Source organism: Variovorax sp. YR216, assembly GCF_900107745.1.
In the GTDB taxonomy this organism is placed as follows: domain Bacteria; phylum Pseudomonadota; class Gammaproteobacteria; order Burkholderiales; family Burkholderiaceae_C; genus Variovorax.
This window is the reverse complement of the sequence record NZ_FNRO01000003.1, coordinates 218870-443636: the sequence shown is the minus strand read 5'-3', so window position 1 is coordinate 443636 and position 224767 is coordinate 218870. Positions and strand designations below refer to the sequence as shown.

At 65.6% G+C, this 224767-nt stretch carries 215 protein-coding genes, 1 tRNA gene, 2 pseudogenes and 1 riboswitch (2 of these 219 cut by a window edge); of the genes and pseudogenes, 111 read left to right on the top strand and 107 right to left on the bottom strand.

Annotated features, from left to right (window positions below; all coding sequences use genetic code 11):
* From BLW05_RS11990 to BLW05_RS11970, 5 genes are all read right to left on the bottom strand, one after another.
* Window positions 1-943, bottom strand: partial view of a methyl-accepting chemotaxis protein gene (locus tag BLW05_RS11990; protein ID WP_371126939.1) — the 5' end (the start) only. Its footprint begins 1361 nt before the window's first position; only the first 943 of its 2304 coding nucleotides appear in the window; the start codon lies at window positions 941-943; the stop codon falls past the left edge of the window.
* Between the two features lie 73 nt (window positions 944-1016).
* Window positions 1017-1550, bottom strand: a complete 534-nt coding sequence (locus BLW05_RS11985) for a chemotaxis protein CheW (protein WP_093162760.1) — start codon at window positions 1548-1550, stop codon at window positions 1017-1019.
* Window positions 1551-1572: 22 nt separating this feature from the next.
* A complete protein-coding gene (locus BLW05_RS11980; RefSeq protein ID WP_093162758.1) occupies window positions 1573-1938 on the bottom strand; it encodes a response regulator transcription factor in 366 nt (121 codons plus the stop codon).
* A 3-nt stretch (window positions 1939-1941) separates the two neighbouring features.
* Window positions 1942-2334, bottom strand: a complete 393-nt coding sequence (locus BLW05_RS11975) for a response regulator (protein WP_088955234.1) — start codon at window positions 2332-2334, stop codon at window positions 1942-1944.
* 80 nt (window positions 2335-2414) lie between these two features.
* Window positions 2415-2585 carry a rubredoxin gene (locus BLW05_RS11970; protein ID WP_088955233.1) on the bottom strand — a complete coding sequence of 57 codons (171 nt, stop codon included), beginning with the start codon at window positions 2583-2585 and terminating at the stop codon, window positions 2415-2417.
* Between the two features lie 111 nt (window positions 2586-2696).
* On the opposite strand from BLW05_RS11970, the gene BLW05_RS11965 reads away from it, so the two are divergent.
* Genes BLW05_RS11965 through BLW05_RS11955 form a run of 3 tightly spaced genes read left to right on the top strand, consistent with a single transcriptional unit; the run spans window position 2697 to window position 5476 of the window.
* Entirely contained in the window at window positions 2697-3656 is a 960-nt protein-coding gene (locus BLW05_RS11965) for a bifunctional hydroxymethylpyrimidine kinase/phosphomethylpyrimidine kinase (RefSeq protein ID WP_093162757.1), read from the top strand.
* Between the two features lie 51 nt (window positions 3657-3707).
* Window positions 3708-4994: a glutamate-1-semialdehyde 2,1-aminomutase gene (gene hemL / locus BLW05_RS11960; RefSeq protein ID WP_093162755.1), complete on the top strand. Its 1287-nt coding sequence runs from the start codon at window positions 3708-3710 to the stop codon at window positions 4992-4994.
* Window positions 4995-4999: 5 nt separating this feature from the next.
* Window positions 5000-5476, top strand: coding sequence for a hypothetical protein (locus BLW05_RS11955; RefSeq protein WP_093162754.1), 477 nt, complete (start codon window positions 5000-5002; stop codon window positions 5474-5476).
* Window positions 5477-5503: 27 nt separating this feature from the next.
* Here the strand turns inward: BLW05_RS11955 and purH are convergent, their stop codons facing one another.
* Genes purH through dusB form a run of 3 tightly spaced genes read right to left on the bottom strand, consistent with a single transcriptional unit; the run spans window position 5504 to window position 8409 of the window.
* Window positions 5504-7075, bottom strand: a complete 1572-nt coding sequence (purH, locus tag BLW05_RS11950) for a bifunctional phosphoribosylaminoimidazolecarboxamide formyltransferase/IMP cyclohydrolase (RefSeq protein ID WP_093162752.1) — start codon at window positions 7073-7075, stop codon at window positions 5504-5506.
* A 6-nt stretch (window positions 7076-7081) separates the two neighbouring features.
* A complete protein-coding gene (locus BLW05_RS11945; protein WP_068683508.1) occupies window positions 7082-7318 on the bottom strand; it encodes a Fis family transcriptional regulator in 237 nt (78 codons plus the stop codon).
* A 32-nt stretch (window positions 7319-7350) separates the two neighbouring features.
* Window positions 7351-8409: a tRNA dihydrouridine synthase DusB gene (gene dusB, locus BLW05_RS11940; protein WP_093162751.1), complete on the bottom strand. Its 1059-nt coding sequence runs from the start codon at window positions 8407-8409 to the stop codon at window positions 7351-7353.
* A 182-nt stretch (window positions 8410-8591) separates the two neighbouring features.
* On the opposite strand from dusB, the gene BLW05_RS11935 reads away from it, so the two are divergent.
* Window positions 8592-9062 (top strand): YqaA family protein, encoded by a 471-nt coding sequence (locus BLW05_RS11935; RefSeq protein ID WP_093162749.1) that lies wholly within the window; start codon window positions 8592-8594, stop codon window positions 9060-9062.
* 12 nt (window positions 9063-9074) lie between these two features.
* Here the strand turns inward: BLW05_RS11935 and BLW05_RS11930 are convergent, their stop codons facing one another.
* From BLW05_RS11930 to BLW05_RS11920, 3 genes are all read right to left on the bottom strand, one after another.
* Window positions 9075-9749 (bottom strand): glutathione S-transferase, encoded by a 675-nt coding sequence (locus BLW05_RS11930; RefSeq protein WP_093162748.1) that lies wholly within the window; start codon window positions 9747-9749, stop codon window positions 9075-9077.
* Between the two features lie 30 nt (window positions 9750-9779).
* Window positions 9780-10871: a redox-regulated ATPase YchF gene (gene ychF, locus BLW05_RS11925; RefSeq protein WP_093162746.1), complete on the bottom strand. Its 1092-nt coding sequence runs from the start codon at window positions 10869-10871 to the stop codon at window positions 9780-9782.
* 68 nt (window positions 10872-10939) lie between these two features.
* On the bottom strand, window positions 10940-11821 hold the full coding sequence (locus BLW05_RS11920) for an MOSC domain-containing protein (protein ID WP_093163165.1): 882 nt from the start codon (window positions 11819-11821) through the stop codon (window positions 10940-10942).
* Between the two features lie 79 nt (window positions 11822-11900).
* Between BLW05_RS11920 and BLW05_RS11915 the strand changes: the two genes are divergently transcribed.
* From BLW05_RS11915 to BLW05_RS11900, 4 genes are read left to right on the top strand one after another with little or no spacing between them, the layout of a single operon-like run.
* Window positions 11901-13043: an FAD-dependent monooxygenase gene (locus tag BLW05_RS11915; RefSeq protein WP_093162745.1), complete on the top strand. Its 1143-nt coding sequence runs from the start codon at window positions 11901-11903 to the stop codon at window positions 13041-13043.
* Window positions 13044-13060: 17 nt separating this feature from the next.
* Window positions 13061-13783 (top strand): DsbC family protein, encoded by a 723-nt coding sequence (locus tag BLW05_RS11910; protein ID WP_093163163.1) that lies wholly within the window; start codon window positions 13061-13063, stop codon window positions 13781-13783.
* Window positions 13783-15576, top strand: coding sequence for a M61 family metallopeptidase (locus tag BLW05_RS11905; protein WP_093162743.1), 1794 nt, complete (start codon window positions 13783-13785; stop codon window positions 15574-15576). Before BLW05_RS11910 ends, BLW05_RS11905 begins: the two co-directional genes overlap by 1 nt.
* A 51-nt stretch (window positions 15577-15627) precedes the next feature.
* A complete protein-coding gene (locus BLW05_RS11900) occupies window positions 15628-16407 on the top strand; it encodes an enoyl-CoA hydratase (RefSeq protein ID WP_093162741.1) in 780 nt (259 codons plus the stop codon).
* 6 nt (window positions 16408-16413) lie between these two features.
* On the opposite strand, the gene BLW05_RS11895 is transcribed toward BLW05_RS11900, so the two are convergent.
* Both BLW05_RS11895 and BLW05_RS11890 read right to left on the bottom strand, forming a co-directional pair.
* Complete coding sequence (locus BLW05_RS11895; protein ID WP_093162740.1) at window positions 16414-17529, bottom strand: hypothetical protein; 1116 nt, start codon at window positions 17527-17529, stop codon at window positions 16414-16416.
* Window positions 17526-18179 (bottom strand): sigma-70 family RNA polymerase sigma factor, encoded by a 654-nt coding sequence (locus tag BLW05_RS11890; protein ID WP_256330215.1) that lies wholly within the window; start codon window positions 18177-18179, stop codon window positions 17526-17528. The genes BLW05_RS11895 and BLW05_RS11890 overlap by 4 nt, the downstream gene beginning before the upstream one ends.
* A gap of 127 nt (window positions 18180-18306) precedes the next feature.
* Here BLW05_RS11890 and BLW05_RS11885 point away from each other — a divergent pair.
* Window positions 18307-18383 (top strand) — tRNA-Met (locus BLW05_RS11885).
* Window positions 18384-18451: 68 nt separating this feature from the next.
* On the opposite strand, the gene BLW05_RS11880 is transcribed toward BLW05_RS11885, so the two are convergent.
* The 4 genes from BLW05_RS11880 to BLW05_RS11870 all read right to left on the bottom strand — a co-directional run bounded on the left by BLW05_RS11880 (window position 18452) and on the right by BLW05_RS11870 (window position 21524).
* On the bottom strand, window positions 18452-19030 hold the full coding sequence (locus BLW05_RS11880; RefSeq protein ID WP_093163161.1) for a dioxygenase family protein: 579 nt from the start codon (window positions 19028-19030) through the stop codon (window positions 18452-18454).
* Between the two features lie 138 nt (window positions 19031-19168).
* Window positions 19169-19366, bottom strand: coding sequence for a hypothetical protein (locus BLW05_RS35365; protein ID WP_143044818.1), 198 nt, complete (start codon window positions 19364-19366; stop codon window positions 19169-19171).
* Between the two features lie 122 nt (window positions 19367-19488).
* Window positions 19489-20658, bottom strand: coding sequence for a glycosyltransferase (locus tag BLW05_RS11875; RefSeq protein ID WP_093162737.1), 1170 nt, complete (start codon window positions 20656-20658; stop codon window positions 19489-19491).
* Complete coding sequence (locus tag BLW05_RS11870; protein WP_093162735.1) at window positions 20655-21524, bottom strand: UDP-2,3-diacylglucosamine diphosphatase; 870 nt, start codon at window positions 21522-21524, stop codon at window positions 20655-20657. The genes BLW05_RS11875 and BLW05_RS11870 overlap by 4 nt, the downstream gene beginning before the upstream one ends.
* Window positions 21525-21668: 144 nt before the next feature.
* On the opposite strand from BLW05_RS11870, the gene BLW05_RS11865 reads away from it, so the two are divergent.
* Window positions 21669-23435, top strand: a complete 1767-nt coding sequence (locus BLW05_RS11865; protein WP_093162734.1) for a lysoplasmalogenase family protein — start codon at window positions 21669-21671, stop codon at window positions 23433-23435.
* Here BLW05_RS11865 and ruvB read toward each other — a convergent pair.
* Window positions 23405-24460 carry a Holliday junction branch migration DNA helicase RuvB gene (ruvB, locus tag BLW05_RS11860; RefSeq protein WP_093162732.1) on the bottom strand — a complete coding sequence of 352 codons (1056 nt, stop codon included), beginning with the start codon at window positions 24458-24460 and terminating at the stop codon, window positions 23405-23407. The genes BLW05_RS11865 and ruvB overlap by 31 nt on opposite strands.
* Window positions 24461-24563: 103 nt before the next feature.
* Here ruvB and BLW05_RS11855 point away from each other — a divergent pair, with 103 nt between their 5' ends.
* Complete coding sequence (locus tag BLW05_RS11855; RefSeq protein WP_093163159.1) at window positions 24564-24998, top strand: hypothetical protein; 435 nt, start codon at window positions 24564-24566, stop codon at window positions 24996-24998.
* 20 nt (window positions 24999-25018) lie between these two features.
* Here the strand turns inward: BLW05_RS11855 and ruvA are convergent, their stop codons facing one another.
* Window positions 25019-25591: a Holliday junction branch migration protein RuvA gene (ruvA, locus tag BLW05_RS11850; protein WP_093162731.1), complete on the bottom strand. Its 573-nt coding sequence runs from the start codon at window positions 25589-25591 to the stop codon at window positions 25019-25021.
* A 181-nt stretch (window positions 25592-25772) separates the two neighbouring features.
* Between ruvA and BLW05_RS11845 the strand changes: the two genes are divergently transcribed.
* Both BLW05_RS11845 and ybeY read left to right on the top strand, forming a co-directional pair.
* Window positions 25773-26714, top strand: coding sequence for a PhoH family protein (locus BLW05_RS11845; protein ID WP_093163157.1), 942 nt, complete (start codon window positions 25773-25775; stop codon window positions 26712-26714).
* Window position 26715: 1 nt separating this feature from the next.
* Window positions 26716-27168, top strand: a complete 453-nt coding sequence (ybeY, locus tag BLW05_RS11840; RefSeq protein ID WP_093162729.1) for an rRNA maturation RNase YbeY — start codon at window positions 26716-26718, stop codon at window positions 27166-27168.
* Between the two features lie 9 nt (window positions 27169-27177).
* Here ybeY and dtd read toward each other — a convergent pair whose 3' ends face one another.
* Together dtd and BLW05_RS11830 are read right to left on the bottom strand one after the other, a co-directional pair.
* Window positions 27178-27621 carry a D-aminoacyl-tRNA deacylase gene (gene dtd, locus BLW05_RS11835; RefSeq protein WP_093162728.1) on the bottom strand — a complete coding sequence of 148 codons (444 nt, stop codon included), beginning with the start codon at window positions 27619-27621 and terminating at the stop codon, window positions 27178-27180.
* A complete protein-coding gene (locus tag BLW05_RS11830) occupies window positions 27618-28565 on the bottom strand; it encodes a cation diffusion facilitator family transporter (protein WP_256330211.1) in 948 nt (315 codons plus the stop codon). The genes dtd and BLW05_RS11830 overlap by 4 nt, the downstream gene beginning before the upstream one ends.
* Before the next feature lie 124 nt (window positions 28566-28689).
* Here BLW05_RS11830 and BLW05_RS11825 point away from each other — a divergent pair, with 124 nt between their 5' ends.
* Both BLW05_RS11825 and BLW05_RS11820 read left to right on the top strand, forming a co-directional pair.
* The gene (locus tag BLW05_RS11825) at window positions 28690-29178 is read left to right on the top strand and encodes a FecR family protein (RefSeq protein WP_093162725.1); all 489 of its coding nucleotides are present in this window, start codon (window positions 28690-28692) and stop codon (window positions 29176-29178) included.
* Window positions 29175-29786, top strand: coding sequence for an OmpA family protein (locus BLW05_RS11820; protein ID WP_256330209.1), 612 nt, complete (start codon window positions 29175-29177; stop codon window positions 29784-29786). The genes BLW05_RS11825 and BLW05_RS11820 overlap by 4 nt, the downstream gene beginning before the upstream one ends.
* 9 nt (window positions 29787-29795) lie before the next feature.
* On the opposite strand, the gene tyrS is transcribed toward BLW05_RS11820, so the two are convergent.
* Complete coding sequence (tyrS, locus tag BLW05_RS11815) at window positions 29796-31028, bottom strand: tyrosine--tRNA ligase (RefSeq protein ID WP_093162723.1); 1233 nt, start codon at window positions 31026-31028, stop codon at window positions 29796-29798.
* A gap of 168 nt (window positions 31029-31196) precedes the next feature.
* Here tyrS and BLW05_RS11810 point away from each other — a divergent pair, with 168 nt between their 5' ends.
* On the top strand, window positions 31197-32546 hold the full coding sequence (locus BLW05_RS11810) for a M23 family metallopeptidase (RefSeq protein WP_093162722.1): 1350 nt from the start codon (window positions 31197-31199) through the stop codon (window positions 32544-32546).
* Window positions 32547-32583: 37 nt separating this feature from the next.
* Window positions 32584-33693 carry an anhydro-N-acetylmuramic acid kinase gene (locus tag BLW05_RS11805; RefSeq protein WP_093162720.1) on the top strand — a complete coding sequence of 370 codons (1110 nt, stop codon included), beginning with the start codon at window positions 32584-32586 and terminating at the stop codon, window positions 33691-33693.
* Between the two features lie 18 nt (window positions 33694-33711).
* On the opposite strand, the gene mdtD is transcribed toward BLW05_RS11805, so the two are convergent.
* The 4 genes from mdtD to rplM all read right to left on the bottom strand — a co-directional run bounded on the left by mdtD (window position 33712) and on the right by rplM (window position 36533).
* Complete coding sequence (gene mdtD / locus BLW05_RS11800; protein WP_093162719.1) at window positions 33712-35130, bottom strand: multidrug transporter subunit MdtD; 1419 nt, start codon at window positions 35128-35130, stop codon at window positions 33712-33714.
* Between the two features lie 79 nt (window positions 35131-35209).
* Window positions 35210-35575: an iron-sulfur cluster insertion protein ErpA gene (erpA, locus tag BLW05_RS11795; protein ID WP_088955204.1), complete on the bottom strand. Its 366-nt coding sequence runs from the start codon at window positions 35573-35575 to the stop codon at window positions 35210-35212.
* Between the two features lie 121 nt (window positions 35576-35696).
* Window positions 35697-36089 carry a 30S ribosomal protein S9 gene (gene rpsI / locus BLW05_RS11790; protein ID WP_088955203.1) on the bottom strand — a complete coding sequence of 131 codons (393 nt, stop codon included), beginning with the start codon at window positions 36087-36089 and terminating at the stop codon, window positions 35697-35699.
* A gap of 12 nt (window positions 36090-36101) precedes the next feature.
* On the bottom strand, window positions 36102-36533 hold the full coding sequence (rplM, locus tag BLW05_RS11785; protein ID WP_093162717.1) for a 50S ribosomal protein L13: 432 nt from the start codon (window positions 36531-36533) through the stop codon (window positions 36102-36104).
* A gap of 194 nt (window positions 36534-36727) precedes the next feature.
* Here rplM and BLW05_RS11780 point away from each other — a divergent pair, with 194 nt between their 5' ends.
* Window positions 36728-37621, top strand: a complete 894-nt coding sequence (locus BLW05_RS11780) for a 23S rRNA (adenine(2030)-N(6))-methyltransferase RlmJ (protein ID WP_093162716.1) — start codon at window positions 36728-36730, stop codon at window positions 37619-37621.
* 13 nt (window positions 37622-37634) lie between these two features.
* Here BLW05_RS11780 and BLW05_RS11775 read toward each other — a convergent pair whose 3' ends face one another.
* The 4 genes from BLW05_RS11775 to ahcY are packed head-to-tail and all read right to left on the bottom strand — an operon-like array spanning window position 37635 to window position 41341.
* A complete protein-coding gene (locus BLW05_RS11775) occupies window positions 37635-38288 on the bottom strand; it encodes a septal ring lytic transglycosylase RlpA family protein (protein ID WP_093162714.1) in 654 nt (217 codons plus the stop codon).
* Window positions 38285-39118 carry a methylenetetrahydrofolate reductase [NAD(P)H] gene (metF, locus tag BLW05_RS11770; protein ID WP_093163154.1) on the bottom strand — a complete coding sequence of 278 codons (834 nt, stop codon included), beginning with the start codon at window positions 39116-39118 and terminating at the stop codon, window positions 38285-38287. The genes BLW05_RS11775 and metF overlap by 4 nt, the downstream gene beginning before the upstream one ends.
* A complete protein-coding gene (locus BLW05_RS11765) occupies window positions 39096-39893 on the bottom strand; it encodes a TlyA family RNA methyltransferase (protein ID WP_093162713.1) in 798 nt (265 codons plus the stop codon). The genes metF and BLW05_RS11765 overlap by 23 nt, the downstream gene beginning before the upstream one ends.
* 20 nt (window positions 39894-39913) lie before the next feature.
* Window positions 39914-41341, bottom strand: coding sequence for an adenosylhomocysteinase (gene ahcY / locus BLW05_RS11760; protein ID WP_093162711.1), 1428 nt, complete (start codon window positions 41339-41341; stop codon window positions 39914-39916).
* A gap of 62 nt (window positions 41342-41403) precedes the next feature.
* Window positions 41404-41473: riboswitch (S-adenosyl-L-homocysteine riboswitch) on the bottom strand.
* Window positions 41474-41571: 98 nt separating this feature from the next.
* Here ahcY and BLW05_RS11755 point away from each other — a divergent pair.
* The 3 genes from BLW05_RS11755 to BLW05_RS11745 all read left to right on the top strand — a co-directional run bounded on the left by BLW05_RS11755 (window position 41572) and on the right by BLW05_RS11745 (window position 44801).
* Entirely contained in the window at window positions 41572-42210 is a 639-nt protein-coding gene (locus BLW05_RS11755; protein WP_093162710.1) for a hypothetical protein, read from the top strand.
* A 120-nt stretch (window positions 42211-42330) separates the two neighbouring features.
* Window positions 42331-43962 (top strand): peptide chain release factor 3, encoded by a 1632-nt coding sequence (locus BLW05_RS11750; protein ID WP_093162709.1) that lies wholly within the window; start codon window positions 42331-42333, stop codon window positions 43960-43962.
* A 32-nt stretch (window positions 43963-43994) separates the two neighbouring features.
* Window positions 43995-44801: an HAD-IIB family hydrolase gene (locus BLW05_RS11745; protein ID WP_093163152.1), complete on the top strand. Its 807-nt coding sequence runs from the start codon at window positions 43995-43997 to the stop codon at window positions 44799-44801.
* On the opposite strand, the gene BLW05_RS11740 is transcribed toward BLW05_RS11745, so the two are convergent.
* On the bottom strand, window positions 44788-45618 hold the full coding sequence (locus BLW05_RS11740; protein ID WP_093162707.1) for a DUF4399 domain-containing protein: 831 nt from the start codon (window positions 45616-45618) through the stop codon (window positions 44788-44790). The genes BLW05_RS11745 and BLW05_RS11740 overlap by 14 nt on opposite strands.
* A gap of 118 nt (window positions 45619-45736) precedes the next feature.
* On the opposite strand from BLW05_RS11740, the gene BLW05_RS11735 reads away from it, so the two are divergent.
* Entirely contained in the window at window positions 45737-46579 is an 843-nt protein-coding gene (locus BLW05_RS11735; protein WP_093162706.1) for a GNAT family N-acetyltransferase, read from the top strand.
* Between the two features lie 142 nt (window positions 46580-46721).
* On the opposite strand, the gene BLW05_RS11730 is transcribed toward BLW05_RS11735, so the two are convergent.
* The 5 genes from BLW05_RS11730 to BLW05_RS11710 form a co-directional block, all read right to left on the bottom strand.
* Window positions 46722-47459 carry an amino acid ABC transporter ATP-binding protein gene (locus tag BLW05_RS11730; RefSeq protein ID WP_093163150.1) on the bottom strand — a complete coding sequence of 246 codons (738 nt, stop codon included), beginning with the start codon at window positions 47457-47459 and terminating at the stop codon, window positions 46722-46724.
* Window positions 47460-47489: 30 nt separating this feature from the next.
* Window positions 47490-48155 carry an amino acid ABC transporter permease gene (locus tag BLW05_RS11725; protein ID WP_093162705.1) on the bottom strand — a complete coding sequence of 222 codons (666 nt, stop codon included), beginning with the start codon at window positions 48153-48155 and terminating at the stop codon, window positions 47490-47492.
* 1 nt (window position 48156) lies between these two features.
* Window positions 48157-48882 (bottom strand): amino acid ABC transporter permease, encoded by a 726-nt coding sequence (locus BLW05_RS11720; protein ID WP_093162703.1) that lies wholly within the window; start codon window positions 48880-48882, stop codon window positions 48157-48159.
* Window positions 48883-48972: 90 nt separating this feature from the next.
* The gene (locus BLW05_RS11715) at window positions 48973-49875 is read right to left on the bottom strand and encodes a transporter substrate-binding domain-containing protein (protein WP_093162702.1); all 903 of its coding nucleotides are present in this window, start codon (window positions 49873-49875) and stop codon (window positions 48973-48975) included.
* 344 nt (window positions 49876-50219) lie between these two features.
* Entirely contained in the window at window positions 50220-51194 is a 975-nt protein-coding gene (locus tag BLW05_RS11710) for a LysR substrate-binding domain-containing protein (RefSeq protein ID WP_093162700.1), read from the bottom strand.
* Window positions 51195-51232: 38 nt separating this feature from the next.
* Between BLW05_RS11710 and BLW05_RS11705 the strand changes: the two genes are divergently transcribed.
* Window positions 51233-52687: an amidase gene (locus tag BLW05_RS11705; RefSeq protein WP_093163149.1), complete on the top strand. Its 1455-nt coding sequence runs from the start codon at window positions 51233-51235 to the stop codon at window positions 52685-52687.
* On the opposite strand, the gene BLW05_RS11700 is transcribed toward BLW05_RS11705, so the two are convergent.
* Together BLW05_RS11700 and BLW05_RS11695 are read right to left on the bottom strand one after the other, a co-directional pair.
* A complete protein-coding gene (locus BLW05_RS11700; RefSeq protein ID WP_093162699.1) occupies window positions 52684-53622 on the bottom strand; it encodes a 2-hydroxyacid dehydrogenase in 939 nt (312 codons plus the stop codon). The two genes, BLW05_RS11705 and BLW05_RS11700, sit on opposite strands and share 4 nt — an antisense overlap.
* Before the next feature lie 21 nt (window positions 53623-53643).
* The gene (locus BLW05_RS11695; protein WP_093162697.1) at window positions 53644-55476 is read right to left on the bottom strand and encodes an ABCB family ABC transporter ATP-binding protein/permease; all 1833 of its coding nucleotides are present in this window, start codon (window positions 55474-55476) and stop codon (window positions 53644-53646) included.
* Between the two features lie 40 nt (window positions 55477-55516).
* Here BLW05_RS11695 and BLW05_RS11690 point away from each other — a divergent pair, with 40 nt between their 5' ends.
* Window positions 55517-55939, top strand: a complete 423-nt coding sequence (locus tag BLW05_RS11690) for an acyl-CoA thioesterase (protein WP_093163147.1) — start codon at window positions 55517-55519, stop codon at window positions 55937-55939.
* A gap of 13 nt (window positions 55940-55952) precedes the next feature.
* Here BLW05_RS11690 and BLW05_RS11685 read toward each other — a convergent pair whose 3' ends face one another.
* From BLW05_RS11685 to BLW05_RS11645, 9 genes are all read right to left on the bottom strand, one after another.
* Window positions 55953-56717, bottom strand: a complete 765-nt coding sequence (locus tag BLW05_RS11685) for an enoyl-CoA hydratase (RefSeq protein ID WP_093162696.1) — start codon at window positions 56715-56717, stop codon at window positions 55953-55955.
* A 26-nt stretch (window positions 56718-56743) separates the two neighbouring features.
* Window positions 56744-57337: a 2-hydroxychromene-2-carboxylate isomerase gene (locus BLW05_RS11680; RefSeq protein WP_093162694.1), complete on the bottom strand. Its 594-nt coding sequence runs from the start codon at window positions 57335-57337 to the stop codon at window positions 56744-56746.
* A gap of 12 nt (window positions 57338-57349) precedes the next feature.
* Window positions 57350-58096, bottom strand: coding sequence for an SDR family oxidoreductase (locus tag BLW05_RS11675; RefSeq protein ID WP_093162693.1), 747 nt, complete (start codon window positions 58094-58096; stop codon window positions 57350-57352).
* A gap of 4 nt (window positions 58097-58100) precedes the next feature.
* A complete protein-coding gene (locus BLW05_RS11670) occupies window positions 58101-58934 on the bottom strand; it encodes an acyl-CoA thioesterase (RefSeq protein ID WP_093162691.1) in 834 nt (277 codons plus the stop codon).
* Window positions 58935-59012: 78 nt separating this feature from the next.
* Window positions 59013-60212 (bottom strand): acetyl-CoA C-acyltransferase, encoded by a 1200-nt coding sequence (locus BLW05_RS11665; RefSeq protein ID WP_093162690.1) that lies wholly within the window; start codon window positions 60210-60212, stop codon window positions 59013-59015.
* 11 nt (window positions 60213-60223) lie between these two features.
* Window positions 60224-62623 (bottom strand): 3-hydroxyacyl-CoA dehydrogenase/enoyl-CoA hydratase family protein, encoded by a 2400-nt coding sequence (locus BLW05_RS11660; RefSeq protein WP_093162688.1) that lies wholly within the window; start codon window positions 62621-62623, stop codon window positions 60224-60226.
* Window positions 62624-62654: 31 nt separating this feature from the next.
* On the bottom strand, window positions 62655-63089 hold the full coding sequence (locus BLW05_RS11655; protein WP_093162686.1) for a DUF2147 domain-containing protein: 435 nt from the start codon (window positions 63087-63089) through the stop codon (window positions 62655-62657).
* 5 nt (window positions 63090-63094) lie between these two features.
* Window positions 63095-64891, bottom strand: coding sequence for an acyl-CoA dehydrogenase C-terminal domain-containing protein (locus BLW05_RS11650; RefSeq protein WP_093162685.1), 1797 nt, complete (start codon window positions 64889-64891; stop codon window positions 63095-63097).
* Between the two features lie 67 nt (window positions 64892-64958).
* On the bottom strand, window positions 64959-65642 hold the full coding sequence (locus tag BLW05_RS11645; RefSeq protein ID WP_093162683.1) for a TetR/AcrR family transcriptional regulator: 684 nt from the start codon (window positions 65640-65642) through the stop codon (window positions 64959-64961).
* A 478-nt stretch (window positions 65643-66120) separates the two neighbouring features.
* Here BLW05_RS11645 and BLW05_RS11640 point away from each other — a divergent pair, with 478 nt between their 5' ends.
* From BLW05_RS11640 to BLW05_RS11615, 6 genes are all read left to right on the top strand, one after another.
* Window positions 66121-67497, top strand: coding sequence for an AAA family ATPase (locus BLW05_RS11640; RefSeq protein ID WP_093162682.1), 1377 nt, complete (start codon window positions 66121-66123; stop codon window positions 67495-67497).
* Between the two features lie 300 nt (window positions 67498-67797).
* Window positions 67798-68025: a hypothetical protein gene (locus BLW05_RS11635; RefSeq protein ID WP_143044817.1), complete on the top strand. Its 228-nt coding sequence runs from the start codon at window positions 67798-67800 to the stop codon at window positions 68023-68025.
* A complete protein-coding gene (locus BLW05_RS11630; protein WP_093162679.1) occupies window positions 68022-68900 on the top strand; it encodes a metallophosphoesterase in 879 nt (292 codons plus the stop codon). The genes BLW05_RS11635 and BLW05_RS11630 overlap by 4 nt, the downstream gene beginning before the upstream one ends.
* Entirely contained in the window at window positions 68897-69280 is a 384-nt protein-coding gene (locus tag BLW05_RS11625; protein ID WP_093162678.1) for a hypothetical protein, read from the top strand. Before BLW05_RS11630 ends, BLW05_RS11625 begins: the two co-directional genes overlap by 4 nt.
* A 3-nt stretch (window positions 69281-69283) precedes the next feature.
* A complete protein-coding gene (locus tag BLW05_RS11620) occupies window positions 69284-70114 on the top strand; it encodes a metallophosphoesterase (RefSeq protein WP_093162676.1) in 831 nt (276 codons plus the stop codon).
* Window positions 70115-70186: 72 nt separating this feature from the next.
* A complete protein-coding gene (locus BLW05_RS11615; protein ID WP_093162675.1) occupies window positions 70187-70372 on the top strand; it encodes a metallophosphoesterase family protein in 186 nt (61 codons plus the stop codon).
* Window positions 70373-70795: 423 nt separating this feature from the next.
* Here the strand turns inward: BLW05_RS11615 and BLW05_RS11610 are convergent, their stop codons facing one another.
* Genes BLW05_RS11610 through BLW05_RS11600 form a run of 3 tightly spaced genes read right to left on the bottom strand, consistent with a single transcriptional unit; the run spans window position 70796 to window position 73155 of the window.
* Window positions 70796-71644 (bottom strand): fumarylacetoacetate hydrolase family protein, encoded by an 849-nt coding sequence (locus tag BLW05_RS11610; RefSeq protein ID WP_093162673.1) that lies wholly within the window; start codon window positions 71642-71644, stop codon window positions 70796-70798.
* A 33-nt stretch (window positions 71645-71677) separates the two neighbouring features.
* Window positions 71678-72424 (bottom strand): SDR family NAD(P)-dependent oxidoreductase, encoded by a 747-nt coding sequence (locus BLW05_RS11605; protein ID WP_093162672.1) that lies wholly within the window; start codon window positions 72422-72424, stop codon window positions 71678-71680.
* Window positions 72421-73155, bottom strand: a complete 735-nt coding sequence (locus BLW05_RS11600; RefSeq protein ID WP_093162670.1) for an SDR family oxidoreductase — start codon at window positions 73153-73155, stop codon at window positions 72421-72423. Before BLW05_RS11600 ends, BLW05_RS11605 begins: the two co-directional genes overlap by 4 nt.
* 164 nt (window positions 73156-73319) lie before the next feature.
* Between BLW05_RS11600 and BLW05_RS11595 the strand changes: the two genes are divergently transcribed.
* The 4 genes from BLW05_RS11595 (at window position 73320) to BLW05_RS11580 (ending at window position 77289) form a co-directional block, all read left to right on the top strand.
* Complete coding sequence (locus BLW05_RS11595; RefSeq protein ID WP_093162668.1) at window positions 73320-74021, top strand: FadR/GntR family transcriptional regulator; 702 nt, start codon at window positions 73320-73322, stop codon at window positions 74019-74021.
* A gap of 70 nt (window positions 74022-74091) precedes the next feature.
* Entirely contained in the window at window positions 74092-75618 is a 1527-nt protein-coding gene (locus BLW05_RS11590) for a UxaA family hydrolase (protein ID WP_093162667.1), read from the top strand.
* A 12-nt stretch (window positions 75619-75630) separates the two neighbouring features.
* Window positions 75631-76689, top strand: a complete 1059-nt coding sequence (locus tag BLW05_RS11585) for a malate/lactate/ureidoglycolate dehydrogenase (RefSeq protein ID WP_093162665.1) — start codon at window positions 75631-75633, stop codon at window positions 76687-76689.
* Between the two features lie 249 nt (window positions 76690-76938).
* Window positions 76939-77289 (top strand): alpha/beta hydrolase, encoded by a 351-nt coding sequence (locus BLW05_RS11580; protein ID WP_093162663.1) that lies wholly within the window; start codon window positions 76939-76941, stop codon window positions 77287-77289.
* A gap of 64 nt (window positions 77290-77353) precedes the next feature.
* Here the strand turns inward: BLW05_RS11580 and BLW05_RS11575 are convergent, their stop codons facing one another.
* Window positions 77354-78715 carry a TAXI family TRAP transporter solute-binding subunit gene (locus tag BLW05_RS11575; RefSeq protein WP_177142628.1) on the bottom strand — a complete coding sequence of 454 codons (1362 nt, stop codon included), beginning with the start codon at window positions 78713-78715 and terminating at the stop codon, window positions 77354-77356.
* 136 nt (window positions 78716-78851) lie between these two features.
* Here BLW05_RS11575 and BLW05_RS11570 point away from each other — a divergent pair, with 136 nt between their 5' ends.
* On the top strand, window positions 78852-79253 hold the full coding sequence (locus tag BLW05_RS11570) for a YjjA family protein (RefSeq protein ID WP_093162661.1): 402 nt from the start codon (window positions 78852-78854) through the stop codon (window positions 79251-79253).
* 118 nt (window positions 79254-79371) lie between these two features.
* Here BLW05_RS11570 and mobQ read toward each other — a convergent pair whose 3' ends face one another.
* On the bottom strand, window positions 79372-80343 hold the full coding sequence (gene mobQ / locus BLW05_RS11565) for a MobQ family relaxase (protein ID WP_093162660.1): 972 nt from the start codon (window positions 80341-80343) through the stop codon (window positions 79372-79374).
* A gap of 204 nt (window positions 80344-80547) precedes the next feature.
* On the opposite strand from mobQ, the gene BLW05_RS35360 reads away from it, so the two are divergent.
* Entirely contained in the window at window positions 80548-80883 is a 336-nt protein-coding gene (locus tag BLW05_RS35360) for a hypothetical protein (RefSeq protein ID WP_143044816.1), read from the top strand.
* 333 nt (window positions 80884-81216) lie between these two features.
* On the opposite strand, the gene slmA is transcribed toward BLW05_RS35360, so the two are convergent.
* Window positions 81217-81861: a nucleoid occlusion factor SlmA gene (gene slmA / locus BLW05_RS11560; RefSeq protein WP_093162658.1), complete on the bottom strand. Its 645-nt coding sequence runs from the start codon at window positions 81859-81861 to the stop codon at window positions 81217-81219.
* Window positions 81862-81982: 121 nt separating this feature from the next.
* On the opposite strand from slmA, the gene galE (BLW05_RS11555) reads away from it, so the two are divergent.
* Window positions 81983-83002 (top strand): UDP-glucose 4-epimerase GalE, encoded by a 1020-nt coding sequence (gene galE, locus BLW05_RS11555; protein WP_093162657.1) that lies wholly within the window; start codon window positions 81983-81985, stop codon window positions 83000-83002.
* Between the two features lie 65 nt (window positions 83003-83067).
* Here the strand turns inward: galE (BLW05_RS11555) and argB are convergent, their stop codons facing one another.
* On the bottom strand, window positions 83068-83961 hold the full coding sequence (gene argB / locus BLW05_RS11550; protein ID WP_093162655.1) for an acetylglutamate kinase: 894 nt from the start codon (window positions 83959-83961) through the stop codon (window positions 83068-83070).
* 50 nt (window positions 83962-84011) lie between these two features.
* The gene (locus tag BLW05_RS11545) at window positions 84012-85106 is read right to left on the bottom strand and encodes a glycosyltransferase family 4 protein (protein WP_093162654.1); all 1095 of its coding nucleotides are present in this window, start codon (window positions 85104-85106) and stop codon (window positions 84012-84014) included.
* A gap of 44 nt (window positions 85107-85150) precedes the next feature.
* On the opposite strand from BLW05_RS11545, the gene BLW05_RS11540 reads away from it, so the two are divergent.
* A complete protein-coding gene (locus tag BLW05_RS11540; RefSeq protein WP_093162652.1) occupies window positions 85151-85903 on the top strand; it encodes a glycosyltransferase family 2 protein in 753 nt (250 codons plus the stop codon).
* Between the two features lie 2 nt (window positions 85904-85905).
* Here BLW05_RS11540 and BLW05_RS11535 read toward each other — a convergent pair whose 3' ends face one another.
* Window positions 85906-86892 (bottom strand): glycosyltransferase family 2 protein, encoded by a 987-nt coding sequence (locus tag BLW05_RS11535; protein WP_256330200.1) that lies wholly within the window; start codon window positions 86890-86892, stop codon window positions 85906-85908.
* Window positions 86893-87045: 153 nt separating this feature from the next.
* Here BLW05_RS11535 and BLW05_RS11530 point away from each other — a divergent pair, with 153 nt between their 5' ends.
* Genes BLW05_RS11530 through BLW05_RS11520 form a run of 3 tightly spaced genes read left to right on the top strand, consistent with a single transcriptional unit; the run spans window position 87046 to window position 89975 of the window.
* A complete protein-coding gene (locus BLW05_RS11530) occupies window positions 87046-88464 on the top strand; it encodes a mannose-1-phosphate guanylyltransferase/mannose-6-phosphate isomerase (RefSeq protein ID WP_093163146.1) in 1419 nt (472 codons plus the stop codon).
* Entirely contained in the window at window positions 88461-89264 is an 804-nt protein-coding gene (locus tag BLW05_RS11525; protein ID WP_093162649.1) for an ABC transporter permease, read from the top strand. Before BLW05_RS11530 ends, BLW05_RS11525 begins: the two co-directional genes overlap by 4 nt.
* Window positions 89265-89270: 6 nt before the next feature.
* Window positions 89271-89975 carry an ABC transporter ATP-binding protein gene (locus tag BLW05_RS11520; RefSeq protein ID WP_093162648.1) on the top strand — a complete coding sequence of 235 codons (705 nt, stop codon included), beginning with the start codon at window positions 89271-89273 and terminating at the stop codon, window positions 89973-89975.
* 12 nt (window positions 89976-89987) lie between these two features.
* Here BLW05_RS11520 and BLW05_RS11515 read toward each other — a convergent pair whose 3' ends face one another.
* The gene (locus BLW05_RS11515) at window positions 89988-92036 is read right to left on the bottom strand and encodes a glycosyltransferase family 4 protein (protein WP_256330199.1); all 2049 of its coding nucleotides are present in this window, start codon (window positions 92034-92036) and stop codon (window positions 89988-89990) included.
* A gap of 597 nt (window positions 92037-92633) precedes the next feature.
* On the opposite strand from BLW05_RS11515, the gene BLW05_RS11505 reads away from it, so the two are divergent.
* The 7 genes from BLW05_RS11505 to BLW05_RS11475 all read left to right on the top strand — a co-directional run bounded on the left by BLW05_RS11505 (window position 92634) and on the right by BLW05_RS11475 (window position 103743).
* Complete coding sequence (locus tag BLW05_RS11505; RefSeq protein WP_093162643.1) at window positions 92634-95942, top strand: glycosyltransferase; 3309 nt, start codon at window positions 92634-92636, stop codon at window positions 95940-95942.
* 32 nt (window positions 95943-95974) lie between these two features.
* Complete coding sequence (gene gmd, locus BLW05_RS11500) at window positions 95975-97012, top strand: GDP-mannose 4,6-dehydratase (protein WP_093162642.1); 1038 nt, start codon at window positions 95975-95977, stop codon at window positions 97010-97012.
* Window positions 97013-97117: 105 nt separating this feature from the next.
* Window positions 97118-98188 carry a hypothetical protein gene (locus BLW05_RS11495; RefSeq protein ID WP_093162640.1) on the top strand — a complete coding sequence of 357 codons (1071 nt, stop codon included), beginning with the start codon at window positions 97118-97120 and terminating at the stop codon, window positions 98186-98188.
* 221 nt (window positions 98189-98409) lie between these two features.
* On the top strand, window positions 98410-99414 hold the full coding sequence (gene galE / locus BLW05_RS11490) for a UDP-glucose 4-epimerase GalE (protein WP_093162639.1): 1005 nt from the start codon (window positions 98410-98412) through the stop codon (window positions 99412-99414).
* Between the two features lie 27 nt (window positions 99415-99441).
* Window positions 99442-100428 carry a class I SAM-dependent methyltransferase gene (locus BLW05_RS11485; RefSeq protein ID WP_143044815.1) on the top strand — a complete coding sequence of 329 codons (987 nt, stop codon included), beginning with the start codon at window positions 99442-99444 and terminating at the stop codon, window positions 100426-100428.
* The gene (locus BLW05_RS11480) at window positions 100425-102659 is read left to right on the top strand and encodes a glycosyltransferase (RefSeq protein WP_177142627.1); all 2235 of its coding nucleotides are present in this window, start codon (window positions 100425-100427) and stop codon (window positions 102657-102659) included. Before BLW05_RS11485 ends, BLW05_RS11480 begins: the two co-directional genes overlap by 4 nt.
* Window positions 102637-103743 carry a glycosyltransferase family 4 protein gene (locus BLW05_RS11475; RefSeq protein WP_093162634.1) on the top strand — a complete coding sequence of 369 codons (1107 nt, stop codon included), beginning with the start codon at window positions 102637-102639 and terminating at the stop codon, window positions 103741-103743. The genes BLW05_RS11480 and BLW05_RS11475 overlap by 23 nt, the downstream gene beginning before the upstream one ends.
* A gap of 326 nt (window positions 103744-104069) precedes the next feature.
* On the opposite strand, the gene BLW05_RS11470 is transcribed toward BLW05_RS11475, so the two are convergent.
* Together BLW05_RS11470 and BLW05_RS35355 are read right to left on the bottom strand one after the other, a co-directional pair.
* Complete coding sequence (locus tag BLW05_RS11470; protein WP_093162633.1) at window positions 104070-104885, bottom strand: class I SAM-dependent methyltransferase; 816 nt, start codon at window positions 104883-104885, stop codon at window positions 104070-104072.
* Window positions 104886-105594: 709 nt separating this feature from the next.
* Window positions 105595-107307, bottom strand: a complete 1713-nt coding sequence (locus tag BLW05_RS35355) for a hypothetical protein (protein ID WP_143044814.1) — start codon at window positions 107305-107307, stop codon at window positions 105595-105597.
* Window positions 107308-108142: 835 nt separating this feature from the next.
* On the opposite strand from BLW05_RS35355, the gene BLW05_RS11465 reads away from it, so the two are divergent.
* From BLW05_RS11465 to BLW05_RS11450, 4 genes are all read left to right on the top strand, one after another.
* Window positions 108143-109132: a glycosyltransferase gene (locus tag BLW05_RS11465; RefSeq protein ID WP_218135163.1), complete on the top strand. Its 990-nt coding sequence runs from the start codon at window positions 108143-108145 to the stop codon at window positions 109130-109132.
* Entirely contained in the window at window positions 109129-109539 is a 411-nt protein-coding gene (locus BLW05_RS11460; protein ID WP_093162630.1) for a GtrA family protein, read from the top strand. Before BLW05_RS11465 ends, BLW05_RS11460 begins: the two co-directional genes overlap by 4 nt.
* Window positions 109536-110132, top strand: coding sequence for a hypothetical protein (locus tag BLW05_RS11455; protein WP_093162628.1), 597 nt, complete (start codon window positions 109536-109538; stop codon window positions 110130-110132). Before BLW05_RS11460 ends, BLW05_RS11455 begins: the two co-directional genes overlap by 4 nt.
* 287 nt (window positions 110133-110419) lie before the next feature.
* Window positions 110420-111133 carry a class I SAM-dependent methyltransferase gene (locus tag BLW05_RS11450; protein WP_093162627.1) on the top strand — a complete coding sequence of 238 codons (714 nt, stop codon included), beginning with the start codon at window positions 110420-110422 and terminating at the stop codon, window positions 111131-111133.
* A gap of 167 nt (window positions 111134-111300) precedes the next feature.
* Here the strand turns inward: BLW05_RS11450 and BLW05_RS36410 are convergent.
* Window positions 111301-111598: pseudogene (locus tag BLW05_RS36410) on the bottom strand (sugar phosphate nucleotidyltransferase); the annotation flags it as partial.
* A gap of 77 nt (window positions 111599-111675) precedes the next feature.
* Here BLW05_RS36410 and BLW05_RS11440 point away from each other — a divergent pair.
* Window positions 111676-112947: a class I SAM-dependent methyltransferase gene (locus BLW05_RS11440; RefSeq protein WP_177142626.1), complete on the top strand. Its 1272-nt coding sequence runs from the start codon at window positions 111676-111678 to the stop codon at window positions 112945-112947.
* 81 nt (window positions 112948-113028) lie between these two features.
* On the opposite strand, the gene rfbC is transcribed toward BLW05_RS11440, so the two are convergent.
* The 4 genes from rfbC to rfbB are packed head-to-tail and all read right to left on the bottom strand — an operon-like array spanning window position 113029 to window position 116445.
* Entirely contained in the window at window positions 113029-113577 is a 549-nt protein-coding gene (rfbC, locus tag BLW05_RS11435) for a dTDP-4-dehydrorhamnose 3,5-epimerase (protein WP_093162624.1), read from the bottom strand.
* Window positions 113574-114461, bottom strand: coding sequence for a glucose-1-phosphate thymidylyltransferase RfbA (gene rfbA, locus BLW05_RS11430; protein ID WP_093162623.1), 888 nt, complete (start codon window positions 114459-114461; stop codon window positions 113574-113576). Before rfbA ends, rfbC begins: the two co-directional genes overlap by 4 nt.
* A gap of 20 nt (window positions 114462-114481) precedes the next feature.
* Window positions 114482-115372 (bottom strand): dTDP-4-dehydrorhamnose reductase, encoded by an 891-nt coding sequence (gene rfbD, locus BLW05_RS11425; RefSeq protein ID WP_093162621.1) that lies wholly within the window; start codon window positions 115370-115372, stop codon window positions 114482-114484.
* Entirely contained in the window at window positions 115369-116445 is a 1077-nt protein-coding gene (gene rfbB / locus BLW05_RS11420) for a dTDP-glucose 4,6-dehydratase (protein WP_093162620.1), read from the bottom strand. Before rfbB ends, rfbD begins: the two co-directional genes overlap by 4 nt.
* Window positions 116446-116708: 263 nt before the next feature.
* Between rfbB and BLW05_RS11415 the strand changes: the two genes are divergently transcribed.
* The 10 genes from BLW05_RS11415 (at window position 116709) to BLW05_RS11370 (ending at window position 127470) form a co-directional block, all read left to right on the top strand.
* Window positions 116709-118346, top strand: coding sequence for a hypothetical protein (locus BLW05_RS11415; RefSeq protein ID WP_093162618.1), 1638 nt, complete (start codon window positions 116709-116711; stop codon window positions 118344-118346).
* A gap of 74 nt (window positions 118347-118420) precedes the next feature.
* Window positions 118421-118924 carry a phasin family protein gene (locus BLW05_RS11410; protein ID WP_093162617.1) on the top strand — a complete coding sequence of 168 codons (504 nt, stop codon included), beginning with the start codon at window positions 118421-118423 and terminating at the stop codon, window positions 118922-118924.
* A 104-nt stretch (window positions 118925-119028) separates the two neighbouring features.
* On the top strand, window positions 119029-119703 hold the full coding sequence (locus BLW05_RS11405; protein ID WP_093162615.1) for a TetR/AcrR family transcriptional regulator: 675 nt from the start codon (window positions 119029-119031) through the stop codon (window positions 119701-119703).
* Between the two features lie 16 nt (window positions 119704-119719).
* Window positions 119720-120550, top strand: coding sequence for a tetratricopeptide repeat protein (locus BLW05_RS11400; RefSeq protein WP_256330197.1), 831 nt, complete (start codon window positions 119720-119722; stop codon window positions 120548-120550).
* A 130-nt stretch (window positions 120551-120680) separates the two neighbouring features.
* Window positions 120681-122411: a glycosyltransferase family 39 protein gene (locus tag BLW05_RS11395; protein WP_093162614.1), complete on the top strand. Its 1731-nt coding sequence runs from the start codon at window positions 120681-120683 to the stop codon at window positions 122409-122411.
* Window positions 122408-123538, top strand: a complete 1131-nt coding sequence (locus BLW05_RS11390; RefSeq protein ID WP_093162612.1) for a DegT/DnrJ/EryC1/StrS family aminotransferase — start codon at window positions 122408-122410, stop codon at window positions 123536-123538. Before BLW05_RS11395 ends, BLW05_RS11390 begins: the two co-directional genes overlap by 4 nt.
* A gap of 18 nt (window positions 123539-123556) precedes the next feature.
* On the top strand, window positions 123557-124540 hold the full coding sequence (locus tag BLW05_RS11385; protein ID WP_093162611.1) for a glycosyltransferase: 984 nt from the start codon (window positions 123557-123559) through the stop codon (window positions 124538-124540).
* Entirely contained in the window at window positions 124537-125490 is a 954-nt protein-coding gene (locus BLW05_RS11380; RefSeq protein ID WP_093162609.1) for a formyltransferase, read from the top strand. The genes BLW05_RS11385 and BLW05_RS11380 overlap by 4 nt, the downstream gene beginning before the upstream one ends.
* Before the next feature lie 28 nt (window positions 125491-125518).
* Window positions 125519-126559, top strand: coding sequence for a bifunctional UDP-4-keto-pentose/UDP-xylose synthase (locus BLW05_RS11375; RefSeq protein ID WP_093162608.1), 1041 nt, complete (start codon window positions 125519-125521; stop codon window positions 126557-126559).
* A gap of 5 nt (window positions 126560-126564) precedes the next feature.
* Window positions 126565-127470 (top strand): polysaccharide deacetylase family protein, encoded by a 906-nt coding sequence (locus BLW05_RS11370; protein ID WP_093162606.1) that lies wholly within the window; start codon window positions 126565-126567, stop codon window positions 127468-127470.
* Here the strand turns inward: BLW05_RS11370 and BLW05_RS11365 are convergent, their stop codons facing one another.
* Window positions 127471-128766: an O-antigen ligase family protein gene (locus BLW05_RS11365; protein ID WP_143044812.1), complete on the bottom strand. Its 1296-nt coding sequence runs from the start codon at window positions 128764-128766 to the stop codon at window positions 127471-127473.
* Between the two features lie 96 nt (window positions 128767-128862).
* Here BLW05_RS11365 and BLW05_RS11360 point away from each other — a divergent pair, with 96 nt between their 5' ends.
* Window positions 128863-129117 (top strand): acyl-CoA-binding protein, encoded by a 255-nt coding sequence (locus tag BLW05_RS11360; protein ID WP_093163143.1) that lies wholly within the window; start codon window positions 128863-128865, stop codon window positions 129115-129117.
* Between the two features lie 21 nt (window positions 129118-129138).
* Here the strand turns inward: BLW05_RS11360 and BLW05_RS11355 are convergent, their stop codons facing one another.
* From BLW05_RS11355 to BLW05_RS11345, 3 genes are read right to left on the bottom strand one after another with little or no spacing between them, the layout of a single operon-like run.
* Window positions 129139-129453, bottom strand: a complete 315-nt coding sequence (locus BLW05_RS11355) for a polyhydroxyalkanoic acid system family protein (RefSeq protein ID WP_093162603.1) — start codon at window positions 129451-129453, stop codon at window positions 129139-129141.
* On the bottom strand, window positions 129446-130603 hold the full coding sequence (locus tag BLW05_RS11350; RefSeq protein ID WP_093162602.1) for an aminopeptidase: 1158 nt from the start codon (window positions 130601-130603) through the stop codon (window positions 129446-129448). Before BLW05_RS11350 ends, BLW05_RS11355 begins: the two co-directional genes overlap by 8 nt.
* The gene (locus BLW05_RS11345; protein ID WP_093162600.1) at window positions 130600-132645 is read right to left on the bottom strand and encodes a molybdopterin-containing oxidoreductase family protein; all 2046 of its coding nucleotides are present in this window, start codon (window positions 132643-132645) and stop codon (window positions 130600-130602) included. Before BLW05_RS11345 ends, BLW05_RS11350 begins: the two co-directional genes overlap by 4 nt.
* A 76-nt stretch (window positions 132646-132721) precedes the next feature.
* Between BLW05_RS11345 and BLW05_RS11340 the strand changes: the two genes are divergently transcribed.
* On the top strand, window positions 132722-133843 hold the full coding sequence (locus BLW05_RS11340; RefSeq protein ID WP_093162599.1) for an ABC transporter substrate-binding protein: 1122 nt from the start codon (window positions 132722-132724) through the stop codon (window positions 133841-133843).
* Between the two features lie 16 nt (window positions 133844-133859).
* Here BLW05_RS11340 and BLW05_RS11335 read toward each other — a convergent pair whose 3' ends face one another.
* Together BLW05_RS11335 and argE are read right to left on the bottom strand one after the other, a co-directional pair.
* Window positions 133860-135083: a DUF445 domain-containing protein gene (locus tag BLW05_RS11335; protein ID WP_093162598.1), complete on the bottom strand. Its 1224-nt coding sequence runs from the start codon at window positions 135081-135083 to the stop codon at window positions 133860-133862.
* A 13-nt stretch (window positions 135084-135096) separates the two neighbouring features.
* A complete protein-coding gene (argE, locus tag BLW05_RS11330; protein ID WP_093162596.1) occupies window positions 135097-136305 on the bottom strand; it encodes an acetylornithine deacetylase in 1209 nt (402 codons plus the stop codon).
* Window positions 136306-136389: 84 nt separating this feature from the next.
* Between argE and BLW05_RS11325 the strand changes: the two genes are divergently transcribed.
* Window positions 136390-137604, top strand: a complete 1215-nt coding sequence (locus BLW05_RS11325; protein ID WP_093162595.1) for a M20 aminoacylase family protein — start codon at window positions 136390-136392, stop codon at window positions 137602-137604.
* Window positions 137601-138701, top strand: a complete 1101-nt coding sequence (locus tag BLW05_RS11320; protein WP_093162593.1) for a M14 family metallopeptidase — start codon at window positions 137601-137603, stop codon at window positions 138699-138701. Before BLW05_RS11325 ends, BLW05_RS11320 begins: the two co-directional genes overlap by 4 nt.
* A 4-nt stretch (window positions 138702-138705) precedes the next feature.
* Here the strand turns inward: BLW05_RS11320 and BLW05_RS11315 are convergent, their stop codons facing one another.
* A complete protein-coding gene (locus BLW05_RS11315) occupies window positions 138706-139479 on the bottom strand; it encodes a type III pantothenate kinase (RefSeq protein ID WP_093163141.1) in 774 nt (257 codons plus the stop codon).
* 126 nt (window positions 139480-139605) lie between these two features.
* Here BLW05_RS11315 and lysM point away from each other — a divergent pair, with 126 nt between their 5' ends.
* Window positions 139606-140073, top strand: coding sequence for a peptidoglycan-binding protein LysM (lysM, locus tag BLW05_RS11310; RefSeq protein ID WP_093162592.1), 468 nt, complete (start codon window positions 139606-139608; stop codon window positions 140071-140073).
* Here lysM and BLW05_RS11305 read toward each other — a convergent pair.
* Complete coding sequence (locus tag BLW05_RS11305; protein WP_177142625.1) at window positions 140070-140531, bottom strand: rhodanese-like domain-containing protein; 462 nt, start codon at window positions 140529-140531, stop codon at window positions 140070-140072. The genes lysM and BLW05_RS11305 overlap by 4 nt on opposite strands.
* A gap of 165 nt (window positions 140532-140696) precedes the next feature.
* Here BLW05_RS11305 and BLW05_RS11300 point away from each other — a divergent pair, with 165 nt between their 5' ends.
* The 4 genes from BLW05_RS11300 (at window position 140697) to BLW05_RS11285 (ending at window position 147055) form a co-directional block, all read left to right on the top strand.
* Entirely contained in the window at window positions 140697-141659 is a 963-nt protein-coding gene (locus BLW05_RS11300; protein WP_093162590.1) for an extracellular catalytic domain type 1 short-chain-length polyhydroxyalkanoate depolymerase, read from the top strand.
* A gap of 148 nt (window positions 141660-141807) precedes the next feature.
* Complete coding sequence (locus BLW05_RS11295) at window positions 141808-144093, top strand: DUF6600 domain-containing protein (protein WP_093162589.1); 2286 nt, start codon at window positions 141808-141810, stop codon at window positions 144091-144093.
* Between the two features lie 59 nt (window positions 144094-144152).
* On the top strand, window positions 144153-145508 hold the full coding sequence (gene gorA / locus BLW05_RS11290) for a glutathione-disulfide reductase (protein WP_093162587.1): 1356 nt from the start codon (window positions 144153-144155) through the stop codon (window positions 145506-145508).
* Window positions 145509-145537: 29 nt separating this feature from the next.
* Window positions 145538-147055, top strand: coding sequence for an AMP nucleosidase (locus tag BLW05_RS11285; protein WP_093162586.1), 1518 nt, complete (start codon window positions 145538-145540; stop codon window positions 147053-147055).
* Between the two features lie 105 nt (window positions 147056-147160).
* Here the strand turns inward: BLW05_RS11285 and BLW05_RS11280 are convergent, their stop codons facing one another.
* Complete coding sequence (locus tag BLW05_RS11280; protein ID WP_093162584.1) at window positions 147161-147847, bottom strand: ArsR/SmtB family transcription factor; 687 nt, start codon at window positions 147845-147847, stop codon at window positions 147161-147163.
* Window positions 147848-147898: 51 nt separating this feature from the next.
* Here BLW05_RS11280 and BLW05_RS11275 point away from each other — a divergent pair, with 51 nt between their 5' ends.
* Window positions 147899-149050 carry a cytochrome P450 gene (locus tag BLW05_RS11275; protein ID WP_093162583.1) on the top strand — a complete coding sequence of 384 codons (1152 nt, stop codon included), beginning with the start codon at window positions 147899-147901 and terminating at the stop codon, window positions 149048-149050.
* On the opposite strand, the gene BLW05_RS11270 is transcribed toward BLW05_RS11275, so the two are convergent.
* Together BLW05_RS11270 and BLW05_RS11265 are read right to left on the bottom strand one after the other, a co-directional pair.
* On the bottom strand, window positions 149022-150005 hold the full coding sequence (locus BLW05_RS11270; protein ID WP_093162581.1) for a pyridoxamine 5'-phosphate oxidase family protein: 984 nt from the start codon (window positions 150003-150005) through the stop codon (window positions 149022-149024). The two genes, BLW05_RS11275 and BLW05_RS11270, sit on opposite strands and share 29 nt — an antisense overlap.
* Window positions 150002-150646, bottom strand: coding sequence for a glutathione S-transferase family protein (locus BLW05_RS11265; RefSeq protein WP_093162580.1), 645 nt, complete (start codon window positions 150644-150646; stop codon window positions 150002-150004). The genes BLW05_RS11270 and BLW05_RS11265 overlap by 4 nt, the downstream gene beginning before the upstream one ends.
* Window positions 150647-150754: 108 nt before the next feature.
* Here BLW05_RS11265 and BLW05_RS11260 point away from each other — a divergent pair, with 108 nt between their 5' ends.
* The 4 genes from BLW05_RS11260 (at window position 150755) to BLW05_RS11245 (ending at window position 155260) form a co-directional block, all read left to right on the top strand.
* Window positions 150755-151645: a LysR family transcriptional regulator gene (locus BLW05_RS11260; protein ID WP_093162578.1), complete on the top strand. Its 891-nt coding sequence runs from the start codon at window positions 150755-150757 to the stop codon at window positions 151643-151645.
* Window positions 151646-151650: 5 nt separating this feature from the next.
* On the top strand, window positions 151651-152595 hold the full coding sequence (locus BLW05_RS11255) for an ATP-binding cassette domain-containing protein (RefSeq protein ID WP_093162577.1): 945 nt from the start codon (window positions 151651-151653) through the stop codon (window positions 152593-152595).
* 113 nt (window positions 152596-152708) lie between these two features.
* On the top strand, window positions 152709-153533 hold the full coding sequence (locus tag BLW05_RS11250) for an ABC transporter permease (protein WP_256330191.1): 825 nt from the start codon (window positions 152709-152711) through the stop codon (window positions 153531-153533).
* Between the two features lie 83 nt (window positions 153534-153616).
* Entirely contained in the window at window positions 153617-155260 is a 1644-nt protein-coding gene (locus BLW05_RS11245) for a Vgb family protein (RefSeq protein ID WP_093162574.1), read from the top strand.
* A gap of 12 nt (window positions 155261-155272) precedes the next feature.
* On the opposite strand, the gene BLW05_RS11240 is transcribed toward BLW05_RS11245, so the two are convergent.
* Complete coding sequence (locus tag BLW05_RS11240; RefSeq protein WP_093162572.1) at window positions 155273-156181, bottom strand: LysR family transcriptional regulator; 909 nt, start codon at window positions 156179-156181, stop codon at window positions 155273-155275.
* Between the two features lie 97 nt (window positions 156182-156278).
* Between BLW05_RS11240 and BLW05_RS11235 the strand changes: the two genes are divergently transcribed.
* The gene (locus BLW05_RS11235; RefSeq protein WP_093162571.1) at window positions 156279-157280 is read left to right on the top strand and encodes an NAD(P)H-binding protein; all 1002 of its coding nucleotides are present in this window, start codon (window positions 156279-156281) and stop codon (window positions 157278-157280) included.
* Window positions 157281-157353: 73 nt separating this feature from the next.
* Window positions 157354-158514: an acyl-CoA dehydrogenase family protein gene (locus tag BLW05_RS11230; RefSeq protein ID WP_093162570.1), complete on the top strand. Its 1161-nt coding sequence runs from the start codon at window positions 157354-157356 to the stop codon at window positions 158512-158514.
* A gap of 3 nt (window positions 158515-158517) precedes the next feature.
* Here the strand turns inward: BLW05_RS11230 and BLW05_RS11225 are convergent, their stop codons facing one another.
* Window positions 158518-159753 (bottom strand): DEAD/DEAH box helicase, encoded by a 1236-nt coding sequence (locus BLW05_RS11225; protein ID WP_093162568.1) that lies wholly within the window; start codon window positions 159751-159753, stop codon window positions 158518-158520.
* A 56-nt stretch (window positions 159754-159809) separates the two neighbouring features.
* Between BLW05_RS11225 and BLW05_RS11220 the strand changes: the two genes are divergently transcribed.
* The 6 genes from BLW05_RS11220 to BLW05_RS11195 all read left to right on the top strand — a co-directional run bounded on the left by BLW05_RS11220 (window position 159810) and on the right by BLW05_RS11195 (window position 164404).
* Entirely contained in the window at window positions 159810-161012 is a 1203-nt protein-coding gene (locus BLW05_RS11220) for a low temperature requirement protein A (RefSeq protein WP_093162567.1), read from the top strand.
* Window positions 161009-161224 (top strand): DUF3820 family protein, encoded by a 216-nt coding sequence (locus BLW05_RS11215; RefSeq protein WP_088954635.1) that lies wholly within the window; start codon window positions 161009-161011, stop codon window positions 161222-161224. Before BLW05_RS11220 ends, BLW05_RS11215 begins: the two co-directional genes overlap by 4 nt.
* A 131-nt stretch (window positions 161225-161355) precedes the next feature.
* Window positions 161356-161844, top strand: a complete 489-nt coding sequence (locus BLW05_RS11210) for a tripartite tricarboxylate transporter TctB family protein (protein WP_093162565.1) — start codon at window positions 161356-161358, stop codon at window positions 161842-161844.
* Window positions 161845-161855: 11 nt separating this feature from the next.
* Entirely contained in the window at window positions 161856-163367 is a 1512-nt protein-coding gene (locus BLW05_RS11205; protein ID WP_093162564.1) for a tripartite tricarboxylate transporter permease, read from the top strand.
* A 209-nt stretch (window positions 163368-163576) separates the two neighbouring features.
* Entirely contained in the window at window positions 163577-163918 is a 342-nt protein-coding gene (locus BLW05_RS11200; protein WP_093162562.1) for a hypothetical protein, read from the top strand.
* Between the two features lie 141 nt (window positions 163919-164059).
* Window positions 164060-164404 (top strand): hypothetical protein, encoded by a 345-nt coding sequence (locus BLW05_RS11195; RefSeq protein WP_093162561.1) that lies wholly within the window; start codon window positions 164060-164062, stop codon window positions 164402-164404.
* Window positions 164405-164484: 80 nt separating this feature from the next.
* Here the strand turns inward: BLW05_RS11195 and BLW05_RS11190 are convergent, their stop codons facing one another.
* Window positions 164485-167805 carry an autotransporter outer membrane beta-barrel domain-containing protein gene (locus BLW05_RS11190; protein ID WP_093162560.1) on the bottom strand — a complete coding sequence of 1107 codons (3321 nt, stop codon included), beginning with the start codon at window positions 167803-167805 and terminating at the stop codon, window positions 164485-164487.
* Window positions 167806-167946: 141 nt separating this feature from the next.
* On the opposite strand from BLW05_RS11190, the gene BLW05_RS11185 reads away from it, so the two are divergent.
* Window positions 167947-169374: an NAD(P)/FAD-dependent oxidoreductase gene (locus BLW05_RS11185; RefSeq protein ID WP_093162559.1), complete on the top strand. Its 1428-nt coding sequence runs from the start codon at window positions 167947-167949 to the stop codon at window positions 169372-169374.
* On the opposite strand, the gene BLW05_RS11180 is transcribed toward BLW05_RS11185, so the two are convergent.
* The 3 genes from BLW05_RS11180 to BLW05_RS11170 are packed head-to-tail and all read right to left on the bottom strand — an operon-like array spanning window position 169371 to window position 173340.
* Window positions 169371-170492 (bottom strand): adenylate/guanylate cyclase domain-containing protein, encoded by a 1122-nt coding sequence (locus BLW05_RS11180; protein WP_093162558.1) that lies wholly within the window; start codon window positions 170490-170492, stop codon window positions 169371-169373. The genes BLW05_RS11185 and BLW05_RS11180 overlap by 4 nt on opposite strands.
* Window positions 170489-170866 (bottom strand): response regulator, encoded by a 378-nt coding sequence (locus BLW05_RS11175; RefSeq protein WP_093162556.1) that lies wholly within the window; start codon window positions 170864-170866, stop codon window positions 170489-170491. The genes BLW05_RS11180 and BLW05_RS11175 overlap by 4 nt, the downstream gene beginning before the upstream one ends.
* Window positions 170863-173340 carry a sensor histidine kinase gene (locus BLW05_RS11170; RefSeq protein ID WP_177142624.1) on the bottom strand — a complete coding sequence of 826 codons (2478 nt, stop codon included), beginning with the start codon at window positions 173338-173340 and terminating at the stop codon, window positions 170863-170865. Before BLW05_RS11170 ends, BLW05_RS11175 begins: the two co-directional genes overlap by 4 nt.
* Before the next feature lie 162 nt (window positions 173341-173502).
* Here BLW05_RS11170 and BLW05_RS11165 point away from each other — a divergent pair, with 162 nt between their 5' ends.
* The 3 genes from BLW05_RS11165 (at window position 173503) to BLW05_RS11155 (ending at window position 176115) form a co-directional block, all read left to right on the top strand.
* Window positions 173503-174489, top strand: coding sequence for an ABC transporter substrate-binding protein (locus BLW05_RS11165; protein ID WP_093162553.1), 987 nt, complete (start codon window positions 173503-173505; stop codon window positions 174487-174489).
* Between the two features lie 26 nt (window positions 174490-174515).
* Complete coding sequence (locus BLW05_RS11160; protein WP_093162552.1) at window positions 174516-175559, top strand: RNA methyltransferase; 1044 nt, start codon at window positions 174516-174518, stop codon at window positions 175557-175559.
* Between the two features lie 109 nt (window positions 175560-175668).
* On the top strand, window positions 175669-176115 hold the full coding sequence (locus BLW05_RS11155) for a universal stress protein (RefSeq protein ID WP_093163138.1): 447 nt from the start codon (window positions 175669-175671) through the stop codon (window positions 176113-176115).
* Between the two features lie 13 nt (window positions 176116-176128).
* Here BLW05_RS11155 and BLW05_RS11150 read toward each other — a convergent pair whose 3' ends face one another.
* Window positions 176129-177745: a phospholipase D family protein gene (locus BLW05_RS11150; RefSeq protein ID WP_371126936.1), complete on the bottom strand. Its 1617-nt coding sequence runs from the start codon at window positions 177743-177745 to the stop codon at window positions 176129-176131.
* Window positions 177746-177891: 146 nt separating this feature from the next.
* Here BLW05_RS11150 and BLW05_RS11145 point away from each other — a divergent pair, with 146 nt between their 5' ends.
* Both BLW05_RS11145 and BLW05_RS11140 read left to right on the top strand, forming a co-directional pair.
* Window positions 177892-178860, top strand: coding sequence for an AraC family transcriptional regulator (locus BLW05_RS11145; protein ID WP_177142623.1), 969 nt, complete (start codon window positions 177892-177894; stop codon window positions 178858-178860).
* Window positions 178861-179008: 148 nt separating this feature from the next.
* Window positions 179009-179530, top strand: a complete 522-nt coding sequence (locus BLW05_RS11140) for a cyclophilin-like fold protein (protein WP_093162550.1) — start codon at window positions 179009-179011, stop codon at window positions 179528-179530.
* Here BLW05_RS11140 and BLW05_RS11135 read toward each other — a convergent pair.
* The 14 genes from BLW05_RS11135 to purT form a co-directional block, all read right to left on the bottom strand.
* Window positions 179436-180608 (bottom strand): ABC transporter substrate-binding protein, encoded by a 1173-nt coding sequence (locus BLW05_RS11135; protein WP_093162549.1) that lies wholly within the window; start codon window positions 180606-180608, stop codon window positions 179436-179438. The two genes, BLW05_RS11140 and BLW05_RS11135, sit on opposite strands and share 95 nt — an antisense overlap.
* A 44-nt stretch (window positions 180609-180652) precedes the next feature.
* The gene (locus BLW05_RS11130) at window positions 180653-182530 is read right to left on the bottom strand and encodes an AMP-dependent synthetase/ligase (protein WP_093162547.1); all 1878 of its coding nucleotides are present in this window, start codon (window positions 182528-182530) and stop codon (window positions 180653-180655) included.
* A 6-nt stretch (window positions 182531-182536) separates the two neighbouring features.
* Window positions 182537-183310: an ABC transporter ATP-binding protein gene (locus BLW05_RS11125; RefSeq protein ID WP_093162546.1), complete on the bottom strand. Its 774-nt coding sequence runs from the start codon at window positions 183308-183310 to the stop codon at window positions 182537-182539.
* On the bottom strand, window positions 183307-184125 hold the full coding sequence (locus BLW05_RS11120; protein ID WP_093162544.1) for an ABC transporter ATP-binding protein: 819 nt from the start codon (window positions 184123-184125) through the stop codon (window positions 183307-183309). Before BLW05_RS11120 ends, BLW05_RS11125 begins: the two co-directional genes overlap by 4 nt.
* Entirely contained in the window at window positions 184122-185198 is a 1077-nt protein-coding gene (locus BLW05_RS11115; protein WP_093162543.1) for a branched-chain amino acid ABC transporter permease, read from the bottom strand. The genes BLW05_RS11120 and BLW05_RS11115 overlap by 4 nt, the downstream gene beginning before the upstream one ends.
* Window positions 185199-185202: 4 nt before the next feature.
* The gene (locus tag BLW05_RS11110; RefSeq protein ID WP_093162541.1) at window positions 185203-186078 is read right to left on the bottom strand and encodes a branched-chain amino acid ABC transporter permease; all 876 of its coding nucleotides are present in this window, start codon (window positions 186076-186078) and stop codon (window positions 185203-185205) included.
* Window positions 186079-186173: 95 nt separating this feature from the next.
* Window positions 186174-186917, bottom strand: coding sequence for a helix-turn-helix domain-containing protein (locus tag BLW05_RS11105; RefSeq protein WP_093163133.1), 744 nt, complete (start codon window positions 186915-186917; stop codon window positions 186174-186176).
* 173 nt (window positions 186918-187090) lie between these two features.
* Window positions 187091-188317, bottom strand: coding sequence for an ABC transporter substrate-binding protein (locus tag BLW05_RS11100; RefSeq protein WP_093162540.1), 1227 nt, complete (start codon window positions 188315-188317; stop codon window positions 187091-187093).
* Window positions 188318-188396: 79 nt separating this feature from the next.
* Window positions 188397-189386, bottom strand: a complete 990-nt coding sequence (locus tag BLW05_RS11095; protein ID WP_093162538.1) for a branched-chain amino acid ABC transporter permease — start codon at window positions 189384-189386, stop codon at window positions 188397-188399.
* 3 nt (window positions 189387-189389) lie between these two features.
* Complete coding sequence (locus BLW05_RS11090) at window positions 189390-190259, bottom strand: branched-chain amino acid ABC transporter permease (protein ID WP_093162537.1); 870 nt, start codon at window positions 190257-190259, stop codon at window positions 189390-189392.
* 17 nt (window positions 190260-190276) lie between these two features.
* On the bottom strand, window positions 190277-190990 hold the full coding sequence (locus BLW05_RS11085; RefSeq protein WP_093162536.1) for an ABC transporter ATP-binding protein: 714 nt from the start codon (window positions 190988-190990) through the stop codon (window positions 190277-190279).
* Window positions 190990-191775 carry an ABC transporter ATP-binding protein gene (locus BLW05_RS11080; protein ID WP_093163132.1) on the bottom strand — a complete coding sequence of 262 codons (786 nt, stop codon included), beginning with the start codon at window positions 191773-191775 and terminating at the stop codon, window positions 190990-190992. The genes BLW05_RS11085 and BLW05_RS11080 overlap by 1 nt, the downstream gene beginning before the upstream one ends.
* A gap of 163 nt (window positions 191776-191938) precedes the next feature.
* The gene (locus tag BLW05_RS11075; RefSeq protein WP_093162534.1) at window positions 191939-192880 is read right to left on the bottom strand and encodes an alpha/beta hydrolase; all 942 of its coding nucleotides are present in this window, start codon (window positions 192878-192880) and stop codon (window positions 191939-191941) included.
* A gap of 28 nt (window positions 192881-192908) precedes the next feature.
* Window positions 192909-194111 (bottom strand): formate-dependent phosphoribosylglycinamide formyltransferase, encoded by a 1203-nt coding sequence (gene purT / locus BLW05_RS11070; RefSeq protein ID WP_093162533.1) that lies wholly within the window; start codon window positions 194109-194111, stop codon window positions 192909-192911.
* Window positions 194112-194275: 164 nt separating this feature from the next.
* Between purT and BLW05_RS11065 the strand changes: the two genes are divergently transcribed.
* The 6 genes from BLW05_RS11065 (at window position 194276) to BLW05_RS11040 (ending at window position 199309) form a co-directional block, all read left to right on the top strand.
* Entirely contained in the window at window positions 194276-195124 is an 849-nt protein-coding gene (locus BLW05_RS11065) for a 3-hydroxybutyryl-CoA dehydrogenase (RefSeq protein ID WP_093162531.1), read from the top strand.
* Window positions 195125-195161: 37 nt separating this feature from the next.
* Window positions 195162-195977 carry a crotonase/enoyl-CoA hydratase family protein gene (locus BLW05_RS11060; RefSeq protein ID WP_093162530.1) on the top strand — a complete coding sequence of 272 codons (816 nt, stop codon included), beginning with the start codon at window positions 195162-195164 and terminating at the stop codon, window positions 195975-195977.
* 139 nt (window positions 195978-196116) lie between these two features.
* Window positions 196117-196539 (top strand): MarR family winged helix-turn-helix transcriptional regulator, encoded by a 423-nt coding sequence (locus BLW05_RS11055; protein ID WP_305516313.1) that lies wholly within the window; start codon window positions 196117-196119, stop codon window positions 196537-196539.
* Window positions 196540-196587: 48 nt separating this feature from the next.
* Window positions 196588-197016, top strand: coding sequence for an organic hydroperoxide resistance protein (locus tag BLW05_RS11050; RefSeq protein ID WP_093162526.1), 429 nt, complete (start codon window positions 196588-196590; stop codon window positions 197014-197016).
* Window positions 197017-197142: 126 nt separating this feature from the next.
* On the top strand, window positions 197143-198264 hold the full coding sequence (locus tag BLW05_RS11045) for a DUF2855 family protein (protein ID WP_093162525.1): 1122 nt from the start codon (window positions 197143-197145) through the stop codon (window positions 198262-198264).
* A 13-nt stretch (window positions 198265-198277) separates the two neighbouring features.
* Window positions 198278-199309 carry a serine/threonine protein kinase gene (locus BLW05_RS11040; protein WP_093162523.1) on the top strand — a complete coding sequence of 344 codons (1032 nt, stop codon included), beginning with the start codon at window positions 198278-198280 and terminating at the stop codon, window positions 199307-199309.
* Between the two features lie 99 nt (window positions 199310-199408).
* Here BLW05_RS11040 and BLW05_RS11035 read toward each other — a convergent pair whose 3' ends face one another.
* From BLW05_RS11035 to BLW05_RS11020, 4 genes are all read right to left on the bottom strand, one after another.
* Entirely contained in the window at window positions 199409-199822 is a 414-nt protein-coding gene (locus BLW05_RS11035) for a VOC family protein (protein ID WP_093162522.1), read from the bottom strand.
* A 120-nt stretch (window positions 199823-199942) separates the two neighbouring features.
* Window positions 199943-200683, bottom strand: a complete 741-nt coding sequence (locus tag BLW05_RS11030) for an SDR family NAD(P)-dependent oxidoreductase (RefSeq protein ID WP_093162520.1) — start codon at window positions 200681-200683, stop codon at window positions 199943-199945.
* A gap of 172 nt (window positions 200684-200855) precedes the next feature.
* Window positions 200856-201779 (bottom strand): LysR family transcriptional regulator, encoded by a 924-nt coding sequence (locus BLW05_RS11025; RefSeq protein ID WP_093162519.1) that lies wholly within the window; start codon window positions 201777-201779, stop codon window positions 200856-200858.
* 118 nt (window positions 201780-201897) lie between these two features.
* Entirely contained in the window at window positions 201898-202368 is a 471-nt protein-coding gene (locus BLW05_RS11020) for a MarR family winged helix-turn-helix transcriptional regulator (protein ID WP_093162518.1), read from the bottom strand.
* A 126-nt stretch (window positions 202369-202494) separates the two neighbouring features.
* Between BLW05_RS11020 and BLW05_RS11015 the strand changes: the two genes are divergently transcribed.
* Entirely contained in the window at window positions 202495-204393 is a 1899-nt protein-coding gene (locus tag BLW05_RS11015; protein ID WP_093162516.1) for an FAD-dependent monooxygenase, read from the top strand.
* Between the two features lie 75 nt (window positions 204394-204468).
* Here the strand turns inward: BLW05_RS11015 and BLW05_RS11010 are convergent, their stop codons facing one another.
* Window positions 204469-205353: a LysR family transcriptional regulator gene (locus BLW05_RS11010; RefSeq protein WP_093162515.1), complete on the bottom strand. Its 885-nt coding sequence runs from the start codon at window positions 205351-205353 to the stop codon at window positions 204469-204471.
* A 105-nt stretch (window positions 205354-205458) separates the two neighbouring features.
* Between BLW05_RS11010 and BLW05_RS11005 the strand changes: the two genes are divergently transcribed.
* From BLW05_RS11005 to BLW05_RS10995, 3 genes are read left to right on the top strand one after another with little or no spacing between them, the layout of a single operon-like run.
* A complete protein-coding gene (locus BLW05_RS11005) occupies window positions 205459-207183 on the top strand; it encodes an acyl-CoA dehydrogenase family protein (RefSeq protein WP_093162514.1) in 1725 nt (574 codons plus the stop codon).
* 41 nt (window positions 207184-207224) lie between these two features.
* Window positions 207225-208205, top strand: a complete 981-nt coding sequence (locus BLW05_RS11000; protein WP_093162513.1) for a Bug family tripartite tricarboxylate transporter substrate binding protein — start codon at window positions 207225-207227, stop codon at window positions 208203-208205.
* A 22-nt stretch (window positions 208206-208227) separates the two neighbouring features.
* Entirely contained in the window at window positions 208228-209358 is a 1131-nt protein-coding gene (locus BLW05_RS10995; protein ID WP_093162511.1) for a CaiB/BaiF CoA transferase family protein, read from the top strand.
* Window positions 209359-209416: 58 nt separating this feature from the next.
* Here the strand turns inward: BLW05_RS10995 and BLW05_RS10990 are convergent, their stop codons facing one another.
* Entirely contained in the window at window positions 209417-210190 is a 774-nt protein-coding gene (locus BLW05_RS10990; protein ID WP_093162510.1) for a DUF2189 domain-containing protein, read from the bottom strand.
* Window positions 210191-210320: 130 nt separating this feature from the next.
* Between BLW05_RS10990 and BLW05_RS10985 the strand changes: the two genes are divergently transcribed.
* From BLW05_RS10985 to BLW05_RS36405, 3 genes are all read left to right on the top strand, one after another.
* Complete coding sequence (locus BLW05_RS10985) at window positions 210321-211226, top strand: DMT family transporter (RefSeq protein WP_093162509.1); 906 nt, start codon at window positions 210321-210323, stop codon at window positions 211224-211226.
* A gap of 116 nt (window positions 211227-211342) precedes the next feature.
* The gene (locus BLW05_RS10980) at window positions 211343-212305 is read left to right on the top strand and encodes a hypothetical protein (RefSeq protein WP_093162507.1); all 963 of its coding nucleotides are present in this window, start codon (window positions 211343-211345) and stop codon (window positions 212303-212305) included.
* A gap of 41 nt (window positions 212306-212346) precedes the next feature.
* Entirely contained in the window at window positions 212347-212763 is a 417-nt protein-coding gene (locus tag BLW05_RS36405) for an MAPEG family protein (RefSeq protein ID WP_093162506.1), read from the top strand.
* Window positions 212764-212803: 40 nt separating this feature from the next.
* Here the strand turns inward: BLW05_RS36405 and BLW05_RS10970 are convergent.
* Window positions 212804-213733, bottom strand: a pseudogene (locus BLW05_RS10970) (AraC family transcriptional regulator); the annotation flags it as partial.
* 61 nt (window positions 213734-213794) lie between these two features.
* Window positions 213795-215846, bottom strand: a complete 2052-nt coding sequence (gene htpG / locus BLW05_RS10965; RefSeq protein ID WP_093162504.1) for a molecular chaperone HtpG — start codon at window positions 215844-215846, stop codon at window positions 213795-213797.
* A 265-nt stretch (window positions 215847-216111) separates the two neighbouring features.
* Here htpG and BLW05_RS10960 point away from each other — a divergent pair, with 265 nt between their 5' ends.
* The 7 genes from BLW05_RS10960 (at window position 216112) to BLW05_RS10930 (ending at window position 221966) form a co-directional block, all read left to right on the top strand.
* Complete coding sequence (locus BLW05_RS10960; RefSeq protein WP_093162503.1) at window positions 216112-216759, top strand: hypothetical protein; 648 nt, start codon at window positions 216112-216114, stop codon at window positions 216757-216759.
* Window positions 216760-216794: 35 nt separating this feature from the next.
* Window positions 216795-217436 carry a hypothetical protein gene (locus tag BLW05_RS10955; protein WP_093162501.1) on the top strand — a complete coding sequence of 214 codons (642 nt, stop codon included), beginning with the start codon at window positions 216795-216797 and terminating at the stop codon, window positions 217434-217436.
* A gap of 19 nt (window positions 217437-217455) precedes the next feature.
* Entirely contained in the window at window positions 217456-218115 is a 660-nt protein-coding gene (locus BLW05_RS10950) for a hypothetical protein (protein ID WP_093162500.1), read from the top strand.
* Window positions 218112-218606 carry a hypothetical protein gene (locus BLW05_RS10945; RefSeq protein ID WP_093162498.1) on the top strand — a complete coding sequence of 165 codons (495 nt, stop codon included), beginning with the start codon at window positions 218112-218114 and terminating at the stop codon, window positions 218604-218606. Before BLW05_RS10950 ends, BLW05_RS10945 begins: the two co-directional genes overlap by 4 nt.
* Window positions 218603-219436, top strand: a complete 834-nt coding sequence (locus BLW05_RS10940; RefSeq protein WP_093162497.1) for a hypothetical protein — start codon at window positions 218603-218605, stop codon at window positions 219434-219436. The genes BLW05_RS10945 and BLW05_RS10940 overlap by 4 nt, the downstream gene beginning before the upstream one ends.
* Window positions 219433-221514 carry an SdrD B-like domain-containing protein gene (locus BLW05_RS10935; protein WP_093162495.1) on the top strand — a complete coding sequence of 694 codons (2082 nt, stop codon included), beginning with the start codon at window positions 219433-219435 and terminating at the stop codon, window positions 221512-221514. Before BLW05_RS10940 ends, BLW05_RS10935 begins: the two co-directional genes overlap by 4 nt.
* Before the next feature lie 107 nt (window positions 221515-221621).
* On the top strand, window positions 221622-221966 hold the full coding sequence (locus tag BLW05_RS10930) for a hypothetical protein (protein WP_093162494.1): 345 nt from the start codon (window positions 221622-221624) through the stop codon (window positions 221964-221966).
* 12 nt (window positions 221967-221978) lie between these two features.
* Here the strand turns inward: BLW05_RS10930 and BLW05_RS10925 are convergent, their stop codons facing one another.
* From BLW05_RS10925 to BLW05_RS10915, 3 genes are all read right to left on the bottom strand, one after another.
* Window positions 221979-223016, bottom strand: coding sequence for an ABC transporter substrate-binding protein (locus BLW05_RS10925; protein WP_093162492.1), 1038 nt, complete (start codon window positions 223014-223016; stop codon window positions 221979-221981).
* A 64-nt stretch (window positions 223017-223080) separates the two neighbouring features.
* Window positions 223081-223416 (bottom strand): hypothetical protein, encoded by a 336-nt coding sequence (locus BLW05_RS10920; RefSeq protein WP_093162491.1) that lies wholly within the window; start codon window positions 223414-223416, stop codon window positions 223081-223083.
* A 70-nt stretch (window positions 223417-223486) separates the two neighbouring features.
* Window positions 223487-224767, bottom strand: partial view of a sensor histidine kinase gene (locus tag BLW05_RS10915; RefSeq protein ID WP_093162489.1) — the 3' portion only. 72 nt of this gene lie beyond the right edge of the window; 1281 of the gene's 1353 nt are visible here — the last part of the coding sequence; its start codon lies off the right edge, out of view; its stop codon occupies window positions 223487-223489.

Genomic DNA, 224767 nt, shown 5'->3' with positions numbered 1-224767 from the left:
TGCCGGGCAGGCGCTGCTGGGCGCTGCCGTCGAGCAGGCCGCGCGTGATTTCCTGGAACGAGTTCAGGTCCTTGCCGAGCAGGAACACCGCGTCGGGGCTCACACCTTCGACCGTCAGGAATTCGTTGGCGGACTTGCCGATGCGCTGAGTCAGCATGACCAATTGGCCCGCAGCGGAGATTTCCGGCAGGGTCGCGCTCTGCTGCATCTTCAGCGAGGCGACGGTCTCGGTCATTTCGAGCAGGTCGGAGGACTGGCGATTGATGTCGCGAAGCGCGTTGCCGACCTGCGTCAGGATCTTCTGCTGGGCCATGACCGCCTTGGCGCTCTTGTCTGCGCGCTCGACCAGCGGCGTGATCTTGCCGAGCTCGATGTCGTACTGGCTGCCGACACGCTCCAGCTTGAGCGAATCGTCACCGCTCGCCAGACCCTGCACCCGGCGGCTCAGATCTTCCGAGCTTTCCTTGACTTCGGTGAAGGCGCTCACATTGCCGACCAGCGCCTGCGAGACCGATTTGGCGAGACGCTGCGACTGCATCAGCGATTGGCCGGTGGCGGCCACCTGCTGCGCCAGACGTTCGGCCCGCAGAATGGCCGAGCCCGCGACCAGCATCAGCAAAAGCACCACGCCGGCCAACGCCAGCGCAAGAATCCGCTGCTGCCGGGCCGGGCTGGAACGCTGCGAGCGTTTGGAGCGCGACCTCGAAGCGCCGCTTGCCGATGCGGCCGGGATTGCGTCCTCGATCTGCGGACCGGGGTCCGTCGAGGAGCCCGCGTCGCCACCCGGCCCCGCCTCCGCCGCCAGCGTCGCCGACGACTTCGCGGCATCGCGCGGAATCGCCACTGTCGATTCATCCGGTGTCTGCACGGTTTCGATGTTATCCATCGACAGCGTGGCGGCGCTGTCGGCGCCCACGCTGACGTTGCCGCCGCTCGCGGGCATGAACTTCTTGAACTTGTCGGCGATCGAGCTCACGGTCGGTCCTTCAGTTTGTGGTCGGTGCAGGGCCCAGCGCTCAGGCGCCGATGCTCAGGAAACGGGGTTGCTGGGAAAGCGCCTGGAGATTGATCTCCTGCCAGCGCGCGCCCGCGGAATCAGTGTACGAATGGCCGAGCCAGGCGGGCGCATCGGCGCCTGGCGCCTCGGAGGCCACAAAGGCGTCCACACCGCGCAATCCGACCAGCCGGTCGATCAGCAGGGCGCAGTTGACTTCGAGCAACTCATTGAGCGCCACGAGGCGGGACTGCGCATGCGCCGCCTCGCTGGTCGCCGGCGCGGCTTGCGCGCCGGTCAGGAAGCCGGCGAGCTGGACCACGCCGTACAAGCCGCCGCGAAGGTTGGCCACGCCGAGGAACCACGGCTCGGTGTACGGCACATGCTGCGGCTGCACCCAGGGGAAGATCTCGCCCGCGTGCCCGAGCGGGAACAGGTAGTTGGCATCGCCGGCCTCGACCGCGAGCCACGACGCGGAAACACCCGACGTGCGCGCAGCCTGCAGGCGGCCGGCAAGCCGGGACTGGAATGCACGGAGAGCGTCTCGATTGGCCATGAGAATCGAAAGCTTGCTGGAATCAGGCCAGCGCGCTGATCTTGGCCATCAACTCTGCCGGATTGACCGGTTTGACGATGTAGTCCTTCGCGCCTTGACGCATGCCCCAGACGCGGTCGGTTTCCTGGTTCTTGCTGGTGCACAGGATGATCGGCACCGCCGCGTATTGCGGATGGCGGGCAATCGCGCGCGTGAGCTGGAAGCCGTTCTGGCCGGGCATGACGACATCCATCAGGATCAGGTCCGGCTGCTCTTCCTCGAGGCGGCGCATCGCGTCGTCGGCGTTCTCCGCAGTCTTCACCGAAAAGCCGTTTTTCTGGAGAAGGTCGGTGAGGAAAACCAGCTCGGTCTTCGAGTCGTCGACCACGAGCACTTTGCGAATGGGCATTTACTACGCTTCCTGAAGAGTGCCGAACTGCTGCACAGCGTTGAGCAATTGGTCTTTGGTGAAGGGTTTGGTGAGGTAGTCCTGCGAGCCGACCATTCGGCCGCGCGCCTTGTCGAACACACCGTCTTTCGACGAGAGCATCACGACGGGAACATTGGAGAAGTGCGAGTTGCGCTTGATGATGGCGCAAGTCTGATAGCCGTCGAGCCGCGGCATCAGGATGTCGCAAAAAATGAGGTGCGGCTTGTGGTCGTTGACCTTGGAGAGGGCGTCGAAGCCGTCTTCGGCGAGGAGAACCTCGTGACCGCCCTGCTTGAGGAAGATCTCGGCGCTGCGCCGAATGGTGTTGCTGTCGTCGATGACAAGCACCTTGTAGCCGGATCCATTCGCGCTCATTTGCACCGCTCCTTGTGACGCCTGGGATTGGACCGCTGTGCTCCTTCAGGAGCACAGGAAGCGCGGCCCTATGCCACGCTTCAGATCTCAACCATCTCGAAATCTTCCTTGCGTGCCCCACATTCCGGGCAGGTCCAGTTCATCGGAACATCTGCCCACGCCGTACCGGGCGCAATACCATCTTCTGGTACTCCGACCGACTCGTCGTAGATCCACCCGCAAATCAGGCACATCCAGGTTTTCGTATTCATCGCAGCTTAAAGTCCCTGTTCATCAAATGCAACGATCGTATCCAAACGTATCAATAAATCTCGTGATAAGCGTCTCAGATATGCCACCATGCCGGTGAGTTGTTATCGGGTATGAAAACTTCCCTACTACCAGCAGAGCACGACCACAAAGTGAGCGATCTTACCGACCCCCAGAACGACGAAGACACTGCGGAAAGCGACGCGAATCCGCCCTGCGTGCTCGTCTTCAATGCCAACGATCCGAGCGGCGCGGGCGGCCTGGCCGCGGACGCAGTGGCAATGGCCTCCGTGGGGGCCCACATGCTACCCGTCGTCACGGGCGCCTACGCGCGTGACACGGCCGAAATCTTCGACTTCTTTGCGTTTGATGAAGAAGCGGTGTCGGAGCAGGCGCGATCCATCCTGGAAGACGTGGAAGTCCAGCTCATCAAGATCGGCTTCGTCGGCTCACCCGAGAACCTGAGCAACGTGGCCGAGACCGCGACCGACTATCCCGAGGTCCCGGTGGTGGCCTACATGCCCAACCTGTCGTGGTGGGACGAGACCCAGATCGACGCCTACCTCGATGCCTTCCGCGACCTCGTGCTGCCGCAGACCACCGTGCTGGTCGGCAACCACAGCACGCTGTGGCGCTGGCTTCTGCCCGACTGGAGCGGCGAGCGCCCGCCAAGCGCGCGCGACATCGCCAAGGCGGCGGGCGAATTCGGCGTGCCCTACACGCTGGTCACCGGGATCATGCTGCCCGAGCAGTTCATCGACAACGTGCTGGCATCGCCGCAATCGGTGCTCGCCAGCGAGAAGTACGAGCGCCTCGATGCCGTCTTCGCGGGCGCCGGCGACACGCTGTCGGCGGCGCTTGCCGCGCTGCTTGCGAGCGGCACGGATCTCGCGGCCGCCGCCACCGAGGCCCTGAGCTACATGGACCGCTGCCTCGACGCCGGCTTCCGGCCGGGCATGGGCCATGTGTTGCCGGACCGTCTCTTCTGGGCCCAGCCGGAAGAGGAAGAGGACAACGGCGACCCGGATTCGCCGCCGGATTTCGCCCTCCCCCCGCACGACACCCGCCATTGATCTGTCGGCGAGGCCGCATGTCCAGTCACCGCCATGACAGATACTCGCCCGATGCCACACACTGATCAGAACGAAGTCCTTTTCGAGCGCGCCCGCGCCGTCATCCCCGGCGGCGTCAATTCGCCGGTGCGCGCGTTCCGCGCCGTCGGCGGCACGCCGCGATTCGTGAAGCGCGCGCAGGGCGCGTACTTCTGGGACGCCACGGACAAGCGCTTTATCGACTACATCGGTTCATGGGGTCCGATGATCCTGGGCCACGGGCATCCCGCGGTGGTCGAGGCCGTGCAGCGCGCCGTCACCGAGGGCTTTTCGTTCGGGGCGCCGACCGAGCGCGAAATCGAACTCGCGGAAGCGATCCTCGCGCTCGTGCCCTCGATGGAAATGGTCCGGCTCGTCAGCTCGGGCACCGAGGCCGCGATGAGCGCACTGCGCCTCGCGCGCGGCGCGACCGGCCGCAAGTACATCATCAAGTTCGAGGGCTGCTATCACGGACATGCCGACGCGCTGCTGGTGAAGGCAGGCTCGGGCCTCGCGACGTTCGGCAATCCGACATCCGCCGGCGTGCCGCCCGAGGTGGTGCAGCACACCCTGGTGCTCGAATACAACAACATCGCCCAGCTTGAAGAAACCTTCGCGCTGCACGGCCATGAGATCGCGTGCCTGGTGATCGAGGCGATTGCAGGCAACATGAATTTCGTGCGCGCCAGCGCGGCCTTTGCCAAGCGCTGCCGTGAGCTCTGCACCCAGAATGGCGCGCTGCTCGTGTTCGACGAGGTCATGACCGGTTTTCGCGTCGGCGCGCGCGGCGCGCAAGGCGTGCTGGGCATCACGCCCGATCTCACGGTGCTTGGCAAGGTCATCGGCGGGGGCATGCCGCTTGCGGCATTCGGCGGCCCGCGCGCGATCATGGAACACCTCGCGCCGCTCGGCCCGGTCTACCAGGCCGGGACGCTGTCGGGCAACCCGGTAGCGACCGCCTGCGGACTTGCCACGCTCAAGGAAGTGGCCAAGCCCGGCTTCTTCGAAGCGCTATCGAAGAAGACGCGCGCGCTGGTCGAGGGCCTGGAGGCGGCTGCGAAAGCCGAGGGCGTGCCGTTCAGCGCAGACAGCGAAGGCGGCATGTTCGGCTTCTTCCTGCTCGACGCGCTGCCGCAGAACTACACGGCCGTCATGAAGAGCGACGGCGCGAAATTCAACACCCTCTTCCACGGCCTGCTGGACCGCGGCGTCTACATCGCGCCCGCGCTCTATGAGGCAGGCTTCGTCAGCGCAGCACACAGCGATGACGACATCGCCGCCACGATCGAAGCGGCACGCCAGATCTTCGCAACCCTCTGATCATCATGAAGTTGTTGTCGACGCTGGCAGGCGCCAGCCTGCTCCTGCCTGGCCTGGCCTTCGCCCAAGTCGCGGACATCAGCCAGGTCTGGATCAACCCGGGCTTCTATTCCCTGCACTTCGATCGCAACAAGGGGCTGGAGGATGCGAACCCCGGCATCGGCATCGAGTGGCCGATCGACAAGACTTTCTCGGCCACGGCCGGCAGGTTCCGCAACAGCGATCGCGAGTACTCGAACTACATCGGCCTGTACGTGATGCCCTTCGAGTTCTACGGCGTGAAGCTCGGCGCCGTCGTGGGTGGGTTCAACGGCTATCCCAACTACAGGGAAGGCGGCTGGTTCCCGGCCCTGATTCCCGTCGCCGCGATCGAGGGCGCGCACTGGGGACTGAACGTGTCGGTCATCCCCAGCTACAAGGATCGCCTTTATGGGGCGATCAGCTTCCAGCTCAAATATCGCTTCTCGGACGGCAGCAACTAGGCCGCGCGGCCGTACCCGGCCGCGGGCTCAATGCCGGAAGTGGCGGACGCCGGAGAAGACCATCACGACGCCGCGCTCGTCTGCGGCATCGATGACTTCCTGGTCGCGCATCGAGCCACCGGGCTGGATCACGCAGGTCGCGCCCGCATCAACGACGACGTCGAGACCGTCGCGGAACGGGAAGAACGCATCGCTCGCCACGGCCGTGCCCGATAGCGTGAGCCCCGCGTGTTGCGCCTTGATGCTCGCGATACGCGCCGAATCGAGCCGGCTCATCTGGCCCGCGCCGACGCCCATCGTCATGCCGTCGGCACAGAACACGATCGCGTTGCTCTTGACGTACTTCGCGACCTTCCATGCGAACAGGAGGTCCTGAAGCTGCTGCGGTGTCGGCTGCTTCTTGCTCACGACCTTGAGCTCATCCGCCGACAGTTCGCGGTTGTCCGCCGTCTGCATCAAGAGGCCCGAGCCGATGCGCTTGACGTCGACAGCGTTGCGGCCGTTCTCCCAGTCGGTCTTGCCGCCCGGCGGCAGCGCGATCTCGAGGATGCGTACGTTGACCTTGCTCTTGAACACCTCGAGCGCGTCTGGCGCATAGCCGGGCGCCATCAGCACTTCGACGAACTGCTTGCTCACCGCTTCGGCGGCGGCGCGGTCCATCGGCCGGTTGAAGGCGATGATGCCGCCGAAGGCCGAAGTCGGATCGGTCTTGAAAGCCTTGCTGTAGGCCTCGTGGGCATCCTTGCCCACGGCGACGCCACAGGGATTGGCATGCTTCACGATCACGCAGGCCGGCACATCGAAGCTCTTGACGCACTCCCAGGCGGCATCCGCATCTGCGATGTTGTTGTAGCTGAGCTCCTTGCCCTGGAGCTGCTTGGCCGTCACCAGCGAGCCAGGCGCCGGATACAGGTCGCGGTAGAACGCGGCCTGCTGGTGCGGGTTCTCGCCATAGCGCAGATCCTGCAGCTTGACGAAGCGGCCATTGCTCTGGCCGGGGAACAGGGTGTGCGTGCCGTCTTCCTGGATGCGCGAGAGGTAATCGCTGATCGCGCCGTCGTACTGGCTGATGCGATTGAACGCGGCGACCGAGAAAGCGAACTTCGTCTTGTCGGCAAGCTTGCCGTTCGCCTTCAACTCGGCCAGCGCCACCGGGTATTGCGAGGCGTCGGTGAGGACACCGACGTCCTTCCAGTTCTTGGCGGCGCTACGCACCATCGCGGGGCCGCCGATGTCGATGTTCTCGATCGCGTCTTCGAGCGTGCAGCCCGGCTTGGCCACCGTGGCTTCGAAGGGATAGAGATTGACCACCAGCAGGTCGATCGTGTCGATGCCGTGCTCCTTCAGCGCCGCCATGTGCGCCGGCACGTCGCGGCGCGCGAGCAGGCCGCCATGCACCTTGGGATGCAGCGTCTTCACGCGGCCATCGAGCATTTCGGGAAAGCCCGTGACTTCGGCCACTTCGGTCACCGGCAGACCGGCGTCGGCGAGCAGCTTGGCGGTGCCGCCGGTGGAAAGGAGCTTGATGCCCAGCGCATGCAGCGCCTGGGCAAATTCGAGGATGCCGGTCTTGTCGGAAACGGAAATCAGTGCGTTCATCAGGAGTTACTTCAGCAGTTTGTGTTCGACCAGCTTCTTGCGCAGCGTGTTGCGGTTCAGGCCGAGCCATTGCGCGGCCTTGGATTGATTGCCTTCGGCCCGCGTCATGACGACATCGAGCAATGGCTTTTCGACGACACGAACCAGCATGTCGTACATGCCATCGGGTTCGGTCCCTCGGAGATCACGGAAATAACTGTCCAGGCTGCTGCGTACGCAGTCTTCGATGTGTTTCTTGCTCATGGCTTTCTCTTCTTCTCCTCGTTCGGCTCTTCTTACGCCAGTGCATCGGCTGTTTGTTCGTCCACGGAATCGAGCGAGCCCTCGGCTGCGGCAGGAATGCGGTCCATCTGTCCGGCGAGCCGGTCGAAGAACGCGGCGACCGCATGCCATTGCGCGTCGCAATCCTCGATCGCGTTCATCGCGAAGCGGAACGCCTCGCCTCCGGGGAGCGCACGCACATACCAGCCGATGTGCTTGCGCGCCGTTCGCACGCCGCTGTATTCGCCATAGAGGGCGTAGTGCTCCTTCAGGTGATCGAGCATCAGACGACGCACTTCGGCCACCAACGGCGGGGCCAAGTGCGTACCCGTGTCGAGGAAGTGCGCGATCTCGCGAAAGATCCACGGGCGGCCTTGCGCAGCACGACCGACCATGATGGCGTCCGCGCCGGTCAGCGCCAGCACGTCGCGCGCTTTCTCTGGTGAAGTGATGTCGCCGTTGGCGACAACCGGAATCCGTACCGCGGCCTTGACCGCCGCGATCGTGTCGTATTCAGCGTGGCCCTTGTAGCCCTGCTCGCGCGTGCGTCCGTGCACGGTGAGCATCTGCACGCCAGCCGCTTCGAAGCGGCGCGCGAGCGTGACAGCGTTGCGATGGTCTTCGCTCCAGCCGGTGCGCATCTTGAGCGTGACCGGCACGTTGTGCGGCGCAGCAGCCCTGACGACCGCCTCGGCGATCTCGAGCGCGAGCGGCTCGTCACGCATCAATGCCGAGCCGGCCCACTTGTTGCAGACCTTCTTCGCGGGGCAGCCCATGTTGATGTCGATGATCTGCGCACCACGGTCGATGTTGTATTGCGCGGCCTCAAACATCATGTCGGCATCGGTGCCTGCGATCTGCACCGAAATGGGGCCGGGCTCGCCATCGTGATTGGCGCGCCGCGATGTCTTGAGGCTGTTCCAGAGTTCCTTGCGCGAAGTGACCATCTCGCTCACCGCATAACCCGCACCGAGTTCGCGGCACAGCATGCGAAACGGCCGGTCCGTGACGCCCGCCATGGGCGCGACGAACAGGCTGTTTTCCAGCGCGATGTTGCCGATGTGCAAAGTCATGAAAGGAGAGTGGCGCGCGCGCCGGGCTGCTGAAAAATGAGGCACGATTGTAGCGGGGCGGGCATCCGTCGGCTGCAACGATTTGCACTCATTGCGCATCCTGATGCCAAGTCCGCGACAGTCGGTATCCATACTTGCACCTACACGCCAGTGCATGAGCGCCTTTCTATACTCCGGCGCTCATGCAAGCTTGGCTCGACTCACTTCTCGGCGTTCTCGCACTGCCACAGTACGGGCTCAGCACGCTTTTCATCGCCGCTTTCGTATCGGCCACGCTGATCCCCGTGGGCTCCGAGCCTGCATTGTTCGGCCTGCTCCACCTCAATCCGGAGCTGTTCTGGCCGGCGATCTTCGTCGCCACCGTCGGCAACACGCTCGGTGGCGCCGTCGACTGGTGGATGGGCTATGGTGCCCACAAGGTCGCGGACAAGTACTCGCATTCGAAGACGCACCTGCGCGCCCTCGCATGGCTCGAACGCCTCGGGCCCAAGGCATGTCTTCTGAGCTGGCTGCCAATCGTCGGCGATCCGCTGTGCGCGGTGGCCGGATGGTTGAAGCTTTCCTTCTGGCCTTGCGTGGCCTACATGGCGATCGGCAAGTTCCTGCGCTACGTCACGATGACGGTGGCGCTGCTCTATATCTGGCCGAACTGAAGCCGCGGCCGCTCAGCTCAAAAGGCCATAAGGGCCGCCGCGCTCCAATGCGCGTTGATATGCGGGACGCGCGTGGATGCGCTCCAGGTAGGCCATCAACCTCGGCCGCGATGCATCGAGGCCGCCGCGCGCTGCCGCGGCTTCGACCGGGAAGCTCATCTGGATATCAGCGCCGGTGAACGAGTCGCCCGCGAACCACTGGCTCTTGCCCAGCTCGGCTTCCATGAAATCCAGATGCGCCCGGATGTTCGGCATGACGAAGCTGGACTTGGCCTTCTGCGCGATCGACTTCGCAATGGGTTTTGCGAAGAAGGGCATGCGCGCCTTCTCGATCCGGTCGAACACCAGCTTGAGCAGCAGCGGCGACATCGCCGACCCTTCCGCGAAGTGCAGCCAGTAGCGGTAGCGGACGGCTTCGGGCGTACCGGCCGGCGGAATGAGCCGGCCATGACCGTAGCGCTCGATCAGCGTCTCGACGATCGCGCCCGACTCGGCCAGCGTCACGCCGTCGTCGGTGGTCACCACCGGTGACTTGCCCAGCGGATGCACCGCGCGCAACGAAGTTGGCGCAAGCATCGTCTTCGGGTCGCGCTGATAACGCACGATCTCATACGGCACGCCCAGCTCTTCGAGCAGCCACAGCACGCGCTGCGAGCGCGAATTGTCGAGGTGGTGGACCGTGATCATCAATGCCTTTGTCGGAAGCAGGAACCGTGCTCAGGAGCTGAACAGGAAGTTCATCACGTCGCCGTCCTTGACGACGTACTCCTTGCCTTCCGCGCGCATCTTGCCTGCGTCCTTCGCACCCTGTTCGCCCTTGTAGGCGATGAAGTCGCTGAAGCCGATGGTCTGGGCGCGGATGTAGCCCTTCTCGAAATCGGTGTGGATCACGCCGGCCGCCTGCGGGCCGGTGTCGCCGATGTGGATGGTCCATGCGCGCACTTCCTTCACGCCGGCCGTGAAGTAGGTCTGCAGGCCCAACAGCGTGTAGGCGGCGCGGATCAGGCGGTTCAGGCCCGGCTCTTCCTGGCCGATCTCGGCGAGGAACATCTTGCGGTCCTCGTCGTCCATGTCCGCCAGCTCGGCTTCGATCTTGGCGCAAATGGCCACGACCGGCGCATTCTGCGCGGCGGCGTATTCGCGCAGGCGATCGAGGAAGGGGTTGTTCTCGAAGCCGTCCTCGGCCACGTTGCCGACGAACATCGCGGGCTTCGCGGTGATCAGCGAGAACTGCTTGATCAGCGGCCGGTCTTCCTTGCTGAACTCGACCGAGCGCACCGGCTTGTTGTCGTTGAGCGCGGCCTGGCACTTCTCCAGCAGGCCGACGAGCTTGATGGCTTCCTTGTCGCCCGAGCGCGCGGTCTTGGTGTGGCGTGCGAGCGCCTTCTCCACGGTCGACAAGTCCGCGAGACACAACTCGGTCTGGATGACTTCGATGTCCGAGATCGGATCGACCCGGCCGGCCACATGGACCACGTTGTCGTCCTCGAAGCAGCGCACCACGTTCACGATCGCGTCGGTTTCGCGGATGTGGGCGAGGAACTGGTTGCCGAGGCCTTCACCCTGGCTCGCGCCGGCCACGAGGCCCGCGATGTCGACGAACTCGACGATGGCGGGGACGATGCGCTCGGGCTTGACGATCTCGGCCAATTGCTGGAGGCGCTGATCCGGCACCTCGACCACGCCGACGTTCGGCTCGATCGTGCAGAACGGATAGTTCTCGGCGGCGATGCCAGCCTTGGTCAACGCGTTGAAAAGAGTGGACTTGCCGACGTTGGGCAAGCCAACGATGCCGCACTGGAGGCTCATGGCGGGTGCTTTCAGAAATCTTTGGGGGAACCGGTCATTTTAGGCGCCCGGCCTCCAGGGCGCCCGCGTCACTCGAAGCGCAGGTTGGCGCCGACGCGCTGGCCGACCCGCAGGGCATGGTCCACGCCCGCGAGCACGATCGCGTTCATCCCGAAGGTGATCGCGCCGTCGACGCGCGGATCCGCGCGGTAGGTGCGCAGCGTGTCGCCGACTTCGGGGCTGCTCGCGGCGGTCGCGGGATCGATGTCGGGAATCGGGCAGCGGGCGCACGGCTTGACAGGCCTCAGGTTGGCTTCGCCCTCCTGCGTCGCGATGTGCAGCGTCTCGACGCGGTCTTCGTCATGCGCCTCGATGCCTGCGAGAACCACGTTGGGGCGGAATCGCTCGATCCCCACCGCATCGTGACCCGCCGCCGCGAGGCGCGCATTGAGCTCGGCCATCGATCCTTCGCTGGCGACGAGCACCGGATAGCCATCCGCGAACTGATTGAGGGCCTCCACGCCGCCGGTCCACTTGAGGCTCGACAACCGCCGCTCCTCGGGATCGAAGCGCACCATGCGCAGCTTTCTCGGCTTGCCCGGCTCTGAAAGAAAGTCGCTGAACCACTGGGCCGCCAGATCGCCCATGTCGTAGGCCGCCACTTCGTCGTCCCACACCCGCACACGCGCCGGCGCCTCGACACGGTCGAAGGCGATGTGCAAGGCGAGCATGCCCGGCGCCCGGAGCACCATCTCGGAATGCTTGAGTTGCGGCCGGATGAGCGCCATGCGCGGCAATTCGCGCTGGGAGACGAATTCGCCCGCCTCGTCGACCACCATCCATGCGCGATCGAATTCGAGACCGGTCTCGATGAGCAGCGCTTCCGACACCTCGACGCCGGCGCAGGACTTGACCGGATAGACGAAAAGGCGGGCGATCGTGGCCTGGAGATCGAATTCGGAGGTTTTCACGGAACGCGCATCCAAATATTCAGAAGCGGCGATTCTCCCGCATGCCGCCGACCGCGGAGGGTCCTCCTACAATGCCACGATGGCTCTCCCCCCCGAGGTTTGCATTCGCGGCGCCGGCATCGTCGGACGCACCCTGGCCCTGCTGCTGGCGCGCGAGCGCGTGCGCGTGGCGCTGGTGGCGCCCGAGACGAAGCCCTCGACGGAGGATGTTCGCGCCTACGCGCTCAATGCCGCCTCCAAGGCCTTGCTCGAATCGCTGCGCGCCTGGCCCGACAGCGCCCATGCGACGCCCGTGCGCGAGATGCTGGTCTACGGCGACGAAGGCGGCCGGGTGCAGTTCAGCGCCGCCCGCCAGAAGGTCGAGGCGCTGGCGTGGATCGTCGACGTGCCGGCGCTCGAACGGCAGCTGAGCGATGCGGTGCGCTTCCAGCCCCGCATCGAAGTGGTGAACGAACCGGTCGCGGCGCCGCTCACCGTCATTTGCGAGGGGCGCATGAGTGCCACGCGCGAAGCGCTCGGCGTGGGCCATGACGTCACGCGCTATCCCCAGCATGCAATCGCTGCGAGGCTCGAAGCCGAGCGTCCGCACGACGGCACTGCACGGCAATGGTTCAACGACAAGGGCGAGGTGCTGGCGCTGCTGCCGCTCGCCGATGCGAACCGGCCCGCCGACGCCCACGCGCTCGACCGTTCGCTCGCGCTGGTGTGGTCGGTCGACCAGCTTCGTGCACCTGAACTGCTCGCACAGAGCGTCGACGAGTTCTGCGCCAGTCTTCGCGAAGCGACGCACGACGCGCTCGGCGCGCTCAAGCTGACCAGCGAGCGGGCGGCCTGGCCGCTTCAGCGCGCCATCGCCGAGCGCTGGACCGGGCGCTTCGACAACGGCGCCGCGTGGGCGCTCGCAGGCGATGCCGCTCATTCCGTCCACCCGCTCGCGGGCCAGGGGCTGAACCTGGGCCTCGGCGATGCCGCGGCACTGGCGGAAGTCATCAAGTCGCGCGACTACTGGCGCAGCGTCGGAGATCCACGCCTGTTGCGCCGCTACGAGCGCGCGCGCCGCACCGGCGTGTGGTCGATGAGCATCGCCACCGACGGCCTGCAGCAACTTTTCGCGCACAGCGCCGATCCATTGCCGGCGCTGCGCAACTGGGGCATGCGCGGTTTCGACCGCACACGGCTCGTCAAGAACTGGATCGCTCGGCAGGCCATGGGCCTGCAATGAATGCCGGGAACACCACCATGAAGAAACTCGCACGCCCCCTCCTCGCCACCCTGGCCACGCTCGCCCTCGGCCACGCCCTGACCGCTTCGGCCGGCGAAGCCGAGATCCGCAAGAACCTGGCCGCGCGCATTCCGCAGTTCGCCAAGATCGACGAGGTCACCAAGGCGCCGCTGCCGGGCCTGTATGAAGTGCGCATCAACGGCTTCGAGATCTTCTACACCGACGAGCAGGGCAACTACCTGCTGCAGGGCAACCTGATCGACGTGAAGGCACGCCGCAATCTCACCGAGGAGCGCATCGAGAAGCTCAGCGAAGTGGCGTTCGACAAGCTGCCCTCCAAGGACGCGATCAAGATCGTGCGCGGCAACGGCAAGCGGCAGCTCGCGGTGTTCGCAGACCCGAACTGCGGCTACTGCAAGCAGTTCGAACGCGACATGACGAAGGTCGACAACGTCACCATCCAGCTCTTCCTGTACCCGGTGCTGGGTCCGGATTCGGTGGTCAAGGCGCGCAACATCTGGTGCGCCAAGGACAAGGCCAAGGCCTGGAACGACTGGATGCAGCGCGGCGTGACGCCGGAAGCCGGCGAATGCGACACCGCCGCGCTGACGCGAAATCGCGAGTTCGGCCAGAAGTACAACGTGACCGGCACACCGACGCTGTTCTTCAGCGACGGCACGCGCGCGCCGGGGGCGATTCCCGCTGCACAGGTCGAGAAGCAACTCGCAGCGCTCAATTGATGGCCGCGCCGGCCATCCACTACCGCGTCGAGTGCGCGGATCGCAGGGCGCACCTGTTCGGCGTGTCGCTCGTCATCGATGAACCCGCGGCGCTCCAGCGGGTTGCGCTGCCGGTCTGGATTCCGGGCAGCTATCTCGTGCGCGAGTTCTCGAAGAACCTGCAGAACCTGCGCGCAGCGCAGGGCCGTCGCAAGCTCACCGCCCGGCAGATCGACAAGTGCACCTGGGAAATCGACTGCACGCCCGGCAAGCCGCTGGAGCTTCGCTACGACGTATGCGCCTACGACAACTCGGTGCGCACCGCCTGGCTCGACGAGGACCGCGGCTTCTTCAACGGCACCAGCCTTTGCCTGCGGGTCGAAGGTCAAACCGATGCGCCGCACGCCATCGAGATCGTCGCGCCCGCTGCGCCGAAGGACGGCCCGCGCTGGTCCTGCGCCACCGCGCTGAAGGCGGCGCACACGGATCGCCACGGCTTCGGCAAGTACCTGGCCTCGGGCTACGACGAACTGGCCGACAGCCCGGTCGAGATGGGCGCCTTCTGGAGCGGCGAATTCGAAGCCTGCGGCGTGCCGCACCGCTTCGTCGTCGCCGGAGCGCCCGCCTCCTTCGACGGCGCGCGGCTGCTCGCCGACACCCGCGCGATCTGCGAGACGCAGATGCGCTTCTGGCAAGGCGACAAGGTCGGCAAGCGCCACGGCCCCAAGCCGCCGCACGATCGATATGTGTTCATGCTCAATGCGGTGGACGACGGCTACGGCGGCCTCGAGCACCGCCATTCGACTGCGCTCATCTGCACGCGCCGCGACCTGCCCCAGCTCGAAGCGCGCAAGCAGCCCGACGGCTACACCACGCTGCTCGGGCTGATCAGCCACGAGTATTTCCACACCTGGAACGTGAAGCGCCTGCGGCCCGCCGAGTTCGCCAGCTACGACTACGGCCAGGAAAACTATACGCGCCTGCTGTGGCTCTTCGAAGGGTTCACGAGCTACTACGACGACCTGCTGCTGCGCCGCGCGGGACTCGTCGACGACGCCACCTACCTCAAGCTCCTGAACAAGACGGCCAACCAGGTGCTGCAGACGCCCGGACGGCTCGTGCAATCCGTGGCCGAGGCGAGCTTCGACGCCTGGGTCAAGTACTACCGGCAGGACGAGCAGACGCCGAACACCACGGTCAGCTACTACACCAAGGGCGCGCTGGTCGCTCTGTGCTTCGACCTCACGCTGCGAGCAGAGGGCAAGGGAACGCTCGACCAGGTCATGCGCCTGCTCTGGACCCGGAGCGAGGGTGGCCCGATCGACGAGGCCGATTTCGCGGCCGCGCTCGAAACGGCGGGCGGGCGCTCGTTCGCGAAGGAGATCGCGCGCTGGGTTCACTCAACGGATGAACTGCCGTTGCCCGACCTGCTGCGCGCCCATGGCGTCGCCGCATTGGATGATCCGGCGCAGCGCGCGCAGGAACTCGGGTTGCGAGTGGCCGAAGCGAACGGTTCCGTTCAGGTCAAGGCGGTTCTTCGCGGCGGCGCGGCCGAACAGGCCGGCTTCTCTGCCAACGACGAATGGATCGGCATCGAGATGCCGGCTGCCAAGGGTCGCGCGGTACAGGGCTGGCGCATCGCGCGGCTCGACGATCTGGCGCTCTATCTCGGCCCGCTGAAGAAATTCACAGCGCTGGTCGCGCGCGATCGGCGGTTGGTGCGGCTGCCGGTAACGCTGCCTGCCGGCGTGACGACATGGCGATTGTTCGCGCAGGACGCCGCGAAGCTTGCATCCTGGCTGACTCGGCACTAACGCGCCGCAGGCCCCGACCGAGGTTTGTTTTCAAGGACAAAGGAGATACGCATGAGCTACGAGAACATCGAAGTACGGGTCGAAGCCGAGAAGGTCGGCATCATCACGCTCAACCGCCCCAAGGCGCTCAATGCGCTCAATGACGCACTGATGACCGAGCTTGGCCAGGCGCTCAAGGCGTTCGATGCCGACGACGCCATCGGCTGCATCATCGTCACGGGCAGCGAGAAGGCGTTTGCCGCCGGCGCGGACATCGCGGCGATGGCCAAGTACACCTTTCTCGATGCGTACAAGGGCGACTTCATCACCCGCAACTGGGAAGCCATCCGCTCCATCCGCAAGCCGGTGATCGCCGCGGTCGCGGGCTTCGCACTCGGCGGTGGCTGCGAGCTGGCGATGATGTGCGACTTCATCATCGCCGCCGACAACGCGAAGTTCGGCCAGCCCGAGATCAAGATCGGCGTGATCCCCGGCGCAGGTGGCACGCAGCGCCTGCCGCGCGCGGTCGGCAAGAGCAAGGCGATGGACATGGTCCTGACCGCCCGCATGATGGACGCCGCCGAAGCCGAGCGCGCCGGGCTGGTGAGCCGCATCGTGCCGCTGGACAAGCTCATGGAAGAAGCATTGGGCGCGGCGCTCGTGATCTCGGGCTTCGGGCAGCTCTCGGTGATGGCCGCCAAGGAATCGGTCAACCGCGCGTTCGAAAGCGGCCTGTCGGACGGCGTGATGTTCGAGCGGCGGCTGTTCCACTCGCTCTTCGCAACCGCCGACCAGAAGGAAGGCATGGACGCCTTCCTGACCAAGCGGGCGCCGAACTTCAAGCACGAATAAGGCGGCTCAGGGGCTGCGCGACTCGACCGGCGCGGCCTGCGGTTCCTGCACCGCACGTTCGAGCGTATTGCGCAGCGCCGATAGCGAGCCCGCCGACGGAGTGCCGGTGGCGGCGGGCGTCCGGCCTTCGCGCCAGCGCACCTGAGGCCCCGAGACCTCGAAGACCGCCAGCACCTCGGCGCCGCGCTCCAGCGTCACGCGCCATTCCGGCGCGCCCTTGAGCGGCCGGGGGCCCACTGCCGAAAGCGCTGCCGAAGCCATCAGGGCGCTGACTTCGCGCGCCTCGGCGCGCGGCAGGCTGCGGCTTTCGCCTCCGCGCTTCGAGATCGTGATGCGATTCCACTGTGCAAGGGCATCGAAGGTCGGCGGTTCGGTCTCATCCGTGCGAACCGACGATGAAGCCGCGGGCGCGGGCGGCATCGCGGGCTTCGCGGAGGCCACCGCATCGCGCTGCGGGGACGGCGATACCGCCGGTGGCAATGCTGGCGCAGGCAGCGGCGCTTTCTGAGCCTTCTGCGAAGCCGGGGGCGACTGTGCCTGCGCTGGCGGGGAAGGAGGAGCAGGCGGCGCCGCTGCCGTCTTCTTCGCCGGCGGCGTGGGCTCCGGACTGGGCGCTGATGGCGACTCAGGCGCCGGCGCAGGCAGCTCCGGCTTCGTGAAGAAGCTCGGCGGCAGCAGCGGGACTGACGAGGGATCGCTCGGTGGCGGTCGGGATTCCAAGGACGCCGGAGTCGGCGCCTCATCGGGCATCGGCGAACTCGCAGCCACGGGCGTCTTTTCGTCGAGCGAAGGCGCGGGCGGGGGGGAACCGGGCTCGCGCCGCCAGAGCATGACTGCCACCAAGGCGACCATGGCCATTGCGACTGCGGCAGGCCAGCGCCGCTTCGGCTTTTCCCGGACCTCGCGCCTCTCGGCAAGACGGTGCCACCAGGATTGCGCTGCGCGCTCCAGATCGGCCTCGGCGTCTTCCGGATCCGGTTCGCCGATCGCGGCGTGTGCCTGCATCAGAATCTCCTTGCGCACCCGCCAGTCGGGTGCCGCGCCCTGATCCGGCGCGTGTTCCAGCGCCCGCCACAGGCGCGGGTCGTGCAGGTCACCGAGGCCGGTCTCATCGGCACTCATGCGTGGCGCTCCAGCACGGTCAAGTACCGCTCCATGCAGTCCTGCAATCTCTCGAGGCCGCGGCGCAGGCGGTCGCAGACGGTGTCGACATCGACGCCAATCGCGCGCGCCAGCACCTCGACCGTGAAGCCTTCTTCGTGATGAAGCAGGAAGGCCGCGCGCTGGTCGTCTGGCAGCTCGTCGAGGCAGGCCTGCAGCCGGCGCCCCGCGGCACGCCAGAAAGCCAGCTCCTGTGCCGATGGATGCGCGTCGGCGGCGCCGCGCAGCACGCCGATGCCGAAGATGCGCGCGGCCTCGAGGCCATCGCCATCCTCATCGTGCGCATAGAACACCGCCTGCCGGCCGCTCAGGCGGAGCTGTTCGATGGCGAGCTCGTACGCGATCGTGAAAGCCCAGACGCGCCAGGAGGTGTCCTCCGGCGAAAAGGTGTCGCGCGACGAGACGATGCGCGCCCACGTCTGCTGGAAGACCTCGCCGACTTCGGCCGCAAGGCGCACACCGAGAAGCCGGCGCACGAAACGGAAGAGCCCGCTCTCATGGCGCGCGTACAGCAGGTCGAAGGCGGACGCATCCCCGCCCGCGTAGGCCAGCATGAGCTGGTCGTCGGGCATGTCGCCGTGGCGTTCTGGAATAGTGGTGGTCGCGGACATCGGCGGATTTTTACCTCTCGGCGCGCGCCGGGCGATGCAGGCGAGCTTCCCGCCGCGGGGCCGGAGGTTCGGAAAACTTCGACCGGGACTGAAGACCGCCCTCCGAGCAGGTTATAATTCTGGGCTCGGCTCTTTAGCTCAGTCGGTTAGAGCGATGGAATCATAATCCACAGGTCCGCGGTTCGAGTCCGTGAAGAGCCACCAAAAAAGAAAAGCCCCGCAGGTCAATGACTTGCGGGGCTTTTTGCTTTTGGGCCCGTGACCGGGCTTGCTCAGGCCTGCACGACGATCGGGAAACGCGCCCGCAGGCCGTCCGGCCCGGGCATGAACGGCATCGTCACTGCTGCACGGGCCGATTCGTCGAGGCCGCGCCAGATCCCGTCGCGCGCATTGCCAGGATCGCCCGCCACGTAGAGCTGCGTCGTGAGCAACTCACGCCGGCCCAGCTTCACCTTCACATGAATATGTGCGGTGCGGCCGCTGTAGGGAACCGGCCGGATCGTATGGAAACGGTAGTGGCCGTCCGCATCGACCGTCACGCGACCGAAACCCTGGAACCCCGCATCCGCGCGATCGCCGTCGCCCGGATGGTGATAGTGCCCCTGTTCGTCGCACTGCCAGATCTCGACCAGCGCACCGGCGACCGGCTGTCCGGCGACGTCGGTCACGGTGCCTTCCACCCACGCTGGATGCCCGCTCGTATAAGGAGGCCGGCTTCCATTGCGAAGGAGGTCGTAGTCCGAATCCTTCGGAAACTCGACCGGATAGAACGGCCCCTCGGTCTGCGCCGGGGTCAGCATCCGGCGCTGAGGTGGCGTCTGTGCCCGCGCGCCAAGCCACAGGGCCGGCATGCCGATCAGCGCGGCAGCTACCGCGCGGCGCTGCTGATGGAAAGTGGGAGGTGGACTGGCTTGGCGCATGGCGTTCCGATCGATGCGCCGAGGGGCAAGTTCCGGCGCGCAGACCCGTTGCGCATGACGCTCCGGCGGCTATTCCTTGGCGCGCCAGCCGCTGAGGAACTCGGCGGTCTTGTCCGCGGGCCGCCAGGTCACGATCACGAGATTCTTCGTCGTGACGGGGACCGCAGCGGCCGAGGCCGAGGCGTCATCACGGCTGTTGCTGCAACCGCCCAGGCATCCAGCGATTGCCAACAAACCTGCCAAGGCGAACCAGGATGTTTTTCTCACGGTCTTGTCCTCGATGGGGCGGGCCTGAAGGTGGGCCGGTGCCGATGCGCGGACTGTAACTGATATGTAAACTCAAAGTACTAACGAAATCCCGATTTGTCGCAAAAAAGTAACTCTATCGACTACAAATCGACGGGCGTCACGGACACACCCGGCAGGGGCCGCTCGGCGCGCGACAGGATGCCTTCGAGCATGACGGGCAACTCGAACAGGGCCCTGTTCCGCACCTTGCGTGTCGCCGATTGGTAGCGATCCAGATGCCGGATGAGCTCTGCGGCGGCCTCGTCGACCCCGGTGAAGCTGCTGCACACGATGCCCAGGCCGCGCTCCCGCACCCACTGGGTGTTGTAGCGCTCCTGGGGCAATGTCCAGCGGTTGCGCACCACGATCACCGGCAGCCCCATGTGAACCGCTTCGCTCAGGCTGCCGGGGCCGGGCTTGCCGATGAAGAAATCCGCCAGCGCCATGTAGCGGGCAACGTCGGGCGTGAACCCCAGAACGAGGCGCGGCGCGCACGCCGGCAGTTCGCGCAGGGCATCCGCAAGCTTCGTGTTGTGGCCGCAAGCCAGGATGAGCTGCGTATCGGGCAGGCGCTTCGCGATGCCGAGCATCGCCTTCGAACCCTGCCCACCGAAGAGCACGATGCCGGTCGGCCGATCGGGGTCGAGGCCGAGACGGGCACGCTCCGCACAGCGGTCCACCGGCTGCGAGTCGTAGAAGGATGCGCGAATGATCATCCCGGAGCTGGCGTGAACCCGGGTCGGTGCATGGCCGGCGGCGAGCGCCTGCTCCACCGCCCTGGGCGAACCGCAGATCAAGTCCTGGTCCAGCCCCTCCTCGATCCAGAAATTCGGCGGATGGTCGGCGAGGTCGGTCAGCACCGTCACGTAGGGCACGCCCGGCAGCGTCGATGCGAGCGCCTCGCACAGCGGCCGGTTGAAGTTCGGGATCAGCGACACGACCATGTCCGGTTCGGTCGCCAGCCAATGCTGCTGCAACTGCCGCACCAGCGTGGCGTGGCACCAGCGGATCATTCCCTGCAGCAGCTTGAGTTCCTGCGCGAGGCCGAGCGTCCATCCACGCGCAAGGCGCTTGTTGTAGACGTCCTCGGGGTCCATGCCGGTGAGCCGGCGAAAGCCGTCCTTGGGATCGAGCACTTCGCGCAGGTTGACCAGCCGCACCGTCCACGGCAAGCCGGCGCGCTGGATCGCCGATTCGAGCGCGAGGGCGGAGGCACGGTGGCCGCCGCCGGCATTGAAGTACACGAGGTCGACGGTACGGACCCCCTTCATGCGTGCACCGGTTCCCGTCGCGAGGATGCGCGTCCGGACTGCGTCGCGACGGGCATCTGATCCGCCCAGTGCAGGATCTCGAGCGTTCCGTCGGCGCTCTCCGCGAGCGCGGTCAGGCTTTCGACCCAGTCGCCATCGTTGGCGTAGAGGATGCCGTCGATGTCGCGCAGTTCGGCGTGATGGATATGGCCGCACACCACCCCGTGCACGCCGCGCCGGCGCGCTTCGCGGGCCACCGCGTTCTCGAAGTCGCCGACATAGCTGACCGCGCGCTTGACCTTCAGCTTGAGGTACTTCGACAGCGACCAGTACGGCAACCCCATACGCGCCCGCAGCGAGTTGAGATGGCGATTGAGCTTGAGGGTGAATTCGTAGAGCGAGTCGCCGACATGCGCCAGCCACTTCGCGCACTGGATCACGCCGTCGAACAGGTCGCCGTGCATGATCCAGAGCTTGCGGCCGTCAGCCGTCTCGTGGATCCACTCATCGGCCACGTCGATGCCGCCGAAGTTGTGATGCAGGTACTTGCGCGCGAACTCGTCGTGGTTGCCCGGGATGAAGATCACCCGCGTGCCCTTGCGCGCCTTGCGCAGCAGCTTCTGGATGACGTCGTTGTGCGCCTGTGGCCAGTACCAGTGGCGCTTGAGCTGCCAGCCGTCGATGATGTCGCCGACCAGGAACAGCGTCTCGCACTCGGTGTACTTGAGGAAGTCGAGCAGCATCCGCGCCTGGCAGCCGGGCGTGCCCAGGTGCAGATCGGAGATCCACAGGGTGCGGAAGCGCTGCACCGGCCGAGTGAAATCGGCCTCGTCCACGTCCGGGATCTGCTCGCTCCATGCCCGAAGGAAAGCGTCATCTCTTTGCATGGCCCTGCACGTTCGCAGCCGCGCGTGACGAGGTCATGGCAGCACGATGACGCGCCGACGACACCGTCGTCCGGCGCACCCCTTGGGGCAAACCATGACGCTGCAATGACGGCGAGATGACCGCGCGCCGGGACAATCGGTCTCATGCGCCCGGGCCAGATCATCGTTCTCGCAACGCCAGTCTTCTTCCTGCTGATCGGGATCGAATTCTTCGTCGGCCGCCGCCGCGCGAGGCTCGGGACAGGCCATGACACCTATCGCCTGCCCGACACGATCAACAGCATCGGGCTCGGCATTCTCAGCCAGGTCAGCGCAGTCCTCACCGGGCTGCTGCGCATCGGCATCTACACCGCATGCTGGTCGGCGTTCGCGCTGTTTCCGAACGAGCATTTCTGGATGCAGTGGTACGGCTGGCTGCTGGCGCTGGTCTTCTACGACCTCTGCTACTACTGGCTGCACCGCTTCGGCCATGAAAGCGCGGTGCTGTGGGCCGCGCACGTGGTGCATCACCAGAGCCAGCACTACAACCTCTCGACCGCGCTGCGGCAGACCTCCAGCGGTGCGCTGTTCGGGTGGATCTTCTATCTGCCGATGGCCATCGCGGGCGTGCCGCCGCTGGTCTTCGGCGTGGTCGCGCTCATCGATCTGCTCTACCAGTTCTGGGTGCACACCGAGCAGATCGGCAAGCTCGGATGGTTCGACCGCTGGTTCTGCTCGCCGTCGAACCACCGCGTGCACCACGCGGTGAACGACCGCTACATCGACCGCAACTACGGCGGCATCCTCATCGTATGGGACCGGCTCTTCGGCACCTTCAAGGAGGAGGATGAACCCTGCGTCTACGGCACGCGGAGCCCGCTGCGCAGCTGGGACCCGATCTGGGCCAATGCCGAGGTCTACTGGGCGCTCGCGCGCGACGGCTGGCGCACCCGGCGATGGCGCGACAAGCTGCGTCTGTGGATCAAGCCGCCGGGCTGGCGACCGGCCGACCTGGCTGCGATCGACGCAAAGCCGCCTTTCGACATCCGGCAGGTGCAGCGCTACGAGCCGCCGGCATCCGGCGCCGCCCAGGCTTTCGCGGTGGCGCAGTTCGCCGCGCTGCTGGCGGGCGCCATCGCGTTCCTGTGGTTCTCGGATGCGCTGCCATTCGCAACTTCAGCGGTGTGGCTGGCCGCGCTGACGGCTGGCCTCTGGGCAACAGGCGCGGTGCTGCAAGGACGGCTGAGCGTGACGGAAGCGCTCTACGTCGATGCGGCAGCGCTGGCGACGGCCAGTGGCGCGCTGGGCATCGGAGCGCTCCACATGGTCTTCAAGCCGCTCGCGCTCGTGGTGCTCATCGGCTTTGCGGCGGGGCGTCTGCGCGCGCCGGAAGTGCCGGGCCGTTTCGCGCTGCTGCTGATCGCCGGCCTGGTCGCATCGCTGGCCGGCGACGTGCTGCTGATGTGGCCCCGGCTCTTCGTGCCGGGGCTGGTGTGCTTCCTGCTCGCGCATCTGGCCTACATCGGCTTGTTCGCGAAGGACGTCGGCCTGTTTCCCCGCCTGAACGCCCTGGCAGTGACGCTCGGCATCGGCGCGCTCATGTACGCGTTCCTGTGGTGGGGCGGGCTGCCGGCGGGCTTGCGGATTCCGGTCGGCCTCTACGTGGTGGTGATCGCCTGCATGGCGGCGCAGGCGACCGGGCGCGCGGCGGTTGCGGGCGATCCTGCGGCGCTGAAGGTCGCCGTCGGTGCGTGCTTCTTCATGCTGAGCGATTCATTGCTGGCGACCAACCGCTTCGTCCAGCCGCTACCGGTGGCATCGCTGTGGGTGCTCGCGACCTACTATGCCGCGCAGTGGCTGATCGCGTCCGGCGCGCGTCCGCTGAGCGCCGACGTGGGCGCTCAGGTGCCGAACATGTCGCCGTCGCGCTGAGGCGCGGCGACGCCGAGGTGCCTGTACGCGGCCAGCGTCGCGATGCGCCCGCGCGGCGTGCGCTGCAGGTAGCCCTGCTGGATGAGGTAGGGCTCGATCACGTCCTCGATGGTCCCGGCCTCCTCGCCGATACTCGCCGCGATGTTGTCGAGCCCGACCGGGCCGCCGTCGAAGCGGTGGATCACGGCTTCGAGCAGCTTGCGGTCCATCAGGTCGAAGCCCTGCGGATCGACGTCGAGCATGGCCAGCGCCTTGTGCGCCACATCGGCCGTGATGCGGCCGTCGCTCTTGACCTGCGCGTAATCGCGCACCCGGCGCAGGAGGCGGTTCGCAATGCGCGGCGTGCCGCGCGACCGGCGCGCGATCTCCAGGCCGCCGGCTTCGTCCGTCGGCACGCCGAGCAGGCCCGCGCTGCGATGGACGATGCGCGCGAGCTCTTCGGCCGTGTAGAACTCCAGCCGCGCAACGATGCCGAAGCGGTCGCGCAGCGGATTGGTCAGCATGCCCGCGCGGGTGGTCGCTCCGACGAGGGTAAACGGCTGAAGGTCGAGCTTGATGCTGCGCGCCGCGGGACCTTCGCCGATCATGATGTCGATCTGATAGTCCTCCAGCGCGGGATAGAGGATTTCCTCGACCACCGGCGAGAGGCGGTGGATCTCGTCGATGAAGAGCACGTCGTTGCGCTCGAGGTTGGTCAGCAGCGCGGCGAGGTCCTTGGGCTTTTCGAGCACCGGGCCCGATGTCTGCCGCAGGTTCACGCCGAGTTCGGCCGCGATGATGTGCGACAGCGTCGTCTTGCCCAGCCCCGGCGGACCGAACAGCAGCACGTGGTCCAGCGCCTCGGCACGGTGGCGTGCCGCGCCGATGAAGATCTCGAGCTGTTCGCGCACCTTCGCCTGACCGACGTATTCATCGAGCAGCTTCGGACGCAGCGCGCGTTCGATCGCTTCCTCATTGGGCGAGGCGGGCGCTGCGGACACCACGCGCTGCGGGGCCGGGGCGAAATCGTCGGTCTGGATGGTCATGGGCTTGCGGGCTGAGCGAGCAGTTTAGTCGGCCCACCGGCCCCGCGCGCCATGCGGCAGAATGCGCCACCGTGAAGGGGCGAGAACCTTGTCGATCACCAGCATGAATGACGACGATCGCGCGCTGTGCGCTGCCACGGCCGGCCTGTTGCGCGCCAGCGGGATGCTCGCCACCTGGGGGCTGGCGCTTTCCCTCATTGCAGGACTGGTGCTCGCGCTGACGGGCCGGTCGCTGCCCTCGGTGTCATGGGCCGCCTATGCGGTCGTGGCGCTGGTCGGGCTGCTCGAACGCTATCTGGCGCTCAGGCTGCGGCATGACGCCGGGGTCTACGAGGCGCTGGCGCAAGGCGTCATCGGTTCGCTGGCGAGCCTCGACGGCACCCTCGAAAGACTGGGACTGCGACGCGCTGCCGATGCTTCACGCCCGCTCGCCGACCGGGTGCTTCTTGCCCGCCAGTTGATGCAACGACACGGCATCGCGGTGACCGTCCAGACCGCGGTGTTCGCGCTGGCCCTTGCGGTGCAGGACTGGCGCTGAAAGGTGCCGGCCTGAGCCGCCTACTTGGCGAGCGCCCGCAGCGCCAACTTGATCCCCTCGCCCACCGCGACATCCTTCGGCAGCGCCTTCAATGCCGCAGCCGCCTCCTTGTCGCTGTAGCCCAGCGCGACCAGTGCCTGCAGGATGTCGGCCTGGCTGTCGGTGGCCGCATGCGCCGGAAGCGCCATCTCCGCGCCGAGCTTGCCCTTGAGCTCGAGCAGCAGACGCTCGGCCGTCTTCTTGCCGATGCCGGGTATCTTGACCAGGCGACCCGCCTCCTGCAGCGTGATCGCCTGCGACAGCTCAGTCACGCTCATGCCGCTGAGCACGCCCAACGCGGTGCGCGGCCCCACGCCGGAAATCTTGATCAGCTGCCGGAAGGCCGCGCGCTCCGCGGCGGTGCCGAAGCCGTAGAGAATCTGCGCGTCCTCGCGCACCACGAAATGCGTGAGCAGCGACACCCGCTCACCCGCGGCCGGCAGGTTGTAGAAGGTGCTCATCGGCACATCGACCTCGTAGCCGACGCCGTGGCAGTCCACCACGATCTGCGGAGGATTGCGTTCGGCGAGGATGCCGGTGAGTTTGCCTATCATTGGCCCCCCCCCAGCCTCGCCCACTGCGTGTGGCTCGGACACCCCCCCAGGGGGGCGACGCCTGCGGCCTGGCCGAGCCAGTTCCGCGGCGTCTCCCGAAAGGGCTGCGCTGCGCTGGCCCTGGATTCTTTGGGGGCGCTCTTTCGGCAAGACATGAGGAATGAATGAAAGTGAGGATGGCGTGATTCTGCGACACACCTTCGCCCCGCCCAACAACACGCGCCTGGGGCATCTCTGCGGTCCGCTCGACGCGAACCTGCGCCGCATCGAGGAAGCGCTCAACGTCAAGATCGCGCACCGGCACGAGCAGTTCAAGGTCGACGGCGCCAAGGCGAATGCACAGCGCGCGATGGATGTTCTGCAGGCGCTCTACGAAATCGCGCAGCGGCCGATCGATGCGGCCGTGGTCCAGCTCACCCTGGCCGGGGACGGCTCGATGACCGAGGCTGAAGACGGCTCCCTCGTTCTCGCCACCCGCCGGGCCGATCTGCGCGCACGCACGCCGAACCAGAGCGTCTACCTGCACAACATCGCGAACCACGACATCACGCTGGGCATCGGCCCCGCCGGCACCGGCAAGACCTACCTCGCCGTCGCGAGCGCGGTGGATGCGCTGGAGCGCAGCGCGGTCCAGCGCATCGTTCTCACGCGCCCCGCGGTCGAGGCCGGCGAGCGGCTCGGATTCCTGCCGGGCGACCTGACGCAGAAGGTCGATCCCTATCTTCGGCCGCTGTACGACGCGCTGTACGACCTGATGGGTTTCGACCGCGTGCAGAAGGCCTTCGAGCGCAACGCGCTCGAAATCGCGCCGCTGGCCTTCATGCGCGGCCGCACGCTGAACAACGCCTTCGTGATCCTCGACGAGGCCCAGAACACCACGCCGGAGCAGATGAAGATGTTCCTCACGCGCATCGGCTTCGGTGCCAAGGCGGTGGTCACCGGCGACGTCAGCCAGATCGACCTGCCGAAAGGCCAGTTGAGCGGGCTGATCGACGCCGAGCGCGTCCTGAAGCGGGTCAACGGCATCGCGATCACACATTTCACGAGCGCGGACGTGGTTCGCCATCCGCTGGTGGCGCGGATCGTCGACGCCTACGACAGCGCCAGGAAGAGGAGCGTCTGAGATGGCGTTGCCGGCACTTTCCCTGTCGCTCCAGTTCGGCCGCTTCAAGGGCGTGGAACGCCATCGCGCCGCGCTGCCACGCCACAGCGTCGGGCGCTGGATCCGCCATGCGCTGGGCAGCGACGGCGAGATCACGGTGCGCATCGTCGATGCGGACGAGGGCCAGCGACTCAATCGCGAGTTCAGGGGCAAGGACTATGCGACCAACGTGCTGACCTTCGATTACGCGCAGTCGCCAGTGGTCATGGCCGACCTCGTCCTGTGCGCGCCGGTCGTCGCAAAGGAAGCCAAGGAACAGCGCAAGACCCTGGCTGCCCACTACACGCACCTGCTGGTGCACGGCACGCTGCATGCGCAGGGCTGGGATCACGAGACCAGCGACGAAGACGCCGAGGCGATGGAGGCGCGCGAGATCGAGATCCTCGCGCGGCTCGGAATCAGGAACCCGTATTGACCGCCGCGATCAGGGCGCCATCTGCAGCGGAATGGTCACCGGGCCATCGTTGACCAGGTGCACCTTCATGTCGGCACCGAACTCGCCGGTCGCGACCACGGGATGCGCCGCCCGTGCCTTCGAAACAAACGACTCGTAGAGTCGCCGTCCTTCGTCGGGTGCGGCCGCCTGCGTGAAGCTTGGCCGATTGCCCGCGCTCGCATCGGCGGCAAGCGTGAACTGGCTCACGACGAGCAGTCCGCCGCCCACGTCCTGGACGCTCAGGTTCATCTTGCCCGCATCGTCCGAAAAGATCCGTAGCTTCAGGATCTTGGCGAGCATCCGGTCGGCCTGCATCTCCGTGTCGCCGCGCTCGGCGCACAGCAGAACGAGCAAACCCGCATCGATGGCGCCCACGGTAGAGCCGTCGATGTCGACGCGCGCGCTGCTGACGCGCTGCAGGATGGCCTTCATGGCGAATGTCCCTCTTCCTTTTGCGTGGCGCGTGCTTCCATCCCGAGCGGCAGGAGCTGGATGGTGACGCGCAGGCCGGGTACGGCGTCCATCAGGGCCTGCTCGAGCGCATCGCGCAGACCGGCGGCGCGCTGCAGCGACCAGGCGCCCGGCACATGCATGTGCAGATCGGCGAAGCGGCGCTGGCCGGCGCGCCGCGTCACCATGTCGTCGAAGCGCAGTTGCGCGCCTTCCGGCACGCCGGCGGCAAAGCGCTCCAGCGTGGCCTGAAGAGTCGACTGGGTCTCGGCGTCCAGCGCTTCGTCCATCAACCCTTGCGACGATCGCCAGATCAGCTTCGCGCCTTCGCGCAGGATGTTCAGCGCCACGGCGATGGCCAGCACCGGATCGAGCCAGAGCCAGCCCGTCAGCGCCACGGCGATGACGCCGACCAGCACCGCGCCCGAAGTCCAGACGTCACTGAGCAGATGCCGCGCATCGGCCTCCAGCGCGATGGAATGGTGCACCTTGGCCGCGCGGAACAGCACGGCGGCGAGCAGTCCGTTGAAGGCCGAGCTCAGCACCGAGAGCGCCAGCCCCCAGCCCAGCTGTTCGAGCGGCTGCGGCGACAGCAGGCGCACGACCGCCGCCCAGATGATCGCGACCGCGGCGCCAATGATCAGCACCCCTTCGAAGCCCGACGAGAAATATTCGGCCTTGTGGTGCCCATAGGGGTGCTCCGCGTCGGCCGGTCGCATCGCGATCGTGACCATGGCCAGGGCGAAAGTCGCGCTCGCGAGATTAACGAACGACTCCATCGCGTCCGAGATCAGCCCCATCGAGTTCGTGATGTATCCCGCCCATCCCTTCAGCACGATGGTGACGAGCGCGACCGCGATCGAGACGCGCAGCAGCGTGCGCGGACTCAACGTGGAAAGCTTGGAGAGACGGAAGATGGAGGACAAGAACGAATGCGCGTCAAGGTCTTCAAAGAGCAGCCGAATTATCGCGACGTGGCCTGCGCCCCTGTAGGCTCCCGGCAATACTCGCATAGTATTTCTGTATTCAGAAACCACAGCAGGTTCCCACGTGATCAAAAGCATCGTCACGGCCCTGTGCAGCCTGGTCGTCGTTTGCGCCACGACGAACACGCTGGCACAGACCGCCACGACCACCGCCAAGCCCCAGCCCGAAGCTCGCGCGGGCGTACTCAAGTCCGTACGCGGCGACGTCCGCCTGCTCGCGCCGGACGGGTCGACGCGCACCGGCAAGTCCGGCGACATCGTCGCACCCATCGACCGCATCGTGACCGGCCCCGACTCGGGTGCGAGCGTCGTCCTGCGCGACGGGACCAAACTGGTCGTGGGGCCGTCCTCGCGGCTGGATCTCAAGGAATTCCATTTCGATTCGACCACGCAGGACGGCGGGATGCTCCTCTCCCTGCTGCAGGGCTCGGCGCGGATGGTCACCGGCCTGATCGGCAAGACGCATACGGATGCGGTTCGCGTGGAAACGCCCACTGCGGTCATCGGGATCCGCGGCACTGATTTCATCGTTCAAGCCGACCCGCAGCCGTGACAGTTCGCCGCCTCGCATCTCTCGTTGCCGGACTGATCACGACGCTGGTCATCGCGGCATGCTCAACCCCCGCGACGCGCGTGGTGCTGCTGCCGCAGCCGGACGGCACGCCCTCCGCCGTCGTCGTCAGCACCCAGGACGGGGAAGAGACGCTGTCCGAGCCCTTTCAGCGCGCGACCGCCAAGGCGAACGCGCGCGGTGCGCCAGTCGTCGACAAGGCCGATCCCGCACGCGTGGAAGCCGAGAACAAGTCGCTCTTCGAGCTCATGCCGCCGGCGCCGCAGCGCTTCACCGTCTACTTCGAACAGAACGAGACGATCCTGACGGCCGCATCGCAAAGCACGCTGAATGAAGCATTGGCGGCTGCGCAGGCGCGCAGCGGCGGCGAGATCGTCGTGACCGGGCACACCGACACCGTCGGGACGGTCGCGCACAACGACGATCTCTCGCGCGTGCGCGCGGCCCAGGTGCGACAGATCTTCGTGGACAAGGGCTTTCAGCCCAATCGCATCGAAGCCGTCGGCAGGGGCGAGCGGGAACCCGCCATCCAGACAGGCGACGAGGTACCCGAACCCCGGAACCGCCGCGTGACCATCGAGGTCCGCTGACCCGCCGGGTCAGGCCAGGTGCACGCGCGCGAACTTGCGCTTGCCGACCTGCACCACGTAGCTTCCGGCGGGAAGCTTCAGACCCTTGTCGCTGACCACGCTGGAGTCGATGCGAACGCCGCCGCCGTCGATGAGACGGTTGCCCTCGGATGTCGACGGCGCGAGTCCCGCCTGCTTGAGCAACTGGGCGATGCCCAGCGGAGCGCCCGACAGATTCACCTCCGGAATCTCGTCAGGCACACCACCCTTGCTGCGGTTGATGAAATCCTGCTCTGCGGCATCCGCGAGAGCCGCGCTGTGGAACCGAGCGGTGATCTCCTTCGCGAGAGCGACCTTCGCATCCTTGGGATTGCGGCCTGCCTCGACCTCGGCCTTGAGCGCATCGATCTCGGCGATCGACTTGAAGCTCAGCAGCGTGTACCAGCGCCACATCAGGGTGTCAGAAATCGAGAGCACCTTGGCGAACATGGTGTTCGGGTCTTCGCTGATGCCGATGTAGTTGTTCTTGCTCTTCGACATCTTCTCGACGCCGTCGAGACCCTCGAGGAGCGGCATAGTGAGTATGCACTGCGGCTCCTGGCCATATTCCTGCTGAAGGTGCCGGCCCATGAGCAGGTTGAACTTCTGGTCGGTCCCGCCAAGTTCCAGGTCGGAGCGCAGCGCGACCGAGTCGTAGCCCTGCATCAGCGGGTACAGGAACTCGTGCACCGAGATCGACTGGCCGGCCTTGAAGCGCTTGTTGAAATCCTCGCGCTCCATCATGCGGGCCACGGTGTATTTCGCCGCGAGCTGGATCATGCCGCGCGCGCCGAGCGGGTCGCTCCACTCCGAGTTGTAGCGAATCTCGGTCCTGGCCGGATCGAGCACGAGGCTGGCCTGCCGATAGTAGGTCTGCGCGTTGGCCTCGATCTGCTCGCGGGTCAACGGCGGCCGGGTGGTATTGCGGCCCGACGGGTCGCCGATGGTGGTCGTGAAATCCCCGATCAGGAAGATCACCGTGTGCCCGAGATCCTGGAGCTGGCGCATCTTGTTGAGCACCACGGTGTGGCCGACGTGGATGTCCGGCGCGGTGGGGTCCAGGCCCAGCTTGATCCGGAGTGGCGTCCCCGTCGTTTCGGAGCGCTGGAGCTTCCGGATCCACTCGTCCTGGGGAAGGAGCTCGTCAGTTCCACGAAGCGAAATTTCGAGCGCTTTTCCTACGCCTTCAGACAGACTTGTGGATGTAACAAAACCGGGTTTCATTAGGCTTTAGGGCGAGCTCTCCTATGGCAGAAGTCATGCCACGGCTATACTCTGCCGACTTTTTCAAGCGCCGAATTCTAAGCGGCGCTGCTCCCCGCACCGACCTGCCGCCCGTTCGACACGGCCCCCGCAGCGCGGTTTTGCAGAACCTGAGCTGGATTCGAAGTTTTGATCAACGGCATTCTTGCCGCCGAGGAGCTGATCGCTTCCCGTGTGGCCCATATTTTTCGGACGTATCCGAAGCAGATCACGGCTGCCGTTGCCGCGCTGCTTCTGTCCGCTGGCGGCGGCGCCTTCGCCGTCGCCTCCCTCGGTCCCGATGCGGCCGACCTCCCCGTCAAGCAGGTGTTCGAGGCGGTCACCCCGCTGTCCTTCGCCGACCAGGTCGAAGCGCTCGACAACCACAGCTTTACCCTCTTCCGCACCGAGATCACGCGGTCGAGCGACACCGCCGAAGCGCTGCTGCAGCGACTGGGGATCGCCGATCCCGCGGCTGCGACCTTCGTGCGTGGCAATTCCGAGGCCCGCGCGGCGCTTCTGAGCCGCGCCGGACGGACCGTCACCGCCGAGGCGACACAGGAAAACACGCTGCAAAGACTCAGCGCGCGCTGGATTCCGGACGGCGACGGCAACTTCAAGCGTGTCGTCATCGAAAAAACGCCCACGGGCTTCCAGTCCAGGACTGAAAGCGACACGCTCACGCCGGGCACCCGTCTTGCCAGCGGCATCGTGCGAACCTCGTTGTTTGCAGCCACGGACGATGCCGGCATTCCCGATGCGGTCGCGAGCCAACTGGCAGACGTCTTCTCCGGCGATGTCGACTTCAGAACGCTGCGCAAGGGCGATCGCTTCGCCGTCGTCTACGAGACCTTCGATGGCGATGGCCAGACGCTGCGCACCGGCCGCGTTCTCTCGGCCGAATTCGAAAGCGGCGGCAAGCTCCATCAGGCGCTGTGGTATCAGGAACCCGGGCAAAAAGGCGCCTACTACCGCCCGAACGGCGACAGCCTCCGTCGCGCCTATCTGACCTCGCCGGTCGAGTTCACCCGAGTGAGCAGCGGGTTCGCGATGCGCCTCCACCCGATCCTCAACAGCTGGCGCCAGCATCACGGCATCGATTTCGCAGCGCCGACCGGAACGCCGGTCCGCGCGGTCGGCGACGGGACCGTGGAATTCGCCGGCACCCAGAGCGGCTACGGCAACATCGTGATCCTGAAGCACCGCAACAATCAGGAAACCGCGTACGCACACCTCAGCCGCATCGACGTCCGGCAAGGCCAGAGCGTCAGCCAGAGCCAGACCGTGGGTGCCGTCGGCTCGACCGGCTGGGCCACCGGGCCGCACCTTCACTTCGAATTCCGCGTGAATGGCGAATATCGCGACCCGACCACGATTGCCCAGCAGGATGGCGGCGCTCCGATCAGCGCGGCGTCGCGCCCCGCTTTCGAGCGGCTCGCGGTCGCGACGCGCACCGAGCTGGCCGCCGCCTTCTCGGTGGTTCAGGCGAGCGCGGACTGACCCAGGCCCCGCAGCGCCTGATCTGCTCAACCCGAAGATGGCTGAACTCTTCATCGGCCTGATGTCGGGGACGTCGATGGACGGCGTGGACGGCGTCCTCGCGGACTTTTCCGACGGGCGCATCGCGGTCCAGGGCTATGCAGCGGCACCTTTCCCTGTCGGGCTGCGCGCCGAGCTCATGGCGCTCAACACACCCGGCGACAACGAATTGCACCGAGCGGCCCTGGCCGGCAATGGCCTTGCACGCGCCTACGCCGGCGTGGTTCATCAACTGATCGCCGATGCCGGCCTGTCTCCGGGCGCCGTCACCGCAATCGGTGCGCACGGCCAGACGGTGCGCCACCGGCCCGGAGAGTTCGACGAAGTCGGCTACACGCTGCAGATCAACAACCCCTCTCTTCTTGCCGAGCTGACCGGCATTCCGGTTGTCGCGGACTTCCGCAGCCGCGATGTCGCTGCCGGCGGGCAAGGTGCGCCGCTTGTTCCGGGTTTTCATCGCGCGCTGTTCGCACGCGGCGACCAGGCCGTCGCGGTGCTGAACATCGGCGGTATTTCCAACCTCAGCATTCTCCCGGCGGGTGAAGGCACAGTGCTCGGCTTCGACTGCGGCCCGGGCAATGCGCTGATCGACCATTGGTGCCAGGCGCACATCGGCCAGCCCTACGACATCGGCGGCCAGTGGGCAGCGAGTGGCCGCGTGTTGCCGGAGCTACTGGCGCGACTTCTCGGCGACCCGTATTTCATCAAGAGCCCGCCGAAAAGCACTGGCCGCGACTTGTTCAACCCGACCTGGCTCGCGGCGCAGCTGGGTGGGTCCGAAGGCGACCCCGCCGATGTACAGGCCACCCTGACGGAACTGACTGCATCGGTGTGCGCCGGGCATCTGAAACGCTACGGTGCGGGCAGCCAGCTGCTGATCGTTTGCGGCGGCGGCGCGCTCAATCACCATCTCCTCGGCAGGCTCCGGGCATTGCTGCCGGCAGTCGAAGTCGTGTCGTCCGTTGAACGCGGCCTTCCCCCGCAGGAAGTGGAAGCCGCTGCCTTCGCCTGGTTGGCACGTAGCGCGCTGCGCGGAGATTCCGGCAATCTGGCAAGCGTCACTGGCGCTCGGGGGCCACGCGTTCTCGGCGCGGTCTACCCCGCCTGAACGGATCGGCACTGAGGCTCAACCCTGCCCGGAGACCTCCGGCTGCGCAGGCTGAACCGCCCTCGCTTCAGGCGGAAGATTCCAGAAAATCAGGGCAGAAGCCAGCGTGATCAGTCCCATGCTGGCAAAGGTAGCCTCGAAGGCATGCAGGGTCGCCAGGGGCGTTGCGTTCCCGAAAATACCGGTGTAGCCAGCCAGCACCGCGCTCGCCACCGCCACGCCCAGGCTCATCGCAAGCATCTGCACCATCGACAACAGGCTGTTGCCGGCGCTTGCCATGCTGCCATCCAGGTCCTTCAGCGTGATGGTGTTCATCGCCGTGAATTGCAGCGAATTCACCGCCCCGAAGATCACCAGTTGCACGATGTGCAGCGTAATCGGCTGCTCGGGCGTCGCCAATCCAAAACTCGCCATCGACAAACCGACGAGCGATGTATTGACCACCAGAACCCGGCGATAGCCATTCCGCTTGATCAAGGGCGTGGCGAAGCGCTTCATGCTCATGCCCGCGAGTGCGATGGGCAGCATCATCAGCCCGGCGTGGAGCGGCGAGTAGCCCATCGACACCTGAAGCAGCAAGGGAACCAGGAAAGGCATGCAGCCGCTTCCAAGGCGACAAAAAAGATTGCCGAGCAAACCGATGCTCAGCGTCGGGATGCCGAACAGCGCCGGCTCGAAGAGCGGATAGGGCCGCCTCACCGCATGCAGCCAGTACGCGGTGATGCTTGCAAAGCCGAACACGAGGAGAACCAGCACGCCTGCCTGGCGCAGGCCGAGCCCCGAGACGCCATCGATCGCCAGCGAAATGGCGACCATGCCAAAGGCGAGCAGCGCGTACCCGACGCCATCGAAGCGATGCTGCCCGGTCAAGCGCAAGTCCGGCATGATGCGCAGCGTCGCGAAACAGCCGACGAGCCCGACCGGCACGTTGATCAGGAAGATCCAATGCCACGAGGCGTACTGGACCAACCATCCGCCGAGCGTCGGACCGAGCAGAGGCCCGACCAGTCCAGGTATGGCCACGAAGCTCATCGCAGCCAGGAACTCGGCGCGCGGCACCGAGCGCAGCAGCGCGAGACGCCCCACCGGCAGGAGGAGCGCGCCGCCCAAGCCCTGGACGACACGTGCAGCCACCAACTGCCTGATGTCACGGGACATGGCGCACAGCACGGATCCCGCGACGAACAGGATGATGGCGCAGAAGAAGACGCGGCGCGTTCCAAAGCGATCCGCCAGCCATCCGGAAGCCGGAATCAGCATCGCCATCGTCAAGGCATAGGCGACGACCACGGATTGCATGCGCAGCGGACTCTCGCCGAGGCTTGCCGCCATGGCTGGCAAGGCCGTGTTGATGATCGTCGCATCGAGCGTCTGCATGAAGAAGCCGACGGCAACCAGCCACAACAGGCTCTTGCGCGGAGATTCGGAGGTCGCCATGGGTCAGTTCAGAAAGAGACGGGCAGCAAAAAGCCGCCCGAAGGCGGCTTTGACAAATGGCACCAAGGCGCCGATGGCATCAAGCCGAGAAGCTCGATCCGCAGCCGCAGGTGCTGGTCGCGTTCGGGTTCTTGATCACGAACTGCGCGCCCTGGAGATCTTCCTTGTAGTCGATCTCGGCGCCGACGAGGTACTGATAGCTCATCGCATCGATCAGGAGCGACACGCCATTCTTGGTCATCGTCGTGTCGTCTTCGTTGGTGATTTCATCGAACGTGAAACCATACTGGAACCCGGAGCAACCGCCACCCTGCACGAACACGCGCAGCTTGAGATCGGGATTGCCTTCTTCGGCGATCAGATCGGCCACTTTGGCAGCCGCGCTGTCGGTGAAGACGATCGGGTCGGGCATCTGGGTTTGAACATTTTCTGCAACGGCACTCATCGAGAGAACTCCTGTGCGGCCGGGACACGGCCGAATAATCGAATGCTACTTCAACCAGCAAAAAGCCGCCCGAAGGCGGCTCTTTTGACAGTTCGGGCGGTAAGCCCAAAAACGCTTCGGATCAGCGCTTCGAGAACTGCTTGCGGCGACGTGCGGAGTGCAGGCCGACCTTCTTACGCTCGACTTCACGCGCATCGCGCGTCACGAAGCCAGCCTGGCTCAACACCGGCTTGAGCGACGCGTCGTAGTCGATCAGGGCGCGGGTGATGCCATGGCGCGTTGCGCCGGCCTGGCCCGACTCGCCACCGCCCGCCACGTTGACCAGGATGTCGAAGGTTTCGACGTTGTTGGTCAGGTAGAGCGGCTGCTTGGCGATCATGATCGACGTTTCGCGGCCAAAGAAATCCTGGATGTCCTTGCCGTTCACCGTGATCTTGCCGGTGCCCTTTTTCAGAAACACGCGGGCGACGCTGGATTTGCGACGGCCGGTGCCATTGTTCCATTCACCAATCATTCTCAAGGCTCCTTACAGTTCCAGCACTTTGGGCTGTTGGGCGGCATGCGGGTGCTCTGCGCCACCGTACACCTTGAGTTTCTTGATCATTGCGTAACCCAGCGGGCCCTTGGGCAGCATGCCCTTGACGGCCTTCTCCAGCGCGCGGCCGGGGTGCTTGGCTTGCATGTCGCGGAAGCTGGTGGCCGTGATGCCGCCCGGATAGCCCGAGTGACGGTAGTACACCTTGTCAAGCGGCTTGGCGCCGGTGACACGCAGTTGCGATGCGTTGATGATGACGATGAAGTCACCGGTATCGACGTGAGGCGTGTAAATGGCCTTGTGTTTGCCGCGCAAACGGAGAGCAACTTCGCTGGCTACTCGTCCGAGGACCTTGTCGGTCGCGTCAATCACAAACCACTCGTGCGTCACGTCAGCGGGCTTGGCGCTGAACGTTTTGGTCATGAGTTTTCTCTTTGAAAGAGGGTTTGGCGGGCCCTTTTCCACGGTCGGAACTCCTCTGCTGGGAGTCTCTTAGGTGGGTTGAATTGCTTCGCCGCGGGGCCACAAAAACGCTGCGAAGCCCGCCATTATACGAAAAATAGCTTCCAGGCCGCAATTGGCCCGGTCCCAACACGCGGGATGGTTACCATCGAGGGATGTTCAGCTACCGCCACGCATTCCACGCCGGCAACCACGCCGACGTGCTCAAGCACACGGTGCTGATTGCCACGCTCGACTATCTGCTCGAGAAAGATGCCGCCCTGACCGTGGTCGACACGCACGCCGGCGCCGGACTTTACCGCCTTGACGGCGACTACGCCGGCACCAGCGGCGAGGCGGTCGACGGCGTGCAGCGGCTGTTTGCGCGCCCCGACGCCGCCGCGCCGCTCGCCGATGCGCTGGCACGCTACGTCGACGTTGTCCGGGACTTCAACCCCAAGGGCGGCGCGCGGATCTACCCCGGTTCGCCGTTCATCACGCATCACCTGCTCCGCGACCACGACAAGCTCAAGCTGTTCGAGCTGCACCCGACGGATGCCCGTTCGCTCGACGCCAACATTGCCCAGCTGGACGCGGGACGCCAGATCGCAGTGCTGCGGGAAGATGGATTTGGCAGCGCCACCAAATTCCTGCCGCCCCCTTCGCGCCGGGCGCTGGTGCTGTGCGATCCGAGCTACGAGATCAAGAGCGACTACACGCGCGTGCTGGATTTCGTCACGGGCGCGCTCAAGCGCTTCGCCACCGGAACCTACGCGATCTGGTATCCGATCATTCCGCGGCCCGAAGCGCACGATCTGCCGCGCCGCCTCAAGACGCTCGCGACCAAGGCCGGCAAGCCGTGGCTGCACGCGACGCTCACGGTCAAGTCGAGCAAGATCGTGACGGATTCTTCCGGCGCCAAGCACCGGCCCGGACTGCCCGCGAGCGGCATGTTCCTCATCAATCCGCCCTTCACGCTGAAAGCCCAGCTGCAGGCCGCGCTGCCCCAGATGGCGGAGTTGCTCGCGCAGGATCGCAACGCCGCGTTCTCGGTCGACAGCGGCGGCTGAGCAGGAGACTCGTTCAGCGCCGCTTGCGCGGAGCGATCTTGCGCTTCGGTCGGTCAGGGGTTTCCTGCACGTCTTGCGATGGCGAGTCGGCCTCCCCGACGGCGGCGCCGGCGCAACTGCCGTCCTTGTCGACGACCGACAGGGCGACTTGCTTGATCCCGAGACCCACGAGCCCGATGGCTTCTGCTGCGGCACGGCTCAGGTCGATGATCCGTCCTGCGGCGTAAGGCCCCCGGTCGTTGATGCGGACCAGCACCTCGCGACCGTTCACCAGGCTGCGCACGCACACGCGGGTATTGAAGGGCAGCGTCTTGTGCGCGGCCGTGAGCGCGGTCATGTCGAACCGCTCGCCGCTCGCGGTCTTGCGCTGATGGAACTGGATGCCGTACCACGAAGCGCCACCGCGCTCGAAGATCTCGCGGTTGGGGTCCTCCGGCAGCCCGTCGTCCAGCTCGCCGGCGCCCGACACCGCGAGGTCGTAGCGCACCGAGGGCACCTGCGACCGCGGCGGTGCACCGGGCGGGAGCGCCGGCTGCTTGACCAGCGGACGAAGTCTGCCCGGCTTGCCACCGCCCGAATCATCGGTGGGCGCAGTCGAGCAGGCGGCGAGCAACACGCCCACCACGACCGTCGCGACAAGCCTTGCGAGACCGACGCCCGACCTCATGCGCTCCAGCCGAGGCGCTCCAGCACGCCCAGCGTCGCCACCGACTGGTTCATCGTGTAGAAGTGCAGCGACTGCGCACCGCCATCGCGCAGTCGCTCGCACAGCGCGGCCACCACATCGAGCCCGAAGGACTTGATCGATGCCGTGTCGTCGCCGAAGCTCTGCAGCCGCAGGCGAATCCAGCGCGGGATTTCCGCACCGCACGCGTCCGAGAAGCGCATGAGCTGCGTCGAACTGGTGATCGGCATGATGCCCGGCACGATCGGCGTGTCGATGCCCAGCGCGCGCACCTCGTCGACGAAGCGCCAGTACGCCTCGGGGCTGAAGAAATACTGCGTGATGGCCGAATCCGCGCCCGCACGCACCTTGGCAGCGAAGGCCTGCAGATCGGCCTCCGGCGACTTCGCCTGCGGATGCACTTCGGGATAGCACGCGACCTCGATGTGGAAATCACGCCCGGTCTCGGCGCGGATGAAGGCAACGAGATCGCTCGCGTAGAGGAATTCGCCGCCGATGCCGTAGCCGCTCGGCAAATCGCCGCGCAGGGCGACGAGGCGCTTGACGCCCATGGCCTTCAATTCGGCCAGTTGCGAGCGCACCGTCACTTTCGTGGCGCCGATGCACGAGAAGTGGCAAGCAGCGGAGACGCCCTCGCCGAGGATCTCGCGCACGGTGCCGAAAGTGCCGTCGTGCGTGGAACCGCCCGCGCCGTAGGTGACCGAGCAGAACTCGGGCTCCATCGCGTAGAGCTGCTGCCGCACATTGCGCAGCTTGGCCGCGCCTTCGGGCGTCTTGGGGGGAAAGAATTCAAAACTGAGCGGAAGGCGCACGGCCGGCTCCTTGTTCGCCATTGGCATGAATGGCATGAATGAAAAACTCTCGATTGCCGTCGCCGCCCACGATCGGGCTGCCCTGCCACTGCACAACGCGCAGGCCCAGCGATGCACAGGCATCGCGCAATCGCTGTTCGACCACGCCGTAGAGCGCGGGATCGCGAACGATGCCGCCCTTGCCGATCTGGCCGGGTTGCAGTTCGAACTGCGGCTTGACGAGCATGAGCAGGTCGCCACTCTGCTTCAGCAGCGGCGCCAGGGCCGGGAGAACGAGGGTGAGCGAAATGAAGGACAGATCGCCGACGATCAGGTCGAAGGCCGAATCTTCGGGCGACCGCGATGCCCAGGCGTCGCGACTCAGCGACCGGGCGTTGACGCCCTCGATCGCTGTCACGCGGGCATCCGCCTGCACGCGCGGATGCAACTGGCCGTGCCCCACGTCGACGCCGACCACATGCGCGGCGCCCTTCTGAAGCAGACAGTCGGTGAAGCCGCCGGTCGACTGCCCGACGTCCAGGCATCGCCTGCCCTTCGGATCGACACCGGCGGACGCGAGCGCGCCTTCGAGCTTCAGCCCGCCGCGCGAGACGAAGCGCGCCTCTGCGGCATCGAGCAGTTCGAGCTCGGCCGTCTCCGGCACGTCATCGCGATTCTTCGCGACGGTGCGCCAGTCGGCGCCGTCACGCCAGCGCAAGCCGGCTGCGATGAGCCGCACCGCCTGCGAGCGCGACGCGGCGAGGCCGCGTTCGACGAGCAACTGATCGGCGCGCAAAACGCTACGCCCGTCCCCGCTCAGTAGCGGTACGTGTCCGGCTTGTAAGGGCCGTTCTTGTTGACGCCGATGTAGGCGGCCTGCGCGTCGGTGAGTTCGGTCAGCATCGCGCCGACCTTCTTCAGGTGCAGGCGTGCGACCTTCTCGTCGAGGTGCTTGGGCAGCACGTAGACCTTGCCGGCCTGGTAGGCGTCGGGCTTGGTGAACAGTTCGATCTGCGCGATCGTCTGGTTCGCGAACGACGACGACATCACGAAGCTCGGGTGGCCCGTGCCGCAGCCCAGGTTCACCAGACGGCCCTTGGCCAGCAGGATGATCTTCTTGCCGTCCGGGAAGGTGATGTGGTCGACCTGGGGCTTGATCTCTTCCCACTCGTACTTCTCGAGCGAGGCGACGTCGATTTCGTTGTCGAAGTGGCCGATGTTGCAGACGATCGCCTGGTCCTTCATCTTCGCCATCGTGTCGTGCGTGATGACGTCCTTGTTGCCGGTGGTGGTCACGAAGATGTCGGCCTTGTCGGCGGCGTATTCCATCGTAACGACCTTGTAGCCTTCCATGGCGGCCTGCAGGGCGTTGATGGGGTCGATCTCGGTGACCCACACCTGGGCGCTCAGCGCGCGCAGGGCCTGGGCCGAGCCCTTGCCCACGTCGCCGTAGCCGGCCACGCAGGCGACCTTGCCGGCGATCATCACGTCGGTGGCGCGCTTGATGCCGTCGACCAGCGATTCGCGGCAGCCGTAGAGGTTGTCGAACTTGCTCTTGGTGACCGAGTCGTTGACGTTGATCGCGCGGAACAGCAGCGTGCCCTTGGCGCTCATCTCGTTCAGGCGGTGCACGCCGGTGGTGGTTTCCTCGGTCACGCCGATGATCTCGGCCGACTTGCGGGTGTACCAGGTCGCATCGACGGCCAGCTTGGCCTTGATCGCGGCGTAGAGGATGCGCTCTTCCTCGCTGGTCGGGTTGGCGAGCACGCTCTGGTCCTTCTCGGCGCGCTGGCCCAGGTGCATGAGCAGCGTGGCATCGCCGCCGTCGTCGAGGATCATGTTCGGGCCTTCGCCGGCCGAGCCCTTGGCGCCGAAGTCGAAGATGCGATGGGTGTAGTCCCAGTAGTCTTGCAGCGACTCGCCCTTGATCGCGAACACCGGCGTGCCGTTGGCGGCGATGGCGGCGGCGGCGTGGTCCTGCGTCGAGAAGATGTTGCACGAAGCCCAGCGCACATTGGCGCCCAGGGCCTGCAGCGTCTCGATCAGCACCGCGGTCTGGATCGTCATGTGCAGCGAGCCGGTGATGCGCGCGCCCTTCAGCGGCTGGCTCTTCGCGAACTCTTCGCGGATGGCCATCAGGCCGGGCATTTCGGTTTCGGCAATGCGGATTTCCTTGCGGCCCCAGGCGGCGAGGGAAATGTCGGCAATCGCCTGATCGGCGGTGGATTTGAGAACGGCGCTCATGTCGGCTCCAAAACAAGTTTGAAAGATGCCACTGCGTTCGGGGAAGGACTCACCGCGAGACGAGCGGGTGAGCGTGGTTGCGATGTGGGTCCGAGCCTCACGCCTGGTGGCGCTGCAACGCTCCTCGGATAAGCGGCGGATTTTACCGCGCGTCGCCGAGGCGCTGCCGACGGCGGTTTCCGGTTCGCCCTAGACTGCCCGATTCACACTCTCTTTCCGGGAAGTTCGCCATGTCCAGAATTCGATTTCTTGCAGCATCGTTTCTCGTGGCCGCGTCCACGACAACGCCGCTCGCCGGTCTTGCGCAGGCGCCGGAACCCACGGTCCGGGTGCGCGGCGTCATCGAACAGGTCGATTCGAAGTCCCTGACGGTCAAGGACCGCAGCGGCGAGGTCGTGACGCTCGTGCGCCCGGCCGACATGAACGTGTCGGAGGTGGTACCGCTCACCATGGCCGACATCAAGCCCAACAGCTTCGTCGGCGCCGGCGCCGTGCCGCAACCGGACGGCACCCAGCGTGCGGTCGAGGTGCTGGTGTTTCCCGAAGCCGCACGCGGCACCGGCGAAGGCTTCCGTCCGTGGGACTACATGCCCAACGGCACGATGACGAATGCCACCGTCGCCACGCTCGCCGAAGCCCCGTCGTCGACGCCGGGCGGCCAGAAGATGGTGTTGCGCTACAAGGAAGGCGAGCAGACCGTCATCGTTCCGCCGGGCACCCCGATCGTGACGTTCAAACCCGGCAGTGCCGACCAGGCCGCGCTGGTGGTCGCGGGCGCGAAAGTAGTTGTCACCGCCCAGGTGAAGGACGGCAAGCCGACAGCGATGCGAATGCTGGTCGGCCGCAACGGATTCACGCCGCCCCTGTGAAGCCGAGGGTCGGCGCGACAGCCAAAGCCCGCCGCGCGGGTCCGGTCGGTAAAATCGTGGGTTTTGCCTTCGCCGCCCGCGCCCGCAGCCGCACCCGTGAGTGCGCACCGCGTTCACCCCATGACCTTCGCCTCCGAAACCCGCCGCCGCCGCACGTTCGCGATCATTTCCCACCCTGACGCGGGCAAGACCACGCTGACGGAAAAGCTGCTGCTCTTCTCCGGCGCGATCCAGATCGCGGGCTCGGTCAAGGCGCGCAAGGCGTCGCGGCACGCCACCTCCGACTGGATGGAGATCGAGAAGCAGCGTGGCATCTCGGTGGCCTCGTCGGTGATGCAGATGGCGTATCGCAATCACGTGATCAACCTGCTCGACACGCCCGGCCACAAGGACTTCTCCGAAGACACCTACCGGGTGTTGACCGCGGTCGATTCGGCGCTGATGGTGATCGACGCGGCCAACGGCGTCGAAGCGCAGACCCGCCGGCTGATCGAGGTCTGCCGTCAGCGCGACACGCCGATCCTCACCTTCGTCAACAAGATGGACCGCGAAGTGCGCGAGCCGCTCGAGCTGCTCGACGAGATCGAGCGCGAACTCGGCATGCCGTGCGTGCCGATGACCTGGCCGGTGGGCCAGGGCAAGTCGTTCGGCGGGATCATCAACCTGCGCACGCAGGCGATGACGGTGTTCGAGTCCGGCAGCGAACGCCTGCCGCAGGACTTCGAGACCATCCCGCTGACCGAGCGCGAGCAGCTGCAGAAGCGCTTCGGCCATGAGTTCGACACCGCGATGGAGAGCATGGAGCTCGCCACCGGGGCGTCGCCGGAGTGGGATCGCGAGGCCTTCCTCGCCGGCAAGCAGACACCGGTGTTCTTCGGCTCGGGCGTCAATAACTTCGGCGTCATGGAAGTGCTCGATGCGCTGGTCGACCTGGCACCGCCGCCGCAGCCGCGCGTGAGCACCACACTGGTCAACCGCCAGCCGGTGACCAAGGAGATCCAGCCGGACGACAAGGACTTCGCCGGCGTCGTCTTCAAGGTGCAGGCCAACATGGACGCCAACCACCGCGATCGCATCGCGTTCGTGCGCATGGCCTCCGGCCGCTACACGCCGGGCATGAAGCTCAAGGTGCAGCGCACCAGCAAGGAGCTTCGCCCGACCAGCGTCGTGACCTTCATGAGCCAGCGCCGCGAGGCGGTCGAGGAAGCCTACGCGGGCGACATCGTCGGCTTCACCACGCATGGCGGCGTGCAGCTCGGCGACACGATCACCGACGGCGCTTCGCTGCAGTTCACCGGCCTGCCCTTCTTCGCACCCGAGCTGTTCATGACGGTCATCCTCAAGAACCCGCTGCGGACCAAGCAGCTCCAGCAGGGGCTTGCGCAGTTGGGCGAGGAAGGCGCGATCCAGGTCTTCCGCCCCGAGATCGGCGGCCCGATGCTGCTCGGCGCGGTCGGCCAGCTGCAGTTCGAAGTCGTCCAGCACCGACTCAAGACCGAATACGACGCGGACATCCGCCTCGAAGGCTGCCAGTACACCGGCGCGCGCTGGATCACCGCCGACACGCCCGCTGAGCTGCGCACCTTCGTCGATGCCTACCCGCAGCGCATGTCGCGCGATGCGGCGGACACGCTGGCCTTCCTCTGCACCTCGCCGTACGACGTGCGGCTGGCGCAGGAGCGGTTCCCGAAGATCCACTTCCATCCGCTGCGCGAGCACGCCGGCCTGGCATTGCAGTCCGCCGGCGGATGAGCACGCCCACCGCCGATGCCAAGGAGCGGCTGATGCAACCGCTCGCGAATTGGCCGCTGCAGGCGAGACAGAGGCTGGTCGGCGTCTTCACCGACATCGACGACACCCTGACCACCGAAGGCGCGATCACGCCCGATGCGCTGGACGCGATGGCGGCATTGAAGGCCGCCGGCCTGCGCGTCGTAGCGGTGACCGGCCGCCCCGTCGGCTGGAGCGAGCCCTTCGCAGCGGCTTGGCCGATCGATGCGATCGTGGCCGAGAACGGCGCGGTGGCGTTGGTGCCGACCCGCGACGGCCGCCTCGAAAAGCGCTATCAGCAGGATGCACCGACACGCGAGCGCAACTTCGCGCGCATGCAAGCGGTGCTCGAACGCATCGAGAAAGACATCCCCGGTGCACGCCGCGCCACCGATTCGGCAGGCCGCGAGTGCGACATCGCGATCGACCACAGCGAGTTCACCGATCTCGGCGACGAGACGATCGCCAACGTCGTCGCCGTGATGCGCGGGGAGGGCATGCACGCCACCATCTCCAGCATCCATGTCAATGGCTGGTGGGGCAATCACGACAAGCTCGCCGGTGCGCGATGGATCGTGCGCGAGCTCTGGGATCGCAGGCTCGAGGACGAAATGGACCTCTGGGCCTACGTCGGCGATTCGACCAACGACGCACTGATGTTCGAGCACTTCACGCACAGCATCGGCGTGGCCAACGTCCGTCGCTTCGAGGCCGCGCTGCCGCACCTTCCGCGGTACGTCTCGGCGCACGAACGCGGCGCGGGCTTTGCGGAAGCGGCCGCGGCCGTGCTCGCCGCGAAGGGCGTCGTCACCGCACGGTGAAGGCGACCGTCTTTGCGCGCGCCACCACGTTGCCGGCGGCGGTGTTGCTCATGAGCTCGAGCCTTGCGCTGTAGTCGCCCTTCGGCGGATTGAGCCACAACTCGGTCTGTCCGCCCTCGAGGTCGATGATTTCGGTCTTCTGGCCGGCGCGCTCCAGCACGAGGCGGAAGTGCCCGGTGTCCGGTACCTTGGGCCCGGCGTGCGAGATGTTGTAGCCCGTCGCATGCATCTGCACGCGCAGCGGCGTCTGCACCGTCGCGCGGTCGGACGGACTCAGCACTTCGATGTGTGGCGCGCCCTGCAGGCTGGCCGACGTCACGCCTGCGTTCTGTTTGCTCACCGTGAATTTGAGCGGCTTGCTGTAGACGAAGTATGGAATGTGGCCCTGGTCCGCCAGCACCAGCCGCATCGTGTAGGTGCCCGGTGGCAGATTCACCACCGCTTCCATCTGGCCCTTGCCGAAGTGGACGTAGTGCTCGGTGAACGGCAACGGCTTCGTGAAGTCGAGCGGCAGCGGCTGGTCGATCAACAGGTGGTGATGACCCGCAGTGCCCGCCGTCTTGCCAGCGGGAACAATGCCGCGCATCGACAATCCGAATCGCGCGACAAAGGGCGACTCCAGCGTGGCGCCGTCCTTGAGGTTCGTGAAGTAGGCCTCCGGCGACCAGTTCGGCGGCGGCACCACCCAGGGATGCGTGACGACTTCGACCGCCTGCACCGGTGGATTCGTCTGCGCGAATGCGGTGGCCGCGCCCAGCGAAGCCACCAAGGCCAAAGACACCCCCATGCCGGCTGTGCGGCGAATTCCATCCAACATGCCAACTCCTCCAGAAGTCGGCAAATTGTGTCATCGAGTTACTGATCAAGTTGCAACTCAATACCTCGATCTGGAAATTCGGTCACACCATAGGCCCTTCACCCGGAACAATGCACCCATGGACGTTGCAATCCGCACACTGCAAGGCGACGAGATCCAGCTCGCGATCGACGCTGCTGCGCGCGAAGGCTGGAATCCCGGCCTGCACGACGCGCGCTGCTTCCATGCAGCGGACCCGGAAAGCTTCCTAGTGGCCGAACACGAAGGCCTGCCCGTCGGCTTCATCAGCGCGGTGTCGTATGCGGGGCGGTTCGGCTTCATCGGCCTGTACATCGTCGCGCCGACCTGGCGCGGCCGCGGCATCGGGATGCAGCTCTGGAAGGCCGGCATGGGACGGCTCAAAGGACACGTCGTCGGACTTGACGGCGTGCCGGCGCAGCAGGACAACTACCGGCGCAGCGGATTCGAGCTCGCGTGGAACAACGCACGTTTTGCCGGCGTCGCACGGACGACCGTCGACAGGGGCCCGCAGATCGTTCCTCTCTCCACGATCGATTTCGACGTGCTCTGCGCCGACGATCGCCGGGTGTTCCCTGCGCCGCGCGAAGCCTTTCTCCGCAGCTGGATTGCGATGCCCGAATCGACCGGCCTCGCATGGATGGACCAGGACCGACTCGCAGGCTGGGGCGTGATCCGGCGATGTCGCGAGGGGCGCAAGATCGGCCCGCTCATCGCAGAAAGCCCCGACGTCGCGAACGCGCTTTTCGATGCACTGTGCGCCAGCGTGCCGGCCGGTGACACGGTCTATCTCGACGTTCCTCTGCCCAACGCCGATGCGGTGACGCTGGCCGAAGCGCACGGCATGCAAAGCGTGTTCGAGACCGCCCGCATGTATGCGGGCCCGGCGCCGGCCTGCGAACTCGAACGGGTCTACGGCATCACCACCTTCGAACTCGGGTAGTCCGAATGAAAAACGCCCGTCGATGACGGGCTCCCTTCGTGAAACACCGCGGAACCGGCTTAGCCGGGCCGCGCTGGTGTTGCCCCCGGGTAGGGGGTTGGCGAAGCGACACGAAGTGCGCGCAGCCTGGGGGCGAGCAACGTCAGTGCTGCAGGATCTTGTTGAGGAAGTCCTTCGTGCGCGGCTGACGGTTTTCGGGATGGCCGAAGAACTCGTCCTTCGAACAATCCTCCAGGATGCGCCCACCGACGTCGATGAAGATCACGCGGCTTGCCACCTTGCGCGCGAAGCCCATTTCGTGCGTGACCACCATCATCGTCATGCCTTCCTTGGCGAGCGCGACCATCACGTCGAGCACTTCGCCGACCATCTCGGGATCGAGTGCCGACGTGGGTTCGTCGAACAGCATCACGATCGGGTCCATCGACAGCGCGCGAGCGATCGCGACGCGCTGCTGCTGGCCGCCGGAGAGCTGTCCCGGGAACTTGTCCTTGTGCGCCATCAGACCCACGCGGTCGAGCATCTTCAGGCCACGGACCTTGGCCTCGTCGAGGCTGCGCCCGAGCACCTTGACCTGCGCGATCGTCAGGTTCTCGGTCACCGACAGGTGCGGGAACAGCTCGAAGTGCTGGAACACCATGCCGACCTTCGAGCGCAGCTTCGGCAGGTCGGTCTTGGGGTCATTGACCTTGGTGCCATTGACCGTGATGTCGCCCTTCTGGAACGGCTCCAGCGCGTTCACGGTCTTGATGAGCGTGGACTTGCCCGAGCCGGACGGTCCGCACACCACCACCACATCGCCCTTCGCGATGCTCACCGAGCAGTCGTTGAGCACCTGCACGGGCCCGTACCACTTGGAAACGTTCTTGATTTCGATCATGTTCTCGGCCATGACTTTCCCTTTCGGTGTTCAGCGAATGATGGCGATCTTCTTGTGAAGACGCTTGACCAGATAAGACAGCATGTAGCACAGGATGAAGTACAGCACCGCCGCCATCAGGTAGGCCTCGATGGGCCGGCCGAAGTTCTTGCCGGCGGTCTCGAAGCCCTTGAGCAGGTCGTAGGCGCCGATGGCATACACCAGCGACGTGTCCTGGAACAGGATGATGGTCTGCGTCAGCAGCACCGGCAGCATGTTGCGGAAGGCCTGCGGCAGCACGACCAGCGTCATGTTCTGCTTGTAGGTCATGCCCATCGCCTGCCCCGCGAAGACCTGGCCGCGCGGGATCGACTGGATGCCCGCACGCATGATCTCGCTGAAGTAGGCCGCCTCGAAGGCGATGAAGGTGATGACGGCCGACACCTCGGCGCCGATCGGGCGGCCGATGATGAAGGGCACCAGCAGGAAGAACCACAGGATCACCATCACCAGCGGAATGCTGCGCATGCCGTTGACGTAGATGGCCGCGGGCGCGTCCAGCCACTTCTTGCCCGACAGGCGCATCAGTGCCAGCAGCGTGCCGAAGAAGATGCCGCCCAGGGTGGCCACCACGGTCAGGAAGAGGCTGAAGTACAGGCCCTTCAGCAGGAAGCCGGAGATGACGTTCCAGTTGAGAAGCGTGAGATCGAGGTTCATGTCAGTGCCCTCCCCCGCCGGCGGAGGCAATGAAGCCCGGCACCCGCGTTCTCTTCTCGACAGAGGCCATGATGCGGTTGATCGCGAAAGCCGAGATCACGTAGAGCACCGTGACCGCGAGGTACATCTCCATGGGCCGCGCGGTTTCTTCGCCGGCCTGCATCGCGAACTGCGTCATTTCGGCAATCGACACCGCGAACGCCACGGACGAGTTCTTGAAGATGTTCATCGACTCGCTGGTCAGCGGCGGGATGATGATCCGGTAGGCCATCGGGAGGATCACGTACCGGTAGTACTGCGCGGTGGTGAAGCCCACCGCCATGCCCGCGTAGCGCTGGCCGCGCGGCAAGGCCTGGATGCCGGAGCGCAACTGCTCGGCGATCCGGGCGGACGTGAAGAAGCCCAGCGCCAGCACCACGAGGATGAAGGGCGGCACATCGCGCATCGCCGGGAACAATGCCGGCACCACGTGATACCAGAGGAAGATCTGGACCAGGAGCGGAATGTTGCGAAACAACTCCACCCAGGCGTTGCCGAAGCGGACCCACATCGGGCTGTTCGGCAAGGTCCGGATCACGCCGACGATCGAGCCGAGAACCAGCGCAACCACCAGGGCGCTCAGGGCCACCGAAATCGTCCATCCCCAGGCCGAGAGCAGCCATTGCCAATAGGTCGGGATCTTTCCTCCCGGATCCTGCAGGAAGACCTGCCAATCCCAATGCCCCATCGGGACCTCCTCAATCGTTGTTGGTTGATTGAATTCTGAAAACAAACGCCCGCCGCAAAGGGCGGGCGTTTGTGTTTCAGGCCATGCCGATTACTTCTTGTTGAAGTCTTCCATCGGCTTGTTGTTGGGGTTCGCCCATGCCGCCTTCGTGGCTTCCGACAGCGGCAGGCCGACCTTGGTGTTGGTCGGCGGGATCGGCTGCATGAACCACTTGTCGTAGAGCTTGGCCAGCGAGCCGTCGGCGATCTGGCGCTTGATGCTGTCGTCCACCGCCTTCAGGAAGGCCGGGTCGTCCTTGCGCACCATGCAGGCAATGGGCTCGATCGACAGCGGCTCGCCGACGATCTTGAAGCCGGCCGGGTTCTTCGACTTGGCGATGTTGCCGGCGAGGATCTGACCATCCATCACGAAAGCGTCGGCACGGCCGGATTCGAGCAGCAGGAAGCTGTCCGCGTGGTCCTTGCCCATGACTTCCTTGAAGTCGATCCCCTGCGCGCGCTCGTTCTTGCGCAGCGTCTGCACGGAGGTCGTGCCGGTGGTGGTGGCCACCGTCTTGTTGTTGAGGTCCTTGATCGAGGTGATGCCCGAATCGGCCTTGACGGCGATGCGCACTTCCTCGACGTACGTGGTCACTGCGAACGCGACGTCCTTTTGGCGAGCCGTGTTGTTGGTGGTGGACCCGCACTCGAGATCGACCGTGCCGTTCTGCACCAGCGGGATGCGATTCTGCGACGTGACCAGCTGGCGCTTGATGTCGAGCTTGGGCAGGCCAAGCTGCTTCTGGATGTCGGCGAGGATGTGCTCGGACATCTCGGTATGGAAGCCGACGTACTTGCCATCGCCAATGGTGTAGGCCAAGGCGCCGGACGAGTCGCGCACACCCATGGTGACGCTGCCGCTCGCTTTGATCTTGGCGAGGGTGTCATTGGCCTGTGCAAACGCTCCGCTCGTGGCGAGAGCCAAGACGGCCAATGCCAATACCTGCTTCTTCATAGGGACTCCTGAGTGACTGAAAGGTAGGTCGGGATTCTAGACATTCACATTCTTTGGCAAACCGGGTCGAACCCGGTGCATTCACGCACCGATGTGGACGCATTCCGCGTGCAGAAGCGTCCCACATGAGCGATGCAAAACATCCGGCCCGTGCTCTTGAAGCAGCCTTTGTGCCCGGTGCGTCGACCTGCTTGAGAGATCGCCTCCCTGCACGCGGGCCAGTGCGACAGCGGAATGCGCGAACTTTAAGCAAGACGAGTCGCCAACGCCAATGCCGTATGCATTGCATGGCATGCGGCCACTACATAGATTTGTGCAACGCACAAACGAGCGCGGAAACGCGCTCAGCGGGCTGGCTGCGTCTGGACCAGATAGGCCCACAGCGCTTCGACCGTGCCCTTGGTCTGCGCCGGCCCGGACTCGACCTTGCCCGTGCGGTTCGCGCCCTTGGCCGACGCGGATGGGCGCTCGCGGTACGCACGGATCTCCATGGTCGCTTCGAGCCGGTCGATCTCCGGCGGCAGCGCGCTCACCAGCGTGCGGGCACGGGCCTCCTTGCGCACCGCGCTTTGGGGCAGGAAGGCGATGCCGTGTCCTTCGAGCGCCATGACCTTGAGCCCCTCGGCCATGTCGGTTTCGTAGACGCGATCCAGGTGGATCGCGGTGCCCGACTCCTTGAGCAACTGGTCGACCACGCGCCCGAGGTAGGCCCCCGGCGCATAGCCCAGGTACGGCAACGGCTGACCCGCGCGCCCCGGGAGACGGAAGCGCGGGGCGCCATCGGCATCGGGCTTGACCCACGGCGCCACGACTTCCTCGCCGAGGCTCACCATCTCGTAGCGGTTGGCGTCGAGCGGCAACGGCTGGGAGGGGTGGTGGTACGCGATGAGCAGATCGCAACTGCCCTCGACCAGCCGCAGCACGGCATCGTGCACGTTCAACGCGATGAGGCGGCTCTTCATCGGCCCGAACTGCTCGCGCAGGCTCGTCACCCACGAGGGGAAGAAGGTAAAGGCCAGCGTGTGCGGAACGGCGAACTCGATCACGTCCTGTGCCGCGGCCGAATGGCCACGCAGCATGGCGCGCGTGCTCTGCAGCGCCTGAAGCATCTCGATGGCCTGGCCGTAGAGCGTCTGGCCCGCCGGCGTGAGGCGCGTCGGGTAGGAGCTGCGGTCGACCAGGTCGGTGCCGGCCCACCCTTCGAGCGCCTGGATGCGCCTTGAAAAGGCCGGCTGCGTCACGTGCCGCAACTGGGCCGAGCGGCTGAAACTGCGCGTCTCGGCAAGGCTGACGAAGTCTTCAAGCCACTTGGTTTCCATGAATGCCGATTATGCGAGCGCTGCGACATACTCCGGTCATGCGCTGCGCCGACCTGCTCGCCCTTGACGCTACCACCCTGTCTCGCCGCATCGCGGCGCGCGACATATCGTGCCGAGAGCTGATGGCGGCCGCGCTGGCACGGATCGACGCACTCAATCCGCGCTTCAACGCGATCGTTTCCCTGCGCGATCCGGCGCAATCGCTGGCCGAAGCCGACGAGCGCGATGCGCAGCTCGCCCGTGGCGAGCGCCTCGGATGGATGCACGGATTTCCGCTCGCGGTGAAGGATCTGAGCCACGCGGCCGGACTGCCGACATCGATGGGCTCGCCGCTCGCCCCGCGCACACCGGCGCGCGCGGACAGCCTGCACGTCGCCCGCGCACGAAGCGCCGGCGCCATCGTGATCGGCAAGACTAATACGCCCGAATTCGGCCTCGGCTCGCACACCTACAACACCGTGTTCGGCACGACGCTGAACGCCTTCGACTCGGCAAAGAGCGCCGGCGGCAGCAGCGGCGGTGCCGCGGTCGCGCTGGCGCTCGGCATGCTGCCGGTGGCCGACGGCAGCGACATGATGGGATCGCTGCGCAATCCGGCCGCCTTCAACAATGTGATCGGCTTTCGTCCCTCCCGCGGCCGCGTGCCGGGTTCGCCGGACGAAGAGCTCTTCTTCCAGCAACTGGGTTGCGAAGGGCCGATGGCCCGCACCGTGGAGGACGCCGCGCGGCTGCTTTCGGTGCAGGCGGGCTTCGACCGGCGCGTGCCGCTCTCGCTGCCGGACGGCCTGCCCTCGCCCGATGCGCTGCGGCTCGACGGCGATACGAAGGGCCTGCGCATCGGCTGGCTCGGCAGCATCTGGCCGGACCTGCCTCTGGCGCCCGGGGTACGCGAACTGTGCGAGCGCGCATTGAAGACCTTCAGCGATCTCGGCTGCATCGTCGATGCGTGTCAGCTCGATGTGCCCCGCGAGCAAAACTGGACCGCCTGGCAGCACCTTCGGCAGATGCTGGTCGGCGGCAAGCTGGGCGCGGTGTATGCCGATCCGGCCTTGCGCAAGCGACTCAAGCCCGAGGCGCAATGGGAAGTCGAGCAAAGCCTGAAGCTCGATGCGGCGGCGATCTATCGGGCGAGCGTGTATCGCTCGAATGTCTTTCGCGCCTTCGTGCGGGCGTTCGAGAGCTTCGACTTCGTGGTCGCGCCGACGGCGCAGGTCTTTCCCTTCGATGCGCAGTTGCCGTGGCCCGACAAGGTCGGCGAGGTGGCCAGCGACACCTATCACCGCTGGATGGAGATCGTCACGCCATTCACGTTGGCCGGGCTGCCCACGCTGAACCTGCGCGCGGGCTTCGGGGACGGCGGCCTGCCGATGGGTCTCCAGCTCGCGGGGCCGATCCACAGCGATCTCGCGGTGCTGCGGCTCGGCGACGCTTACGACAGGGCCTGCGGCTGGCGCGACGTGCGCCCGCCGGTGCTCGACGAACTGCCGGCCTAGACCGGGGAGACGACGCCGCGGCCGGCGAAGTGCCCTTCGGCGTTCTCCATGAACCGGTTCACCGACGCCTGCGTCGCCTCGGGCGACCAGCCGGCCATGTGCGGCGTGAGCAGCACGTTCTCGAGGCCGATCAACGGCTCGGGGCGCTTGGGCTCGCTCTCGTACACATCGAGCCCCGCACCGGCGATGCGGCCTCCGCGCAGCGCCTGCGCCAGAGCCTCGGTATCGACGACGCTGCCGCGCGAGATGTTCACCAGATAGCCATCCGGCCCGATCGCGTCGAGCACCTTGGCGTTGACCAGATGCTGCGTACCCGGGCCGCCCGGCGTCGCCACGACCAGCACATCGGCCCACTCGGCCAGCGCCTGCAGGTTGTCGAAATAGCGATGCGGCGAGCCTTCGCGCGGCTTGCGGTTGTGATAGCCGACCGGCATGTCGAACCCCGCGGCGCGCTTGGCGATCTTCTGCCCGATGGTGCCGAGCCCGAGGATGCCCAGCTTCTTGCCCGAGACATTCGGCGGCTGCGGAATCTCCTCGCGCCAGATGCCCTCGCGGCACTGCCGGTCGAGCGTGCGAATGCGCCGCACGATGCCGATCAGCAGGCCGAAGGCATGGTCCGCCACGCAGTCGTCATTGGTGCCGGCGCCATTCGCGACCACGATGCCGCGCGAACGCGCCGCGTCCACGGCGATGCGCTCATAGCCCGCGCCCATCGCGCACACCAGTTCGAGCCGGGGCATCGCCGCCATCTCTTCCGGCGTGAGGCCGATGACGCCGATGGTCAGCACGGCGCGGTATTTCGCGCCGTGCGCGGCGATCGCCGCCGCGCGCTCGGCCGGCGTGGGTGCGTAGGTCATGTCGTAGACCGCCGCGATCCGCGCCTGGTGCGCGCTCGAAAGACTGTTCAAGACCAGAAGGGGAATCTTCCCGGACATTCAAGCAACTCCTCAAAGAAATCAAAGCACGGGCTCGGCCTCGAGCTTCTGCAATGTCCACATTTGCGCGTACTTGCCCTGGCGGGCCAGCAGGTCGGCGTGCGTGCCGCGCTCGACGATCACGCCGCTCTCCAACACGAGAATCTCGTGCGCATCGACCACCGTCGAGAGCCGGTGCGCGATCACCAGCGTGGTCTTGTTGCGCGCCGCGCTCTTGAGCTCGGCCTGGATCGCGCGCTCGTTGGCCGAATCCAGCGCCGAGGTTGCCTCGTCGAAGATCACGATCGGCGGATTCTTGAGCAGCGTGCGCGCGATCGCCACGCGCTGCTTCTCGCCGCCCGAGAGCTTGAGCCCGCGCTCGCCGACCATCGTGTCGTAGCCCTTGGGCGTGTGCGCGATGAAGTCGTGGATCCGTGCGGCGCGCGCGGCCTCTTCAACCTCTTCGCGGCTTGCACCGGGGCGGCCGTAGGCGATGTTGAACTCGATGGTGTCGTTGAAGAGCACCGTGTCCTGCGGCACGATGCCGATCGCCTGCCGCACGCTCGCCTGCGTCACCTTGCGGATGTCCTCGCCGCCGATGGTGATGCGGCCCTGCTGGACGTCATAGAAGCGATAGAGCAACCGCGCCAGCGTCGACTTGCCCGAGCCGGACGGCCCGACGATCGCCACGGTCTGGCCCGCGGGAATCTCGAAACTCACGTTCTTCAGGATCGGCCGCGCGGCTTCATAGTGGAAGTTCACGCCCTCGAAGCGCACCGTCGAATCCATGCCCGCCAGGGGACGCGCGCCCGGTGCATCGCGCACCTCGCGCTCCCTTTCGAGCAGCACGAACATCTTGTCGAGGTCGGTCAGGCTCTGCTTGATCTCGCGGTAGATCACGCCGAGGAAGTTCAGCGGAATGTAGAGCTGGATCATGAAGGCATTGACCATCACGAGATCGCCCAGCGTCATGCGCCCTTCGACCACGCCTTGGGTCGCGCGGTAGAGCATCGCGACGAGGCTGATCGCGATGATGACCTGCTGGCCCGCATTGAGCATGCTCAGCGTGGTCTGGCTCTTCACCGCCGCGCGGCGGTAGCGCTCCAGGCTCGCGTCGTAGCGGCTGGCTTCGAAGTCCTCATTGTTGAAGTACTTGACCGTCTCGTAGTTGAGCAGTGAATCGACGGCGCGGCTCTGCGCCATCGTGTCGAGCTCGTTCATCGTCTTTCGGAACTGGGTGCGCCACTCGGTCACCGTCACGGTGAAGCTGATGTAGAGCACCAGCGCCGCCAGCGTGATCCAGACGAAGGCCGAGTCGAACTTCACCCCGAGCACGGTGAGCACCAGCGTCAGCTCGATGATCGTCGGCACGATGCTGTAGAGCGACATCGAGATCAGCGAATGCACGCCGCGGGTTCCGCGTTCGATGTCGCGGGTCATGCCGCCGGTCTGCCGCTCCAGGTGAAAACGCAGGCTCAGCGCATGCAGGTGGCGAAATACCTCCAGCGAGATTCGGCGCGCCGCGCCTTCGGTCGCCTTGGCGAACACCAGTTCGCGCAGCTCATTGAAAACGGAGGTCGAAAGCCGCAGCAACCCGTAGGCCAGCAGGAGCCCGACAGGCACCACCAGCAGCGAGGCCGCACTGCCGGGCTTGATCGACATCGCATCGACCAGGTTCTTGAGCAGCACCGGCACGCCGACGTTCGCGACCTTGGCGCCGACCATGAAGGCCAGCGCCGCGAGCACGCGCCACTTGTACTGCCAGAGATAGGGAAACAGCCTGCGAAGCGTCGCCCAGTCGGAGCGGTCGCTCCGCGCGGGCTCGCCGGCCGATACGTGATGAGGGGATGAAATGGCTTCGCCGCTGCGGCGCATGGGAGACAATCGTGGGTGTTTGTTTCACCAGATTGTGCCCATGTCCGCTTCTCCCAGTGCCAATGTGGCCGCCACCCTCAAGAGCCTGCCCGCCGACATGGAGTTGGTGCTCAAGGTCATCCCGATGCCGGCCGACTGCAATGCCAACGGCGACATCTTCGGCGGCTGGGTCATGGCGCAGTGCGACCTGGCCGGCTCCGTGATCCCGGCGCGCCATGCCAAAGGGCGCATGGCGACGGTCGCCGTCAATGAGTTCATCTTCAAGCAGCCCGTGCGGCTGGGCGACATCCTGTCGTTCTACTCGAAGCTCGTGAAGATCGGGCGCACCTCGATCACGGTCACGGTCGAGGTGTTCGCCGAGCGATTTCACTCGCAGGGCGAGTACATCAAGGTGACCGAAGCCACCTTCACCTACGTCGCCATCGACGACAACGGAAGGCCGCGCCCGGTCGTCCAGGACTGAGCGCGGGCGCGGGTCAGACCTTCGAGAAGTCGGGCTTGCGTTTTTCCATGAAGGCCGTGAAGGCCTCGCGGGCGGCCGGCTCGCGCAGCATGCGGCCGAAGCTCTGACCTTCCTCGGCCATGCGCTCCAGGACGGCGGATTGCTGGGATTTCTTCATCAGACGCTTGGTCTCGATCAACGCGCTCAGCGGCTTGGCTGCCAGCTTGCGCGCCTGCGCCTGGGCGATCGCATTGCACTCGGTCGGCGGCACCACGCGGTTGACGAAGCCGATCTCGAGCGCCGCCTCGGCCATGAAGGGGTCGCCCAGCAGGAGCGCCTCGGCCGCACGGTGATAGCCGAACATCTGCGGCACCAGCAGGCTCGACGCCGCTTCGGGGCACAGGCCCAGGTTCACGAAAGGCATCGAGAAGGCCGCGTTGTCGCCTGCGTAGACGAGGTCGCAGTGGAACAGCAGCGTGGTGCCGATGCCCACCGCCGGTCCGCAGACCGCCGCGACGATCGGCTTCGGAAAGCCCGCAATGCCGCGCAGGAAGCGGAACACAGGCGACGCCTCGGTGGAAGGCGGCGCGTTGAGGAAGTCGCCGATGTCGTTGCCGGCACTGAAGATCGTGGCGTCGCCCTGGATCAGCACGGTGCGCACTGCGCCGTCCTGCTCGGCCTTCGCGAGCGCATCGGCGAGCTCGGCGTACATCGCGCTGGTGATCGAGTTCTTCTTGTCGAGGCGGTTGAAGGTGATGGTCATCACACCGGCTTCGGTGTGGACGAGGATGTCGCTCATGGTGAGTCCTTGTAAAAAAAGCGCGATCAGGCGCCGAGCGCCTCGCGCACGAAATCGAGTCGGTCCTGGCCCCAGAACATCTGCTGGCCGACGAACATGGTGGGCGCGCCGAACACGCCGCGCTCCACCGCTTCCTGCGTGGCCGCCTTGAGGCGGTCCTTGACGTCCTGGGCGTTGGCCAGGGCCAGCATTTTCGCGGCATCGAAGCCGGCTTCCTGCAGCACCGCACCGACTGTCGCTGGATCGTTCAGGTTGCGCGGCTCCACCCACATGGCGCGGTACATCGCGTCGACATAGGTCGGGAAGCGTTCGGCCTCATGCATCTGCAGGCCGACGGCGCCTCTCATCAGCAGCAGCGTATTGACCGGGAAGTTCGGGTTGAACTGGAAAGGCACACCGTAGCGCCGCGCGAAGCGCGCGAGGTCCTTCATCATGTACGGCCCCTTGGCAGGGATCGTCGCCGGCGAGTGGTTGCCGGTTGCCTGGAACACGCCGCCGAGCAGCATCGGCTTCCAGACCAGTTCAGCGCCCGCCTCCGCGCAGAGGCGCGGCAGTTGCGTGGCGGCCAGGTAGGAAGCGGGGCTTCCGAAGTCGAAGTAGAAGTCGACCGATTTCGTCATGGACTCGTCTCCTCAGAACTTCTCGGACCACGGCCGCAGATCGAGCTCATGGGTCCAGGCATCGCGCGGCTGCGAATGCAGCATCCAGTAGGCATCGGCGATGTGCTCGGGGTTGAGGATGCCATCCTGCGACTTCAATGCATAGCGCTCGGGGAAATTGCTGCGAATGAACTCGGTGTCGATCGCGCCGTCGATGATCGAGTGCGCGACGTGGATGCCGCGCGGGCCGAGTTCGCGTGCCATGCTCTGGGCCAACGCCCGCAGGGCCATCTTCGCGCCCGAGAACGCGCCGAAGTTCGCACCGCCGCGCAGCGAAGCGGTCGCGCCGGTGAAGATGATGGTGCCGCGGTGCGCGCCCTCGGGCAACTCGCGCGCCACCATGCGCTGCGCCACTTCGCGCCCGTTCAGGAAGCCCGAGAAACAGGCCATCTCCCACACCTTGAAATACTTGCGCGCGGTTTCCGTCAGGATGCTCTCCGGCACGTTGGCACCGATGTTGAACACCAGCACTTCGATCGGGCCGACGGTGGACTCGATCTGCTCGATGAGCGCGACGACCTCGTCTTCCTTGCGCGCGTCGCTGGCGAAGGCATGCGCCGTGCCGCCCTCGGCTTCGATCTGCGCGACCAGCGGCTGGAGCTTCTCCAGCGTGCGACGCGTGACGCAGGTGGCATAGCCCCCGCGAGCGAACCGGCGGGCGATCGCGCCGCCGGTCGCATCGCCCGCGCCGACGATCAGTGCTGCCTTGGTGGATGCCATTGCTTCACTCCTTGAAGTAGACGATCTGGTTGCTGGTCGCCAGCAACGCACCAGTCTCGCTCCAGAGCTGGGCCGCCTGGTCGAAATAGCCGTTGCGGAACTGCTGCCCCGTCGCGCGGCCGAGCAGGTAGCCACTGCCCACCTGGGCGAGCAGCGATGCGTCGGTGTGAAAGTAGGTCGTGATCGACACCGTGCCGATCGGCACCGGCGTGGCGCGCCGGAGCCAGACGCGCGGATAGAAGGTGTCGCTCAGCGCGGCGAGGGACGCGAAGTCGAGCGGGCGCACCGGATCGTCGCGCAGCCACATGAGCGTTTCGCTGTGGTCGCCGGTGCCGTCCCAGCGCGACGGAATCTCGCCGCTGATCGGGCGCATCTCGTAGCGCTGCAGCCATGCGACGCCACGCGGCCCGATCGAAAGGCGCGAAACTGCCTCCGGCGCAGGCACATCGGGCATCGGCAGATCGTTGGCACTCCAGGTTTCGCGGCGTACCGCGGTGACCACGGTGCCGGTGGTCGTCACCTGCAGATGCCCTTCGGCATCCGCCTGCGACATGGTGATGGTCCAGTGCTGCGTCGAGCGGTTGGTGCGTACCGGCACCGCCTGGACCTCGAACGCTCCGGCGCCTACGGCAGCGGCGTAGTTCACGGTCAGCGCCACAGGGTCGCCGAGCAGGTCGGGATGCTTCAACACCGACTGCAGCATGATCGCCGCCGTCGTACCGCCGAAAGGGCCGACCATGTTCCAGTAGTCCTGGCCCATGATGCCGGTGAAATGCCCCGCCCGGATATCGCTGTGCACCAGCGCGAGGGTCTTGTCGAGGGGATGCGTTGTCTTCATGGCGCTCAGTGTGCCTCCGTGACAAAGAGCGGCGCAGTCGTCTAGGAGACGCCGCGCCTGCTCACAAACCCTGAAAGATCAGACGCGTTCGAAGATCCCTGCCGCGCCCTGCCCCATGCCCACGCACATCGTGACCATGCCGTACTTGAGCTTCTTGCGCTGCAAGGCATGCACCACGGTCGCCGAACGGATCGCACCCGTCGCGCCCAGCGGATGGCCCAGCGCGATCGCGCCGCCCATCGGGTTGACCTTGGCCGGATCGAGGCCGAGCGTGTTCATCACTGCGAGCGATTGCGCCGCGAATGCCTCGTTGAGTTCGAACCAGTCGATCTGGTCCTGCGTGAGGCCCGCGTAGCGCAGAGCGGCCGGGATCGCCTCGATCGGGCCGATGCCCATGATGTGCGGCGGCACGCCCTTGCTCGCAAAGCTCACGAAGCGCGCGAGCGGCTTCAGGTCGAACTGCTTGCAGGCCTTCTCGCTCGCGATGATCAGCGCGCCCGCGCCGTCCGAGGTCTGCGAGCTGTTGCCAGCCGTGACGGTGCCGCGCGCGGCGAACACGGTGCGCAGCTTGGCGAGGCCTTCGATCGTGGTGTCGGGGCGTGCGCCTTCGTCGAGGTTGACGGTGCGCTTCTTCGTGATGACCTCACCCGTCGCGAGATCGGGAATGCGGTCCGTCACTTCGATCGGCGTGATCTCGGCCGCGAACTCGCCGGCCTGCTGCGCCGCGAGGGCGCGCTGGTGCGATTGCAGCGCGAAGGCGTCCTGCGCCTCGCGGCTGACCTTCCACTGCTGCGCGACCTTCTCGGCCGTGAGGCCCATGCCGTAGGCGATGCCCACGTCGCCGTCACGCTCGAAGATCGACGGCGACAGCGAGGGCGAGTTGCCCATCATCGGCACCATGCTCATGCTTTCCACGCCGGCCGCGATCATCACTTCGGCTTCGCCGACGCGGATGCGATCGGCCGCCATCTGCACCGCCGAGAGGCCGGAAGCACAGAAGCGGTTGACCGTGATGCCGCCGACGCTGGTCGGCAGGCCCGCGAGCACCGCGCCGATGCGCGCCACGTTCAGGCCCTGCTGCGCCTCGGGGATCGCGCAGCCGCAGATGATGTCCTCGATGACTTTCGGGTCGAGGTTCGGCACCGCCGCGAGCGCCGACTTCAGCGTGGTCGCGAGCAGGTCGTCGGGACGGTAGTTGCGGAAGTAGCCGCGATGCGACTTGCCGATCGGCGTGCGGGTCGCGGAGACGATGTAGGCGTCTTGAATTTGCTTGCTCATGGTGTGTGTCCTTAGTTGCGCACGGGCTTGCCGGTGCTGAGCATCCCCATGATTCGCTCTTGCGTCTTGGGATGCACGATGAGCGAGCAGAAGGCCTTGCGCTCGAGCGTCATCAAATACTCTTCGGTGACCAGCGAGCCGGCATCGACGTCACCGCCGGTGACGACTTCCGCGATCAGGCTCGCGATGTGGAAGTCGTGCTGGCTGATGAACCCGCCGTCGCGCATGTTCACGAGCTGGCCCTTGATCGTGGCGGCACCGCTGCGGCCCGCGACCTTGAACTGGCGGCGCAGCGGCGGTCGCCAGCCGGCATCGGCCATCGACTTGACCTGCTGGAGCGCGACGTAGAGCAGCTCGTCCTTGTTCGGCACGATCACGTCGCTCTCGAGCAGGTAGCCGAGCTTCTTCGAGTCGAGCGCACCGGTGCCCACCTTGGCCATCGCGGCGGCGGTGAAGCCTTCAGTCAGGAAGGGCAGGATGTCGGTGCCGGTCGAGGCAGACGCGTTCTCGGCGGCGCGGCGCGCGATGTAGGTCAGGCCGCCCGCACCGGGGATCAGGCCGACGCCGACTTCGACGAGGCCGATGTAGCTTTCCATCGCCGCGACCCGCTTCGCGGAGTGGACTGCCAGCTCGCAGCCACCGCCCAGCGCCATGCCGCGCACGGCCGAGACCACCGGCACGTTCGCATAGCGGATCTTGAGCATGACCTTCTGCAGCTCTTCTTCTGCCGCCTCGACCGCGCCGATGCCGGCGACGACGAACGCGGGCAGCATGGCTTGCAGATCCGCGCCGACCGAGAACATCTCGTCGGGCGACCAGATGACGAGGCCCTTGTATTCCTTCTCGGCAAGATCGACCGCCGCCGTCAGCCCTTCGGCCACGTCGGGGCTGATGGCATGCATCTTCGAGTGGATGCTCGCGATCAGCACCTCGCCGTCGAGCGTCCAGGTGCGCACGTCGCCTTCATCCTGGATCGTGGTGCCGGCCTTGTTCGCGTCCGGCGCATTCGCATCGAGCACGCTTTCGGGGAAGAGCTGACGCTCATGCACCGGCAGGCGGCGCTGCGGCACGAAGGCGTTGGCCGATGCGCTCCACGAGCCTTGCGGCGTGTGCACACCACCGGCTTCGGCCACCGGGCCTTCGAAGGCCCACTTCGGCAGCGGCGCGCTCGACAGAGCCTTGCCGCTGTCGATGTCTTCCTGGATCCAGGTCGCGACCTGCTTCCAGCCGGCTTCCTGCCAGAGCTCGAATGGGCCTTGCTTCATGCCGAAGCCCCAGCGCATCGCGAAGTCGATGTCGCGTGCGCTCTCGGCGATGGTCGCCAGATGCACCGCCGCGTAGTGGAAGCTGTCGCGCAGGATCGCCCACAGGAACTGGCCTTGCGCGCCTTCGCTCTCGCGCAGCAGCTTCAGGCGCTCGCCGGCCGGCTTCTTGAGCATGCGACCGTAGACCTCGTCGGCCTTCTCGCCCGACGGCACGTATTCGCCCTTCGCGAGATCGAAACGCAGGATGTCGCGCCCGGCCTTCTTGAAGAAGCCCGCCTTGGTCTTCTGGCCGAGGTTGCCCAGTTCGAGCAGCTTGGCGAGCACCGGCGGCGTGGCGAAATTCGGGTAGAACGGATCGGTCTTCTCGTCGAGGTTGTCCTGCAGCGTCTTGATGACGTGCGCCATCGTGTCGAGACCCACCACGTCCGCTGTGCGGAAGGTGCCCGAGCTCGCACGGCCGAGCTTCTTGCCAGTGAGATCGTCGACGACGTCGGGCGTGAGACCGAACTTCTCGACTTCCTTCAAGGTCGCGAGCATCCCGGCGATGCCGACGCGATTGGCGATGAAGTTGGGCGTGTCGTGCGCGCGCACCACACCCTTGCCGAGCGTGCTGGTCACGAAGGCTTCGAGCTGGTCGAGCACCTGCGGCTCGGTGGTCGGCGTGTTGATCAGCTCGACCAGGAACATGTAGCGCGGCGGGTTGAAGAAGTGGATGCCGCAGAAGCGCGGCTTGAGCGCCTCGGGCAATGCCTCGCTGAGCTTGGTGATCGACAGGCCCGAGGTGTTCGAGGCCAGGATCGCGTGCTTGGCGACGTGCGGCGCGATCTTCTTGTAGAGATCGAGCTTCCAGTCCATGCGCTCGGCGATCGCCTCGATCACCAGGTCGCATTCGCCGAGCTTGGCGAGGTCGTCTTCGTAGTTGGCCTGCTCGATCAGCACTGCATCGGCCACGTCGCCGAGCGGCGCGGGCTTGAGCTTCTTGAGGTTGTCGATGGCACGGCTGACGATGCCGTTCTTCGGGCCGTCCTTGGCCGGCAGGTCGAACAGCACGACCGGCACGCGCACGTTGACGAGATGCGCTGCGATCTGCGCGCCCATCACGCCGGCGCCGAGCACGGCGACCTTTTTCACTTGGAATCTGGACATGGTGTGTTGCTACTTGATTGAGTGGCCGCGCTCACTGCGCGCGGTTCCAGGTTTGAGTGCGCCAGAACGGGCCCAGATAGCCGCGCACTTCCAGCTTCTTGCCACCGTCGATGGGTGTGAAGCTTGCGCGGTATTCCTTGCCGTTTTCGGGGTCGAGGATCTTTCCGCCTTCCCAGACGTCCTTGCCCTCGGCCTTCTTGCCGCCGCGGATGATCTCGAGGCCGACCATCGGCTTGCCCTTGCGGTCGTCGGTGCACTCGTCGCAGGCGGCATCCGGCTTCGCATCCTTGCGGAGCGTCTTCTCGATGCGGCCCTGCAAGCCGCCGCCCAATTCGGCGATGCGGATCTCGGCCTTCGATTCGCCGGTCTTGTCGTCGACGCTGCGCCAAAGCCCCAGGGGGCTCATCTGTGCCATCGCCGACGCACAGCCGGCAGCGAGGAAGATCGATGCGAGCAAGGACTTCATGGCGTTCAGGCCAGCGCGGCGTCGGTGTTCATGAGCGGTGCGCTGCCGGCGCGCGCGGTGCGCATCAGCGTCGCGGTCTCGGGGAACAGCTTCGCGAAGTAGAAACGCGCCGTCTGCAGCTTGGCCTGGTAGAACGGGTCGGCATTGCCGGCGGCGATCTGGCGCAGCGCGGTACGCGCCATCAGCGCGAACAGGTAGCCGAACACGAAGTGGCCCGCGACACGCAGGTAGTCGACAGCAGCGGCGCCGACTTCATCGGGGTTCTGGAAGCCCTTGAAGCCGATCTCGGTCGTGAACTTGGTGAGCTGGTCGCCGAGGATCGCGATCGGGGTGATGAACTCGCTCATCTTCTCGTTCACGCCTTCTTCTTCCACCAGCTTGCCCACGAGCTTGCCGAACTTCTTGAGCGTCGCGCCGTTGTTGCCCAGCACCTTGCGGCCCAGCAGGTCGAGCGACTGGATGGTGTTGGTGCCTTCATAGATCATGTTGATGCGGTTGTCGCGCACGAACTGCTCCATGCCCCATTCCTTGATGAAGCCGTGGCCGCCGAAGACCTGCATGCAGGCGTTGGTCGAGATGTGGCCGTTGTCGGTGATGAAGGCCTTCACGATCGGCGTGAGCAGCGCGACGAGTTCGCCGCTGTCCTTGCGGACCTTCTCATCGGGGTGGCCGTGCTCTTTGTCCAGCAGCAGCGCGCACAGCGATGCGAGCGCACGGCCGCCTTCGGCGTAGGCCTTGGCGGTCATGAGCATCTTGCGCACGTCAGGGTGCACGATGATCGGATCGGCTTCCTTGTCCTTGGCCTTGACGCCAGAGAGCGAACGCATCTGGATGCGGTCCTTGGCATAGGCCAGCGCGTTCTGGAAGGCCACTTCGGTCAGGCCCAGCGACTGGTTGCCGACGCCCAGGCGTGCGGCGTTCATCATCACGAACATCGCGGCCAGGCCCTTGTTGGGCTCGCCGACCAGCGTGCCGACCGCCCCTTCGAGCACCATCTGCGCGGTGGCGTTGCCGTGGATACCCATCTTGTGCTCCAGGCCACCACAGTAGATGCCGTTGCGGCTGCCGATCGAACCGTCGGCCTTGACGTTGAACTTCGGCACCACGAACAGGCTGATGCCCTTGCTGCCCTTGGGCGCGTCCGGCAGGCGGGCGAGCACCAGGTGGATGATGTTCTCGGTCATGTCGTGCTCGCCGGCCGAGATGAAGATCTTGTTGCCGGTCAGCTTGTAGGTGCCGTCGGCCTGCGGTTCGGCCTTGGTGCGCAGCATGCCGAGGTCGGTGCCGCAATGAGGCTCGGTCAGGCACATCGTGCCGGTCCATTCGCCGCTCGTGAGCTTGGGCAGGTAGGTCTTCTTCTGCTCGTCGGTGCCGTGTGCGGCGAGGGCTTCGTACGCGCCGTGCGAAAGACCGGGGTACATCGTCCAGGCCTGGTTGGCCGAGTTCAGCATCTCGTAGAACTGCTGGTTCACGACGAACGGCAGGCCCTGACCGCCGAAGGCGGGGTCGCACGAGAGCGCCGCCCAGCCACCTTCGACGTACTGCGCATAGGCTTCCTTGAAGCCCTTGGGCGTCTTCACTTCATGCGTGGTCTTGTCGAGCACGCAGCCCTCTTCGTCACCGCTGATGTTGAGCGGGAAGGTCACTTCGGAGGCGAACTTGCCGCCTTCTTCGAGCACCGCGTTGATGGTGTCGACGTCGACTTCCGCATGCCGGGGAATGGCCTTGAGCTCTTCGGTGACGTTCAGCACCTCGTGCATCACAAACTGCATGTCGCGAAGAGGCGGGGTGTAGGCGGGCATGTGGAGATCTCCGGAAGTGAAAGTGAAAAGTTGGAAAAAGAGGGAAAAGCGGGTCAGACCGCCGCGTTCAGCGAACGGTCTTCAGACGACGGTCTGCCGGCTCGGCAACGACGCCGGGCGCGTCCGCCGATGCGGAGCGCGCGAGGATGTTGTCGAAGCCGGCGTTGGCCCGGGCCAATGATTCGGGCGAGCGCAGGAAGCGCGCCTCGTAGTGCAAGGCGAGGATGAGCGCGTGGATCTCGAAGGCGATCTGCTTCTCGTCGGCATCCTCGCGAAGATGGCCTTCGGCCTTGGCCTGTACGACCGCGCGGTACATCGCGGCCAGCCAGGTGTTCACGGAATCGGCCAGCGCATCGCGCACCGGACCGGGCCGGTCGTCGAACTCGACCGCACCGCTGATGTAGATGCAGCCGGAATCGATCTCGGCCGAGGTGCGCTTCATCCAGTTGGCGAACAGGGCGCGCAGCCGGGGCAGCCCGCGCGGCGCATCGAGTGCTGGATAGAACACTTCCTGCTCGAAGCGCGCGTGATATTCGCGCACCACGGAGATCTGCAGTTCCTCGCGCGAGCCGAAGTGGGCGAAGACGCCCGACTTGCTCATCTGCGTGACCTCCGCGATCGCGCCGATCGACAGCCCTTCGAGACCGATCTGCGCGGCAAGATTCAGGGCCGCGTCAATTATGACGGCCTTGGTCTGCTGCCCTTTCTGGGGCGCGCGGGCCGTCTTGGCGGGGGCGGGGCGTGGGGACATCGAGCAGTTAAGAAATAAAACGAACGATCGTTCTATTTTGCAGGACTTTTCCCCCGTCAGAAAGCGGAAAGACCTTTAATTGTGTCAGCCTTTCTGGGCCGCTGAACTTCCGCCGTCGATCTGTGAGGGCCAGCAATAGCGGCTGGCTCTCTTCGTTTCAGCAGGTTGCTCCGCAGATTTGCTGTAGCCAGCACTTCTGAATCGGGCCGCGCGCTGTGGGCGATTTGCGACAACGCCGCTTGTGCTCCGCCTCGCCTAACTCCTAAGATTGCTCGCACTCCTAAGACATTTTTGATCTCGCCATGCTGAACTGCCCTACCACCATCGAGCGCCTGACCGGCGTGCGGGTGGGCGCGCGCATAGCGATTGGCTCGCGCACCTCGAAGCCCAATTCGATGCAGATGTTGAACCCAGCGATGCCTCACTTCATTTCCCAGTCTTAAGGAGCTGATTCATCCGGCTCCATCAGGAGCCCAGAATGGTCAGCAAGAAGAAGCCCAACAGGATCCCGCCAGGTTACGGCGTCCACCGAAACGCGATCGGTCCGGAAGATCTCCCAAGGGACGTTCATCTGTTCGTGCCAGCGACGCTGGTCGAGCAACTGGAACTCGAAGCCCTCGAGAGAGAACGACTGGCCTGCGAGGAAGCGATTCGTGCACGAACCGCGGCCGACGCTGCGTACAAGGCGAGGCGCCTGGCTGAGGAAGAACGGATCAAGGCGGAGAACGCCGCCAAGCCGCCCGCTACACCAGCCCGCTCAACGCTGACACCGTTCCAAGCCGCTCAAGCACTGACGGTGCCCGAGGAGTTGCCGCCCGCTCCACCCGGAACCGTCGCGGTGTTCGAATGGGAAGCGGCGCGCGAGCGCTTCCATTCGCTGAAGAACGCTCCGGCGAGCGGTGACAAGGACGTCGTGGCGCGCGACCTGAGGCATTTCGCCAAGGCCATGGCCGATGGTCCGTGGCGCGCGGTCGCAAGGCCCATCGCTTGGCGCGAGCATCTCGAGCAACTGGCCCTGGACATGCCAAACTTCGCGCCGGTCGTGGACGCGGTCAGGCGTGCGTTCGCGCTCGCTGACCTGACGGGGCGACCACCAGTCCTTCCGCCCTTGCTCTTGCTCGGTGCCCCGGGGGTCGGCAAGACCCATTTCACCCACCGGCTGGCCCAGACGCTGCAGACGACGATTCATCGCCAGGCCTTCGACAACCCGCAGTCGAACTCCGGCCTGCGCGGCTCGGAGCGGCATTGGGGAAACACGGCCGTCGGGGCCCTGTGGGAACTGATCGTTCTCGGCACGAAGGCCAATCCGGTCGTGTTGCTCGATGAGATCGACAAAGGCGAGCAGGGCGGCAACAACTACCGCCCGGTTGATGCGCTGCTCACCCTGCTCGAGCCCGTCACGGCCTCGAAGGTGAAGGACATGAGTGTCGACTTCGAGTTCGACGCGAGCCATGTGATCTACGTGGCGACCGCCAACGATGCGCGGCGCATCAGCGCGCCGGTGCGGTCTCGCTTCCTCGAATTCTTCATCGAGGAGCCGGATATCGATGGGCGCCTAGCCTTGGCGCACAGCATCTTTCAGGCGACCCTCGAGCACCTGGTGCCGGTTGAAAGCGTGCGCGTCGAATTCGCGCGCCCAACGGATCTGCAGATCTGCCGACTCGCGTGGCTGACGCCGCGACAAATCCGCATGGCCTGCGAGCGGGCCTTGGGTGCTGCCGCCTACGAGGGGCGACGTCACTTCGAGGACTCTGACTTCGACGTGCCGGCGGTAGCGGGTGCGGCGACCTCTCCAAAGCCGAAGGGCTGCGGCGGTGACGGCGACGAGATCTCGGTCTTTGTGGTCAGGAGTTGAGATGGACACAGTCGAAACGCCGGCAGGTCCTTTGCAGGCGCGGTTCCCCTACACGTTCCCGCTTGGGGGCGAGGATCGGCGAAGGGCCTATGTGTTCTTTCGAGGCTGGACCCCGCGCTTTGCGACGGCATGCGAACAAATCGATGCTGTCCTGGGCGCAGACAAACGAGGCTTCCACTGGACCAGGATCAGAGAGAAGTTTGGTTCGCCCAGCCTTGCGTATTGGATGGAAACCCGGCGAAGTCCGCCATCAATATCCACAGGACAGCCGAAGTGCGCCGCGAGGAGTGTGCCTCTAGAGTGAACTTCGACCCGGTGGCCGTGACCATTCACGAACTGATCCTCCAAACTGAAGTGGAGCTGAGGTCCGTGTGCATCGTCTGCGGCGCGGCATCGGAGATCAACAACGACCAGGGACCATGGGCGTCACTCTGCGCCGAGCATCGTGTTGCAATGTTTGCCGAAGATCCTTTCGGCTTGGAGGGGGCCGTCTGGGCCGCGGCACGGTTGAGAGAGCCAGCACGATGAGACTGCTGATCCTCTCCGACCTGCATTTGGAGTTCGCGCCGTTCGAGCTGCCGAAGGGCTTGGACTTTGATGTCGCGATCCTGGCTGGGGACATCCATTCGCCCGGGGCTAAGGCCGTGCGCTGGGCGGGGGAGCGCACGCGCTTTGGCGGCAAGCCTGTGGTCTACGTTCCCGGCAACCATGAGCTCTACGACACCCGAATGGACCAGGGACTGACAGAAATGCGCGCGGCGGCCTCCGCGAACGGCGTGCACCTTCTCGACGGCGACCAAGTCGTGATCAATGGCGTGCGCTTCCTTGGCGCAACGCTCTGGACGGACTTCGAGCTTGCCATCGGGACAGTCGAGGGTCGTGCCGCGATGGATCTCGAGCGAACCTTGCGCCTCGCATCGAACTCGCTCAACGACTACACGCTGATTCGCACACCCGACGACTCGGCCGAACCCGAGACTTGGCGCAGCAGGCAAGGACGCCGACTCCATGCGGCCGACACCCGGCAGATCCACCTCACACAGCGTGAGTGGCTGCGGAAGGCGCTCGCGGAAAAGTTCGCCGGGCCAACCGTCGTCGTCACGCACCATGCGCCACACCGCGGCTCGCTCGCGGATCGGCACGCGAGAGACTGGGTATTCCGATCCCGCGTGAGCGAACTCCCGGCGGACCTGTTCGAGGTGCCCACCCTCTGGGTTCATGGGCACATTCATCAGAACTTCGACTACCGCGTCGGCTCCTGCAGGGTTGTCACGAACCCGCGCGGCTACGTGCGATGGGATGGTGCCATGGAGAACACGGCCTTCGATCCGGGTTTGGTCGTCGAGCTACCGGGCGATCGCAAGGATGGATTCACGAATGCAATGGGAGGATCCGTGAAATGACCGCAATCCCACAAGACCCACCGACGCTACTCACTGACGAGGATCGCCAGAAGATCCGCGCCTTGGCGCTTCAATACCCGCGAAGGACAACACCCGAGGATCGGTATCGCGCGTTGCTCGAAGCGGGCGAGTTGCTTGCCGCAATCGGCTTCAGACCCTACGACCACCATGCGCTTTTCGGGACACGCCTGCCGGAGCATCTTCAGCAACTCGCCAGATCGGCATTGGCGAACTTTCCCCAACCCGGCGAGCTCTTGAGCCTGTTCGAGCAGAACCTGCCTTTGGAGGCTTGGCTCCGATTGCCGCCGGACGTGCTCGAGAAGTTTCGCCAGCCCCTGAATTGGTCTAGCGATCGCAATGACTCCGACAGCGATTTCTGAGATATGAAGTTGCTGATCCTCTCTGACCTCCATGCCGAATTCGAAACTTTCGAGTCGCGCAAGGACATTGACTACGACGTCGCCGTTCTGGCGGGCGACATCGTCGCGCCCGGCCGCTTCGTGGCGCGCTGGCTGCGCGATCCCGCGCGCGTTGGAAGCTCGCCGATCGTTCAGGTTGCCGGCAACCACGAGTACTACGAATCGGTGATGGAACAGGAACTGGCCGAGATGCGTTGCCAGGCCCAGGAGCACCAGGTGCACTTTCTTGATTGCGACGAAGCCGTGATCGATGGGGTGCGCTTCCTCGGTTGCACCCTGTGGACCGACTTTGGCCTTCGGATAGACAGTGAAGGATTTCCTGGTCAGCCTGTGCGCAAACTGTCAGATCGGCACCGCGCCATGACCGAGAGCGGGCGCTATCTCGCCGACTATTCCTCCATTCGGGTTGAGGCTCCCAAGACCTCGAACTCCCGTGGCACGCGGCGGCTCACCCCCATGGACACGCTGCTGATCCACAGGCGGCAGCGTTCCTGGTTGCGCAAAAAACTTGCCGAGCCCTTTGCTGGCCCTACGGTGGTCGTGACCCATCACGCCCCGCATCGGAACTCGCTCGCGCCCCGCTACGCTAAGGATTGGTCTTCCGGAGGATTCGTCAACGAGATGCTGCCCGGGTTTTTCGAGGTGCCCGTACTTTGGGTTCATGGACACACCCACGACAGCTTTGACTATCGGGTCGGCAACTGCCGCGTCGTGAGCAATCCGCGCGGCTACATGAACTGGCATGGGGACTTCGAGAACGCGCAGTTCGACCCCGGTTTGGTAGTGGAGATCTGATCCATCAACTGCTGATCCTTTCGGACCTGCATCTGGAGTTCGGTTCCTCCAGTTCCCGATGTCGAGTTCGATGTGGCCGTCCTGGCTGGCGATATTGCGGTACCGGCGACCAAAGCGATCCACTGGATCCGTCGGGCGGCGAACTTCGGCGAGATCAAGCCAGTGATCTTCGCGCCTGGCAATCATGAGTTCTATGCCGGTGCGCCGTCCAGTGGACTCGCGAACATGCGCCAGTCGCCGCATGGCGCTAACGTCTAAGCGCTCCACTGCAGCGAGGAGATGTTGATCGCGTTCGCTCCCTGGGCTACACGTCGCGGAGCGCCTTTGCGCTGCGGAACGACGCACCCGATGGCCCCCTTGCCCAGACGTGCAGCGCGGCGGGCGAATCTGGAACGATGATGTCGGACCACCGAGCGATCCGAATCCTCCAGAGTCGTGAAACCGACGCCGCGCTCGAAATTCGCTGCCACACGAAGGAGACGCGGGCTCATCACGCACTCGCGGGCAAGCGGAAGCATCGCGATTCACCAAGCTGCGCAGCTTCCTGCAACCCAGGAAAGCGCGCACAAGACGCGGCACGCAGAGCGACACGATGCGTTACCCGCTCGCATCGGGCAACTTGACGACTGTCTAGAGCAAGAGTCTTCCGTGGCCGCGGCCTGATTCGGCCACGGCCACATTTCAGAGCTTGAACGGAATCACTTCCTGCCGCTGCTCGCCCAGGCCTTCGATGCCGAGCGTCATCACGTCGCCCTTCTTCAGGAAGACCGGCGGCTTCATGCCCATGCCGACGCCGGGCGGCGTGCCGGTGGTGATGACATCGCCGGGCTCCAGCGTGTTGAGCTGGCTCACGTAGCTCACGAGCTTTGCCACGTTGAAGATCATGGTCCGGGTGTTGCCGGTCTGCATGCGCTGGCCGTTGACATCGAGCCACATCGCGAGCTTCTGCGGGTTGGGCACCTCGTCGCGCGTGACCAGCCAGGGGCCGATGGGGCCGAAGGTGTCGAAGCCCTTGCCCTTGTCCCAGGTGAGGCCGTGCTCGAGCTGCCACTCGCGCTCGCTCACGTCATTGATGATGCAGTAGCCCGCCACGTGGTTGAGCGCGTCCTTCTGCGAGACGTAGCGCGCGCGGGTGCCGATCACCACGCCGAGCTCGACCTCCCAGTCGCCCTTGACCGAGCCTTTCGGCAGCATCACGGGGTCGTTCGGCCCCTGGATGCAGCTGTTGGCCTTGGTGAACACCACCGGCTCCTTCGGAATGGGCATGCCCGATTCCGCCGCGTGGTCCGCATAGTTGAGACCGATGGCAATGAACTTGCCGACGTTCGCGACCGGGCTGCCGTAGCGCGGCTTGCCCTTGACGAGCGGGAGCTTGTCGACCTTCACCTTGCGCAGCTTGGCAAGCGCGGCATCGCCGAGCTGCTCGGGTCCGATGTCCTTGACCACCGCGCTCAGGTCGCGCAGCTTGCCTTCGCCATCGATGAGGCCTGGCTTCTCCTTGCCCGGGTTGCCATAGCGAACGAGTTTCATCAGTCTGTCCTTTCGTAGTGCTTGAAATCGGTGTCAGTAAGTGGAGCGGCCGCCGGAGAGATCGAACACTGCGCCGGTCGAGAAGGAACACTCCTCGGTACAAAGCCACGCGACCATGGCCGCGATCTCCTCGATCTTGCCAAAGCGGCCCATCGGGATTTTCGACAACATGAAGGCGATGTGGTCCGGCGACATCTGGTCGAAGATGGCGGTCTTCACCGCGGCCGGCGTCACGCAATTGACGCGCACCCCCGTGTCGGCGAGCTCCTTGCCGAGCGACTTGGTGAGTGCGATCAGGCCGGCCTTGCTGGCGCTGTAGGCGCTGGCGTTGGGATTGCCGTCCTTGCCCGCGACCGAGGCGATGTTGACGATGCGACCGTAGCCTTGCGAGCGCATCTGGCCGACGACCTCCCGGCAGCAGATGAAGGGGCCGTTCAGATTCACGTCCATCACCTCCCGCCAGGCGTCGACCGGATAGTCCCACAGCCGCGTGTTCGGCCCGGTGATGCCCGCGCTGTTGACCAGCGCGTCGATGCGCCCTGCCTGCGCCAGCGTGGCCGCGACCGCCTCCGCGACAGAAGGCTGCTGGGTCACGTCGACCGGGAGCGCGAAGGCCTTGGCGCCGAGCGACCAGGCCGCTTTGGTGGCAGCTTCGCCGTTGCGGTCCCAGATGGTCACGCTGCCGCCGGAAGCAAGCAGGCGCTGCGCGATGCCGTAGCCGAGGCCGGTCGCACCACCGGTGATGACGGCGTGCCGGCCGGAGAAGTCCAGCTGGTTCATATCGTGATGCCGCCGTCGACCGAATAGGCCTGCCCGGTGACGAACTGCGATTCGTCGCTCGCGAGGAAGACGACCAGCGGCGCGATTTCCTCCGCCCGCGCCAGGCGGCCCATCGGCTGCCTGGCAATGAATGCCTTGCGCGCTTCCACCGGATCGGCATTGGCGTTGATGCGGTCGGTGAGCGATGGCGTGTCGACGGTGCCCGGGCACACCGCATTGCAGCGGATGCCCTGCGCCACGTAGTCCGCCGCGATGCTCTTGGTCAGGCCGATCACGGCCGCCTTGGTGGTCCCGTAGACGCAGCGGTTGGGCAAGCCCTTGATGCTCGAACACACGCTGGCCATGTTGATGATGCTGCCCTGCCCCTTCGCGAGCATGCCGGGCAGCACCGCCCTGATCATGCGGAACTGCGCGCGCACGTTGAGGTGAAAGGCGAAGTCGAGGTCCTCGTCACTCGCCTGCAGCGCCGCGCCGTTGTGCACCACGCCCGCGCAGTTGAAGAGCACGTCGAGCGCGGGAATGCCCTTGACGAACGCATTGATCGCATCCTTGTCGAGCACATCGAGCCTCGCGACGTGGATGTTGGCAATGCCCACATGGCGCTCGAGCAGTTTCTCGTTCACGTCGGTCGCCCAGACCTGCGCACCTTCCGCCGCGAGTGCGAGCGCGCTTGCATGGCCTATGCCCTGCCCGGCCGCGGTCACGAGCGCGGTCTTGCCCTGGAGTCTCATGGAGTGTCCTCGTTGAAGCTTGTCGAATGGCCTGCTGTCGCAGCGGCTGACTTGTTCAGGGTTTCGCCCGATGGCTGCCGCACGGTCCGCTCCGTATTCTGAATTGGCCTGACCACTTGTCCAATTCAGGGACAACCCTAAAGCCAGAAATCCACGCCCCCGCCGTGCCTCTCCAGACCGTCGAGCCCCGTCGCCTCTACCGGCAGATCGCCGACCAGCTGCGCACCCTGATCGCGAGCGGCGAGTTCGCGATCGGCGACCGTCTGCCGGCCGAGCGTGATCTCTCCCACCAGCTCGGTGTGAGCCGGCCCTCGGTGCGCGAAGCGCTCATCGCGCTGGAGGTGGAGGGCTGGGTCGAAGTCCGGACGGGCTCGGGCGTCTACGTGCTCGACCGTTCGCATCGCGCCGCCGAGCCTGTCGCCGCCGCGGAATGGGGCCCGCTCGAACTCATTCGCGCGCGCCGGGTGGTCGAGGGCGAGACGGCGGCGCTCGCGGCGACGCTCGGCAAGCGAAAGGACGTCGACGCGATGACGCGCGCGATCGACGCCATGCGCGACATGGCCGACCGCAGCGTCATGCCGCTCGAAGGCGACCGGGCTTTTCACCTCGCGATCGTCGATGCCTGCGGCAACGTGGTGCTCTCGGAGACGGTGCAAGCCTTCTGGGACTCGCGCAAGGGGCCGATCTTCACTCGGCTCGGCGGCTACTTCGAAACCGTCAAGTCGTGGCGCAGCGCGATCGCCGAGCACGAAGCGATCCGCGACGCCATCGCAGCCCGCGATGCCGACGCCGCGCGCCGCGCCATGCACGAGCACATGGACAAGTCGCACCAGCGATTCAGCGCGAGCTGGCGAAAGGCCAAATGACCACCCCCGTTGCTTGCTCACTTCGGCTGCAATGTGCGCAGCGCAGCGGAATGACAAAAGGACAAACACCATGAACCCCTTTATCCGTCTCCATCCCGCCGACGACGTCGTGATCGCGCGCGGCCAGTTGCTCGGTGGCACGCCCGTCGAAGGCGTGACCGCGCGCGGGCTGATCCCGCCGGGCCACAAGATCGCGGTGCGTGCAATTGCGCAGGGCGAGCCGGTGCGGCGCTACAACCAGATCATCGGCTTCGCGAGCCGGCCGATCGCGCCGGGCGAGCACGTGCACACGCATAACCTCGACATGGGGCCGGACAAGGGCCACTTCGATCGCGACTATGCCTTCGGCGCCGACGTCAAGACGCCGCCCGCGCGCCGCGAAGCAAGCTTCATGGGTATCCGCCGCGCGGACGGACGCGTGGCGACGCGCAACTACATCGGTGTGCTGACCAGCGTCAACTGTTCCGCCACGGCAGCCCGCGCGATCGCGGACCACTTCTCGCGCAAGATCAATCCGGCGGCGCTCTCGTCCTTTTCGAACGTCGATGGCGTGGTGGCCCTCACGCACGGCACCGGCTGCGGCATGGACACCGGCGGGCTCGGCATGCAGATCCTCGAACGCACGCTCACCGGCTACGCAACGCACCCGAACTTCGCGGCGGTGCTCGTCGTCGGGCTGGGCTGCGAGGCGAACCAGATCAACGCATGGCTCGCGACCGGCAATCTCAAGGAAGGCGAGAACCTGCGCGTCTTCAACATCCAGGACACAGGCGGCACCCGAAAGACGGTCGAGAAAGGCATCGCGCTGATCAACGAGATGCTGCCGCGCGCCAATGCAGTGAAGCGCGAGCCCTGCAGCGCCTCGCACATCACGATCGGGCTGCAGTGCGGCGGATCGGACGGCTATTCGGGCATCAGCGCCAATCCTGCCCTCGGTGCGGCTGTGGATCTTCTGGTGGCGCACGGCGGCACCGCGATCCTTTCCGAAACGCCGGAGGTGTACGGCGCCGAGCACCTGCTCACGCGCCGCGCGGTGCGCCGCGAGGTCGGCGAAAAGCTGGTCGAGCGCATCCGCTGGTGGGAGCACTACACCGCCATCAACGAGGGCGAGATGAACAACAACCCGTCGCCCGGCAACAAGGCCGGCGGGCTCACGACCATCCTCGAGAAGTCGCTCGGCGCGGTCGCCAAGGGCGGCACCAGCAACCTCGAAGCGGTGTACGAGTACGCCGAGCCCGTCACCGCGCACGGCTTCGTCTACATGGACACGCCCGGCTACGACCCGGTCAGCGCCACCGGGCAGGTGGCAGGCGGCGCAAACATGATCTGCTTCACCACCGGACGCGGCTCCGCCTACGGCTGCGCGCCTTCGCCTTCACTCAAGCTCGCGACCAACTCGGCACTCTGGCAGCGCCAGGAAGAGGACATGGACATCAACTGCGGCGAGATCGTCGAAGGCACGGTGTCGATCCAGGATATGGGGCAGCGCATCTTCGATCTGGTGCTGGCCACAGCGTCCGGCGAGGCCTCGAAGAGCGAGAAGCACGGCTATGGCCAGAACGAATTCGTGCCGTGGCAAGTCGGCGCAGTCATGTAAGAAAGAGACCCCATGTCCAGAACGATCCAGGCATCCACCCTGCGAAAGCAGGTCGCAGCCATCATCCAGGCCGCCGGGAGTTCCCCGGCCGAGGCCGAACAAGTCGCATCCAACCTCGTGCTGGCCAATCTGAGCGGGCACGATTCGCACGGGGTCGGCATGGTGCCGCGCTATGTCGATGCAGTGGCCGAGGGCGGACTCAAGCCGAACGCCGCCATCAAGGTCAAGCTCGATGCGGGCGCAATGCTTGCAATCGACGGACAGCACGGTTACGGGCAGATCGTCGGCGTGCAGGCGATGGAGCTGGGCATCGCGCGCGCGAAGCAGCACGGGAGTTGCATCGTGTCGCTGGCCGAATCGCATCACCTGGGGCGCATCGGGCATTTCGCGGAAATGGCGACAGCGCAAGGACTGGTGTCGATGCACTTCGTCAACGTGCTGTCGCGGCCGGTGGTCGCTCCGTGGGGCGGCGGCGACGGACGCTTCGGCACCAACCCCTGCTGCATCGGCGTGCCGCTGGCGGGTGCAGAGCCCTTCATCCTCGACTTCGCGACCAGCCGCGTGGCGCAGGGCAAGATGCGCGTCGCGCACAACAAGGGCGAACGCGTGCCCCCCGGCTACCTGATCGACGAGCACGGCGCGCCGACGAACGATCCGGGCGTGGTCGTGGTGCCGCAGAGCAACGGGCTTTTCGGTGCGCTCCTGACCTTCGGCGAGCACAAGGGCTATGGCATGGCGGTGGCTTGCGAACTGCTGGGCGGCGCGCTGACGGGTGGCGGCACATGGCATCGGCCGGCCGACACGGCGCGCACGGTGCTCAACGGAATGCTCGCTGTCCTCATCGATCCCGCGAAGCTGGGAACAAAGGCCGCCTTCGAGCAAGAGGCACGGGCCTTCATCGAGTGGCTGCGGCAGAGCCCGCCGGGCGCCGGGTTCGACGCGGTGCAGATTGCAGGCGAGCCCGAACGCCGTGCCCGCGCGGCTCGCGAGCAGGGTGGCATCTGGCTCGACGATGCGACCTGGGGCGAGATCGCCGAAGCCGCAAAGAAGGTCGGCGTCACCGTCGATTGACGGGTTTCCGATGCGTTTCGGCGCCCGGCGGCACCGCCGGCACGCCGGTCGATTGTTTCCAATTCGGTGACGCCGCGCTTCCTTTTCTGAGGGTTTTTACTTAGAAAAATCGCGCAAACTTCATCCCACGGATCAGCCAACACGCTGATCTGGGCGAACAGGCACTGAGCGCTGTGGCCATCCCGAAGGATGGCAACACACCCCGCGACCGGTTCGGAATCGTCCAAACGCATTGAAGGAAAACCTGACATGAAGACCTCGAAGATCCTCGCAGCGGCTGCTCTCTCCCTCTTGGCCGTCGCTGGTGCCAACGCCGAAACGTACGACGGCGTGCATCCCCTGACCACCGCCAACAGCCGCGCCGAAGTTCAGAGCGGGGCCGTGGCTGCCGCCCGCGCCGGCAATGCGTACGGCGATGCCGCTGACGCAGGCGTCGAAACCGTCGCATCGACCACCAATCGCGCCGTTGTGCAAGAACAGGCTGTCGCGGCTGCCCACAACCCGCTGCAAAGCCTGGACCGCCGCGCCTTCTACCGCGACCAAGTGCCTGCGGCTTACCTGAAGCCGAAGGTTTCGTTCACCCGCCAGGCCGCCCTGTAATCCGCATCGGGGCAATGAAAAGCCGGGACCGCAGCGATGCGGCTCCGGCTTTTTTCATGTGCGCTCACCGGGCATCGCGGCGATCGCCGGCAGCTTCCATCTGCCGGTTCAACTGCGCGCGGACGTAGTCCACGTGCTGGCGCAACGTGTAGACCCGGTCCGAGAAATCCAGGGGGAACTTGGTCTCGATAATCTCTTCCTCGATGTGGTCGAGCCGTGACAACGCTTCGCCGCGCTCCGCGGCGTCGAGCTTGCGCGACGCGAGATCCTGCTCCAGGAACTTCAGCTCGCCATAGCGCCGGTACAGCCGGCTGCGCCGTCGCCATCCGATGAGCCCAGGCAGCACGCGCCCCAGCGGCACGAGGATCGCCACCAAGGGCACCAGCAGGAGAAGCAGCCGCTGCACGTAGTTGGCGGCCCAGAACGGCAGGTAGTTCTGGAGGAAGGGCCGGCCATGCTTGAAGTACCGGTCGGCCTGGTCCGACAAGGGGAAGTCCGTCCCCTGCGCGCTCGGGAAGTCGTCCGGCCGGTTGATCAGGCTGGGCTGCCGGTGCACCTGCCGCGCGGCTTCGAGCAGCAGATAGGTCAGTGCCGGATGCAGTTCATCGCGCACGACGAGGTTGGCCGTCGTCGCCAGCAGGCTGACGTCCTGTGCGGGCAAGTCGAGCTTCGGATTGACGGAGCCCCGCTTCAGGCTGACCGGCCGGAAGTACGGATAGCGGCGCGCCAGACCCTCGACGTGGTCGAGCGACGCCAGCCGCACGGCCGGATCGGCAAGTAGCTTCTGTACTGCCGGAGCCTGCGGCGCCGCGATGATGATCACCGCGTCGACCTCGCCCTTTGCCAGTTGCTCCGCGGCGGCAAGGCCGCCAGAGTTCACGAAGGCCGTGCCATCGACCGCACCTTGTTGTCCGTCGGGCACGGTGATGCCATAGACGGCCAGCAACTGGTGAGCGACCTGATAGTTGCCGCTGCCCGCCACGCCGACCGCGATTCGCTTGCCGGCGAGCGCTTCGAGCCCCTTCGACACGTCGAGGGTGCGCGTGAAGATCCAGACCGGCTCGAAGGCCACCGTCGCCAGCGAGCGCAGCGGCGTCGAGTCCGCCGACGCGTCGGGGTCGAGCGCGAGGACGCCCGTGCCGCCCTGCACGAACGCCACCTCGACCGTGCCGTCATTGAGCCGCTGCAGGTTCTCGACACCGCCGCTCGAGGGCTTCAGTTCGAGCCGGATGCCCTCGGCCTTCAGGAGCTCCTGATAGCGCAGGCCGAAGCGGTGATAGGCGCCGTCGGTGGCGCCGGTGCTCATCACGATCATGCGCGGCGGCAGCGGGCTCACGTAGCGGACGACGAACCAGATCGCCACGGCGAGCGCAGCGATCAACGCGAGCCAGAGGACGAGTCGTCGGCCCGTAGGCAGCGTTGGCATTGCCGGAGTCTTCATGCGTCAACAGGCGCTCGCGTTGGGATTTCCTCATTCTGCCCACGAACTGTTGCAATGTCGTCTCGGTCCCGCCTTGGGCTTGCGCTAGTCTTCGCGAGCTTTTCAATTCAAGGAGGCGCGTATGAATCACTTCATCCGACACGGTTTGGCACTCGTCTTTGTCGGCGCCCTCGGCTGCGCGCACGCGCAGGGTCTGGACGCTCTCAAGGGCCTCGCCGGAGGCGCGGGTTCGGGCACCGGATCGATGGCCTCGGGCAGCCTTGGCAACGCCGCGGGCGTGCTGGAGTACTGCCTGAAGAACAACTACCTCAGCGGCGCGAACGCCTCGTCGGTCAAGGATCAGCTCATGAGCAAGATCCCCGGCGGCCAACCGGCCAAGGACACCGGCTACGTCGATGGATCGAAGGGCATCCTGACGAACAGCGACGGCAAGAAGATGGACCTGACCGGCGGCGGCCTCAAGGCCGAACTCACCAAGAAGGCCTGCGACTTCGTCCTGAACCAGGCGAAATCGATGATCTGATCCCCCGCCGCATTGCTAAGCCAGTAACCTGTACTTCGACGCTGGCGCCGCAACGGACTGACGGATTTCTGAATCGCTCGGCATTATTCGCCTCCGCTCCAAGCGCTTGAAGTGAGGTTCAGAATCTCGGGACGTCTGCGCGTGCATCGTCATCAAATTCATCTTCTAGCGACGAATCCGGCGGGTCCTGCGCAAGTCTTAACACCTCAGGGGCTTGCTCGAGGCTCGAGGTTTGACATTCGCGTGATTCGATCTCGAGAGGAAGCTCAATAAGATTTCGCTCGCACGCCTCCTGGATTTTTTCCAAATCTCTTTTTCCACATACTATTTCATCATCCAAATCCAGCGGCACTGGCTTCTTCGAGATCGACTCTAGTCGGCTATTCTCCCATTCAATCTTCTGATCCAATTCCAGCCTTCGTCGAGACGGGAGATTGGTGCGACGCTCAAAGTTTGTGGCGGCGGAACCCAAATGAACTGTGGGAGCCCGCAAAATTCCTTGCGCACGAAGAGTACGATGATCGACACGCTTGGTGTGTCCTGCTCGGCGCAAGTGTTCGTTTTGAATCTCGGCAAATCGCTGACGCCACCACGCTACCTCGCCGCTCTTGACTACATCAAGCTCCCTAGTCTTCTCGGTAAAGCCCTCTCGTTCCAGGCGGCGGGTAGTGCAAAGAATATGGGCATGATAATTTTTCCGGTGTCCTCGACGGCTAGGCTCATGAAGGCATAGATCCACCGCGCAACGATGACGCGCCACGATCTCCCGGGCGAAATCAACCGCGAAGGCTCGACGCTGATATTCATCCAGCTCTGCCGGGATTGCTACCTCAAACTCACGCGCTACCGTCGAATTCACTCGTGTTTCCTTTTGCTCGACTGCATTCCATAACAGTTCGCGATCCTTGGCCCAGCTCGGCGCGCCGGGCGGAACCAATATTTCTGCATGTACGACTCCGCTCTTTCGAGAGAAATCGAAAATGACGCCCGTGCGGCGGTCGACGATCTTTTGAGCGGCACGGTACGCGGCGGCTGCCGTCGCACGACGGCCCCGCGACCGCGAGAGGCACTTTACGGAGAAATGATACATGGCGAACTCTTGTCCAAGCAATTTTCAGATGTCGTCACTGCATCCTAGCCGCCAGCACGGATTCGCGAGAAAAAGTTTTCAAAGTTTGCATAAGTGCGCCCTTCACCGACTTGGCGTGTGCTTGCCTCTCCCCTCGCCGCAAAAAAAAAACACCACTGCAGGGGCTCCCTCCCTACACTTCAGATCACGAGCAAAGGAGATCCGGTGACAGCAGTGAACGAGAGAATCGCCCAGCTACAGCTGAAGTTGAAACAACTCGAGCAAAAACGAGATCAGCTCATCCAAGTCGCCAAGCGTGAAGAGTTAGTAAAACTGGAACGCACACGCCGAGACGAGAGTAGACGAAAATATCTGATCGGCTCAATCATTCTTGAGAAAATCAAGACCGGAAAAATTGATGGCGCCCGGTTCTTCGCGTCGATGGTTTCGACCCTGGAGAGGGGCGATGACCGAAGATTGTTTGAATGCTCGCAAGCTGAGTATCTTCGCGGACACCAACCTGCAGATAAAGTTCGCGCCACTCCTCAATACCCGGATTGAGGTTTATGCCCAGCGGGAATGGGCCAGAATGAGTGCGGTACTGCAGCGCTAGTCTCTCTCCGCCAAAGCCATCAAAGAGAGCAACCAACTGAGCAAGCCGATGCCATCACCGGAGTTTTCGCTAAAAAATGGGACGGCATTTGCCTCATTTCGAGAAAGGTGGCTTTTGTCTTTCGGCCACCGCACCCCACCCTGCCCTGCCCTGCCCTGCCCTGCCCGCCGGCAATATCTCGACTTTGGCAGGGGCAGGCAAGAGGGACACCGCGCTGTGCTAGCGCTACGGGGCGGCTAATTGCACACAGACAAGCCTGTATTACCTCAAGGGTCTTCGCATCAAAGCATTAGGGCGACAACCGCATCCAGATGTTCGGATGGCGCTCGTCGGAATCCAGACCGAGCAAATCGTTGGAGTCGTCCGACTATGAAAGCAACGAGTGCGGAAGCGCGGATCTGCGCATCGATCGTCGGCGCCGCAGCACCATCGCCAGCGGCCGCGTCGCGCAGCACCTGGCGCAGCGTGGCCTCGATTTTGTCGAAGAACTGGTTCATTCGGTTCTGCAGCCGCTCGTTCTCGAACACCAGCGCATCGCCGACCATCACGCGGGTCATGCCCGGGTTCTTCTCGGCGAACTGCACCACCATCGCAACGATGCGGGCAGCCTGGTCGCGGCCCGCACCCTCGCGCTCGACGATCTGGTTGACGAGGGTGAACACGCTCTGCTCGATGAAGTCGATTAGCCCCTCGAACATCTGCGCCTTGCTGGCGAAGTGCCGGTAGAGCGCGGCCTCACTTACTTCGAGTCGCGCGGCCAGCGCCGCGGTGGTCACGCGTTCGGCGCCGGGCTGCTCGAGCATGGACGCCAAGGCCTGGAGAATCTGCACGCGCCGTTCTCCCGGCTTGGGCCGCTTTCTCATCGGTGCGGCCACCGGATCTGAACTGCTGGGGGCGCCAACGGCGCTGGGCTCGTCGTTCTGCATGGGCACGCGCAAAATGTAAAAAAATGATTCTCGCACACGGCTGTTAGCGGCTGCCAACCGGACAAGCCCTGCTTGTCGCGCAGAATCGACACATCCTTTCAATCGACCAGGATCGAATTCGATGAGCGCAACCATTCTTGTCACCGGCGGCGCCGGCTTCATCGGCAGCCATACCTGCGTGGCCCTGGCGCAGGCGGGCTACACGCCGGCGATCCTGGACAACCTCGTCAACAGCGATGTGCGGGTGCTCGACCGACTCGAACAGATCACGGGCAAGAGGCCGCAATTCATCGAAGGCGACGTCCGCGACCGTGCCCTGCTCGACAGGTTGTTCCGCGACCTGCGCATTGGCGGCGTCATCCACTTCGCGGGGCTGAAAGCGGTGGGCGACTCCGTGGCAGACCCGGTCACCTACTACGACAACAACGTCAACGGCACCCTGGTACTGGCGGCCGCGATGCAGGCCGCCAGTGTGCGCACGCTGATCTTCTCTTCGTCAGCGACGGTCTACGGCGACCCCGAGCGTTCGCCGATCCCTGAGAACGCGGCGCTGCGCCCGGCCAATCCGTACGGGTGGTCGAAGCTGATGGTCGAACAGGCCCTGTCCGACCTGCAGCACGCCCACCCTGACTGGAGCGTCGCGCTGCTGCGCTACTTCAATCCGGTCGGCGCCCACGAAAGCGGCCTGATCGGCGAGCACCCGCAGGGCAAGCCCAACAACCTGATGCCGTTCGTGTGCCAGGTCGCCGTCGGATTGCGGGAAAAGCTTGCGGTGCACGGCGGCGACTACCCCACCGCCGATGGCACAGGGGTGCGCGACTACGTGCACGTGATGGACCTCGCCGAGGGCCATGTGGCCGCACTGCGGCATGCGGAAAAGCAGCCGGGACTGCTCAAGGTCAACCTCGGCACCGGCGAGGGCGCGTCGGTGCTCGATGTGGTGAAGGCCTTCGAGCGCGCGAGCGGCCGGCCACTGAACTACGAAATCGGGCCCCGTCGGCCCGGCGATGTTCCGGCTTACTGGGCCGACCCGTCACTGGCCCAGAGCGTTCTGGGCTGGCGCGCCCATCGCGGCCTGGACCAGATGTGCGCCGATAGCTGGCGCTGGCAGCAAGCCAACCCGAACGGGTATCAAAGCTAACCCCAGGCCTGCCCACTTCGTGTGGCCGCCAGCCCCCGGTAGGGGGCGGCAGCTTGGGGGCAAGCCTACCTCGCCCGAATCATCGTGCCGAACGCCTGCTCGGTCAGGATCTCCAGGAGCATCGCGTGCGGCACGCGGCCGTCGATGATGTGGACCGCATTGACGCCGCTCTTGGCCGCGTCGAGCGCACCCTCGATCTTCGGCAGCATGCCGCCGGAGATCGTGCCGTCGGCGAAGAGCTCGTCGATCTCGCGCGCGCTCAGGTCGGTCAGGAGATTGCCGTTCTTGTCGAGCACGCCGGGTGTGTTGGTGAGCATCATCAGCTTCTCGGCCTTGAGCACCGTGGCCAGCTTGCCAGCAACGACGTCGGCGTTGATGTTGTAGCTCTCGTTCGCCTCGCCGAAGCCGATCGGGCTCACGACCGGGATGAAGGCGTCGTCCTGCAGCGCCTTGACCACGCTCGGGTCGATCGAGACGATGTCGCCGACCTGGCCCACGTCATGGTGCAGGTTGGGATCGTTCCGGTCGGCCATCTTGAGCTTCTGCGCACGGATCAGGCCGCCGTCGCGGCCGGTCAATCCCACCGCCTTGCCACCAGCCTGGTTGATGAGGCCCACGATGTCCTGCTGGACTTCTCCGGCCAGCACCCACTCGACGACCTCCATGGTCTCGGAGTCCGTGACGCGCATGCCCTGGATGAAGTGGCCCTTCTTGCCAAGCCGGTTGAGGGCCGCCTCGATCTGCGGGCCGCCGCCGTGCACCACCACCGGGTTCATGCCGACGAGCTTGAGCAGCACCACGTCTTCCGCGAAGTCGGCCTGCAGTTCGGGATCGGTCATGGCGTTGCCGCCGTACTTGATGACGATGGTCTTGCCGTGGAACTTGCGGATGTACGGCAGCGCCTGGGCCAGGATTTCGGCCTTGTCGCGGGGGGCAATGTTGATGGCGGAATCTGTCATGGTGGGCAGTCGAAAGACGAAGTCCGGATTCGGGAATTGTGGCGCGGAACTCAGGGCCGCAGCCAGCGCGGCACCTTGAAGCGCACGATCATGAGATAGGCGGACACGTAGGTCGCGATGAAGAGGATGCAGAAGGCGATCAGCACGATGGTGTTGTTCCAGAACAGCACCGCCGGCACCACCGTCAGCGCAGCGAAGATCCACAGGTACGGCGAGGTCCGGTTGTTTCGCGCGAGCATCTGGCGTGCCTCGTCGTCCGCAAACGCCACGCGAACGATGCGCCGAAAGATCAACTGGTGGAAATGCAGCGCATCCGCCATACCCGGGGACTGGCCGCGCGCGACCTTGCGGTAGATGGAGAACACCGTCTCCCACACCGGATAGATCAGCAGCAGCATCGGAAACCACGGCGAAACGACCCGGTGCCGCTGCACCAGCGTGACCGCCGCAATGGCGATGACCATGCCCCAGACATAGGCGCCGCCGTCGCCGGCGAAGATCTTGCCCCGGGGGTAGTTCCACATCAGGAAGCCCACCGTGGCGCCGACCAGGCAGATCACCATCGCCGCAAGCTGCCGGTCGCCGACCTGCAGCGCCACGTGCGAGATCGCCAGGCACACGAGCACGGCGACGGTCCCGGCGAGGCCGTTGTAGCCGTCGATGATGTTGAAAGCATGTGGCAGGCCGCCGATCGCCAGCGCCGCGAACACAAGCGCCACGTAGGGCATCGCCTGCAGCCAACCGTCGAGCATCGGAAGGCCGGTACGGTACACGCCGATGTTGAGCACCCAGCACACCACCAGTGCGCAACCGATCGTCAGACTGAGCCGGTAGCGGACGGAGACCTGCTGCGTCACGTCCTCGATGATGCCGCCGAGCACCGCCGGCGAGATGCACAGCAGCGTGAGAAGCGACGTCTTGAGCGGCCACGACACATTAAAGGGATCGGAGGGGAACCCGGCGACCAGCCACGCCACCCCCATCCCCATCAGGATGCCCGCGCCGCCGAGGCGCGGCACGTGCCCCTTGTGAAAGCGCTGCGGCATGTCGGCCGCGTAGCGCCTCGCATGCCGGCGCGCGCGTCGCATGAAGATCTGCACGCCCAAGGCGGAGATGAGAAAACTGATGACGATCAATGCAATCATGGGTATGGGGCGGGAACCCTAGAATTCCCGGGCGAAATTAGACCATGCCGACGCCCGCCCCTACCCTGACCCAACCCATCACCGTGTCGATCGTGAGCCACGGCCAGCTCGATCTGATACGCCCGCTGATGGATCAGCTCGATCGGTTCAGCGGTCGCCAGATCGCCAAGGTCGTGCTCACGATCAACATCCCCGAGCCCGACCTGCTGGCAGGCATGCAATGGGGATTCGAGGTCGAGCGGATCGAGAACCCGTCGCCCAAGGGTTTCGGCGCCAACCACAACCAGGCCTTCGAACGCTGCAGCACACCGTGGTTCCTGGTGCTCAATCCGGACATTCGCTTCGACGACGACGTGCTCGGCCCGCTCGTGTCGCAGGCGCGTGCCGACAGCGGTCTTCTGGCGCCGCGGATTCTGGAGCCGGGCAAGTCGGTGGCCGAGCAGCACCGCGCGATCATCACGCCGCTGGAGATCGTCTCGCGCAAGCGTGCCAGCTACGTCCGCCCCGCCGTGCCCGCGTGGATTCCGGGTCTCTTCATGCTGTTCCGCTCGAACGCCTACCGCGAGATTCACGGCTTCGACGAACGGTTCTTCATGTACGGCGAGGATTTCGACATCTGCGCCCGGCTTCGCCTGGCAGGCTGGCGCCTCCAGATTGCAGAAGACCTGCAGGCCCGGCACGACGCACAGCGCGCCAGCCACCGTAGCAAACGGCACCTCTACTGGCATCTCACGAGCCTGCTGAAGGTCTGGACCTCCCCGGCCTTCTGGCGATATCGGCGGCTCCCGCCGGCCTGAATTCAAGGCGCTTCGAAAAAGTCGCGAACGATGCCGCGAAAGCCGCGGCCGAACCGGTCGTAGCGACCGGTCATGATTTCGCGCAGCATGGGCACGCAACGCGCCATGCGCGAAGCCGGCAATGCGGCGCGGTAACGCTGGTGCTGGAGCTTCAGCCGCGTCTTCTCGATGGTCTCCGCCGAGACCTTCTCTTTCAGTTCGAGCAGGCGCGCGAGGAGAAGCTCGGCCTTGTAGGCGCGCTTGACGTGGATGTCGCCCCGCGAGCCGATGGCCTTGCGAACCTTGTCGACAAAGGCATCGCGACTCGCGCCGACCTGGTTGGTGTCGTGCTGGCGGTATTCGATCAGTTGGTCTTCCAGCAGGTCGACGCGCCCGATGGCCGACGCGATGATTCCGAGCCATTCGTCATGCAGCCATTCGGCAGGAAACGGCAGCGCCTCGCCGAGCAGGCGCCGGCGAAAGAGTGTCGTGGCGCCCGTCACCAGATTCCTGCGGAGAAGCACGTCGAATGCCCTGCCGCCATGAACGCGCTCGAGTTCGATGCGCTTGACCTCGAGTGCATGGAAGAGCGTCTGGCCAAGGTCCCTGCGCTGCGCATCCACCAGACGCGCGTCGGAATGCAGGAGCAACAGGTCAGGCCGACGCTCGAATTCCGCCACCATCCGTTCCAGCCGATCCGGGACCCAGACGTCGTCCTGGTCGCTGAGCGCGATCAGATCGCCACTGCAGGCCCGTACCGCCTGCTCGAAATTCTTGGTGACGCGCAGCGGCGTGGTGTTTTCCAGGACGCGCAGGGCCATGGAGCCCCCGGACCGCTCGTTGTTGAATGCGTCGACGGTCTGCCGCGCGATCTCGACACACCCGTCGCTCGAAGCGTCGTCCGAAATCACGATCTCGGCGGGCGGCCGGGTTTGCTGGCAGATGCTGAGAACCTGCTCGCGGATGAATCGCGCCCCGTTGTAGGTGCAAAGGGCCACCGAAACGGACACGGGAGGATCGGGAATGGGACTCAAGAGGTGCCTTGGAATACCGGAAAAGAGCGCGCGGAGGCGAGGCATTATCCTCGCGCCCCGCGACAGGCGAGATCGGGCGAATCCTGGCTCACCGGTAAAATCGCGGCCCTCCAAACCTCTAGGACAATGATGCGAGTGCTCTCAGTGGTTCTCTCGGGAGGCTCCGGCTCCAGGCTCTGGCCTCTTTCCAGACAGGCTTTCCCGAAGCCCTTCATGAAGCTCGGTGGCTCCACGCTGCTGCAGAAGGCCATCGAGCGCGGACAGGCTTGCGGCACGGGCGACCTCATGGTCGTGACCAACAAGGACCACCTGTTTCTGACCAAGGACGTGCTGCGCCAGATGGCGGACCCGCCGCAGGCCACGATCCTGCTCGAGCCCAAGGGCCGCAATACCGCGCCCGCCATTGCACTCGCGGCGCTCCAGTGCACCCGGCAATTCAGCGGCGACACGGTCATGCTCGTGCTGTCGGCCGACCATCTGGTCCCCGACGTGGAGGCTTTCGTGGCCAGCGCGAGCCAGGCCTTCAGGCTTGCGGCACAAGGCAATCTGGTTGTCTTCGGCGTCAGCCCCACCAGCCCCGACACCGGATTCGGCTACATCGAAGTGGAGCATGTGTCGCGCGAAAGCCAGCGCGCCATCCGCTTCGTCGAGAAGCCCGACCTGCAGACCGCGCAGGAATACCTCGCGACCGGCCGCTACTACTGGAACAGCGGCATGTTCTGCTTCACGGCGGACGCCATCCTGGCTGCGCTTGAAAAGCATGCACCCGAGGTGGTCAACGCCGCCCGTCGCGCACTCGACGGGTCGAAGACCGTCGACGACACCGTGCAGTTCGACCTGCACGCGTTCGGCCTCCAGCCGGACATCAGCATCGACTACGCGGTCATGGAGCACGCCCAGAACGTTCATGTCGTCCCGGCGAAATTCGGCTGGAGCGACGTCGGCTCCTGGCCCGCGGTCGCCAATGCGCATTCGTCGGACGCCAGTGGAAACACCATGCCTGCCGACGTCGTCGCGATCGACACGACGGGCACCCACGTGCAGGTCGACAGCCATGGCCCGAAGGTGGTCGCCACCCTGGGCATCCGCGATCTCGTGATCGTCGACACGCCGGACGCCCTGCTCGTCGCACACAAGAACAACGCGCAGCAGGTCAAGCAGGTCGTCGACACGCTGAAGAGCCGCGGGCACGAAACCGTGACTCTTCCCGCGGTGGTCCATCGCCCATGGGGAACCTACGCCTCCCTGAAGGAAGAGGACGGCTACAAGGTCAAGCGCATCACGGTCAAGCCGGGTGAGTCGCTCTCGCTGCAGTACCACCATCAGCGCGCCGAGCACTGGGTCGTGGTGAAGGGCACCGCGATGGTCCAGATCGGGGACGTCGAACACAAGACGCTGCCGGGCGAATACCGCTACATCCCGCTCAAGGAAAAGCATCGCCTGACCAATATCGGCAAGGACGAACTGGTGCTCATCGAAGTCCAGTGCGGGGGCTATCTTGGCGAAGACGACATCGTGCGTCTGGCCGACACTTACGGACGCGCATGAGTCAAGCACATTCCAATCTGCACCGCACCGCCTGGGGCGACTGGTGGGAAGGAACCCGCCGCACCGACATCTGGTGGACGCTGGCGTGGTTCGACATCGTCCTGCGCTACCGCCGCTCCATGCTCGGCCCACTGTGGCTGACGCTCAGCATGGCGGCGATGATCGGCGGCATGGGGCCGCTCTACAGCGCCCTGTTCGGCACCGAGCTTTCGAAGTTCTTCCCTCACCTGGCACTCGGCATCATCTTCTGGAACTTCCTCTCCAGCATGGTGAACGACTCGTGCAATGCCTTCGTCGGCTCCGGAAACTATCTCAAGCAGGGCTACTTTCCGATCAGCCTGTTCGTCTGGCGAAGCATGGCGCGCAACCTGATCCAGTTCGCGCACCAGATCGTCATCTACATTCCCGTCGCCCTGTGGGCCGGCATCTCGCTCTCATCGCACGTACTGCTGTTCGTGCCCGCGTTCCTGCTGCTCATGGTGAACGCACAAGCGCTCGGGCTAATGCTGGGCCTGGTCTGCACGCGTTATCGCGACATCACCCAGATCGTCACCAGCGTGATGCAGATGCTGATGTTCCTGACACCGGTCTTCTGGCTGCCTGAAACGCTGCCCGGGCGTGGGCAGTACATCCTGTACAACCCGCTCGCCCAGATGCTCGACCTGCTGCGCGCGCCGCTGATGGGCAACGTCTCCGCCGCCCACAACTGGTGGGGCATTCTCGGCTGGACCGCGATCAACCTCGTCCTTGCCAGCATGCTCTTCTCGAAGTACCGGCGCCGGGTCGTTTACTGGCTGTAAAAAAGCATGGCACTCATCTCCCTCAAAGACGTCTCAGTCAACTTCCCCATCTACGGAGCGGGCGCTGCGTCATTCAAGAAGACGCTGGCGGCATCCGTCACCGGCGGCCGCTTCGGCAAGGAAACCGGCGTCAACGTGGTGCAGGCGCTCGGCGGCATCAATCTCGAACTGAAGAGCGGCGACCGCCTGGGCCTCGTCGGGCACAACGGCGCCGGCAAATCCACGCTGCTTCGCACGCTCGCCGGCGTCTATGAACCGTCGGCGGGCGAGTTCGTCCGTCAAGGCACCATCGCGAGCCTGATCGACCCCTCGCTGGGCATCGAGCCCGACGCCACCGGCATCGAGAACATCATGCTGCGCGGCCTGGTGATGGGCATGAGCAAGAAGAAGATCGATTCGCTCACGGACGATATCTGCGAATTCAGCGGGCTCGGCGAGTACGTCAACATGCCGGTGCGCACCTATTCCACCGGCATGCTGATGCGGCTGGCCTTTTCCATCTCCACCAGCGTCGAGGCGGACATCCTGCTGATGGACGAATGGCTTTCGGTGGGCGACGCCGAGTTCACGCACAAGGCGGAGCAACGGATGAAGGACGTGGTCTCGAAGTCCGGCATCCTGGTGCTCGCATCGCATTCGCCCGAGCTCATCGCCAAGGAATGCAACCGGGTCATTCACCTCGAGCACGGCCGCATCGTCTCGACCTCGTGAGTCGGATGCGGATCAGGGCGCCGGGCGGCGCAGCGCCCTGATTTCCTCCAGCCGGCTCGCGATCCGCGCGCCCGCGGCCGGGAGCGAGAGATTGGCTTCGGCACTCGCCTTGGCGCGAGCGCCGAGTTCCCGGGCCCATTCCTGGTTTTCGTAGAGGCGCCTCATGAGCCTGGCCGCCTCATCGACGGACGGATCGGCCCATTCCAGGTCTGCCCCGTAGGGCGGGATCGGCTTGCCGAGTTTCACGAGTTCGTAAGGCACGAGCAGGCTGTTGTCCTCGTCCATGAAGTCGACGTTGCCGGAGAAGTTGGTCGCGATCACCGGCTTGCCCATCAGCATCGCCTCGGCCATCGTCAGCCCCAGGCCCTCGCTGCGGTGGAGTGAGACGTACGCGTCGCAGGCGTCCATCAGGGACAGCACCTCGTCGGGGCTGTAGACCTGGTCGATCACGGTAATGTTCGCGCCTACGGCCGCCTCGCGAAGCTCGGCCATCTGTGCCGGGAAGCGCTCGCCGAACGAGGTCTTGAGAACGAGCCGCACCGCGTCTTCCTGCCGGAACGCCTTCTTGAACGACTCGATCAGGCCCAGCGGGTTCTTGCGCTCCATCACGCTCACCATGTGAAAGGTGAAGAGGAACGTGAATGGCCCATCGCTCAGACCGAAATGAGCGCGGCGCCTGCGCTCGAACGGCGCCAGCTTGACGCCGGGGAACAGCGTGCGCACGGGAATGGAAAGACGTTCGCGCAATCCACGGGCAACGAACTCGGTCGCCGCCCAGACTTCATCGACCCGGCTGGCATGCGCGACCCACGACTCCGGAATGGAATCGAACTCCCAGTACCAGTAGGCGATGCGGTAGGGCCGAGGTTTGCGCTCGAAAAGATCCGCACGCCGATAGGCCTGGTCGAAGAACGGCTCGGGCTGGACGTGAATCACGGTCACGTCGTGGCATTCGGCGCCGCGGAACAGGGCATGGTGCGGGTCGTCCTTGGCGTCCGTCCGGACGTCGCGCAGCGAAGTCGACACGCCCACAGCCTCCAGGCCCTCGACCATCGATTCGACCGAGACGCGGAGGCCGGACGGATAGCAGAAGTGGCCGATGACGTTGAGGCCCAGCGCGGCGAGTTGGGTGCTCACGCGCGCCTTGTCGAGTTGGGCGCACCACGTATGCGCGGCTTCGGACAATTCGGCCTCCGAAGTCGCCAGCCACGCGAGCAGGCCGCGCGCGGCATCTTCGCTCGACAGCGCGTCCGGATGGCGGGAACGCCACGCGCTTCGCGCCCAATAGCCGATGCGGACCTGAGCTGCCGGCTCTTGCCAATCGGGCCAGGACTGCGGGTCCGTCCAGGCCCCCGATGCGCCATATTCCGCGCGGAACCAGGCTGCAAAATCCTCGCGTCCGAACACCGTCAGGCCGTCCGGGTGCCGCTGCTGCCACGCAGGCGTAAACGAATACGCCAGCATGAGCTCGTGGCGGGCATCCCGCTCGGCTTCCAGAAAGAGCCACCAGACCTCCTCGAGGCGCAGGCCGTATTCCTTGCGGCCGGAACGCATGAACCAGCGAAGAAGATCGTGCATCCCCGCCGGGGTCAAGCCATGGGGCAGCACGGCGACCAATGCGACATTAGCGAGGAAAGCCTGCCTTGCGCGATCACTGGGGCCGGACTTCAAGGCCTCGAGAACATGGTTGGTGGCCGCGTCGGACAGGCCCAATTCAGCAGCGCCTTCCTCGCGAATCCAGGTCCCGAAGTCTCCCTCCGGGCCGGCGCTGATCCCATTCGGGAACCTCGCACGGAGGTCTTCGCGCCTGCGCCACGCATCAACGCAAAAGCGAACTGCCGACCAACGATCGACCACATCCGCCGGCGTGACTGGCGACCACAGGATGTCGGCCTTCGGCAAACCGACCGATCGCGCCACCACGTCGTCGTCGAAGAGATCCAGCGATTGCGCATGCGCGACCTGCGCGCCTCGCTGGCGCAGAGCAATTCGCGCCTGCTCTTTCTTGACGAAAGGCGCCAGTCCCGCCCTGGCCTGCGCTTCGGTGACGGCACGTCTCAACCGCCCTCGCACACGCTGCAAAATGCGCCACGACGACTTCAATGGCATGCAACCCTCCGGTCATCCGGAAACGGTCGAAACAAGGGGGGATTACATCTTGTCATCACTGAGGGAAATCGAAGTTGGGCGAGTTTAGTCGCGGTTACGAGAGGCTTCCGGAGCCCCCTTAGAATCGTTGGGCCGCCTGGCCCCTACGCCCCTGCTTGAGACCCCACGTTTCGCAGGAGCTCGACAACACCACAAGACAGCCTGCCATGCCGACTGCCCCCCACGGAAAACTAGAGGATGCCTGGCGCCGCGTCTCGGAGGCCTACCAGGACGGACGCATCGTCAGTGGCCTCAAACGCCGCGCAAGGGAGATCCTGCAACGCATTGCGAACCGCCTCGAAGGACGGCCCCGGCTTAAGCGGGCGACTCTTTCGCTGCTTCGAGTCGCCCCCCCGGTGCACAGGCGCCTGAGCGCGATGTTCGACGCCCCGCATCAGCCGAGATTCAGGAACTTGAGAAGACCAAGGACTGAAGGGCCGGCGAATCTGTCGCCGGCCGCACAGAACGCCTTCGATCGACTCACTCGCCAGCTCAGCACAAGGAATCTCGATGCGGATCGTCATTGACCTACAGGGCGCCCAATCGACATCGAGCGGCACGCGCGGGATCGGTCGCTACACGTCGGCGCTCACCCAGGCAATGGCACGATTGGCAGGGGAACATGAAATCGTCCTGGCGCTGAACGGCCAGTTTCCGGACTCGATCGACCCCATCAAGGAAAGACTCAGCGGACTGGTTCTGGCGGAGAACTTTCGTGTGTGGCAATCCGCACCCCTTGCACCCGAATCCAGCGCGGGCTTCAAGAGAGCACAGGAAAAGCTGTACGAAGCGTTTCTTGCCAGCCTTGAACCTGACGTCGTCTTTATCACCAGCCTCTTCGAAGGGCTCAGCGACGCAGCAGTCACCAGCATCGGCAGCTTTCTCTCGATGCCCACTGCAGTCACCTTGTATGACCTGATCCCTTTGATCAATGCGCGGCCATACCTGGACAACCCGACCGTCAAGAGTTGGTACATGCGGAAGATCGGGGCACTGCGGCGCGCGGACATGTGGCTGGCAATCTCCGAGTCATCGCGGCGCGAAGGCATCGAGTATCTTGGTCTCGATCCGGATCGTTGCATCAATGTCTCGACCGCGGCAGACGCGCATTTCAAGGTGATCGAGGTTCCAAAAGAGCGCGAGCAGGCCCTGCGGGCGCGCTACTCACTGCGCAAGCCGTTCATCATGTACACGGGCGGCATCGATCTTCGCAAGAACATCGAGGGCCTGATCCGGGCCTTCGCCCTGCTGCCCACCGAAGTGCGAAACGCCCATCACCTGGCCATCGTCTGCTCCGCACGGCAGGAAGATCGCAAGGCCCTGCTGGAGCTTGCGCGCAAGCAGGGACTTGCCGACGGCGATGTGGTCGTGACAGGCTTCGTGCCCGACCAGGATCTCGTCGAGCTTTACAACCTGTGCACCCTCTTCGTTTTCCCGTCCTGGCATGAAGGCTTCGGCTTACCGGCCCTCGAAGCCATGCGTTGCGGTGCCGTCGTAATCGGCGCGAATACATCGAGCGTTCCCGAAGTCATCGGGTTGCCGGAAGCGATGTTCGACCCGCGGGACGACGCAGCCATTGCGGGCAAGATGCTTCAGGCGCTGACTGACCGTGAGTTCAGATCGATGCTCATCGAGCATGGTCGTCGGCAAGCGGAGACCTTCGGTTGGGAGGCGTCGGCACGACGTGCCCTCGACGGGCTGGAGATGCTGCATGAAACTGGCGGCAAGCGCCTCCAACCGCAGGCGCCCGGTTATCGTCGACTTCGGCCGCGGCTGGCCTACGTTTCTCCGTTGCCACCAGAGCGCAGCGGCATTTCGAGCTACAGCGCCGAGCTTCTGCCTGAGCTCGCGCGGCACTACGACATCGAGTTGATCACCGATCTGGAGAGGCTCAGTGATCCGATGCTTGCCGCGAGCTTTCCGCTTAGAAGCGTCGATTGGTTTTGCGAGCACTATTCCGAATTTGATCGGGTGCTCTACCACTTTGGAAACTCCGAGTTCCACGAACACATGTTCGAGTTGCTGACCGAGATTCCCGGCACAGTGGTCTTGCATGACTTTTATCTGAGCGGCGCCCAAATCTTCAAGGAACTCCACCTGCAGCAGGAGTTTGCATGGGTCGAGCCACTGTATGAATCGCACGGCTACCTTGCCGTTGCAGAACGCTACCGAGCCGATGATGTCGCCGACGTCGTCTACAAATACCCCTGTAGCTTTGGCGTCATTTCGAACGCGCAAGGGGTGATCGTCCATTCGCAATACTCTGTCGAGCTCGCAAAGCAATGGTTCGGCGAATCGATTGCCAAGGAATGGGCGCTCGTTCCGCACTTGCGCGTACTGCCTCCGCGCGACGACGCGGAGCGCGCCGCGGCGCGCCGTGAATTGGGGCTAGGGCCCGACGACTTTCTGGTGTGCGAGTTTGGCCTGCTGGGGCCGACGAAGCTCAACAAGCGCCTCCTTGATGCATGGCTGGCGTCTCCACTCGCAACCGACCCGCACTGCCACCTCGTGTTTGTCGGCGAAAAGGGTGCTCCGCCCTACAGCATCGAGATGGATCGACAAATTGCTGCCACCAAGAATCCGAGAATCAAGATCACCGGGTGGGCCAACACCGAGGTGTTTCATCGCTATCTCGCCGCTGCAGATCTGGCGGTGCAACTGCGCGCTCAGTCGCGCGGCGAGACATCCGGGACGGTGTTGGACGCGATGAGCCGGGGACTCGCGACGGTCGTGAATGCCAATGGGTCCATGGCTTCGCTGCCGCCGGATGCGGTGGCCATGCTGCCGGATACCTTCTCCGACTCGCAGCTTGTCCAGGCACTGGAATACTTGTGGCGAAACCCCTCCGAACGTCTTGCATTGGGGGCGCGCGGAAGGCAGGCGATTGCAACTCGGCATGCGCCAGATGTATGTGCGAGCGGCTATGCGAATGCTATCGAGAGGTTCGCGGCACGTGCTTCGGGCGGGCGCGACGGCTTGATCGAGGCCATCGCCGCGTCTGACGGCCCGATCGACGGAACGGAAGCCGTCGAACTCGCGCGAGCCATGGCTCTAACCCTCCCGCCACCTGCACCAATGCGTTGCATGTTTGTCGACGTGTCTGGGCTTGTTCAGAACGAAAAAGCTGAAACTCATCGTGTGTCCGAGGGGTTGCTGCGAGCCCTTCTGTCGGATCCGCCGGCGCACCATAGGATTGAACCGGTCTACGCTGAGCCAGGGAAGCACGGCTACCGATACGCTCGAGCATTCACGCTGGGTTTGCTGGACTGCCCGGTCGATGCCCTTCAAGACGTACCGATCGATTTCCGGGCCGACGACGTGTTCGTCGGCCTCGACTCGCCGCCGGATCTGGTACTCGAACAACGCGGCTACTACCACCAGCTGCGGCAAGCCGGAGTCCGCGTCGAAATGGTTATCCACAACCTGACACCACCCGTGGAGTGGCTCGAGGTGGTCGCGGAAAATCATGGTGCAATCTGCGTCTCGCGCGAGCGCGCGAGCGAACTCTCTGCATTGCTGAAGGAAAGCGCGACCGAGCCACGACGCCGAAGCTTCAATGTCCGCGCATTCGAGATCGGGGCCGACCTTGAGCCGGTATCGCGAGCGGCAGACGTCCCGAAGAGCGCCACGAGAACCAAGGCCCCTCCCCGATCTGAGAAAATGCCGCCTCTCACCCAGGACCAGCAGGTCGCGGCGGCGTTCAAGGCCGCCCTGTGGGGTGCCACGCCATATGCTGGGAAAGCCGCGGGGACAGAAGCGCAAAAGCCGACCTCACCCTTGGCATCCGCTGCGGATATCGCCGATGTTCAACATCGCTAGTCAGAACTAAACAGGAACGAAGAAGGGTTCTCATGAAAAAACGTGCTGTCGTTACAGGTATTACCGGCCAGGACGGGGCCTATCTCGCCGAACTGCTGCTCACCAAGGGCTATGTGGTCTACGGAACGTATCGGCGGACGAGTTCTGTCAATTTCTGGCGCATCGAGGAGCTCGGCATCCAGCACAACCCGGATCTGCATCTGGTCGAGTACGACCTGACCGATCTCGGCAGCTCGCTGACCTTGATCAAGGAGGCTGAGCCTGATGAGGTCTACAACCTCGCTGCGCAGAGTTTCGTGGGCGTGAGCTTCAATCAACCAGACGCGACGGCTCAGATCACGGGTATGGGCGCGCTGCACCTACTCGAAGCCATTCGCCTGACCAATCCGAAGATCCGCTTCTACCAAGCTTCGACGTCGGAAATGTTCGGCAAGGTTCAGGCAATTCCACAAGTCGAGGACACGCCTTTCTATCCGCGCAGCCCCTACGGCGTCGCCAAGCTGTTCGCACATTGGATGACGATCAACTATCGCGAGAGCTATGGCATCTTCGGTTGCAGCGGCATCCTGTTCAACCATGAAAGTCCGCTGCGTGGCCGGGAGTTCGTCACGCGCAAGATCACCGACTCCGTTGCAAAGATCAAGCTCGGAAAGCTGGACGTGCTCGAACTCGGCAATCTGAGTGCGCAGCGTGACTGGGGTTATGCCAAGGAATACGTGGAAGGCATGTGGCTCATGCTGCAGGCTAAGGAACCCGACAGTTTCGTCCTGGCGACTAACCGGACTGAAACCGTCCGTCAATTCGTTGAGATGGCCTTCAAGGCTGCTGGATATGAATTGCGCTTCCAAGGCGCCGAACAAGATGAAGTTGGCATCGACGTCAAGACCGGCAAGACGCTGGTTCGCGTCAACCCGAAGTTCTATCGACCGGCAGAGGTCGACCTGCTGATCGGCAATCCTGCCCGAGCAAAGGAAAAGCTGGGTTGGGAACCTAAGACGACGCTCGAACAATTGTGCGCGATGATGGTCGAGGCAGATCTACGTCGAAACACCGAAGGCCACTCGTTCTAAGGCCGCTCTAAGCGTCGGCGCGGTGCAGCGCCGATGCCCCCCGTTTACCCTCCCGATTTCGTCGTGCGCAGACGATAACGGGTTCATCTCTACGACCTCTTGCTCATGGCCTACAACATCACTCCGCTTCGACAGCTTGAGCGACTCTACGGTTCCATTTTGCGTGGTGCGACACAGTTGACGCGCGTGAGCGAGTCCAGCGAACGGCAAGAGCAACTTGCTAGGAGCAGCGCCACGGAGATTAGTGCGTCAATCAATAGTGCGCGCGATGCGCTTCTTGAGCGGGTCGAAGCCAGTTCTGCGCAACTGCGGCAACTGAACGCCGCCATTTCGCAATTGACTGAACAAGTGCGGAACCAGGTCCCGCACAACGAAACGCAGCGCTATCTTGCGGACCTCCGGGCGCAAGTGATGAGTGAGACACCCGGCAATCCCGCGATCCACGGCTGGCGATCATTCTCACAGTGCGATGAGGATGGCATCATTCGCGAATGCCTCCGTCGCATTGGTCAAGCAACGCCGCTCTCGCACACATTCATTGAGGTTGGGTGCGCGGACGGAATCGAGAACAACACGCACCAACTCGTGCTCGATGGCTTCACGGGCTGCTGGCTCGACGGCGATTCATCGAAGATTCGTTTTATCGAAGAAGCATTAGGCAGTCACCAAACGCCCAAACTCATGGTGCGCCAGGCGTTCGTCACCCTTGAGTCCATTGAGCGCGTGATCAAGGAATGCCGCGACTTTCTGAACACGGATGACATCGACTTCTACTCGTTCGATATCGACGGCAACGATTTGCATCTCGTTCGCGCCTCCCTGAAGCTAGTCAAACCCAAGCTCGTTTGCGTCGAATACAACGCCAAGTTCCCGCCGCCTACGCGGCTTGAGATGGACTATAGGTCCGACCATCGATGGTCGGGCGATGATTACTACGGCGCCTCCCTGCAGTCGTGGGTCGATATGCTCGAGGGCTACAAACTCGTCAGCTGTAATCTGAGCGGAGTCAATGCATTCTTTGTGAGGAGGGATCTTGCTCACTGCTTTGCCGATCATGGAGTCGATTCGCTCTATCAAACCGCACGCTACTGGCTGGTCGGGCAGGGCGGCGGACATCGGGCCAGCCTCCGTTGGCTCAAGCAATCGGCACATCTGCAGCGTATCGAAGGCCCCTAAGTCGTCGAACTTTGGGCGCTTTCACGAATATCTTAGCGCTACCCCCGGCAGCTCACGAAAGCCTGGAATTCAAGTTTTGCGATTTCGCAGTTGCAAATCGGGCTCGCAAGTCTCTAAATTAAATAAGAATAATCATCAACCAAAAACCCTCGACATGTCGAAACAGAGATAAAAAAAGGGGTTCGACGCCAAGTCGGGATTTTTTCGAAACCCAAAATCCAATGAAGAAAACGATACTCGTGACTGGAGGGGCCGGGTATATCGGCTCGCACACGGTGGTGCGACTGCTCGAGGCCGGAATGAAGGTGGTTGTATTTGACAACCTGTGCAACAGTAGTTCGACGACAATCGAGAGAATCGAGAGAATTTCTGGAACTCGCCCCGAATTCGTGGAGGGCGACATTCTGAATGAAGATGCTATTCTTCACTCGCTTCAGAAATTCTCCGTGGACGCCGTTATTCATTTCGCCGGCCTCAAGTCCGTTGGGGAATCCGTTTCCAATCCTCTGACCTACTATAAGAACAACGTTGTAGGCACACTGAACCTGCTCAATGCAATGCGTCAGCTGAACGTGAAAACGCTCGTTTTCTCGTCATCTGCGACGGTATATGGCACCGGTTCGACGCCGCCCATTGCCGAAACTGCGCCACGCTCGGTGACAAATCCTTATGGCCGCTCGAAACTAATCGTCGAGGAAATTTTGGAGGATCTCTATCGCGCCGATCCAGACTGGAAGATCTCGGTTCTGAGGTATTTCAATCCGGTAGGAGCGCACCCCAGTGGTCTCATAGGCGAAGATCCTCGCGGTATTCCCAACAACCTGATGCCCTATGTCGCGCAAGTTGCAATCGGTCGCTTGCAGTTTCTGAGCATCTATGGAAACGACTACCCGACGATCGACGGAACCGGAATTCGGGACTACATCCACGTAATGGACCTCGCCGAAGGTCACTTGGCGGCGCTGAATTACATCGACAGGAAGCCGGCTCTCGCAGCATTCAATCTCGGGACAGGCCGCGGTGTCAGCGTTCTGCAAATGGTGGATGCGTTCGAGCGGGCCACGGGAAAACGCGTCAAGTACGAGTTCGCCAATCGAAGAAAAGGCGATGTCGCAACCAGTTGGGCCGATCCCTCGCTCGCATTTCAGGAAATGGGCTGGAAGGCAAGTCGGTCGGTCGAAGAAATGTGTGCCGACGCATGGCGTTGGCAATCAACAACTCTATAAGAACACGATTCTTTACCTTAGATATTCATGAAGACTATTATTAGAACAACCGCCAAAAAAATGTATGGGTGGCCCATTCTGGGGCGCCCTCTTCAGATTTTGGCAGCTTTGCTTCGCCTTCCTGAGTTCCGCAAGGACTATGCGATAAGAATTCATTCTATCAATGAAATGCATTCCCGTCAGCAACAGTTCGAGGCATTGCAGTTGCCATCGATTCTTCAGGGAATCGCCGACATTAATCATCGACAAATCGCATCAGTCGGCGACAACGAAAATCTCGTGAAATCAGTTCCAGCCGTCGTGCGAAATTTGACGCGCGATATTCATGCGCTACAAGTGGAGTTGAGAGGTCATACCCAGTCACTGGAGTATCTCTTTGGGCGAGTGGAATTCGTTCGACGCGAGCTAATGTTCGAGATGCGGTATGGTGCCACATCAGCTATGGACAAGAAGACGAACGTTGAAACCGAGACACGGATCATCGCCCACGAGAAAGTCGAGAGCGCAAAGGAAAACGGCATCAGGCTCAATCTTGGTTGCGGTCATGTCCCGCTGGACGGGTACTTGAATGTGGATCGACGCGCGCTTCCAGGTGTCGACATCGTCGCGGAGGTCGATTCGCTGCCTTTCGAAAGCGGCCAAGTATCAGAGATTTCTTCGGCCCATATGCTTGAGCACTTTCCACAAGAGGAATTGCGACGCAAGCTTCTACCCTACTGGTTCTCGCTACTGAAAAATGGCGGCACATTCCGCGCCATCGTCCCCGATGCGGAAGGAATGATCGAGGCCTTCCGATCCAATGAATACACCTTCGATCGCTTGCGCGAAGTAACCTTCGGCGGCCAGGACTACGACGGCGATTTTCACTACAACATGATGACGACCGAGTCTCTTCGCACCCTGCTCGAAGAGGTTGGATTCTCGGAATTCACCGTGATCGAGAAAAATCGAGAAAACGGAGGATGCAAGGAATTCGAGATCGTCGCATGCAGAAGGGGAGAGGTGAGCAAATGACGACCGGTCAACACCCTTCGGTCTCCATCATTATCAATACCGACGGGCGCGCGAAGAGCCTCGCGGTCTGCTTGGAGAGCCTACGTTACCTCCGCTACCCGAACTTTGAAGTAGTGGTGGTCACGGGACCGACTCGTGATGGCACGCACGAGCTGTGCGAATCGTACGGAGACACGATCAAGTACGCGGACTGTGGCGTTCGGAATCTTTCGCACTCGCGGAATGTCTCGATTCAGATCTCGAGCGGGGAATTCGTCGCATTTCTTGATGACGACTCAGTCCCTGAGCCGGAGTGGCTCGACGATGTCATGCCGGCCTTTGCGGATCCGGAGGTGGCGGTTGCGGGCGGATTTCTCCATGATCACACTGGCAAGTCCTACCAATGGACATTCGGCACTCTGAATCGATTTGGAACGGCTGATCTGAACTGGAAGGGTCCGGCGCCTCAGTACAACTTCCCTGGGAGCTTCAACTACCCTCATGTGATGGCCAACAGCGTCTTCCGGCGCTCGGCCATTTGCGAAGTCGGCGGCTTCGATGAGGAATATGAGTACTTTCTCGACGAAAGCGACATCATTCTGCGATTCGTCGACGCGGGATTCAAGGTCGCTCAGCTCGACAAGGGATTCATCCACCACAAGTACATGCCGAGTCACATTCGCAACGACTCGCGGGTGCTGACAAGCTGGTATTCGGTCATAAAGAATAAGACGTACTTCTCGTTCCTCAACGCCAGGGACCATGCCTCCACCAGTGAAATTCTCACGGTGGTGAACAAGACGATCGAGGATTTCAGAAATCAAGTGCACTGGGCGGTCGGAGAGAACAAGCTCAATCGTTCGGATATCGCGCGATTCGAAGAAGAGGTCGACCGCGGCTTGCGCGACGGCATCAGGCGGGGCCTAGAAGGGACGCGAAGACTCCCGGAATCGGCTGGCCTAGAGGGCGTCGAAGGTCTGACGAGGTTTTCGTCTATCGTGCCTGCTGCGGAACAGCGGTGTTTCGTCTTTCTCAGCCGCACCTATCCTCCGGGCAATATTGGCGGAATCGGCCGATACGTACATCAGCTGGCAACCGAGACGGCAAAGATGGGCCACCAAGTCCATGTACTGACCGCGGCCTCCGATCACGACCGCGTGGACTTTGAAGAAGGCGTATGGATTCACAGGATCACTCCAAAGGAGCATCCGCTGCCCGCAGACCTGAACATCCCACAGCACCTCTGGAACTATTCGAGGACGATGCTTGCCGAGGCTCGAGAGATCTCAGACCGCCGGTTCGTCGATTCGGTTTGCGCGCCCATTTGGGACCTCGAGGGTCTCGCATTTCTTAAGGATGGCGAGTTTCCGATAGTTACGGTCCTGCAGACGACCTTGGCCACCTACCTTGACTCCAATCCTGACCGCGCCAACGACAAGGCGTTCATGCGGGATTTCGCCCTCCCCGTACTCGAGGCGGAGAAGTCCCTCTTTCTCAAAAGCGACCGCGTGGTGGGAATCAGCAATGCCATCGTGAAGGAGATCGAAGAATCCTATGGCGTTCAGTTCGATCGCCAAAAGCTCGATCTCGTATACCTGGGCATGCCTGACTGGAGCCAACAAGGTAGCGAAAAACCCGCGCCGCTACCCAGCGATACAAAGCGAGTCTGTTTTGTCGGAAGGCTGGAACCGCGAAAGGGTGCCGACATCTTCCTGACGATCGTTCCTGACCTGCTTCAATCCGATCCAAAGCTTCAAGTCGACGTCGTCGGTGACGATACCATCGTACAGGCAAATGGTCTGACCTTCCGCCAGCAGTTCGAGGCGTCACACCCGGAGATCGCCAGGGGCAGCAGAATCCGCTTCCACGGAAGCATATCGGATGCGCGCCTTCGTGGGTACTACCAGGTGTCCGATGTTGTCGTCGCGCCTTCACGATTCGAGTCATTCGGCTTGGTCCACCTTGAGGCCATGTGCTTCGGATGCGCTCTGGTCGGATGCGCGGCCGGTGGAATGGAAGAGCTAATCGTCGATGGCGAGTCCGGATTGCTTGCGAAACCCGGCGATCGTACGTCGCTACTCCAGTGCATTCAAAGACTCTTGCAGGACGACGATTTGCGGCAGAGGCTCGGACACGCTGCACGGACAAGGTACACGGAGATGTTCCAGTCCGAGCAAATGGCAGTTAAGGTCGTTGACACGTTGAATATGGCGCGGCAAGGGAGGCAGCATGAAGATCGCTTACGTCCATAGCATCTGCAACCGATACGATGCTATTTCTGGCGCCATAAACAACGAAATCGGCTGGCTGCAGAAGCGCGGCCACGAAGTGACGTTCTACGCCTATTCATGCGAGTACGACCACCTCCCTCATCGGCAGGTGGAAGCTGAGCGCGACGTTGTCTTCGATTTGCGCTTCCAGGAAAGCGACCTCGCAATCTTCCATTTCGGCGTCTACTACCCTCTCTTCAACACCGTCATCGCCACGCCGAAATCTGCCAAACGACTGGTGATCTTTCACAACATCACGCCAAAGGAGTTCGTCTCCCCGGCGGCACGAGAGACCATCGACCGCTCGTTCAAGCAGATTTCGAACATGGCGTTTTCGCAACTGGTCATTTGCGACAGCGAAACCAACCGAAATGTACTTTCGGCGGCAGGTGTAACAGTACCCACAAGCGTCATTCCGCTCTCGATCCAGAACATCCCGAAATCGGTACGGTCCAAGCCGAGTTTTTCCGATCACGTGCCACGCATCGTGTTCGTCGGCCGTCTGGTGGCTTCGAAGGGCGTTCTCGATCTGCTCGAGGCAGTACGAAGAATTCTTCAAGCCTCGCCAAATCGACGCCTACAGATGGACATGATCGGGAATTTGAGCTTTTCCGATCCTCAAGTGGTCGAGGAGGCCAAATGCAGAATTCAGACTCTTGAATCGACATATGACGGGTTGAGCATAGAACTGCACGGCAATGCCACGGAAGTCAAAAAATATCAAGTTCTTTCCGAGGCCGATCTATTTGTACTGCCCACGCTGCATGAAGGCTTTTGCATACCGATCCTCGAGGCGCTCAGTAACGGGTGTCGCGTCGTCACCTACGAAAATTCGAACACGCCCGCAATTAGCGGAGGTTTCGCCGATCTCGTAGAAACAGGAAATCTTGACGCTCTTTCGGCGACCGTCAGCCGCGTTCTGGAAGAAGTCTCCAGCGATTCCTGGCGGAATCAGGGTGGGCACGCACTGTGGGCAAAGAGCGCGCTGCAGTACACGAAGCAATTTTCACCGGACGCAGTCGAAGCACAGTTCATCAGAGCGGTCGAGCGATTCGCCGGTTCGTAGCCCGGAGTCTCAGTCTTAGGCTGGGAGGCCAGCAGGTCTCGTTCAAGCTAATTGATGGTGAGCGTCCGTCCGGTTCTGCCAGCGCCGCAGTGCAACTGATCGCTACTTATACGACTCGCTCGGGCATACACCGGGCTCAGGACATCATCACGCGCTCTTGGGAGCTTCGCTCAACTACGCCGACGAGAGGAGAGCGGCGGCACACGACAGTACCGCCCGCAGATGACCTCACGCCGCCACCGCCGCCGACCGCCATGAGCGACAGAAAACTGACGCTCGACCGCTCAGTGACGAGCGCCATGCTGCTCGACCGCCCCCGTCAACGCTCACCTTTTCAGGATCACGAATCCAATAGACGTAGTGACATACTTCTCTTCGACCATCAGCTTCAGATGTTTGTTTCGATTGTATGGTGGCAGGTCTACGTATTTGTCCAACTCGCCGTCACCCATATTGAAATTGATCGGCAGAAAAACGTTGCCCTGCCGTTCTACCAAGGATTTCAGTCGCAGGATGTCCTTCCTGCGGTAGAGCGACAAGCCTTGGCTCTCGAACGTCTCTTCGTCGCCCTTGATATTCAGTTCCGTGGTGTGCACCGCAACACCACCAGCCTTGAGACACTTATTGGCATCCAGAACGAAGTCGATGCCATGCTGCAGGGACCCCAGGTGCTCTAGCGCGCAGGAGGACCAAATAAAGTCATGCCGCCCTAGGTCATCCGGGATGGCGTTCATGTCAACCGGCCGAAAGCTGACATGCTTTTCGAATTGCTCCCAAGGGCATACGCCCTCGTAAAAATAATCCCTAACATTCGTGCTACCCCAGTAGGCATCGCCCTTCTCAACTGGCTCGATATCAGTACAGACGACATTGACACCACGGCGGGCCATGACTGCCGCGAGCGGCTCTTTCCCGCAACCAAAGCCAAGACCCGAAAAGCCTGGCTGCAAGGCACATAGTTGCTCGAGAGCGCGCAAGATATAGATGTATTCCCACTGCTTGCGGTGGAAGAGTTTATCCTGCCCAATTTCCAGACAAATGCGTTCGTACACTGCCTCGGAGAATTGCCGGGACGTGCAAACCTGTGACGTCACGGTTTCCAGAGTTGGCTCAGCTTGAGCCGGATTAATAGGCGCCGCCATATTCTCTTTCGTCAGTTTCCAGGATGGAATTGTGTCCGCTGGGGCGCGGACGACACGACTGTACTGCACTACTGGATCTAGTCGGCGCCGGGGCGCATGTACTAGGCCTCTGGGACTCTTCGACCCGCCACTCAGTCCATATGCGTGGCTGGTGCTTGGCTCGCGGGCACCAACACGGTCAGAGAGAGGTCATGACCCTTGTTGCCTTCGGGTGCTCCGCACGTTCGACCCTCCTCCAGAAGACAGCAGGTTGGCGATCCCGGTGCTCAAACGCAGTACCCGGTACCGAGGCCCCAGACCGCATGCAGCGCTCGACGAGTGCGTGCTTAAAGGTACTGCCGACGTGCGGACTTCGAACGTGAGTCTTGCGGACACCGTACGCACCTGTTTGATGACGTGGACACGCCATCCGCTGAGCAGATCACCCGTTCGCCTCTTCAGTAGCTTGGGCACGCACGCGGGACCTTACCGATCAAGCGCCACGAGCGCAATCGGGCTCGGCTACTTCCAGTCTGATGCAATCCTGCTGGACATCCAAAGCCACGTGAGTCTTGCTAGCGCTGGCAGCTGACGACGCCGCAAGCCACAGCATGTAGCTTTGCATTTCTTGGACGCAATCTTCGACGTTGGATATCGGGCGCCGATCTACTGGAGGAACGACCATCCCATTTGAACCAACATTTAAAACGTATCGCCCAAGCCGTCACTCCTAACACCGAAGAGACAACGCGCGATTGCCCCAGGACAATTGTTCAACCGTTGACGTGCCCCTGGGCAGGTTCTTAAAATTGACAAATTTTCCGTTTTGTCCAGGTCCAACAAAACGATTTTTTAGAAAAAATATCTCACTCCGCCCATTAACAAGTAACGACAGCTGTGGCGGACTTGAAGACCCCCCCTGAAATCCGATCCAAATCGCACTACCTCGATTTACAACTTCGATTTCAAGATCGGAAGCCGCCCCGCTCAGAATGCAAGCAGATGAATTTTCTGTCGCAATTTCATCCGCCCAAAATGACGCCGGGTAAAACGCCTTATTGTACACAGCCAGATACGCTCTCAACAACGCTGGATCGTGCCAATTTTTGTAAGCAATCTCGGGGTTGCTAAAATTTAAGCGATCATACTGATGACCATAAAGTCCTGACGCACCAAAGGCCAAACAGAGTTGGTTGCCAACCCCAACAATCCCCGCTACAAGATAGATCAACTTAAAATACTTAGACCTTGATTTCTCAACCGCAACAGCCGCGCATAGAACCAAAATTGGCATGCTATCAGTTAGGAGTCGAGCACCCATTGACCAGCCGCCCCACCAAATTCTGTAGAAACAGTAAAAGATCAATAAACCAACGGCAGAAAGCCGCCAAGCGTTAAGCAATTGGAATCGCGACGATTCCGGCGTTGCGGTGGCCCGCGGCCAATAAGCAAAGGCAAGAACCACTATAGGCGTGATAAAGAAAATTCCTCTGCCGGCACTCAGCAGAAGTCCGTGGGCACCTTCATAGAATTGCCTGGGGGAGACTTCAACAAGCGGGCCACTAAGGAGCGTCGAATAACCGCCGATGAAGCTGCCAAATTCCCTATAGTTCCACACATATCCCAACATACCGAAGCACAGACCAACCGCGGCTGCCAAAACCAAGCGGCCGAATCTGTCTTGACGCCGGTGAGAAGCAAGCCAGAAAAAGAAAGGTAGCGCCCATATTCCGTTCGTCACTCGGAGCCAGATAAGCAGCCCAAGGATGAAGAATAGGACAAATGACTTAACCCAGTCCAGAGTGGGCTTAAACAGGGAAGAGTTCTTTGTCCAAACGCCGAGAGTTAGGCCAATGGCGATCAGGCACAGCAATTCGATCGGGCCGTGCTGCCAATTTGACTGAGACGAGGTAATAAAGTGATTTGTACCAAGTGCATAGAATATCGTCGCTAAAAATGCAGAACACCTATGTCGCAAAACGAATGCGGCGATACGATAGAACAGCAGAGCTGCAATGGTTGCTAGTATCGCACTGGAGAATTTATCACTCGAAAGGCGACAAGACTCGAACTCGGCACTAAACACAGGCACAACGCAATCCGGCGATAAAAAATAATAAATAGCGTTGAATGGCGCATAAATTAACATCGGCAGCAACGGGTAACTGGAAAATGTGTGCTTAGTCACCGTCGGCGTAAAGAAGAACGCGTCTGAAGGCCAAAATTGATGCTTCGTTACGGCATCAAAGTAGATGGTATGATTCTGAATTAGATTGGCAGCAAAAACTGATGACCCGAATGAGTCGCCAGCCCAGATCGACACGTGGTTCGAGTAGTAAACAAAAAACAACGCGATTAGCGCCAAGATCGTGCGAGCCTTCGCTATCGGCATCAGCCGTTGTTTTAGATTTTGAAAAAAATGATTAAGGGTTTGCAGCGACATTCAGTTCGTTGTGCTCAGTAGATCCCCAAGAATCGGAGAAATGGGGCTCATTGGATCGGGGGGTGGCTCGCAAGTGTCCTTGTTAGTAGTACCCCGTAACTCTTTGCAATTCTGTAGATGGGCTTGTCGCCAACGTAGAGAAAGCGCCATCAGCAACGCACAGCCTTGACAACGCGAAAGCATATATGAAGGCCCCCACGAAGGCCGAAAGGTGCAATCGAGTCGTCGCAGGAGCCTGTCTCGGTAGCGTCCCACCCTTCGCAGGCGCGGGCGGATCAGGCTGCGCAGGAACTCGGGACAGATAGGCCCTACTTCTAGCGACGCCGAAGCTCAGCACTTCGCGCTGGCCGTAGGGTTTCGCACTGACAGACACCGTGACCGTCACGCCGACGATCCGGGGGCTTAGCTCTCGGGAGACTCCGCTCACACCAAGCGACTTGACTAGGCCCACATTGCCGGCACAGCTCCGTCTGTCGAGATTCAGCACGGCCTCGCCTCGTTGCGCGAGCCAGTCGAGTACGAAACCTGGGACATGAAGCGCCAGTGGCAATTGGGATCATGCACTCCCTCGCTGGTGGCTAGCTTGGAGAAAGCATTCGGGCAACGGCGAACAATTGCGTCGCGAATCGCTGCCGTCGCGACGCTGGCTCCCGCGAGAGGAGACGTCGTACTTGCGGCACAATGACGGCCTTCAAGGCGAGTCGACGATAGCTGACCTAAAGGCTGTTCGCGGGATATTCTGCGAAGAGGCAGAGGCCCAACCAACAGCGATGGCCATCTGCCGACGACCTTACAAGGACATTGCCTGTGCTTCCGGCGCCTGAATTGCGGACCCTTGGTTCCGATTGATGTCTCTCAACCCCTCACCACAATGAGCGCCAACCCTTTCTCATTTGTAGTGGTCACTCCGGTTTTCGAGGATGCCGAAGCTTCCACGCGTTTATTCCAAGAACTGGCGTCTATCTTTGGGAAAAACGTGCATGTGATTGCCGTGGACGACGGATCAGTGCGCCAACCCGTCGAGGTATGTCGGATGAACGCTGCCGGACTGGAGGGAACCGTCATTCGCCTGCGTCGCAACGTCGGCCACCAACGAGCCATCGCGGTCGGGCTGAGCTATGTGACGGACCACATGGCCACCGCTCCGGTAGTCGTGATGGATTCGGACGGTGAAGACGTTCCGGCCTCCATCTCCGAATTACTTCGAAGTCTCGACTCACCCGAGGTGGACCTTGTGGTTGCCCAGCGCAAGACCCGCGTCGAGAGCCTGCGATTCAAAGCTTTCTACGCGGTCTACAAAAGACTGTTCAAGCTATTGACGGGACGTCAAATCAGTTTCGGCAACTTCATGGCCCTCAAGCCGAGCGCAGTCAAGCGACTCGCCGCGATGCAGGAACTCTGGACTCATGTCGCCAGTTGCGTCTTGAGTTCGCGCCTTCGAGTCATTACTTGTGCACTGGACCGCGGGCCGCGCTATGCGGGGAAGAGCAAGATGAATTTCGTCGGGCTCGCATTGCACGGGTTTCGCGGCGTAATGGTATTTGCCGAAGATGTGCTCGTACGTGTGGGCATCGCTTCAGCGCTGATGGGCGTGCTGGCTCTCGTTGGGGGACTGATTGCAATCTACCTCAAGGTGTCGGGCCACGCTACACCAGGCTGGTTTTCGGTGTCGCTGGGTATCCTGGTGTTGGTTTTCCTGCAGACAGGCTCGCTCGCACTCATGAGCTTGATGTTGACCGGCGTCAGCAGACCGGGTGCGCCTACGAATGTCACCTACCATCATTTCATTGACGTCGTCGAGCGCAGCGACGGCGTTCCGGTGTGATCTTGCAATTCAGATCTTCGGTTTCGCGCGTTGCGGAGATTGCACGCTTCCTCGTCAACGGTCTGGCCGCTGCCGCGGTGCATTACCTCGTGCTGACGATCAACCTCAAGTTGTTAGGTATTCCCTCGGCGGGAGTGGCGAACTTCATTGCGGCGTGGTTTGGCATTACGGCGTCCTTCCTCGGCAACCGCTACTTTGTGTTCCGCCAGAGAAACGCACCCTGGAGAAGCCAGGTCGGGCGCTTCCTTGCGGTATACCTGCCTATCGCATGCCTGCACGGTCTGATGCTGTTCGCATGGACTGACGTGTTTCATTTCAATTACACCGTGGGATTTCTGATTGCGACGACGATTCAAACGGTGCTGAGCTATCTGGGTAACAAACTGCTGGTCTTCTCCGCTCCATGAAAACAAGAAAATTTCTGTACGCGTCCGCGATTTTCATCGTCTTCGCCTGCTTGATCTATTGGTTGCACATCACGTTCTTCCGGGTCGACGTAGTGTTCTATAGCGCGATCTTTGATGGTGTTCTAGCTGCGCTTGCCACCAGCGCTATCGTCTGGCGCTGGAAGCCTTTTGCCCTCTTCGGCGCTTTCGAGAAATCACAGATGCTGCTGATCTGGCTGCTTGCCGCCTACGCGCTGGCGATTTCGGTTCCGACGGTGCTCGATCGTTCGCTTTCGTTCTACATTCTGGAAAAGCTGCAACAGCGCGGTGGTGGAATACAGGAGAGCCGCTTTGCAGTGGTCTTCACTCAGGAGTACCTCGAGGAACATCGCCTCGTCGACGTGCGCCTGACTGAGCAACTTCAGTCCGGCACGATCCACATTGAGAATGGGTGCGTGCTCCTTACACCAAAGGGTGAGCGACTCGCGAGCTTCAGCCGATTCTTCCGCACCCACTTGCTGCCCAAAAAGCGGTTGCTGATGGGTCAATACACAGACGACTTGACAAACCCGTTTCGCGCCAGCGCGCCGGACGTCGACTACACCTGCAAATGAACCCATCGCGAGAGAGCCGAGGTCACACCCCGTTCCGTGACCTAGTTCCACATCCCGAAGGAGACTGAGCGGCACGGTACTCAGCGACCTGCTGGACAGCCGATTGGGACCAGTGTCCGTTTGCTTGATTCCGCGAGCCATCGGGACTGTCCCCGCCTCGGAACGCGTCGTGTGCCAAACGAACGCACCGTCGACATCAACTGGTCGATACAGGCGATATGCCCTCCTGAGACCTCCGTGGCGCGAATGGCTCGGGGCCGCAGACACTTTTCCTAGACAATTCGGGCATGACAACAAACATCGACTATCTTGGATCGGAACTGGAGGTCTTCTCCCATGCTACTAACTGGAAGGCGTACTGGTCCAACGCTATCTCTAGATACATCGGAAAGTCCGTGGTGGATGTCGGCGCCGGAATCGGCGCGACGGCACAGACGCTGAAGTCGCAGCGTTTCGATCGCTGGGTCGAACTGGAGCCGGACCCTGAGCAAGCGAAGAAAATTCGGCGCGCCCAGCTTGAGGGGGCGATTCCCGCCGACTATGAAATCGTCTGCGGTATCTCGCGCGATCTAGACCCGCGCAGCCTGTTTGACACCGCCCTCTATATTGACGTGCTCGAGCACATCAAGGACGACAGGGAGGAGTTGGAAACCATTTCGAACTTCTTAGTTCCAGGCGGCCACATCGTGGTGGTCGCCCCAGCGCACACGTACCTCTATACCGAGTTCGACAAGAAGATCGGCCATTTCCGAAGATACGACCGCAACTCCCTCATCGCGATCAAGCCCAAGAACTTCGAAATCGTGAAAATCGGCTATCTGGACAGTGTAGGAATGCTCGCCAGCCTGGCGAATAGGTTCGTTCTCAGGTCCGGAACGCCAAGCCTAAAGCAGGTAAAGCTCTGGGACGGCTTGATGGTCCCGATGTCGAGATTGCTGGATAAGGTCTTGATGCATCGGATTGGCAAGTCGATTGTCTTTGTGTTGCGTAAGGGCGCTTGAGCGCCGTTTCGCCCGTCGCTCGAGGCTACGGGGCTGTCAGAACCTTCGAACGTCAAGCGAATTCGGGTCAGCGCCGGGTTATGCAGATGTTTCCAATGTCAGGCCACCCGATGCCAATCGACGGGTCGTTCCAAACGGTGGACTTCTCATGCGCCGGCGCGGGTCCCTCGGTCCAGGTAGGCCTGGTTCACATCGGTGATATCGAGCTCTCGTCGAGGCTGGGCCTGATGCCCTTGGCGATGTCGACGACCTCGTTGTCGTAGAAGTGCAGCCCGTGACCGCATAGCCGCTCTTCGGCTTCTGCAGCTTTTCCTCGATGCTGCTGGCCTTGCCCTTGGCATCGAAGGCCACGACGCCATAGCGCTCGGGGTCCCACACGTGAAGGCGAACACCGTCGCCCCCGACACCTTTCGCATCCGCCTCGGACAACAGGTTGATGAAATCGTGTCCGTTGAAGATGTTGTTCCGTCTTGGACTCGGGCTAGTCCGGACGGTGCGCCAAACTGATTCAGTCAAGAATGGTCGTTTTAGGCGGGAGCCCGATGACAATCTTCAGAACGATGACGAAATCGATCGCAAGGCCGTTCTTCCGCGCCTTGCCCATCTCGCTTCAGGACAATCTGAGACGCACTCTGAGACCCGAGGCGCCAGAGCCGCGGAGCAAGGCATTCTCCGATGCAGGTATCGATGTCGCACAGAAGAACTTCAATCATCTGCTTCATCACTTGCGTGGGCAGGAGTTGGGCCGACTGCCTCAGCGAGTTCCCTGTTTCATCAGCGTCGGCTGTGCAGGCACTTGGTACTTCGAATGGGTGCAGGAAAAGTGCGCGCCGTTGAAGCACATTGGCATCGAGTACTACTCGCCCAAGCCGACTGATCTTCCCGAAAACGTGGAATGGATCGCTAACACGGCAGGAGACATGTCATCCATTGCGACCGGCGTGGGCGACGTTCTGTTCTCAGGGCAGAACATCGAGCACCTCTGGCCCCACGACATCGGCGCCTTCCTCTTGGAGAGCCATCGGGTGCTCAAGCCGGGCGGCATCCTTGTCATTGACAGCCCGAATCGATTGATCACGAGCGTACAGAACTGGAGCCATCCGGAGCACATCCTTGAATTTACGCCTGCTGAAGCGACGGAACTCATCGCTGCCGCGGGTTTCAAGGTCGAGCAAGTCCGAGGAATGTGGCTGTGCGCGGACCCCAGGCAGGGCACCCGCCTGCCGTTCGATCAACTGTCGCCTGACAAGCCTTGGCCAATGGCTCGTCGCATCCGCGATGCGATCACCGCGCCCGATGACTCCTTCTCCTGGTGGATCGTCGCTCGAAAGACGGAGGAGACGCCAGACAGCCTGCGCATGACAGCGCTCGTGGAAAAGGTGTTCCGTGCCGCCTGGCCGGACCGAGTAGGCAGGATGCAGACAAACGTCGGCCTGCCGGTAACGGTCGATGGCACTCGATGGCTGCGTTCAAAGGGCGAGTCGGGGGCACTCATGTTCGGCCCCTATATGCCACTGCCAAAGGGCAGCTACAGCGTCGGGTTCGATCTGCGGGCACCTGACAAGGCGGGCGGCGAATCGACGCCGTTGGTGGCCATCGACGTCATGGATGGGCGGGAAGCGATACTCGCGTCTCGCACGCTGTGCGCACATGAATTGAGCTACGAAATCTCGAGAGTTGAACTCGACTTCGAGCTCGGCGACACGACCTTCGGCCTCCAGTATCGAGTGATCGGCTTGAGTGATGCTCAGCTTGAATGCAGACGGGGCGTCTCCCTACGGTCCCGGTCGGACGACACGTTCTCGGCGGGGTAGCAGACCAGGCTCTCGCGCCGCGATGGTGGCGCGTGACTCGTCCGCGAGGCCCTTGATTCAACGCCCCGCGGACGCGCGAATCTAGCTCGGAAGCTCTGCGCCGTCGAAACGGCTCCCTGCGGCGTCCTTGCCAGAAAGCTGGGGCGCGATACCCGTGTCAGGCCAATCGATACCAAGCTCGGGATCGCTCCACAGAATACAACGCTCATGAGTGGGCGAATAAAACGCGGTGGTCTTGTAGAGAAACTCCGCAACCTCGCTCACCACGAGAAACCCGTGCGCAAATCCTTCCGGGATCCAAAGCTGTCGATGGTTGTCTTCACTTAGCTCCACGCCGACCCACCGGCCGAAGGTCGTCGACGACCGCCGAATGTCGACGGCAACATCGAACACCGCGCCACGTACGCAGCGCACCAGCTTCCCCTGAGGCTGCTGAATCTGATAGTGCAGCCCCCGCAGTACTCCCCTCGCCGACCGCGAATGGTTGTCCTGCACGAACTCCACATGTCTTCCAACCGCCTCGTCGAAAACCTTCTGGTTGAAGCTCTCGAAGAAGAACCCGCGCGCGTCACCAAACACCTTGGGCTCCAGGATGAGAACGTCGGGAATCGCCGTCGGAGTGACCTTCATGAGTGGATCCCGTCAGTCAGCAAGCGATTGAGGTACATGCCGTAGCCGCTCTTTTCCAACGGCTTGGCCAACGCCGTGAGCTGCTCGGTGGTGATGAAGCCCCTGCGCCACGCCACCTCCTCCGGGCACGCAATCTTGAGCCCCTGCCGGTGCTCCAGCGTCGCAATGAACTGCCCGGCTTCCATGAGGCTGTCGTGCGTCCCCGTATCGAGCCACGCGTAGCCGCGCTGCATGATCTGGACGTTCAGCGTCCCGCGGTCCAAGTAGGCCTGGTTCACATCGGTGATCTCGAGCTCACCCCGCGCGCTGGGCCGGATGCCCTTGGCGATGTCGACGACCTTGTTGTCGTAGAAATACAGGCCCGTGACCGCGTAGCTGCTCTTGGGCTTCTTTGGCTTTTCCTCGATGCTGTTGGCCTTGCCGTTGGCATCGAAGGCCACGACGCCATAGCGCTCGGGGTCCTGCACGTGATAGGCGAACACGGTCGCGCCGGCCTGCTTCGCATCCGCATCGGACAACAGGTGGACGAAATCGTGTCCATAGAAGATGTTGTCCCCCAGCACCAGCGCGCTCGGCGCATTGCCGATGAACTTGTCGCCGATGATGAAGGCCTGCGCCAGGCCGTCCGGGCTCGGCTGCACGGCGTACTGAATGTTGATCCCCCACTGGCTGCCGTCGCCCAGCAGCTGCTGGAAGCGCGGCGTGTCCTGCGGCGTGCTGATGACGAGGATGTCGCGCATTCCGCCCAGCATGAGCGTGCTCAGCGGGTAGTAGATCATCGGCTTGTCGTAGACCGGCAGCAGTTGCTTGCTGATGGCCAGCGTGGCCGGGTGCAGCCGCGTGCCGGAGCCGCCGGCGAGGATGATGCCCTTGCGTTGCGTCATGTTCTTCTTGAGCTCCTCTGTCAGAGTGTTTCGCGCAGCATGCGCGTCACGCCCGTCTGCCAATGCGGCAGCACGAGGCCGAAGGTCGACTGAAGCTTGCGCGTGTCCAGGCGCGAGTTGTGCGGCCGGGTCGCGGGCGTCGGGAAGGCGCTGGTCGGAACCGGGTCGACCGTCTCCGGCGAAGCCTTGAGCTCGATGCCCGCGGCGCGCGCCTGTTCGAGCACGAAGCGCGCATAGCCATGCCATGTCGTTTCGCCGCCCGCCACGAGGTGGTAGAGCCCGGCCTTGGCCGCATCGCGCAAGGTTTCGCGGATGGCGTGCGCAGTCACGTCGGCCAGCAGCTCGGCCCCCGTCGGCGCGCCATGCTGGTCGTCGATGACCGTGAGGCGATCGCGCTCCCGGGCCAGGCGCAGCATGGTCTTGGCAAAGTTGCCGCCACGCGCCGCGTAGACCCAGCTCGTTCGGAAGATCAGGTGCCGGGCGCAGTTCGCGGCCACGAGCTTTTCGCCTTCGAGCTTGGTGCGTCCATACACGCTGAGCGGGCCGGTCGGGTCGTCTTCCTTCCAGGGCGTGCTGCCGCTGCCGTCGAAGACGTAGTCCGTCGAGTAGTGAACCATCAGCGCACCGATCTGCTGCGCCGCCGCCGCGACGACGCCGGGCGCGGTGGCATTCAGCGTGCGCGCCAGTTCGACTTCGCTTTCGGCCTTGTCGACCGCCGTGTGCGCTGACGCATTGACGATGACGTCCGGCCGCACCGAGAGAACCGTGTCGGCCAACGACTCGGGCCGGGAGAAATCGGCATGCAGCTCGGTGCTGTCGAAGTCGAGCGCCACCAGTTCGCCCAGCGGCGCCAGGCTGCGCTGCAACTCCCAACCGACCTGTCCGCCCTTGCCGAGCAGCAGGAGCTTCATGCCACCGCCTTCGCGGGTGCGCCGTACTGCTTCTGCACCCATTCGCGGTAGGCACCGCTTTGCACGTTGCGCACCCATTCGCCGTTGGCCAGATACCACTCGACGGTCTTGCGGATGCCGGTGTCGAAGGTTTCGGCGGGCTTCCAGCCCAGCTCGCGTTCGAGCTTGCGCGCATCGATGGCGTAGCGGCGATCGTGGCCGGGGCGGTCGGTGACGAAGGTGATCTGCTCGCGGTAGCTCTTGCCGTCGGCCCGTGGGCGCAGTTCGTCGAGCAACGCGCAGATGGTGTTCACGATCTCGATGTTGGGCTTCTCGTTCCAGCCGCCCACGTTGTAGGTCTCGCCCAGCCGTCCGGACTCGAGCACGCGCCGGATCGCGCTGCAATGGTCCTTGACGTAGAGCCAGTCGCGCACCTGCATGCCGTCGCCGTAAACCGGCAGGGGTTTGCCCGCGAGCGCATTCACGATCATCAGCGGGATGAGCTTCTCGGGGAAATGGAACGGCCCGTAGTTGTTCGAGCAATTGGTCGTCAGCACCGGCAGGCCATAGGTGTGGCGCCAGGCGCGCACGAGATGGTCGCTCGCCGCCTTGCTCGCCGAATACGGGCTGTTGGGCTCGTACTTGTTTTCTTCAGTGAAGGCCGGGTCCGTGGGCGAGAGCGATCCGTAGACCTCGTCGGTCGAGACGTGGAGGAAGCGGAATGCCGCCTGCGAGTCCGCCGGCAGCGCGCTCCAGTAGCCGCGCGCCGATTCGAGTAGACGGAACGTGCCGAGCACATTGGTCTGCACGAAATCCTCCGGCCCGTGGATCGAGCGATCCACATGGGATTCCGCTGCGAAATTGATGACCGCACGCGGCTTGTGCTCCGCGAGCAGCCGATCGACCAGCGCGCTGTCGCCGATATCGCCGTGCGCGAAAACGTGATTCGGGTTGTCGTTCAGCGACGCGAGCGTCTCGAGGTTGCCGGCATAGGTGAGCTTGTCGAGGTTGACGACCGCTTCACCGGATTGAGCCAGCCATTCCAGGACGAAATTGGCGCCGATGAAGCCGGCACCACCGGTCACGAGGATCATGCGGGTTCCTACTGTTTCTAAATGTGCGATCGCCCGCAGACGACCAATCGGAAATTATCTCATCGGCCCAGGGCGCGCCCCTGGAGCCGAGAGAGCGCCACTCTCGATAGCACTTTTGCCTGACTCGGCTTGGGTCACGAACTGAAAGCGTTAAGACTCCGTTAAGACCCGGTAAAGCTTGGAACCGCGACCCGGCGCCCGGTTCGAATCGCGCAGGTGGCATCTGACACAAGAAAAAAAAACACTTGAAGGAACTGAGCCCCATGCGATTCGAAGAGATCGTCTTCATGGACGACTGTTTTCGCTCCCCGGACAACCTGGTGGCATCGCACCCCGCGAACCGGCGCTTTCTTCGACGAACGTTCGGACTTCCGGCCCGTCGTCTGGGAATCCCTTGCCGTGACATTTGCGCACGGTCCGAAGGCGGGACGCTCGATGTCCCCACGATGATGCGCACGCTCGGCCTCTCACAAAGCCCGGCTGGCTGGGCCAGGAGCTGCGTTGCCGACCTCGCGCCGCTCGTGGACGCGGGCCTCGTTCCCAGGTTGGGTGCCGGAACCCTGGTCATCGGCTGGGGGCTTACCCCGTCCCTGATGCATTGGCTCGACCGGCAAGGCACCTCCTTCATCGACGTCGAGATCTCGCCGAGGCGTTTCGCCTCGCATCTGGCCTTTTGCGTTCGCACCAACGACAGGCGTATCCAGACGGCGCTCTCCGACTGGGAGATCGACGACGAAACCTACTGGAACGAAGCCACCGCGCTGAAGGGCTACTTTGCGCGGCGGGGCGCCTCCAACCTCTTCGGCGCTGATCTGCGCATCGGGCTCTTTTGCGGTCAGACGGTCATCGATCTGGCGCTGGTTCAAGAAGGCGAGATCGCCCGCCCCGCCGACGTGAGCGAAGCCGTCAAGGCATTGGCCGAACGTGTGGACTTGCTCGTCGTCAAGCCTCACCCCTACGAACCCGACCAGAGACACCTCAGGGCGCTCTCCGCCCGGATCCCGAACGTCGCATGGTCGGAAGCCAACATCTACAGCCTTCTTTGCGCAGATAACCTAGAGTTCGTTTGCAGCCTTTCCTCCGGCGCACTGCTCGAGGCGTCGTACTTCGCGAAGGAATCGATCCCTCTGATCGAGGCCGATCGAAACAATCGAGCGGTCTTGCCGGCGAGCTGCTCCGAATGGATGACGGTTGGCCCGGGCATCGCATCGATCGAGTGCATGGCAAGTCTCTGCGCCGACTCGCCAAACTCCGCGCCCAAGGCCTCTTCGTATCCCGGCGACGCGCTGGATCGCGCCTTCAGGGCGCGTTGGGGACTGGATGCGCAGAACCCCGGGTTGCCCGACCTGCCTGCACTCGAAGCAAGCCGCGACCACACGTTCCGCGATCAAAGCCTGCCGCCGGGGTGGCTCACCCTCGGGTGGCACGACCCCGCCCCCGCCGGCGCGGCCGCGAAAGGTCCGTTTGCGACGATCGTCATTCCTCTGCGCCCAGGTTCGTGGCCCGTGGACACCGCGCCCCTCGTGGAAATCAACGGCAAGCCCTATCGGGACGGAAAGTTCGACTTCAGGTTGTCCGCGCACCTGAACGATCGACGCAATCCGCGGGCGGTCGTGCTCGAATTCGACTTCGCCCAAGGGAAACCCGGCTTCTGGCTGCAGCACCTGCGCGTTGCGCCCGCCCGCCAAAGCCCTCGCGCAGGCAGACGCGCGACAGCCTCCTCGGCAGCCTTGACGGTCGTCACTGCGATCGTCTGCGCGCTCGGGGTCATGAAGCTTGTTTCGACCAACACCGACCCGATTCAGGCAAGTTCCGACTGGACGCAGATCCAGAAGGTCGTCGCAAGCCGGGTGGACGCAATGCGCGACGACATTCATGTGCTTCTGCAGCACCACATTTGAGGTTGGGCACGCCGCCCTAATCACCCGGCGACCAGTGCCATACAGTCGGGCTATTCACATCCGGAGATCCTTCCATGGAAAAGCCATCCCAAAGCAGTGAAGACGCCGCCTCCGCTGCCACCGACCGCATCAAGGACTCGGCCCAACAGATCTGGCTGGCCGGCCTCGGCGCTTTCGCGAAGATGCAGCAGGAAGGCAGCAAGGCATTCGAGGCGCTCGTGAAGGACGGCGTTGGCGTCCAGAAGCGAACGCAGCAAGCCGCCGAGGAAACGCTGGCCCAGGCGCAGGCGCGCATGACCGGTTTCGCCAGCGAGTTCAGCAACCGCGCCGCGGGCGGCTGGGGCAAGCTCGAGAACATCTTCGAGGACCGCGTCGCGCGTGCGCTCGAAAAACTGGGCATGCCGTCGGCGCTGGAAGTGGCCGCGCTCCAGGCGCGCGTCGAGGCGCTCGAAGCGGAATTGCGGCGCCAGGGCGGCGCTGCCAAGCCCGCGCGCGCGGCACCGCGCAAGACGGCGACGCGCAAGTCCGCCGACACCGCATCCAAGCCCTCGCAGCGCCACAAGTCCGCCGGCGGCTGAAGCGCCCGACCCTGCGCTGCCTCTCGATCAGCCGCGAATCCACGCCCCGCCATCGAGGACTTGCGCTAGAGTGTCCGCCAGAGACACACCCCCGGGGCTACGACATGGCCAAGAAAGCGCCACGCCGCACTGCACAACGGATCCTCGAAGCCGCGCTTGACCTTTTCAACCGCTTCGGGGAGCCGAACGTGTCGACGACGCTCGTGGCCAGCGAGCTCAGTATCAGCCCCGGCAATCTCTACTACCACTACCCGGCCAAGGACGAGCTGATCAACCGGCTCTTCGAGGGCTACGCGTCCGAACTCAACGAACTGCTGCACGCCAGCGAAGGCGTGAACGACGTCGAGGATGCCTGGTTCTTCATGCACAGCCTGTTCGAGCTGATCTGGCGCTACCGCTTTCTCTACCGCGACCTCAACGATCTCCTGAGCAAGAACCGGCATCTCGAAACGCAGTTTCAAGTAGTACTAAAGAATAAGTCGCGCGCAATCCAAACCCTGCTTGCCGGCCTCAGCCGCGCCGGGCATCTGGGCATCGAGGCCCCGGAGGTCGACACGCTCGCACAAAGCATGGTCGTGGTTCTCACCTACTGGCTCAGTTACGAGTACGTGCGCAATCCCCGAGAGGCGTTGGAGCCCGCGCATGCCCAGGGCGCATTGCTGCGCGGCGCCCACCACACGCTGCATCTGCTGGCGCCTTATCTGGCGCCGGAGCAGCGGAGGCATTTGCTGACACTGAGCAACGCCTATTCGGGCGAAGATCATTCCGCCACGGTCTGACCTCGCTCTTCCACGAATGACGCCATCGGATCTTCATCCCACCACCGTGCAGGCCTCCGGCGGCGGCCTCCTGTCCGGGCCGTGGACCCGGCTGCCCTACCAGGACGCCCCACGCTTCGATCGCTCCAACCTGCTCGCGAAATGGGAGCGGCTGCACGCCGGCCAATGCGTGGCGCCGCCCGCGCCCGGTGCGTTGGCAGATGGCTGGGCGCTCTATCACAGCGGAGAATTCGAGCAGGCCGTCGCGCTGGCCCTCAAGCAAGGTCCCGACGGGTTGGCGCTCGCCAATCAGGCCACCGCGATCTATGCGAACTACCTCGAGCCGCGTGAAGCCGTGCGCCTCGCGCTGTTCAAGCAGGTGACCGAACGCGCCTCCGCGCAAGCGGCCGCCGAGCCGGACAATTGCCTGGCGCTCTATTGGCAGGCGTACGCGCTGGGCCGCTACAGCCAGGGCATCAGCGTGGCACGCGCGCTGGCCCAGGGCCTGGGCTCGAAGGTCAAGGGCGCGCTCGAGCGCGTGATCGAGTTGCAACCGAGGCATGCCGATGCCCACATCGCACTGGGGGCCTTCCATGCCGAGGTCATCGACAAGGTCGGCAGCCTGGTCGGCCGCATGACCTACGGGGTGCGTGCGGAGACGGCGGTGGAGCTGTTCGAGCGCAGCCTCCAGCTGAATCCGCATTCGGCCAGCGCGCTGATGGAATATGCTCGCGGGCTGTTGATGCTGCACGGCGAAGCGCGCATGGCCGAGGCGACGCGACTGTACGAGAAGGCAGCGGCCCTCGAACCGGCCGATGCGCGCGAGCGCCTGGATGTGGAGCTGGCGCGCGCGGGGCTGTCGGACTGACGTCCCAAGTCCGCCGGTCCGTGGTTGTGTTCACCTGAGATTCATCCGGATACGGCACCTTCGGGGCGGCTTCGCAGGACAAGGCCCTGTCTCGACACGCCACTTTTGACTTCCTGCCTGCCAACGATTCATGAAAACAATAGCCCACCAGGCTTTGGGCGCAACTGCCGCCGAGACTGACTCCCGACGGAATCCCCCGGCCACGCCGGGTTCACGCAGCGCCACCGCACGGACTTCGCTGGGCCTGCTTGCGCTTCTGGCGGTCCTGGCCCTCGTGTGGTTCGCCACGCTCGGCACCCGTTCGCTGGTGAGCCCCGACGAAGGCCGCTACGCCTCGCTGGCGCTCGAAATGGCGCGCACCGGCGACTGGGTCACGCCGCGGCTGAACGGCCTTCTTTATTTCGAGAAGCCCATCCTGCAGTACTGGATCGGCGCACTGGCATTCCTCAGCATCGGCGTGTCGGAGTTCACCGCGCGACTCTGGCCGGGCGTGGCGGGCTTTCTCACGCTGCTGACCGTCGGCTTCACCGCCGGCCGCCTCTGGGGCCGCGAGGCCGGCATCCAGGCGCTGGCGATCGCCGCGTCGATGACCTGGATCATCGGGAACAGCCATTTCCTGACGCTCGATTCCGGCCTCACGCTGTTCCTCACGCTCGCGCTGTCCGCCGTGTTGCTGGCCCATGCCACCCCGGACCTGCGCGCACGCCGCCGCTGGATCTGGCTGGCCTGGGCCGCGATGGCCGGCGCCGTGCTGAGCAAGGGACTCGTCGGCATCGTCATCCCCGGCGCGGTGCTGGTCGTTGTCAGCCTGTGGCGACGCGACATGGGGTTATGGCGGGGTATGCACTGGGCGTCGGGCCTGGCGATCTTCTTCGCACTCGCGGCACCGTGGTTCGTGCTGGTCTCGATGCGAAACCCGAGCTTCGCGGAATTCTTCTTCATCCACGAGCACTTCGCGCGGTATCTGACGCAGGTGCATCAGCGCGAGGGCGCGTGGTGGTACTACGTGCCACTCCTGCTGGGCGGAATGCTGCCCTGGACCGGCGCCCTGCCGTGGCTGTTCCGCAAGGACCCCGCCGCCGAGGAAAGCGGATCGCGCATCAAGGTGCGCGACGTGCTGCTCGTCTGGTGCGTCTTCATCTTCCTGTTCTTCAGCGCGTCCGGCTCCAAGCTGCCTTCCTACATCCTGCCGATGTTCCCGGCGCTGGCCTTGCTGGTGACCATGCAGCTGCGCAACACCTCCGCTTCGGCCCTGCGCTGGCACGTGCTGCTGCCGGCGCTCGTCTGGATTCTGCTGCTCGGCCTGGCGATCGATCCCGCGCGCTTCGCGTCCGTCAATTCACCGATCGAGGTGCTGCAACCCCTCGCCAACGCAGTGCGGCTGGGCGCGGCGATCTTCCTCGTCGGCGCGGCGGCCGCATGGTGGTGCCTCGGCCGGCACAAGGTCACGGCAGCCATCCTCTGCATCGCGTTCGCGCATCTGGTCGCGAACTTGATGGTCATCCAGGCGCACAACAACTACGGCCAACTCAAGAGCGCCGCGCCGCTGGCCGCGGCGCTGCAGCCGCACATCACGCCCGAGACGCCCGTCTTCGCCATCCGAGCCTATGACCAGACGCTTCCGTTCTACCTCGGCCGCAACGTGGTCCTGGTCGACTACCAGGACGAATTCGCCCTGGGCGAATCGGTGGAACCCCAGCGGTGGATCAAGACCCTCGACGAATTCGCCGCACAGTGGGAAGCCCTGCCCCAGGCCGCTGCGTACATGACGAAGCCGACCTGGCTGGAACTCCAGCAGCGCGGCCTGCAGATGCGCACCGTGTTCGAAGATCAGCGACGCGTCGTCGTCCTCAAAAAATGAAAAACCAGTCCTTCCTACCCTTCACCCGCCCGTCGATCGACGAGCGCACGATCGCCGAGGTCGGCGATGTGCTCCGTTCCGGCTGGATCACGACCGGCCCCAAGTGCGCCCAGCTCGAAGCCGCGCTCTCCGAGCGGCTGGGCGGCCGCCCGGTCCGGCTCGTCAACTCCGGCACCGCCTCGCTCGAACTCGGGCTGAGGCTGTGCGGCATCGGGCCCGGGGACGAAGTCATCACCACCCCGCTGAGCTGGGTCGCGACCGCCAATGTGGTGCTCGCCGTCGGCGCAACGCCGGTCTTCGTCGACACGGATCCGGCCACTCGCAACATCGACCTGAACCAGGTGCAGCGCGCCATCACGCCGCGCACCCGCGCGCTGATTCCGGTCGACCTGGCCGGCCTGCCGGTCGATCGCGACCTGCTCAACGCCCTCGCCGACAAGCACGGGCTGCGCGTGATCGAGGACGCGGCGCAGTCCTTCGGCGCGAACTGGGGCGGCCGCGAGATCGGCAGCTTCGGCGACCTGGTCTCGTTCAGCTTCCACGCGAACAAGAACTTCACGACCTCCGAAGGCGGTTGCCTGGTGCTCAACAACGAGGAAGAAGCGCGGCAGTTCGAGAAGCTGCGCCTGCAGGGCGTGACGCGCCTTCCGGACGGCGGCATGGAGGTCGAGGCCTGGGGCAGCAAGGCCAATCTCACCGATGTGGCTGCCGCGATCGGGCTCGGCCAGCTTCGCCAGGTCGATGACTTCAACCGCCGGCGGCGCGAACTCGCCGAGCGCTATTTCGCCCGCTGGGATCCGGCGCTCGGCTTCGCCCTGCCGCCGGCGGATCCCGAGGGCCACGGCAACTGGCACATGTTCCAGCCGCTGCTGCCGCCCGCGCTCGCACCGCGCCGCGGCGAGTTCATTGCCGGCATGAAGGCGCAGGGCATCGGCGTCGGCGTGCACTACCCGGCGATGCATCTCTTTTCGCTCTTCCGGCAGCGCGGCCACAAGGCCGGCGACTTTCCGGTGTCCGAGGACATCGGCGCGCGTACGATCACGCTGCCGCTCTTCCCGGCGATGACCGACGCCGACGTCGACCGCGTGTGCGGCGCGGTCGCCACGGTGACCGCCGCACTGTCCTGACAGGAGGTGACGACGACCATGAACGACGCAGCCCACCCCGCAGTCACGCGGCCAAGTGTCGCCCAGGACCGCCCGACGCTGAGCGTCGTGATCCCGGTCTACAACGAGGAGCTCGGCCTGGCCGCGCTCTTCGACCGGTTGTACCCGGCACTGGACGCGCTGGCGATCAGCTACGAAATCGTCTTCATCGACGACGGCAGCCGCGACCGCTCGGCCTCGCTGCTGGCGCAGCAGTTCGAGCTCCGGCCCGACGTCACGCGCGTGATCCTGCTGAACGGCAACTTCGGCCAGCATCGCGCGATCCTCGCGGGCTTCGAGCACTGCCGCGGCGAGCGCGTGCTCACGCTCGATGCCGACCTGCAGAACCCGCCCGAGGACATTCGCCTGCTTCTCGCCGCCATGGACGAGGGCTTCGACTGCATCGGCACCGTCCGCCGCAACCGGCAGGACGTCGCCTGGCGCCGCTGGGCCTCGCGCGCGATGAACCGGCTGCGCTTTCGCCTGACCGGCATCGTCATGAACGACCAGGGCTCGATGATGCGGGCCTACAGCCGCGACATCGTGCAGCTCATCAACCAGTGCGAAGAAATGAACACCTTCATCCCCGCGCTGGCCTATCAGTTCTCGAAGAACCCGACCGAGGTGGAAGTCGGTCACGAGGCGCGCCACGCCGGGGAATCGAAGTATTCGCTGTACAGCCTCATTCGCCTGAATTTCGACCTCGTCACCGGCTTCTCGCTGGTGCCGCTGCAGGCCTTCTCCATGCTGGGCATCATCGTTTCGCTGCTGTCGGGCGTGCTGTTCGTGATCCTGGCCGGACGGCGGCTCTTCCTCGGGCCTGAAGTGGGCGGTGTGTTCACGCTGTTCGCGCTGGTGTTTCTGCTGGTCGGTCTGGCGCTGTTCGGCATCGGGCTGCTGGGCGAATACATCGGCCGCATCTACCAGGAGGTCCGGGCCCGGCCCCGCTACCAGGTGAATGCCGTGCTGGAGCGCCGTCAATGAGCACTGGACAACGCGCACCCAGCGCCATCGTCTTTGCCTATCACGACGTGGGCGTGCGCTGCCTTCGCGTGCTGCTCGACGCCGGCGTGGACGTGCCGCTGGTGGTGACGCACACCGACTCGCCCGGCGAGACGATCTGGTTCCACAGCGTGGCCACCGTCGCGGCGGAGCGCGGCATTCGCTGCGTCACGCCAGCGGACCCGCACGATCCGGAGCTGCTGCAGGCCGCGCGCGCCATGCAGCCGGACTTCCTCTTCTCCTTCTACTACCGGCAGATGCTCAAGCGCGACTGGCTCGATCTGCCCGGGCGCGGCGCGTTCAACATGCATGGGTCGCTGCTGCCGCGCTATCGCGGCCGCGCACCGGTGAACTGGGCGGTCCTGCACGGCGAGCGCGAGACCGGCGCGACCCTGCACCGCATGACCGAGAAGCCCGACAACGGCGCGATCGTCGACCAGTTCGCAGTGCCGATCCTCTCGGACGACACCGCGCACGAGGTCTTCGGCAAGGTGACGCTGGCAGCGGAAATCGTGCTCGCGCGGACCCTGCCTGCCATGCTCGACGGCACGGCGGTGGAGCGTCCGCAGGACCTCTCGCAGGGCCGATACTTCGGCGGGCGGCGTCCGGAAGACGGGCGCATTCCGTTGCACGCGAGTGCACGCCAGATCCACGACCTGGTGCGCGCGGTCGCGCCGCCCTACCCGCCGGCGTTCGCGTCGTTCGGAGGGCAGCGCATCTTCATCGAGCGCACCCTGCGCACCGATGTCCTGCCCGACGCGCCCGGCCGCGGCCTGCGCCTGTGGCACGACGGCGCGGTGCTTTGGCTGATCGCGGACGACGGCCACGCCTTGCGCGTGCTGTCGGCGCGGCGCGATGGCGACAGCGAGCCGCTCGACGCCAGCACATTCGAAACCCTTTCCTCGGGCAGTTGGCTTGCGGCCGACGCCTGAATCTCCCATTTATCCAGGAAACCAAAACATGCTCAAAGTCCTGATCCTCGGCGTCAACGGCTTCGTTGGCCATCACCTGACGCGCCACATCATGGAAACCACCGACTGGGAGGTCCATGGCATGGACATGCAGTCGGACCGTGTCGCACCATGGCTCGACAACCCGCGCTTCCACTTCTTCGAAGGTGACATCACCATCAACAAGGAGTGGATCGAATACCACGTGAAGAAGTGCGACGTGGTGCTGCCGCTGGTCGCGATCGCCACGCCGGCCACGTACGTGCGCGAGCCGCTGCGCGTGTTCGAGCTCGACTTCGAAGCCAACCTGCCGATCATTCGCCAGTGCGTGCGCTACAAGAAGCGCGTGGTGTTCCCGTCGACCAGCGAGGTCTACGGCATGTCGACCGACGCGGCCTTCGATCCGGAGGCAACGAACCTCGTCTACGGCCCGATCAACAAGCCGCGCTGGATCTATGCCTGCGCCAAGCAACTGATGGACCGCGTGATCCATGCCTACGGACAGCAGGAGGGACTGCAGTACACGCTCTTCCGCCCCTTCAACTGGATCGGCCCCGGCCTCGACAGCCTCCATGCACCGAAGGAAGGTTCGAGCCGCGTGATCACCCAGTTCCTGGGCCACATCGTGCGCGGCGAGCCGATCCGGCTGGTGGATGGCGGCAGCCAGCAGCGCGCCTTCACCTACGTGGACGACGGCATCTCCGCGCTGGTGAAGATCATTGCCAACAAGGACGGCATCGCCGACGGCAAGATCTACAACATTGGCAACCCCGACAACAACCACTCGATCCGCGCGCTCGCCAACATGATGCTGAGCCTCGCTGCCTCGCTGCCCGAGTACCGCGATGCAGCGGCCAAGGTCGAGCTGATCGACGTCGCCGCCGCCGACTACTACGGCGTCGGCTACCAGGACGTGCTCCAGCGCGTGCCCGACATCCGCAACACCGTGGCCGAACTCGGCTGGAAGCCCACGGTCGGCATGGAAGAAGCGCTGCGCGCACTGTTCGCCTACTACAGCGACCACGTCGCCGCCGCCGACCTGGAAGCCTGAGCGCGATGCCGCGCATCGCACTGAAGGTCGACGTCGACACCCTGCGCGGCACGCGCGAAGGCGTCCCCGCGCTGGTGAAGCTGCTGGCCGACAAGGACGCCGGCGCCAGCTTCCTCTTCAGCCTCGGCCCCGATCACACCGGGCGCGCAATCGCGCGAGTGTTCCGGCCCGGCTTTCTCAGCAAGGTCTCTCGCACCTCGGTGGTCGAGCACTACGGCCTGAAGACGCTGATGTACGGCGTGCTTCTGCCCGGGCCCGACGTGGGCCGCCGCGAGGCCGCGACGCTACGCGCGGTTCGCGACGAGGGCTTCGAGGTCGGCGTGCACTGCTGGGATCACATCCTCTGGCAGGACCACCTTCTGCGGCACGACGAAGGCTGGGCGTTGCGCGAGATGCGCCGCGCCACCGACCGTCACGCCGAGATCTTCGGCACGCCGCCCCGGCTGCACGGTGCGGCGGGCTGGCAGTTCAACGCAGCCGCCGCGCGGGCAGAGGCGATGCTCGGCATCACCTATGCATCGGACACGCGCGGCGCCCATCCCTTCGTGCCCGTGGACGACCAAGGCACGGTCCTCGGCCCGGCGCAATACCCGACCACGCTGCCGACGCTGGACGAGCTCATCGGCATCGACGGCATCACCACCGACAACGTGCACACGCGTCTGCTCGCACTGACCGAAGGTGCGACGCAGGACCACGTCTACACGCTGCATGCGGAACTCGAAGGCATGAAGCTGCTGCCGGTATTCCGGCGGCTCATCGACGGCTGGCGTGCACAGGGCCATTCGCTGGTGGACCTCGGCGAGCTGCGCGACAGCGCGCCCGCCACGACGCTGCCGCGGCATCGCCTCGAACTCGGCAGCGTGCCGGGCCGGTCCGGCCTGCTCGCCGTGCAGGGCGCGGCCGCCTGACTACCCGCGCAACAGCGCACCCCACTTCCCCGGCGGCACCCCGACCCACGGGTTGCCGGGCGCGCGCACGAGGTGCAGATACAGGAATGCGATCCAGGGCAGGCTCAACCCGATCGCCGCGTCGCGCATCGCCGAATTGACGCAGGTCGCCACGAGCAGGATCAGCATCGCCGCGAAAGCCAGCCGGCCGGTGATGTCGCGCCGGCGCCAGGCGATGACGAGTCCGGTGGCAAACAGCGAGACCAGGATCAGCAGCCCCGGCACGCCGGTCTCCGCGCCCAGCCACAGGAAGTCGTTGTGCGGCATGCTGTAGTCGTACAGCAGCTTCGGCCCGCGCCGGTGCCATTCCGGCGTCCAGCTTCCGAGCCCCAGCCCGGCGAGCGGCGCGTCGAGCATCATCCCGGTCGTCTCGCGGTACATGTGGAAGCGCACCACCCAGCTTCCCTCCGAGACCGCGCCGGCCTGCGCCGCCTCGAGTTCGTGAATCCCGAGCGTGAACTTCTCCTGCACCGAAGGCGCCTGCCACACCAGCCCGGCCGCCACCACCGCGCCGACGCACAGCGCCACGGCCAGCACCCGCAAACGGCCGCGCCACTGGTGCACACAGGCCGCGAAGACTGCCAGCAGCAGCGCCAGGAGCGAGGTGCGATTGGGCAAGGTCACGGTCACGATCACCGCAGTCACGATGGTCACCGCGAACGCCGGACCCGCCCAGTGCCAACGGTCGCGGGTGTCGTTGAGGTGCGCGAGCCCCCAGACCGCGGCGGATGCCCCGATCACGGCGAACAGCAGCGCGTCGTTGATCGACTTGTTGCCCTTCATCACCAGCACGTTGTGCCAGATCGGCAGAATCGGCAGCCCGACCGTGTGCCCGAGCACGATCACCACCACCGCGAACGCCGCCGCGAGCAGGAATCCGCGCAGCGCCCACACCGTTTCCTCGACCGACAGCAGGAGCGTGAGCGCGAGCGTCATGGCGATGCGCGCGTCGTGCCAGAGGCTCAGGCCGGTCTCGGGGTGGTGCGGCCGCAGCGCCAGCACGACCAGCACCCACGCGACGAAGGCGAGGATCGGCCACCGCAGCGGATCGCTCCGCCACCGCGCGGCGCGCTCGCGAAATCCGCCCGCCGTCAACAAGGCCAGAATCAGCAGCCCCGCCGCTATGTAGTTGAGCCCCACCGGCATGAAGACCACGCAGCCCCACAGCAGCGCGGCGGCGCGCACGAATGGCGCCCTCGGCACGGCGGCGGCCACTGCGCGCTCGATGTCAGGGGAATGGGCTTGCGCTCTCGTCATTGAATGAACCTTTGTTCGCACGGGACCATGACACCGCGCGATATTTGAACGTTGTCGTCACTTAAGATGACGCCTTTTGCAGCCAACCCAGTCGAAATGTCCGATCTCAACGCCCTCTTCGAAGCCGCCCAGGCGAATTCCAAACTGCTCGCCGAGCGCCCCGACAATCCGACCCTGCTCAAGATCTACGGCCTCTTCAAGCAGGCCACGGCGGGCGACAACACCGAGAAGAAGCCCAGCTTCAGCGACATCGTCGCGCGCGCCAAGTGGGACGCCTGGACCTCGCGCAAGGGCCTCAGCGCCGACGACGCCAAGCAGCAATACATCGACCTCATCGAATCGCTGCGCTGAAGTTCTTGGGGCCGGCCGGCCTCAGGCATCGTCCGCCGACGGCGTTGCGGTGCCGAGCAGCTTGTCGAGGCTCGCGGCCAGGCGCCGTTGAATCTCGTCGCCAAAATTCGCGAAGAGCATCCCCAGCGTTGCCTCGAGCCTGAAGGTGTCGGCACTGACCTCGACGCTGCCGTCGACACCGGCCCGGCCGAAACGCGCCGTATCGCGCGTCTCGCCCTCGTCGTAGGTGCACGCCATTCCGAAATCCTGCTCGACTTTCTGCATATGCTTTCGCGCGACCGCGCGCGCGCCGGTCAGGCCCAGCTGGTGATGGCGCTCGATTTGGATGTCAGGCACCTCGATCTCCGTTGTTGTTGTCGCGCTTGCAGCAAGGCGACTGGGTTTGCATGAGTTCGTCGGGCTGCGGCGCCTGCGCGCGCAGCATCTGGTCGCGCCCCGCCTTGGGTTGCGCCGCCAGATCCTTGACCGCGGCGTAGAAGCGAGGCCAGCTCTCGCCTTCGCGCTCGAAGATCGCCTCAAAGCCCGGAACGAGGTCGTCGTAGGCCGCCTGCGCGCCGAAGGCCGCATTGTTGGCGCGCGCCACCCAGGCGTCGTAGGCACCCTGGCGCGGTCCCGTCCACGTCGCACGCAGCGCCGCATAGCGACGGCGGAATTCGGCCATCGCAGCGGCCTTTTTGGCATCGACCGCCTTCCAGTCCTGCGCCTTCGCCTCGTCGGAGGCGTAGATCTCCTCCAGCGCGCGGCGCGTGTCCGCCGCCAGCGCGCGGAACTGCTGCCGCCGCGCATCGAACTGGGTGTATTCGAGCCGCGCGGCTTCGCTCGCCTGCGTCTTCAGCCAGCGCGCACCGCCGATGCGCTCGACCGCCGTCGCGAAGGACTCGTTGAACATGGTGTCGCCCTGCACGTACAGCACCTGATGCGCGAGTTCGTGGAACACGATGCGCGCGAGTTCGCCCTCGGGGTAGCCGATGAAGGTGGACAGCAGCGGGTCGCCGCCGGCCCAGTTCATCCAGCCGAGCGTCGAATACGCCGGCACCGGGTAGACCGCGACCTCCAGGCCCTGCGCCGTCAGGTCGTCGGCCTCGGCCCGCGCAGCGGCTTCGTCGTAGTAGCCGCGGTAACCCACGCAGCCCGCAACCGGAAAGCACCAGGTCTTGAGGGTGAGCGAATGCGGCGGCGCCGCGACCACGTTCCAGAGCGCGGCGGGCCGATGCAGGTCGGCATAGGCCTTGTAGCTCGCGTTATCGGGCAGGCCGAGTTCGGCCACCGCATACGTCCGGATGCGCTGCGCGAGCTCGAGCTTGGTCTTGAGCGCCTCGGACGCGGACGGGTCCTCGAGCCATTCGGGCACCGGACGCGCGGCGCGCATCAGGTCGATGTGGCCGCTGGCCGACTGCCAGTAGTAGCGGATGTCCGCGCAGCCCGCGAGCATGGCGAGCACGGCCAGGGCCGCACCTGCCGCGATCGCCCAGCGCACGCGCTTCATTTCGGCACCGCTGTTTCGGCGACGGACTCCACTTCGACCAGACAGTCGTAGAAGGTCGGGCCGCGCCCGATATCCGTCAGCCGCTGACTGGTGAGCTGGTTGACATTGGTGCCGTCCAGGCCCAGCTTGCGCCACCAGATGCCGAGGCCGTGCACGACGCCCGGCCGCGCGCGGCGCGAGACTTCGGCGCGGCAGCGGTATTCGCCGCGCTGGTTGAACACGCGCACCGTCGAGCCGTCGGCAATACCGCGAGCGCTGGCGTCCGCCTCATTGATTTCTAGCAACGGCTCGCCTTCGATCGACCGCAGGCTGCGCACATTGACGAAGCTCGAATTCAGGAAATTGCGCGCCGGCGGCGAGATCATCGCGAGCGGGAATTCGCTGGAGCTTCCCTGCACTTCGTAGTTGGGCACATGGTCCGGCAGACCGTCCTGGCCCATCGCTGCGAGCCGTGAACTGAAGAATTCGCAGCGGCCCGATGGGGTCGGGAAGTCGCCTTCCGCGTACGGTGCGTCCGGCAGCTTGAGGGTGGCGAAGCCGTTCGCCTCCAGTTCGCCGAAGTCGACGGCCTCCGCGGGGAAGGCCGTGCGACACAGGGTTTCGTCGTCGTCGGAGAAGCAGGGCTCGTCGAAGCCCATGCGCCTGGCGAGCTCGCTGAAGACCCAGGTGTTGCTGCGCGCCTCGCCGCGCGGCGCCACCGCCGGGCGGTTCAGCATCACGTCGGTGTGGCCGTAGCTGAAATGGATGTCCCAGTGCTCGAGCTGCGTGGTGGCGGGCAGCACGTAGTCGGCGTAGTCGGCGGTGTCGGTCTGGAACTGCTCCAGCACCACGGTGAAGAGGTCTTCGCGCGCGAAGCCCGCCACCACCTTGCCCGACTCGGGCGCGACCGCCACCGGATTGCTGTTGTAGACGATCACCGCCTCGACCGGGTTCGCAGTGTCGAGCAGCGCATCGCCAATGGTGCTCATGTTGATGGTGCGCGGCTGCCGGCCGGCGAGCAGGTCGGGCCGCTGCAAGGCCGCGCGATCCACCGGGAAGAGTCCCGAGCTGCTGAGCAGCAGGCCGCCCGCGCGATCGCGCCATGCGCCGACCAGCGCCGGCAGGCAGGCCACGGCGCGCGCGGCATTGCCGCCGCCGCGCACGCGCTGCATCCCGTAGTTGAGACGGATGGCGGCCGGCTTCGTGGTGCCGTAGGCGCGTGCGAGCGAGACGATCTGCGCCTCCGGCACACCGCAGACCTCGGCCGCGCGCGACGGCGGCCATTGCAGCGCGCGTTCGCGCAGTTGCGACCAGCCGATGGTGTAGCGCTCGATGTAGTCGTGATCGAGCCAGTCGTTCACGATCAGCTCGTGCATCAGGGCGAGCGCAAGCGCGCCATCGGTGCCGGGCAGCAGCGCCACGTGCTCGTCGCACTTGTCGGCGGTTTCGGTCTTGCGCGGATCGATGCACACCAGCCGCGCCCCGGCGCGCTTGGCCGCCTGCGCGTGCCGCCAGAAATGCAGATTGCTCGCGATCGAGTTGCTTCCCCAGATCAGGATCAGCTTCGATTCCGCGAAGAACTCGGTCCGCATGCCGACCTTCCCGCCCAAAGTAAAACCTAAGGCCTCACCACCAGCGGTGGAGCAGATCGTCCGGTCCAGGAGCGACGCACCGAGCTTGTGGAAAAAGCGACGGTCCATCGATTCCCCCTGCACAAGACCCATGGTGCCTGCGTAACTGTAGGGCACAATCTTTTCCGAATTGTTACTCTTGATCGCATTCAGGCGCGCAGCGATGTCGTTCAGGGCGGCGTCCCAGCTCACCGGCTCGAAGCGGCCGCTGCCCTTCGGACCGGATCGCTTCAGGGGCTGGACGAGACGTTCGGGATGGTCGTTGCGCTCGATGTAGCGGGAAACCTTGGTGCAGAGAACACCGGCGGTGTGCCGATGCGCCTCGTTGCCCTGCAGCTTGACGGCGACGCCGTCCTGCACGGTGGTGACGAGCGCGCAGGTGTCGGGACAGTCGTGCGGACAGGCGCCGAGGACTCGGGTTTGGGAAGACATGGGAATCAGGCCGAGACAGCAATAACCGGTCGAGTCTAAGTTGTGCGCCCGGAAAGCGCGCGGAGGGGTTTTCACGATGCTGAGTCGCAGACAGTTTTCGATCGCAACCGGCGCCGCGGCGCTCGCCGGGTTCCAGTACGCCCGGGCCCAGAGCGAAACGCCGCTGGTGCTCGGCCAGTCCGCGCCGTTCACCGGGCCGGCCGCGCAGCTCGGCATCCAGTTCTACGAAGGCGCGAAGCTCTTCCTCGACCAGTACAACGCCCTGCCCGGTCGCGATGTGGTCATCAAGTTCCTCGACGACGGCTACGAACCCGACCGCTGCGCGGAAAACACGAAGAAGCTGATCGACGAGGACGTCTTCGCGCTCTTCGGCTACATCGGCACGCCCACGAGCCTCGCGGCGCTGCCGCAGGCGGTGAATGCCAAGGTGCCTTTCATCGCGCCCTTCACCGGCGCCATGTCGCTGCGCGAGCCGTTCCACCGCAACGTGTTCCACCTGCGCGCCTCGTACAACGACGAGACCGCGGTGATCGTCAAGCAGCTCACGAACCTCGGCCTCAAGAAGATCGCGGTCTTCTATCAGAACGACGCCTACGGCAAGGCGGGTCTCGACGGCGTGACGCTCGCGCTGTCGCAGCTCGACCTGAAGCCGGTCGCGCTCGCCACGGTCGAGCGCAACTCGGTCGCCGTGTCGGCAGCGGTCAAGACCATCGTCGCGGCGCAGCCGGACGCGGTGGTCCAGGTGAGCGCCTACAAGTCGTGCGCGGCCTTCATCCGCGAGGCGCGCAAGTCGGGTTACGGCGGCACCTTCTTCAATGTGTCCTTCGTCGGCACGCAGGCGCTTGCGGACGAGCTCGGCAAGGAGGGCGCCGGCGTGGTCGTCACGCAGGTCGTGCCCTCACCCTACAACGCGGCGAACGGCATCACGCGCGAGTTCAACGACGCCGTGCGCAAGGGCAACAGCGCGACCAAGGCCAACTTCTCGAGCGTCGAGGGCTTCCTCGCCGCGAAGGTGCTGGTCGAAGGGCTGCGTCGCTCGACCGGCAAGCCCTCGCGCGAAGGGCTGATCGCCGGACTCGAAAGCATCGAACGCCAGCAGTTCGCGGGATTCGACGTGTCGTTCTCGCCGAAGAACCATGTGGCGTCGAAGTTCGTCGAGCTGTCCATGATCACCGGCGACGGAAAGATTCGAACCTGACCCCCAGGCTCGCCGGTCAGTTCTTCAGGAGCTGGGTGGTGGCGTGAATCGCCAGCCCGACCAGCCCACCCACCAGCGTGCCGTTCACACGGATGAACTGCAGGTCGCGGCCGATGTGGCCTTCGAGCTCGACGGTCATCTCGTCGGCATTCCATTCGGCCACGCGCTCGATGATGTAGCGGCGGATGTCCTCGCGGTAGCGTTCGATCGCGCGCGGGGCGGCGTCCATGATCTGCTCGTTGATCCAGCGGCGCATCGCTTCGTCGGCGCTCAATCGTGCACCGAGCGTACCGGCCATGGCGACGATGCGTTGGCGGATGCTGGAATCGTCTCTCGCGAGATCCGTATGCAGCCACGCGAGCAGCTCGCTCCACAGGCCGTGCAGGTAGTCGCCCAGTGCCGGATGCGCCAGGAGCTCCGCACGGATCGCCTCGCCTCGGCGCCGGAATTCCGGATCGGTCCTGAGCCGGTCGATGAAGCCGTCCATGAACTGGTCGAAGCGCAGCCGCAGTGGATGCGCCGGGTCCGAAGCCAATTCGCCGATGGTCCGCGCGACCGCGTCGACGATCTTGCGGGTCGCAACGCGCGCGGCCACCTGGTCGAGCCCCACATAGCGCAGCGCCTTGATCTCGCGCGCGATGGCTTCGGTGATGCGCTCCTGCACTTCTTCGCCCTCGACGACGTGCGCGACCTGCACCAGCACGTCGTCGAGCAGCGCCTGGTGGCGGCCGCCCGCCGTAAATGCGTCCAGCGCCTGTCCGGCGAGGCGCGACATGTCGACCTGCGCGAGCCCGGCCGACGCCATGCGGCCGAGGAAATCGCGCACCCGGGCATCGTCGAAGGCGGTGAGCCCGTAGCGCGCGGCCGCCACCAGATGCTCCCCGAGCTTCTCCGCGCGATCCGGCCGCGAGAGCCAGTCCGCGAGCCGAGCGGACGGATCGAATTCCCCGAGCTTCGCGAGCACCTGCGGCGTGCTCAGGAAGTTGTTGCAGATGAAGCCCGCGAGCTTCGCGCCGATGCGGTCCTTGTTGGCCGGAATGATCGCGGTGTGCGGAATCGGCAGGCCCAGCGGATGGCGGAACAGCGCGACCACCGCGAACCAGTCCGCGATCGCGCCCACCATGGCCGCCTCGGCGAAAGCGGCGACATAGCCCCAGGCCGGATGCCTGGCTTCGAGCACCGTCGCGACTGCATACAGCAGCGCGGCAGCGCAGAGCAGGCCGAGCGCGATCCGCTTCATGGCGCCAAAGGGCTCAGCGGATCTCCTTCGTGGCGGCCAGGCCGCGCAGGAAGTCCTCGCAGCGCGCGAGTTGTTCGAGCGTCACGAACTCGTCCGGCTGGTGCGCCTGCGTGATGCTGCCGGGACCGCAGACCACGGTCGGGATGCCCGCGTTCTTGAAGATGCCCGCCTCGGTACCGAAACCGACCAGCGTGGTGCGCGGCTCGCCGGCCAGCCGCTGCGCGAGGCGCGTGACCGCGTCATGGGCCGAGCCCAGGAAGCTCGGCACTTCGCAGATCGGCTCGAAGCGGAAGCCCGCATCCGGCGCGACCTTCTTCATCGCCACCTCGGCGCGCTGGGCGTAGGCAACGACCTCCTTCTGCATCTTCGCGACATCGCTCGTCGGCAGGTTGCGGAATTCGTAGCGAAACTCGGCATCGCGCGGCACCACGTTGTCCGCAATGCCGCCGTGGAACTGGCCCACGCTCGCGGTGCTGAAGGGCACGTCGAAGCCCTCGTAGCGCGGCTCGTCGCGCTCGAAGCCGTCGGCCATGTCGCGCAGCTTGCCGACCACGCGAGCCGCCATCTCGATCGCATTGACCGACTGCGGCGTGAGCGAGGAATGCGCCTCCTTGCCGCGCACGCAGCACTTGAAGCGATACACGCCCTTGTGCGCGATCGCCGGGACCATCATGGTCGGCTCGCCGACGATGCAGGCCAGCGGCTTGATGCCCTGGTCCCTCATGTCGGCGATTAGCTCCCGCACGCCGAAGCAGCCGACTTCCTCGTCGTAGCTGAAGGCGAAGTGCACCGCGAAGGGCGAGTCGCTTTCGATGAAGCGCTCGGCATTGGCGAGCGCGACCGCGATGAAGCTCTTCATGTCGGCCGACCCGCGCCCGTAGAGCCGTGGCTCATCAATGACGCGCTCGGCGTTCTCATCGGTCTGCGGCCAGTTCTGCACGATGGCCGCAAGCGGGTCCACGCTCCACGCCTGGCCGTCCCACGGCACCGTGTCGGTGTGGCCCGAGAGGATCACGCCCGCCTTCTTGCCCGCGCCCAGCGTGGCGAAGAGATTGGCCTTGGTCTTGTCGGCGTTGTAGGTCAGCCGGCTGCGGATGCCCAGGCCCGCGAGGTGATCGCGCACGAAATCGATGAGTTCCAGGTTGCTCCTGGAGCTCACGGTGTTCATGCGCACGAGCGTCTGCGCGAGTTCGAGGCTACGGGTGGAAAGCACATGCGACATAGGGGCATTGTCCGGGAAAGTCCCGCAATGTCTGGCAGGGCACGATCTTTGCGGGCGTTCACGGCAAAGCCTAGACTCCCAACCATGAAACTCCTCGACTCCCTCGTCGCGCAGGCGCCCGGCATGGCCGCGGTGCGGCGCGATCTGCATGCCCACCCCGAACTCTGCTTCCAGGAAGTCCGCACCGCCGACGTGGTCGCGGCCAAGCTGACCGAGTGGGGCATCCCCATTCATCGCGGGCTCGGCACCACGGGGGTCGTCGGCATCGTGAGAAACGGCACCAGCGACAGGGCGGTCGGCCTGCGCGCCGACATGGATGCGCTGCCCGTCACCGAGCTCAACACCTTCGCGCATGCAAGCAAGCACCACGGGAAGATGCACGCCTGCGGCCACGACGGCCACACCACGATGCTGCTCGCCGCGGCGCAGCATCTGGCGAAGCACCGCAACTTCGACGGCACGGTCTACCTGATCTTCCAGCCCGCCGAGGAAGGCGGCGGCGGCGCGCGCGAGATGATCAAGGAGGGGCTGTTCGAGCAGTTCCCCATGGAGGCCGTCTTCGGCATGCACAACTGGCCCGGCATGAAGGCTGGCCAGTTCGCGGTGAGCCCCGGTCCGGTGATGGCATCGAGCAACCAGTTCCACATCGTCGTGCGCGGCAAGGGCGGCCATGCTGCGCTGCCGCACACCAGCATCGACCCGGTGCCGATCGCCTGCGAGATGGTGCAGGCTTTCCAGACCATCCTCACGCGCAACATGAAGCCGGTGGACGCGGGCGTGATCTCGGTGACGATGTTCCATGCGGGCGAAGCACCGACCGTGACGCCGAACGATGCGGAGCTCCGCGGCACGGTGCGCACCTTCACGATCGAGGTGCTGGACCTCATCGAATCGCGCATGAAGCAGATCGCGGAGAACATCTGCGCGGCGCACGGCGCGCAGGTGGATTTCGAGTTCGTCCGCACCTATCCGCCCACGATCAACACACCGGCCGAGGCCGACTTCGCGCGGCGCGTGATGTCCGGCATCGTCGGCGCCGAGAACGTGCTGGTGCAGGAACCCGCGATGACCGCCGAGGACTTCTCTTTCATGCTGCAGGCCAAGCCCGGCGCCTACGCCTTCATCGGCAACGGCGACGGCATGCACCGCGACATGCACCACGGCGCCGGCCCCTGCACCTTGCACAACGCGAGCTACGACTTCAACGACAACCTCATCCCGCTCGGCGCGACGATGTGGGTTCAGCTGGCGGAGCAGTTCCTCAACACACCCAAGGCATCGGGAGGGACGGCAGCATGATCGGCATCGGAGAAGCCTTCTCTTCGCGGTACTTTCTCGCGCGGCAGAAGTTCCTGCAGGCCTGCGCGAGCGCGGGGCTCGCGGTGCGATCGCATGTGCATCCGCTGAAGGGCCGCGACGGCGAGGAACTCGCGATGGACGTGGCACTCGACGGCAATCCGAATGCCGAGCGCATGTTGCTCGTCACCAGCGGCTGCCACGGCGTCGAGGGCCATTGCGGCAGCGGCGTGCAGGTCTTCGCGCTGCACGACGACGAATGGCGCGAGAAGGCGCGCGCGCAGGGCGTGGCGGTGCTCTACGTGCATGCGCTCAACCCGCACGGCTTTTCGCACGGACGGCGGGTGACCAACGAGAACGTCGACCTCAACCGCAACTTCTTCGATTTCGAGCAGCCCCTGCCGGTGAACGAAGCCTATGCGAGCCTGCATCCGCTGCTGCTGCCCGACGCATGGCCCCCGACCGATGAGAACAACGCGGCGATCGCGGCGTGGATCGGGCAACACGGCGCCCCGGCCTACCAGGCGGCAGTCACGCGCGGGCAATACCAGTTCGAGGACGGCCTGTTCTTCGGCGGCCATGCGCCGACGTGGAGCAACAAGACATTCCGCGACGTGCTGCGCACGCACGGACAGCGTGCACGCAGGCTCGCGTGGATCGACATCCACACCGGACTCGGGCCCAACGGCGTCGGCGAACGCATCTTTGCGTGCCGGGATGACAAGCAGGCCTTCGCGCGCGCCGATGCATGGTGGGGTTCGCCGGGCACGCGGGTGACCTCGATCTACGACGGCTCGTCGGCCTCCGCCTTCCTCACCGGGCTCAACTGGAGCGCGATCTACGAAGAGTGCCCGAAGGCCGAATACACCGGCATGGCGCTCGAATACGGTACGCAGCCGCTCCTCGAAGTGATGGCCGCGCTGCGCGGCGACCACTGGCTGCACAACCATCCGGATGCGCCGGAGAACCTCGCGACCTCGATCCGCGCCGCGATGCTCGACGCCTTCTACACCGACACCGATGCGTGGCGCGGCCAGATCGTCAGCCAGGCCCGGCAGGCGATGTTCCAGGCCGTGGACGGGTTGTGCGCAGGGGCTTGAGCGCTCAGCCTGGGAGCATTCGCTCTTCAGCGATCACGAGCAGCCCATCCATGATGAGGCTGTCGACCAGCTCGAAGTCGCCGTTCATGCTCGGTGCCATCTTCCATCCCGCGCCGCCGGTCATGTAACAGGCTGGCTCCGCGTGGCAATGCGCGCGGACGTGCTGGACCATGCGATCCACCGCGCCGGCGATCGCATAGGTGCCGCCGCTGGTGAGCGCATCGCTCGTGTTCGTCGGAAACTCGCGCACCTCGCCGGTCGGCACATGCAGGCCCGCGGTGCCGGATTCGAGCGCGCGCAGCATGATCCCGTGGCCGGGAAGGATCAGGCCGCCGAGGAACCTTCCGTTCGCGTCGACCGCTTCGACCGTCACCGCGGTGCCGATCATCACCACCACCATCGGCCGCACCGGACCTTGCGAAAGCATGCGATGTCGCGCGCCGATCATCGCCACCCAACGGTCGGCGCCCAGGCGCGTCGGATGGTCGTAGCCGTTGACGATGCCGGCTTCCGCCGCACTCGACACCACCCAGCGCGGCGAACAGTCGAAGCGCTCGACCAGCTGCTCTTCGGCGCGTCGTCGCACCGCGTCGCCGGCGACCACGCAGCCGAGCATCGACGCGGGTGCTTCGAGGTCCGCCCACGGCCCTTCGGCCAGGCGCTCGATGTGGTCGAGGAACTCCGCACCATGGGCCAGCAGAGCAGCGCCGGGTCGCGCCGCGTCATAGAGTGACCACTTGAGACGGGTGTTGCCGATGTCGATCGCGAGGAATGCCATGCGCGGCATTATTGCCTGCGAGTCGGGTTTACGGCCGCTTGCACATACGGCGGCGGCCTACGTCGCGCCGCCATCCGCCGCCGTTAAAGTGCCCGTCTTTCACCACTGCAACCGAAGGAGAGCACCATGGGTTTGCTGAGTTTCATCAAGGAAGCAGGAGAAAAGCTGTTCGGCGGTTCATCGGCACAGGCGGCCACCCCGACGCCGGATGCGGAGCAGGCCGCTGCAGCGGCGATCAAGACCTACATCGAGACGCAGAACCTCGGGCTCACGAGCCTCGAGGTGACCTACGCGGCCGCGAACGGCGTGGTGACGCTGTCGGGCAATGCGCCTTCGCAGGAAGCGAGCGAGAAGGCATCGCTCGCCGCGGGCAACGTGGCGAATGTGACGCAGGTCGACAACAAGCTCGTCGCGCCAGCCGCGGAGCCGGCGCAATACCACGACGTGGTGAGGGGCGACACGCTCTCGGCCATCTCGAAGAAGTACTACGGCGACGCCAACAAGTACAACGCGATCTTCGAGGCCAACAAGCCCATGCTCACGCACCCGGACAAGATCTACCCGGGCCAGAAGCTCCGTATCCCGAAGCTCTAGTTCTGCTTCCAGGGCAGGCCGCGAAGGCGCCAGCCGCCCTTGCGGCCGCGGTGGCCCTGCTCGTCGGCATCGCCCTCGAAGCCTTCGAGGATGTTGTAGGCCTCGATGCCGAGTTCAGTCGCGCGCCTGGCCGCGGCGATCGAACGAACGCCGCTGCGGCACAGCATGAGCGCCTTCTTGCCCGCCGGCACCGAAGCGCGCACGCCTTCATCGAAGCTGCCGTTGAGCGCCATGCCCGGCCACTGCTTCCACGCCAGGCCGACGGCGCCGGGCACATAGCCGACCCACTCGCGCTCCGCGTCGGTGCGCACATCGACGAGCACGCCCTCGCCACTCGTGATCCACTGCGCGGCCTGCTCGGGCGTCACGTCGCCGGCATAGCCTGCTGCGGGCCTCACGCCGAATCGCCCTGCGGCGGGTTCAGTGGCCGATGGCGAATTCGATTCCGGCTTGGTCATCTTGATGGGTTCCTTTGGTCCTCGGGTTGGTATTGGCGCGACCACCGTCGCTCGGCCGAAATTCTCTCCGGTTCGCGAAGACCCCTCTTGCCACAAATGTTCGCCTACGAGAACACGAGGTCCGCACGTCCTGATCGTGCAATGCAATCCCGCTAGCATGGGACGGTGAATTCGTTTCTCGATCGACTGGCGCGCACCGCGCGCCGCCTTGTTGAACGCGCCCTGCGTGGCGTGGGCCTGTCGCGGGCGCCGGATGCCGCGCGTGAACCGGCAGCCGACGAATGGGCCGACGGCCTCTTTGCCCACCAGCACCGGTCCATCGCCTACAAGCTTTTCGCGCCACGCAAGAACACGGGCCGGCGGCGCCCCCTCGTGCTGATGCTGCATGGTTGCAACCAGCACCCGGAAGACTTCGCCGCCGGCACCAAGATGAACCGGCTCGCGCACGCGCACGGCTTTCTCGTGCTGTACCCGGCACAGGCGCGGCACGCCAATGCGCATCGTTGCTGGAACTGGTTCAAGCCCCAGCACCAGCAGCGCGATCGCGGTGAGCCGGCGCTGCTCGCGGCGCTCACGCGATTCGTGATGTCGGAGCAGGACGTCGATCCGGCGCGCGTCTACGTGGCGGGCCTTTCGGCCGGCGGTGCAATGGCCGACATCCTCGGGCGCGCGTACCCGGATCTCTTCGCCGCGGTTGGCGTCCATTCCGGCGTGCCCGCGGGCGCCGCGAGCGATCTCGCATCTGCGCTGGCGGCGATGAAGGCCGGACGCGCCGGCACGGGCGAGCGCCCCCGGATGCCGACGATCGTGTTCCATGGCGATGCTGATCAGACCGTCCATCCGCGCAACGGCGAGCACGTGGTCGCCGCCGCGCTCGCCGGGCATGGCGGCGAATCGCGTGCCGGCGAAGCGCGCACGCAGTCCTTCAACGGCCGCAGCGTGACACGCCGCACCTACGCCGACACGCACGGCCGTGGGGCCGTCGAGCACTGGCTGCTGCACGACGGCGGCCACGCATGGGCCGGCGGCAGTCCGGAGGGCTCGTTCACCGATCCGGCAGGACCCGACGCGAGCGCCGAGATGCTGCGCTTCTTCCTGGCTCACCCGCGCATCGCGGACGCGGCCTGAAACGCTGCGGGCCGGCCCACGCGCAGGCGCGCGCCGGGCTTACATACGGTTTCGTCCTACGCGAGATATTCATCTTGGTTTGCAGTGCAGACGACAGCGCCGGGCAGCCCTGGCGCGTTGAGTAGCCAGATACCAAGGGAGCGTCACCATGAATCCTCGCAGTCTCCTCCCCAAACGCAGCGCAGCCGGCTGGCTGCTGGGGCTCCTCATGCTCTTCGTCGGCCTGAATGCCGCAGCGCAGCAGGACCCGCCGGGTCGCGTGGGCCGGATCAACTTCCAGCAAGGCACAGTGAGCGTGTCGCCTGCAGGCGACGACAACTGGTACCAGGCCGACCCGAACCGCCCCCTCATTGCCGGCGACCGGGTGTGGACCGACCGCAACTCGCGTGCCGAGATCTACGTCGGCTCGACCGCGGTTAGGCTCGATGAACAGACCGCCATCACCCTGTCCGAGCTCGACGACCAGACACTTCGGATCACCGCCACGCAGGGCGACGTGCAGATGCGCGTGCGAGACGAACTCGCCGGCCAGCGCATCGAAATCGGCACTGCCAACCTGGCGACCGTCATCGACCGGCCTGGCGACTTGCGCATCGACACCGATCCAGGTGCCGGCACGACACTCGTGGCCGTCGCGGCTGGCAGCGTCATGCTGTTCGGCGAGAACGGCGAATCGATACAGCTGGACGCACACCAGCAGCTGACGGTGTCCGGCCGCAACCTCGCCGAGGACACCGGCGCGCCGCCGCGCGGGTCGAGCGACTTCGATCGCTGGGTCGCGGAGCGGGATCGGCTCGACGATCAATCAACTTCCGCGCGCTACGTGTCGCGCGACGTACTTGGCTACCAGCAGCTCGACGCCTACGGCGACTGGCAGAGCGACCCGACCTATGGCCAGGTCTGGTACCCGCGCAACGTGGATGCGGGTTGGGCGCCCTACCAGTATGGCCAGTGGGTCGAGATCGCCCCCTGGGGCTGGACCTGGATCGACGCGGCGCCGTGGGGCTTCGCACCGATGCACTACGGCCGCTGGGCGCGCATCGGGCCGCGCTGGGGCTGGGTGCCGGGCCGTCCGCATACGCGGCCGGTGTACGCGCCGGCGCTGGTGGGATTCGTCGGTGGCGGCATCGCTGGCGCGAATCTCGCGATCAGCGGCGGCCGGCAGGGTATCGGCTGGTTCCCGCTCGCGCCGGGTGAAGCCTGGCGGCCGGGGTATCGCGCGAGCCAGCGCTATGTCGACGCCGCCAACCGCGCCGCGCTCGGCCCGCGCCTGCCGCCCGCGAACGTCGCGTTCGCCAACCGCCAGTTGCCGGGCGCGACGACGATCGTGCCGATGGATGCATTCGGGCGCGCCCCGGTCGGACGGCGCGACGCCGTTCAGATTCCGCATGATCGGCTGGTGAACGTACCGGTGGGCATGGGCGCGCCGATTCCACTGCACGGTGGCAGCGACCATGCTCCAAGTGGCCGCTTCGGCTTCGGCCGGCCGGCGGCACCACCGCCAGCGGCGATCCAGGCGGCGCAACAGCATCAGCTCCAGCAGGCGTTGCAGATCCAGCAGACGCAACAGGTTCAGCGACAGCAGACGGAGATGCAGCAGCGCGCCACAGCGCAAGCCATGCAGGCGCAGACGCAGCAAATGCAGCAAGCCCAGCGGCAGCAGTTCGAAGCGCAGCAGCGCGCCGGTGCGCAGGCGGAAGCCCAGCAACGCGCCGCAGCGCAGGCCTTGCAGGCGCAACGCCAGCAGCAGGAAGCGCAGCAACGCGCGGCCGCACAGGCCATGCAAGGCCAGCAGGCACAGCAGGTTCAGCAAGCGCAGCGCGCGCAGGCGGAGGCCCAGGAGCGCGCCGCCGCGCAAGCCATGCAAGCCCAGCGCCAGCAGCAGGCAGCACAACAACGGGCAGCCGTGCAAGCCCAACAGACGCAGCAGGTCCAGCAAGCGCAGCGCGCGCAGGCAGAGACCCAGGAGCGCGCCGCGGCGCAAGCCATGCAGGCCCAGCGCCAGCAGCAGGAAGCGCAGCAACGGGCAGCCGCGCAGGCGCAACAGGCGCAGCAGCTTCAGCAGGCCCAACGCCAGCAACAGGAGGCGCAGCGCGCAGCCGCTCAAGCCATGCAGGCTCAGCAAGCGCAGCAGATGCAGTTGCGGCGCCAGCAGATGGAAGCGCAGCAACGCGCCGCTGCACAAGCCATGCAGGCGCAACGCCAGCAGCAGGAGACCCAGCAACTCCAGCGGCAGCAGATGGAAATGCAGCAGCGCGCCGCTCAGGCGCAAGCGCAGCAGATGCAGCAACTCCAGCAGCAACAGCAACAACAGGCCGCCATGCGCGCCCAGCAACAGCAGCAGGCGCAGCAGCAACAGGCGATGCGCCAGGCGCAGGAAGCGCGGCAGCGCGGCGCGGGCCGACCCGGCCAGGACCAGCCGGACCGGCCCTGAGGCCCGGCGCATCGGTTCTCCCGGCGGCGGGCTAAAGTCCCGCCAACAAGGAGTTCCCGATGCGCACCTTCGACTTCGACCTTTTCGTGATCGGTGGCGGAAGCGGCGGCGTGCGCGCAGCACGCATGGCCGCCCAGCGCGGCGCCCGCGTGGCGCTGGCCGAATGCGCCGAACTCGGCGGCACCTGCGTCAACGTCGGCTGCATTCCCAAGAAGCTCTACAGCTACGCCGCGGGCTATGCCGAATCCTTCGAGGAAGCGCCAGGCTACGGCTGGCACGTGGGCGAAACGCGCTTCGACTGGGCCCGCCTGAAGTCCAATCGCGCGCAAGAGATCCGGCGGCTCAACGGCGTCTATCGCAGCCTGCTCGAGGGCGCGGGCGTGGCGCTGATCCCCGCCTGGGCACAGCTCGCGGACGCACACACGGTGCAGGCGGGTGACAAGCGATACACCGCGAAGCATGTGCTGATCGCGACCGGCGGCATGCCGTTCGTGCCCGATCTGCCGGGGCGCGAACACGTGCTTGTGTCCGACGCGATGTTCGACCTCGACCCCTTCCCGAAGCGACTCCTCGTCGTCGGCGGCGGCTACATCGCCTGCGAGTTCGCCTCGATCTTCAACGGCCTCGGCGCCAAGGTCACGCAGGTGCAGCGTGGCGCTCACCTGCTCAACGGCTTCGACGAGGACGTGCGCGGTTTTCTGGGGCGGGAGATGGTGCACGCCGGCATCGACATCCACTTCAACAGCGAAGTGACGATGGTCAATCGCACGGGCAGCGGCCTGTGCGCCCTGCTCTCGCGCGGCCAGCGCGTGGAAGCGGACGCCATCCTGTTCGCGACCGGCCGCGTTCCGAACACGCAGGGCCTGGGCCTCGAAGCCGCGGGCGTGGAGCTCGACGGGCGCGGCAGCGTGGTCGTCGACGCGCACTACCGCACCTCGGTGCCTTCGATCTTCGCGGTCGGCGATGTATCCACCCGGCAGCAGCTCACGCCGGTGGCGCTGGCCGAGGCCATGGTGGTGGTCGACACGCTCTTCGGCCAGGGCAAGCGGCGGCTCGACTACGAGTTCACGCCGACCGCCGTGTTCACGCACCCCAACGTCGGCACCTGCGGCTACACCGAAGCCGGCGCGCGCATGAAGTTCGGCGAGGTCACGATCTTTTCCAGCGAATTCCGCGCGCTGCGGCACACCATCTCGGGCCGCAAGGAGCGCACCTTCATGAAGCTGGTCGTCGACACCGCGAGCGACCGCGTGGTCGGCCTGCACATGGTCGGCCCCGAGGCCGGCGAGGTGGTGCAGGGCTTCGCGGTCGCGATGCGCGCCGGCGCCACCAAGGCGATGTTCGACAGCACGATCGGCATCCATCCCACGGTGGCGGAGGAATTCGTCACCATGCGGGAGCCCATGCCCGGCTGACTGTCATCGGCTGGCTGCACAATGCAGCGATGCCCTTCATGCCCGCCTTCATTGCGCCCGCCCGCTTCACCGACCCGGACGCCGCCCTCGAACAGGTCCGCCTCATCTATGCCGGCGGTTTGCAGCATCTGCGTGACGCGATGCAACGCTTCGTTGCCGGCGAGAGCCTGCCCGGCCGCGTGCGGGCCTGCTACCCCTTCGTGCGCGTGCACACGCACACTGTGTCGCGGCAGACCCCGGCGGCCAACGCGGGGCTGAGCTACGGGTTCGTGTCGGGTCCGGGCCGCTTCGAGACGACGCTCACCCGCCCGGATCTGTTCCAGCGCTACTATCGCGAGCAGTTCCGGCTGCTGCTCGAAAACCACCAGGTCGAACTCGAGATCGGCACCAGCACGCAGCCGATCCCGATCCACTTCTCCTTCGCCGAGAACGACCACATCGAAGGCACGATGAGCGCCGAGCGCCGCGCCCTCATGCGCGACGTCTTCGACCTGCCGGACCTCGGCGCGATGGACGACGGCATCGCCAACGGCACCTTCGAGGCCAAGCCGGGCGAGGCGCAGCCGCTGTCGCTCTTCACGGCCGCGCGGGTCGACTACTCGCTGCACCGCCTGCGCCACTACAGCGGCACGGCGCCGGAGTGGTTCCAGAACTTCGTGCTGTTCACCAACTACCAGTTCTACATCGACGAGTTCGTGCGGCTCGGCCACGAGGCCATGGCGGACGAGAACAGCGAATACATCGCCTTCATCGAGCCCGGCAACGTGATCACGCGGCGAAGGGGGCTCCCTGCCGCCGCGAGCGATCTGTACGGCAGCCTGCTCGACGGCACGCAAGGCACCCCACCCGCGCGCCTGCCGCAAATGCCCGGCTACCACCTCGTGCGTGAGGACTGCACCGGCATCACGATGGTCAACATCGGCGTCGGGCCGGCCAACGCGAAAACCATCACCGACCACGTCGCGGTGCTGCGCCCGCACGCCTGGATGATGCTCGGCCACTGCGCCGGACTGCGGCAGGGGCAGCAGCTCGGCGACTACGTGCTGGCGCACGCCTACGTGCGCGAGGACCATGTGCTCGACGAGGAACTGCCGCTGTGGGTGCCGATCCCCGCACTGTCGGAAATCCAGCTCGCGCTCGAGAAGGCGGTGGCGGACGTCACGGGCATGCAGGGCACGGAGCTCAAGAAGATCATGCGCACCGGCACGGTCGCCAGCACCGACAACCGCAACTGGGAACTGCTGCCCGGCAACCAGCCGCAGCGCCGCTTCAGCCAGAGCCGTGCGGTGGCGCTCGACATGGAAAGCGCCACCATCGCGGCCAACGGTTTCCGGTTCCGCGTGCCCTACGGCACGCTGCTGTGCGTGAGCGACAAACCGCTGCACGGCGAGATCAAGCTGCCGGGCATGGCAAATCAGTTCTATCGCGAGCGCGTGGAGCAGCATCTGCGCATCGGCATGGCGGCGATCGATGTCCTGCGCAAGGAAGGGTCGAGCCGCCTGCACAGCCGCAAGCTGCGGAGTTTTGCGGAAGTCGCGTTTCAGTAGATTCCCCCCAGCCTCGCCCACTTCGTGTGGCTCGGGCACCCCCCTCCGGGGGGCAACCCCAGCGGCCCGGCAAAGCCGGTTCCGCGGGGTTCCTGGCATTGCCAGTCAAACGCCGAAGAGTTCGGGAAGCTCTCGCTGCGCTTTGGCGGTGACCGCGAGGGCCCGGTCGTCGAGGTCCTGGCGGACCCAATCGCGGTGCAGCGCCGGCTGCAGCCATGCGGCACCCAGCGCGCCGCCGAGGTGCGGGCGCCTTTCGCTCCAGTCGAGGCAGGCGCAGGCGAAGCGGCGGCGGGAGGTGCGCAAGACGTCGATGTCGATGCCGAGGGTTTCGAGCGCAATGGCTCCTTCGGGCGTCAACGTGTAGTCGCCGTCGTCCGACGCGCCTTGCAGCCAGCCTTGTGCATGCAGGCGATCGTGCAAGGCAACGCCGGCGGCGCCGGCCATGTGGTCATAGCAGGTGCGCGCGCTGCGCAGGCGGCTCGGCGTGGTCGGCCGGAACTCGCCGCGCGGCGTGCCCGCGAGGACGAGCAGGCTTTCGAGCGCCTTCGCCACCTGGCCGCTCGCGAGGCGGAAGTAGCGGTGCTTGCCCTGGGCGACAGACTCGACGAGGCGCTGTGCCTTGAGGCGCGAAAGATGCGCGCTGGCGGTCGATGCCGCAACGTCGGCGACGGTGGCGAGCTCCGTGGCGGTGCGCGCGTGGCCATCCATCAGGCAGCACAGCATGCGGGCACGCGCCGGCTCGGCAATGGCCCCGGCCAGGCGCGCCAGATCAGTGTCGGCGTTTGCATCCATATTTCGATCGTAAGCGAAGTGTGTTCGCAAGAGAAAGTCCACACTCGCGCCATGACACCTACTTCGCCACCCAGCGACGCCATCGCGGCAGTCACGCATCCGAATCCCTATCCCTGGTACGCGGCCCTGCGAAGCGGGCCGGCACTGGTCCGCGACGAACGACTTCGGCTCTGGGTCGCAAGCCGTGCGGACGTGGTGCGCGACCTGCTGACGAACGATGCGCTGCGGGTGCGCCCTGTCGCCGAGCCCGTGCCGCCGGCCATCGCCGGAACGCCCGCCGGTGAAGTGTTCGGACAGTTGGTGCGGATGAACGAAGGCGACGCGCACGCGACGCACAAGCCTGTCCTGCAGCGCGCATTGGCCGGACTGGACCTCGTATCGGCGCACGAGGCCGCGCTGCGCATTGCGGCGCAGGTGCCCGACGCGCCGCTGCCCGACTTCTGCCTGTCGTATCCGGTAGGTGCCGTGGCGCACCTGCTGGGTTTCGCGGACGACGAGCTCCCGGCCCTGTCCAACTGGATGCGTGATTTCGTCGCGTGCCTCTCGCCGCTATCGACGCCCGCGCAACTGGACGCCGCGAGCAGCGCTGCCGCCGCGTTGATGGCTCGATTCGAGCGGCTCGCGAATGCGCGCGCTGCGCCGCACGGCAGCCTGCTCGCGGCCGTACAGGCAGAGGCATCGGCGCCTCGCTCGCGCACCCTGCGCGCCAATCTCGTCGGACTGCTGTTCCAGACCTGCGAGGCGACGGCCGGCCTTCTGGGCAACAGCCTCGCGGCCCTGGCGCGCGAGCCGGACCTCCGCCGCAAACTCGCCTCCCGGTGGGACCTGCTGCCCGCGCTGGTCGAAGAAGTCGCACGGCACGATCCCTCGGTGCAGAACACACGCCGCTTCGTCGCGCGGTCCACCATCGTCGATGGCACCGTGCTTGCACCTGGCGACGCGGTCTTGCTCGTACTCGCCGCGGCGAACCGCGATCCCGCTCTCAACCCGGCGCCAGCGACCTTCGAGCTGATGCGGACCCATCGACAGACGCTCGGCTTCGGCTACGGCCCGCATGCCTGTCCCGGTCAGGCGCTCGCCTTCACGATTGCGGCTGCGGGGCTGCAGGCTCTGCTGTCAAGCGGCCTCGGCACCGAATCGCTGCTCGCGCGCGGCTGGGACTACCAGCCGTCGGTCAATGCGCGGATCCCGCGCTTTCATTGACCTGCGCCACCCCGGCCCAACTGCCGGTGCCCGCGAGGAACGGCGACAGCACCGCGCGCCCCCAGCGCAGCGGCAGCGCGGCCGGGCGATGCAGCACTGAAACGACCTGCATGCGAAGCAGGCGCTCCGCCCCTTCGAACGCGGCCAGCTCACGTCCCTCCCACAGCACTTCCGCCTTCACCGCGACATGCAGAAGATCGCCGGTCTCGAAGTCGATGAAGAGGAGGCCCGCGCGCGGATTCATCGCGATGTTGCCGAGCGTGTTGAAAAAAGCATTGCCATTGAAATCCGGGGCAGTCAGCGTGCCGTCGCCGGTCACCCGCACGAAGCCCGGCCGGCCGCCGCGATGCGATACGTCGATGCCGTGAGATGCGTCACCATCGCCCACCGATGGATGCGCGGTCGCGATGAAGAAAGTGTCGGCGCTTCCGATGATGTGCCGCGCGGCCTTGTCGAGATGATCCATGCGGCGCGCTTCGAACGCAGAGCGACTCGCGTCGACGTACACGGGCTCGCGCGCCTGGATGTACCTCGGGCAGTTGCCGAAGCTCTGGCGTACCTCAACCGCGAAGCCTCGCGCGTCGGCCTCGGAGACGATGCCGTTCATGCGGTTGCGCCGGCGCGTATGCGGCTCGATGCCAAGCAATCCGATCGGCGCACCGACTACCAATGCACCGGAGAGCGGATCGTCCGGGGGCGCCAGGGCATCGATGCGCAGGTGGTGTGCATCCGGCGAATGCGCGAAGCCCGGGGGCGCCGCGAGCACGCTCGCCCACGGCCGACCTTCCCTGTCGAGGCTCCCTGCGATCATGAAGGGCAATTGCGCGAAGAAGGTCCGATGCTGGTCCGGCATGAAGTCGCGCATGATGCGCGGCCCGATCTCCGCGAGCTTTTCGGCAGCGCCCGCGCGAGCCTGCAGCGCACGTTCGCCCTCGTGCCAGGGGCCGGTGTTCATGCCGCCAGCCCGATGCGTGATGCGACCATCGGCACGAAGCCCGGCAGCGCTTCGATGCGCGCGAGCCATGCGCGCACGTGCGGATACGCCGCGAGCGACACGTTGCCTTCCGGCGCGTGCGCCACGTAGCTGTAGTTCGCGATATCGGCCAGCGTCGGCGACGCACCGGCCAGGAAGGGGCGCATGGCGAGTTCGTCGTTCATCACGCGCAGCAGGTCGTGCGATCGCGCAACGATCTCGGCCGGGTCCTTGCGCAGGCCGAACAGCACGATGACGCGCGCCGTTGCCGGCCCACTCGCGAGTTGCCCGGCGGCGACGGACAGCCAGCGCTGCACCTGCGCGGCACCGAGCGGATCCCGCGGATACCAGCGCCCCGGGTCGTCCGCATAGCGCTCGTTGAGGTAGACCATGATCGCGTTCGAATCGGCCACGGTCACCTCGCCATCCTCGATGACCGGCACCTGGCCGAAGGCATTGCGGTGCAGGAACTCCGGCGTGCGATGCGCGCCGGCGCGCATGTCGACCTCGACGACCTCGAACGGCAGATCGAGCAGCGAAAGGAAAAGCCGCACGCGATGCGCGTGGCCGGAAAGGGATGCGCTGTAGACCTTGATCGGCTGGGCGGGACGCTTTGCACTCATGTCATTTCTCCTGGCGGGCTGTGATGAAGGCCATTCTTGTTTGTTGCCCGTCAGGAAACAATGGTGTGAACTGCACTTGACTGCTCCGGTTTCCGGTTTAATCGCCCAATGGACCGACTCAAAGCCATGCAGACCTTCGTGCAGATCGCCGACCAGGGGAGCCTGACCAAGGCCGCCGATGTGCTGGACAGTTCGCTGCCAGCGGTGGTGCGCTCGCTCGCCGCACTCGAGGCGCATCTGGGCGTGCGGCTGTTTCACCGGACAACACGGCGCATCTCGCTGACGACCGAGGGCCGCAGCTACCTGCAGAGCGCTCGGGAGGTGCTCGCCGCGGCGGATGCCGCCGACCGCGCGCTCAGGCTCGATGCGGCCGAGCCCACCGGACGGCTCACCGTGACCGCGCCGGTGCTCTTCGGTCACATGTACGTGTCGCCGGCGATCGTTCGATTCCTGCAGCGCTACGACAAGATGCGCTGCAGCGTGCTCCTGCACGACCGTCCGGTGAACCTGCTCGAAGAAGGTGTGGATGTCGGCATTCGCATCAGCGCACTGGAGGATTCGTCCCTCGTGGCGCAGCAGCTCGGCAGCATCCGACGCGTGGTGGTCGCGAGCCCGGAGTACCTGCGCAGTCACGGCAGGCCGGGGCATCCGAGCGAGCTGATGCGCGCCAACTGCGTTCGCATCTATCCCACCACCGTCGGCCCCTGGCGCTTCCGCGACCGCGGACGCCCCTTGTCGGTGGCAGTGCAAGGCAACCTGGAGTTCAACCATATCGCGCCGGCGGTCGAATCGTGCGCGGCGGGCATGGGCTTCGGCAACTTCTTCTCCTACCAGGTGCTGCCGCTGGTGGCGCAGAAGCGCCTCGAGATCGTCCTCGAGGAATTCGAGCCGCCGCCGCGGCCGGTGAGCGTGATCTATCCGCACGCGAGGTTGCTTCCGGCGCGCACGCGCGTCTTCGTCGAATGGATGAAGCAGGAATTTGCCGGCATCCGCCTCTGAGTGTCATGCGCCACAATGGGTCGGTGCCGACACCTCTTCTTCAAGCCCATGGCCTCTATAAGCGCTACGGCGAGTCCGTGGTGGTCAACGACCTTTCGTTCGAGATCGCGCCCGGCGAATGCCTTGGCGTGATCGGTCCGAACGGCGCCGGCAAGACGACGACCATCCGCATGTGCCTCGGCCTCACAGCGCCGGACCACGGCACGATCGAGGCACTGGGCGGTCTTTCGATGCCGCGCGATGCGCGCGCGATCAAGGCGCAGCTCGGCGTGGTGAGCCAGTTCGACACGCTCGATCCCGACTTCACCTGCGCCGAGAACCTCATGGTCTATGCGCGCTACTTCGGCATGCGCCGCGCGCAGATCATGCCGCGCATCCCGCAGTTGCTGGAGTTCGCGGCGCTGTCGCACAAGGCCGATGCGAAGCCGGGGGAACTCTCCGGCGGCATGCGGCGGCGGCTGTCACTGGCGCGCGCGCTGGTGAACGATCCCAAGCTGCTGATGCTCGACGAGCCCACCACCGGGCTCGATCCGCAGGCGCGTCACCTGATGTGGGAGCGGCTCCAGGTGCTGCTTCAGCAGGGCAAGTCGATCCTGCTGACCACGCACTTCATGGACGAGGCCGAGCGGCTCTGCTCGCGGCTTCTGGTGCTCGACCATGGGCGCAAGATCGCCGAAGGCCGGCCGCGCGACCTGATCGCGCAGTATCTCGAACCGGATGTCGTCGAGCTCTACGGCAACGGCGCGCTGGAACTCGCGCACTCGCCGCTCAAGGACTACGCCGCGCGCGTGGAAGTGAGCGGGGAGACGGTGTTCTTCTACACGCAGGACGCCCGCGGCCTGATGGCGGCGCTGGGCGATCGCAGCGGGCTGCGCACCTTTCATCGGCCGGCGAACCTGGAAGACCTGTTCCTCAAACTCACCGGTCGTCAAATTCGTGAAGATGGGTAACACCCCCAGGCTGCGCGCACTTCGTGTCGCTTCGCCAACCCCCTTGCAGGGGGCAATGCCGGCGGCCCGGCAAAGCCGGTTCCGCGGCATTCCTCGAAAGGAGCATGAACGTCATGTCTGCAGTGCTTGATCAAATGCCGCCGGCGCGCTCCGTCTGGCGCCCGCCCGAACTCTCGATGCGCTGGTGGCCGGTGTTCCTGCGCAACCTGCTGGTGTGGCGCAAGCTCGCGATCCCGAGCCTGATCGGCAACATCGCCGAGCCGCTGATCTGGCTGGTGGCCTTCGGCTACGGCATGGGCGCGCTGGTGGGGCAGGTCGAGGTGGAGGGCACGCGCATCCCCTACATCCTGTTCCTCGCGAGCGGCTCGATCTGCATGAGCGCGATGAACGCGGCTTCGTTCGAGGCGCTCTATTCGGCCTTCTCGCGCATGCATGTGCAGAAGACCTGGGACGGCATCATGAACGCGCCGGTCGGCCTCGACGACGTGGTGCTGGCCGAGATGCTGTGGGCCGGCTTCAAGGCGATCTTCACGACCACGGCGATCCTCTTCGTGATGCTCGCACTGGGCATCAGCCACACGCCGAAGCTCATCATCGCGTGGTTCGTTCTCGTGGGCTGCGGCATCACCTTCTCGTGCATCGCGCTGATCTTCAATGCGCTTGCCAAGGGCTACGACTTCTTCACCTACTACTTCACGCTGTTCATGACGCCGATGATGTTCCTGTCGGGCGTGTTCTTTCCGCTGGAGCAGCTTCCGGCCGTGGTGCGCGCGGTGGCTGCGTGGCTGCCGCTGACGAACGCGGTGATGCTGGTGCGGCCGCTCTTCATGGACCAGTGGCCCGACGACTGGCTGCGGCATGCGGTGGTGCTGGTGGTCTACACGGTCGCGGCGTACTGGATCGCGCTCGGGCTCACGCGGCGTCGATTCAGGGCCTGATCGCGCGGTGTCCCGTGCGTGACTGCAGGGGCCGGAGCGGCTCCTAGACTGCGACGGCCAAGAAGCACAACAAAGGAGACAGCATGAAGCGGATCGTGGGTGGCGCCCTGGTGGCGTCGGCATTTTTCCTCGGCGCCTGCACCACGGTGCCGACCAAACCGCCCACGCGGCCCCCTGGATGGGCGGCGCCCGAGGCCATCGTCGCGCCCTCGTCCTTCAGCGGCGTGCACGGCCTCGCGGTCGACAGGCAGGGCCGGCTGCTCGCCGGCTCCGTGGTGGGCAACGCCATCTGGGAGGTCGACCGACAGACCGGCGCCGCGCGCGTGCTAATCCCGAGCGTCGAAGGCCAGGCCGACGACATCGCGGTCGGCCCCAAGGGCGAACTGGCGTGGACCAACTACCTGATGGGCATGCTGCGCATGCGCGACAGCGACAGCGCGCCGATGCGCGTGGTCGCGAAGGACCTTCCCGGCCTCAACTCGCTGGACTTCGACCGCCAGAGCGGCAAGCTCTATGCGTCGCAGGTGTTCCTCGGGGACGCGCTGTGGGAGATCGATCCCGCCGGCCAGAAGCCGCCGCGCCTCATCAAGAAGGACATGGGCGGCTTCAACGGCTTCGAGGTCGGGCCGGATGGCATGCTCTACGGGCCGCTGTGGTTCAAGGGGCAGGTGGTGAAGATCGACCCGGCGAACGGCGCGATGACCGTGATCGCGGATGGCTTCAAGATCCCGGCCGCGGCCAACCTCGACGGCAAGGGCAACCTGTGGGTGGTCGATGCGCGCAGCGGCGAGCTGGTGCGGGTCGAGCTCGCCACCGGCCGCAAGACGGTGGCCAAGCAACTCAAGCCTTCGCTGGACAACCTCGCGATCGCGCCCGAGGGCACGATCTATGTGTCGAACATGGCTGACAACTCCATCGAGGCCTTCGACCCCGACACCGGCGCGCTGCGCACCCTCACCAGCGGCAAGCTCGCGGTGCCGGCGGGCATGAAGATCGACGGCAACGATCTTTTCGTCGCCGACGTCTTCGGCTTCCGGCAGGTGGATGCGACCACCGGCGCGGTGCGCGACATCTTCCGCATGCAGCGCGATCCGGATCTCGAGTATCCGTTCGCGGTCGGTCTTTCTGCCACGCACTTCGCGCTGGTCTCGTGGTTCACCGGCACGGTGCAACTGGTCGACCGCAAGAGCCTGAAGACCACTGCCGTGATCCACGGCCTGAAGGCGCCCTACGACGCTATCCCGATGCCCGACGGCAGCGTGATCTACGCCGAGATCGCGACGGGCAGCATCACGCGCGCGAGCGGTCCGAAGTTCGAGCAGAAGGAAGTCATCGCGAGCGGACTCGGCGGCCCGGTGCAGATGACGCTCGGCAAGGACGGTGCGCTCTACGTCACCGAAGCCGCCGGCAAGCTCACGCGCATTCCGCTCGATGCCAGCGCGCCGCTGCGCGCGGTGGCCGAGGGGCTGGCCTTGCCCGAGGGCGTGGCACAGACGCCGTGGGGCAGCTTCATCGTTGCGGAAAGCGCGGCGCGGCGGCTGGTGGAGATCGACCCCGCCACCGGCACGCGGCGCACCGTCGCCGAAGGGCTGCCCATCGGCCTCGAAGGCGGCCCCGGCATGCCGCCGCCCTACGTGCCCACGGGCGTGGCGGTGGGCAGCGACGGCACGGTCTACGTGACCGCGGACCGCAACAACGCGCTCTATCGCATCCGGCCGCAGCGCTAAGCGCCCTCCGCTTCACGCGCCCGGCGCCGCCTTGCCGTAGTACGCGGACAGGGCGGTCACCAGATGCGCGAAGGTCACGCGCACGCGCCCCATGCGCCGCAGGTCCTCGTGCATGCTGACCCAGGTGTCGAGCCCATGGCTGAACGCGCGCGGCAGCACCGGCACCAGCTTCGGGTCACGCGCGGCCAGCGCCTTCTGGCACACGCCGATGCCGAGCCCGGCGCGGATCGCACCGAGCTGCGCGATCTGGTTGTCAGTGCGGCAGCTGAACATCGAACGCTTGAGGTCGATGCCCAGGTCGCGAAACCAGCGCAGCACGCCGGTCTCGCGATCCGGCCCGATCAACGCGAAGCGCGCGAGATCGTCGAGGCTCTTCGGCGTGCCGTGCCTCTTCAGGTAGTCCGCCCGCGCGAAGAAGCCGAGCTCGACCGTGCCCACGCGCGTGGCGACGAGGGCCGCCTGCGTGGGCTGCGCCATGCGTATGGCGATGTCGGCCTCATGCCGCAGCAGGTCCTCGTTGCGGTTGGTCAGGCTCAGCTCGAACGCGAGGCCCGGGTGCTTGCGTTGAAGATCTGCCAGCACCGAAGGCAGCACCTCCGCGCCGACGACCTCGCTGGCGGTGATGCGCACGGTGCCCGATGCAGCACCGGTATCGGCCGATGCCGCGCGCGCGAACGCATCGGCCGCGGCGGCCATGGCCTCGGCATGCGCGCCGAGGTCGCGTGCCGCGTCGGTCGGCGTGAGGCCGGAGGGCGAGCGCGTGAACAGCGCAACGCCGATGGAGCGCTCCAGCGCATCGAGACGACGCCGCACCGTGGGCTGCGCCACGCCCATTGCACGCGCGGCGGCGGAAAGACTGCCCTCGCGCAAGACGGCTAGAAAGGCGCGCTGGCTTTCCCAGTCCAGGGGATTCAGGTTCATACATTTCATACTAGCCGACTGCACAGTTCAGACAATTGTGTTTATCCATGCCTGCCCGAAGAATCGCTTCATCACGCAACACGAAAAGGAAGCAGTCATGGAAAGAGGTACGGCACTGGTGCTCGGTGCAACGGGCGGCATCGGCGGGGAAACCGCGTCAGCCTTGCTGCGGCGGGGCTGGAGAGTGCGGGCGCTGGCCCGCGACCCGGCGCGGGCGGCAGCGCAATGGCCCGCAGGCACGCTGCGCCCGGAGTGGGTTGTCGGCGACGCGATGGACGCCGACAGCGTGATCGCTGCCGCGCGCGGGGCCACGTTGATCGTCCATGCGGTCAACCCGCCCGGCTATCGCGACTGGGAGACCCTCGTGCTGCCGATGCTCGAAAGCACCCTGCGCGCGGCCGAAGCGACCGGCGCGCGGATCGTGCTGCCGGGCAACGTCTACAACTACGGGCCCGACGCCTTCCCCGACATCGACGAAGGCGCACCGCAAAACCCCGTCACGCGCAAGGGGGCGATCCGCGTGCAGATGGAGCAGCGCCTGCGCGAAGCCGCCGAGCGCGGTGTGCGGACACTGGTGGTGCGCGCCGGTGACTTCTTCGGGCCGCGGGCGGCCAACAACTGGTTTTCCCAGGCGCTCGTGAAACCGGGCAAGCCGGTGTCGACGATCGCCGATCCGGCCCGACCCGGGGTCGGCCACCAATGGGCCTATCTGCCGGACGTGGCCGAAACCATCGCGCAGCTCGTCGAGCGCGAAAGTGCGCTCGCCGTCTTCGACACCTTTCACATGGAGGGCCACTGGGACGCCGACGGTACCCGCATGCAGGCTGCCATCCGGCACGCCAGCGGCCGGCCCGACCTGCCGGTGAGACGCTTTCCATGGTGGCTCGCGGCGCTGGCCTCGCCCTTCGTGCCGACGTTCCGGGAACTGCGCGAGATGCGGTATCTGTGGCAGAAGCCGGTTCGCATGCGCAACGCGCGGCTGGTCGCGCTGCTGGGCGCCGAGCCGCACACGCCCTTCGACACGGCGGTCGGCGCCACGCTCGAAGGGCTGGGCTGCCTGCGGGCACCCCGCGCCGATGGCGAGCGGCAGGCGGCGTAACAGGCTGTAGCCACTTCCCGCAAGCGCGCCGGACCGGGCGCGCCCTACAGTCTCCGCATCGACCGGAGACAGCATGCAGTACACCCACGAACACCTCGAAATCCAGAAGACGCTGCGGCGCTTCATCGATGAGGAGATCAATCCGCATGTCGACGACTGGGAGGCGGCCGAGCAGTTTCCGGCGCACCCGCTCTTCCGCAAGCTGGCCGCGCTCGGGTTGCTGGGGCTGAACAAGCCCGAGGCCTATGGCGGCTCGGGCCTCGACTACTCCTACGCGATGGCGATGGCCGAGGCGCTCGGCCATGTGAGCTGCGGCGGCATCCCGATGGCGATCGGCGTACAGACCGACATGTGCACACCGGCGCTCGCCCGCTTCGGCAGCGATGCGCTGCGGCGCGAGTTCCTGGCGCCCGCGATCGCCGGCGAGACGGTGGGCTGCATCGGCGTGAGCGAACCGGGCGCCGGCAGCGACGTCGCGGGCCTGAAGAGCCATGCGCGCAAAGATGGCGGCGACTACCTCATCACCGGCCAAAAGATGTGGATCACCAACAGCCTGCAGGCCGACTGGATGTGCATGCTGGTCAACACGAGCGACGGCCCGGCGCACCGCAACAAGTCGCTGGTGATGGTGCCCATGAACACACCCGGGATCACCAAGGCAAAGAAGATCCGCAAGATCGGCATGCATTCGAGCGACACCGGCCTGATCTACTTCGACGAGGTGCGGGTGCCGCAGCGCTACCGCATCGGCGAGGAGGGCCAGGGCTTCATCTACCAGATGCAGCAGTTCCAGGAAGAGCGCCTGTGGTGCGCCGCGAGTTCCCTGCTGCCGATGGACGAGTGCATTGCCGAGACCATCGAATGGGCGCAGCAGCGCAAGCTCTTCGGCGGCACGCTGGCGGACCAGCAGTGGGTGCAGTTCAAGCTCGCCGAACTCAAGACCGAGATCGAGGCGCTGCGCGCCCTCACCTACCGGGCCTGCGAGCTCTATGTGCAAGGCCAGGACGTGACCGAGCTGGCGTCAATGGCCAAGCTCAAGACCGGCCGCCTCACCCGCGAGGTGGCGGACACCTGCCTGCAGTTCTGGGGCGGCATGGGCTTCACCTGGGAGAACCGCGTCTCGCGCCTGTACCGCGATGGGCGGCTCGGTTCGATCGGCGGCGGCGCGGACGAGGTGATGCTGGGCATCCTCGCGAAGACGATGGGGATCGCGAAACGGCCGGCGAGGGACTAAGGCTCAACGGGACGCGGCAGCAGCGGCGCGCAGCTTGTCCTTCTTGCTCGGACGCTTGCCCTTGATGCCGCCAGTGCCTGCGCCGGCGGGCGGCGCGGCTTCCGCCGGCTCGAATCCCGCCACGCGTTCACGCGGCACCGTGAGGCCCTGTCGCTTCTCGATGAGCCTGAAATGCGCCTCGGTGGCGGCGCTGACGAAGCTCACGGCCAGGCCGCTCTGGCCGGCGCGGCCGGTGCGGCCGATGCGGTGCACGTAGTCAACGGCCGAACGCGGCAGGTCGTAGTTCACCACTACTGGGAGCTGGGCAACGTCGATCCCGCGCGCCGCGAGATCGGTGGCGATCACCGCCTTCACCCGCGAAGCCTTGAAGTCGGCGAGCACCTGCGTCCGCTTTCCCTGGCTCAGCAGGCCGTGGAAGGCTTCGGCTTCGACGCCCGCCCTGCGCAACTTGTCGGCCACGATCTCGGCGGCATGCTTGGTCGCGACGAAGACAAGCACGCGCGGCCAGCCGCTGTTCTCGATGAGCTGCCGCAGGAGCTGCGTGCGCCTGGCCGCATCGACCTCGATCGCGCGCTGGAGGATCGCGGGCTCGGCAGTTTTTTCCTCCGTGCTCTCCACGCGCACCGGGTCATGGAGCTGCGCGTCGACCAACGACTGGATCGTCTGCGGAAAGGTGGCCGAGAACAGCAGGCTCTGCCGCCGCGCCGGCAACAGCGCCAGGATGCGCCCCAGTTCGTCAGCGAAGCCGAGGTCGAACAGCCGGTCGGCCTCGTCGAGCACGAGCATCGACACCGCCGACAGCCGGAGCGCGCGACGGTCGATCAGGTCGAGCAACCGGCCCGGCGTGGCGATCATGACGTCGGCGCCTCCGCGCAGGGACATCATCTGCGGATTGATCGACACGCCGCCGAACGCGACCGCGATCCGGGGCCGCGCGGGCAGATGCTGGGCCAGGCCGCGCATCGTCTCGCCCACCTGCGCCGCAAGTTCCCGCGTGGGCACCAGCACCAGTGCGCGCAGCACCCGCGGTGCCTGCGGCGGCTGCTGCGCGAGCTGCTGGAGCAACGGCAGCGCAAATGCCGCGGTCTTGCCGGAACCGGTGCGCGCCGCACCCAGCAGGTCGCGGCCCTGCAGGATCGGTGGAATGGCCTCGCGCTGGATGGCGGTGGGCGCGGCATAGCCCCTGTCGGCGGCGGCGCGCAGCAGGGCGGGGTCGAGCCCCAGGGTTTCGAAAGACATGGTGGATTGGAACAGAGCCTTGGGCGCAGATGAATGGGGCCGGAGAGAATCCAGCCATGCACGGCTCCGCCAACCCCGACACCCATCCCGCGCTGCGTCGCCGCGACGGCGGCGAAGCCAGGGTCACCTACGAGGAGCTGTTCTTCGACCTCGTGTACGTCTTCGCGGTCACGCAGCTCTCGCACTACCTGCTCGGCCACCTCACGCCGCTGGGTGCGCTCGAAACGGGGCTGCTCTGGTTCGCCGTGTGGCTCGGCTGGCAGTACACCGCCTGGGTGACCAACTGGTTCGATCCGCGCTCGGCGCCGGTGCGCCTGCTCCTGTTCGGCGTGATGCTGGTGGGCCTCGTGATGTCGGCGGCGATCCCGGGCGCTTTTGCGGAACGCGGTGCGACGTTCGCGGCGGCCTTCGTCACGATCCAGGTCGGGCGCTCGATCGTGGTCTACCTGATGCTGCGCGACCGGCATGTGCTGGCGGCCAACTTCCGGCGCATCCTGGGCTGGAACTGCATCGCGGCGGTGTTCTGGATCGCGGGCGCCTTCGCGGCCGGGCCGGCGCGGATCGGCTGCTGGGCGGTGGCGGTCGCCTGCGAGTACCTCTCGCCGATGTTCGGCTTCCGCCTGCCGGGACTGGGGCGCTCGAAGACGTCGGACTGGACCATCGAAGGCGGCCATCTCGCCGAGCGCTGCCAGCTCTTCGTGATCATCGCGCTGGGCGAGTCGATCCTGCTGACCGGCGACACCTTCGCGAAGACCGAAGCGCTGGGCACGCTGTCGACGGCCGCCTTTCTCTGCGCCTTCGTCGGCAGCCTGGCGATGTGGTGGCTGTACTTCGACACCAGCAGCGCGGACGGCAGCCACGTGATCGAGCATTCCGACGACCCGGGCCGCATCGGCGCCTGGTTCCACTACGTGCATGTGCTGCTGGTGGGCGGCATCATCGTCACGGCGGTGGGCAACGAGCTTGTCATCGCGCATCCGCATGGCCACATGGACCGTGCCGAACTGATCGTGATGGTCGGTGCGCCGGTGGCTTACCTGCTCGGCAACGGCCTCTACAAGCGCATCGTGTACGGGCGCTTCCCGGTGTCGCACATCGCGGGGCTGCTTGCCTCGGCGGCGCTGATCGCGATCGCACCGAAGCTCGATCTGCTGACGATGAATGTGCTGACCTCCATCGTCATCATCGCCGTCGCCGCCTTCGACTCCCGCACCAGCCGCGCAAGGCGGAAGGCGCAGCAGCCAGCCACCGCACCATGAAGCCCGAAGACCTCGAAAAGCTCGTCACCCTCGAGATGCCCTTCGGCAAGTACAAGGGCCGCGTGATCGCCGACCTGCCGGGCAACTACCTCAACTGGTTCGCGCGCGAGGGCTTCCCCAAGGGGGAGATTGGCCGGCTCCTGGCGCTGATGCAGGAAATCGACCACAACGGCCTCAAGGGCTTGCTCGCGCCGCTGCGCCGAAAGGGCTGAGGCCGCGCAGGTCCGCGTGCGGCCCCTGCGGGCGGTACGTGGAAGTCCGTACGGGGCAAGTCAGCCCAAAGTCAGGTACGCAGGATGACTCTGATCGCGTTCATAACAACGAGGGTCGAGAGACAAGAGACATGCGTATCAAGAGCCAAGCGGACTTCTATTCAGGCGTGATGTTCATGGCCGCGGGCGGTGCCTTCGCCGTCGGCGCCACCGCCTACAACATCGGCGACGGCGCCCGCATGGGGCCCGGCTACTTTCCACTCATGCTGGGCATCCTTCTGGCGATCCTGGGGGCGGCGGTGCTGTTCCAGTCGATGGTGGTCGAGACGGCCGACGGAGACCCCATCGGCAAGTGGGCGTGGAAGCCGCTGTTCTTCGTGCTCGCGGCCAATCTCGCCTTCGGCGTGCTGCTGGGCGGTCTTCCGAGCATCGGCGTGCCGGCGATGGGGATGATCCTCGCGATCTACGCGCTCACCATCATCTCGAGCCTCGCAGGAGAGCACTTCAACCTGAAGGACGTGCTCATCCTCGCGACCATCCTGGCTGCCGGCAGCTACGTCGCCTTCATCTGGGCGCTGAAGCTGCAGATCCAGGTCTGGCCCACCTTCATCTCGGGCTGAGGAGGGGCACCATGGAACTGATTCACAACCTCGCGACCGGCTTCGGCGTCGCGTTCACGCTCACCAATCTTCTCTACTGCCTGGTTGGCTGCATCCTGGGCACGCTGATCGGCGTGCTGCCGGGCATCGGCCCGGTCGCGACGATCGCGATGCTGCTGCCGGCGACCTATGCGCTGCCACCGGTGTCGGCGCTGATCATGCTGGCCGGCATCTACTACGGCGCGCAGTACGGCGGCTCCACCACCGCGATCCTGGTCAACCTGCCGGGCGAATCGTCCTCGGTGGTGACCTGTATCGACGGCTACCAGATGGCGCGCCAGGGCCGTGCAGGCCCGGCGCTCGCGGCGGCCGGTCTCGGCTCGTTCTTCGCGGGTTGCGTCGGCACGCTGATCCTGGCCGCCTTCGCGCCGCCGCTGACCGAGCTGGCCTTCAAGTTCGGCCCGGCCGAGTACTTCTCGCTGATGGTGCTGGGCCTGATCGGCGCGGTGGTGCTCGCTTCGGGCTCGCTGCTCAAGGCGGTCGCGATGATCGTGCTGGGCCTGCTGCTCGGCATCGTCGGCACCGACGTGAACTCGGGCGTCGCGCGCTTCAGCTTCGACGTGCCGGAACTCACCGACGGGATCGGCTTCGTGGTGATCGCCATGGGCGTGTTCGGCTATGGCGAAATCATCGGCAACCTCTCGCAGCCGGACGAGGAGCGCGAGGTCTTCACTTCCGAGGTGAAGGGCCTGTGGCCGACGCGCGAGGACTTCAAGAACATGGCGCCGGCCGTGCTGCGCGGCACCGCGCTCGGCTCGGCGCTCGGCATCCTGCCGGGCGGCGGCGCGCTGCTGGCTTCGTTCGCCGCCTATGCGCTCGAGAAGAAGATCCGCATGCGGCCGGGCGAGATCGCCTTCGGCAAGGGCAACATCCGCGGCGTCGCGTCGCCGGAGTCGGCCAACAACGCCGGCGCGCAGACCTCCTTCATCCCGCTGCTGACGCTGGGCATCCCGCCCAACGCGGTGATGGCGCTGATGGTGGGCGCGATGACCATCCACAACATCCAGCCCGGCCCGCAGGTGATGACCAGCAACCCCGAGCTCTTCTGGGGTCTGATCGCCTCGATGTGGATCGGCAACGCGATGCTGATCATCCTGAACCTGCCGCTGATCGGCATGTGGATCAAGCTCTTGACGGTGCCCTACAAATTCCTGTTCCCGGCCATCGTGCTGTTCTGTGCGATCGGGGTGTACTCGACCAACAACAACACCTTCGACGTCTGGATGGTGGCGGCCTTTGGCTTCATCGGCTACCTGTTCATCAAGCTGCGCGCCGAGCCCGCGCCGCTGCTGCTGGGCTTCATCCTCGGTCCGATGATGGAAGAGAACCTGCGACGCGCGCTGCTGCTCTCGCGCGGCAGCTGGGCCGTGTTCGTCACACGGCCACTGTCGGCCGGCCTGCTTCTGGCTGCGTGCCTGCTGCTGGGGATCGTGCTGCTGCCTGCTGTGAAGTCGAAGCGTGAAGAAGCCTTCGTCGAGGATTGACCCACCCCCAGGCTCGCGCAGATGGGTATGCGAAATCCTTCGTTCGGGCCATGGGGGCCTTCGCCAACAATGGCGGCTCGCCTTCGAGGGCGAGTGTCTCCTGGTCGCGGATGCGACGCAGTTTCAACGGGTCCTTCGGGACCCGTTTTTTTCTTGCGGGCCCTACACTGCGCGACGACCGTGACTCTTGTTCTGACTGGAGGCTGCGCATGAACCGCTGGTTGATCCAAGGCGCCGTGATCTGCGCCCTTTCGATGTCGGTGTCAGGGTGCTACTACCCGCCGGTCGCGTATCCCGCGCCGGTCCCCGCGAGCTTCGACCGCTCCTTCAGCGCGGCGTCGAATGCGATGCGCGAACAGGGCCTCGCGATCCGCACGGAGGACCGGGCCAGCGGCACCATCGTCGGCACGCAAGGCAACGCGAGCGTGACGGCCAGCGTGCGCCAGCAGGCCGACGGCAGCGTCCGGGTGCAGTTCGATGCCAACGGTCCGCGCGACCCGGCGCTGATCGATCGCATCTCGCGCAGCTACGACCGCTACATGGGGCGGTAGGGACCCGGCGAGGGCGTTTGTTTCGAGAACGCGAACGATCCGTTCGCGGGTTTACCCTTGGTTACAGCTGCGAGGGCCGCGAGAATTCGCGGCGGGTGCAAACGCACCAGTCAACGACACCTCAACCCTCACCGACCGACCATGAAGAAGAACATCCTCGCCCTCGCCGCACTCGGCCTGATCGCTGCAGCCGCCCAAGCCGAAACCTACGACGGCGTGCACCAGTTCGTTTCCTCCAAGAGCGCTGACGCTGTTCGCTCGGAAGCCGTTGCCACGGCGAGCGCACCCGACCAGAACGTGGTGCCCGGCTCGCGCGGCGCGCTGCCGTTCAAGGCCGTGGCCGACAGCGCCAAGGTCCGCGCCGATGCAGTGGCCGCCGCCTACGCTTCGGACACGAACGTGGTGCCCGGCTCGCGCGTCAACAGCAAGGTGATCTCCACCTTCAAGAACCCGGGGCTGAACAACGACTCCGTGGCCGCCAAGTAATCGGCCGCAGGCAAGCAGCAAAAAAGCCGGATGGGCCATGCGCCCATCCGGCTTTTTTCTTGGCGGCGCCTGCCGCGCGTCTACCAGTTGACGCGCAAGCCGACCGAGCCCTGCACGCCGCTCTTGAGCCGCTGCTCGCCGCCGGAATCGAAGAGCTGGCCCACTTCGCCGTACACGCTGGTCGCGGCGCTGAGCTGCAGCGTCGCGCCCACGGCCACTTCGGTGGTGGTGTAGCCGGTGCGCGAGCTGATGTCGGTGAAGGCGGCCGGGCCGATGAAGCGCACCACGTCCGTACCGCTGCCGGCGTGATAGATGTTCACGCGCGCATACGGCTGCAGCATGCCCGCCGCGGTCGCGATCTCGCCCTTGACGCGCACGCCGGCGCGCAGGAGCCAGCCGTTCTCGCTGTCGTTCTGCACCAGCGCGCCGGAGATCACCATGTCGTCCAGGCTCTGTTGCCGGTGCGCGACCTGCAACTGCGGCTCGATGGTCCACCCCGGCGCGAGCGCGAAGGCCTGCCCCACTTCAAGCGAGGCGAGGAAGCCGCTGCCCTTGCCGTCCACCGAAAGCGCCGACACCGGATTGACCGTGTACCGATGACGCGAACCCTGCAGGACCGCGTCGGCGTAGAAGCCCCCTTCGGTCATGTACGTGCCATAGACGCCCAGGTACTGGCTGCGCAGGTCGTTGTAGCCCACGGCCAGGTTGCTGATGCCGCGCGCGAAGCCGGTCACGTCGACGTTGCCGTCGAGCTGGCCGGCGTAGACGCCCGCGCGCCAGCGGCCGTCGGCCCAGAGGTCGATGCCGGCCTGGAAGCCGTTGAGCCGGCCCTCGCTCGAAGGACTCACGGTGCCCTCCTGGCGGATGTCCATGTCGGTGCTGATGACGCGGCCCCAGGCGCGGCGCTGGCCTGCGGCCGGCGGCGTCGCGCTGCCAGCGACCGCGTCGGTGTCGCCGATGCGCTGGTGCATGTTGCCGAGCATCGCGGTGTCGGCCTGGCGCAACTGGGCCGGCAACGCGGCGAAGAGCGGCACCTCCGCGCGGTACATGGGCACCACGACCACGGCCGGCGTGGGCGCCGACGCCGCCTGTGCGGTCGAGGTGCTCGGCGCGGTGGCCGTCTGCGGATCGGCGGGCGGAACCACGGTGATCGTGTTGCTCAGATAGGCCGCGGTGCCGGTCGTGTCCAGCCGGTACTGGAAGGCTCCGGCCGCCACCGGCGCGGCGAGCGCGAATGCGCCGGGCTGGATGCTGCCGCCGTTGGCCGTGCTGACGATCTCGATGCCGTTGCCCGTGGTCTGGCCGCCGAGGCCACCCAGGTTCGTCACGACCACACCGGTGGTGCCGCTGGCGATGGCCGTCGCGCCGCGCAGCACCAGCCGGTCGGTGGCGCTGCCGTCGGTGCCGAGCGCGGTGCCCACGCGCAGCGTGCCGCCGTTGCCGACCCACGGGCCGGTGACAGTCAGCGTGGTGCCCGGCGCCGAACCGACCAGCGACACCGTGCCCGCGTTGGCGACGGACTGCACGGTCTGGCTGAAGCCCGCCAGGTCGAGCGTCGCGCCGGCGGCGACGGTATAGGCCGAAACCGCGCTGAAGGTATTGGCCGCACCCGCGCGCAGCGTGCCCGCCGCCACGTTCGTCGCGCCGGTGTAGTTGTTGGCGGCGGTGAGCGTCAGCGTGCCGGTGCCTGCCTTGGTGAGGAAGCCGGCGCCGGTGATCGCGCCGGCCGCCGTCGCGTTGAACGCGCCGGTGTCGATGACCGGGTCCTGCGTGCCGGTCAGGCGGATCGCATTCCCGATCGTGAGGCCGTCGGCCGCGAAGCCGAGCGTGGTGCCGTCGTCCATCGCGAGCTCGCCGGTGCCGAGCGCGGTGTTGCTGCCGACGTTCAGGCGACCCTGCGTGAGCGCGGTGCCACCAGCGTAGGTGTTGTTGCCGCTGAGCGTGAGCGCCCCGGAGCCGGTCTTCGTCAGCCCGGCTCCGCCGGAGATCTGCCCCGACCAGGTCATGTCGTTGCCGTTGGTGTCGAAGGTGCCGGCGCCGCCGAGGACCAGCGCATTGCTTGCGCTCTGGTTGGCGCTGCCCGCGCGGATCGTCGCGGTCGCGGCGCCGTCGATCGCCACCGCGCCGACCAGCGAGCCGCCGCCGAGCGTCAGCGAATTGGTGCCGCCGGTGAACTGCACCGCCGCAGCGCGCGTGACGCCATCGCCGCCCAGGCCGCCCGAGATCGTGCCCCCGGTGAGATTGGTGATGTCGACGTTGGCGCCCAGGATGCCCACACCGCCGGCACCGTTGGCACCGTTCGGGCCGCTGTTGCTGCTGACACCGCCCCTGCCGCCGTTGCCGCCGGTGATGAGTCCGGCGTTGGTCACGGTCAACCCCGCGCCTTGCGACCACAGGCCGACGCCGCCATCGCCGCCCCCGCCCGGCGCGCCGGTGCCATCGGCCCGTTCTCCGCCGCCGGCACCGCCCGCGCCACCCGCGCCGCCCGAGATCACGCCCGAGGCGCCGTTGCTCACGGTCCCGCGATTCCCGGCGAAGACCACGCCGAACCCGCCTTCACCACCGCCACCGCCCGTGGCGTTGCTGTGCGCACCGACCGCGAACTCCGAACCACCGGCTCCGCCCGCCCCGCCGACGATCGCCCCTGTGACGGAAAGCGGAGCTGCCGCGCTGCCGACGCTCATGAACAACCCGCCGCCGCCGCTGCCACCGCCCCCCGCCTGCGACCAGGTGTCGCCGCCCTTGCCGCCCGCACCGCCGGTCAGCGATCCGGTCACCGACCAGGCAAACGAGGGTGAGAAGACCGTGGCGCCATAACCTCCGGCGCCCCCACCGCCTGCAGCCCAATCGCCATCGCCGCCGTTGCCCCCATTACCGCCCGCGATCGCCCCAAACACGCTGATGATGCCGGTCGGCAGCTGATAGCCGACGGAACCCGCACCGCCACCGCCGCCATAGCCATTGGAGACGGCCTGGCTCTCGCCCGCCGTACCGCTTTGACCGATGCCGGTGTTCGGGTACACACCCGCTGCACCGCCCGCGCCCGCAATCGCGCCGGAAAAACCGCCGATGTCCGCGCTGGCGCCCGCCGTGGAGGTCGATTCGTTGGCCGATCCGCCCGCACCGCCATGGGCCCCGCTGCTGAGTTCGTTCAGGGCGCCCGAACCACCTTGCCCGCTGCTTCCCCCGCTTCCCGCGTAGTAGGTCTGGTTGCTTCCGCTGGCCACGCCACCCGCGCCGCCCGCAGCCAGCGCTGGACCGCCCCACAGCCCGATGACGGCGACCGCTGTGGCACAGGCGCTGCCCACGCTGCGCGTGCGTGCGTGGCCGCACGCGGTTTCGGGCGCGGCGACCCAAGTGGAAAGCGAAGGATTCCAGAGCGTACGGAAGGTTTTGTTCATGGCGGCGAAGGTAGCAATTCGTTCTAAAACGGTAGCAAATGTAATTCATTTGTATCAACCAATGCCATGAGTTTGTTCACGCTTGGGCGCGGCGCAGTGCTACCGATACTCCTTCGTCCCCTTGCTCGACAGGAGCGCCCCATGGCAGCACTCGAGACCGACTACCTCGTGATCGGCACCGGCGGCAGCGCCATGGCGTTTGTCGACACGCTGCTCACCGAGGATCCCGGGGCGCAGATCGTGATGGTCGACCGCCACCACCGCCCCGGCGGCCAGTGGAACGACGCCTATTCCTTCGTGCGCCTGCATCAACCCGCCGCGTGGTACGGCGTCGCGTCGTACGAACTGAGCGACTGGCACCGCGAGACCACCGGCTTCAACGCCGGCATGTGGAGTCTGGCCTCGGGCCCGGAAGTGCTCGCGCATTTCGAGCACGTGATGAAGCACCGCTTTCTTTCCAGCGGGCGCGTGCAGTGGCTTCCGAAATGCGAGTGGCTGGGCGCGGAAGATGGCGTGCATCGCGTCCGATCCCTCATGACCGGCGAGGCGCACGCGGTGAAGGTGCGCCGCAAGCTGGTGAACGCGACGCACGCGCGCATCGAAGTGCCCTCCACCCATCCGCCGAAGTACGCGTTGACGCCGGGCGTGACCTGCATCCCGCTGAACGGACTGCCCGGCGTCACGCGCGCCTGGGCGAACTACACGGTCGTCGGCGCGGGCAAGACCGGCATGGACGCCTGCATCTGGCTGGTGGAGAACGGCGTGCCGCACGAGCGCATCCGCTGGGTCGTGCCGCGCGACCCATGGATGATGGACCGCGCCAACCTGCAGCCCGGCCCGGACGGCTGGCGGAACAATTTCGCGTTCTCGCTGGCGCAGTTCGATGCGCTGTGCGAGGCGACCGATCTCCCGGACCTGTTCCGGCGCCTGGAGGAAAGCGGCGCACTGATGCGCATCGACCCTGCAGTGGCGCCCACGGCCTACCGCTGCGCGGTGGTCTCGCGCGGCGAACTCGGGCAGCTTCGGCGCATCGGCGAGGCCGGCGGCATCGTGCGGCTCGGCCGGGTGCGAAGCATCTCGCCTTCACGCATGGTGCTCGAACACGGCGAACTCGCGTCGGACCCCGACACGCTCTACATCGACTGCTCGGCCTCGGCGATCCAGCCGGTGCCGGACGTGCCCATCTTCGCGCCGGACACCATCAACCTGCTGATGGTGCGCTTCTGCCAGCCGCTGATGAGCGCGAGCGTGATCGCGTGGGTCGAGGCGCACGTCGCAGACGCGGCGGAGCAGAGTGCGCTCTGCAAGGCCGTTCGGGGGCCGGAGCGGCCAGCCGATTTCGTCTGCATGTGGGTGGAAACGCTCGCCAACGCCGCCCGGTGGCGACAGCATCCGGAACTCATGGCCTGGCTGTCGAAATGCCGCCTCAACGCGCAGGCCGTGATCCTCCGGGGCGTGGAATTCACGCCCGAAGTGAAAGACAAGCTCGCCACCATCGCCGCCCGGGCGGCGCAGGCCACGGCGCGCGCGCCCGAGTTGCTCGCGATGGCGGCGAAGGGCGCAGGCTAAACCGCCGGCACCACGCGCCAGGCCGGCACCTTGCGCTGGAAGCCCTTGAGCTCCAGCTCGCCAGCCACCTCGAGACGCCATTCGCCGGCCGGCACGAGGTCCTGCAAGGCGCCCTGCACGCGCTGCGAGATCAGGATCTCGCCGCCCGCCGCTTCCCCGCACAGGCGCGCCGCGAGATTGGTGACGGTGCCGATCGCGCCGTAGTCGATGCGCCCGTCGAAGCCGATGCCGCCGAGCGTCGCGAAGCCCTGCGCGATGCCGACACCCATGTGCAGGTCGTAGCCCCGGCGGCTCCACTGGTTGCACAGCGCGACCATCTCGCGCTGCATGCGCACCGCCATGCGCAAGGCGCGCATCGGCGCATCGGGCACGGGCTGCGGGTCGTTGAAGAAGATCATCATCCCGTCGCCCGAGAAGCGCTCCAGCGTGCCCTCGTGCTCGATCACGAGCCGGCCCATCGCCGCGTGGTACTGCGCGAGCACCGCCATCACCTCCTCGGGATCGGCTGTCTCCGTGAAGGCGGTGAAGCCGCGCAGGTCGAGAAACACCACGGTGATCTCGCGACGGTGGCTCTTGAGCGGATCGTCCGCGCCGCCCGCGAGGATCGCTTCCGCGAGTTGCGGCGAGAAGAAGCGCTTGAGCTGGCCCACCCGCTCGAGCTGCTGCACGTTCTCGGCCACGCGCTGTTCGAGCGTGTTGTTCCAGGTCTGCAGCTCGGCGCGCTGGCGCTGCACTTCGTCGTAGAGCGTCTTCACCCGCAGCAGCGAGCGCACGCGGGCCATCAGCTCGGCCTGGTGGATTGGCTTGCTCAGGAAGTCGTCGGCCCCGGCGTTGAGTCCGTTGACGCGCTCGCGCTCCGGGTCGAGCGCGGTGACGAGCACCACCGGCAGCACCGCGAAGTGGGGATCGGCACGGATCGCGCGGCACACGTCGTAGCCGTTCATGCCCGGCATCATCACGTCGAGCAGCACGAGGTCCGGCGGATCGGCCGCGATGCTCGCCATCGCCTGCTCGCCCGAGGTCGCGGTGGTCGTGCGGTAGCCGCGCGCGGTGAGGATGTCGGTCAACAGCTTGACGTTGCTGGGTACGTCGTCCACCACGAGGATGTGCGCGTTCATGACTGTCGGCCTTCCATCAGCAAGCGCTCCACCACCGCAAGGAACGGCTTGAGCGAAATCGGTTTGGCCAGATAGGCATCGAAGCCGGAGCTGGCGATCACGCGCTGGTCGTCGGGCATCACCGACGCCGACACGGCGATGACGGGCACCGCATCGAGGGAGCGCTCCTCGCGCAGCCGCTGCAGCACCGCGATGCCGTCCATGCCCGCGAGCTGGATGTCCATGAGGATGAGATCGGGCGGGCTCTCGATCGCCAATCGCACGCCTTCCACGCCGTCGGTGGCTTCGCGTGTCTCGTGGCCCTGGTGCCGGAGGATGTCGCGCACCAGCTTCATGTTCTTGTCGTTGTCTTCGACGATGAGGATTCTGCTCATGCAACGGCCTCCTCGTGCTTCAGCGGCAGCAGCAGCGTGAAGGTGGCGCCCTCGCCGAGCCGGCTGTCGACGGTGAGCGTGCCGCCGTGCAGCTCTGCGAAGCGGCGCGCGAGCGACAGGCCGAGCCCGGTGCCTTCGGCCTTGCGCAGGTAGTCGCCGCCGACCTGCTTGAACTCGTCGAAGATCAGCGCATGGTCTTTCGGTGCGATGCCCAGTCCGGTGTCCGCCACGCACACCTCGGCCGCCGGCTGGCCGCCGGATTCGATGCGCCGCGCCGTCACCCGCACCTGCCCGCCCGATGGCGTGAACTTCACCGCGTTGGAGAGCAGGTTCACCATGATCTGCTTGACCTTGCGCGCATCGGCGACCCACGCCTGGAGCCCTTCGCCGACCTCCAGCGACAGCGCGATGCCATTGCGCTGCGCGCGCTCGCGCACCAGCGTGAGCGCGTTTTCGAGCAGGAGGCCGAGGTCGAAGCTGCTCAGGTCGAGCTCCATGCGGCCGGCCTCGATCTTCGACAGGTCGAGCACGTCGTTGATGAGCGTCAGCAGGTGCTGGCCCGACGAGTGGATGTCGCGCAGGTATTCCATCTGCTTGTCGTTGACCTCGCCGAACATGCGCTCCACCAGCACTTCGGAGAAACCGATGATCGCGTTGAGTGGCGTGCGCAGTTCGTGCGACATGTTCGCAAGAAACTCCGACTTGTGCTGGTTGGCGACTTCGATCTGGTGGCTCTTGTCCTCGATCTCCTGGAAGAGCCGCGCGTTCTGGATCGCGATCACCGCCTGGTCGGCGAAGGTCTCGACCAGCCGGATCTCGCCGGCGGAGAACGGCTGCACGTCCTTGCGGATGACCGCGAGGACGCCAACCGATGCGCCCTCGCGGATCATCGGCACGCCCAGCACGGTGCGGAAGCCGTGGCGCGACTGCGGCTCGCGCGAGTCGGGGTATTCGGTGTCGAGCTGGCTCACCACGTCCTCGGCGTGCACCGTGCGGTGATCGACGAAGGCGCGGCCGACCACCGATCCGCGCGTGAGCGGAAGCACCTCGTCGCGCCCTGAAACCACATCGCCACTGGACCCGAGATAACCCGTCACCGATCGCAGATGGTCATCCTCAGGCAGCCAGATCCGGCATCCGTAGGCCTTGCAGAGCGTGGCCGAACGCTCTGCCACGGCCAGGAGCACCGGCCGCAGGTCGGTCGGCGAGCGGCTGATGACGCGCAGGATCTCGGCCGTGGCGGTCTGGTGTTCGAGCGCCGCGCTCAATTCGGCGGTGCGGCGCTCGACCTTGCGTTCCAGACCGCCGTAGTACTCGCGCAGCTTGGCCGACATGCGGTTGAACTGCTCCGCCAGCCCTTCGAGCTCGTCCCCGGTGTTGACCACGATCTGCTGGTTGAGATCGCCCTGCCCGATGAGCCGGGCGCCACGCGCGAGCGTGCGGATCGGCCGCACCATGCTACGCGCGAGCACCGACGCCGCCACCGCGGAGATCAGCAGGCCGGCGAGCAGCAGCACCGCGGCACGCAGGATCGAGGCATTGAGCTTGGCATACACCTCGCCGATCGGCTGCTCGACGAACACCTTCCAGCCCAGCGGCTTGATGGGCGCCATCGAGGTCAGCACCGCCCTGCCCTGCAGGTCGCGCGACACCATCGCATCGCCCTCCAGCGCGCCGGCATCGGCGTCCGCTGCCTGCACGTGCGGCAGCGCGGCGAAACTGGTCTTGCGCAGAACGAGGCCGATGTCAGGGTCGGCGATGAGCAAGCCGTTGCTGTCGAGCACGTAGGCCTTGCCCTTCTCCCCGATCTGGATGCGCGACACCACGTCCCAGATGAACTTGAGGTTGAGCTCGGCCACCGTCACCGGCCCCTTCTCGCCGCCGGCGCGGACCGCGACCGTCATGTAGGGCTCGGTGTCGCGGTTGAAGTACACCGGACCGAACCATGCTGCATCCGGCACTGCATTGAGGAACGCGGCATCGTGCGAGCGATCCCTGCCCGAACCCATCACGTCCATGCCAAGCCGTGACACCGCAATCTGCTCCCGGCCGTCGCGGCCGATCTGCGCGATGTCGGTCACCTCCGGCGCCTGGCGCAGCAAGCGCCAGAACTCGGTGCGGCGCGACTCCAGGTCCGACGCATCGAGCTGCGCGAGCGATGCATAGGCAAGCTGCTGGGTCATGTGCTGCACGTACTGCTCGATCCGCGAAGCGGCGCCGAGCGCCTTCTCGTGCTGCAGGCTGGCGAGCGCGGCCTTGTTCTCCTGGTAGGAGAAATAGAGGCTGATCGCGCTCGATGCCAGCAGAACCATGGTGACCAGCGAAAGGATCAGCAGGAAGTACTTGCGAAACAGCCGCCCGCGATGCACCTCCCGCGTGGCCTGCGAGAAGACCGTGAAGCGACGGCCGTTGCCGTTGGCCGTCGGCGCAGGCTCGCCCGAAAGCGAGGAAGGAGACGAGTCCGGGGGCGTCATGGCCCTGCCATTGGACATCGCCGCCCGCGCCCTGGGAAGACCGCGCCGGTACACCGATTGGCCGAGGCATGACCGCCCGGGCAGCGCGGAAGTGGCACAGGCAAAGCGGCCGAAGCGGCGCAAAATCCGGATCCGAAGCACGCTGGCAACCAGGAGACGCCGATGCGCAGCAAGTTTCTGCGGTTTCTGATCTGCGCCGCGCTGCTGGCGGCCGCCCCTCTCGCGCAGGCGCAGCAGCCAGCGAAGAAGGCAGTGCGCATCGGCTACCTCGCAGCCGTCTCGGCCACCGCCGATGCGCCTCGGCTGGAGGCCTTCCGCCGGGGCATGCGCGATCTCGGCTATGTCGAAGGGCAGAACCTCCAGGTCGACTACCGCCACGAAAGCGAGGATCTCGGGCGGCTTCCCAGGCACGCCGCCGATCTGGTCGCGCTGAACGTCGACGTGCTGGTGGCCGTGACCACCAATGCGGCGCAGGCGGCGAAGAAGGCGACCTCCACCGTGCCGATCGTCTTCATGGGTGTGACCGATCCCATCACCACCGGCCTCGCCGAAAGCCTCGCGCGGCCCGGCGGCAACGCGACCGGCGTCACCAATGTGGCGGCGATCCTCACCGGCAAGCGGCTGGAGATCCTGAAGGAGACCAACCCGAAGATGGTCCGCGTCGCCGTGCTGTGGGATCCGAAGGCACCCGGCTCCATCCCGCAATGGGAAGCCAGCCAGCAGCCGGCGCGGCAACTGGGGCTGGAACTCTATTCGATGGAAGCGAGCAGCGCGGAGAGCTATGCGGCCGCGTTCAAGGAAGCTGTCAAGGCGCACAGCCACGCGGTGTGGGTCACGCTGAACCCGGTCGCCAATTCCAACCAGAAGCTGATCGCGGAACTGGCGATCGAGCACAAGCTGCCGTCCATCTGCGCGCGCGGCGACTATGCCGAGAACGGCTGCCTGATGGCCTACGGTCCCGGCTACGTCAACGAGGGCAAGGACGGCGCGCGCTACGTGGTGCGCATCCTGAAGGGCGCCAAGCCAGCCGACCTGCCGATCGAGCAACCGACGACGTTCGAGCTGCTCATCAACCTGAACACGGCCAAGCGGCTGGGCTATGCGATCCCGCGCTCGGTGCTGGCGCGGGCGGACAAGGTGATCCAGTAAAGGGGCTAGGCACAATATCGGCCCTCATGCGAATCCAAGAACTCAAGCGCCGGCTCCACGAAGCCGGCGCGGGCCCACTCCACGAACACCGCGTGCTGCGGCTGTGGTCCCACGCGTTGCCGCGCAACAGCGGCCGGCGGCTGCCCGAGAGCTTCTTTCCTTCGTCGCTGCTCGCGGCACTGCCGGCCATCGAAGCCGATCTGGCGGCGCTGGCACACATCCGCTCGGTGCATCCGGGCGCGGATGGCTCCGAGCGCCTGCTCGTCGCGCTCGCCGACGGCCAGACCGTGGAAAGCGTGCTGCTGCCCCGCGGCGGCCTGTGCGTCTCGTCGCAGGTCGGCTGCGCGGTCGGCTGCCAGTTCTGCATGACCGGGCAGGGCGGCCTCCTGCGCCAGGTCGGCAGTGCGGAGATCGTGGCGCAGGTCGCCCTCGCGCGCCAGCGCCGGCCGGTGCGCAAGGTGGTCTTCATGGGCATGGGCGAGCCGGCGCACAACCTCGACAACGTGATCGAGGCCATCGAGCTGCTGGGCACCGCGGGCGACATCGGGCACAAGAACCTGGTGTTCTCCACCGTGGGCGACCCACGTGCGTTCGAGCGGCTGCAACAGGGCCGGGTGAAGCCGGCGCTCGCGCTGTCGCTGCACACGACCCGCGCCGAGCTGCGCCGGAGGCTCCTGCCGCGCGCACCGAACCTGACGCCTGAGGAACTGGTCGCCGAAGCCGAGCGCTACGCGCGCGCCACCGGCTACCCCATCCAATACCAGTGGACGCTGCTCGAAGGCATCAACGACGGCGAGGACGAGATCGAAGGCATCGTGCGCCTTTTGTCCGGCAAGTACTGCGTGCTGAACATGATCCCCTTCAACTCGATCGATGGAACGGACTTCCACCGCCCCTCGTTCGAGCGCTGCAAGCAGATCGCCCGGACGCTGCTCGATCGGCGCATCCTGACGAAGCTGCGCTACTCCGCGGGACAGGACGTGGATGGCGGCTGCGGGCAGTTGCGGGCGCGCGCCGCGCAGACGCCCGAAATGCGCGTCCCGATCCGGCTGGCGGCGGAACGGGCTTAGGAGGGCCTTCCGGTTCCGCTCTTCGTGCGCCTTGCCCGCCGCCCACGGGTGCGCTAGGCTGGGCTCTGCGGCTGGGCTTTTCCAGCCTATGGAGCAGCACACCATGGCGATGTACAAACGCATCCTCGTTGCCACCGACGCCTCCGAGCTCTCGGAGCTGGCGGTTCAGAGCGCGATCGATCTGGCCCTCACGATGCAGGCGGAGCTGGTCGCGGTCCGGGTCGTCCGCCGCGACCCCAACAGCTACTTCGAAGGCTCGGTCGTGCTCCCGCAAGTGGATGTCGCCCGGCTGGTCGAGCAGATCAACGCCGAGGCGCAGCGCACGGTCGACCAGGTCAAGGCCGCCGCCGACGCCAAGGGCGTGAAGAAGACGACGGCCATCGTCGTGCAGTCGGAGACCGTCTCCGACGCCATCATCGAGGCCGCGCGCGACCATCAATGCGACGTGATCGTCATGGCCTCGAACGGGCGCAAGGGCATCAAGCGGATGCTGATGGGCAGCGAGACCCTGCAGGTGCTCACGCACTCGCACACGCCGGTGCTGGTCCTGCGCTGAGCGGGCGGCCGCCTCAGAGCAACCAGTCGATCGGCAGCGGCTCGAGCAGCCGCACCGCGGCGCGCTCCCACCATGTCGTGCCGGGCTCGACCGAGAGGGTCTGCGGCGGCGTGCCTGCGGCGTCGAACCACTGCAGCGTGCCGTTGCCGGGATGGAGCTGCACCTCCCAGCCGCTCAGCGGCACGCGCTGCGCAAATATCTCCGACATGCTCGCGGCCAGTTCGGGGCTGTCGATGATGATCCCCAGCTCGGTGTTCAAGCGGGCCGAGCGCGGATCGAAGTTGAAGGAGCCGACGAAGATGCGCTTCTTGTCCACGCCGAAGGTCTTGGCATGCAGACTGGAGCCCGAACTGGCGCCGCTGCCCGAGCCGCCCGGCATCCACGATCCTTCATCCCTTCGCACGGGCTTCGTGACCGACTCGCCGGGCTCTGGCTTGAGTTCGTACAGCACCACCCCCGCGGCCAGCAGCCGCTGTCGATGGCGCGCGTAGCCCGAATGCACCGGCAGCACATCGGTGGCGGCCAGCGAATTGGTGAGGATGCGCACCCGCACGCCTTGGCGGGCCAGGTCCACGAAATAGTCAGTCCCGGAATCGGTGGGCACGAAATACGGGGACACCAGGTCCAGCGCACGCACCGGTGTGCCGACGGCCTCGTGCATGTGGTGCAGCAGCAGTTGTTCGGGCTCGGCCAGCGCCAGGCCCTTGGCCGGGTCGTCCACCAGCAGGCGCGCAGGCGCCCAGATCAGCCGCAGGTCGCCCCGGATCAACGCGCCGTAGGCAGGCAACTCGCGCACGGCCTTCTTGTAGATCGCCGCCCGCTCCGAGCGATCGATCAGGGCCTCGCGCGCCGCGATCGCGGCCACGACTTCCGCGGAAGGCGCCTTCACCATCGAGGCGATCGGATAGGCGGACGCACTGGCCCAATAGGCGTCGAACGCGTTCGAGATCTGCCCGACCACCGGCCCCGTCGCCAGCACGTCCAGGTCGGCGAAGAGCACGCCGTCGGTGGCGCCGAAGTATTCGTCGCCTACATTGCGCCCCCCGAGGATCGTGACGGCGTTGTCGGCGGTGAAGCTCTTGTTGTGCATCCGCCGGTTGGCGCGGGAGAAGTCGGTCACGAAGCCCAATGGCTTGAAGGACCGGGACACGAACGGGTTGAACAGGCGAACCTCGATGTGGGGGTGGGCATCGAGCGCCGCCAGCTCTTCGTCCAGGCCGGCGACGCCAAAGTCGTCCAGCAGCAGGCGCACACGCACGCCCCGGTCGGCCGCCGCGCGCAGCGCTTCCAGCAGCAAGTGGCCGGTGGTGTCGTCGCGCCAGATGAAGTACTGCACGTCCAGCGTGCGCTCGGCGTGCTGGGCCAATTGCACCCGGGCTGCGAACGCCTCGTGCGCGTCGGTCAGCGCATGAATCCCGCTGAGGCCGGGATGCTGCTGCGCGACCGCGTCGACGGCCTGGCCCAGCGCCGTGCTGCGAGCTTCGGCCGCCGGCAAGGCATGCGACTGGCTGCGGCCCTCGAGCGGCGGCAGCGCGCATCCGGTCGCCACGACGGCAAGCGCAATACACGCCAGCAGGCGTGCGGCCCGGAGCCAATCGGGCATGAGAGCGAGGCGGGTGAAGCGATGCATGGGGGCTGCGCGTAATTTTGCGCCGATCGACGCGAGCGACGCGGCGGACCGCACCGCTTGCAGAATCGTTGAAGATCTTTGCACGATCGTCCGGCCATCGCGCGCAACCGCAGACAAGCGGCGGCGAGATGCCTAAGCTTCCACCCATGCTCACTTCCACCCCCCACGCACTGCGCAGCGATCGCCCCTCCGGCCCCTTGCAGGCCACGGTGATGCGGGCCGAGCTCGCCGCGATGATCGATCGCGCGACCGCCACCGACGGCGCGCACGAGACGGTGATCCCGCGCCTCGTCCTCGCCCGCGCTTCGCAGATGCAGAAGCCGGTGCGCGCGATGCACGAGCCGGCCTTCTGCGTGCTGGCGCAAGGCAGCAAGCGGGTGTTGCTGGGGGACGAGGTCTATGTCTACGACAGCAGCCAGTACCTGGTGGTGTCGCAGAACCTGCCGGTGTCGGGCCAGGTGATCGACGCATCGCCCGAGGCACCCTACCTCGGCCTGCGTCTGAGCTTCGATCCGAAGGACATCGCGGCACTCGGGCTGGAGCTCCAGCTCGGCGAGCAGCCGCAGCGGCGCGCGTCGGAGCGCGGCATCTTCACCGGCGAGCTGTCGGCGACATTGCTCGACCCGCTGCTTCGGCTGGTCAAGCTGCTGGATACGCCGGAGGATGTGCCGGCGCTCGCACCGCTCATCACGCGCGAGATTCTCTACCGGCTGCTGAAGTCGCCCGATGGCTGGCGGCTGGCGCAGATGGCGCTGGTGGACAGCCATTCGCAGCGCATCGCGCAGGCGATCAGCCTGCTGTCGCAGCGCTATCAGGAGCCGCTGCGGGTGGAGGACATCGCCGATGCGGTGCACATGAGCGTGTCGTCGCTGCACCAGCATTTCAAGGCGGTGACCGCGATGAGCCCGCTGCAGTTCCAGAAGCAGCTGCGGTTGCAGGAATCACGGCGGATCATGATCAGCGAGCACGTCGATGCCGCGACCGCAGGACATCGGGTGGGCTACGAAAGCCAATCGCAGTTCAACCGCGAGTACAGCCGCTTCTTCGGCATGCCGCCGGCGCGCGACGTGAAGCGCCTGCGCGAGCTCCAGCTCGGCGGCCGCACGAACAACTGAGACAACGCGCAAGCCGGCCGTCGCCGACGCGCAGGCGACGGCCGCCGCGCATTTCCGATTCCTGAATCCAGCGGCGCCGCGAGGCGTCCGCGGCGAGGGGCCATCGCCTTTCGCACGCACTCCAACCGATTGACAGACGAGGTTCACCATGAAGGTTCATCTGGTTTTGAATGACAAGGTGATTGCGGCCACGCTGGCCGACAACGACACGGCCCGCGAGTTCGCCCTGATGCTGCCGATGACGATCACGATGCACGACATGTTCCGGCGCGAGAAATTCGGCCCGCTGCCCAAGGCGATCTCGGGCAGAGGAACGAGCACGCAGAGCTACGAGGTCGGCGACATGATCTGCTGGTCGCCCGGGCCGGATCTCACGATCTTCCACGGGCACGACGGGCAGACGATCAGCGGCGCGATCCAGGTGCTGGGCCGGATCGACGCCGGCATCGAGGCGTTTCGCGCACCCGGCCCGATCGAGGTGCGGATCGAACTGGCCGGCGAGAAACTGCGTGACGATCGCGGACCGCCGCGCGCGATTCAGGTGTGCGGCCGGGACGGCCGCACGCCGGGACGCATCACGGCGCCACGTAGTCCGACACCACCTTCCACTTGCCGTCCACGATCTGCGACAGGCGGGACTGGTCATTGCCCAGCCGCTTGGTGGGGCTGAAGGTCATCTTCGGACTGCCGAACATGTCGGGCTCGAAGGTGCTGCTGTCCATGGCCTTGATGAAGGTGTCGGTCGTCAGGTTCGGGCCGGCCTTGTTCGCGGCCTGGATGAAGTCCTGGATGATCGAGTAGCCATACACCGAGAACACCGTCGGGTCCTCGTTGAACTTGGTCTTGTACTTGTTGGCCCAGAAGCGGATGTTCTGCGCCTGCTCGTCGGTGTAGGGGTTCTGAACGGTCATGGTGGCGTAGATGCCGTCCATGGGCTTGCCGCCGAGCTTGTGGATGAGGTCGGTGTAGGCCGCGCTCGATCCGAGGAAGGTCGGGTTGAAGCCGGTCTTGCGCGCCTCGCCCACGGTGCCGATCGTCTCGCGGATGATGGTGCCGAGCACGACGAGGTCGCAGCCGGCGGCCTTCATCTTGGCGACCTGCGACGAGAAGTCGGTGGCGCCGCGCTTGTACGAGGTCTTCTCGGTCAACTCCATGCCGACCGACTTCAGGCCCGCCTCGGCGCCGCGCTGCACTTCAAGCCCGAACTCGTCGTCCTGGTAGATGGTGCAGACCTTCTTGGCGCCCTTGTCCTTGATCATCTTGGGCAGCGCCAGGCGGATCTGGTCGTAGTACGTCGCCGCGAAGGAGTACTTCAGCTTGTGGAAGGGGTCGTACATCTCGCGTGCGGCGGTGATCGGGAAGAAGTTGATGATGTTCTTCTCGAACTGCACCGGCATGGCCGCCATGTTCTGCGCGGTGCCGATGTGGCCGGCCATGATGAAGATCTTGTCCTGGTTGACCAGCTTCTGCGCCGCGAGCACCGCCTTCTTGGGGTCGTAGCCGGAGTCCTCCACGAAGAGCTTGAGCTTGCGGCCCTGGACGCTGCCCTGCTCGTTGAGCTCATCGACCGCGAGCTGCATGCCGTTGCGCGCCTGCTTGCCGAAGCCCGCGAGCGGGCCGGAGAGGTCCTGGATCGTGCCGATCCGGATCTCGTCCTTGCTCACGCCCTGCTGCTGCGCGCCGGCGATGCCGGATGCCATCGCGAGGCCGGCGGCCGCCGCAAAAGGGATGAGGGTCTTGATCTTCATACCGCTGTCTCCTGAGTTGGCTAAGAACACGGGTCGGACCGTCACTAGGCGTACATCGCCTCGATGCGATCGGCGTACTTGGTCTGCACCAGCTTGCGCTTGAGCTTCATCGTGGGCGTGAGTTCTTCGTCTTCGGCGCTGAGCTGGGTTTCGAGGAGGAAGAACTTCTTGATCTGCTCGACGCGCGCGAACTTGGCGTTGACGCGGTCGATCTCGGACTGGATCAGGTCCTGCACTTCGCGCGAGCGGGTGAGGCTCTGGTAGTTGCTGAACGGCACGTCGTGGTCCTGCGCGAATTTCTCGACGTTCTCCTGGTCGATCATGACGATCACCGTGAGGTAGGGCTTGGCATCGCCGATGACGACCGCATCGGTGATGTAGGGGCTGAACTTGAGTTCGTTCTCCAGCTCGCTGGGTGTGACGTTCTTGCCGCCTGCCGTGATGATGATGTCCTTCATGCGGTCGGTAATGCGGAAATACCCGTCCTGGTCCACGGTGCCGACGTCGCCGGTGTGCAGCCAGCCGTGCGCGTCGATGGTTTCCGCCGTCTTCTCGGGCAGGTTGAGGTAGCCCATGAAGACGTTCGGGCCGCGCACCAGGATTTCGCCGGTGGCGTCGTCGATGCGGACTTCGTTGTATTCGGCGGCCGGCCCGATCGCGCCGGGCTTGATGCGCGTGGCAGGCACGCCGGTGGCGGCGCCGCAGGATTCGGTCATGCCCCACACCTCGAGCATCGGCACGCCGAGCGCGAGATACCAGCGCACGAGATCCGGCGAGATCGGCGCCGCGCCGGTGACGAGAAAGCGCGAGCGGTGGATGCCGATCATCTTGCGCACGTTGTCCAGCGCCAGCCAGCGTGCGATGCGGAACTTGAACTTCAACATGCCGCCCACCGCCTGGCCCGCGAGCACGCGGTCGGCGATCGTGGTGCCGACGCCGATGCTCCACCGGTAGGCCGCCTGCTGCAGTGCGCTGGCTTCCTTCAGGGCGATCATCACGCCGGAATAGAACTTCTCCCACACACGCGGCACGGCGGTGAAGACCGTCGGCGCGATCTCGCGCACGTTCTCGGGCACGGTCTCCGGGTTCTCGACGAAGTTGAGGATGGAGCCCGCGTAAAGCGCGAAGTACTCGCCGCCCATGCGTTCGGCGATGTGGCACAGCGGCAGGAAGCACATGCGCTCGTCGCGCTCGTCCTGCGCGATGAGGGTGTTGTAGCCGCGCGCGGTGTACACGAGGCCATGGTGGCTGTGCATCGCGCCCTTGGGCTTGCCGGTGGTGCCGGAGGTGTAGACGAGGATCGCGAGGTCGTCGGGGCGGCATGCGGCGACGCGCTGCTCCAGCGCGTCGGGATGGGCCTGGTTGTATTCGCGGCCGAGGGCGCGCAGGTCGTGGAGGCTCATCACGCCCGGGTCGTCGAGCTCACGCAGGCCTTCCATGTCGAAGACGACGATCTTTCGCAGCAGCGGGAGCTCGGCGCGGACTTCGAGGGCCTTGTCGAGCTGCTCGTCGTCTTCGACGAAGAGGACGGTGGTGCGGGAGTCCTCGCAGAGATACTGCACCTGCGATGGGGCGTCGGTCGGGTAGATGCCGTTGGAGACCCCGCCGCAGCTGAGCACCGCCAGGTCGGCGAGGACCCATTCGATGACGGTGTTGGAGAGGATGGATGCGCACTCGCCGGGCGCGAAGCCGATGGCCATGAGGCCGCCGGCGACCTCGGCGACGGCATCGGCTGTCTGGCGCCAGGTCCAGCTCTTCCAGATGCCGAGCTCTTTCTGGCGCATCCACACCTTGTCGGCGCGCATGCGAGCGGCGTTCCAGAACATGGCCGGAATGGTTTCGCCGGGCACGACGATGTCCCTGCGCGGCTGGATGTGGCTCATGTCCCAGAGCCCGGGGGATGTGGCAGCCTTGGTGGTCATCGCTCGCTACCTCCAGGTCTTCTTCTTCTTCCACCGGCGCTCGCCGCGCACGCCATCGTCCTTCAGGCCGAGGTAGAACTCCTTGATGTCCTCCTTCTCGCGCAGGCGCTCGCAGGTGTCCTCAATGACGATGCGGCCGTTCTCGAGCACGTAGCCGTAGTCGGATGCATTGAGCGCCATGTTGGCGTTCTGTTCGACCAGCAGGATGGTGGTGCCGCGCTCGCGGTTGATGCGCACGACGATCTCGAAGATCTCCTTGGTGAGCTTGGGCGACAGCCCGAGGCTGGGCTCGTCCAGGAGGATGAGCTGCGGCGCGGCCATGATGGCGCGCGAGATGGCGAGCATCTGCTGCTGCCCGCCGGAGAGCAGGCCGGCATCCTGCGCGGCGCGTTCCTTGAGGATCGGAAAGTAGCCGTAGACCGTTTCGATGTCGCGCGCAACGCCGTCGCGGTCCTTGCGCGTGTAGGCGCCCATCAGCAGGTTGTCGCGCACCGAAAGGAGCGGGAACACTTCGCGGCCTTCGGGGACGTGGCTGAGGCCCTGCTGGACGATGTACGCCGGGTCCTTGGCGGTGATGTTCTGACCCCGGAATTCGATGCTGCCCTTTCTCGGGTCGATGATTCCGGAGATGGTCTTGAGGATCGTCGTCTTGCCTGCGCCGTTGGAACCCAGGACGGTGGCGATCTCGCCCTGGCGGACTTTGAGGCTGACGCCCCGGATGGCCTTGATCGGGCCGTAGGCGCTTTCGACGTTGAGAAGCTGGAGGACGGTGTCGCTCATGTCGCTCTCCTTCGCAGGCTGCTTACGTCATCGACCGTCCCGAGATAGGCCTCGACGACCCGGGGATCCGACTGCACCTCACGCGGCATGCCCGTCGACAGGGCCTCCCCCATGTTCATCGCCAGCACCCGGTCCGACACCTTGGACACGAGCGACATGTCGTGCTCCACCATCAGCACCGAGATGCCGAGTTCATGCTGGATGTCCTGGATCCAGAACGCCATGTCCGCCGTCTCTTCGACGTTGAGCCCCGACGAAGGCTCGTCGAGCAAGAGGAGCTTGGGCTCGGTGCACAGCGCCCGTGCGAGCTCGACCACCTTGCGCACACCGTAGGGCAGCCCCGCCACCATCGAATCGCGATGGTGCTGCAAGTCCAGCAGATCGATGACCTTCTCTGCCACCTCGCGCGCCTCGATCTCCGCACGGCGCGTGGCCTGCGTGAAGAACACCTCGCTCCAGAAGCCCGTCTTGCGATGCGTGTGCCGCCCGATCAGCAGGTTGTGCAACACCGTCGCATGCTCGAACAGCTCGATGTTCTGGAAGGTGCGCGCAATGCCCAGCGCTGCGATCTCGTGCGGTGCGCGCTGCGTGAGTTGCGAGGGCGACCCCTCGCCGTGCCACACGATCTCGCCGGTCGTCGGCGTGTAGATGCGGCTGATCAGGTTGAACACCGTCGTCTTGCCCGCGCCGTTCGGCCCGATCAGCGTGAACACCTCGCCACGCCGCACGTCGAAGCTCACCTTGTTGACCGCGAGCACGCCGCCGAAGCGCACGCTCAGGTCCTTCGCCGAAAGAAGAATGTCCGCGTCGCTCATCTCAGGCGATCTGATTTGGTGAAGGACTTCTGCCGCTTGAACAGGCCCCGGCGATAGAACGGGAAGAGCTGCAGCCAGGTTCGGACCTTCAGCCAGCGCCCGTACAGCCCCAGTGGCTCGAACAGCACGAAGGCGATCAGCACGAGGCCATAGACCAACCCCTGCAGCCCCGGCGCCTGCCCGATCACCGGCGGCAGCCAGTCCTTGCCCAGCGCGATCAACTGCGGCATCGCGATGAGGAAGATCGCACCGAGAAACGCGCCGTGCACCGAACCGAGCCCACCGATCACCACCAGCAGCAGCAGATCGATGGATTGCAGGATGTTGAACTGGTCCGGCGAGATGAAGCTCAGCTTGTGCGCGTACAACGCACCGCCCAAGCCCGCCAGCGCCGCCGAGATCGCGAACGACAGCGTCTTGTAGCGCGCCAGGTGGATGCCCATGCTCTGCGCCGAGATCTCCGAATCGCGGATCGCAACGAAGGCACGCCCGGTCGGCGAACGCAGCAGGTTCAGGATCGCGAGCGTGCACAGCACGGCGACGATCAGGCACACCAGGTAGAAGTTCTCGCTCGAACCCAACTCCACGCCAAACACGGTCGGCGACTTCACATGCAGCCCCGAGTTGCCGCCGGTGACCGACTCCCAGCGCGCGAACACCTCTTCCACGATGAAGCCGAAGGCCAGCGTCGCGATGCCGAGGTAGATGCCCTTCACCCGCAGCGCCGGCAGCCCGACCACCACGCCCACCGCCGCCGACAGCGCGGCCGCAGCCACCAGCGCGAGCGGAAACGGCACGCCCATGTTCGCGAGCACCGCCTGCGTGTAGGCGCCGGTGCCCAGGAAGGCCGCATGGCCGATCGAGAACTGCCCCGTGAAGCCCGCGAGCAGCATCAGCCCAAGGCCCACGATGCCGTAGATCAGGACGAAGGTGAGCTGCGCGAGCCAGTATTCGGGCAGCGCCCACGGCGCGGCGATCAGCGCCGCGCCGAGCAGGCTATACCAGAACACATGCCCGCCATGCTTGGCGAGGTTGATGTCCTGCGCGTAGCTGGTCTTGAAGATGAAGCGCATGGGTTCAGACCTTCTTCCGCAGCTTCTCGCCGAACAGCCCGTTGGGCTTCACCATCAGCATGACCAGCACCACGATGTACGGCGCCGTGTCCTTGAAGCCGTCGGGCAGGTAGAAGCCCGCGAGCGATTCGACGATGCCGATGACCAGCCCGCCGACGATCGCGCCCGGCAGGCTGCCGAAGCCGCCGACCACCGCCGCCGGAAAGGCCTTGAGCCCGATGAAGCCCATGTTGGCGTGCACGAAGGTGATCGGCGCGAGCAGCATGCCGGCGATCGCCGCGACCGCCGCCGCGAGACCCCACACCAGTCCGTTGAGCCGCTTCACCGGGATGCCCATGTAGTAGGCCGCGAGCTGGTTCTGCGACGAGGCCTGCATCGCAATGCCGAGCTTGCTGTAGCGGAACATCGCGAAGAGCAGCGCGCACAGCACCGCGGTCGCGAGGATGATGGCCATCTGCTCGACATTCAGCACCAGCTCGCCGAGCTTCCAGATCTCGTCCTTGTAGGGCACGGCCAGCGTGTGCGTCTCGGTCCCGATGGCCGGGATCATCGTGATGAGCCCGCGCGCGACGTAGCCGATGCCGATGGTCAGCATGACGATCGAGAACTGCGGCTGGCCGAGGATCGGCCGGATCACGACCAGTTCCAGCAGCACGCCGAAGGCGACCATCGCTCCGATGGCCAGCAGCGCCGCGAGCCAGAATGGCAGCCCGAAGAGCGACATGCCCGCGAAGGCCGCGAACGCACCGAGCATCATGAGCTCGCCCTGCGCGAAGCTCACCGTCTCGGTGGCCTTGTAGATCAGCACGAAGCCCAGCGCGATCAGGCCGTAGATGCAGCCTTGGGCGATACCTGAAAGCAGAAGCTGGAGTAGTTGCAAGGAGGTGTCCCGACCGGGTTTCGCGGTTTATAGCGGTGGGTTCCTCGCGCCGCGCAGAGGGTTGACCCGCATTCGGCGGCTCAAGCCGCCGCGCTCTACTGGTGCAGTGCGAGGCGCCGCGAGCCGGCGAGGATGTCGCTCGGGCGCAGGCCGTAGACCTGCCGGATCGAGTGGCTGAAGTGGGTCGAATCCGGGTAGCCGGTATCGAGCGCGATGTCGGTCAGCGTGGCGGTCTGGCGCACGTGACGCAGCAGGCTGCGCGCGCGCTTCCAGCCGCGGAAGGCGCGGAAGGTGACGCCGGTTTCCTGCTTGAACAGGTGCAGGAATCGCGAGAACGAGAGCCTGACCGCCGCCGCGCATTCCTCGGCCGAGGTCTGCTCTGCCGGATCGGCGTTGATGCGATCGACCACGGCCCGGATGCGCGCATCCATGGTGCGCATGGCGAGCCGTTCGCCAAAGAAGAGCGTGTCGAACTCGAGGCCCTCGAAGCTGCCGCTGCCGGAGGCTTCGAGCAGCCGGACATGCGCGTCGCGCACGCGTCGCACGAAGGCCGGCGCATCGACCGGGCCGCAGTGCTGCATGAAGGGCGGCAGGCGCGCAGGGTCGACCGATTCGGCTTCGATCAGGAGATTGAGCACCAGCCGGTGCTCGGTCCTGACCTGGTGCGGCACCTGCGGCGGCACCACGAGCAATTCGCCGCTTTGCCAGGCGCCGCCGCCGATGCAGATGGAGAGCGGCGCACCGGTCGGCGAGACGTACACGCCGTGCCCGCCCATGGCGCGCTCGGCCGCCGCTCCCAGGAGGCCCGCATAGAACACCCGCTGGGGCGTGATCCACATGAGGCGCTCGCCCCGGCCGCCGTCGCGGGGCGCCTCGCTCGTCTGCCTGCTGACCAAAATGCCGTCCTCCGCAGGGCGGTGGTCGGCCCCATGGCCGACCCGCCATGGGGCGATCGTAGCGACGGGCCGTTCGCCCGGTGTCCGCCGGGACGAGGGGACTTTCCCTTAGGGCGTCAATCGGAGGTGTTCAGGACTTCACCGAAGCCCTGCCACAAGGTCCCCGTGAACCGCGCCAGTTGCCCCTGCTTGACCAGGGCGAAGTCCGTCGGCGAGCTGTTCAGCGCCATGCCCGGCAGCAGCAGCGGCAGCTTCAGGTTCTTGATGTTGGCGGCCTGTTTCATCACGTTCTCGCGCGTCAGGTCGTTGCCGCACTGCTTGAGGATCTGCACCATGGTCTGCGCCGCGAGGTAGGCATAGACGTTGGAAGCATCCTTCGGATCACCCTCGCGGTAGTGGCGTCCCATGAAGGCGCGCCATTCGAGCATTGCCGGGTCGTCCTTCCACTGCGGATCGTTCGGGTCCTTGTAGTACTGCAGCGTCAGCAGACCGGTCGACTTGTCGAGCCCGGCCGGCACCAGCACCGAGCCCACCGACGCGCCCACGTTGTTGACGATGTGCAGCGGCTTCCATCCCGAGTCGTAGGCCTTGCGGATGGCCTGCGCCGCGAACTTGGGCGTGGTGATGTTGATGAAGGTGTTCGCGCCCGAGCCCTGCAACGTGACGATCTGCGAGTCGACGGTCGGATCGCTCACCTCGTAGGTGGCCTCGGCCACGATCATCTTGGCGCCCTTCGCGCCGAGCCCGTCCTTCACGCCCTTGAGCAAGTCTTTGCCGTAGTCGTCGTTCTGGTAGAGGATCGCGATCTTCGCGTCGGGCCTCTCCTTGAGCAGGTACTTGGCGTAGATCGCGCCCTCCGCCTGATAGCTCAGGTTGAAGCCCATGGTCCACGGGAAGTTCTTGGGGTCGTTCCACTTCGTCGCACCGGTCGCCAGCAGCAGGTGCGGCACCTTCTTCGCGTTGACGTACTTGTGGATGGCGGTGTTGCTCGGCGTGCCCAGCGTATTGAACAGCGCAAGCACCTCGTCCTGCTCGACCAGCCGGCGCACCTGCTCCACCGCCTTGGGCGGGCTGTAGCCGTCGTCCAGGCTGATCAGGTTGATCTTGCGGCCGTTGATACCGCCGCTGTCGTTGATCATCTTGAAGTAGGCCTGCTGGAGCTTGCCGATGGTTCCGTAGGCCGAGGCGGGGCCGCTGTAGGGCATCGTCTGCCCGAGCTTGATTTCCGTGTCGGAGGCGCCGGGGCCGTACTTCTTCTGCGCGGCGGCCGGTGCGGCGACGGACAGGGCCACCGCGCCCGCGACGGCGAGCAGGGCGGCACGGCGGTCTGGACTGAACCTCATGGTGTGTCTCCTTCCATGTCATCGAACGAACACAAACCGGACGGGCCCGCCGGGCGCGACCGGGACGGACTACGAACAGTCAACGTTTGCGCCGCCGCCGGAGTCGACCGATGGCCGTTTGCACCAGCCCGGCCACGCCCGTAGGCATCGCGTACATGAAGGCGATGAGGAAGATGCCGTAGATCGCCCACGGCGCCGCCTTGGAAATCTGGTCGGCCACGTTGGGGATGAACTGGATGAACAGCGCGCCGTAGATCGCGCCCTGGATCGACGCCAGGCCGCCGACCACCACGCCCACCACCAGCGAGATCGACAGGAAGATCGAGAACGAATCGGGCGCGACGAACTGGATCACGATCGCGCCCAGCGCCCCCGCGATGCCGGTGTACATCGCCGAGACGCCGAAGGTCAGCGACTTGACCATTGCGGTGTTGACACCCATCGCCTGCGCCGCGATCGGCTGGTCGCGGATCGCGACCATGGCGCGCCCGATGCGGCCGCGCAGCAGGTTCCAGCCGATGGCGAACAGCAGCAGCAAGGTCGCGAGGACGACGAAGTAGAGCCACTGGTCCTGCGTGAGGCCGGTCCACTCGGGCGGGTCGGGTTTCACGATGACGATGCCCTGCACGCCGCCGGTCCATGGCTCCAGGTGCTTGTACTTGAGGATCTGCGGCATCGCCACGCCGAGCGCGAAGGTCGCGAGCGCCAGGTAGAGCCCTTCCAGCCGCAGCGCCGGCAGGCCGAAGAGAAAGCCCGCCAGCAGGCACACCGCACCAGCGATCGGCACCGTCATCCAGTACGGCACGCCGAACTTGTCCATGAGGATCGCCGCGACATAGGCGCCGATGGCGTAGAACGCCCCATGGCCGAGCGAGATCTGGCCGTTGTAGCCCGTGAGCATGTTGAGCCCCAGCAGCGCGATCGCATAGACCAGCGCCAGCGTGAACTGGAACACCCGGTAGTTGCTGACCACGAACGGCAGCACGCAGGCGACGGCCATCGCCACCAACAAGCCGATGAGTTGCGCCTTGCCGAAAGGCACGCGCCTGGATTCGTCGCGCGCAGCCATGGCTCAGACCCGCCTCACGTGAACTTTGCCGAACAGCCCCGAAGGGCGGATCACAAGCACGCCGACGATCAGCGCCAGCGCGACCGTCAGCTTGAGCTCGGTGCCGAGCACGACGCCGGCCAGGTTTTCGAGCACGCCCACGATGAAGCCGCCGAGCACCGCGCCGCCGGGACTGTCGATGCCGCCCAAGAGGGCCGCCGCGAAGGCATAGAGCAGGATGCCGGCCATCATGTTCGGCTCCAGGAACACACTCGGCGCGACCATGATCCCGGCGATCGCGCCGATGGCCGCCGCGAGCCCCCAGCCGAGCGCGAGCATCCAGCCGACCCGGATGCCCACCAGCCGGCTGGACACGGGGTTCTGCGCAGCCGCCCGCATCGCCAGCCCCAGCGGCGTGAATCGGAAGAAGACGAACACCGCGACCAGCACCACCAGCGTGACGCCGATGGAGCCCAGCTCGTGCGGGCCGACGTACGCATTGCCGAAGATCGGCTGCTCCGGAAACGGGCTCGGGAAGGGCTTGATCGTGTAGGTGAAGATCCACCCGGCCAGGCTGTTGAGGATCACCAGGAGGCCGATGAAGACGATCACGATCGACAGGATGGGCGCGTTTTCCACCGGCTGCACGATGACCCGCTCGATCAGCACGCCGAGCACGAACGCCACCGCCACCGTGGCGGCGAACGCCCCCCAGTACGGCACGCCCGCCTGCATCAGGCTCCACGCGATGTAGGTGGAGAACATCGCCAGTTCGCCCTGCGCGAAGTTCACGAGATGCGTGGCCTGGTAGATCATGACCAGCGCGAGCGCCAGGCTGGCATAGATGCCGCCGGTGGCGAGGCCCGCGAGCACTTGTTGGAGCAGGACGTTCATCTCGGTCTCCCGTAGCGCTAGTAGCCGAGGTACGAACGCCGCACCGCTTCGTCGTTGCGGATGGTCTCGGCGCTGCCGGAGATCACCACGCGGCCGGTTTCGAGCAGGTAGGCGCGGTCGGCCAGACTGAGCGCCAGCGCGGCGTTCTGCTCCACCAGCAGCATGCTCACGCGATCGCGCCGGTTGATCTCGCCGAAGATCTCGAAGAGCTCCTGCACGATGCGCGGCGCGAGGCCGAACGAGGGCTCGTCGAGCAGCAGCAGGCGCGGCCGCAGCATCAGTGCGCGCGAGACGGCAAGCATCTGCTGCTCGCCGCCCGAGAGGGTGCCGGCCTGCTGGCGGCGGCGCTCCCGCAGGCGCGGGAAGTGCTCGTACACGCGCTCGAAATCCGCCGCGACCTCGCCCTTGTCGCGCCTCGTGTAGGCGCCGAGGCGGAGGTTCTCCTCCACGCTCAGGTCGACGAAGGTGCCGCGGCCGTCCGGCACGTGGGCCACGCCGAGGCGCACGATGCTTTCCGTCGCCCGGCCGTCGATGCGGCTGCCGGCGAAGACAATCTCGCCCTGCGTCTTCACCATGCCGCAGACGGCGCGCAGGGTGGTCGTCTTGCCCGCGCCGTTGGCGCCGAGGATGGTGGTGATGCCGCCCTCCTCCACGCCGAAGTCGAGGCCGTGCAGGACCTTGCTCGGGCCGTACCGGGCCTCGAGGCTGCGGACTTCGAGCAGCGCGGGCATCAGGTGGTCCCTCCCAGGTAGGCGCGCACCACCTCGGCATCGGCCTGCACCTCGGCCGGCGAGCCGTTGGCGATGACGCGACCGAAGTCCAGCGCGACCACGCGGTCCGACACGCGCATGACGAGGTTCATGTGGTGCTCGACCAGCAGCATCGTGAGCCGGAGCCGGTCGCGCACCTGCCGAAGCAGCGCCATGAGCACGCCGACTTCCTCGTGGTTGAGCCCGCCCGCGGGTTCGTCGAGCAGCAGCAGCTTGGGGCTGCTCGCGAGCGCGCGCGCCAGTTCGACGCGCTTCTGGGTGCCGAAGGACAGGTCCATGACGCGTGTGTCGGCGACGCCGCGCAGGTCGAGCAACTCCACGAGCTGGTCGGCGTGGGCTTCGAGCCTTTGCTCCTCGCGCCGCACCCAGGGCAGCCGCAGCGCGTTCGAGAAGAAGCCGCTGCGCGTGCGGCAATGGCCGCCGAGCAGGATGTTCTGCCGCACCGTCATGGTCTGGAAGAGCGCCAGGTTCTGGAAGGTGCGCCCGATGCCGAGAGCCGCGATGCCGTGGGCCGGCGTGGCGAGCAGCGAGCGGCCCTCGAAGAGAATGCGGCCTTCGCTGAAGTCGTAGAGCCGCGAGAGACAGTTGAAGAGCGTCGTCTTGCCAGCGCCGTTGGGCCCGATCAGCCCGACGATGTGCCCCGGCGCCACCGCGAACGAGACCTTGTCGAGCGCCGTGATGCCGCCGAAGCGCACGGTGACGCCCTCGACGTTGAGCAGATCAGCACGTTGGGCAGGCGAGACGATGTTCGACTCCTTGCACGGTGGGACTGCGGCCGGCACCCGGCCGCCGCGCCCGATGGAATCACGGGCGCGGAGACCATTGATACAACAAGATACCGAGCTTTGACTCCGCGCAATAGCGGGCTTTACCCTGCTTTCGCGGACGCGGACGCGGCCGGGGGCGCCGTCAGGGCTTCAGCGCGCGGCGCAGCTCGCCCGCGCACAGCGCCACGGCCGAGCCGGCTTCATCGAGGATCCGGCCCATCGTGATGAAGCCGTGGATCTGCCGCTCGAAGCAGACGTAGACCGCGCGGTTGCCGGCCTCGGTGAGTGCTCGGGCGTAGTCCAGCCCTTCGTCGCGCAGCGGGTCGTAGCCGGCGGTGAGCACCAGCGCGGGCGGCAGGCCCTTGAGGTTCTCGTGCAGGAGCGGGGAGGCGCGCCAGTCGAGGTCGTGCTTCGGGTCGTCGATGTAGTGGTCGTGGAAGTAGGTGATGCTGTCGCTGGTCAGGACGTAGCCCTGGCCGTTGGTGGTGTGCGATGCGTGGCCGCGCCGCATGTCGGTGGCGGGGTAGATCAGCAGCTGGAAGGCGATCGGCAGGTTGCCTGCGTCGCGCGCGGCGATCGCCACCACTGCGGCGAGATTGCCGCCGGCGCTGTCGCCGCCGACCGCGAGGCGGTTGGCGTCGACCTTGAGCGAGGCCGCCTGCTGGCGCACCCAGCGCGTGGCGGCGAGCACGTCGTCCGCGGCGGCCGGGAAGCGGTGCTCCGGACCCATGCGGTAGTCCACCGCGACCACTGCGCAACCGGAGAGGTTGCACAGCTCCCGGCAGAGGGTGTCATGCGTATCGAGGTCCCCGATGGTCCAGCCGCCGCCGTGGTAGTAGACAAGCACCGGCAGCACCGCCGAAGCATCCGAACCCAGCGGGCGGTAGTAACGCAGCGGAATCGGCCCGCCCGGCCCCTCGGCGCTCAAGTCACGCACCAGCGCCACCTCGCCCGGTTCGGGCTGCGCGAGGGCCCGGCGCTCGCGGTAGAACCTGCGCGCGTCGGTGTATGGCAGCGTGTGCGTCGGCGGAACGCCTTTCTCGATCAGCAGGTCGATGAAGGCCTTGGCTTGGGGATGCAGCATGCGTGGCTCCGGTTGATGTGGAATCAGATCAGGCTTGGCGAGGCTTGACGCGTGACGCCGCTTCCTTGGCATTGCGGCGCGCGGTGTCGACATCGGCGGCGTGCGCGAGCGCCACGCCCATGCGGCGCTTGACGAAACTCTCGGGCTTGCCGAAAAGCCGCACGTCGGTGCCCGGCACCGCAAGCGCCTGCGCGACGCCGTCGAAGGCGATGCCGGTGGCATCGACGCCGCCATAGATCACGGCGCTCGCGCCCGGGCTCTTGAGGCCGGTGTCGACCGGCAGCCCGAGGATCGCGCGGGCATGCAGCTCGAATTCGTTCTGCCACTGGGTCGTCATGGTCACCATGCCGGTGTCGTGCGGGCGCGGGCTGACTTCGCTGAACCAGACCTGCTCGCCCTTCACGAACAGCTCCACGCCGAAAAGACCCTGGCCGCCGAGGTCGGAAGTCACCGCGCGGGCGATGTCCTGCGCCTTCTGGAGCGCCACCGGCGACATGGGATGCGGCTGCCAGCTTTCGACGTAGTCGCCGCTGACCTGCACATGGCCGATCGGCTCGCAGAACTGCGTCTGCACCGCGCCGTCGGTACCCTGCGCGCGCACGGTGAGCAGCGTGATCTCGTAGTCGAAGTCGATGAAGCCCTCGACGATCACGCGGCCGTGGCTCACGCGGCCGCCGGCCATGGCGTAGTCCCAGGCTTTCTGCACGTCGGCGGGGCCGTCGATCTTGCTCTGGCCCTTGCCGGAGCTGCTCATCACCGGCTTGACGATGCAGGGATAACCGATGCCGCCGTCGATCGCGGCCTGCAGCTCGGCGAGCGAATCGCAGAACTTGTAGGGGCTGGTGGGCACGCCGAGCGTTTCGGCGGCGAGGCGGCGGATGCCTTCTCGGTCCATCGTGAGGCGCGCCGCGCGGGCGGTGGGAATCACCCGCACCACGCCGGCGTCCTCCAGCTGCTGGAGCATCGGGGTGGCGATCGCCTCGATCTCGGGCACGACGAGCTGGGGTTTCTCGGCCTCGATCAGCGCCTTGAGCTGGTCTGGGTCGCTCATCGTGATGGTCCGGGCGTGGTGCGCGACCTGCTGGCCGGGCGCGTTTTCGTAGCGGTCGACCGCGATGGTCTCCACGCCGAGGCGCTGGAGGGCGATGAGGACTTCCTTGCCGAGCTCGCCGGAGCCGAGGAGCATCACGCGGGTGGCGGAGGGGGAAAGGGGCGTGCCGAGGGTGGTCATGGTGCGGTTCCGTCGCTTACAGAGTGAACGCGGCACTGTAATTCACCCCGGGCTGTCACACGCGGCAACGGGCACCACCCGGGGCTGTTTCACAATCGGTGCACGCGGCGCCGTCACAGTGCTTTCGGCGCCCCTTCATTTTTCATCTCAAGGAAAGCTATTCCATGACCATTCAGACCGTCGGCATCATTGGTGCAGGAACGATGGGCAACGGCATCGCGCAGGCTTGCGCGGTGGCCGGTGTCAACGTCGTCATGATCGATATCGCGCAGGCAGCCGTCGACAAGGGCATCGCCACCGTGGCGGGCAGCCTCGACCGGCTCATCAAGAAGGAAAAGCTCACCGAAGCCCAGAAGAGCGCCGCACTGGCGCTCATCAAGGGCTCGACCAGCTACGACGACCTGAAGAGCACGCAGCTCGTCATCGAGGCCGCGACCGAGAACCACGAGCTCAAGCTCAAGATCCTCAAGCAGGTGGACGCCCTGCTGCCGCCCGAGGTGATCGTCGCGTCGAACACCTCGTCGATCTCGATTACCCAGCTGGCCGCCGCAACCTCGCGCCCGGACCGCTTCATCGGCATGCACTTCTTCAACCCGGTGCCGATGATGGCGCTGGTGGAGATCATCCGCGGCTACCTCACCAGCGACGCGACGCACGACACGGTGAAGGCGCTGGCCGAGCGGCTGGGCAAGTCGCCGATCACGGTGAAGAACGCACCGGGCTTCGTGGTCAACCGCATCCTGGTGCCGATGATCAACGAGGCCTTCTTCGTGCTGGCCGAAGGGATCGCCACGGCGGAAGACATCGATGCGGGCATGAAGCTCGGCTGCAACCAGCCGATCGGCCCGCTGGCGCTGGCGGACATGATCGGGCTGGATGTCTGCCTCGCGGTGATGGAGGTGTACCTGGAGCAGTTCGGCGACTCGAAGTACCGCCCCTGCCCGCTGCTGAAGGAAATGGTCGCGGCGGGTCAACTCGGCCGCAAGACTGGAAGAGGCGTGTACACGTACTGAACCCCGTACGCCATCGACAGCAAAGGAGACAAACCGGATGACCGCCACGCCCACCACGCCGCCGCACGAGGGCTGCATCGACACGCAGGTGCTCGACCACGTACTGCTGATCGGCATCAACCGCCCCGCCAAGCGCAACGGCTGGACGCCGCCGATGTTCCGCCAGCTCGCCGAGGCCTACACGCGGCTCGATGACGATCCCTCGCTGCGGGTGGGCGTGCTCCATGCCTTCGGCGACCACTTCACCGCGGGGCTGGACCTGCCGGCGGTCACCGAGTTCATGAAGCGCGGCGAGAAGGCCGTCCCGCAAGGGCTGGTCGAGCCGCACGACTTCGGCCTGCCCGGCTATCGCCGGCGCACCAAGCCGATGGTGGTCGCGGTCAAGGGCATCTGCTTCACCGTGGGCATCGAGCTCATGCTCGGCGCCGACATCGTGGTCGCGGCGGACAACTGCCGCTTCTCGCAGATGGAAGTGCAGCGCGGCATCATGGCCACCGGCGGCGCGACGCTGCGCATGGCCGAGCGCGCGGGGCTGGGCAACGCGATGCTGCACCTGCTCACGGCCGACGAGTTCGGCAGCGCCGAAGCCTTCCGGCTCAACTTCGTGCAGAGAGTCGTCCCTGCCGGGAAGGAGCTCGACGAAGCCCTGCGCATCGCGCAACGCATCGCGGCGCAGGCCCCGCTCGCGGTGGTCGCGACCCGGCTCAACGTGATGAAGGCCATCGAGAAGGGCCCCCTCGCGGCGGTCGAGGATTTCATCCCGGTGCAGCAGCAGCTCGCGAACAGCGAGGACGCAGCGGAAGGCGTTCGCTCGTTCATCGAGCGGCGTCCGGCGCGCTTCAGCGGGCGTTGAGCCCGGGGGGTGGCCTTCGGGCCACCTCCAGCGAGCGCCGTCAAACATCTCGCTACAAATTCAATTGCACGCAATTTAATTGATGGCTACAATTCGATCCATGCGTACCCCGGCCTCCTCCGCTCCCTCTGCTGACGAGATGCTCCGACTGGACAACCAGCTCTGCTTCGCGGTCTATTCCGCATCGCTGGCGATGACCAAGCTGTACAAGCCGCTGCTCGAAAAGCTCAAGCTCACCTACCCGCAATACCTCGTGATGCTGGTGCTGTGGGAGCGCGACGGCCTCATGGTGTCCGAACTCGGCGAAAAGCTGTCGCTCGATTCCGGCACGCTCACACCGCTCCTGAAGCGCCTCGAAACCAACGGCCTCGTGGCCCGCATCCGCGACGTGGCGGACGAGCGCCGCGTGCACGTCAACCTCACCGCCGCCGGCCGCAAGCTCAAGACCCGCGCCGCCAGCGTTCCCGCCTGTCTCCTGGCCGCCTCGCAATGCTCGCTCGACGAGATCGCCTCGCTCACGCAGCAGGTGCAGCAATTGCGCGACCGCATCAAGGCGGCGTAGCCAAGCGTTTTCCCGTTCCATTCCACCCACCAACCTGAAGGAAGCATCATGGTCAAGAAACTCGACAAGGTCCTCTACACCGCGCAAGCCCACACCACGGGCGGCCGCGACGGCGGCGCCGGCAAGAGCAGCGACAGCGCGCTCGACGTCAAGCTCAACCCGCCCGGTTCCGGCAAGCCCGGCACCAACCCCGAGCAGCTCTTCGCGGTCGGCTACTCGGCCTGCTTCATCGGCGCGATGAAGGCGGTGTCGTCCAAGATCAGCGTCAAGGTGCCGGAAGACGTGGCGGTCGACGCCAGCGTGTCGCTCGGCCCGATCGACGGCGGCGCGGCCTATGGCATCGCGGTCAAGCTCGCGATCACGCTGCCCGGCCTCGACGACGCACAGAAGAAGCTGCTGGTCGAGACCGCGCACCAGGTGTGCCCGTACTCCAACGCCACGCGCGGCAACGTCGAAGTCGAACTCGCGATCAACTGATCCGCGCCAGACGGCTCCCGGAGCCCGTCGGAGCGTCGCCAACGCGACGGCCCGGCGGGCTTTTTTCATGCAACGGACGCCCCGCTGCGCTAAGGTGCTCCCCGCCCAAGGCAACAGGAGAACCTCGTGAGCACGACCCATTTCCTGGTCCGCAAGGACGACCTCTCTTCCACGCGCCTGCACACCGCCGAGGACCAGCGTCTCGCCGATGGGCAGATCCGCGTGCGCATCGACAGCTTCGCCCTCACCTCGAACAACATCACCTACGCCGCGTTCGGCGACTCGATGAGCTACTGGCAGTTCTACCCGAGCGGCGAAGAAGGCTGGGGAATCATCCCGGTGTGGGGTTTCGCGACGGTGGTCGCTTCGCTGCACCCAGGTGTCGCGGTCGGCGAGCGGCTGTACGGCTACTTCCCGATGGCCTCGGGCGCGGTGCTCACGCCCAGGCGCCTGACGCCCGGCCTGATCTCCGAAGGCGCGGCGCACCGGGCGGCGCTGCCGGCGGTCTACAACCAGTACTTCCGCTGCCAATCCGACCCGCTCTACACCGCCGGCACCGAAGACATCCAGTCGCTGTTGCGGCCGCTCTTCATCACGTCGTGGCTCATCGATGATTTCCTGGACGACAACGACTTCTTCGGCGCGCGTCCGGGCGCGGTGCTGCTGTCGAGCGCGTCGAGCAAGACGGCGTACGGCACCGCCTTCCAGCTTGCGCAGCGCGAAGGCATCCAGGTCGTGGGCCTGACCTCGGCGGCCAACAAGGACTTCTGCGCGAGCCTCGGCTGCTACCACCGCGTGCTTGCCTACGGCGAGCTCGACCAGATTCCCGCGGACACCCCCTGCGTGTACGTGGACTTCGCGGGCGACGGCGAATTGCGCCGGGCGATCCACACACGCTTCACGCAACTCAGGCACAGCGCGGTGATCGGCGGCACGCATGTCGGGCAGCTCGCGCCGAGCGGCAGCGCCAAGGACCTGCCGGGCCCCCGTGCCGCCTTCTTCTTCGCACCGGCGCAGATCAAGAAGCGCGTTGGCGAATGGGGCGAAGAGGCTTTCGGCCAGCGCCTCGCCCAGGCCTGGCGCCACTTCACCGGGCGCGTGACGGACGACAAGACGCCGTGGCTGCGGGTCGAACATCACGACGGCGACGCCGCGGCGCAGGCCGCGTATGCGCATGTGCTGGGCGGCAAGGGCGATCCGCGCGTCGGGCACATCCTGTCGCTCGTGAGGAATCCGGCCGCAAGCTAGCGACAATGGCCGCATGACCCCCTCTGCGGCACCCGCCAACGCCCATCCTTACGAGAGCCTCACGCCGGACGTGGTGCTCGACGCACTGGCCACGCTCGGCCTGCACGGCGACGGCCGGCTCACCGCGCTCAATTCCTACGAGAACCGCGTCTATCAGGTGTACCTGGAAGACCGGGTGCCGGTGGTGGTCAAGTTCTACCGGCCCGGGCGCTGGAGCGAAGCCGCGATCCTCGAGGAACACGGCTTTTCGACCGAACTCGCGGCGGCCGAAGTGCCGGCCGTTGCGCCGATGGCGATCGAGGGCCGCACGCTGCACCATCACGGCGGCTTCGCTTTCAGCGTGAGCCCCTATCGCGGCGGGCGCGCGCCGGAGCTGGACGATTTCGAGGTGCTCGAATGGATCGGCCGCTTTCTCGCGCGCATTCATGCGGTGGGCGCTCAGAAGCCGTTCTTGGCGCGACCGGCGCTCGATCTGCAGACCTTCGGTATTGCTTCGCGCGACTGGCTGATCGGGCACCACATGGTGCCGCTCGACGTGCAGCGCGAATGGGAGACTGCGTGCAACGAAGCATTCGGGATGATCGCGGCGACCGCGCTCGGTGACGGGCCGGGCGATGCCGATCCGCCGCTCGCGAAGCTGCGCCTGCACGGCGACGTGCACCCGGGCAACATCCTCTGGACGCCGACCGACCGCCCAGACGGCGGTCCGCACTTCGTCGACCTCGACGACGCACGCACCGGCTTCGCGGTGCAGGACCTGTGGATGCTGCTCTCGGGCGACCGGGCCCAGCGCACCGGCCAGCTCAGCGGCCTGCTCGACGGCTACGAGCAGTTCCGCAGCTTCGACCGGCGCGAGCTCGCGCTGATCGAGCCGCTGCGCACGCTGCGGCTCATCCACTACAGCGCCTGGCTCGCGCGGCGCTGGGAGGATCCGATCTTCCCGATCAACTTCCCGTGGTTCGGCACCAGCGACTACTGGAAGGGGCAGATCCAGATGCTGCAGGACCAGTGCGAGTCGATGGCGGAAGAGCCTCTCTACGCCTGACCCGGGCCCCGCTCAGTGCACCTTGTGCTTGAGGGCCTTGCGCAACGAGCGCACATCCCGACCCCGATCGCGCGAGGTGCGATGGTCCTCGCGACCGGCTCAGGCGTGGGGCGGAACTGCGTTGGGATCCATCCACATCACCTCCCAAATGTGACCGTCGGGATCCTCGAAGCTGCGCCCATACATGAAGCCGAAATCCTGTACAGGCGTGGGATCCGCTTTGCCGCCAGCACCACTCGCCCTATCAACCAAACTGGACACCTCTTCGCGACTATCGGCTGACAGACACAGCAATACCTGTGCTTCCGCGTGCGCGTCGACGATCCGTTTACTCGTGAATTGGCGCCATTTTTCGTGCGTGAGAAGCATGGCGTAAATCGCATCAGAGATCACCATGCACGCTGCGGTCTCATCACTGAATGCGGGATTGTTGACTGCGCCAATGGCCTCGTAGAACGCCTTTGATCGCTTTAGATTCTTCACCGGCAGGTTAACGAAAATCTGCTTGCTCATTTACTTGACCTTTATGTGAGTCGTGACGGGATTGCGAAAGTGCCTTACTAACGAATGGGGGGGGAATCGATAGAACTCCATGCGCGCGGCAGACAGGACGGATCATGGGCCGGTCCTCACTTAGTCGGTGAAGCCGCCGTCGGCCAGCAGCGAGCGCCCGGTGACCCACGCCATGTCTGGCGACACCAGCGCCGCGATGGCATTGGCAATATCCTCGGGCTCGGCCAGCCGGCCCAGCGGCGTCTTCTCGCGCGCGTGTTCCAGACGCGTTTCTGGAATGCCGTCGGTCATGTCGGTGCGCGTGATGAAGGGCGCGACGGCGTTGACGCGGATCCGGCGCGGCCCGAGCTCAAGCGCAAAGGCGCGGGTGAGCGCGTCCACCGCCGCCTTGCTGGCCGAGTAGACGCCAGTCTCGGCCCTGGGCGCACGGGCGAGGTTGCTCGACACGTTGACGATGCTGCCCCCAGCCGCGCCGAACAGCGGTGCGAACGCCTGCGTCATCAGCATCACGCTGAGCGTGTTGTTGTGGAACTGTTCATCGAAGAATGCGGAGTCCAGCTCGCCGATAGGCCGCGCCCCGAACACGCCCGCATTGTTGACGAGGATGTCTATGCGGTCATGCTCGTCAGCGATGACGTCGGCAAGCGCGCGGACGGAGTTGGCCCGGCCCACGTCCGCCTGAAACGCATGCGCGCGGCCGCCGGCGCTCCGGATCTCGTCGACGACGGCCCGCGCAGCGTCGCGCTGCTGGCGGTAGACCACCACCACGCTGGCGCCGCGAGCAGCCAGGGCGAGCGCGGTCGCTCGGCCGATGCCGCGGGAGGCACCGGATACGACGGCGACTTTGTCTTGCAGGGGCATGAATCGTGTTCTCCGTTAAGGTGCGGGCGCCGAAGGGCCCCATCCATGGCGAGAACGTTATCGGCTCGGTCCAGTGGTGGGAAGCCGGCGTTCTGAAACGCGGCGTTCCGGAACTGGAACGCGCCCAGCGAAGGAACGGCGGGGAATGGGCCGCTCAGCCGGGTGCGAGGGATCAGGTGAGGGTCGGATCGAACGGCCACCTTGCGCGCAACAGTTCGAGGAATACCCGCACGGCGGACGTCATGCCGCGCCGGCTCGGGTACATCGCGTACAGCGTGGCCGGGCGGGAGCGCAGGGCTGGCATCACAGGCACCAGAGTGCCGTCATCGATGGCGTCCTGGCAAAGGTAGGTCGGCAACTGCGCCATTCCGGCGCCGCGCATCGCGAGCTCGCGAATGACCAGCAGGTTGTCCACGGCAATGCCCGGCATCACAGCGATATCCATCGGCTTATCGTCTTCGTCGAAGAACTGCCATGGTCGCGGATTCGCCAGCGTACCTTGCGCGAGGCAGGGATACCCAGCCAGCGCGTCGAGACTTGCGGGTGGTCCGTCGGCTTCCAGCAACGATGGATGCGCCACCACGATCGACGCGGACATGGCCACGGGCACGGCGATCACGTCCTGCGAGGCGAGCGGCACGACGGCTGCACGGATGACCAGGTCAAGGCGCTCCTCGGCCAGGTCGACAAAGCGGTTCGAGAGCGTCAGTTGCACCTGCACGCGCGGATATGCGCGCGCGAACTCGGCCAGGATCGACGGGAGCGTGGTCTCGGCGATCAGCGTGGAGGTGTGGAGGTGGATCACGCCCGATGGCTCAGCCACGGCATTGCGCGTGAGCGCCCCGATCTTGTCCACGTGCGCGGCCGCCTCGCGCGCATGCGCGAGCACCGTCTCGCCAATCGGCGTGAGGCCAAAGACTTGCGCCGACCGGTGCAGCAGCCGCACCCCAAGCGCGCGCTCGAGTGCCGCCACCCGACGCGACAGCCGCGATTTTGCGATGCCGGTCTGCCGCTCGGCGGCGCTGAATCCGCCGGCATCGATGACGTAGATGAAGAGGAGCAGGTCATCGAGATGGGCGCGGATGTCCTGCAGCATGGGAGTCGATTCTGTTTGGGCGGGAGAGCCCGCTCGGGGATCTGGCATGGGAGGTACGGAAGCGAACCGCGAGATTGCGAGGAAGGAGCTGATGCCTCGAGGTGCCCAGTCCGCCGCGTCAGTCTTGGCTTGGCGCGCGACTGAGGTCGTTGTTGGCCTCGACGATCTCGCGCAGCATGCGCATGAACGCCTGCTGATCCTTCCGGGGCAGCGGCTCGAGCATGCGCTTCTGGGCGCGTAGCACGGCCGGCTCGACCTCGCCGAGCAAGGCCCCTCCTTCGTCCGTCAGGCTCAACAGCCGGACCCGCCGGTCGTCCGGCGAGGCGCTGCGCACCATCAGGCCGCGCGATTCCAGCCGGTCGATCACGCCCGCCATCGTCGAGGTATCGAGCCCGATCGAGCGCGCGAGCGAGCGCTGGTCCATTCCCGGCAGGCGCTGGACCGCCCGAAGGCTGGCGTACTGCACCGGCGTCACGCCGAAGGGCTCCGTTTCCTGCAGGAACACCGCGACGGCGATCTGTTGCAGCCGGCGGATGAAGTGGCCGGGAAGGTCTTGGAGATCGGTGTTCGATGAATCGGTCGGGGTCATGGGCGGGATAAGGGTTAACCCTTAATTGATCTCTACCCATTCTATCCTTACACTAATCATCAGCACACTGATAATCAGTGCATCAACCGCAATCCCCTCCACCTCATTTCAATCGGAGCAGACGCAATGCAGTTCTATCGCGATGGATACCGCCCCGGCGATCCGGATATCCGCCCCGCCGCGCCTCGGGCGCTCGCCCGGACGGCCGAGCTTCCCGCCGAAGTCGACGTGCTGATCGTGGGTACGGGCCCGGCAGGCACGGTGCTCGGCGCCCAGTTGTCGGTGTTCCCGAACATCGACACCCGCATCGTGGAGCGGCGCGCCGGGCCGCTGGAAGTGGGCCATGCCGATGGCGTCGCGTCGCGCACGGTCGAGACCTTCCAGACCTTCGGGCTCGCCGATGCGCTGATGCGCGAGGCGTTCTGGATCAACGAGGTGCGGTTCTGGGGTCCGTCCGAGCAGGACCGATCGAAGATCGTGCGTACCGGATGGGTGCCGGACGCCCCCGAGGGCCTGAGCGAGTTCCCGCACGTCATCGTGAACCAGGCGCGCATGCAGGAGTACCTGCAGCGCTACATGGCCCAGTCGCCGAGCCGGCTCACCACCAACTACGGCATCGAGTGCGTCGCCCTCGAAGTCGGCGAAGGCGAGTACCCGGCGGTGGTCACGCTGCGGCACGTGAGTGGCCCTGACGAGGGCAAGGTGTTCACGGTGCGCGCCAAGTATGTCGTTGGCTGCGACGGCGCGCGCAGCAACGTGCGCCGCGCAATCGGGCGGGAACTGCACGGCGATGCCGCCAACCATGCCTGGGGCGTGATGGACGTGCTCGCGAACACCGACTTTCCCGACTGGCGCACCAAGAACGTGATTCAGTCCGCCGGCAAGGGCAGCCTGCTGATGATTCCGCGCGAGGGCGGGACCATGGTGCGTCTGTATGTCGATCTCGGCGAGGTGCCCGCGGGCGATTCGAAGATCCGCAAGACCACGGTGGAGCAGATGACGGCGGTCGCGAACGCGATCCTGCATCCGTACTCGATCGACGTGAAGTCGGTCGCGTGGTCGTCGGTGTACGAGGTGGGCCAGCGGGTCACGGACCGGTTCGATGACGTGCCCGTCGGCGACACCAGCGGGCGCCTGCCGCATGTGTTCATCGCCGGCGACGCCTGCCACACGCACTCGGCGAAGGCCGGCCAGGGCATGAACGTGTCGATCCAGGACACCTTCAACCTGGGCTGGAAGCTCGCCGCGGTGCTCGAAGGCCGCTCGCCCGCGTCGCTGCTGCACAGCTACTCGGCCGAGCGCCAGTCGGTCGCGCAGGACCTGATCGATTTCGACCGGCACTGGTCGGCCTTCATCGCCCAGCCCACCGTCGATCCGGCACATCCCGAACGCGGCGGCGTGACGTCCGAGCAGATGAAGGCGGAGTACGGGCGGCAGTTGCGGTACGTCGCCGGCCAGGCGACGAAGTACAAGCCGTCGCTGCTGACCGGGAACGACACCTACCAGCATCTGGCGACGGGGTTCGAGATCGGCACCCGCTTCCACTCCTCGCCGGTGGTCCGGGTCGCCGACGGCCGGCGGCTGCATCTCGGCCACGTCCACGTCGCCGACGGGCGCTGGCGCCTCTACGCCTTCGGCGACACCGGCCATGGCCTGAGCGATTTCGCGCGCTGGCTCACCGAATCGCCCGCTTCACCCGCGCTGCGCTTCGCCCCCGCGGGCGCGGACCTGGACGCGATCGTCGACGTGCACGGCATCTTCCGCAGCGGCCACCACGAGGTCGACATCGGCACGGTTCCCGCGATCCTGCGTCCCTGCTCGGGGCCGCTGGGATTGCAGGATTGGGAAAAGGTGTGGGCGGTCGACCCGCGCGATGACATCTTCAGCGCCCGTGGGATCGCCAGCGATGGCGCGATCGTGGTGGTGCGGCCCGACCAGTACGTCGCGCACGTGCTGCCGTTGTCCGCGCGCGATGAACTGAGCGACTTCTTCGCCGGATTCCTCCTCGAGCCCGCGCGGCGTTGAGCCCCCGATGACCGCCACGATGACCTTGGCCTCGTTGACGGCAAGGGCCTTCACGCCGGTCGGAAGCGAGGAGATTCAACCGGCACGTCCTGCCTGCACGGTACGCAGAAAGGCCTGGACCACTGCGTTCTCGGGCCCATCGCGCCACACGCAATAGGACTCCGACTGCGCAACCTGCTCCTCCAGCGGCCGGAAGACCGCGCCGCGCAGCGCCGAATGGTGGAGCGCGTTCGGCACCAGGGCGACCCCCATGCCCTGGGACACCAGCGACACCACCGACAGCCAGTGGCGCACTTCATGACGCACCTCCGGCCGAAAGCCGGCATCCGCGCAGATGGCCAGGATGCGCTCGTGATAGTCCGGCGACACGTTGCGCGAGAAGAGCACGAACGGCTCGTCGCGCAGGCTCGCCGCGGGCACGGTGCGCCGCCGCGCGAGGCGATGACCGACGGGCAGGCAGGCGACGAAAGGCTCGGACACCAGCAGCGCATGCTTCAGCTCCGCCGGCATGCGGCTGGTGTGCACGAAGCCGAAGTCCAGGCGGTCGTGCAGCAGTTCGGCGATCTGTTCGCCCGAATTGAGCTCCGACAGCGTGATCCGCACCGCGGGATGCTTCGCCTGGAACTTGCGCAGCGCCTGCGGCAGCCCACGGTAGAGCATCGCGCCGACGAAGCCGATGCGCAGGCGTCCCGCCGAACCCTGCGACACGTCGCGCGCCTCGAGCGCCGCTTCTTCGGCCTGCCGCAGCAGCGCGCGCGCCGACAGCAGCAGGGCATCGCCCGCCGGGGTTAGCCGCACCTCCTTGCTGTTGCGGTCGAACAGGCGGGCGCCGACGGATTCCTCCAGCTGCCGGATCGCAACGCTCAGCGGCGGCTGCGAGATCGAGAGCCGGCGCGCGGCGCGGCCGAAGTGCAGCTCCTCGGCCAGCACGACGAAGTAGCGCAGATGTCGCAGTTCCATGCGGCGCAGTCTCCCACGATAGGCAAACCGGATCAATCAAGACCTAATCGATATTGGACAAGAATCGTCGAGCGCTCGAACATCCGGCCACAAAGGAGACGAGCCATGTCCAGCACCACAGCGAAGACCGGCCCAGCCGGAGCGAACGCCGCCCATCCCGTGCCCGACCGCCACGGGCAGAACCTCTTCACCACCGACACCGAGCTGCACAGGCTCATCGCGCTGTACCTGCCGCCCGATCTGGCCCGGCACATGCAGCCGCATTTCGAGCGGCTCGGCGCACTGGCCGGCGGCCCGCTCGACGAGCTGGCGCAGACCGCGGACCGCAATCCCCCGACGCTCAAGCTCCGCACCCGCACCGGCATCGACGACCAGAAGGTGATCAAGCACCCGGCCTACGTCGAGATGGAGCGCCTCGCGCTGAGCGAATTCGGCCTGGCCGCGATCTCCCACCGCGACGAGACGCTCGGCTGGAAGGGCAAGATGCCGCCGCTGGTCAAGTACATCCTGACCTACCTCTTCGTGCAGGCCGAGTTCGGTCTGTGCTGCCCGGTCTCGATGACCGATTCGCTGGCGCGCACGCTCAAGAAGTTCGGCAGCCCCGAGCTGGTCGAGCGCTTCCTGCCGCGCTTCCAGTCGGTCGACTTCGACACGCTGGCGCAGGGCGCCATGTTCATGACCGAGCAGGCCGCTGGCTCCGACATCGCGGCCACGGCGACCCGCGCCGCGCAGGATGCATCGGGCCAGTGGCGCCTGACCGGTGACAAGTGGTTCTGCTCCAACCCCGACGCGGATTTCGCGATGGTCCTGGCGCACGTCGAAGGCGCGCCCGCGGGCATGAAGGGCGTGTCGCTGTTCCTCCTGCCGCGCCAGCTCGACGACGGCAGCGCCAACCACTACCGCATCATTCGCCTCAAGGACAAGCTGGGCACCCGCTCGATGGCCAGCGGCGAGATCCGGCTCGAAGGCGCCATCGCGTACCTCGTCGGCGAACAGGGCCGCGGCTTCGTGCAGATGGCCGACATGGTCAACAACTCGCGCCTGTCGAACGGCGTGCGCGCCGCCGGCCTGATGCGCCGCGCGGTCGCCGAGGCCGAGTACATCGCCAGCGAGCGCCGCGCCTTCGGCAAGCGCCTTGCCGACATGCCGCTGATGCAGCGCCAGTTGACCAAGCTGCGCCTGCCGGCCGAGCAGGCGCGCACGATGGTGTTCCAGACCGCGCTGGCGCTCGCGCGTTCGGACGGCGGCGACGCCTGCGCCTATCCGCTGCTGCGCATCCTCACGCCGCTCATCAAGTTCCGCGCCTGCCGAGATGCGCGCAAGGTGACCGGCGACGCGATGGAAGTGCGCGGCGGCTGCGGCTACATCGAGGAATGGTCCGACCCGCGCCTCGTGCGCGACGCGCACCTGGGCTCGATCTGGGAAGGCACGAGCAACATCGTCGCGCTCGACGTGCTGCGCGCGATCAAGCGCGAGGATTCGCTGACGGCACTGCAGGCGCACTTCGGCAAGCTGCTCGACGAGGCCGCGGTGGCGCCGGCCTTTGCAGCGGCCCTGCGCGATGCACTGACCCGCGCCTGCGCACTGGCTGCGACCGCGACGCAGGAAGGCGGCGACGTGATCGCCCGTCAGGCGGCGTCTGCGCTCTATCACACCTGCAGCGCGATCGCGATGGCCTGGGAAGGCTCGCGCACCGGCTCGGCGCAGCGCATCGACTGGGCGCAGCTGGTGCTGCTGCACCGCGTGCTGCCGCGCGATCCACTCACGCCCGACGCGGTGCCGGCCGACTGGTCCGCCAAGACGCCAGCGCCCACGCTCGCCACCGCCTGAAACCGCGCTTTCCAGATCACGACGAACGACAGGAGACATTCATGAAGAAATTCCTCGCGCCCCTTCTCATCGCCTGCGCCTCGGCGCTGCCCATGGTTCCGGCCGCCCACGCGGAAGGAGCCTTCCCCGACAAGCCCCTGATGCTGGTGGTGCCCTTCCCCCCGGGCGGCCCGACCGATGCGATGGCGCGCACGCTCGCGGCCGAGATCAAGGAGCACATCGGCCAGACGATGATCGTGGAGAACCGCGGCGGAGCCGGCGGCAACATCGGCGCCGAGTTCGTCGCGCGCGCACCGGCCGACGGGTATGTGCTGCTGTTCGGCACCTCCGGGCCGCTGGCGATCAATTCGAGCCTCTACCGCAAGATCAACTACGACCCGTCGAAGAGCTTCGCGCCGGTGATCCAGGTCGGCCACCTGCCGAACATCCTGGTCGTGAATCCCTCGGTGCCGGCTAAGAACGTCAAGGAGTTGATCGCCTACGCCAAGAGCAATCCGGGCAAGCTGAGCTATGCCTCGTCGGGCAACGGCGCTTCGTCGCACCTCGCGGGCGTGCTGTTCAACTCGATGGCCGGCGTGGACCTGCAGCACATCCCGTACAAGGGCACCGGCCCGGCGCTGACCGACCTGCTGGGCGGCCAGGTGAGCATGAGCTTCACCGACGTGCTGACCGCCATGCCCTACCTCAAGTCCGGCAAGCTGCGTGCGCTCGGCGTGACCACCGCCCAGCGCTCGCAGGCACTGCCTGACGTGCCCACGCTCGCCGAGCAGGGCCTGAAGGGCTACGACGTGAGCGTGTTCTTCGGCATCGTCGCGCCGGCCGGCACGCCGCCGGACCGTGTGAAGAAGCTCAACGAGGCCTTCGCGAAGGTGCTCGCCTCGCCGAAGGTGAAGCAGCAGTTCGCGAGCCAGGGCCTCGAACCGGCGCCGTCGACTTCGCCGGAAGCGCTCGCCAGATTCATCCCCGAACAGATGAGCATGTGGGCGACGGTGGTCAAGCAGTCCGGCGCGCAGCTCGACTGAGACCGGCCCAGGAGCAGCCCCCATGACCACGAATGCCCCCACCACCGGCGCCCTCGCGGGCGTCCGCGTGCTCGACATTTCCCGCATCCTCGGCGGCCCGTACTGCGGCCAGATCCTCGGCGATCACGGCGCCGACGTGCTCAAGGTCGAGCCGCCGCAAGGCGACGACACACGCACCTGGGGCCCGCCCTTCCGCGACGGCGTGGCGTCGTACTACCACGGGCTCAACCGCAACAAGCGCATCCAGCACCTGGACCTCGGCACGCCCGAGGGGCGCGAGGCGCTGCTGGCGCTGGTCGCGCAAGCCGACGTGCTGATCGAGAACTTCAAGACCGGCACCATGGAGCGCTGGGGCATCGGCTACGAGGCGCTGTCGAAACGCTTCCCGCGCCTCATCTGGTGCCGCGTCTCGGGCTTCGGCGCGGATGGTCCGCTCGGCGCCCTGCCCGGCTACGACGCGGCGGTGCAGGCGATGACCGGCATCATGAGCATCAACGGCGAAGCGGACGGCGGGCCGCTGCGCGTGGGCCTGCCGGTGGTCGACATGGTGACCGGCCTCAATGCGGTGATCGGCGTGCTGCTGGCGCTCAACGAACGACAGCGCAGCGGCCGCGGGCAGTTCGTGGAGGCTGCGCTGTACGACAGCGGCCTCTCGCTGCTGCATCCGCATGCGGCCAACTGGTTCATGGACGGCACCGAGCCGAGACGCACCGGCAATGCGCACCCGAACATCTACCCCTACGACGCGCTCAAGACGCGCACGGATCCGATCTTCGTCGCGGTGGGCAACGACCGACAATTCGCGAGCTTTTGCGCGTGCATCGGGCGGCGTGAATTGGCCGAGGACCCGCGCTACGCCACCGCCGGCCAGCGGTCGGTGAACCGCGACGGGCTCAAGCAGCAACTGGAAGCCGCGCTGGCCGACTTCGACGGGCGCTCACTGGTCGACACACTGATGGCGGCCGGCGTGCCCGCCGCGCCGGTGCTGCCGGTGGATGCGGCGCTGACGCACCCACACACCGCGCATCGCGGCATGGTGGTCGAGCTCGAAGGCGGCTACCGCGGCATCGGCTCGCCGGTCAAGCTGAGCCGCACGCCGGCGACCTACCGCCATGCGCCGCTGACGCCGGGCGACCGGTTTCAGGACGAGTAGGGAACGCGCCGCTCGGTACACCTTGCGCAGCGAACGAATGGATTGCGTCGCAGCGGAATCAGGTGCCCACCATCTCGCGGTAGGCGTGCCAACTCGCATGCGCAAGCCACGGGAAGATCACGATGAGCCCGAGCATGAATGTCGCGAAGCCAAGGGCTGTCAGGGTTGCGATCAACGCCGCCCACAGCAACATGGCACCCGGATTGCGGGCGCAGCATCGCAGGCTGGTCAGCGCCGCGGTGATCACGTCCATGGGGCGATCCATCAGTAACGGCACACTGACGACGCCGAGCGCGAAGACCAGCACTGCCACCGTGGCGCCCACCGCGAGGAAGGCGAGCACCAGACTGGGCGCCTGGCCCGACAGGAGCAGCGCCGGAGGCAGGTGCGGCACATGCTGCACCTGCTCGGTGTAGAACAGTGCGAAGACGATGGCCGCCAGGCGCTCCCAGGCCAGGTACGCCAGCACGAGCACCAGACCGAACAGTGCAATCGAATCGGCGTTGCCTTTCCACGCGCGGAAAGCCAGTGTGGAATCCGGCTTTGCGGACTGCTCCCGCTGGCGCGACAGCGCATACAGCGGCATCGCGACGAACGGGGCCACCAGCAGAAATCCGCCGAGCAGCGCTGGCGCAAGGTAGGTGGCCTGCCAAGTTGCGGCCATCAGGATCAGGCCCACGACGGCCACCACCGCACCGATGCCGAAGCTGACGCCAGGACGGAACACCAGATCACGCGCCCCCGATCGCAGCCACGCGAAGGCCCGCAATACGCTCACCCGGCGCACCGCGGGCGCCTCCAGATAGGATTGACTGTCGAGCGGGTGTTCCATGGCGCACACTCCTATGTGACGTGCCAAAAGGCGTCGGCGCTATGACGGCCAGCATAGTCAGTTCACATCGCCGGCGACTTGACGCCAATCAAGTCCCTGCATCCTGCGACCCCTTCACCTCTCCCGGAAAATGCCCCCCGCGAACAAGGCCCCCAAAGCCCCGGACCTGAGCACCGGCATCGGGCTCGTCCTGCTGACCACGTGCATGTTCGCCGGCAGCGATGCAACGATCAAATACCTCGGCGGATCGATTCCGGTGCTGGTCCTGCTGTGGGTGCGCTACATGTTCCAGACCGCCACCATGGCCGGATGGCACTTGCTGCGGGGCGGACCGCTCAAGATCCGAAGCCGGGTCCCCGCGCTGCAGTGTCTCCGCGGCGCCCTGCTGCTCTGCAACTCGGCGGCCTCGTTCTACGGCGTTCAGCATCTTCCGCTGGCCGAGTTCACCGCGCTCATGCTGCTCGCCCCCGTGGCGACCACCGTGCTGAGTGCGCTCGTGCTCAAGGAGCAAGTCTCGCCCGCACGGTGGGCCATGGTCGCGCTCGGCGTTGCCGGCATGCTCGCCGTCGTGCGGCCGGCCGGCGCGGGCGCGCTGGGCTGGGGCGCACTGCTGCCCATCTCCAGCGCGCTCTGCTATGCGGCTTTCCAGCTGGTGACGCGCCGCATCGCCAGCGCGGACGATCTCGTCGTCACGAACCTTCTGTCCGCGCTGCTCGTGACCTCGGTACTGGGCGCGGTGCTGTGGGCGCTTCCACTCGATCTCGCACCGACGCTTCGCCTCGCGAGCGGCAAGCAGTGGGCCCTGTTGCTGCTGATGGGCACGTTCGCCACCGTAGGCCATGTCTGCATGGCCGGCGCCGTTCGGGTGGCCCCGCTGTCGGTGCTGATGCCCTTCGCCTACGCGCAGATCATTTTCGCGACGGCGATCGGGTGGCTGCTGTTCGCCCATGCGCCTGACCTGTGGGCGGTCGCCGGCATCTGCCTCATCGGGCTGGGCGGCATCGGGACCGTGTGGCTGAACGGCCGACCGGCGTGATCCCGTCACGGCCCGTGTCCGGATGATCGGGTAAGTTTTGCAGACGCGCGGCCCGACCTGACAGGCGCCTCGCTTTGATCATCGAGTCTCCTTCAACGACATTGAAAGAGGCCATCATGCAAAGCGCTCCTTCTGCAAACCAGTACGCCAAGGTCATCGAGAACTCCAAGCGCGTCCGCTGGGACATCGACGACGACGTCATCCGCAACCGGCGATTCGATCTCGCGAAGACCTTCCTGCCGGCGGGCCTGTCGCTGGTGAACGAGCTGGATTTCATGACGCCGGGCGATCGTCGCCTGCTCAGCCAGGTGCAAGGCCGAAGCTACGCCTACATCTTCGGCCTCGTGGAGCGCTTCATCGGCGCCAAGATGCTCGAGATCAGTCGCCAGCATGCACTGGGCGACCAGACCGCCCTTGAGGCGCTGGTCCGCATGACCGACGAGGAACTGAAGCACCAGCGGCTGTTCCGTCGCATGGAATCGATGATGGCCGACGACATGCCGGTGGGGTACATGGCCACCGCCGACCCCGACGCGGTCGCCTCGGCCGTGCTCAGCAAAAGCGCCTGGTCGGTCCTCGCGCTGACGCTGGACATCGAGCTCTTCACGCAAGCCCACTATCGCGCGAGCATCGAACCGGAGGACGACCTGTGCGCGCTGTGGAAGGACGTCTTCCTGGCCCACTGGAAGGAAGAGTCGCAGCACGCGATGCTGGACGAGCTGGAGTTCCTTCGCGAGGACGCGCACCTCAGCGCCGCCGAGCGCGATGCCGCCGTCGGCGACCTGATCGACCTGGTCGTGGCGGTGGACGGGATCCTCACCGCGCAGGCGAGCGCCGATGCGAGCTACTTCGGATCGATCGCGGGCATGCGCTACGACGATGCGCAGCGCGCGGCCATCGCCGAGGGGATCCTGAAGGCCTATCGCTGGCAGTACATCGTGTCGGGCGTGACGGCGCCGCGCTTCCAGAAGATCCTGTTCGGCGTGCTGGACGACAGCCAGGCCGCCCGGGTGACGGACGCACTGCAGCCGCTGCTCCATGCGGTGCCCGCGCCGTCGTCCAGCGTGACTCGCCACTAGCCCACCACAAGGTTCGCCAGGGTCCACCAAAGGAGGACGACATGCTGCCGGAACTGATGTTGCTGGGTTTCGCGGCCTGGACCCTGCTTCTTCTGCTCACCACGGTGGGCGCCTACAGGTTGAGCCGCGTCTTCCTGGGCCGGGCGGGAATGAGCGAATTCCCGGCCGATCCTGTCGAGGGGCAGGACTGGTACCGGCGCGCGATGCGCGCACATGCAAACTGCCTCGAGAACCTGCCGGTGTTCGCGGTGCTGGTCTATGCGCTGCGCGCGTTCTCGATCTCCGAGCCCGCGGTGGATGCGCTGTGCGTGGTCATCCTGGCGGCGAGGATCCCCCAGTCGCTGGTCCATGTCTGCTTCGAGCAGACGGACCGTGTGGTGTCGGTGCGCTTTGCGTTGTTCTTCGTCCAGTTCGCGTGCTTCTTCGGGCTGATCGCACTGGTCGTGTTGCATCGTTGACATCAGGCGGGCCCTTGAGACCGTGTTCGCGGCGCCAGGAGGCCGGGGGCACGCCGAACTCGCGCTTGAAGGCGCGGCTGAAGGCCGTGTCGGTTTCATAGCCCACCTCCAGCGCGATGTGCATCATGCTCAGGGCGCTGCGCCGCAGGAGGTTCGACGCGAGCGCCATGCGCCACTTGACGAGGTACTGGATCGGAGGCTGCCCGACGTAGTGGGTGAACTTCTCGGCGAGCACCGATCGCGAGGTTCCCACGTCATGGGCCAGGCTTTCGAGCGTCCACTGATGCGCCGGCTTCTCGTGCATGAGGGCGAGGCTCCTGCTGACCACACGATCGCGCAAGCCGGCGAACCAACCGGTGTTCCCCTCCGACATCTGGGAGATGTAGCGGCGCAGCGTCTCGACCACCAGCACTTCGGACAGTTTGGCCAGCACGCCTTCGCCGCCGGGCTCGGTGGCGGCAGCCTCCGCGACGGCATAGACGAAGGAACGCTCCACCCAGTCGGTGCTTACGTCCCGCCTCAGGCTGACCGTCAGCACCCGCGGCAGTGTCGCGAGGATCGGCTTGCACAGCACCGGATCGCACGACAGATAGCCGCAGATGATGCGCGTCGGCGCACCGCCGCCGCCGAGCTGCAGTTCCTCGGGCCTCTCGCGCAACAGGCCGTGCACGTCGAGCATCGGCATCGGCCCGTTCGATGCGGACGACGCCATGGTGTGCGCATCGCCATGTGGAAAAAGAATGATGTCGCCGGCCTGCAGGTGAAGAGGCGGCAAGCCGTCCAGCGTCACTGTGCACGAACCATCCACGAACAGGTGATAGAAGAGCAGGCGCTCGGACCCCGCGTTGACCTGCCTGGCCACCGTGTCCGCTTCCGGGGAAGCCAGGCACCACGGCGCGGTAAACCGGGCCTTGAAGAAGATCGCGCTGTTGAATTGCAGGACCTTCAGGACCTCTGACAAGGCATCCATATCGCCTCCTCAGGAGGGCCGACCAGACGCCTCTCGGCGCCGATCGGCCGGGTGCACGGCCTCAGGCCAGCAGTGCGTTCACGCGCTTCACATAGGCCGCCGGATCGGCCGGCAAACCGCCTTCGGCGAGCAGCGCCTGATCGAACAGGATGTTCGCCAGATCGTCGAAGTGCGCCGAGCTCTCCAGCTTCTTCACCAGCGGATGTTCGGCGTTGACTTCCAGCACCGGCTTCACTTCGGGTGCCGGCTGGCCTGCCTGCCTGAGCATGCGCGCGAGCTGCGTGCTCATGCCGCCGTCCTGCACCACGAGGCACGCGGGTGAATCGACGAGGCGCGTGGTCACGCGCACGTCCTCGGCCTTGTCCTTGAGCGCTTCCTTGAGGCGCTCCAGCACCGGCTTGAAGGATTCGGCCGTTTCCTCGGCCGCCTTCTTCTCGGCTTCGTCCTGCAGCTTGCCCAGATCGACCGCGCCCTTGGCCACGCTCTGCAGTTGCGTGCCGTCGAACTCGGTGAGGTAGTTGAGCGCCCATTCGTCGACGCGGTCCGTCATCAGCAGCACCTCGATGCCCTTCTTCCTGAAGATCTCGAGCTGCGGGCTGTTCCTGGCGGCCGCCAGCGTGTCGGCGGTGATGTAGTAGATCGCGTCCTGGCCTTCCTTCATGCGCGACTTGTAGTCGGCCAGGCTCACGCTCACGGTGTCGCTGGTGGTCGATGCAAAGCGCAGCAGCTTCGCGATGCGGTCGCGGTTGACGAAGTCTTCGCCCAGGCCTTCCTTGAGCACCGCGCCGAACTCGGCGTAGAACTTCGCGTACTTGCCCGATTCGTCCGCGAACTCCGCGGCGGCTTCGGCGGCCGGCGTGGGCTGCGCGTTCTTGTCGACCACATCTGTCACTCCCTCGGTCGGCTCCGGCGAAGGCACCGATTCGCCCGAGCCCACGTCGATCTTGCCTTCGCCGCTTTCGCTGCCGGTCTTCTGCTTCTTCGCGAGGTCTTCCAGCATGCCGAGCACGCGCTTGGTGCTGCCCTCGCGGATGGCCTTCACGTCGCGGCTTTCCTGCAACAGTTCGCGGCTCACGTTGAGCGGCAGGTCGGCCGAGTCGATCACGCCCTTGACGAAGCGCAGGTAGCTCGGCAGCAGCGATTCGGCGTCGTCCATGATGAAGACGCGCTTGACGTAGAGCTTCACGCCCGCGTGCTTGTCGCGGTTCCAGAGGTCCATCGGCGCCTTGGCCGGGATGTAGAGCAGCTGCGTGTACTCCGTGTTGCCTTCGACGCGGTTGTGGCTCCAGGCCAGCGGCGCCTCGTAGTCGTGGCTGATGTTCTTGTAGAACTCGACGTACTGTTCCTCGGTGACGTCCTTCTTCGCGCGGCTCCAGAGTGCGTTCGCCTGATTGACGGTCTCCCACTCGCCGGTCTTGACCATCGAGCCGCCCTTGTTGTCCTCGCCCTCCTTCCATTCCTCTTTCTCCATGAGGATGGGCAGCGAGATGTGATCGGAGTACTTGCCGATCACCGACTTGAGCTTCCAGGCGTTCAGGTATTCGTCCGCGTCTTCGCGCAGGTGCAGCGTGACGCTGGTGCCGCGCTGCGGGCGGTCGATGCTGTCGACTTCGAAGTCGCCGGCGCCCGCGCTGACCCAGCGCACGCCTTCCGCCGCCGGCAGGCCCGCGCGGCGCGATTCGACGGTGATCTTGTCGGCCACGATGAAGCCCGAATAGAAGCCCACGCCGAACTGGCCGATGAGCTGCCCTTGCTCGGTGACTGTGGCCTTCTGGTCGCCCGAGAGCCTGCTCATGAACTCGCGGGTGCCGCTCTTGGCGATGGTGCCGAGGTTGTCGATGGCTTCCTGCAGGCCGAGGCCGATGCCGTTGTCGGCGATGGTGATGGTCTTGGCGTCCGGGTCGAAGGACACGCGCACCTCGAGATTGGGCTGGTCTTCGTAGAGCGCCGGCTGGTCGATGGCCTCGAAGCGCAGCTTGTCGCAGGCGTCCGATGCGTTCGAGATCAGCTCGCGCAGAAAGATCTCCTTGTTCGAGTAGAGCGAATGCGTGACGAGGTGAAGCAGTTGCGCGACTTCAGCCTGGAAGGGGAGTTTGGTCTTGGAAATGGTCATGACGCGTTGTCAGTCGAGAGTGAACACATCGCCGATGGCGAACAGGCAACTTTACTGGACGCCCTTGACGCGACCAACCGTGACCGAATTCACGCCCGCAGTTGGCGCCTACCCACAGCTACAAAGACTTACATCACAAATAGGCCCTCAAAAGTACTCACCCGAACATTTATGAGAACTATGTCCTACGTCGAACGTGGGAGGCCTCCTACATTTTGCTCACCAACTTTCACCGGCCCCCTCTCAATCCACTCAGGAAACAAACATGAAAAAGCTCCTTCTGGTCTCGGTCGCTGCAGCAGTTCTTTCGCCGCTGGCGGCCCTGGCGGAATCGAACGTGAACCCCAGCACCCCCGCCAACGGCACCGCACAGGCCCGAGTGGATGTCAAGATCACCGTTCCGCGCGTGCTCTTCCTGCAAGTCGGTACCGGCACGATCATGGCTGCAGGAACGACGGTCGACCTGATGGACTTCCAGGTGCCCGCAAGTGGCATTGGCAACAGCACCGCCGTGGCAGCCACCGCCGCCAGCGGGGACCAGACCAACGGCGCCGTCACGGTTCGCGTGCTGGCCAACGGCAACAGCAACGTGAGCCTGAACTCCTCCACGAGCGGCGCCATGACCAACGGCGCGGGCTCGAGCATCGGATGGGACCAGATCACTGTCGCGACAGCGCCCCTGGCCACGACCACGACCGGCTACACCAACGTCGGGATCACGCATCCGGCCTTCAACGCCTCCAACACCGGCGCAGGCACCGCGACGACGTTGACGGCGAGTTCCGGCCTGGTTCGCCAGGAAGGCAAGTGGACCTATGCCTACAAGAACGCGAACGTGGTGGCGGCCGGTACCTACGGTGGCGCAAACAACACCAACAACGGCACGGTGACCTACACCGCCACGATGCCCTGAGCGCGTCGGCTACTTCCTGCTGATTCATTCCGATCATGTGGACCTGGGCGCGGCTGGCGCTGCTGGCCGGGCTCGGCGCAACCGTGCTGACTCCGGCCCACGCCGACTCCAAATTCGTCAGCGGCGCGAGCGGCACGCTGACGGCGACGGCCAACCTCGACCTGGTGGTGACCATCCCGCGCATCCTGTACCTGCGCGTGGGCACCGGCACCGAATATGCCGCCAACGGCACGGTCGACATGATCAGCTTCGCCGTGCCGGCAGCGCAGGTCGGCAACGGCACGGCGGTGGCGGGCACCGGCGGCGACCTGGGCAATGGCGCAGTCACGGTGCGGGTGATGGGCAATGGGGGCGACATCACGCTCAACTCCAACACCACCGGCGCACTGAACAACGGCACGTCCAGCCAGCAGATCGGCTGGAACCAGATCACCGTGGCCAGCAGCGCACTGGGGAGCACCACGGCCAACTTCAACAACGGCAGCATCACCCACCCGAGCTTCAATGCCACGGGCGGGGCGGGCTCGTCGGTGCTTCTGCCCTCCACCAACAAGATGGTGCGACAGGAGGGCAAGTGGACCTACAGCTACGCGAACAGCGCTGTGGTCGCAGCCGGCACGTACGGTGGCGCCGGCGTCAACAATGGCCGGGTCACCTACACGGCGACCATGCCCTGAACACCGGGAGATCGCAAAAATGCCCAACGTGATGCGTCTTTCACCGTTCCGCACCTCCGGCGCCAGAGCCTTCGCGGTCGCCGGGCTTGCCGTCGCGGGCCTTTTCGCCGCGGGCGGTGCGCAGGCCTATCTGGTCAGCATCACGCCCGCCGCACGGGCGATCTACCTGCAAGTGGGCACCGGCACGTTCAGCGGCACCTACACCGGCGGCGGCACGCCGGGCAACAACACCACCGTCAATACCGTCACCGCCACGGTGCCGGCCAGCGCCATCGGCACGGGTCCGCAGACGATGGCGACCAACAGCACCACGGCCAACAGCCCCTACGACAACTATGCGTTCTGCACGCCTGGAAGCGGGCAGGTCTACGTCGGCGGCTTCTACCGGTCGAACGGATCCAGCCAGAATGCGACGCTGACGGTCACTGCGCCGGCCTACCTCGTCAACGCGACCAGCGACACCATCCCGATCAGCACGATCTCATGGGTATCCAGCGGTGCCGGCGATTCGACGGCAACGATCCCGAGCGGCACATTCAACGGCTCCCGGCAGCTTCTGCTCTCTGTCGCGGTCAACAACTGGTTCGAAAGCTGCCTGACCTTCAGCTATTCCAACGCGCAACTCGCGCCCGCCGGCACTTTCACCGGCCGCGCCGTCTACGAGCTGGTGGCCCCATGAAGATCAGCCTGCGCCAGATCGTCAAAGGCGCCCTCCTCGCGCTGTGCGCCATCCTCTTCGCGATACTGGTCATGCCCTCGCCGGCTTCGGCCGCAACGTTTCGCGTCGACGACACCGGCACGCTGGTGAGCCAGCCGGTCACACCGATGAAATGGCGCCAGGTCGTGCCATCGCGGACCGGCGACAACGCGGTCGAAGGCCAGCTCAGCGTGTCACTGCGCCTCAATCTGACCAACTGGGTCAATCGCCCGGCGCGCATCTACATGGTGCTCGCACCCACGGAAGGCGAGCAGCTCATCGCCACCTGGCGCACGCAAGGCCGCCTGCTGCCCGGCTCGGTCCGAGGCGGGGGCCGAGCGCTGGTCTTCGACGGCGTGGTGCAGGGCCCCTTCCTGAACGAGACCATCCAGCTCAACCTGCTGGCCGATGGCCGGCTGCTGACACGCACGCAGCAGCTCCAGTTCTATTTCGAGATCGAGGTATCGCCTTGAACCGACCGACCGCTCTTCGCTCGCTCCTGCACCCCGGACGTCTTCGATCGCTGACGCTGCTTGCGCTGGGCTTCGGTGCGCTGTGCCCGGCCGCCTTCTCGCAGTTCGCGCTCGCGGTGTCGCCGCCGCGCTTCGAGTTGAAGGGGAAGCCCGGCACACCGGTCCGCGACGTGATCGAGCTGTCGCAGATCGACGCGCGCCCGGGCGCCTATACCGTGCGCACCGCCGACTGGACCTTCAAGCCCGACGCAACAGTGGATTTCATCGACGCGCTGGCGCCTGACAGTTGCCGCCCGTGGGTCGCCATCGAGCGCAAGGAACTCACCGTCACGCCCGGCCGGCCGTATCGCTTCCGCTTCGAGGTCACGCCGCCGCCGGACACGCCGCCGACGGAATGCCGCTTCGCGATCCTCGTCGAAGGCAAGGAACAGGCCGCGAGCCCCAACATGCCGATCGGCCTGTCGGCGCGCGTCGGCGTCGTCGTCTACGTCGCGGTCGGCGACGTGAAGCCATCGCTCAGCGTGGTCGGCGCCACGGTGCAGACGGTCAACGGCGTGAAGATGCCGGTGCTCAAGGTGCGCAATGACGGCACCGCGCACGGCCGGCTCGCCGGTTTCCTCAAGGGCACGGATGCCAGCGGCACCGCGCTCGAATTCACCGCCGCGACGCTTCCCATCCTTCCGGGGGAAACGCGCGACATTGCGTTGAGCGCGGCACGGCCCGGCAACGCGGATGCCGCGGTGCAGGTCAGCTTTCCGGTGACGGTGCGCGGCAAGCTCGAATGGGGTGAATCGGGGTCGACCGAGATCGATCAGCGCTTCGCTCCATGAGGCGCCGGATCGCCTGCCTCGCGCTCGGCATGCTCGGCGCGGGCTCTGCGCTGGACAGCCGGGCCGAAGCGCCGGCGGCGCCTGCCTATGAAGATCGCCTGCTCGACAGCGGGCCGCAGGCCGAGGTCGACGAGTCCGCGGCCGAAGCGCCCTCCACCGGCTGGCCGCGCGGCGGCAGCGTCGAGCTGCAATCGCAGCGCCAGCGCGTGGTCAGCGAGACGCGCAACCAGACGCTGCAGTTCTCCGGCTTTCTCGACACGCCGAACTACGGCGCCTTTTCCGCCGACGTGAGCCTGAACCGCTACCGCAGCCCCGTGACGGTGTTCGACCAGACCGGACTCAACGGCACGCTCTACAACCTCTCCTACCTGAGCGGCAACACCGGCCGCATCGACCAGCGCGCGATGCCGCTCAACAGCGGGTGGTACGCCAACAACAGCATCGGCGACATCAACACCGCCGCCACGCCGATGTCGCGCGGTTCCGGGCGCGTCTTCCTTCCCTCGCTGCCGATCGAAGGCTTCTCCACCAGCTTCGACAAGCCGGGGCGCACGAGCATCAATGCCTCCAGCGGCCGACTGGGTTTCTTCGACGGGATCAATTCGCAGGGCTTCACCGTCGGTCGCGGCACCGCGACTACCTTCGGCGCGCAGCAGCAGCTCACCGGCGATGACAACCCGCTCGGCGTCAATCGCACCGACGCCGCCTTCCAGATGGTGGACGCGCGCGACGTCAACCTCAACGGCGTGACCGGCTATGCGCAGAACACCCGCTCGTACTGGGGCGCCATGTCGTGGCAGGGCGTGTCGCCCTGGGCCGATTCGGTCGGCGCCGGCATCGGCCCGCTGACCGAGCGCCCGGGCGGGATGCGCGTGCAGGCGAACTACGCGCACAGCGAAGGCCAGCCGTCGACCGTCGGCTCGCTCGCGCCGCGCGATTCGGCCAACGGCTTCTGGGTCGACGCGGACTGGCGCGGCGACTGGGCGCGGCAGAGCGCGAGCGCCTTCTATTTCGATCCGGCGCTTCGCTGGGGCAGCACGCCGATCGCGGGCGACCTGCAGGGCGTGAGCTGGCGCGGCGACGTCTCGACCCGCCAATGGCAGCTCGGCACCAACCTGGAATTGAGCGAAAGCGTGAGCGGGCTCACCGGCCGGTCGCTCTTCGGCAACGTCTTCGGACGCTACCGCTTCGATTCGCGCGACGCGATCTCCTCCACGCTTGCCGCACGCACCGGCAGCCAGGCCGCGCAATCGATCGAGGTCACCTGGGAACACATCTCGCCCACCTGGGGCCAGAGCCAGTGGCGCACGGACGTCGCGAACGGCCGCGGTTCGCAAGTGGTGCGTTTCGGCCTCGACCAGGCGTGGCCGGTGGCGGAAAACACATCGCTGTCGACCACGCTGGCGGTCGAGCAGGCCGAGCAGCTCGGCGTCACCGCGCGTTCGGTGATCTGGGGCGCGCTCGGCAGCCTGCCCTTTCTCGCGAGCGGCCGGCTCGACCTGAGCGTGCGCGGCAGCAACGGCCTCGGCAGCTACGACGCGCGCTTCCTGAATGCGAATGCGCGCGTGAGCTGGGCGCTGGGCGCCGGCTGGTCGTTCTATGTGCAATACACCGCGGCGAACGGGCAGGAGGCACTCAATCCGGCGGTGGTGTCGGCGCTGACCGCGGCCACCCTGCCGCCCGTGGTGGTGCTGCCGTCGAGCCGCACGCTGCTGCTGGCGATCCGCTACGAGGCACGCGCGGGCACGACGAGCGTGCCGATCGGCGGCAGCGCCGCCGGCGGCTCGGGCCGGCTCGAAGGCCATGTGTTCTTCGACCAGAACGGCAACGGCGTGCGCGAGGCCAACGAGGGCGGCGTCCCGGGCGTCACGGTGGTGCTCAACGGCCGCTTCGTGACGCGCACGGACGCGCAGGGTCTCTACAGCTTCCCGGCGGTGGCGCCGGGCAACCACGAGATCGAACTCATCCCCGACAACCTGCCGCTGCCGTGGAGCAACCCCGGCCCCGCGACGCGACGCGTCGACGTGTTCGTGCGCGACACCACCACCGCCGACTTCGCGATCCAGCGCGACCGCTGACCTCCACCAAATGGAGGGTGTTGCATCCTTCACTTTTGGATCAGACTGCCGATATCCCGAGGTCGGCGTCGCTGGGGCGCCGCGCCATGTCAGCGAGGCGGTGCTCAATGTCCGGGAAAGAGATCGGTGCGAATTGCCGCGTCGGCAGACGCGAAGCCAGGGGCATCCTGCTCGCGCTGATGCTCGCACCCTTGAGCTGCGCGGCCGAAACCGCCATCGCCGCACCGGGCGCGAACAGCGCGTCCGCCCATCTCTCGTTCAGGATCGTGATCCCGCCGGTGTTCCGGGTGCTGCAGATCACGCCGGTCAAGGAGGGCTACCAGTACCTTGTCTGGACCAACATGCCGTCCATCCTGCTCAACGGCATCGAATACCGGTTCAACCGCGTCGGCGAGACCACGCTGACCATTCCCGCGCCCCCGGCCGGCATCTTCATCGTGCACGGCCTCTGAGGCGCGAGGCCGCTACCTCGGCTGCGATTCGACTTCGCGCGTCCAGCGGTCGATCAGCCGCTTGCGCTCGGCCGCGCTGCCGTATTTCTCGAAGTCGTACTTGATGAGCCGCACCTCGCTCATCGACGGAATGCGCGGATCCGGCTTGAAGGTCTTGTTGGCCGGCGATTGCAGGCTGCCCGCCCTGGCGCCGATCGACTGCCCGGCCGGGCTCATCAGCCAGTCGTAGTAGCGGATCGCGTTGGCCTTGTTGCGCGCGCCCTTCACCAGCGCGATGCCGCCGATCTCGTAGCCCGTGCCTTCGCAGGGCGCCACCGCCTTGACCGGGTACTTGTCGTAGCGCCACTTGTCGAAGCCGAAGATGAAGCTGATGCCGATGGCGACCTCGCCCTTGGCCACGTTCGGCGCCTGCGCCTGCCCGCTGCGGGTGTAGGCGGTGGTGTTGCGGTGCAGCTTCTTCAGGTAGTCGAAGGCCTGCTCCTCGCCCATGAGTTGCACGAGGCCAGCGACGATGGTGTAGCCGGTGCCGCTGGTCGCGGGGTGCGACATCTCCACCTCGCTCTTGTATTCGGGCTTGATCAGGTCGGCCCAGCAGCGAGGCTCGGGCAGCTTCTTTTTCTTGAGCACGTCGGTGTTGAAGCCGAAGCCCATCGCGCTCGTGTAGAAGCCGCCGACCATGTTCTGCGACATCGCGTACTGACGCACCGACCAGTCGTAGAGGTCATTGATGTAGGCCGGCCGGTACGGATCGAGCAGCCCCTGTTCGGCCGCCTGCAGGAACGGGTCGCCGGTGCCGCCCCACCAGATGTCGGTCTTGGGGTTGGCCGCTTCGGCGCGCAGCTGGGCACCGATCTCGCCCGTGCCCTTGTGGGCCTGCAGCACGCGGATGCCGGTGGCGCGTGTGAACTCGGCCGCCGCCGCTTCGCACCAGCTTGCGTCGGTGCTGCACAGCGCATTGACCGTGCCCTGCGCACCGGCGCCTGTTGCCGCCATCAGGCCGAGCAATGCGCCGGCTGCGGCAATGGTTCTTCTGGAAGCGAGAAAGTGCATGGGCCATCCCGGGTTTCACGAGGAAACCGCAGGATAGCGTCACGCGCCGCGCGCGGAATCAGGGTCAGTGCGGTGCGCCGCCGGTGATGCCGGCCATGCCGGTGGACTGGCCGATCGCCTCCGTCTGCATCGGATGCGACGCCTCGACCGCGCCTTTGTACACCTCGGCGCGCGAGAGCTGTCCGGGCAGCGGCGCGCTGGTCGACTGGCCGACCGACTCCGTGCCGGTCGGACGCGCCGCTGCCATGGCGCCCGCGTCCACTTCGGGCATCGAGGCGGTGTTGCTGGTCTGCATCGGGCGGTAGTCGGAGCCGTCGGATTGGGCGCGTGCACCGAACGAGGCGAAAGCCGCCAGAGTCGCGAAGGTTCCGAGTGCCAGAACCCTGAGGGAAGCATGCATGTGGGTCTCCTGAAGTTGCCCTTGCCACTCTAGGCAGGCACTCTGAGGCCGGCGTGAGCGAAGAATGAGCTCAGGATGAGGCCGGCAGGTACACGCGCGCCAGCAGCCCCGGGCCATCGGCGCGGTTTTCCAGCACGATGCGCAGCCCGTTGCGCAAGGCCGCGGTGCGCGCGATGGCCAGCCCCAGCCCGCTGCCCCCGGCAGGCGCGCCGGTGACGCGGAAGAAGCGGTCGAACACACGGTCGAGCTGCTCCGGCGGGATGCCGGGTCCATCGTCGAGCACATCGACCACCGGATGTCCGTCGATCATGTGCAGCCGCACGTCCACGACGCCACCTTCGGGCGCGTAGCGCACCGCGTTGTCGATGAGGTTGTCGAACACGCTGCGCAGCTCCGACGGCGGCGCCGACACCAGCGGCGCAACCCGGCCTTCGAAGCCCACGTCGATGTTTCGCTGGTCCGCCAGCACCATGAGTTGCCCCACGCTGTCGCGCAGCAGCGCTGCGACATCGACGGGGCCGCGGGCCGCGGGTGGCGGGCCTTCCTGCCGGGACAGCCTCAGCAACTGCTCGATGAGATGCTGCGCCCGCTCGACCCCGCCTTCGAGCTGCGCGAAGCGCTCGGCCGCATCGCCGGCCGGGACGTGGCCGCGCAGGTTCTCGATCTGAAGGCGGATTGCGGCCATGGGCGTGCGCAGCTCATGCGCGGCGTCCTGCATGAAGCGGCGCTGCGTCGACAAGGCGCTGCGCAAACGCCCGAGCACGCTGTTGAAGGCACCGACCAGCGGCGCGATCTCCTCCGGCACGCGCGCGGTCGCCACTTCGGCCGTGTCGCCGACCTGCTGTGCCGCCACATCGCGCGCGACCGCTCGCAGCGAGCGCGAAGCCACCGAGACGATGAACAGCAGCAGCAGCAGCGTGATCGGCAGCATCAGGAAGATGGGCAGGCTTTCCAGCAAGGCGCGGCGCACGATGCGGTTGCGCCGGAAGCCGTCGTTCTGCACCACCTGCACGCGGGGCATTTCCGCGAGCGCCCCGGGCTCGGCGGTGAAGACACGCCAGGCATCTTCGTTTCGCGGCCCGGTGCGCAGGTCGCTGAACCCGGCGTCGGACTGCAGCGGAATCGCGAGATCGGGCCAGGACGTGCCCAGCAGCGTGCGCCCGTCGCTGCTCCAGACCTGGACGACGAAGGCGCCGCGCCGGATGACTTCGTCGCTCGTCACCGGCTGCAGTGGCGGCGCACGATGATGGGTCGCACGCGACTCGGCCACTAGGCGCATCTGGTCGTCCATGAAGTTGTTGACCAGCCGCCCGTAGGCGCCGTAGGAAAACCATACGGTCGCTGCAATCGC

Excerpts from the sequence above, each read along its gene's own strand:
- BLW05_RS11715 (WP_093162702.1), bottom strand. The coding sequence starts at position 49,875 with ATGAAGAAGCAGGTATTGGCATTGGCCGTCTTGGCTCTCGCCACGAGC.
- BLW05_RS11190 (WP_093162560.1), bottom strand. The coding sequence starts at position 167,805 with ATGAACAAAACCTTCCGTACGCTCTGGAATCCTTCGCTTTCCACTTGG.
- BLW05_RS11230 (WP_093162570.1), top strand. The coding sequence starts at position 157,354 with ATGCAGTACACCCACGAACACCTCGAAATCCAGAAGACGCTGCGGCGC.
- BLW05_RS11450 (WP_093162627.1), top strand. The coding sequence starts at position 110,420 with ATGACAACAAACATCGACTATCTTGGATCGGAACTGGAGGTCTTCTCC.
- BLW05_RS11065 (WP_093162531.1), top strand. The coding sequence starts at position 194,276 with ATGACCATTCAGACCGTCGGCATCATTGGTGCAGGAACGATGGGCAAC.
- BLW05_RS11855 (WP_093163159.1), top strand. The coding sequence starts at position 24,564 with ATGAATGACGACGATCGCGCGCTGTGCGCTGCCACGGCCGGCCTGTTG.
- BLW05_RS11215 (WP_088954635.1), top strand. The coding sequence starts at position 161,009 with ATGAAGCCCGAAGACCTCGAAAAGCTCGTCACCCTCGAGATGCCCTTC.
- BLW05_RS11305 (WP_177142625.1), bottom strand. The coding sequence starts at position 140,531 with ATGACCAAGCCGGAATCGAATTCGCCATCGGCCACTGAACCCGCCGCA.
- BLW05_RS35355 (WP_143044814.1), bottom strand. The coding sequence starts at position 107,307 with ATGTCGCTGCAAACCCTTAATCATTTTTTTCAAAATCTAAAACAACGG.
- BLW05_RS11370 (WP_093162606.1), top strand. The coding sequence starts at position 126,565 with ATGCCGCGCATCGCACTGAAGGTCGACGTCGACACCCTGCGCGGCACG.
- BLW05_RS11265 (WP_093162580.1), bottom strand. The coding sequence starts at position 150,646 with ATGAGTGCAAAGCGTCCCGCCCAGCCGATCAAGGTCTACAGCGCATCC.
- BLW05_RS11400 (WP_256330197.1), top strand. The coding sequence starts at position 119,720 with ATGACGCCATCGGATCTTCATCCCACCACCGTGCAGGCCTCCGGCGGC.
- BLW05_RS11650 (WP_093162685.1), bottom strand. The coding sequence starts at position 64,891 with ATGCCCGCCTACACCCCGCCTCTTCGCGACATGCAGTTTGTGATGCAC.
- BLW05_RS11095 (WP_093162538.1), bottom strand. The coding sequence starts at position 189,386 with ATGGCTGCGCGCGACGAATCCAGGCGCGTGCCTTTCGGCAAGGCGCAA.
- BLW05_RS11145 (WP_177142623.1), top strand. The coding sequence starts at position 177,892 with ATGCTCACTTCCACCCCCCACGCACTGCGCAGCGATCGCCCCTCCGGC.
- hemL (WP_093162755.1), top strand. The coding sequence starts at position 3,708 with ATGCCACACACTGATCAGAACGAAGTCCTTTTCGAGCGCGCCCGCGCC.
- BLW05_RS11590 (WP_093162667.1), top strand. The coding sequence starts at position 74,092 with ATGAACCCCTTTATCCGTCTCCATCCCGCCGACGACGTCGTGATCGCG.
- BLW05_RS11955 (WP_093162754.1), top strand. The coding sequence starts at position 5,000 with ATGAAGTTGTTGTCGACGCTGGCAGGCGCCAGCCTGCTCCTGCCTGGC.
- BLW05_RS10995 (WP_093162511.1), top strand. The coding sequence starts at position 208,228 with ATGACCACGAATGCCCCCACCACCGGCGCCCTCGCGGGCGTCCGCGTG.
- BLW05_RS11485 (WP_143044815.1), top strand. The coding sequence starts at position 99,442 with ATGAAGACTATTATTAGAACAACCGCCAAAAAAATGTATGGGTGGCCC.
- tyrS (WP_093162723.1), bottom strand. The coding sequence starts at position 31,028 with ATGAAACCCGGTTTTGTTACATCCACAAGTCTGTCTGAAGGCGTAGGA.
- rpsI (WP_088955203.1), bottom strand. The coding sequence starts at position 36,089 with ATGATTGGTGAATGGAACAATGGCACCGGCCGTCGCAAATCCAGCGTC.
- BLW05_RS11395 (WP_093162614.1), top strand. The coding sequence starts at position 120,681 with ATGAAAACAATAGCCCACCAGGCTTTGGGCGCAACTGCCGCCGAGACT.
- BLW05_RS11295 (WP_093162589.1), top strand. The coding sequence starts at position 141,808 with ATGAATCCTCGCAGTCTCCTCCCCAAACGCAGCGCAGCCGGCTGGCTG.
- BLW05_RS11675 (WP_093162693.1), bottom strand. The coding sequence starts at position 58,096 with ATGGCATCCACCAAGGCAGCACTGATCGTCGGCGCGGGCGATGCGACC.
- BLW05_RS11375 (WP_093162608.1), top strand. The coding sequence starts at position 125,519 with ATGCTCAAAGTCCTGATCCTCGGCGTCAACGGCTTCGTTGGCCATCAC.
- BLW05_RS11155 (WP_093163138.1), top strand. The coding sequence starts at position 175,669 with ATGTACAAACGCATCCTCGTTGCCACCGACGCCTCCGAGCTCTCGGAG.
- BLW05_RS11640 (WP_093162682.1), top strand. The coding sequence starts at position 66,121 with ATGGTCAGCAAGAAGAAGCCCAACAGGATCCCGCCAGGTTACGGCGTC.
- BLW05_RS11805 (WP_093162720.1), top strand. The coding sequence starts at position 32,584 with ATGGCTGAACTCTTCATCGGCCTGATGTCGGGGACGTCGATGGACGGC.
- BLW05_RS11930 (WP_093162748.1), bottom strand. The coding sequence starts at position 9,749 with ATGATCACGGTCCACCACCTCGACAATTCGCGCTCGCAGCGCGTGCTG.
- BLW05_RS11270 (WP_093162581.1), bottom strand. The coding sequence starts at position 150,005 with ATGAACACCGGCCCCTGGCACGAGGGCGAACGTGCGCTGCAGGCTCGC.
- BLW05_RS11340 (WP_093162599.1), top strand. The coding sequence starts at position 132,722 with ATGCTGAGTCGCAGACAGTTTTCGATCGCAACCGGCGCCGCGGCGCTC.
- BLW05_RS11350 (WP_093162602.1), bottom strand. The coding sequence starts at position 130,603 with ATGAAGCGCGTGCGCTGGGCGATCGCGGCAGGTGCGGCCCTGGCCGTG.
- BLW05_RS11945 (WP_068683508.1), bottom strand. The coding sequence starts at position 7,318 with ATGAGCAAGAAACACATCGAAGACTGCGTACGCAGCAGCCTGGACAGT.
- BLW05_RS11165 (WP_093162553.1), top strand. The coding sequence starts at position 173,503 with ATGCGCAGCAAGTTTCTGCGGTTTCTGATCTGCGCCGCGCTGCTGGCG.
- slmA (WP_093162658.1), bottom strand. The coding sequence starts at position 81,861 with ATGCAGAACGACGAGCCCAGCGCCGTTGGCGCCCCCAGCAGTTCAGAT.
- BLW05_RS11720 (WP_093162703.1), bottom strand. The coding sequence starts at position 48,882 with ATGGGGCATTGGGATTGGCAGGTCTTCCTGCAGGATCCGGGAGGAAAG.
- BLW05_RS11470 (WP_093162633.1), bottom strand. The coding sequence starts at position 104,885 with ATGGCGGCGCCTATTAATCCGGCTCAAGCTGAGCCAACTCTGGAAACC.
- BLW05_RS11410 (WP_093162617.1), top strand. The coding sequence starts at position 118,421 with ATGGAAAAGCCATCCCAAAGCAGTGAAGACGCCGCCTCCGCTGCCACC.
- ahcY (WP_093162711.1), bottom strand. The coding sequence starts at position 41,341 with ATGAGCGCCGTTCTCAAATCCACCGCCGATCAGGCGATTGCCGACATT.
- BLW05_RS11335 (WP_093162598.1), bottom strand. The coding sequence starts at position 135,083 with ATGAAGCGGATCGCGCTCGGCCTGCTCTGCGCTGCCGCGCTGCTGTAT.
- BLW05_RS11900 (WP_093162741.1), top strand. The coding sequence starts at position 15,628 with ATGAGCTACGAGAACATCGAAGTACGGGTCGAAGCCGAGAAGGTCGGC.
- BLW05_RS11580 (WP_093162663.1), top strand. The coding sequence starts at position 76,939 with ATGAAGACCTCGAAGATCCTCGCAGCGGCTGCTCTCTCCCTCTTGGCC.
- ybeY (WP_093162729.1), top strand. The coding sequence starts at position 26,716 with ATGGCGTTGCCGGCACTTTCCCTGTCGCTCCAGTTCGGCCGCTTCAAG.
- BLW05_RS11135 (WP_093162549.1), bottom strand. The coding sequence starts at position 180,608 with ATGAAGATCAAGACCCTCATCCCTTTTGCGGCGGCCGCCGGCCTCGCG.
- BLW05_RS11570 (WP_093162661.1), top strand. The coding sequence starts at position 78,852 with ATGAATCACTTCATCCGACACGGTTTGGCACTCGTCTTTGTCGGCGCC.
- BLW05_RS11780 (WP_093162716.1), top strand. The coding sequence starts at position 36,728 with ATGTTCAGCTACCGCCACGCATTCCACGCCGGCAACCACGCCGACGTG.
- BLW05_RS11670 (WP_093162691.1), bottom strand. The coding sequence starts at position 58,934 with ATGAAGACAACGCATCCCCTCGACAAGACCCTCGCGCTGGTGCACAGC.
- galE (WP_093162639.1), top strand. The coding sequence starts at position 98,410 with ATGAAGAAAACGATACTCGTGACTGGAGGGGCCGGGTATATCGGCTCG.
- BLW05_RS11390 (WP_093162612.1), top strand. The coding sequence starts at position 122,408 with ATGAAAAACCAGTCCTTCCTACCCTTCACCCGCCCGTCGATCGACGAG.
- BLW05_RS11705 (WP_093163149.1), top strand. The coding sequence starts at position 51,233 with ATGCGCTGCGCCGACCTGCTCGCCCTTGACGCTACCACCCTGTCTCGC.
- BLW05_RS10935 (WP_093162495.1), top strand. The coding sequence starts at position 219,433 with ATGAGGCGCCGGATCGCCTGCCTCGCGCTCGGCATGCTCGGCGCGGGC.
- BLW05_RS11455 (WP_093162628.1), top strand. The coding sequence starts at position 109,536 with ATGAAAACAAGAAAATTTCTGTACGCGTCCGCGATTTTCATCGTCTTC.
- ychF (WP_093162746.1), bottom strand. The coding sequence starts at position 10,871 with ATGAGCCTCCAGTGCGGCATCGTTGGCTTGCCCAACGTCGGCAAGTCC.
- BLW05_RS11965 (WP_093162757.1), top strand. The coding sequence starts at position 2,697 with ATGAAAACTTCCCTACTACCAGCAGAGCACGACCACAAAGTGAGCGAT.
- argE (WP_093162596.1), bottom strand. The coding sequence starts at position 136,305 with ATGTCGCATGTGCTTTCCACCCGTAGCCTCGAACTCGCGCAGACGCTC.
- BLW05_RS11385 (WP_093162611.1), top strand. The coding sequence starts at position 123,557 with ATGAACGACGCAGCCCACCCCGCAGTCACGCGGCCAAGTGTCGCCCAG.
- BLW05_RS11115 (WP_093162543.1), bottom strand. The coding sequence starts at position 185,198 with ATGCGCTTCATCTTCAAGACCAGCTACGCGCAGGACATCAACCTCGCC.
- mdtD (WP_093162719.1), bottom strand. The coding sequence starts at position 35,130 with ATGGCGACCTCCGAATCTCCGCGCAAGAGCCTGTTGTGGCTGGTTGCC.
- BLW05_RS11360 (WP_093163143.1), top strand. The coding sequence starts at position 128,863 with ATGTCCGATCTCAACGCCCTCTTCGAAGCCGCCCAGGCGAATTCCAAA.
- BLW05_RS11710 (WP_093162700.1), bottom strand. The coding sequence starts at position 51,194 with ATGGAAACCAAGTGGCTTGAAGACTTCGTCAGCCTTGCCGAGACGCGC.
- BLW05_RS11585 (WP_093162665.1), top strand. The coding sequence starts at position 75,631 with ATGTCCAGAACGATCCAGGCATCCACCCTGCGAAAGCAGGTCGCAGCC.
- BLW05_RS11440 (WP_177142626.1), top strand. The coding sequence starts at position 111,676 with ATGACAATCTTCAGAACGATGACGAAATCGATCGCAAGGCCGTTCTTC.
- BLW05_RS11910 (WP_093163163.1), top strand. The coding sequence starts at position 13,061 with ATGAAGAAACTCGCACGCCCCCTCCTCGCCACCCTGGCCACGCTCGCC.
- BLW05_RS11315 (WP_093163141.1), bottom strand. The coding sequence starts at position 139,479 with ATGGCATTCCTCGCGATCGACATCGGCAACACCCGTCTCAAGTGGTCA.
- BLW05_RS11280 (WP_093162584.1), bottom strand. The coding sequence starts at position 147,847 with ATGGATGCAAACGCCGACACTGATCTGGCGCGCCTGGCCGGGGCCATT.
- lysM (WP_093162592.1), top strand. The coding sequence starts at position 139,606 with ATGGGTTTGCTGAGTTTCATCAAGGAAGCAGGAGAAAAGCTGTTCGGC.
- BLW05_RS10955 (WP_093162501.1), top strand. The coding sequence starts at position 216,795 with ATGTGGACCTGGGCGCGGCTGGCGCTGCTGGCCGGGCTCGGCGCAACC.
- BLW05_RS11915 (WP_093162745.1), top strand. The coding sequence starts at position 11,901 with ATGGCTCTCCCCCCCGAGGTTTGCATTCGCGGCGCCGGCATCGTCGGA.
- BLW05_RS11200 (WP_093162562.1), top strand. The coding sequence starts at position 163,577 with ATGAACCGCTGGTTGATCCAAGGCGCCGTGATCTGCGCCCTTTCGATG.
- BLW05_RS11530 (WP_093163146.1), top strand. The coding sequence starts at position 87,046 with ATGCGAGTGCTCTCAGTGGTTCTCTCGGGAGGCTCCGGCTCCAGGCTC.
- BLW05_RS11205 (WP_093162564.1), top strand. The coding sequence starts at position 161,856 with ATGGAACTGATTCACAACCTCGCGACCGGCTTCGGCGTCGCGTTCACG.
- BLW05_RS11755 (WP_093162710.1), top strand. The coding sequence starts at position 41,572 with ATGTCCAGAATTCGATTTCTTGCAGCATCGTTTCTCGTGGCCGCGTCC.
- BLW05_RS11600 (WP_093162670.1), bottom strand. The coding sequence starts at position 73,155 with ATGAGACTCCAGGGCAAGACCGCGCTCGTGACCGCGGCCGGGCAGGGC.
- BLW05_RS11970 (WP_088955233.1), bottom strand. The coding sequence starts at position 2,585 with ATGAATACGAAAACCTGGATGTGCCTGATTTGCGGGTGGATCTACGAC.
- BLW05_RS11150 (WP_371126936.1), bottom strand. The coding sequence starts at position 177,745 with ATGCATCGCTTCACCCGCCTCGCTCTCATGCCCGATTGGCTCCGGGCC.
- BLW05_RS11645 (WP_093162683.1), bottom strand. The coding sequence starts at position 65,642 with ATGTCCCCACGCCCCGCCCCCGCCAAGACGGCCCGCGCGCCCCAGAAA.
- BLW05_RS11700 (WP_093162699.1), bottom strand. The coding sequence starts at position 53,622 with ATGTCCGGGAAGATTCCCCTTCTGGTCTTGAACAGTCTTTCGAGCGCG.
- mobQ (WP_093162660.1), bottom strand. The coding sequence starts at position 80,343 with ATGTATCATTTCTCCGTAAAGTGCCTCTCGCGGTCGCGGGGCCGTCGT.
- BLW05_RS11625 (WP_093162678.1), top strand. The coding sequence starts at position 68,897 with ATGACCGCAATCCCACAAGACCCACCGACGCTACTCACTGACGAGGAT.
- ruvA (WP_093162731.1), bottom strand. The coding sequence starts at position 25,591 with ATGATAGGCAAACTCACCGGCATCCTCGCCGAACGCAATCCTCCGCAG.
- BLW05_RS11160 (WP_093162552.1), top strand. The coding sequence starts at position 174,516 with ATGCGAATCCAAGAACTCAAGCGCCGGCTCCACGAAGCCGGCGCGGGC.
- BLW05_RS11575 (WP_177142628.1), bottom strand. The coding sequence starts at position 78,715 with ATGCCAACGCTGCCTACGGGCCGACGACTCGTCCTCTGGCTCGCGTTG.
- BLW05_RS11605 (WP_093162672.1), bottom strand. The coding sequence starts at position 72,424 with ATGAACCAGCTGGACTTCTCCGGCCGGCACGCCGTCATCACCGGTGGT.
- BLW05_RS11285 (WP_093162586.1), top strand. The coding sequence starts at position 145,538 with ATGCCCTTCATGCCCGCCTTCATTGCGCCCGCCCGCTTCACCGACCCG.
- BLW05_RS11630 (WP_093162679.1), top strand. The coding sequence starts at position 68,022 with ATGAGACTGCTGATCCTCTCCGACCTGCATTTGGAGTTCGCGCCGTTC.
- BLW05_RS11040 (WP_093162523.1), top strand. The coding sequence starts at position 198,278 with ATGACCCCCTCTGCGGCACCCGCCAACGCCCATCCTTACGAGAGCCTC.
- argB (WP_093162655.1), bottom strand. The coding sequence starts at position 83,961 with ATGACAGATTCCGCCATCAACATTGCCCCCCGCGACAAGGCCGAAATC.
- BLW05_RS11235 (WP_093162571.1), top strand. The coding sequence starts at position 156,279 with ATGGAAAGAGGTACGGCACTGGTGCTCGGTGCAACGGGCGGCATCGGC.
- BLW05_RS11365 (WP_143044812.1), bottom strand. The coding sequence starts at position 128,766 with ATGACGAGAGCGCAAGCCCATTCCCCTGACATCGAGCGCGCAGTGGCC.
- rfbA (WP_093162623.1), bottom strand. The coding sequence starts at position 114,461 with ATGACGCAACGCAAGGGCATCATCCTCGCCGGCGGCTCCGGCACGCGG.
- BLW05_RS11620 (WP_093162676.1), top strand. The coding sequence starts at position 69,284 with ATGAAGTTGCTGATCCTCTCTGACCTCCATGCCGAATTCGAAACTTTC.
- BLW05_RS11495 (WP_093162640.1), top strand. The coding sequence starts at position 97,118 with ATGGCCTACAACATCACTCCGCTTCGACAGCTTGAGCGACTCTACGGT.
- BLW05_RS11105 (WP_093163133.1), bottom strand. The coding sequence starts at position 186,917 with ATGTGGATCACGCCCCAGCGGGTGTTCTATGCGGGCCTCCTGGGAGCG.
- BLW05_RS11055 (WP_305516313.1), top strand. The coding sequence starts at position 196,117 with ATGCTCCGACTGGACAACCAGCTCTGCTTCGCGGTCTATTCCGCATCG.
- BLW05_RS11060 (WP_093162530.1), top strand. The coding sequence starts at position 195,162 with ATGACCGCCACGCCCACCACGCCGCCGCACGAGGGCTGCATCGACACG.
- BLW05_RS11880 (WP_093163161.1), bottom strand. The coding sequence starts at position 19,030 with ATGCCGGCCCTGTGGCTTGGCGCGCGGGCACAGACGCCACCTCAGCGC.
- BLW05_RS11245 (WP_093162574.1), top strand. The coding sequence starts at position 153,617 with ATGAAGCGGATCGTGGGTGGCGCCCTGGTGGCGTCGGCATTTTTCCTC.
- dusB (WP_093162751.1), bottom strand. The coding sequence starts at position 8,409 with ATGACTTTGCACATCGGCAACATCGCGCTGGAAAACAGCCTGTTCGTC.
- BLW05_RS11865 (WP_093162734.1), top strand. The coding sequence starts at position 21,669 with ATGCGCCCGGGCCAGATCATCGTTCTCGCAACGCCAGTCTTCTTCCTG.
- BLW05_RS11015 (WP_093162516.1), top strand. The coding sequence starts at position 202,495 with ATGCAGTTCTATCGCGATGGATACCGCCCCGGCGATCCGGATATCCGC.
- BLW05_RS11030 (WP_093162520.1), bottom strand. The coding sequence starts at position 200,683 with ATGCCCCTGCAAGACAAAGTCGCCGTCGTATCCGGTGCCTCCCGCGGC.
- BLW05_RS11725 (WP_093162705.1), bottom strand. The coding sequence starts at position 48,155 with ATGAACCTCGATCTCACGCTTCTCAACTGGAACGTCATCTCCGGCTTC.
- BLW05_RS11050 (WP_093162526.1), top strand. The coding sequence starts at position 196,588 with ATGGTCAAGAAACTCGACAAGGTCCTCTACACCGCGCAAGCCCACACC.
- BLW05_RS10960 (WP_093162503.1), top strand. The coding sequence starts at position 216,112 with ATGAAAAAGCTCCTTCTGGTCTCGGTCGCTGCAGCAGTTCTTTCGCCG.
- BLW05_RS10945 (WP_093162498.1), top strand. The coding sequence starts at position 218,112 with ATGAAGATCAGCCTGCGCCAGATCGTCAAAGGCGCCCTCCTCGCGCTG.
- BLW05_RS11130 (WP_093162547.1), bottom strand. The coding sequence starts at position 182,530 with ATGACCACCAAGGCTGCCACATCCCCCGGGCTCTGGGACATGAGCCAC.
- BLW05_RS11980 (WP_093162758.1), bottom strand. The coding sequence starts at position 1,938 with ATGCCCATTCGCAAAGTGCTCGTGGTCGACGACTCGAAGACCGAGCTG.
- BLW05_RS11250 (WP_256330191.1), top strand. The coding sequence starts at position 152,709 with ATGTCTGCAGTGCTTGATCAAATGCCGCCGGCGCGCTCCGTCTGGCGC.
- BLW05_RS11175 (WP_093162556.1), bottom strand. The coding sequence starts at position 170,866 with ATGAGCAGAATCCTCATCGTCGAAGACAACGACAAGAACATGAAGCTG.
- BLW05_RS11730 (WP_093163150.1), bottom strand. The coding sequence starts at position 47,459 with ATGATCGAAATCAAGAACGTTTCCAAGTGGTACGGGCCCGTGCAGGTG.
- BLW05_RS11875 (WP_093162737.1), bottom strand. The coding sequence starts at position 20,658 with ATGAAGGGGGTCCGTACCGTCGACCTCGTGTACTTCAATGCCGGCGGC.
- BLW05_RS10930 (WP_093162494.1), top strand. The coding sequence starts at position 221,622 with ATGTCCGGGAAAGAGATCGGTGCGAATTGCCGCGTCGGCAGACGCGAA.
- BLW05_RS11075 (WP_093162534.1), bottom strand. The coding sequence starts at position 192,880 with ATGCTGCATCCCCAAGCCAAGGCCTTCATCGACCTGCTGATCGAGAAA.
- BLW05_RS11660 (WP_093162688.1), bottom strand. The coding sequence starts at position 62,623 with ATGTCCAGATTCCAAGTGAAAAAGGTCGCCGTGCTCGGCGCCGGCGTG.
- BLW05_RS11505 (WP_093162643.1), top strand. The coding sequence starts at position 92,634 with ATGCGGATCGTCATTGACCTACAGGGCGCCCAATCGACATCGAGCGGC.
- BLW05_RS11520 (WP_093162648.1), top strand. The coding sequence starts at position 89,271 with ATGGCACTCATCTCCCTCAAAGACGTCTCAGTCAACTTCCCCATCTAC.
- BLW05_RS11685 (WP_093162696.1), bottom strand. The coding sequence starts at position 56,717 with ATGAGCGACATCCTCGTCCACACCGAAGCCGGTGTGATGACCATCACC.
- dtd (WP_093162728.1), bottom strand. The coding sequence starts at position 27,621 with ATGAAGGCCATCCTGCAGCGCGTCAGCAGCGCGCGCGTCGACATCGAC.
- BLW05_RS11745 (WP_093163152.1), top strand. The coding sequence starts at position 43,995 with ATGCAACCGCTCGCGAATTGGCCGCTGCAGGCGAGACAGAGGCTGGTC.
- BLW05_RS11000 (WP_093162513.1), top strand. The coding sequence starts at position 207,225 with ATGAAGAAATTCCTCGCGCCCCTTCTCATCGCCTGCGCCTCGGCGCTG.
- BLW05_RS10950 (WP_093162500.1), top strand. The coding sequence starts at position 217,456 with ATGCCCAACGTGATGCGTCTTTCACCGTTCCGCACCTCCGGCGCCAGA.
- BLW05_RS11120 (WP_093162544.1), bottom strand. The coding sequence starts at position 184,125 with ATGAGCGACGCGGACATTCTTCTTTCGGCGAAGGACCTGAGCGTGCGC.
- gorA (WP_093162587.1), top strand. The coding sequence starts at position 144,153 with ATGCGCACCTTCGACTTCGACCTTTTCGTGATCGGTGGCGGAAGCGGC.
- BLW05_RS11610 (WP_093162673.1), bottom strand. The coding sequence starts at position 71,644 with ATGAAACTCGTTCGCTATGGCAACCCGGGCAAGGAGAAGCCAGGCCTC.
- rfbD (WP_093162621.1), bottom strand. The coding sequence starts at position 115,372 with ATGAAGCTCCTGCTGCTCGGCAAGGGCGGACAGGTCGGTTGGGAGTTG.
- BLW05_RS11890 (WP_256330215.1), bottom strand. The coding sequence starts at position 18,179 with ATGTCCGCGACCACCACTATTCCAGAACGCCACGGCGACATGCCCGAC.
- BLW05_RS11195 (WP_093162561.1), top strand. The coding sequence starts at position 164,060 with ATGAAGAAGAACATCCTCGCCCTCGCCGCACTCGGCCTGATCGCTGCA.
- BLW05_RS11380 (WP_093162609.1), top strand. The coding sequence starts at position 124,537 with ATGAGCACTGGACAACGCGCACCCAGCGCCATCGTCTTTGCCTATCAC.
- BLW05_RS11690 (WP_093163147.1), top strand. The coding sequence starts at position 55,517 with ATGTCCGCTTCTCCCAGTGCCAATGTGGCCGCCACCCTCAAGAGCCTG.
- BLW05_RS11170 (WP_177142624.1), bottom strand. The coding sequence starts at position 173,340 with ATGACGCCCCCGGACTCGTCTCCTTCCTCGCTTTCGGGCGAGCCTGCG.
- purH (WP_093162752.1), bottom strand. The coding sequence starts at position 7,075 with ATGAACGCACTGATTTCCGTTTCCGACAAGACCGGCATCCTCGAATTT.
- BLW05_RS11935 (WP_093162749.1), top strand. The coding sequence starts at position 8,592 with ATGCAAGCTTGGCTCGACTCACTTCTCGGCGTTCTCGCACTGCCACAG.
- galE (WP_093162657.1), top strand. The coding sequence starts at position 81,983 with ATGAGCGCAACCATTCTTGTCACCGGCGGCGCCGGCTTCATCGGCAGC.
- BLW05_RS11480 (WP_177142627.1), top strand. The coding sequence starts at position 100,425 with ATGACGACCGGTCAACACCCTTCGGTCTCCATCATTATCAATACCGAC.
- BLW05_RS11405 (WP_093162615.1), top strand. The coding sequence starts at position 119,029 with ATGGCCAAGAAAGCGCCACGCCGCACTGCACAACGGATCCTCGAAGCC.
- BLW05_RS11735 (WP_093162706.1), top strand. The coding sequence starts at position 45,737 with ATGGACGTTGCAATCCGCACACTGCAAGGCGACGAGATCCAGCTCGCG.
- BLW05_RS11680 (WP_093162694.1), bottom strand. The coding sequence starts at position 57,337 with ATGACGAAATCGGTCGACTTCTACTTCGACTTCGGAAGCCCCGCTTCC.
- BLW05_RS10985 (WP_093162509.1), top strand. The coding sequence starts at position 210,321 with ATGCCCCCCGCGAACAAGGCCCCCAAAGCCCCGGACCTGAGCACCGGC.
- BLW05_RS11475 (WP_093162634.1), top strand. The coding sequence starts at position 102,637 with ATGAAGATCGCTTACGTCCATAGCATCTGCAACCGATACGATGCTATT.
- BLW05_RS11415 (WP_093162618.1), top strand. The coding sequence starts at position 116,709 with ATGCGATTCGAAGAGATCGTCTTCATGGACGACTGTTTTCGCTCCCCG.
- BLW05_RS11325 (WP_093162595.1), top strand. The coding sequence starts at position 136,390 with ATGAAACTCCTCGACTCCCTCGTCGCGCAGGCGCCCGGCATGGCCGCG.
- BLW05_RS11750 (WP_093162709.1), top strand. The coding sequence starts at position 42,331 with ATGACCTTCGCCTCCGAAACCCGCCGCCGCCGCACGTTCGCGATCATT.
- purT (WP_093162533.1), bottom strand. The coding sequence starts at position 194,111 with ATGACCACCCTCGGCACGCCCCTTTCCCCCTCCGCCACCCGCGTGATG.
- ruvB (WP_093162732.1), bottom strand. The coding sequence starts at position 24,460 with ATGACCATCCAGACCGACGATTTCGCCCCGGCCCCGCAGCGCGTGGTG.
- BLW05_RS10920 (WP_093162491.1), bottom strand. The coding sequence starts at position 223,416 with ATGCATGCTTCCCTCAGGGTTCTGGCACTCGGAACCTTCGCGACTCTG.
- BLW05_RS11255 (WP_093162577.1), top strand. The coding sequence starts at position 151,651 with ATGCGCCACAATGGGTCGGTGCCGACACCTCTTCTTCAAGCCCATGGC.
- BLW05_RS11895 (WP_093162740.1), bottom strand. The coding sequence starts at position 17,529 with ATGAGTGCCGATGAGACCGGCCTCGGTGACCTGCACGACCCGCGCCTG.
- BLW05_RS11665 (WP_093162690.1), bottom strand. The coding sequence starts at position 60,212 with ATGAGCAAGCAAATTCAAGACGCCTACATCGTCTCCGCGACCCGCACG.
- BLW05_RS11185 (WP_093162559.1), top strand. The coding sequence starts at position 167,947 with ATGGCAGCACTCGAGACCGACTACCTCGTGATCGGCACCGGCGGCAGC.
- BLW05_RS11025 (WP_093162519.1), bottom strand. The coding sequence starts at position 201,779 with ATGCTGCAGGACATCCGCGCCCATCTCGATGACCTGCTCCTCTTCATC.
- BLW05_RS11090 (WP_093162537.1), bottom strand. The coding sequence starts at position 190,259 with ATGAACGTCCTGCTCCAACAAGTGCTCGCGGGCCTCGCCACCGGCGGC.
- BLW05_RS11240 (WP_093162572.1), bottom strand. The coding sequence starts at position 156,181 with ATGAACCTGAATCCCCTGGACTGGGAAAGCCAGCGCGCCTTTCTAGCC.
- BLW05_RS11545 (WP_093162654.1), bottom strand. The coding sequence starts at position 85,106 with ATGATTGCATTGATCGTCATCAGTTTTCTCATCTCCGCCTTGGGCGTG.
- BLW05_RS11655 (WP_093162686.1), bottom strand. The coding sequence starts at position 63,089 with ATGAAGTCCTTGCTCGCATCGATCTTCCTCGCTGCCGGCTGTGCGTCG.
- BLW05_RS36405 (WP_093162506.1), top strand. The coding sequence starts at position 212,347 with ATGCTGCCGGAACTGATGTTGCTGGGTTTCGCGGCCTGGACCCTGCTT.
- BLW05_RS11035 (WP_093162522.1), bottom strand. The coding sequence starts at position 199,822 with ATGAGCAAGCAGATTTTCGTTAACCTGCCGGTGAAGAATCTAAAGCGA.
- BLW05_RS11010 (WP_093162515.1), bottom strand. The coding sequence starts at position 205,353 with ATGGAACTGCGACATCTGCGCTACTTCGTCGTGCTGGCCGAGGAGCTG.
- BLW05_RS11320 (WP_093162593.1), top strand. The coding sequence starts at position 137,601 with ATGATCGGCATCGGAGAAGCCTTCTCTTCGCGGTACTTTCTCGCGCGG.
- BLW05_RS11125 (WP_093162546.1), bottom strand. The coding sequence starts at position 183,310 with ATGAGCGACACCGTCCTCCAGCTTCTCAACGTCGAAAGCGCCTACGGC.
- rfbB (WP_093162620.1), bottom strand. The coding sequence starts at position 116,445 with ATGATCCTCGTGACCGGTGGTGCCGGCTTCATCGGCGCCAATTTCGTC.
- erpA (WP_088955204.1), bottom strand. The coding sequence starts at position 35,575 with ATGAGTGCCGTTGCAGAAAATGTTCAAACCCAGATGCCCGACCCGATC.
- BLW05_RS11540 (WP_093162652.1), top strand. The coding sequence starts at position 85,151 with ATGCCGACGCCCGCCCCTACCCTGACCCAACCCATCACCGTGTCGATC.
- BLW05_RS11525 (WP_093162649.1), top strand. The coding sequence starts at position 88,461 with ATGAGTCAAGCACATTCCAATCTGCACCGCACCGCCTGGGGCGACTGG.
- BLW05_RS11695 (WP_093162697.1), bottom strand. The coding sequence starts at position 55,476 with ATGCGCCGCAGCGGCGAAGCCATTTCATCCCCTCATCACGTATCGGCC.
- BLW05_RS11345 (WP_093162600.1), bottom strand. The coding sequence starts at position 132,645 with ATGTCTTCCCAAACCCGAGTCCTCGGCGCCTGTCCGCACGACTGTCCC.
- BLW05_RS11740 (WP_093162707.1), bottom strand. The coding sequence starts at position 45,618 with ATGTTGGATGGAATTCGCCGCACAGCCGGCATGGGGGTGTCTTTGGCC.
- BLW05_RS11220 (WP_093162567.1), top strand. The coding sequence starts at position 159,810 with ATGCACGGCTCCGCCAACCCCGACACCCATCCCGCGCTGCGTCGCCGC.
- BLW05_RS11985 (WP_093162760.1), bottom strand. The coding sequence starts at position 1,550 with ATGGCCAATCGAGACGCTCTCCGTGCATTCCAGTCCCGGCTTGCCGGC.
- BLW05_RS11870 (WP_093162735.1), bottom strand. The coding sequence starts at position 21,524 with ATGCAAAGAGATGACGCTTTCCTTCGGGCATGGAGCGAGCAGATCCCG.
- BLW05_RS10980 (WP_093162507.1), top strand. The coding sequence starts at position 211,343 with ATGCAAAGCGCTCCTTCTGCAAACCAGTACGCCAAGGTCATCGAGAAC.
- BLW05_RS11260 (WP_093162578.1), top strand. The coding sequence starts at position 150,755 with ATGGACCGACTCAAAGCCATGCAGACCTTCGTGCAGATCGCCGACCAG.
- htpG (WP_093162504.1), bottom strand. The coding sequence starts at position 215,846 with ATGACCATTTCCAAGACCAAACTCCCCTTCCAGGCTGAAGTCGCGCAA.
- BLW05_RS11905 (WP_093162743.1), top strand. The coding sequence starts at position 13,783 with ATGGCCGCGCCGGCCATCCACTACCGCGTCGAGTGCGCGGATCGCAGG.
- rplM (WP_093162717.1), bottom strand. The coding sequence starts at position 36,533 with ATGACCAAAACGTTCAGCGCCAAGCCCGCTGACGTGACGCACGAGTGG.
- BLW05_RS11140 (WP_093162550.1), top strand. The coding sequence starts at position 179,009 with ATGAAGGTTCATCTGGTTTTGAATGACAAGGTGATTGCGGCCACGCTG.
- BLW05_RS10990 (WP_093162510.1), bottom strand. The coding sequence starts at position 210,190 with ATGGAACACCCGCTCGACAGTCAATCCTATCTGGAGGCGCCCGCGGTG.
- BLW05_RS11005 (WP_093162514.1), top strand. The coding sequence starts at position 205,459 with ATGTCCAGCACCACAGCGAAGACCGGCCCAGCCGGAGCGAACGCCGCC.
- BLW05_RS11975 (WP_088955234.1), bottom strand. The coding sequence starts at position 2,334 with ATGAGCGCGAATGGATCCGGCTACAAGGTGCTTGTCATCGACGACAGC.
- BLW05_RS11225 (WP_093162568.1), bottom strand. The coding sequence starts at position 159,753 with ATGTCTTTCGAAACCCTGGGGCTCGACCCCGCCCTGCTGCGCGCCGCC.
- BLW05_RS10925 (WP_093162492.1), bottom strand. The coding sequence starts at position 223,016 with ATGCACTTTCTCGCTTCCAGAAGAACCATTGCCGCAGCCGGCGCATTG.
- BLW05_RS11020 (WP_093162518.1), bottom strand. The coding sequence starts at position 202,368 with ATGACCCCGACCGATTCATCGAACACCGATCTCCAAGACCTTCCCGGC.
- BLW05_RS11180 (WP_093162558.1), bottom strand. The coding sequence starts at position 170,492 with ATGAACGCGCACATCCTCGTGGTGGACGACGTACCCAGCAACGTCAAG.
- BLW05_RS11085 (WP_093162536.1), bottom strand. The coding sequence starts at position 190,990 with ATGCCCGCGCTGCTCGAAGTCCGCAGCCTCGAGGCCCGGTACGGCCCG.
- BLW05_RS11775 (WP_093162714.1), bottom strand. The coding sequence starts at position 38,288 with ATGAGGTCGGGCGTCGGTCTCGCAAGGCTTGTCGCGACGGTCGTGGTG.
- gmd (WP_093162642.1), top strand. The coding sequence starts at position 95,975 with ATGAAAAAACGTGCTGTCGTTACAGGTATTACCGGCCAGGACGGGGCC.
- BLW05_RS11100 (WP_093162540.1), bottom strand. The coding sequence starts at position 188,317 with ATGAGGTTCAGTCCAGACCGCCGTGCCGCCCTGCTCGCCGTCGCGGGC.
- BLW05_RS11210 (WP_093162565.1), top strand. The coding sequence starts at position 161,356 with ATGCGTATCAAGAGCCAAGCGGACTTCTATTCAGGCGTGATGTTCATG.
- BLW05_RS11275 (WP_093162583.1), top strand. The coding sequence starts at position 147,899 with ATGACACCTACTTCGCCACCCAGCGACGCCATCGCGGCAGTCACGCAT.
- rfbC (WP_093162624.1), bottom strand. The coding sequence starts at position 113,577 with ATGAAGGTCACTCCGACGGCGATTCCCGACGTTCTCATCCTGGAGCCC.